Below are 163458 nucleotides of genomic sequence, written 5' to 3' on the forward strand. Positions count from 1 at the left end.
TCTTCAGGTTTCGCGCGGTCGACACCCTGGTTGATGTCAGGGGACTGCTTGCCGATGATGTTCATCACGCTGCAGGTCGCACCGTCAAAACCGACGTTGGAACTGGTGTAGCCGATCTCGCAGATCACGTCACGAACGATCTGCTCCAGGTCGACCCACGCGGTAGTAGTGACTTCGCCGGCAACAATGGCCACACCGGTCTTGACCAGGGTTTCCACGGCAACTCGAGCCTGCTTGTCCTGGGCAATGATGGCGTCCAGCACCGCATCGGAGATCTGGTCGGCGATTTTGTCCGGATGTCCTTCAGACACGGACTCGGAGGTGAAAAGGGAGTATTCGCTCATCTCGACGGTTTTCCTGATTAGTACCGATGGTGAGTGTTGCCAGCCGGTCGCTGAAAATGGCGGACCTGGATCTGGAAACCATTACGTAAGCCTATGTACAGGCTTTCCCCGGGGACCAGCCCCGCAGCGATGGCCCAACGGGCCAGATCTTCCTGTTCGAAGCCTAACCAGAGATCGCCACAGGCCTCCTTGGCCCAGCTCTGGTCATGACTGCACAACTCTGTCACCAGCAGGCTACCGCCCGGTTGCAACAGGTTGGCCAAATGTTTGAGCGCTTCGGCGGGCGCGGCGAAATGGTGCAACACCATATTCAACACCACGCAGTTGCCGGAGATATTAGCGTTGGTCAGTGCATCGGCCAGTTTCAGCTCGACGTTAACCAGCGCCTTTTGCGTGCAGATCTTGCGCGCCAGATCGAGCATTTCCGGGCTGTTGTCCAGCCCCGTAACGTGCCGAAAACGCCGCGCCAGATCCGGCAGAAAACCGCCATCCCCGGGCCCGACTTCTATCGCCGTGGCGTCGGCGGGAAAGCTCAGCTTGTCCAGCAACGACAGCAGGCTGTCGCGGTATTGCGGCAGTCCTGCGATCAGGTCCTGCTGGGCCCGAAATTTCTCGGCAGTGCGTGCGAAGAAGTCCTGACTGGCGTTGGCCCGCTGCCGATGCACCAGCCCGATCCGGGTCTGTACATCATCGGGCAGGCGCAGATTGTCGGCTTCTTCAAGCATCGCCGCGTGCAGCTTGCCGCCGGTGTGTTCGGTGTGGGGCAGGGCGCGTCGATAGAAGATCGCGTTGCCTTCACGCCGCGTTGCCACCAGGTCAGCCTGGGCCAGTACCTTGAGGTGATGGCTCATGCCGGACTGGCCAATGGCGAAAATCTGCGCCAGCTCCAGCACGCCGAAGGAATCGTTCGACAGCGCGCGCAAGACATTCAGCCGCAGCGGATCGCCGCCGGCTTTGCACAGGGCAGCCAGCTCGTCGCATTCATCATGGCTAATGGCAGGCACGCGAAGATTCATAAGGCAGGCAGTCTAGTTATCGACCGGGGCTGTCGCAAGGCCAATATCAAAAAGTTTTGATATTGGTCGATCAGTGGCGGCACCCCGGCGCCGTGATTCTGCCGTTTGCCGTCGGGCGTTGGTTGCGGTGTACGAAAACACCTCAGCAGCAGAGGAAAACACCGATGGTGTGTGATCTGTCATTGCCCCCGGAGGGTGCCTGAGGGAAAATGGCCGCCTTTTTCCGGTCCCACTTTTATCTGCCCCAGGAGATCAGCGATGCCAAGCCGTCGTGAGCGAGCCAATGCCATTCGTGCCCTCAGCATGGATGCCGTGCAAAAGGCCAATAGCGGCCACCCGGGTGCCCCGATGGGCATGGCGGATATCGCTGAAGTGCTTTGGCGCGATTATCTGAAGCACAACCCAGCCAATCCAATGTTTGCCGACCGCGACCGGTTCATCCTGTCCAACGGCCACGGCTCGATGCTGATCTACTCGCTGCTGCACCTGACCGGTTACGACCTGTCCATCGAAGACCTGAAAAACTTCCGTCAGCTGCACAGCCGCACACCGGGCCACCCGGAATACGGCTACACCCCGGGCGTTGAAACCACCACCGGCCCACTGGGTCAGGGTTTCGCCAACGCCGTCGGTTTCGCGGTTGCCGAGAAGACCCTCGCCGCCCAGTTCAACCGTCCAGGCCACAACATCGTCGACCACCACACCTACGTGTTCATGGGTGATGGCTGCATGATGGAAGGCATCTCCCACGAAGTGGCTTCGCTGGCCGGTACCCTGCGCCTGAACAAGCTGGTCGCGTTCTACGACGACAACGGGATTTCCATCGACGGCGAAGTCGAGGGCTGGTTCACCGACGACACCCCGAAGCGCTTCGAATCCTACGGCTGGCTGGTCATCCGCAACGTCGACGGCCATGACGCCGACGAGATCAAAACCGCCATCGACACCGCTCACAAGAGCGACAAGCCGACGCTGATCTGCTGCAAGACCACCATCGGTTTTGGCTCGCCGAACAAGCAGGGCAAGGAAGACTGCCACGGCGCTCCGCTGGGCACTGACGAAATCGCCCTGACCCGCGCCGCGCTGAAGTGGACCCACGGCCCATTCGAAATCCCGGCCGACATCTACAGCGAGTGGAACGGCAAGGAAAAAGGCCTGGCTGTCGAAGCCGAATGGGACCAGCGTTTCGCTGCCTACTCCGCTGCCTTCCCGACCGAAGCCAACGAGCTGATCCGCCGCATGAGCGGTGAGCTGCCTGCTGACTTCGCCGAAAAATCCGCCGCGTACGTGGCTGAAGTCAACGCCAAGGGCGAAACCATCGCCAGCCGCAAGGCCAGCCAGAATGCCTTGAGCGCCTTCGGTCCGCTGCTGCCTGAATTCCTCGGCGGTTCTGCTGACCTGGCAGGTTCTAACCTGACCATCTGGAAAGGCTGCCGCAGCATCACCGGCGAAGACGCCACCGGCAACTACCTGCACTACGGTGTTCGTGAGTTCGGCATGGGCGCGATCATGAACGGGATCGCCCTGCACGGCGGTTTCGTGCCATACGGCGCGACCTTCCTGATCTTCATGGAATACGCCCGCAACGCCGTGCGCATGTCCTCGCTGATGAAGAAACGCATCATCTATGTGTTCACCCACGACTCCATCGGTCTGGGCGAAGACGGCCCGACTCACCAGCCGATCGAGCAACTGACCAGCCTGCGCACCACGCCGAACCTGGACTGCTGGCGCCCGGCTGATGCCGTTGAATCCGCCATCGCCTGGAAACACGCGATTGAACGTGATGACGGCCCATCGGCGCTGATCTTCTCCCGTCAGAACCTGCAACATCAGGCGCGTGATGCCGAGCAGCTGGAAAACATCAACCGCGGCGGCTACGTGCTGCGCGACTGCAGCGGCGAACCGGATCTGATCCTGATCGCCACCGGTTCCGAAGTCGGCCTGGCTGTTCAGGCATTCGACAAGCTGACCGCAGACGGCAAGAACGTCCGTGTGGTTTCCATGCCATGCACCAGCGTTTTCGAGACCCAGAGCGCCGAGTACAAGCAGTCGGTCCTGCCGCTGGAAGTCAGCGCGCGCATCGCCATCGAAGCTGCTCACGCTGACTACTGGTACAAATACGTGGGCCTGGAAGGTCGCGTGATCGGCATGACCACCTTCGGCGAGTCGGCGCCTGCCAACCTGCTGTTCGAAGAGTTCGGCTTCACGCTGGAGAACGTCCTTTCCACGGCTGAAGAGCTGCTGGAAGACTAAGCACCACCGCGTTGCCCTTGCAGGCGCGTGCCTTGTCCTGAGATCTGCTGCCTGAGCCTGGCAGATCGAGGGGTGAGCCACGCGCTTGCAGGTTCTCTGTACCACTCAAGATTTTGAGAACCCCATGCCTCAGCCTCGCCCATATAAAGTCGCCCTCAATGGTTACGGTCGTATCGGCCGCTGCGTGCTGCGCGCGCTGTGCGAGCGAGGTGCGAAGGCGGGCTTTGAAGTGGTGGCAATCAACGACCTGGCCGACATGGCCAGTCTCGAATACCTCACGCGCTTTGACTCCACACATGGCCGGTTCCCCGGCGAAGTGCGGGTCGAAGGCGATTTTCTGCACATCAACGATCACGTCATCAAAGTGTTTCGCAGCGCGACGCCGGAAGGCATCGACTGGGACTCACTCGACGTGGATCTGGTGCTCGAATGCTCCGGCGTCTACAACACGCGTGCCGATGGCGAGCGCTTTCTTTCGGCCCGCGCGCCGCGAGTGCTGTTTTCCCAGCCCATGGCCAGCGAAGCCGACGTCGACGCCACCATCGTCTACGGCATCAATCAGGAAACCCTGACGGGCGATGAGCAACTGGTGTCTGCCGCGTCGTGCACCACCAATTGCAGCGTGCCATTACTCGACCTGCTGAACCGCGAGCTGGGCCTCGAATACGTGACCATCACCACGATTCACTCGGCGATGAACGATCAGCCTGTGATTGACGCCTATCATCACGAAGACCTGCGCCGTACGCGCTCGGCCTTTCAGTCGATCATCCCGGTGTCCACTGGTCTGGCGCGGGGCATCGAGCGGCTGCTTCCGGAACTTGCCGGCCGAATTCAGGCCAAAGCAGTTCGTGTGCCGACGGTGAACGTCTCGTGCCTGGACATCACGCTGCAGGTCGCTCGTGATACCGATGCTGTCGAGGTCAACCGTATCCTGCGCGAGGCCGCTACCCGCGGCCCGCTAAAGGGGCTGCTGGCGTATACCGAATTGCCACATGCCAGCTGCGATTTCAACCACGACCCGCACTCGGCCATCATCGATGCCAGCCAGACGCGGGTCTCGGGCCCTCGGCTGGTGAACATCCTGGCCTGGTTCGACAACGAGTGGGGGTTTGCCAATCGCATGCTGGACGTCGCCGATCACTACCTGCACACCATCCATAAACAATAGTAAAAACAGGGAATGCCTCATGACCGTGTTGAAGATGACCGACCTCGATCTGCAAGGTAAGCGTGTACTGATCCGCGAAGACCTCAACGTTCCGGTCAAAGACGGCGTGGTGACCAGCGATGCACGCATTCTCGCGTCGTTGCCCACCATCAAGCTGGCGCTGGAGAAAGGCGCAGCCGTCATGGTCTGCTCGCACCTGGGTCGCCCCACCGAGGGTGAGTTTTCCGCCGAGAACAGCCTCAAGCCGGTCGCTGACTACCTGAGCAAGGCGCTCGGGCGTGAAGTGCCGCTGGTGGCGGAATACCTGAACGGTGTCGACGTCGAGGCGGGCGATATCGTGCTGTTCGAGAACGTGCGCTTCAACACGGGCGAAAAGAAGAACACTGACGAGCTGGCGCAGAAGTACGCCGCTTTGTGTGATGTGTTCGTGATGGACGCCTTCGGCACCGCCCACCGTGCAGAAGGCTCGACCCACGGCGTGGCCAAGTTCGCCAAAGTCGCTGCCGCAGGCCCTTTGCTGGCTGCCGAGCTCGACGCACTGGGCAAGGCTCTGGGCAATCCGGCCCAGCCAATGGCCGCCATCGTGGCCGGATCCAAGGTTTCCACCAAACTGGACGTGCTCAACAGCCTGAGCCAGAAGTGCAATCAGCTGATCGTCGGGGGTGGCATCGCCAATACCTTCCTGGCAGCGGCAGGTCATCCGGTTGGCAAATCCTTGTACGAGCCGGACCTGCTTGAGACTGCCAAAGCCATCGCCGCCAAGGTCAGCGTGCCGTTGCCGGTCGACGTGGTGGTTGCCAAGCAATTCGCCGCCGATGCCGAAGCCACCGTCAAGCTGATCGCCGATGTGGCCGAGGACGACATGATCCTCGACATCGGTCCTCAAACAGCTGCTCACTTCGCCGAATTGCTGAAATCTTCCAAGACTATTCTCTGGAACGGCCCGGTCGGCGTCTTTGAGTTTGATCAGTTCGGCGAAGGCACCAAGACGCTGGCTCACGCAATCGCTGAGAGTTCTGCGTTTTCTATCGCCGGCGGGGGCGATACGTTGGCCGCCATCGACAAATACGGTGTAGGCGACAAAATCTCCTATATCTCTACAGGCGGCGGCGCGTTCCTCGAGTTCGTCGAGGGCAAGGTTCTGCCTGCCGTGGAAGTTCTGGAACAACGCGCCAAGGCCTGACCGGCCAAGGTGAAGGGGAGTGAAATGGTCAAGCCATTACCGCTGTTGATCATGGCGGGTTTGCTGGTCGGCTGCGCAAGCAAGCCTGAAGCGGAAACGGCGTCCAGCGCGGCGCCGGGATTGCTTCAGGTCAGCTGCTATCAGGCGGGCTGGCAGGCGGAAACCGTACCGATCGTTTACAAGCGTGGCGGGCCTGAAGTCTGGGAAAAATACGAATTCATGCCTGCCGTGGGACCAGTCCCCTGTCACTGATGCTCAGTTGACCACTGATGCTCAGCTGACGGTGCGCCGGAATACAGGAACAGCATTGCCCCTGCCATGATCGACATCCGTCACGCGATGCAGGGGATTCAGGAGTAGTAATGAAAGGCTTGTTAGCCCTTGCGACACTGATGCTGCTGAGCGGTTGCGCCAGCATGAAGGCTTCGGAACCGGCAGCCCCCTGGACCCATTGGGTCTGCGACAGCAAAGCCGAGATTTTCTGGAAGTACGCCGATGCCGCGAAGAAGGAGGTGGATGTGCGCCTCAATCAGAGCGAGCAGGTATTCCGTCTGCAAGCGTCGCCCGGAGCTTCCGGCGCGCTCTACAGTAACGGCGTGCTGGCGTTTGACAACAAAGGCAGCGAAGGCCTGGTCTACTGGGACGCTACCAACGATTTGATCGGTCGTGGCTGCAAGGCGCCGTAAAGGGCCGGGCAGTTCGAACGAGGCTGTACCGGGGCGATGACTGAGCAATCGACCCCTATAATTTGAATAGCCGCCAATACGGCACGCACGATTAACGACCCCACCGGGAGAGAGACAGACAATGGCACTTATCAGCATGCGCCAGATGTTGGACCACGCAGCCGAATTCGGTTACGGCGTCCCTGCATTCAACGTGAATAACCTGGAACAAATGCGCGCCATTATGGAAGCGGCCGACAAGACCGATTCTCCGGTGATCGTTCAGGCTTCCGCCGGTGCGCGCAAATACGCTGGCGCCCCGTTCCTGCGCCACCTGATCCTGGCGGCAATCGAAGAATTCCCGCACATCCCGGTGGTCATGCACCAGGACCACGGCACCAGCCCTGCTATCTGCCAACGCTCCATCCAGCTGGGCTTCAGCTCGGTGATGATGGACGGTTCGCTGCGCGAAGACGGCAAAAGCCCTGCGGACTACGACTACAACGTACGCGTCACCCAGGAAACCGTCGCCATGGCTCACGCCTGCGGTGTGTCGGTTGAGGGTGAGCTGGGTGTTCTGGGCTCGCTGGAAACCGGCATGGCCGGTGAAGAAGACGGCGTCGGCGCAGAAGGCATGCTGGATCACAGCCAGATGCTGACCGATCCGGAAGAAGCAGCTGATTTCGTCAAAAGAACCCAGGTCGATGCCTTGGCCATCGCCATCGGCACCAGCCACGGCGCGTACAAGTTCACCAAGCCGCCTACCGGCGACATCTTGGCGATCGAGCGCATTAAAGAGATCCACAAGCGCATTCCGAACACCCACTTGGTAATGCACGGTTCTTCTTCCGTTCCGCAGGAATGGCTGAAAATCATCAACCAATACGGCGGCGACATTAAAGAAACCTACGGCGTGCCGGTCGAAGAAATCGTTGAAGGCATCAAGCACGGCGTGCGCAAGGTCAACATCGACACCGACCTGCGTCTGGCGTCCACCGGTGCCATCCGCGAGTTCATGGCGAAAAACCCGAGCGAGTTCGACCCACGCAAGTATTTGGCGAAAACCGTATCGGCCATGCGCGACGTGTGCATCGCCCGTTACGAAGCATTCGGCACCGCCGGCAACGCCTCCAAGATCAAGCCGATCTCCCTGGAGAAGATGTTCGAGCGTTATGCCAAAGGCGAGCTGAACGCCAAAGTGAACTGATCGTTTTCTGATCAATTTGCTGAATGAAGAGGCCCGCAGCGATGCGGGCTTTTTTGTGGCCGCGATCTGTGCTTCTACACGGTATGTTGCCGGCCGGGCAGGGCGATGATCCGCCCGACATACCTTGGCTCAGGCTGATCAAGTTGAGCTTCCGAGAGCAGGCGCAAGGCCTGCAGCGACGCTTCGCTGAACGGCGCCGACTTCGGTCCGGCGGCCAGATCCACATGCAGCAGCATTTGCTCGCTCGCTGCCAGCTCGACATCCCCGTCTGCCTTGTACAGCCCGTGATAGATCTGCACCCGCTTGCCATCGTGTCCGACGATTTGCGTACGCACTTCCACCGACTCGCCGAGCTTCACCTCGTGCAGGAAGTTGATGTGCGCCTCGAGCGTGAACAGCGAGTGGCCGCTTGCATCCCGGTCATCCCTGGCGAGGCCGATGCGGTCCATGAAAGCGTCTGTGGCGAAGCTGAAAATCAGCAAATAGAAGGCATCGCGCAGGTGGCCGTTGTAGTCGACCCAATCGGCGAGGACCGGGGTTTTGTAAGTGATGAGCGCAGGCATAGGAGTTCCAGGGCTGAAATCGTGGTGAGCTGAATGGGCCTATTCGTGAGCAAGCTCACTCCCACAGGTTTTGCGTGAACGAATGTAGGACCGGCTTTAGCCGGGAAGACGGCAAGCGCCACACCGCAACATTTCGGGTGCTCATCAGGACAGTATTTCCCGATCCCCTGTAGGGGTGACCTTGCTCGCGAAAGCGTCAGTTCAGACGATGGGGCGCATGGCGTATCAATCCTCAAACGCCATTCCATGCCTGGCCTTGGTGGTTTTCACCGCCTCAAGCACCGCCAGCAGGCAGTCATCGCGATACCGCTCCAGCGCCGCAATGCTGTGGCTACCCAGCTGATCGGAGGTGCCATCGACCACGTCGTCAATCAGCTTGTCGGTCAGCTCCGGTGCCGGAAGATAGGTCCACGGCAACTGCAACGCCGGACCGAACTGCGCCATGAAGTGACGCATGCCCGCATCGCCACCGGCCAGGGTATAAGTCAGAAAGGTGCCCATGAATGACCAGCGCAAGCCGGCGCCGAAACGAATCGCGTCATCAATTTCGCCGGTGGTCGCCACCCCGTCATTCACCAAATGCAGGGCCTCACGCCACAGCGCCTCGAGCAAGCGATCCGCAATAAAACCGGGGACCTCTTTACGCACATGCAGCGGTCGCATGCCCAGTGATTCGTAGACCTGAATCGCTGCCTGCACCGCTTCCGGTGCAGTGTTCTTGCCGCCGACCACTTCCACCAGCGGTAGCAGATAAACCGGGTTAAACGGATGCCCCACCACGCAGCGTTCCGGGTGCGTGGCGCTTTCGTAAAACTCCGACGGTAGCAGGCCGGAGGTGCTGGAAGCGATGATCGCGTCAGGCTTGGCCGCCGCGCTGATCTTGCTGTGCAGATCCAGCTTGAGGTCAAGGCGCTCTGGGGCGCTTTCCTGAATGAAGTCGGCGTCGCGAACACACTCTTCGATGGTGTCGACGAAGCGTAGACGTTCCTGGGAGGCGCCCGATGCCAGGCCCTTTTGCTCAAGCGCTGGCCAGGCGTTGGCGACGCGTTTTCGCAGCGCTGCTTCGGCTCCCGGCGCCGGGTCCCAGGCCACGACGTCCAGGCCATGAGCCAGCGCGCGCGCCACCCAACCGCTGCCAATGACACCGCTGCCCAAGGCCGCGAAGGTTTTGATGGTGGTGATGAAGGTCATGTCGGTTACTCGAGAAAGTGTCGAAGCCTTTGTGGGAGTGAGCTTGCTCGCGATAGCTACTTATCTGCCCCGATGTGTGACTGACACACCGTTATCGCGAGCAAGCTCACTCCTGCGCGGTAGGATTTGTGTGGGGATCAAAACCGCTTTTTCAGCCCCATCTTCACGCGGCCCTCGGCCGGGGTCAGAACCCGGGCGCCCAGGCGGCTGAGAATCTCGCTGGCGCGCTCGACCAGCGCGCCGTTGCTGGCGAGCACGCCTTTGTCGAGCCAGATGTTGTCCTCCAGACCGACCCGCACGTTGCCGCCGAGCAATACCGCCTGCGCAGCCATCGGCATTTGCATGCGCCCGATACCAAAAGCGGCCCACACTGCGTCAGCAGGCAAGTTGTCGACCATGGCTTTCATCGTGGTGGTGTCCGCCGGCGCGCCCCATGGAATGCCCATGCACAGCTGAAACAGGGGGTTGTCGAGCAAGCCTTCTTTCATCATCTGCTTGGCAAACCACAGGTGGCCGGTGTCAAAAATCTCCAGCTCGGCTTTCACCCCCAGCTCTTGAATACGCTTGGCCCCCGCCCGCAGTTGCGCGGGTGTGGACACATAAATGGTGTCGCCATCGCCGAAGTTGAGGGTGCCGCAATCCAGTGTGCAGATTTCCGGCAGCAGCGCTTCGACGTGCGCGAGCCGGGTCAGCGGCCCGACCAGATCGGTGCCGGGGCCGAAATCGGTCGGACGTTCGCCCGGGCCGATTTCCAGATCGCCGCCCATGCCTGCCGTCAGGTTGACGATGATGTCGATGTCGGCTTCACGGATGCGGTCCATGGTTTCGCGGTACAGCTCGACGTCACGGCTGAACTTGCCGGTCTCGGGGTCGCGAACATGGCAGTGCACGACGGTCGCCCCGGCCTTCGCGGCCTCGACTGCGGCAGCGGCAATCTGCTTGGGCGTGATCGGGACCAGGTGGCTTTTCCCGGTCGTGTCGCCAGCACCGGTCAGTGCGCAGGTGATGATGACGTCGTGATTCATGGGTAAGGTTCCTTGCAGGCCAGACAGTGACGCGGACGTTTGGGGCCCGCTTTTGAGGTGCAAAGCTACGCAGCGGCGAGCCCGTCAAAACGCACAGCGGCGACAAGGTCTTGCACAGCAGCGACCTGTGCGGTTGCTGCCGATCGGTAAAGAGGTGTATTTGATGAGCGGGTCCGGGAAGCGCAATCGTTTTTGACCCCGCCTCGCGCAAATCGCCCATAGGCTCAAATCCCAAGGAACGCGCCAACGATGTCCCAGGATTTCTACTTTCTGCTCATGCCCGGCTTTTCGATGATGGGTTTCGTGTCGGCGCTGGAGCCGCTGCGCGTCGCCAATCGCTTTGGTGGCGAGCTGTTTCGCTGGCACATTCTGAGCGCCGACGGCGGTCCGGTGATTGCCAGCAACGGCATGTCGGTGAACGCCGATGCCGCACTGGAGCCACTGAAAAAAGGCGCAACGCTGTGGGTGATGGGCAGCGTTGATCCGCTGAAGTTTTATACCGGGACGCTGGAACACTGGCTCCGCCGCCTGGACCTGGAAGGCGTGACTCTCGGGGCCATCGACACCGGCAGTTTCGTCCTCGCCCAGGCCGGTCTGTTGGAGGGCTATCGTTTGACTCTGCACTGGGAAGCGCTGGACGCCTTCAAGGAAACCTATCCCCGGCTGCAAGCAACACAGGAATTGTTCGAGATCGATCGGCGCCGCATTACGTCGGCTGGCGGCACGGCCTCCATCGACATGATGCTCGACCTCATCGGGCAGGCCCACGGAGCTGACATGGCGATCAAGGTCTCCGAGCAGTTCGTTCTCGGGCGCATACGTCAGCGCAAAGACCACCAGCGCATGCAGATTGCCACGCGCTACGGCATCAATAACAAGAAACTGGTTCAGGTGATTGGCGTCATGGAGCAGCACACCGAGCCGCCGCTGAGCACGCTGGAACTGGCGGAAGGGATTCAGGTGACGCGGCGTCAGCTGGAGAGGCTCTTTCGTCTGCACCTGAACGATACGCCGAGCAACTTCTACCTCGGCCTGCGGCTGGAAAAAGCCAGGCAACTGCTGCGTCAGAGCGACATGAGCGTGCTGGAAGTCAGTATTGCGTGCGGGTTTGAATCGCCATCGTATTTCACCCGCAGTTACAGGGGGAGGTTTGTGGTGTGCCCGAGGGAGGACCGAGGGCGCACGCGTGAGGTGAAGACTGTTTGACTGCTGATTATTGTCAATTATACTCGCGACTATAAATTATAGTCCGATCAATAATTGGGTATAAATCATGACCAAACGCACTGGTTTTGTGTTCAAGCGCACTGGCCTCGCAGCTACTGTCGCAGAAGGTTTAACCGGCGAAGGACTGCACGATTATTCATCAGGATTGTTTCTCGCGGCGCCGCGTCGCACGGGTAAGAGCACCTTCCTGCGCGAAGACCTGGTTCCGCAGTGTCTGAGCGAAGGCTGGCTGCCAGTGTATGTCGACCTCTGGGCTGATCGTGAACAGGACCCCGCAGAGCTGATCAGTGCGGCCATCGCCGTTGCCCTGGTGCCGTACGAAAAGGGCATTCGCAAGCTCGCCAAATCAGCCGGGGTCGACAAACTCAATTTCCTGCGCACGCTGTCGTGGGACTTCACCACGCCGCAATTGCCAGCGGGCTCGACGTTAACGCAGGCGTTGCAGCTGTTGCACAGTGCGTCGCAGAAGATGATCGTGCTGATCATCGATGAAGCTCAGCATGCCTTGACCAGTGAGGCCGGGGTCAACGCAATGTTTGCGTTGAAGGCCGCACGGGACGAACTGAATCAAGGTCATGAGCAAGGCAACGGCGCCTTGCGGCTAGTGTTGACGGGCTCGAACCGAGACAAGCTGGCCCATCTGGTGCTGAACAAAAACCAGCCTTTTTATGGATCGAGCATCACGCCGTTTCCGCTGTTGGGCAAAGACTTCACCAAGGCCTACACGGCCCATCTCAACAGCCATCTGGCACTCACCAATCAGTTTTCCGCGGCCGATATTGACTCCGCATTCGAGCTGGTGGGGCGCCGCCCCGAAATGCTGCGTGCAATCATCGGCGATGTAGCACTTGAGCTCGGAGACGCCGAGAATCTTGGCCAACTGCTGCATGACAGCGCCCGGTTGCTGCGCGCTGGCGTGTGGGAAGAGTTCGAAAGCGCGTATAACGCCCTGACTTTGCCGCAGCGCGCAGTGCTGGAGGTGATGGCTGACCGTGCGCGCGATAACCAGCCGTTCGCACCCTTCGCCGATGCAACGTTACTTGCAGTGGGCAAGGCGCTAGAAGCGCTGGGGAGCGAAGTGGTACCGGGCACTCAGACCATTCAGGCGGCGATCGATGCGCTCCGTGATAAAGAGCTGGTGTGGAAATCCAGTCGCGGCGCGTACGCCTTGGAAGACAAGGCGCTCGGCGAGTGGCTGCTGCAACGAAGAGAACCCAAGTAAGCGTAATGCTTACTTAGTCTTCATCAACGCCGAGCACGCCGCCTTGTAAGCCTCATGCTGATATTTGTTCAGCGCTGTCGGCAGCTCAAAGCTGTGCTTCTTCATCTGAGCATTAATCGTCTGAGGCGACAGCAGGATGACGTCACAGTCTTCCAGCAGTTGGAAGATGGTTTCGATTTTGAACGTCGTCGGGCCGCCGGCGAACTCGCCTTTCTTGCTGCGTTTTTTGATCGCGATATGGCCGATGCCGTTGTCACGCACGAAGGCCTCGATTTGGCGGGCGAGCGCTTTCACGTTGGCGGCCTCATCGTCGTCTTCAAGGGCGATCTTCTTGATTGGCAGTGGAACGTGTTCGAGCGCGCCGAACGCGCGAGTGGCGACAGCGAAGATGGCCTCGCTGCCTTTGATTTCTACGCCGCAGATGTTCATGTGCATACCTTGAGCTCGGGAAGGGCGTCAGGGTAGCGCATTCGGGATCACTCAGACTGCGCGACGGTGTCCAGATACTCCGATCGCTCGTCGCTGGCGCGGGTCAGGCAATCGTTCTGGTCGATGTTGAATTCTTTAGTTCCGGGCTTGGCCGGGAACACTTCAACGGCGCAATCCGCGTCACGCAGTTTTTTCCAGGCTTCCTGGGCCGCCTTGAGTTTGGTGGCGAATTCCTCGGCCTGGGCCTTGTTCGCCCCGAACTGCGTCTGCACCCGCTCAAGCACGTTCTGCACATTCTCGGTCAGCAGCTTCTCCGCCGTGTCGCGGCTGTACACCGAGCACTCAAGCGTCTGCTGATCTTCTTCAACGCCGTCACAAGGGTTCGCGGCCGGATTGGATGCAGCGTGTGCGCCTGTCGCGAATAGAGCCAGAGCCAGAAACATGGTTTTCATTGGGGCTTTCCGAGTCAGAGATGGATTGGATTCTCGCCCAAGCGCGAGGCAATGAACAGGTATGAAATGCGGCCGGAAAAAGACCACGTCCCCCCTTTGTCGTTTCTTGACGCTTTCGGCAATTCCCCTGTCGTTTTTGCACCCGGCTCCTCTGACCCTCAGGCATATGCTGACCCCAAAGCGCCGGCAGACCTTCCGGCCATTAAAGAACTACAGGGGACCGCCTGATGAGCCCAGCCGAATTACACGCCGACAGCATCGTCATTGACGGGTTGATCATTGCCAAATGGAACCGTGAGCTGTTCGAGGACATGCGCAAAGGCGGCCTGACCATGGCCAACTGCACAGTTTCGGTGTGGGAAGGTTTTCAGCAGACCGTCAACAGCATCGCGTCCAGCCAGAAACTGATTCGTGAGAACAGCGACCTGGTGATCCAGGTGCGCAACACCGCTGACATCCGCAAGGCCAAGGAGCTGGGCAAGACCGGCATCCTGTTCGGCTTCCAGAATGCCCATGCTTTTGAGGACCAGATCGGCTACGTTGAGATCTTCAAACAGCTGGGCGTGGGCATCGTGCAGATGTGCTACAACACCCAGAATCTGGTGGGCACCGGCTGTTACGAGCGCGACGGCGGCCTGTCGGGTTTCGGGCGTGAAATCGTCGCTGAGATGAACCGCGTCGGCGTCATGTGCGACCTCTCCCATGTCGGCTCGAAGACCTCCGAGGAAGTCATCCTCGAATCGAAGAAGCCAGTGACCTACTCTCACTGCCTGCCTTCGGGCCTCAAAGAACACCCGCGCAACAAATCTGACGCGGAGCTGAAGTTCATCGCCGATCACGGCGGCTTTGTCGGTGTGACCATGTTCGCGCCGTTCCTGGCCAAGGGCATCGATTCGACCATCGACGATTACGCCGAAGCCATCGAGTACGTGATGAACATCGTCGGCGAAGACGCCATCGGCATCGGCACTGACTTCACCCAGGGGCACGGCCAGGAATTCTTCGAATACCTGACCCATGACAAAGGCTACGCCCGCCGCCTGACCAACTTCGGCAAGATCATCAACCCGCTGGGCATCCGCACCGTCGGCGAATTTCCGAACCTCACCGAGACCCTGCTCAAACGCGGCCATTCCGAGCGCGTGGTGCGCAAGATCATGGGCGAAAACTGGGTACGCATCCTGGGCGATGTCTGGGGCGAATAAGCCTCCGGATTCACTCGCCGAACACAGAATTTTTCCCTCTCCCATCGCGGAGAGGGCTTCCACACGAATTTTCCGGAGTTAAGTTTCCATGGCCAAGATCGCCCCGCAATTGCCAATCGAAGTCGACAGCGAGACCGGTGTCTGGACCTCCGACGCCCTGCCGATGCTGTACGTGCCGCGCCATTTCTTCGTCAACAACCACATGGGCATCGAAGAAGTACTGGGCGCCGAGGCGTATGCAGAAATCCTTTACAAGGCCGGCTACAAGTCCGCTTGGCACTGGTGCGAGAAAGAAGCCGAATGCCACGGCATCGAAGGCGTCGCGGTGTTCGAGCACTACATGAATCGTCTGTCCCAGCGCGGTTGGGGGCTGTTCAAGATTCAGGACATCGATCTGGAAAAAGGCACCGCCAGCGTCAAGCTCGAGCACTCGGCCTTCGTTTACGTCTACGGCAAAGTGGGGCGCAAGGTCGATTACATGTTCACCGGCTGGTTTGCCGGCGCCATGGACCAGGTCCTGGAAGCCAGCGGCAGCAAAATCCGCACCGTGGCCGAGCAGGTTTACGGCGGATCCGAAGAAGGCCACGACGACGGCCTGTTTGTCGTCAAGCCGTTGTAAGTCGAGGTTTCCGTCATGGCTTTCGAAGCGATGTTTCAACCGATTCAGATCGGTAAATTGACCATACGCAACCGCGTATTGAGTACCGCGCACGCCGAGGTCTACGCCACCGACGGCGGCATGACCACCGACCGTTACGTAAAGTACTACGAGGAGAAAGCCAAAGGCGGCATCGGTCTGGCCATTTGCGGAGGCTCGTCCAGCGTGGCCATCGACAGCCCGCAGGGCTGGTGGAAATCGGTCAACCTGGCGACCGACAAGATCATTCCGCACTTCCAGAACCTCGCTGACGCCATGCACAAGCACGGCGCCAAGATCATGATCCAGATTACCCACATGGGGCGTCGCTCCCGTTGGGACGGCGATCATTGGCCGACGCTGATGTCGCCTTCGGGCATCCGCGAGCCCGTACACCGCGCGACCTGCAAAACCATCGAGCCGGAAGAGATCTGGCGCGTGATCGGCAACTACGCCAGCGCGGCGGCGCGTGCCAAGGCCGGTGGTCTGGACGGCGTCGAGCTGTCGGCAGTGCATCAACACATGATCGATCAGTTCTGGAGCCCACGGGTCAACAAGCGTACTGACGAGTGGGGCGGCAGCTTCGAAAACCGCATGCGTTTCGGCCTGGAAGTGATCAAGGCCGTGCGCAAGGAAGTCGGCCCTGACTTCTGCGTCGGCCTGCGGATATGCGGCGACGAATTTCACCCGGACGGCCTCAGCCACGAGGACATGAAGGAAATCGCCAAGTACTACGACCAGACCGGCATGATCGACTTCCTCGGTGTCGTCGGATCAGGATGCGATACCCACAACACCCTGGCCAACGTCATCCCGAACATGAGTTATCCACCGGAGCCATTTCTGCATCTGGCGGCCGGCATCAAGGAAGTGGTCAAGGCGCCTGTGCTCCACGCGCAGAACATCAAGGACCCGAATCAGGCGACGCGCATCCTCGAAGGCGGTTACGTCGACATGGTCGGCATGACCCGCGCGCACATCGCCGACCCGCACCTGATCACCAAGATCAAAATGGGTCAGGTCGACCAGATCCGTCAGTGCGTCGGTGCCAACTATTGCATCGACCGTCAGTACCAGGGCCTGGACGTGCTGTGCATCCAGAACGCCGCAACGTCCCGCGAATACATGGGCGTGCCACACATCATCGAAAAAACCACCGGCGTGAAGCGCAAAGTGGTGATCGTCGGGGCAGGGCCTGCCGGGATGGAAGCGGCGCGCGTCTCGGCCGAGCGTGGCCACGACGTGACCTTGTTCGAGAAGAAAGACGCCATCGGCGGACAGATCACAACGGCCTCGAAAGCACCGCAGCGCGATCAGATTGCCGGCATCACGCGCTGGTTTCAGCTTGAACTGGCGCGCCTGAAAGTCGATCTGCGTCTGGGCACGGCGGCGGACATCGCGACCATCATGGACCTGCGTCCGGACGTGGTGGTGCTGGCGGTGGGCGGTCATCCGTTCATTGAGCAGAACGAGCATTGGGGCGCCGCTGAAGGCTTGGTGGTCAGCAGCTGGGACATCCTCGACGGCAAAGTCGCGCCGGGCAAGAACGTGCTGGTCTACGACACCATTTGCGAGTTCACCGGCATGTCCACGGCCGACTTCTTGGCGGACAAAGGCTGTCAGGTCGAGATCGTCACCGATGACATCAAGCCCGGCGTGGCCATCGGTGGTACGTCGTTCCCGACTTACTACCGCAGCATGTACCCGAAGGAAGTGATCATGACCGGCGACATGATGCTGGAGAAGGTCTACCGCGAAGGGGACAAGCTGGTCGCGGTGCTGGAGAACGAATACACCGGCGCCAAAGAGGAGCGGGTGGTCGATCAAGTGGTGGTCGAGAACGGCGTTCGTCCTGACGAGGGGCTCTATTACGGGATGAAGGAAGGTTCGCGCAACAAGGGCCAGATCGACATCGACGCCCTGTTTGCGATTCAGCCGCAGCCGTCGTTGAGTCAGCCGGGTGACGGGTATCTGCTGTTCCGCATTGGCGACTGCGTGGCTCAACGCAATACCCATGCGGCGATCTATGACGCACTCAGGCTGTGCAAGGATTTCTAGCGGCCGGCACACAACCCTGTAGGAGTGAGCTTGCTCGCGAAAGCGGCGGGTCTGTCGACATCCATGTTGAATGTCAGTCCGGCTTCGCGAGCAAGCTCACTCCTACAGGAATCGAGTAAGGCATCCCGACCTGCAAGACCCTGAGTCTTTGGGAGCTCCACATGCTAAACACCCTTCTTCCCATCCTGCTCTTCGCTGCCCTGGGCCTTGCGGTCCTTGGCGCGTTGCGGCGGGTGAGCCTGTGGCGCAACGGGCGTGCCGCCAAGGTCGATCTGCTCGGCGGGTTGCTGGCCATGCCCAAGCGCTACATGGTCGATCTGCACCACGTCGTCGCCCGGGACAAATACATCGCCAATACCCACGTGGCTACGGCGGGCGGGGCTGTTGCGTCGATCGTGCTTGCGATTCTGGTTCACGGGTTTGGCTGGCATAACCGGGTCCTCGGCTACGCGCTGTTGCTGATGTCGGCCGTGATGTTCGTGGGCGCAATCTTCATGTACCTGCGTCGTCGCAACCCGCCGAGTCGGTTGTCGAAAGGCCCGTGGATGCGCCTGCCGAAAAGCCTGCTGGCGTTCTCGGGCTCGTTCTTTATCGTCACGTTGCCGGTTGCGGGCGTTCTGCCTGCGAACTTCGGTGGCTGGTTGCTGGCGATCATTCTTGGGATTGGCGTGCTGTGGGGCGTCTGCGAATTGTTCCTCGGCATGACTTGGGGCGGCCCCATGAAACACGCCTTCGCTGGCGCGCTGCACCTGGCCTGGCACCGCCGTCCCGAGCGTTTTGGCGGTGGCCGCTCGACGGGGCTGAAACCCCTTGATCTGATGGACAAAACCGCGCCGCTGGGCGTGGAGAAACCCAAGGACTTCACCTGGAATCAGCTGCTCGGTTTCGATGCGTGCGTGCAGTGCGGCAAGTGCGAAGCGGCGTGCCCGGCCTTCGCTGCCGGCCAGCCGCTGAACCCGAAAAAACTGATTCAGGACATGGTCGTCGGCCTGGCGGGCGGCACCGATGCAAACTTCGCCGGCAGCCCTTATCCGTCCCTCGACGGCCAGGGCAAGCCTATCGGCGAACATGGCGGCAACCCCCATCAACCCATCGTCAACGGGCTGGTCGACGCCGACACCCTGTGGTCGTGCACGACCTGCCGGGCCTGCGTGGAAGAATGCCCAATGATGATCGAGCACGTTGACGCCATCGTCGACATGCGCCGGCATCTGACCCTCGAAAAAGGCGCCACCCCCAACAAAGGCGCCGAGGTCCTGGAGAACCTCATCGCAACGGACAACCCAGGTGGCTTCGCGCCGGGCGGACGCATGAACTGGGCGGCTGACCTGAACCTTGACGCCATGAGCCACAAGAAAACCGTGGACGTGCTGTTCTGGGTCGGCGATGGCGCGTTCGACATGCGCAATCAGCGCACCTTGCGCGCCTTCGTCAAAGTGCTGAAAGCGGCCAAGGTCGACTTCGCCGTGCTGGGGCTGGAGGAACGCGACAGCGGCGATGTGGCTCGTCGTCTGGGCGATGAAGCAACGTTTCAGACGCTCGCCAGACGCAACATTCAGACGCTGGCGCAGTACGACTTCAAGCGCATCGTCACCTGCGACCCCCACAGCTTTCATGTGCTGAAAAACGAATACGGTGCGTTCGGGGGTCACTACGTCGTACAGCACCACAGCACGTATCTGGCCGAGCTGATAGTCAACGGCGCGTTGAATCTGGGTCAGCACAAAGGCGCCAGCGTCACCTATCACGATCCGTGCTACCTCGGCCGTTACAACGGCGAGTACCAAGCGCCGCGCGATGTGCTGCGTGCGCTGGGCATTGAGGTCAAGGAAATGGTCCGGTCCGGATTCCGCTCACGCTGCTGCGGCGGCGGCGGTGGCGCGCCGATCACCGACATTCCGGGCAAGCAACGGATCCCCGACATGCGCATGGATGACATCCGCGAGACGGGCGCCGAGCTGGTGGCTGTGGGTTGTCCACAGTGCACCGCGATGCTCGAAGGCGTGGTCGAGCCACGGCCGATGATCAAGGACATCGCCGAGCTGGTAGCTGAAGCACTGCTTGAAGAAACCGCGCCTGCAAAACTGGCAGCGGCCCGACGTGAACCTGCGGAGGCGCATTGATGAGCGACATTATCCGCCGTGACCCACGTGCCGAATGGATCGCACGTAACCGGTTGCATCCGCTGCACGCGGCCATGCAACCGGCGCAAGCCAGCTGGATGGGGCCCAACGGTGTGCTGCGTAAAAACGTGCATGGCATCGGTTTTATCGGTCCCAACGGCGTCAAACGCATTGATCGAAGCGGTGCGCAGCAAGGCGGCGCGATTAAACGCTCGGCAATGGTCGAAGCGCAGTTACCGCTGCACCAGATTGCCGAGCCCTCTTTCTACATCGCTGTCGTTCCCGACATGGTCGGCGGCCGTCTGAGCAGCCATGACCGCGACTTGCTGGGCTTGGCCCATGGTCTGGCTGGCAACGAGGGCGCCGTCCTGGCGGTGATTTTTGGCGAGCACAAAGAGACGGCGTTCGACACTGCAGGCGTCGATCGTCTGTTGATACTCGAAGGCGGCGCGTTCACTGGTTATTCCCCCGAGCAGCGTGTTCAAGGTTTGAGAGCTGTGGATAACCAGTTCGACCCCCATCACTGGTTGCTGCCCGACAGCCGAAACGGCGGGGGAGAATTGGGACGCCGTTTTGCGGCCAGTCTGGGTGAACGACCGTCGACAAGAGTGTGGCAAGTCGCCGGCGAACGGTGCATCGGTCGTGCAGGTGCTGGCGCGGAGGATCTGTCGCGTCCCGTGTCACGGCTGATTCTCGCTCAAGCGGAATGCGCCGAGCCCGTGAGTGAGACACGGCACGAAGCACTGCCCGTGGAGTTATCCACAGCTGTTGCACGCAGCTTGCCGCGCATCGAGGACCTCGGTGCCGTGGCGGTCGATCCTGCACTTATCCCCATGTCCGAAGCTGAATTCATATTTTCGGGTGGCAACGGGGTCAAGGATTGGTCATTGTTTCACCGTACCGCCGTCGCGCTGGGTGCCACTGAAGGCGCATCCCGAGTGGCCGTTGACGATGGCTTCATGACCCGGGATCGTCAGGTCGGTGCGTCCGGTACCTGGGTCACCGCACGGGTATACGTGGCGGTCGGGATCTCCGGTGCGATCCAGCATCTACAGGGCATTGGCGCCTGCGACAAGGTGGTGGCCATCAATCTCGACCCCACCTGCGACATGATCAAGCGCGCGGATCTGTCAGTGATCGGCGAGAGCTCTGCCATTCTCGAAGCGCTGATTGAGGCGGTCGACGCCTACCGGAACGGGGAGAAGCGCGATGCAGCCTGAGATGGGTGTCTCTGTGGATAAAGGTGCGCTGCACGTGATCAGCCTTGTCTCGGTCGGCGCACACCCGACGTCAGGACGGCCGCGTCGGGCTGAGCAGGATGCCCGTGCCGTAGAGCTGGGTTTGCAACTGGCTGGGGATAACTTGCACGTACTGCATGCGGGTGACGCCGAACAACCTGCATTACGTGGCTACCTGGGCATGGGTGTGGACGAGCTTCACGTGCTGGCTAAGCCGCCAGGCGCGGACGCGGTGCCTGGGCTCACGGATTACATTCGCGAGTCGGGCGTGCAGTTGGTGCTGACCGGCAGTCAGGCGGAGACGGGAGAAGGTTCCGGGATGCTCCCGTATTTGCTGGCTGAAACGCTAGGCTGGCCGCTCGTGGTGGGCTTGGCGGAGGTCGAGTCCATGAGCAACGGCAGCGCTCAGGTGCTGCAGGCGCTCCCCCGAGGTCAGCGCCGCCGCTTGAAAGTCCGGTTGCCATTTCTGGCGACTGTGGATAACTCGGCACCCAAACCCCGGCAAAGCGCTTACGGCCCGGCGCAGCGCGGTTTGCTGGATGTGGAAGAGATTGAAGTAGTCATCGACGAAGTGTTCACTGGGGCTGAGTTAACGCCCGCCAAGCCACGGCCAAAGCGCCTGAAGGTCATAAAAGCCAAGAGCGGCGCTGATCGCATGAAGGCCGCAACGGCGAAAGCGAGCGGAGGCGGTGGGCAGGTGCTCAAAGGGGTGACTGCTCAGGAGGGGGCTGCGGCGATTTTGAAATTGTTGGTGGAAGAGGGGGTGGTTCGTTGAACACCGAAAGGCGTCACAATGGCGCCTTTCGGTGTTCACGACTGAGGCGTATCGGGCTGCATTTTTCGACTTCTGGAATCTGCATCTACAATCACAACGTCGAAAACCTGCTCAATAACCTGACGTGGTCCCTGTTTCAAACTCCATGCAAAGAAAACGAGGCACCCAACAAGTAAAGTGAACAAGCCCGAGCCAACGAGGCTCTGCGCAGCCCCCTTCCAGAACCCTGGCCGCGCCATGCGGATGTCGTTGGCGGCTCTTGAGGAGTAAAACGCTGCCAGCTCTTCCGTTTCGGTACTCAGTGAGGACTCCAGGAAGTTTGTCGCCAGCCGGGTCGCTTGGGTTCGATAGGCTTCAATTTGCGAGCTGCTGTTGCTGATGTCGTGGAACGCAACGAGATCGCAATCTAGCGGATCAGTACCGTTTCTCTCTTTGAACGCGTGGATATACTCGATTTTTTGCCGTTTATACACCGAGTACGCCAGTTGGCCGAGTATGTCGTCCTCATCGTTCACTAACTCGCTGAAGATGTAGTTGTAGCGCTCTTCGATCATGTGAAATCACTCCTGCCGGAGCCTGCGGGAGGCCGATCGGAATGCTTCCCTGATTTCTTCCGTAGTCTTAGGTTTAAAGCTGATAATGCCCAATAATTCTTTGGGCAGAGCGAACGAGGCTCCTTGCTTACGTTTGGATAGCCTGTTGTTCGCCTCGATGACGACTTTGCGTGAGAACGGTGTCCAGTGATGCATGAGTGTGCTCCTTGCCGCCGGTGATTTGCGCTGAGTGTAGCGAGCCGTCCGGGGCTTTGATGTCAGACGCTTCCTAAACGTACCGGCCCAAACGTCCATGTGCATATACCCACAATCGCTGTTGATCCGACTGTGGATAAACTGTTCGGCCATTGCTACAGACCTTGTTTTCTATGGCTTTCAAGCAGGTGGTCAATTTTTGATCGCTCTATCCCGCGGATTCTTATAGGTTTTTTCCACACGCCAGGCCTCGCGGTCCTTGTTCTTACCCACATTCTCTGTGTGCGGGCGTGTGGATAAGATGTTCGTGATCCCCTGTAGGCCATGTAATCCGTGGTCTCTGGAGCGGCGGTCAGATTTTAACCAATAACAGCTCTAACGCGTCTGTTTGCGTCTCTGACCGTTATTATCACGCCCATTGCACGTTTTTCCACAGCGATGGGGAGACTTACGCACATAGGCTGTTGGTGGTTCTGTGGATAACATGTTCGCGGTCAGGGTTAGGCCCCTGAATCCGGCGCGTTGAGCGGTATGCTCAAAAAATGATCAACGATTCGCGCTGAATAATGACGAAGCGGCATTGAATCGCGCTAATGCCTCCAAATCCTCAAACCTGATGGCGTTGTAAATCTCCTCAATCGGCACGGAGGTGATGAGCCTCGCCGTTTGGTTCAACAGCCTCGTATCTACGCCAGCGCCTGCGCAACCACCCCGTCGTTTTGCAATTCGCTCCAGGGGCCGTCTGCAATGACCTCGCCGTTTTTCAACACAATCACACGATCGAAACGGGACAGCGCAGTCATGTCGTGGGTAGCGCACACCAGCCCCCTTTTATGGAAGTGCTCGAACAGAGTGCTCCACACACCCAGGGCAGTTTCCTGATCCAGAGCCGATGTTGGCTCGTCGAACAAGTTGAAATCTCCAGGGCGATTGATTAGCCGGAGCAGTGAAAGTCGCTTTGCTTCGCCTCCGGAAATGTTTACTGCGCCTTCAGCTATTGATCGGTAGGCGGCCAGGTGTGCCACGCCAAGATCGTCAAGGATTCGGGGGAGGTGGTCTGACATGGGTTGATCAAAGAGCACAGAGTGTTTGAATGTGCCTTCAAGAAACACTGGGTCTTGAGGACAGTAGCGAACCCGATCCAGATACGTCTGAATGTCGCACCCTCGTAATGTCCTGCCATTTATGGAAAGGGCGTGCCGGAGTGTTTTCAGCGTGCCGGCCATCGTGTCTAAAAGCGTGCTTTTGCCGGCACCACTGGGCCCGATGATCGCAACGGATTGGTCAGGCGTGAAATGCAGCTTACAGTTCGTTACCTGAGCAACTGCGACCAATTCCAGTCTTGATAAAGGTTCAGGTAAAGGTTCTTGCGGTAACTCTACAAGATCCTCCAGTGACAAGATTTGCAGAAGCCTCTGTCTACCGAAAATTGATCCAGTGCCCGATAGGCCTCTGCCAAAGCGCTGCAATTACTGAGAAACATGCCCGCCAGCGAAAATACGGCGACCAGCTCCCCAACAGACAAGCGTGGAGATAGGGAAGCCTGGTCACTGACGCCCCAAGCAAGCAGCCCGGCCGTGGACAGCCCGATGTACAAAACTTTGATCGAACTGAGAACAGCGCCGGTACTTGCCACTCGTGTTGCCGCGTGTGCGTACTCTGTGTAGCTCTGGCGAAGCGGTTTCATGGCGAGGCCGCAAGCCTGCTCGAGTTTCAGGATTTTGCCTGCCTGCAGGGTTTCGAATAGCTTGGACGACACCCTGTCATCTTCATCATTGACGGCAACCAGATAAGGGCGCCGCCAGCAGATCAGCTGGTGGTAGAGCAAGATGTAGCCGACAGAAACACCCAGCAGGGTGGTGAACATCAGTGCGCCGCCCAAGTAGGCAAAGATGATCGCGATCAAAGCCAGTTCAATCAGCAGCGGGAACCCTGATGTTATGAAAAAAATCAGAAACTTCTCGTGGGCAGTTATTCCTCGTTCCACGGATTTGATGAGGCCGCCAATCCGAAGGGAGGAAAATTGCTCAAACTCCTTGCCCAATATTTTTTCGGACCATTCGGTAGAGAGATCTGCCAGAGATGTCTGCACGAGCCTCACAAGTTGATAGGTCTGAAGCGGGTGCAACACGGACTGCAGCAGCACAGCGCCGCAAAGAATAATCAGTAAATCGCTAAGTGTGAGTGAAGCGACATCTTCTGCGACAGAGAGGTTATCAATAATCTTTCCCAGCAACAGGGCTGGCGCTAGAGTGGACAGCTTCAATAGAACGGTAAGTGCGGTGGCGCTTATGAACAGTCTTTTCCTGGCCCTCAGTGTCTCGGTGATAAAATCGATCATCCGCATAAGTACCTCTGGGAGCACACTGTCGATGAGCGCTTAAAAAGCCTCATCATTTGCTACGAGTGCTGTACTGATAACAGGCGCTGATCGTCATTCACATCGATTGCTGAGGTGAAACTTCTGTTCTTCATGTAGGCCGCTTCAGTGATGTCGTAGGTCGGTCTGAATAACTCTATGATTTAACTCAGGCTTTTTTGTAGGAGGCAGTGGCTGATAAGTCGAAAAAGCTGCGAACGACCTCCTGTGCCTTTATTCAAAACTTCCGCACAGACACCCAAAACGCAGCGCGGGCAAGCGCGCTCCTACAGCTCGAATGTCTGTAGAAGTGCGGTTGCCCGCGAAGGTGTCAGCTCAAACCCGCCAGGTAAGAACCTACTCGTGATTTACCGCCACCCCCTTCAGATAAGAAGCAGGCTCGGCGCCCATGTTTTCCAGTAATTTGGCGCTGTACCAGTCGATGAAGTTCACCACGCCGAACTCGTACGTTTTCGAATACGGCCCCGGCTGGTAAGCGACGGAGTTAATCCCGCGCTGGTTTTCTTCGGCCAGGCGGCGGTCCTGGTCGTTGGTGGCGTCCCAGACTTCACGCAGGCGAGCGACATCGTAGTCCACGCCCTCGACAGCATCCTTGTGGACGAGCCACTTGGTGGTGACCAGGGTTTCCTGTGCGCTGACCGGCCACACGGTGAACACAATCACGTGGTCGCCCATGCAGTGGTTCCACGAGTGGGGAAGGTGCAGGATGCGCATCGAGCCCAGGTCAGGGTTCTGGATGCGCCCCATTAGCTTTTTGCTGCCTTGCTTGCCATCCATCGTCATCGAAACAGTGCCTTTGAGCAGCGGCATGCGCACGATGCGGTTGCGCAGGCCAAAGCTGGCGTGGGCGAACGGGATTTTTTCGGCCTCCCAGGCGGCGGCGGAGGCTGCAACGTGGTCCTTGAAGGCCTGGTCGGCGCGTGGGTCGGTGACGTCGTCCCACTCCAGCAAGGTATTCAGCAGCTCGGGATGCGAACCGTTGCAGTGGTAGCACTCGCGGTTGTTCTCCAGCACCAGCTTCCAGTTGGCTTTTTCGACCAGGGTGGTTTGCACCGCCACCTTGGTGTTCTCCATGTCATACGGTTCCATGTAGTGATTCAGCGTCTGCAGAAACGCGTCGATGGCGGGAGGGTTGCTGGCCATGCTGATGAAAATGTAACCACCCGCCACTTTGCAGTGCGCAGGCTTGAGGCCGAACGCCTTCATGTCGAAGTCCGCACCCATCTCGGTGCCCGCGTACAGCAGGCGACCGTCGAGTTCGTACGTCCACTGGTGGTAAGGACAAACCAGCTTGGCGACCTTGCCTTTTTCCTTGGTGCACAGGCGAGAACCGCGGTGGCGGCAGACGTTGTGGAACGCATTGATCGAGCCGTCCGGTCCGCGCACGACCAGGATCGGGTTCTTGCCGATCTGCAGGGTGAGGAAGTTACCTTTGGCCGGCACTTCACAGCTCATGCCCGCGATCAGCCACTCTTTCTGAAAGATTTCCTGCATGTCGATTTCAAACAGCCGCTCATCGCTGTAGAAAGGCTGCGGCAGCGAGTAAGTGCGCTCGCGGGTGTGCAGCATCTCGGCAGTCGCCTTGCGCGCAGGTTCCAGCGGATCGCCCAAGCTCAGAGTTGCGGTGACGTCCATCTTTCAAGTCCTCAGGCCGCGCTTTGCGCAGTCTACGAATGTGGCTGATACGGTGGGTGTGTAGCGAAGCGCGCGAGGCGGCAGTGATTTCTGACGCCCAGGCCGATGGATAAAGAATCTGTAATGAATTGATGGCGAGTGTGGAGCCGGGCGCGACCTGAACCTTATCCATGGGCGACATGGCCGAATCCGTTTCCGACGGCCCGACCCCTATAGACCGGGGCTGGTCGCCATAAGTATGTGAATGTCGCTGATAGGTAAATAGGCGGCTCGCGCGTTACGCAGAATCGCCACCATGAGAGGCCGACCGTCGGCCGTGGAGAGTGTGTATGTCCCAGAGTTTCCTCAGCCCGGTCAACACCCAGACGTGGGCCAACGGCCGCCACCTGGTACGGGTCGTCAAAGTGATCCAGGAAACCTGGGACGTGCGCACGTTCTGCTTCATGGCCGACCAGCCGATTCTGTTCTTCTTCAAGCCAGGCCAGTTCGTCACCCTGGAGCTGGAAATCGACGGCGTGCCAATCATGCGCTCGTACACCATCTCCAGTTCGCCTTCGGTGCCCTACAGCTTCTCTATCACCATCAAACGTGTGCCCGGCGGCAAGGTTTCAAACTGGCTGCACGACACGCTGCACGAAGGCCAGGAGCTGGCGGTGCACGGGCCGGTGGGGCTGTTCAACGCCATCGACTTTCCGAATCCGAAAATCCTCTACCTCAGCGGCGGCGTCGGCATCACGCCGGTCATGTCCATGGCACGCTGGTATTACGACACCAACGCCAACGTCGACATGGTCTTCGTGCACAGTTCGCGCTCGCCAAAAGACATCATCTACCACCGCGAGTTGGAGCAGATGGCGTCGCGAATCAATAATTTCGCCCTGCACATCGTCTGTGAAAAGCACGGGTTGGGTGAGCCGTGGGCAGGTTATCGCGGTTATCTGAACCAGAAGATGCTCGAACTGATGGCCCCGGATTTCATGGAGCGGGAGGTGTTCTGCTGCGGGCCGACGCCGTACATGAGTGCGGTCAAGCGGTTGCTTGAAGCCAACGGCTTCAACATGGCGCAGTACCACGAAGAATCCTTTGGCGCGACGCCACCGGAAGCCCGCGCCGACGCCGTGGAGCATGCCGAACAGGCCGCCGATGCGCCGGATCTCGATGTCGCTGAGTTGAATCAGGTGGAGTTCACCGACACCGGCAAGAGTATCCGCGTCGCGCCAGGCGAAACCGTCCATGCGGCGGCTGCCAAGCTTGGCCTGATGATTCCCAAGGCGTGCGGCATGGGCATCTGCGGTACGTGCAAGGTGATGAAGCTAAGCGGGGAGGTCGAGATGGAACACAACGGCGGCATCACCGATGACGACGTGGACGAAGGCTACATCCTGGCGTGCTGCAGCGTGCCGAAGGGGGATGTCCGGATTGAGTATTGAGGCCTGACGCCGTCCTCAAACGTTCTCCGCGGCTTAAAGAGCCGACTCGGTCTGGAGTCGGCGCTTTAACGTCGGTTAAACCTTGAAGCGCGCAACCATCCCGTTCAAATCCACGGCCAGGCGCGACAGCTCGTTGCTCGCTGCGCTGGTCTGGTTGGCACCTGTCGCAGATTGAGTCGACAGGTCGCGGATGTTGACCAGGTTGCGGTCCACTTCCCGAGCGACCTGGGCCTGCTCTTCCGCCGCGCTGGCGATCACCAGGTTGCGTTCATTGATTTCCACAACGGCGCTGTTGATGGTGTCCAGCGCAAGGCCTGCCCCCTTGGCGATGTTCAGGGTGGACTCGGCGCGTTCAGTGCTGCTGCGCATGGAGTTCACAGCCTGCTCGGTACCGCCCTGGATGCTGCCGATCATGCGCTCGATTTCGCTGGTTGACTGCTGAGTGCGGTGGGCGAGGGCGCGGACTTCATCGGCCACTACCGCAAACCCGCGACCCGCTTCACCCGCACGGGCCGCTTCAATGGCGGCATTGAGGGCCAACAGGTTGGTCTGGTCCGCCAGACCGCGGATCACATCCAGCACTTTGCCGATGTCACGGGATTCGTCCGCCAAGTTACCGATCAACGTGGAGGTGCTCTGCACATCAGTGCTCATGCGTTCGATGGCGGTGACGGTTTCCTGCACCAGATCACGGCCATCGCTGGCGGACTTCGTAGCGTTCTTCGACGCTTCCGAGGTGCTCACAGCGTTGCGTGCGACTTCTTCCACGGCGCTGGTCATTTGGTTGACCGCAGTGGCGGCCTGTTCGATTTCGTCGTTTTGCTTGGAGAGGCCGAGCGCGCTTTCGTCGGTGACAGCGTTCAGCTCTTCGGCGGCCGAAGCGAGCTGGGTCGCCGAACCGGAAATACGCTGCAGGGTGTCGCGCAGCTTGGACTGCATCTTCAGCATCGCGGCCAGCAAACGGCCTGCTTCGTCGGTTCCGTTCACGTTGATGGTACGCGTCAGATCGCCTTCGGCAATGTCTTCAGCGGCGTTCAGTGCCGAAGCGATAGGTCGGGTGATGCTGTTGGTCAGCAACCAGGCGAACAACACGGTCAGCACAGTGGCAATGATCAGCAGCGTGACGACCATCGTGAACGCGGTCGAATACTGTTGAGTGGCCGTCGCACTGGCTTCATTGACCTGTTGGGTATTCATCTCAATCAGCTTGGCGAGCACCACGTTCATCTGGTCTGAGTTGGTCTGCAGATCGGCGCTGAGCAAACGGGTCAGCTCGATCATGTCGTTGGCCTGACTCAGCGTCTTCATACGGCTTTCGAGCTGGCGGTAGTCGTTGAGCAACTTGACGTACTGGTCGTAGGCCGACTGCTCTTCGGGCGCGGAAATCATCTTGGCGTAGATTGTCCGGGCGTCGTCGATCTGCTTGTTGCGCATGGCAAACAATTCAGTGGTTTTCTGCAGCGTGTCGGGGTCGCGGTTCAGCATTAGGCGATAGGACAGAACACGCAGGCGAATGCTGCCTTCGGTCAATTTATCCAGCGCCTTGATGCTCGGCATGCTTTTGGTGGCCATGGCGACGTTGGCGTTGTTGATTTTGTTCATTTGCGACAGAGCGAACACGCCCAGAATCAGCATCAGGAGGCCGATGACGGCAAATCCGAGAAAAGCGCGGGGCGCTATATTCAAATTACGTAGGGACATTACGGTTCCAGAGAGGCCGCGATCCATGCGAGGCGAAAGAGAGAAGGGACAGAGATGCACGGTTTATCGGTCGTCTTCACGGGGACTTGATGCCGTTGCTCTGCGCTGCGCGGTTATGTCGCAGTCGATGACCTGACGAGCAGCAGGAACAAGATCGCAAAAATGGAGTCAATCAGGGCCGCTATGCGTTTGCGGAATAGAGTTGTGGAGATGCTTGTTGGTCGGTGTAGTGGCATGAATGCCTTGATTTCACTGGTAGCTAAAGTGACTTTTCTTTATCGTACGCGCCCTTTGAAATTTGCCTGAGATATCAAAATGTTGGAAGCATCCCTAAGCCAGTTGGAAAAGCTCGTCAGTGACCTGGTACAGCACAATCAGGAGCTGCAGAACACGAACGCACAACTCGCCGAAGAGTTGAAACAAGCCAGGGATGACAACGACAGTCTGCAGTTGAGCCTGATGGAGCAGGAAGAGAAACAGGGTGCAACGGCTGCGCGTATTCAGGCGTTGGTCGATCGCGCCACCAGCGTCAGCGCGGTTGACGCATGATCACCGATCAGGACGGCGCCAAGGTTATTTCCATCCTTGGCAACGACTACACGATCAAGGCACCTGCCGGCCAAGAGCAGACTTTGATGGACGCTGTGTCGATGCTGAAATCGGCACTGTTCGAAACCAAGCGCAGTTACCCGACGCTGATCGGCGACCGCTTGCTGGTGCTGGCGGCGTTGAACCTGTGTTCAAAGCAGATCGAACTCAAGCAACAACATGCCGAAGCGCTGAGCCGTTATGAAGACAAGGTCAGCGCGACGGTCGAGGTGATCGAGAAGGTGATTGCTCAGGGGTGAGGCGCCGGTGCAGCCCATCCGCTGACTGCTGATGGGCTGCAACCTGCCGGTGACGGGCCAGCTGTTTTCAGCCTCCCATCACCAGCCGGATATCCGCTGCCAGCTCCCTTACGCGGGTTTTTTCGGTGTCCCACGAGCACATGAAGCGCGCGCCACCGACGCCGATGAAGGTGTAGAAGCGCCAGCCTCGTGCGGTCAGCGCAGCAATGGCCGCTTCCGATAATTGCAGGAAAACGCCGTTGGCCTGTACGGGGAACATCAATTCCACCCCGGGAATATCCTTGACCAGATCCGCCAGCAACTGCGCGCAGCTATTCGCGTGGCGTGCGTGCTTGAGCCAGGCGTCGTTTTCCAGCAAACCTACCCACGGTGCCGACAGAAAACGCATCTTCGAGGCGAGTTGCCCGGCCTGTTTGCAGCGGTAGTCGAAGTCTTCGGCGAGCTTGTGATTGAAGAACAGGATCGCCTCGCCCACTGCCATGCCGTTTTTGGTGCCGCCGAAGCACAGCACATCAACGCCGGCTTTCCAGGTCAGCTCCGCAGGCGAGCAACCCAGAAACGCGCAGGCATTGGCGAAGCGGGCACCGTCCATGTGCAGGTTCAGGCCCAGCTCCTTGCAGGTCTCGCTGATGGCTTCGAGCTCTTGCGGCTGATACACGCTGCCCACTTCCGTGGCTTGGGTCAGCGTGACCACTCGGGGTTTCGGATAATGGATGTCGGCGCGTTTGAGCGCGACTTCACGAATGGACGCGGGTGTCAGCTTGCCGTTCTCGCTGCGTGCGGTCAGCAGTTTGGAGCCGTTGGAGAAGAACTCCGGCGCGCCGCATTCGTCGGTTTCGACGTGGGCGGTTTCCGAGCAAATGACGCTGTGGTAACTCTGGCAGAGGGATGACAGCGCCAGGGAGTTGGCCGCTGTGCCGTTGAAGGCGAAGAACACCTCGCAGTCTGTTTCGAACAACTGACGGAATTGATCGGCCGCGCGCGCTGTCCACTGGTCGTCGCCATAGGCACGCTGGTGCCCGTGGTTGGCTTGATCCATGGCCGCCCACGCCTCCGGGCAGATTCCCGAATAGTTGTCGCTGGCAAACTGCTGGCTTTGGTCTGACATGGCCGGTTCCCTGTAATCGAAGCCTGCGACTGTAACCAAAGTTGATCGGTTTGGTCATGCATTCTTGCGTCGGAAAATTCAGCCAGGCAGCGAAGCAATATGACCGAAACAAAATCAATGACCTTACCCGCGCGTGATCGCGCGCTGGACCTGCTCAAGTGGCTGGCGATGCTGAGCATGGTGATGGACCACCTGCGCTATGTCGGCTGGCACGCCAATTGGCTGTACGTACCGGGGCGCCTGGCATTCCCTTGGTTCTGCCTGGCGATCGCGGTCAACGTCGTGCGCACTGGCCGGCGCGAAGTGGATTCGTCGATCAAGTGGAAATATCTGGCCTGGCTGGCCGTGTTTTCTGTGATCGCGGAGCTGCCCTATCGGATTTACATGGCGGGTGAGGTCACGACGCTCAATGTATTGCCGACGCTGGCGCTGGGTTTGCTGGTTGCGCAGGGCGGGATGAGTCGGTCATGGCCGGCGCGGCTGCTGGGGATCGCTGCCCTGGTTATAGGTGTGCTGTTTGGACCGCAGTTGATGTTCGGCATGTATGGGGTGTTGCTGCCGCTCGCGTTTGTGCTCGTGCTGCGGACCTCGTTACTGCTGGCGATTGTGCCGGGGATTGTCTGCTTGTTGAGCAACGAGTGGCCGAAAATCATCGATGGCATGCTGTGGGGCGACCCGATTTCCATCGGCGCCCTGACGGCCTGTCTGCTGGCACCGCTGTTGGGGTTAGCGATTGTTCGCGGGCGCCCGGCATTCGGGGTGTGGCCGATGCGGCGGTGGGCGTACCTGATTTATCCGGTGCATTTTTTGTTGCTCTTCGGGCTGCGGCAGATCATCGAATGACGGTGGTTTGGAGGACATTTACGCAGCGTGTGCGCCCTGGGCTTTATGTTCTGACCTCCGACGCCTTCCCGGCTAAAGCCGGTCCTACTGTCGAACTCGGTGTATTAGTCGGACCGGCTTCCGCCGGGAAGAGGCCGGTGAGAACGCCATCAGTTTGCGGCGTGACGCCTGATGCCTTCCCGGCTGAAGCCGGTCCTACTGTCGAACTCAGTGTATTAGTCGGACCGGCTTCAGCCGGGAAGAGGCCTGTGTGAGCACCATCAGTTTCTCGGTGTCGCTCTAGACAAACCGCCGTCACCGCCCGTATCTTCCGCCTCAGGCCACCGCAGTGGCCAGCGTCGCTCGGACGGTTCCGGGCGCTTACGTCTTCAGAGGTTTCCATGGCAGACCAAGGTTCGCCGCGCCGCTTTGCGCGCATCGATCGACTCCCCCCTTACGTGTTCAACATCACCGCCGAGCTGAAAATGGCTGCGCGTCGTCGTGGTGAGGACATCATCGACCTGAGCATGGGCAACCCCGACGGGGCAACGCCGCCGCACATCGTCGAGAAACTGGTCACCGTCGCCCAACGTGAAGACACTCACGGCTACTCGACTTCGCGTGGCATCCCGCGTCTGCGTCGGGCGATTTCCAGCTGGTATAAAAAACGCTACGACGTCGACATCGATCCAGAAGATGAAGCCATCGTCACCATCGGCTCCAAGGAAGGCCTGGCGCACTTGATGCTCGCCACGCTGGATCAGGGCGACACCGTCCTGGTGCCGAACCCCAGTTACCCGATTCACATCTACGGCGCCGTGATCGCCGGCGCCCAGGTGCGCTCCGTGCCGCTGGTGCCGGGCGTGGACTTCTTCGCCGAGCTGGAGAAAGCCATTCGCGGCTCGATCCCCAAACCGAAGATGATGATTCTGGGTTTCCCATCCAATCCGACCGCTCAATGCGTCGAGCTGGATTTTTTCGAGCGCGTCGTTGCCCTTGCCAAACAGTACGACGTGCTGGTGGTTCACGACCTGGCCTACGCCGACATCGTTTATGACGGCTGGAAAGCCCCGTCGATCATGCAGGTCCCAGGCGCCAAGGACATTGCGGTGGAGTTTTTCACCCTGTCCAAGAGCTACAACATGGCCGGCTGGCGCATCGGCTTCATGGTCGGCAATCCCGAGCTGGTCAATGCACTGGCGCGGATCAAGAGCTACCACGATTACGGCACGTTCACGCCGCTGCAAGTCGCCGCCATCGCTGCGCTGGAAGGCGATCAACAGTGCGTGCTCAACATCGCCGAGCAGTACCGCCAGCGTCGTAACGTGCTGGTCAAAGGTCTGCACGAACTGGGCTGGATGGTCGAAAACCCGAAAGCGTCGATGTACGTCTGGGCCAAGATTCCCGAGGCTTATGCGCACCTGGGGTCACTTGAGTTCGCGAAGAAACTGCTGGCCGTAGCCAAAGTCTGCGTGTCGCCTGGCGTCGGTTTTGGTGAATATGGCGACGACCATGTGCGCTTTGCGCTTATCGAGAATCAGGACCGCATCCGTCAGGCTGTACGCGGTATTCGCGGGATGTTCAGGGCGGATGGACTGCTGCCTGCGAAGTTGCTCTGATTCAATTATCAAACTCTCCCTTGCAGTAGCAGGGGAGAGCTTAGGTTTTGCAAGCGTTTACAATTCATCGGTGACTCGTCGATCCTGTGAGGGTGGCGAAGTGGCGGTCACGATTTGGCCGGATCCTCCACGGTCTCAACGAGAAGCCTGACGACTGCCGTGTCTGTGCGTTCATCAAAAATAACTGTTTTATTGTAGACTTTATATTTGGTCGTAAAGTCGATGTGAATGTAGTCCTCGGCCTGAACCTGAAAGTAAAAGCCGTCAGTGATGCGATCAACCTCTGGTTTTTCGGTCGTCTTTTTTTGGCCTCCGGGTGTAGTGGCGTTATAGGCTACAGCGACTTCCCCTGTTGACGGGATGTAGGTGAAAACTCTGTATAAAACTACTTGTTCTCCGCCTCCGCCACCTTCAGGGTCTATCCATGAGTACCAGTCGCCAGGATAAACATAAAACAAGCCCTCATTGATCGAGAGGGGGCCCGCTGTTAGCTCTATATACTGTTTTTTATCGTTATTTGTGTCAGTCATGTCGTCAGTCCTTTTGAGCTTGGATGAATATCAAATTCACATGCGTTAATAAGTCTGGCGCTTTGTTCAGACTTAACTTAGTGGATCAAGCAGTAATTTTCAGCTTTGAAGCGGGTCATCCCAAATCGATGCACTTCCAACGTAGGCCGATGCGCCAAGCACGTCTACTGTCAGAAATGACAGGTGATGCCGCCGCTGGTAGCGCCGCTGGGCGCAACGAGAGTGAATTTGCGGTGCCCCAGAAGTGTTGCCGAGCGTTGCCAAAAAGGTCTGATTGCGACATTTGGTGCACATGTTCCGGGATGCGGATGGATTACGCCTAAAAACGGCATGTCGTCACTCATTTGCCGAGCTCATGACGGGACCTCGGCACATCCGGCAGCGGCATATGTTTGAGGATCGGTGATGAGGGTGATTCGGGATGTGTGGTGATGCCATAGATGACCGACAGTTTATTGGAACTGTTCTCTGCATAGTAATCACCGGGCGCGGCACATCGGATTGCTTCAGCTTCCGTAACAGTTTTTGAGTAGCTGCGCCCTTCAACAGTACGGATGTTGACCGAGACTTGGCGGTCTTCGGACACTCTGAAAGTTCTGTCCATCACAATGTCTTCTTCAGAGGGACTTACGTAAAAAGTCGAGCCTTTTGGAAGATACAGCGCAAGGTCGGATTCGACGGACTGCGGTGCCGCGATGGGCGGTAGTTCCCATAAGTAGATATCGGCGACCACTTCTGCGTCCGGATAGGAAATGATCTTGAGAATGACCGAATAGTACCCGCCGTCCTGATGAACGATGTCTTGCGGGGTCGCATAAAGCCTGGCATCGCCCACTGCGACTGTGGCCGAAAGAACTTCGTGCGAATCCTCGACGTAGACGGCAATCAGCGCCTCAGCTGAGTTCAGTTCGCGAATAATCCTCAGCTTGACCGAGCCTTCTATATCCACCGTATGAAACACGCCTTGAGTCAGAAAGAGCAACGGCTCAGTAGCAGGCCCCTGCCGACTGACGTGTTTCCCCCTCAGGCTTTTCCACAACTGGGGAGTTAGCGTATGCGACCTTGCGATTGTGCCCATGATCATTCCCTTGATTGAGTAGCTGGCATTCCGTTTACCCAAAAGTAAGCCCGTCATCGCTATTTGAATACTGTCAGTTTTGACAGTCCCCGTGCCCATTGGGCTGAGGTGTTTTAGAGCGCTGATGATTCGCAGGATGTTCCGGGCGGATGGGTTGTTGTCTGTAAAACCGGCCTGATTAGCTGAAAAACTCTCCCCCGACAGTAAGCGAGAGAGTTCGCAAGATGCAAAATTCTACGATGAGCTCGTCTGCGAGGACCGTCACTTAATGCTAATAATTTCATTGCTTTAGTTAAGGAGTGGTAATTGTAATCGCAGTGGGCTTGTTCGCAGAAGGTTGCCCAATTTTAACTATGTTTCTTATTGCCTAGTGAGCCAGGAGGGCGGCTCGGCTCACGCAGCCTTTTACGGATGAGCAATAACTTGAGGAGATGAAGTCAAGTACACGAAGTACTGTGTTGTGATGGAGCTATCACCTTCTATATGCGCCAACCCTTTTCGTATTACCGTGTACACGTCGGGGCTCACAAAGGAAACTGTCAGGAGATCACCTTGGCTGAGCGCCGCAAAGGTCCAGTCTTGCAAAGGTGCTTCGCCTTTATACACATCATTTACATAAATTTTCGCAGGGATATTAGCCATGGTGGTTATCCTTCTTACAGTGTGGTGATGCCCAGATACAGGTATGCGTCAGGGGATAGTTTTCGAAAGCATTTTGGCGCAGAGTGCTGTTGTTGATTGGGGCACGGCTAATATGAGCCCGCCGTGCTTTATCAAGTTTGCTTCATAGCTATCGTGAAGCTTTGCCGCGATTCAACGACTTACGCCTGAGCTGCAATTTGACTTTAGGCCTGCGGGTAAGGCGCGTCTACTGTCAGAAATGACAGGTATTGTGGCCGTTCGTCGGATGTCGAGTGGGCTTGAAGTTGAAAATTTGAACACCCGGTCGCGCAACCGCTTCTAGTCAACAACCGCTTCTAACTGTGAAATCGTTCGACCAAGACTTCCCGGCTCAGCCGGGGCTTTCACGTGCACTGCGCATCCTCGCAGGAGCATTACCTATCCTGCGCAACCAATGCTCCTGCCTAACCCATGTCGTAAACGCGCCTTTGTGTGGCGTGCGTAGGCATCTGGGCTGTCAGCGTCAGCCATACCATCGTGGCCAAAGGGCAGTTCAAGGCCCTGTCGATCATTCAGGCGCCGCGCCGCCGCTGGGAGAACCGCGATGTTCAGCAAGCAAGACCAGATTCAGGGTTATGACGATGCACTGTTGGCCGCGATCAGTGCCGAGGAGCAGCGTCAGGAAGACCACATCGAGCTGATCGCCTCGGAGAACTACACCAGCAAGCGCGTGATGCAGGCTCAGGGCAGCGGCCTGACCAACAAATACGCCGAGGGTTATCCCGGCAAACGTTATTACGGCGGCTGCGAGCACGTCGATAAGGTCGAGCAACTGGCGATCGATCGCGCCAAGCTCCTTTTCGGCGCCGATTACGCCAACGTCCAGCCGCATTCCGGTTCGTCGGCCAACAGCGCGGTTTACCTGGCGCTGCTGCAAGCGGGTGACACCTTGCTGGGCATGAGTCTGGCCCATGGCGGTCACCTGACCCACGGCGCCAAAGTGTCGTCCTCGGGCAAGCTGTACAACGCCGTTCAATACGGCATCGACGTTGCCACTGGCCTGATCGATTACGACGAAGTCGAGCGACTGGCCGTCGAGCACAAACCGAAGATGATCGTTGCCGGTTTCTCGGCCTACTCCAAAACCCTGGATTTCCCGCGCTTCCGCCAGATCGCCGACAAAGTGGGCGCGCTGCTGTTCGTCGACATGGCCCACGTCGCCGGTCTGGTCGCTGCCGGTTTGTACCCGAACCCGCTGCCGTACGCCGATGTGGTCACCACCACCACCCACAAAACCCTGCGCGGTCCACGTGGCGGTTTGATCCTGGCCAAAGCCAACGAAGAGATTGAGAAAAAGCTCAACTCCGCTGTGTTTCCGGGTGCCCAGGGTGGCCCATTGATGCACGTGATTGCCGGCAAGGCCATCTGCTTCAAAGAAGCCATGGAGCCCGGTTTCAAAGCCTATCAACAGCAAGTGATCGACAACGCCCAGGCCATGGCGCAGGTGTTCATTGATCGCGGTTACGACGTTGTTTCGGGCGGGACCGATAACCACCTGTTCCTCGTCAGCCTGATCCGTCAGGGCCTGACCGGGAAGGACGCTGACGCAGCATTGGGTCGCTCGCACATCACCGTCAACAAGAACGCCGTGCCGAACGATCCGCAATCGCCGTTCGTGACGTCGGGCCTGCGCATCGGCACTCCCGCCGTGACCACGCGCGGTTTCAAAGTTACTCAGTGCATCACGCTGGCCGGCTGGATCTGCGACATCCTCGACAACCTCGGCGACGCCGATGTCGAGGCCAACGTTGCCGAGCAGGTCTCCGCGCTGTGCGCCGATTTCCCGGTTTACCGCTGAGTCAGGAGTCGCACCATGCAGCATTACTCGGGCTTCGGCCTCTTCAAACACTCCCTCAGCCACCACGAAAACTGGCAGCGCATGTGGCGCACGCCGACCCCGAAAAAGGTCTACGACGTCGTGATTGTGGGCGGCGGCGGACACGGTCTGGCAACGGCCTATTACCTGGCCAAAGAGCACGGCATCACCAATGTGGCTGTGGTCGAAAAAGGCTGGTTGGGCGGCGGTAACACCGCGCGCAACACCACCATCGTGCGTTCCAACTACCTGTGGGACGAATCCGCGCACTTGTACGAACACGCGATGAAACTGTGGGAAGGCCTTTCCCAAGACATCAATTACAACGTCATGTTCTCCCAGCGCGGCGTGTACAACCTGTGCCACACCCTGCAGGACATGCGTGATTCCGAGCGCCGCGTCAGCGCCAACCGCTTGAACGGCGTCGATGGCGAGCTGCTCAACGGCAAGCAAGTGGCTGAAGAAATTCCGTACCTCGACTGCTCGAAAAACACCCGCTACCCGATTATCGGCGCCACCGTGCAACGTCGCGGCGGTGTGGCGCGTCATGACGCCGTGGCCTGGGGCTATGCCCGTGCCGCCGATGCGTTGGGCGTGGACCTGATTCAACAGACCGAAGTGACCGGCTTCCGCAAGGAAAACGGCGTGTGCATCGGCGTTGAAACCAACAAGGGCTTCATCGGCGCCAAGCGCGTCGGCGTGGTGACGGCCGGCAACTCTGGCCACATGGCCAAGCTCGCCGGTTTCCGTCTGCCGGTGGAATCCCATCCGCTGCAAGCGCTCGTATCGGAGCCGATCAAACCCATCATCGACAGCGTGATCATGTCCAACGCCGTACACGGTTATATCAGCCAGTCCGACAAGGGCGATCTGGTGATCGGTGCCGGTATTGACAGCTGGATCGGCTACGGCCAGCGCGGCTCGTACCCGGTGATCGAGCACACCATTCAGGCCATCGTCGAGATGTTCCCGGTGCTGTCGCGGGTGCGCATGAACCGCCAGTGGGGCGGCATCGTCGACACCACGCCGGACGCCTGCCCGATCATTTCCAAGACGCCTGTGCCGAACATGTTCTTCAACTGCGGTTGGGGCACCGGTGGCTTCAAGGCCACCCCGGGCTCGGGGAACGTGTTTGCTGCAAGCCTGGCCAAGGGCGAAATGCACCCGCTGGCCAAACCCTTCTCAATCGACCGGTTCCACAACGGCGCATTGATCGATGAACACGGCGCTGCAGCCGTAGCCCACTAACAGAGGACTTTCCCATGTTGCATATCTTCTGTCCTCACTGTGGCGAACTGCGCTCCGAAGAGGAATTCCACGTCTCCGGTCAGGCCCACATCCCGCGTCCACTGGACCCGGCGGCCTGCACCGACGAAGAGTGGGGCGACTACATGTTCTTCCGCGACAACCCGCGCGGCCTGCACCACGAGTTGTGGATTCACGCGGCGGGTTGCCGGCAGTACTTCAACACCACGCGTGACACCGTGACCTACGAAATTCTCGAAACCTATCCGATCGGCACGCAGCCGCAGTTCGTCAATCCCGCGCCCGCGATCAGAAAGGGAGAACAGGTATGAGCCAGTCCAATCGCCTGCCCAACGGCGGCCGCATCGATCGCAGCAAGGTTCTCAATTTCAACTTCAACGGCCAGACCTACCAGGGTTTTGAAGGCGACACCCTGGCCGCCGCCTTGCTCGCCAACGGTGTCGACATCATCGGCCGGAGCTTCAAGTACTCGCGGCCCCGCGGCATCTTTGCGGCAGGTTCCGAAGAGCCGAATGCCGTGCTGCAGATCGGCGCCACCGAAGCCACGCAGATTCCCAACGTGCGCGCCACGCAACAGGCGCTTTACTCGGGCCTTGTCGCGACCAGCACCAATGGCTGGCCGAGCGTGAACACCGACATGATGGGCATTCTCGGCAAGGTCGGCGGCAAGCTGATGCCGCCGGGTTTCTACTACAAAACCTTCATGTACCCGCAGTCGTTCTGGATGACTTACGAGAAGTACATCCGCAAGGCAGCGGGCCTCGGGCGTTCGCCGACCGAGCTGGATCCGGACACCTACGACAACATGAACCAGCACTGCGACGTGCTGGTGGTCGGCGCCGGTCCTGCAGGTCTGGCCGCTGCCCTGGCGGCTGCGCGCAGCGGTGCTCGGGTCATCCTGGCGGACGAGCAGGAAGAATTCGGCGGCAGCCTGTTGGACAGCCGCGAAAGTCTGGACGGCAAACCGGCAGCGGAATGGGTAGCGACGGTGGTGGCCGAACTCAAAGGCCTGCCCAACGTCACCCTGCTGCCGCGCGCCACGGTGAACGGCTATCACGACCACAATTTCCTGACCATTCACGAGCGGCTGACCGATCACCTCGGCGACCGCGCGCCAATCGGCCAGGTACGTCAGCGTATGCACCGGGTTCGCGCCCAGCGCGTGGTGCTGGCGAGCGGCACCCACGAGCGTCCGCTGGTTTACGGCAACAACGACGTACCGGGCAACATGCTGGCTGGCGCTGTTTCTACTTACGTGCGCCGTTATGGCGTGGCGCCGGGCAAGAAACTGGTGCTGTCGACCAACAACGATTACGCCTATCGCGTGGCGCTGGACTGGCTCGACGCTGGTCTGCACGTGGTGGCCGTCGCCGATGCGCGTCACAACCCGCGCGGTGCGTTAGTGGAAGAGGCCCGCGCCAAAGGCATTCGGATCCTGACCGGCAGTGCCGTGGTGGAAGCCCGTGGCAGCAAGCGCGTCAGCGCCGCCCGCGTGGCTGCCATCGATGTCAAAGCCCACAAAGTGGCCAGCCCTGGTGAATGGCTCGACTGCGATCTGGTGGCCAGCTCCGGGGGTTACAGCCCGATCGTTCACCTGGCTTCGCACCTCGGTGGCAAGCCGGTCTGGCGCGAAGACATCCTCGGTTTCGTGCCGGGCGAAGCGCCGCAGAAACGTGTCTGCGTCGGCGGTGTAAATGGCGTTTACGCGCTCGGCGACTCGCTGGCCGACGGTTTTGAAGGGGGTGTTCGTGCCGCCAGTGAAGCCGGTTTCAAACCGGTCGAAGGCGTACTGCCGAAAGCGCTGAGCCGTGTGGAAGAACCAACACTGGCGCTGTTTCAGGTACCGCACGAAAAGGGCACTGCGCGGGCGCCGAAGCAATTCGTCGACCTGCAGAATGACGTCACTGCAGCGGCCATCGAGCTGGCGACCCGCGAGGGTTTCGAGTCCGTCGAGCACGTCAAACGCTACACCGCGCTGGGTTTCGGTACCGACCAGGGCAAGCTCGGCAACGTCAACGGCCTGGCGATTGCCGCCCGTTCGCTGAACGTGTCGATCCCGGAAATGGGCACCACTATGTTCCGTCCGAACTATACGCCGGTGACCTTCGGCGCCATTGCCGGCCGTCACTGCGGTCACGTCTTCGAGCCTGTGCGCTTCACCGCGCTGCATGCCTGGCACGTCAAGAACGGCGCTGAATTCGAAGACGTCGGTCAGTGGAAACGTCCGTGGTATTTCCCGAAAGCCGGTGAAGACATCCACGCCGCCGTGCGCCGCGAATGCAAGGCTGTGCGCGACAGCGTCGGTCTGCTGGACGCATCGACGCTGGGCAAGATCGACATTCAAGGCCCGGATGCGCGGGAATTTCTGAACCGGATCTACACCAACGCCTGGACCAAACTGGACGTGGGCAAGGCCCGTTACGGCCTGATGTGCAAGGAAGACGGCATGGTCTTCGACGATGGCGTGACCGCCTGCATCGCCGATAACCACTTCATCATGACCACCACGACCGGTGGCGCCGCACGCGTGCTGCAGTGGCTGGAAATCTATCAACAGACCGAATGGCCGGACCTGAAGGTGTACTTCACCTCCGTCACCGATCACTACGCGACCCTGACCCTGTCCGGGCCGAACAGCCGCAAGCTGCTCAGCGAAGTGACCGACATCGACCTGGGCCGTGAAGCGTTTCCGTTCATGACCTGGAAAGAGGGGCTGGTGGCTGGTGTGCCGGCGCGAGTGTTCCGGATTTCGTTTACCGGTGAGCTTTCCTACGAAGTGAACATCCAGGCCGACTACGCCATGGGCGTTCTCGAAAAAATCGCCGAAGCCGGCAAACAGTACAACCTGACCCCGTACGGCACTGAAACCATGCACGTCCTGCGCGCCGAAAAGGGCTTCATCATCGTCGGCCAGGATACCGACGGTTCGATGACCCCGGACGATTTGAATATGGGCTGGTGTGTCGGCCGCACCAAGCCGTTCTCGTGGATTGGCCAGCGCGGCATGAATCGAGAGGACTGCGTGCGGGAAGATCGCAAGCAACTCGTCGGCCTGAAGCCGGTTGATCCGACCCAGTGGCTGCCGGAAGGCGCGCAACTGGTGTTCGATCCGAAGCAGTCGATTCCGATGAAGATGGTGGGCCACGTGACGTCGAGTTATGCGGCGAACTCGCTGGGTTACTCGTTTGCCATGGGTGTGGTGAAGGGCGGGCTGAAGCGCATGGGCGAGCGGGTGTTTGCGCCGCTGGCGGATGGCTCGGTGATCGAGGCGGAGATCGTGTCCTCGGTGTTCTTTGATCCGAAGGGTGATCAGCAGAACGTGGAGTAAGTCTTGGCTTGCTTACATCCCTGTGGGAGTGAGCTTGCTCGCGATGGCGTGAGATCAGGCATACATCTGGTGACTGACACACCGCGATCGCGAGCAAGCTCACTCCTACGGGAACGTGTTCACTGAAACAACAGAATTCAACACAGGTGCTCTATGACCACAGCCAACGTTTACCAACAGCGGCCAGCGACCGACGCCAAAGCCGAGTCGCCGCTGTTTCATGCTGACCTTCAGAGCCTGATCGGCAAAGGCCGCAGCAATCCGGGCGTCGTGCTGCGGGAGAAAAAGCTGCTTGGCCACTTGACCATTCGCGGCAACGGGCACGACCCGGCGTTCGCGGCGGGCGTGCACAAGGCGCTGGGCATGGAACTGCCGGGCGCGCTGGTGCTGGTGTCCAGCGGCGATAGCTCGCTCCAGTGGCTGGGCCCGGATGAGTGGCTGCTGATCGTCCCGACCGGTGAAGAGTTCGCCGTCGAGCAGAAGCTGCGCGAAGCGCTCGCCGGTTTACACATCGCTGTCGTCAACGTCAGCGGCGGGCAATCGCTGCTGGAACTGACCGGCCCGAAGGTCCGCGAAGTGCTGATGAAATCCACCAGCTACGACGTGCACCCGAGCAACTTCCCGGTGGGCAAGGCCATCGGCACGGTATTCGCCAAATCGCAGCTGGTGATACGCCGTACCGGCGAAGACACCTGGGAACTGGTCATCCGCCGAAGCTTCGCCGATTACTGGTGGATGTGGCTGCAGGATGCGAGTGCGGAGTATGGTTTGAGCGTCGCTGCCTGATCCCGGATTGACCACACGATCAAGGAATACCTATGAGCCGCGCCCCCGATACCTGGATTCTGACCGCCGACTGCCCCAGCGTGCTGGGCACGGTGGACGCGGTGACGCGTTATCTCTTCGAGCAGGGCTGTTACGTCACCGAACACCATTCGTTCGATGACCGGCTGTCCAGCCGCTTCTTCATTCGCGTCGAATTTCGCCAACCGGACGGGTTTGACGAAGCGTCTTTCCGTGCAGGCCTGGCCGAGCGCGGCGAATCCTTCGGCATGATCTTCGAACTCACCGCCCCGAACTACCGCCCGAAAGTGGTGATCATGGTGTCCAAAGCCGATCACTGTCTCAACGATCTGCTCTACCGACAGCGCATCAATCAGCTGTCCATGGACGTGGTCGCCGTCGTTTCCAATCACCCGGACCTCGAACCGCTGGCGCGCTGGCACGACATTCCCTACTACCATTTCCCCCTCGACCCCAATGACAAACCGGCGCAGGAAGCCAGGGTGATGAAGGTGATCGAAGACACCGGCGCCGAACTGGTGGTGCTTGCCCGCTACATGCAAGTGCTGTCGCCGGAGCTGTGCCGCAAGCTCGATGGCAAGGCGATCAACATTCATCACTCGCTGCTGCCGGGCTTCAAAGGCGCCAAGCCGTATCACCAGGCCTACAACAAGGGCGTGAAACTGGTCGGCGCGACGGCGCATTACATCAACAACGATCTCGACGAAGGGCCGATCATCGCCCAGGGCGTCGAAGTGGTCGACCACAGTCACTACCCTGAAGACCTGATCGCCAAGGGCCGCGACATCGAAGGACTGACCCTGGCGCGAGCGGTGGGTTATCACATCGAGCGACGTGTGTTTCTCAATGCCAACAGGACGGTGGTGCTGTAGGGGCTAGTTGCAAGCTTCAAGCTTCAAGCCGCAAGAGTAAAAGCGGCGTCACTCGCAACACGTTTCGGGCCCATGTAGTGGCAGCAGCGCTTTTGCTTGCTGCTTGAAGCTTGCGGCTTGAAGCTCACTGATTCACCCAATCAATAACAAATAGAGAGGTGACATGTATGTCTGGTAATCGTGGTGTGGTGTATCTCGGCGCGGGCAAGGTCGAAGTACAGAAAATCGACTATCCCAAGATGCAGGACCCGCGCGGCAAGAAGATCGAGCACGGGGTGATCTTGCGCGTGGTTTCCACCAACATTTGTGGCTCCGATCAACACATGGTGCGTGGCCGAACGACTGCCCAGGTCGGCCTGGTACTGGGTCACGAAATCACCGGTGAGGTGGTCGAGAAAGGCAGCGACGTCGAAAACCTGAAGATCGGTGACCTGGTGTCCGTGCCCTTCAACGTCGCCTGCGGCCGTTGCCGCTCCTGCAAAGAGCAACACACCGGCGTCTGCCTGACCGTCAACCCGGCCCGCGCCGGTGGTGCCTACGGTTATGTCGACATGGGCGACTGGACCGGCGGCCAGGCCGAATATGTGCTCGTGCCCTATGCCGACTTCAATCTGCTCAAACTTCCTGATCGCGACAAGGCGATGTCGAAGATTCGCGACCTGACCTGCCTCTCCGACATCCTGCCCACCGGCTACCACGGCGCGGTGACTGCCGGTGTTGGTCCGGGCAGCTCGGTGTACATCGCCGGCGCCGGTCCCGTGGGGCTTGCCGCCGCCGCTTCAGCGCGCTTGCTTGGCGCGGCAGTCGTCATTGTCGGTGACGTCAATCCGGTGCGTCTGGCGCACGCCAAGGCCCAGGGTTTCGAGATCGCCGACCTCTCCAAAGACACCCCGCTGCACGAGCAGATCGCCGATCTGCTGGGCGAGCCTGAAGTGGACTGCGCCGTCGACGCCGTAGGCTTCGAAGCACGTGGCCATGGGCACGCGGGCGCCAAGGCCGAGGCACCGGCCACCGTACTTAACTCGCTGATGGGCGTGGTTCGCGTCGCCGGCAAGATCGGCATTCCCGGCCTTTACGTGACGGAAGACCCGGGCGCCGTGGACGCTGCCGCCAAGGTCGGCGCGCTGAGCATTCGTTTCGGTCTGGGCTGGGCAAAATCCCACAGCTTCCACACCGGCCAGACGCCGGTCATGAAGTACAACCGTCAACTGATGCAGGCGATCATGTGGGACCGCATCAACATCGCCGACGTGGTTGGCGTGGAAGTCATCAGCCTCGACGACGCCCCGCGCGGTTACGGCGAGTTCGATGCCGGTGTGCCGAAGAAATTCGTCATCGACCCGCACAAACTGTTCAGCGCCGCGTGATCCTATGACGCTCTCAAAAGGCGACCTTCGGGTCGCTTTTTTTATGCCTGACGTAGGCCTCTAGTCCGGCATTTGTAGGGCGTTTCTGAAAATGGTTGGGGAGCGTTTGAATTCCATTCCTGCTTGTTTCAGCTGCCTTATCTCCGTGTTATTTGTCCGGCCGGTTTTTCAGGTGGCGGGTCATGCATGCTTGTCTGGTGGGTTAGAACATCGATTCATTTCCTCGTCGCGATGCCGCTCATTGTCTTGCCCGCCACGCTGACGAGCGCTCATCTCGAGCCTGTTTCTTCGGGCTGGGCATCGTCGGAGGTGTTCTTTGAAAACCCCAACGCCTGCGTCTGGGCCGGTATGGCGCCGGCGGTCTGTCAGGCCGGATACCGCGCCGCTTACCGCCAACATGTGCGCATCGCGCCGACCTACCGTGAGCTGGCGGACTGCGAGGCTGATTTCACCCCGGGTGAGTGTTTCGCTGCCGACGTGTCCCGGCTCTGGTCGCCCTGGTTGTCCGGTTTCGCGATCATCACCCAGGTTCAGCTGACATCCACTGGGGGTAGCCCCGACTCCCAGGTGCGCCTCTTCAGTGAACCGCTTTATCGTGGCGCCGATCATCGGGGCGGTACGCGCTTGATCAGCCTGCGCGAGAAGCTTCACAACGGTGAGCATTTCGATAAGGCGTTCATTCGCCACCGACGCCTGCAGGCGGGCTCGACGGCGGCAGATCAAAGGCTGGCGCGGACCTTCGAGCCGCAGCGTTTGTTTTATGTGAGCAAACCCTGAGGCCTCGGGCGGAACTTCCCTTCGAGGGGCGGTCCAACGCGTGTTTACCCGGCCACGGCCGGTCTCCCGGCAAACGAGGTTGTTGCGATGAAAGTTTCACTGAAAAACGTACGCAGTGCTGCGCTGGCGAGCCTGATGGCGCTGGCCGCCACGCCGGTCTTCGCTTTCAATCTGAATGACGCGGCCAATGCCGTTTCCAATGCAACCGGCGGTCAGCAAAAGGCAACCGCCGCGCCCGAGGCAGCCGGGCTATTGAACACGCTGGGCACGCAGTTGAACGTCACGCCGGAGCAAGCGGTGGGCGGGACCGGCGCCTTGTTGGGGCTGGCCAAGAACAAGCTCGCCGGCAACGACTATTCGCAACTGAGCAAATCAGTGCCAGGCCTTGATCAACTGGCCGGCACATCGGCTCTCGGCAGCCTGAGTGGTCTTGGCGGTCTGCTGGGCAACTCCGGAAGCAGCAACTCTGCCTTGGATAGTGCGCTGGGCAACGTGCAGAGCATGGGCGACGTGAACAAGGCGTTCAGCGCCCTGGGCATGAACAGCAGCATGGTCAGCCAGTTCGTGCCGGTGATTCTGCAGTACCTCGGTCAGCAAGGCGCGGGCGGTTCAGCGTTGCAGGCGTTGAGTGGCGTCTGGGGCGCCAAGTAATGTAGTTGCAGCGCCCCGGCAATCGGGGCGCCTGCTGCTACGGATGTGCTAAGCAATCGCGCCGCGTAACTCGGCGATCCGCGCATCCTTCTCTTGCCACAGCCGGTTGACCCAGTCCTGCACATACACGCGGAACACCGGGTCATTCTCGTAATCGCCCTGCCACAGCGCAGGGTCGAGTTCGCGGGTCTTGATGTCGACAATCACCCGTGGCACTCGTCCTGATAGCAAGTCCCAGAACCCCGGGATGCGCTCGCTTGGATAAACGACCGTCACATCAAGCACCGCGTCCAGCTGCTCACCCATCGCTGCCAGCACGAATGCGACGCCGCCTGCCTTGGGCTTTAGCAAGTAACGATAGGGCGAAGCCTGTTGGGCTTTCTTGGCCGGGGTGACGCGTGTGCCTTCCAGGTAATTCACCACGGTCACGGGCTGACGTTTGAACAGCTCGCATGCCTCGCGGGTGATTTCCAGATCCTTGCCCTTGAGCTCGGGATGCCTGGCCAGAAACGCCTTCGTGTAGCGCTTCATGAACGGGTAATCGAGTGCCCACCATGCCAGCCCCAAAAACGGCACCCAGATCAGTTCTTTCTTTAGGAAGAATTTGAAGAAGGGTGTACGTCGATTCAACGCCTGCACCAGCGCCGGGATGTCTACCCACGACTGATGGTTACCGATGACCAGGTAGGAGGTATCGCCACGCAGGCCTTCGTCGCCGCGGATTTCCCACTGGGTTGGCAGGCAGATTTTGAAAATCAGCTTGTTGATTTCACACCACGTCTCGGCGATCCACATCACTGCCACCGAGCAGTTGTCGCGCATCTCGCTCTGGAACACCAACTTGAGCAGCGCAAAGACCATCAGTGGGCCGATCAGCACCAGCGTATTGAGCAGAAGCAGCAGCGTGACGGCAATTCCGGTGAGCAGGTGACGCATAAGGCACTCGCGGTCGACAGGGTGGCGCGCAATGATAAGCAGGCCGGGCAGTTGGCGCAAAACCCTGGCGATACCGACGAATGTTTCACGCCTTTGTCAGTAGGCTCCCTATGCTTGGCTCGCTTGGCCCTGAGCGCGAAGCCTGCCGCGAACCATCGGCAGAGTGACGGTCTAAACCGGGCACACGCCCCGCCCATTCATCACGAGGAATCAGATCCGTGAAATCCCTTCTGGCGCTTATGTCTTTGCTGGCGTTGCCTGTCATGGCTGCCGAACCGACGTTGTACGGTCGTTACGAATACATTCAGGTCTCGGAGATCGGCGAGACATTCAAAGCCAAGATGGACACCGGCGCGTTGACCGCATCGCTGTCGGCCAAGGACATCGAACTGTTCAAGCGCGATGGCGATGACTGGGTGCGTTTCCGTCTGGCGACCAAGGACGCCGACAGCAAAGTCTACGAGCACAAGGTGTCGCGCATCAGCCGGATCAAAGGCCGTTCCGAAGGCGACGATGACGAAGAGCCGGCCGATCCCACCAAGCGCCCGGTTGTCGATCTTGAGCTGTGCCTGGGTAACGTGAAACGCACCGTGGAGGTCAACCTCGTCGACCGCAGCCACTTCAACTATCCGTTGCTGATCGGCGCCAAGGCCCTGCGTGAATTCGGCGCGGCGGTGAATCCGGCGCGTCGTTATACGGCCGATAAACCTGAGTGCTGATGGCCGTTTTGATTGCGTCCCCGAGCGATTGCGCGGGACGCTTCAGGCATGCGGCATATGATCCGATTTGATGGCCTACTTATTGGAATAAGTCACGACTGAACGAAACAAGATGAAGCGCTACGACGTCGCGCCGGCCACCTTGAGCATTATGGGGAACCGAGGTCTTCACTCACTCAGAGGCCAAAACGCCGAGTCGCGACGCTTAAAAATGTCATGATGGCGGTCGGCTGGTAGCGCTGGCCTGTATTACACGCAAACTAATGGAATGGACCCTAAAGCATGAAGTGCATCACGTTTGAAAAACTAGTAATCACCGCTGTCGTTGCCGTCAGCATTTCTGGTTGTGGCTCCATTGCGCAACGTACGCAGAGTGACTCGGACTTGCAGGAAAAGGCCGCCTTCGCCCTGAACACCAGCAGCGACAAAATCACTATTTTGTCAAAATCGGCTTCCTTGGAGTCGGTGCGCTTTCAGGTAAAGAGCGATAAGGGAATTTACAATTGTTACTTTACCTCTGTAGTCGTAGTGAACTCGGATGCTATTTGCTCGGGTCCTGTACAGGGCACCGTTCAGTCTGCCCAGACGCAGAAGGAAGCAGCGCAGCCGCAGAACTGTAATGCATTGTTGAAAGCCGCGAAACGCTGCTAAAGACGAAGCAAAAAGGCCGGAGTTATCCGGCCTTTTAGTATGCGATTTTTGCGCCCACCTACTTACAGGTTAGCGTTTATCTAAAACCTACTCATTGTTGCGTGACCGATTTCTACACAGGCGGCTGAGTCTCTACCATCGATGGCCGCTGACTGACTTCGTAATACCAGTTCGCCAATCGTGGGTAGCTGCTGCGCCAGCCCAGATTGGGCTGGCGGAAATCCAGATAGCCCACCGCGCATGCCACGCTGATCGACGCTACGTCGAAATGCGTACTCAATTCGGTGACGGCTTCGGCTTCGAAATAGGCCAGCGTGCGATCGATTTTCTGCTGCTGGGCGTCGAGCCATTCCGACCAATGTTTTTCCTCGGGCCGCAGAAAGGTCTCGTAGCGGATGAGCAGTGCAGCGTCCAGCAGGGCATCGGCCAGTGACGCAAGTGTCAATCGCCGCCAGCGCGCCGAGCCTTCCTTGGGAATGAGGGGGTTGCCGACATGCTGTTGATCCAGGTATTCGAGAATCACCCGGCTGTCATGGATCACGTTGTCGTCGGCCAGGCACAGCGCCGGAATTTTTCCGCACGGATTGCCGCGGCAGAGTTCAACGTCGGGGCTCACGGGGGTGAGGGCAACGGCCTTGAGACTGACCCGGCTCGCCTGTCCGGTCTCATGAAGCAAGATCAGCACCTTGCGAGCGAAGGGCGAAGCGGCGTTGTAATACAGCGTCATGCTGGGCGCAGACATGGATATTCCTCTGATCGGCCTGGGCCTCCAGACTAGTCAGGGCCAGGACGCTGCGCAATATCCTGAAGCATTGCCGGGCCGATTTGCGACGGCCCGGACATTGATGTCAGACCGTCGGGACCCCATCGGGCGAATCAGCCGATGGTCTGCCGGATTGCGCCGCAGGTGTGCCGGTCAGCAGCGGCTTCGCGACAAACCAGATGATTGTGGCGGCGATAAGATCGAAAGCGGCCAGCGCCACAAACAGCGGGCTGTAGCCGACTTTAGTCACCATGATCCCGAGCACCAGCGTGAACAACGCCGCGCCGAGAAACCCGAACATGCCACCGAGGCCTGTTGCCGTACCCACTTCGTTCTTGCCGAAGGAGTCCGACGTGATTGCGTAAAGGGCGCCTGACAGCGTCTGGTGCGCGAAACCTCCGGCGCACAGCAGCGCGATGGCGACATAAGGGCTGTCCACCAGACCGATGCAGCCAGGGCCGATCATGCACAGCGAGCCCAGCACCATCACCATCTTGCGCGACGTGAGCAGGGACACGTTGAAATGCTTGTAGAAAAACGGGCTCAGGTAACCGCCCAGCACGCAGCCGATGTCAGCTGCGAGAAACGGCAGCCAGGCAAACATCGCGATTTCCTTGATGTTCATGTGACGCTCGGTCATCAGGTACAGCGGAATCCAGGCGTTGAACGTCTGCCAGGCCGGCTCTGACAGCATGCGGGCTGACGCGATTGCGTAGAAATTGCGGGTGCCGACGATCTTCTTCCAGCTGGCGTGCTTGGTCGGCGCGTCCTTCAGGTGGGACTCCTGACCGGCAAGAATATAATCGCGCTCCTCGTCACCCAGCAAACGCTGATTGCGCGGGTGTTTGTAGAAGAATAACCAGCCCGCGCTCCACAGCAGGCCCAGCCCGCCGACGATGATGAACGCGATCTGCCAGCCGCTGTGCAGAATCGCCCAGACCACGAGGGGAGGGGCCAGCAAGGCACCGATCGACGAACCGATGTTGAACCAGCCGATGGCAACCGAGCGCTCTTTGGCCGGAAACCATTCCGTGGTCGCTTTGATCGCTGCGGGAAACCCCGCCGCCTCAGTGATACCCAGCAAGCTGCGCAGAAACGCCAGACTCTGCCAGCCGGTGGCCATAGCCGCCGATGCGCACGCCACAGACCAGGCGATGGCGAACACTGCAAAGCCGATCTTGGTGCCGATGGCGTCGATCACGTAACCGGCAACCGGCTGCATGAAGGCATAGCCCATCTGCCACGCGATGACGACGTGCGAGTACTGTTCGGTGGAGATGTTCAGCTCGCTCATCATGGTGGGAGCGGCGACGGAGAGGGTATTGCGCGCGAGATAGTTGACGATCAGGCCGCCGGTTATCAGCGCGACCATCCACCAACGGATGCCTTTGATTTTCATCGAGTCCACTCTGGGTATTGTTTTTATTAGGCGGCGATCGTTATACGTCGTCGTATGACTCGATTTAGTCAAAAGCACGTTTTGTTGTCAATGGGAATACCCATAAATTGCCATTGTATTTCTATATGTAACTGGATTGTCACCGGCGGGGCTGGGTTTTGGGCGATCGAGTGCCTAGGGGGCCGTGAATTGAGGGGGCAGAACGCAGGCTGGCTGGCTTTGTAAATTGCCGACGGTCGTATGATGACTGGAATGGCGGAAAATGCTTGTCCCTCGCTTGAGGAGCGGGGGGCAAGCCAGTCGTCTGGTGAGGCAATGCGGTTCGCTACTTTGGCTCGTCGTCACGCCACCAGCTATAGATCACTAGGTCTACTCCGAGATAGAAAATGCCAAATAACAGTGTTTCGTAATCCAGGAAGTAAGCATCTCGCACTTCTTCCATGGCAACAATCCATGAGATCACGTACTTGAAGTAGAAGACTATCAACGCCAAGCCAGTCAAGCATTGATAGAGTCTTGGTACGGTGATTCGACGTATACCCCAGATCACAAAACACATAATTGCCAGGGACAGACCAGTTCCCATCAGCGGCCGCCGTTCACTTTCAGGATTAATGATGCTGACGAGCGTTGAGGACCGATGCCACCTGACACTTGGGCATCAATACTGACGATGACGTCTCCTGAATGAAAGGTCGGCAATCTGTTTTTGATCGCCGAAGCGGATGTTGTTCCAGCGATCTTTTCCGCGATGCTCCCTAACGGTGACGCAAGTTTTCCTCCGATGGAGCCAACTAGGGTTCCTATCGTAGCCCTCTGATCATTAAGCAGGTCTGCTGAGTTCCGGCTCACTGGTTGTGACACCGCAAGCACCATCCGGCAAGGCCGCCCCTGTGCAAGCATCCGCTCGTAGGTTTCCTCAATCAACCGGGTGACCTCAAAATGACTCCTGGTTATTTCCGGTAGGTTGATCGTTCTCAACGATGCGGCATCGTCCGGCTGCACGGTGAAGTGAATAAGCGTAAACACGACACCGTAATGGCCGACATGTTGGGTACGTTCGAAGTCCATGACATATCCCTCGCTCAGCAATATTGCTTATTGCCGATCCTGTCCCATCCGCCCGTTACGCTGCCGGCCGCGCTCCCGTCGTTTCTTTTTTGCAGGGTGTAGGTCGAGCGGATACGGCCGTAGTTGAGCTGGATGAGTTCGGTGGGAATGCCGTCGTTGGCGAGTTGGTTGTATTCGGCAATGATCACTTCTTCGAGAATGATCTCGTAGAACTTCATTTTGTCGCCCCCTGCACGGTGTACGGAAAGCTTCACTTCCTTGAAGTGCTCTCCGGCGCAGTTGGCTGCCATCAGTTTGCAGCTCGACTTGTCGAGCATCTTGGTCAGCGTCAGATTGCTGAGCGTGGTGCGCCCGGAAGTCGCGCCGCCTGCCGTGCTGGCTGTAACGGACGCGCTCTGGTAGGTGCCGAACGAATACCCGGTGATTTCAATCCAGTCTTTGCACTGCTCATCCAGTGCTTCGCCAGCAATGCCTTCAATCTTCAAAAATGCGTCGAGCGCCATTGTGGGTCTTCCCGATGGATAGTGTGGATGCCCTGCCAGGGCGGAATATCGATTATCGGGAGGGTGACTCGCAGGGGAGGCCAGCCTGGGAGTCGGAGCGTGTAGGACGCTTAGTGTTGTTGCGAGGGAAGTTTCTTACGGACTTGTTCGACTTATAACCAAGGGAGGCCAGGCAGGATGCGATGTTTTACTGCGGATGCGCGCGCCCCTGCCATCGTCAAAGCAAGCCGGTTCATTGGGAACGGTTCGATGTAAATCATGTAAAAGCGGGGCTTCGGTGAATCAAACCCGCTTGCGCGCCATCAATCCTTTGCAGCTGTACCAGGTCGGAATGGCCATGCCGACCCAGGCGAGTACATCCCACGCACCGTCGCCCAGCAGCGCGGCGAACAGGCCGACTGCGGTCAGCACGGCGATCCAGCCGGGCGTGCCGAAGGTCTTCCAGAACGCCGAATGCTTCTTGTGTCGGGTCATGCCACTTCCGCCTCTACGGCGACTGCTTTTGCCGCAGCGACAGTGGCGCGACGACGGACCCACCACAGATACAAGCCACTGCCGAGGACGATGATGGTCAAGACGTCCAGCGCGGCCCAGAGGATTTTCATCGGCATGCCGCCGTAGTCGCCGAAGTGCAGCGGTTGCGACAGCAGCAGGGCGTCCATGTACCACGGGCGTCCCAGCGTCGCGGTCACGTGCAGGTCCTGGGCGTCGATCAGTACGGGAGTGAGCAGGTGAGACGTCAGGTGCGTGTCGCCTTTCATGAACACGGCGTAGTGATGCTCGCTGGAAAAACGCGAGCCGGGAAAGGCAATGAAGCTCGGCTCGGCGCCGGGGACAGTGGCTTTGGAGATGTCGATCAATCGGGTTGCCGGTGCGCGTTCGGCCAGGGGTGGGGCGTCCTTGTAGGGCGCGATCATGGTCATCAGCGCGTCGGTGCGCCACTGGGCGATCACTAAATCGGCGCAGGCGTTGAGCACACCGGTCAGGCCCACGACCATGGCCCAGGTCAGCGTGACGACGCCGATCAGGTTGTGCAGATCAAGCCAACGTACCCGCGTGGATTTATTCGGCCGCACCGTGGCGAAATCCAGCCGACGCATAAAGGGTGCGTACAGCACGACGCCGGAAATGATCGCCATGACAAACAGAAGGCCCATGAACGCCAGCAACAGCTTGCCCGGCAACCCCGCGTACATGTCCACGTGCAGACGCAGCATGATCATCATGAAACCGCCGTTGGCGCTCGGCGTTTCCATCGCTTCGCCGGTGCGGGCGTCGAGCATGAAACTGTGGGATTCATTGGGGTCGCCGCCGGCGGTTTTACCCATGATGGCGTAGACGCCGTTGGGGTCATCATCATCCCAGCCGAAATACTGCATCACGTCGCCGGGGCGATGGGCCTCGGCTGAGCGAACCAGTTGCTCTAGGTCCAGATGCGGCGTGCCGGCGGGCATTTCCTTGAATTCCGGTGCATCGCCCGTCAGGTGAGCGATCTCGTGACTGAAGATCAGCGGCAAGCCAGTGACTGCCAGCATCAGCAGGAATGCCGTGCAGATCAGGCTGGTCCACGTGTGGATGAAAGACCAGCGGCGAATGGTTTGGCTTTTCATGTGGAAATCCGGAGTCAGCGAAAGCGACAAAGGCCGCTGTGTGGGAGCGGCCCTTGTTTCGGGTAATGAGAGTTTAAACGATTACCATTTGTAGTCTACGCTCGCGAGCACGGTACGACGGTCGCCGTAGTAGCAATAGAAGCCGTCGCAGGTGGAAATGTATTCCTTGTCGAAGACGTTGTTGGCATTGACCGACACGCTCACGCCCTTGAGGGCGTTGTTCATGCGGCCGAGGTCGTAATGCACGGCAGCGTCGTAGACGGTGTAGGCATTGCTGTGCCCGTAGTTGGAATCGGCGACAAAGCCGTAACTGCCGATCGCAATATTGTCGGTCTCGCCAATGTACCGTGAGCCAAAGCCCAGGCCGAAACCGTCGAGCACCCCGTCGTGCCAGGTGTAATCACCCCAGATCGCCGCCTGATTTTCAGGCGTGAGTGGCAGCGGACGATTCTTGTCCAGCGGGTCGGTGACTTTGGTCATCTTGCTGTTGGCGTAGGTGTAGGACGCCGTCACTTTCAGGTTGTCAGTGACATCGCCTACCGCTTCCAGCTCGAAGCCGCGCACCTTCGCTTCGCCCAGCGGACGCTGCACGCCAAGGGTGTCGCTGAGCACGATGTCGCGACGGGTCAGGTCGTACGCCGCCGCAGTGAAGATGATGTTGCTGCCCGGCGGCTGGTATTTGAGGCCCACTTCGTACTGCTTGCCCGTCCCCGGCTGGAACGCCACGCCGTTGGCGCCGCCTTGCTCTGCCTGGAACGACTCGGCGTAGGAAATGTAAGGCGTGAATCCGGAGTCGAAGACGTAGCTGAGCGCGGCGTTGCCGGTGAACGCGCTGTCGGTGCGGTCGTCGGACTGATCGCTGTTGTAGAACTTCGATTCGGTCTTGAGCAGATCCTGGCGCCCGCCCAGGGTCAGACGCCAGTTATCCAGGGCCAGTTGGTCCTGAATATAAACGCCGACGTCCCGGGTTTTCTGGTTGTAATCCTGATACGCGGTGTAATCGATGTTGCTGAAGTCCTGCCCGTAAATCGGCTTGGCGATGTTGCTGGTCGGCGCGTTGCCGTACTGCCATTTGTAGTTGTGATTCAGTCGCTGATAGTCGAGCCCGAGCAACAGGGTGTGCTTGAGTTCGCCCGTGTCGAAGTCGGCTTGCAGGTTGTTGTCCAGCGCGAACTGGGAAATGTCCTCGTTGACGACGTTGGCGCCGCGAGCAACGGTGCCATCGTCTGACACCGAGCCGAAATAGCCGCCTGCCGTGATTCCCTGAAAGGACAGGTCGCTTTTGGTATAGCGGACGTTCTGCTTGAACTGCCAGACGTCGTTGAGACGATGCTCGAAGGCATAGCCAAGCGCGTAGTAAGTCTTGTCGTAAAACTCCCAGTCCGGATCGCCCAGGTTTTCGTGATATTTCACGCGGCCCACGGCCGATGGGTATTTGGTGCCCTGAATCGGCAGGAACTGGCTGGTGATCCCGGTATCGTCACGATTGAACTGGCTGAGAAAGGTCAGTTTGGTGTCCGGGTCGATGTTCCAGGTCAGGCTCGGCGCGAGGTTGTAGCGCTTGTCATCGATGTGGTCCACCGAGGTGCCGCTGTCACGCACGACGCCGCTGACGCGGTACTCGAAATTGTCGGCATCGTCGATCTTGCCGGTGCTGTCGAAGCTGATCTGCTTGCGGTTGTAAGTGCCGACCTGAACCTGCACCTCGTGGCTGGCGTCGGCTTCGGGGCGACGACTGACCATATCAAGCATGCCGCCTGGCGGGGTCTGACCATAAACCGAAGACGCCGGGCCACGCAGGAGGGCAACGCGCTTCAGATCCCAGGTCTCCATTTTCGGCATCACGTATGCCCCTTTCGGCAGTGGCAGGCCGTCGAGGAATTGGGTGGGTTCAAAGCCGCGGACTTTCAGCCATTCGGACCGGCTGTCGCTGCCGTAACTGCTGGCAACCACGCCCGGCATGTAGCGAACGGCGTCGTCGATGTTCTGCACCGCCCGATCCTGCATCTGCTGCCGGGTCGCGACCGAGATCGAGCGCGGCGCTTCAACCAGCGCGGTGTCGGTTTTGGTGCCGGCTGCGGTGCGACTCGCGGCGTATCCCTGCGCCGGGCCCCACGCGCTTTCGAAGCTTTCCTGACTGCCTTGAATGCTGGTGGCCGGCAATGCCATCGCGCCTTCTGGCGCAGCCACCAGCGTGTAGGTCCCTGCCGTCGTCAGGTTCAGTTGCAAGCCAGTGCCGCGCAGCGCCTGGCCCATCGCCCCAGACGCGTCGAACTGCCCCTGAACCGGCGCCGACGTGCGCCCCGCTGCCAGTGCCGGATCCAGCGACAGGGCCAGGCCCGCCTGACTGGCAATCTGCGTCAGCGTCGTGGACAGCGGTGCGGCCGGCAGATCGTAGGCGCGGACACTGGAAGCCTGGGAAGCGGCCATCAGCGGCGCACTGAGCAGCGGCGCGGAAATGGCGACGGCGATAGCCAGCAGGCTAGGTCGCAGAAGGGTGTGAAGCGTGCGGGACATGAACGGCACCTCGATGGAAATGGTTCTCAATGCCTATGTGCCGAACGAGATCTGGAAAGTGATAGGGCCGGGCGAAAATAATCTGTGAATTTAGTCAGTAGGCGTACGAAGCCCTTTGGGAGCGAGCTTGCTCGCGAAGACAATTTTCAGCCCTGGTGATCCAGTGGATGTACCGGCCCCTTCGCGAGCAAGCTCACTCCCACGGGGTTGCGGTTATCCAGATGCCCCAAGCCTGCCCAAGAGACCCCGAATTAAAGCGCAGCTGCCGGCTTCTTCCCGCTGCCGACCACCGTCACCCACCACGGCGTACGTGCTTCGATCTGCACGGGCAGCGTGGGCGTCAGAGCCTTGAGCGCCAGGTCGGTGTTGGTCAACGGAAAGCTGCCGGTGATACGCAGATCCGCGACGTCGTTCGCTACGCCGAGATGGCCCGGACGATAGCGGGCAAGCTCCGCAACGACATCTGCCAGACGAGCGTTATCGACCACCAGCATGCCGCGCATCCAGGCGCCGGTGCCGGGCGTCAGGGCGAGCATGGGCCCGAGGCTGTTGCGATGAATCAACATCTGCTGCCCCTCGTTCAGCACCTTTTCATGATTCGAAGCCTGCGGGTGCACGGCGACGGCTGATTGCAGCACGCTCAACAGCGTGCCGTCGGCCTGCCGCTTGACCAGGAACTGCGTGCCCAGTGCACGCATCTGCCCCTCAGGCGTCTCGACGATGAACGGACGCGCGTCGTTGTGGCTCCCGGTCTCCACGAAGATCTCGCCTTCTTGAAGCACGACCCGCCGCTGTTTGTCATCGAACCGCACGTCCAGTGCACTGTGGGTGTTGAGGCGGATCAGGGTGTTATCCGACAAGCGAATCGTGCGCTGCTCGCCGGTGGCGGTGCGCAGATCCGCCAGCCAGTAATCCACCGGCAGCAGGCGATCACCCAGAAACAGCGTCAATCCCAGCGCCAGCGCCACCCCTGCAAACCCGCGTCCCAGCTTGCGCAAACGCGAGCCCATCCCGTCACGGGACCCCAAAAGCGCCGAACGTGCCGGGCCGGTGGTCCCGGCAAAACGTTGATCGACCATGCCCAACTGCATCCAGGCCCGGGCGTGCTCGTCGCTGGCGGCGTACCACTTGGCGAACTCTTCACGCTCGGCTTCGCTGCCCCGGCCGCAATCCAGGCACAGTTGCCAGGCGATGGCGGCGTCCAGCACGTGGGATGAAACAGGTCGGGTAGAAATACGGCTCATGTTGGTTCGCCATAGAGTGCGATGTAGCACTGGCGTAAGCCCTGCGCCAGGTACTGACGCACACGGGGTACCGAGACGCCGAGCTTTAAGGCGATCTCCGCATGGGGCATGCCGTCCAGGCGGTTGTACAGAAAGGCGGCGCGCGCCTTGCTGGACAGCTTGCCCAGCAGACGGTCGATGGCTTTGAGGTCTTCGAGAATCAGCTGCTGCTCTTCCAGGGAAGGTTGTTCGCCCTCGGGAATCAGCATCAGCTCGTCCAGATACGCCTGTTCCAGCGCGGCACGACGGAAGTGGTCGAACAGCAAGCCTTTCGCGATCGAAACCAGAAAGGCCCGGGGTTCGCGGGGTTCAAGCAATTGCTCGCGGCCGAGCAAGCGGATGAACGTGTCTTGACTGAGGTCTTCGGCGCGGTGGGGGCAAGCGACATTGCGTCGGAGCCAGCCCAGCAGCCAGCCGCGATGGTCGCGATAGAGCGTTCCGACGAGCTGCTGCTGGGGACTTTGAAGTGACGACACAAGCGCACCGAGGAGAACAAAGGGGATAACGAGAATTGTTCGCGATTGTGTCAGAGCCGCCCAATGCTGGCAATTGGTCCTTGTAGGAACAAGCCGAACGGTTGACGTAGGAATCAACCATTAGATTTGTAAGGCGCGGCGGGATCCAGAGGCAGGCCCAGAGGATGAACGCTAAAACGAATGCGATTGTTGCTGCCGTCGCCATTTCGCCACGCCTTGCTCAAGCTGTGTAGGGGTTTCGATCCCCTGTCTTCTGGCGTGGCTGAACAGAATCATCGCGAGTTCGGCGGTCACCAGCGCATCGGCGCTGGCGTGATGACGCTCTTCGGCGTGGAGCCCGAAGAATCGCGTCCAGTCGTCCAGGCTTGCCTGGCGCAAGTTCGCGTTCGGGCAAATGAAGGGCGCGATGTGAGCAACATCGATGAAGGGGTGCAGCAGGCGATAGCCCAGGCTTTCCTTTAATGCCCGCCCCAGCATGTGCTCGTCGAACGCCGCGTGGAAGGCCAGCAGCGGGCTGTCACCCACGAACGCCATGAAATCCAGCAGCGCTTCGACCGGCTCGCTGCCCGCCGCAATTGCGGTGGGCCCCAACCCGTGAATCAATACGCTCGGGCTGAGTTTGTGATCGGTGCGCATCAGCGTGCGCTCGAACTGCTGCCCTAGATCGATCGCGCCATCTTCGATGACCACGGCGCCAATCGACAGCACGTCGTCCCGCTGCAGATTCAGCCCGCTGGTTTCAAGATCAACCACGACCCACCGTTGCTGGCGCAGTGTCTTTTGATCCAGGACGCCCGGGCCGGGCAAGGCGCGCAGGCGCTGTTGCTGTTCAGGTGTCAGCTCAGGGGCGACGGCGCGTTTGGGGGGCTTGAGCCAGCGGAACAAATTCATGATCAGTCGCTTACAGTTGGTAGCGCACGGTGAGGCTGGTCTGCAGCCGCTGCGCCTGCCGGAACGACTCACGCAGGATGCGCCGGTCCAGATGATTGAGCACATCCGGGTCGATGCGATTGGAGTAGGGCAGGTTTTGCCGGTTCTGCTGCTGATGTTGCTGCATGCGGGTTTGCTGGATGAAGTGATAAGCCTCTTCATAGGCCGCACCGTCCAGCGGGTCGATCACCTCTTTGGCGACCAACTGACGCAGCCTGTCCAGCGTGTTGCTCGCCTCGACGCCGTTGGCCAGCGCGAGCAAGCGCGCTCCGTCGACGAACGGCGTCAGGCCTTGGGTTTTAAGGTCCAGGGTGTCCTTCTCGCTGCCTTTTCGGGCGACCACGAAATCCTTGAAGCGGCCCACCGGTGGGCGTTGACGCAGGGCGTTGTCGGCCATCATGCGCTGGAACAAGGCGTTGTCTGCCACTTGGGCAAGAATGCTCTGACGCAATTGATCGCCGCCGCTTTCATCGCCCCAGACCACGCGCAGATCGAAATAGATAGAAGACGACAGCAGGTTCTCCGGCGTGGCTTCGCGAATGAACGAGCCGAAGCGCCGCGCCCACTCGATGCGCGACAGGCACAGCTGCGGATTGCTCGCCATGATCCCGCCCTTGCACAGCGCGAATCCGCACACCGCCAGGCTTTGATTGATCCGCTCGGCGATGGGCAACAACCGGCCGCGAATCTCAGCGGCCTCGGCGGCATCCCTGGCTTCGAACAGAATGCCGTTGTCCTGATCGGTGTACAGCGTCTGTTCGCGCCGGCCCTCGCTGCCGAAACACAGCCAGCTGAAAGCGATGCCAGGATCGCCTTTTTCTTCGAGCGTCAGCTCGATGACGCGGCAGACCATGTGATCGTTGAGCAGCGTGATGATCTGGGTGATCTGGGTGGACGAGGCGCCGTGGGCGAGCATTCGGTCCACCAGTTGAACGATGTCGCCGCGCAGATTGGCCAGCGAATCGATGCGCGGCGCGCTGCGGATGGTGCGCGCCAGATGCACCAGATCCACGCGCTGCAGGGAGAACAGGTCGCGCTCGGAGACCACGCCACACAAGCGCTGATCTTTCACCAGACAGACGTGGGCGATATGGCGCTGGGTCATGGCAATGGCCGCATCGAAGGCGCTGGCGTCCGGGCTCAGGTAGAACGGCGCCTGAATCATGCTCCGTTCGATGGGCTCGCCGAAGTCGGCGTCGATGTTGGCGACGACCTGGCGCAGATCGCGCAGCGTAAAAATACCCAGCGGCGCTTTGGCCTCGTCCACGATCACGATACTGCCGACTTGCTGCTCGTCCATCTGCCGCACGGCCTCCCGCAGCGGCGTGTCGGGGGAGCACGTCACCGGATGACGCATCGCCAGTTCACCCAGTCGCGCATTCAGTGAGTATTGGGTGCCGAGTGTTTCCACCGCCTTCTGCTTTACTTGCTGATTAACCTGGTCAAGCAAGCTGCTGACGCCGCGCAGGGCGAAGTCGCGGAACTCATTTGAGAGCGCAAACAGCTTGATGAAGGCTTGCTTGTTGAGCTGCAGACAGAAAGTGTCTTCGGCCGCCAGATGCTCGGTTCGTGTGGCGCGTTCGCCGAGTAGTGCCGCGAGGGGAAAGCACTCGCCCGTGGTGATTTCGAACGTGGTCTCGGTGCCGCGTTTTGCGGAATGGGGGCGCTCACCCACGACGCGGCCTTGCTTGACGATGTAAAAATGTTCTACTGGCCCATCGCTAGGCTTGATGATGCTCTCGTCTGTAGCGTAGAAACGCAGGTGACACTGTTCCACAAGGTAGGCCAGATGGGCATTTTCCATCTGGTTGAACGGCGGGAATTTTTGCAGGAACTGCATCGTGCCGTGGATGTTCTGCAGAACGGCTGTTTTGCCTGCCTGGGTAAAAGCGTCCGCTTTGCTCATGACCGATACCGCTTGTTTTTATTGACCCCATGGTCGACCGCTTATCGGGCAGTGCCCATTGGACGTAAGTCTTAGGTGACTGCAAAGGCATTGGCTCGCATCGAACCAAGGTGTAAAACCGCAGCGATGCAGTTAGCGCGAGGCCCCAGGGCCGGCATGAAGCCGACAGGATGTGCAGCGTATCAATCGCTTGCGCTGTCAGAATTGGAGTCGACAGGAAGATGAGACGGGTATGTTCGATCACAGTATTTTGAGTGATGAAGAGCGCGAAGCCCTCAATGAGGTAATGCTCGCGCCTGCGTCCCAATCGCCACATCGGGTGTTGATCGTCGATGACGACAAGGATGCTCGGGAAGTTCTGGCCGAAATTCTCAGTCTCAATGACATCAGCTGCATCACCGCCGCCGGCGGCACGAGCGCCATGCACTTGCTGCAGACCCGGCCCTCCATTGCGCTGCTGATCACCGATCTGCGCATGGCGCCGTGCGACGGGCTGGACCTGATTCGAAGGGTGCGCGAATCGGACCGTGCGGAGTTGCCGATCATTATCGTGTCTGGCGACGCCAACGTACGTGACGCCATCGACGCCATGCACCTGAGCGTGGTGGATTTCCTGCTCAAGCCGATCAATACCAAGCAGCTGTTGCGACTGGTGAAGCGGGAGCTGGAAATGGCCTGATGACGCCGTCTCTGGACTGCGTTGCGGCAATAAAAAAGGCGGTGTCCATTTGCGTGGACACCGCCTTTTGTCTGGGCGCTGATTAAGCCCCGTGTTTTGCCTTGAACTCTCGACGGCGACGGTGTAGCACCGGCTCGGTGTAACCGTTCGGCTGCCGTGTGCCTTCGATCACCAGTTCAATCGCTGCCTGAAACGCGATGTTGCTGTCGAAATCTGGTGCCAGGGGGCGATACAGCGCATCACCTGCGTTCTGACGGTCCACCACCGGTGCCATGCGCTTCAGACTTTCCATTACCTGCTGCTCGCTGACCACGCCGTGGCGTAGCCAGTTGGCGATGTGCTGGCTGGAAATGCGCAGCGTGGCACGGTCCTCCATCAGGCCGATGTCGTTGATGTCCGGCACCTTCGAGCAGCCAACGCCCTGATCGATCCAGCGCACCACATAACCGAGAATGCCCTGGGAGTTATTATCCAGTTCGTTCTGGATCTCCTCGGCCGTCCAGTCAGTGTTCGGCGCCAATGGAATGGCCAGGATATCGTCGACCGAGGCCGGCGCGCGCCGGGCAAGCTCGGCCTGACGCGCGAACACATCGACCTTGTGGTAATGCAGCGCGTGCAGTGCAGCGGCAGTGGGCGAGGGAACCCACGCGGTATTGGCGCCGGCCAGTGGATGGGCGATTTTCTGTTCAAGCATCGCGGCCATCAAGTCAGGCATCGCCCACATGCCCTTGCCGATCTGCGCGCGCCCTTGCAGGCCGCATTTCAAGCCGATATCGACGTTTGAATTTTCATACGCGCCGATCCACTTTTCCGCCTTCATCTGCGCCTTGCGTACGACAGGGCCGGCTTCCATCGACGTGTGAATCTCGTCACCGGTGCGGTCCAGGAAGCCTGTGTTGATGAACACCACACGCTCGCTCGCCGCCTGAATGCAGGCCTTGAGGTTGATCGTGGTGCGACGCTCTTCGTCCATGATCCCGACTTTCAGCGTGTTGCGCGGCAGGTTCAGCACCGCCTCTATACGCCCGAACAACTCGTTGGTGAACGCTACTTCCTCAGGGCCGTGCATCTTTGGTTTGACGATGTACACCGAGCCCGTGCGGCTGTTGGCGCGGGAGGTATTGCCCTTGAGGTTGTGAATCGCCGCGAGGCTGGTCAGCAGGCCATCAAGAATGCCTTCCGGCACTTCGTTGCCCTGATTGTCGAGGATCGCATCGATGGTCATCAGGTGACCGACGTTGCGCACGAACAGCAGCGAGCGGCCATGCAGCGTGACGGGTTCGCCGGTGGGCGAGGTGTAAACGCGGTCGGGGTTCATGGTACGGGTGAAGCTAGTACCGCCTTTGGCGACTTCTTCGGACAGATCGCCCTTCATCAGCCCCAGCCAGTTGCGGTACACCACGACCTTGTCGTCGGCGTCGACGGCAGCGATGGAGTCTTCGCAATCCATGATGGTGGTCAGCGCCGCTTCCATCAGCACGTCTTTGACACCGGCCGGGTCGGTCTGGCCGACCGGGCTCGTGGCGTCGATCTGGAGTTCGAAGTGCAGACCGTTGTGCTTGAACAGCAGCGCGGTCGGCGCCGACGCGTCGCCCTGGAAGCCGATCAGCTGAGCATCGTCGTGCAGGCCGGTGTTGCTGCCGCCCTTGAGGCTGACGATCAGCATGCCATCGACCAGCTTGTAGGCGGTGGAGTCAACGTGGGAGCCCGCCGCGAGTGTGGCGGCTTCGTCCAGAAAGGCGCGGGCGAAGGCGATGACTTTGTCGCCGCGGACGCGGTTGTAGCCTTTGCCTTTTTCCGCGCCGCCCGCTTCGCTGATGGCGTCGGTGCCGTACAGCGCGTCATACAGCGAGCCCCAGCGGGCATTCGATGCATTGAGCGCGAAACGTGCGTTCATCACCGGCACCACCAACTGGGGGCCGGCCATGCGGGCAATTTCTTCGTCAACGTTTTGTGTGGTGATCTGGAAGTCTGCCGCTTCTGGCAGCAGATAGCCGATTTCCAGCAGGAACGCTTTGTAGGCGGACGCGTCGTGGGCGTTGCCGGCATTGGACTGATGCCACGCGTCGATACGCGCCTGGAATTCGTCGCGTTTGGCGAGCAGGGCTTTGTTCTTCGGTGCGAGCTCGTGGATGAGCGCATCGGCACCGGCCCAGAATGAAGCGGCGTCGAGGCCGGTTCCGGGAATGGCTTCGTTGTTCACGAAATCCAGCAGGACATTGGCGACCCGCAGGCCCCCGACTTGAACGTGTTCAGTCATTGCTTGCCTCACTCTGCTCAGCTGTTTGACATCTATGTAGTGCGCGCGAGGCGATACTACATGACGGTTCGCGGCGTGAAAATCCAGACTTGATTTGCAGCGATCAACCGAATTTAGGCATTCGGTCAGGCACCGATGTGGGATGTTCTCAAAGAGCGATCAGATTGTTCCAGAAAATTATTCGGATCGTACACAGAAATTCCTGGTGCGCTTACACCGCTGCGGGCAGTGCAGACGTGCCTATACTCCCCACAACCACCCCGCAACCCTTGAGGCGTGGTATTAAACAGACCTCAGTTGCTGCACATAAAAGGAGTCGTTTGTGGATCATCTTATCGTCACGGTGTCTGCACCGGACAAGCCGGGTGTGGTCGAGCAGCTCGCCGCATGCATTGCCGATCACGGTGGCAATTGGCTGGAAAGCCGTATGTCACACATGGCCGGGCAGTTCGCCGGGATCCTGCGGGTCAGCGCGCCGGTCGACGCGCATCAGCCCCTGCGCAGCGCGCTGGAAGGGCTCTCGGTAAAAGGCATCCGTGTACTGTTCGCCGAAGTCCTTCCGGAATCCTTGCCGGAGTGGAGGCCCATCACTATGGACCTGGTGGGCAATGATCGATCCGGGATCGTGCGCGACGTCACTCGCGTGCTGACCGAACAAGGCGTCAACCTGGAGCACTTGGTGACCAGCGTCGAACCCGCGCCCATGAGCAGCGAAACGCTGTTCCGCGCCCATGCCGAGTTGGGATTGCCGATGGACCTTTCACTGGATGTGCTGCAGCAGCGGTTGGAAACCCTGGCGGATGACCTGATGGTGGAACTGCATCTGCCGACCGACGAGTCATCGATGTAACCGCTGCAGGTCCGGTTTTTGACGGGCCTGCGTCGATCCCTCTTACCTGCTCAGGCCTGGGCGCGTTTGCGCAGCGAGCGCCACGCGTCGACGCTGTAAATGATCAGCCCGGCCCAGATGAAGGCGAAGGTTACCAAGGTGGCCGAAGGCATGTGCTCGTCGTACAGCACCACCGCCAATGCGAGCACGAGCGTCGGCGCGATGTACTGCAAAAAGCCCAGTGTCGCGTAGGGCAAATGCCTCGCTGCAGCGTTGAAACACACCAGCGGCACGAGGGTTACCGGACCGGCCGCCGCCAGCCAGAGCGCCTCGGATGTTGTCCAGAATTCCGGCTGTGCGCTGTGGGCAAGCGGGTTGAACATCAACCAGCCTACGGCCAGCGGCACCAGAATCCAGGTCTCCACCACGAGGCCAGGCAGTGCGGCCACTGGTGCTTTTTTACGAATCAGGCCGTAGAAGCCGAAGGTGAACGCCAGCGCGAGCGACACCCACGGCAGGCTGCCCACTTGCCAGACCTGCTGAAGCACACCGATCAACGCCAGCATCACCGCGACCCATTGCAACGGTCGCAGTCTTTCACGCAGCAGCACCATGCCGAGCATCACGTTGATCAGCGGGTTGATGAAGTAGCCCAGGCTGGCTTCGACCATGTGGTTGTTGTTCACGGCCCAGACGTAGATCAGCCAGTTGGCGGCGATCAGCGTGCCGCTGGAGGCGAGAATGGCAAGTCGTTTGGGATTATCCCGTAGCTCCTGCCACCAGCCGGGGTGTTTCCAGACCAGCAAGAGAAGCGAGCCGGAAATGGCCGACCAGATCGCCCGATTGACGATGATTTCCAGTGAAGGAACGCTGGCCAGCACCTTGAAGTAGATCGGAAACAGTCCCCAGATGATGTAGGCGCTCAGGCCCAGAATGTACCCGCGACGCGGGTTGGCAGCTTGCATGAGTGGTCCTTCGGCAAGTTTTTTGTTGTGGTGATGGTTCTATCTTTTTCGGTAACCGAACGTCGCGCAGGCGTGGGACGTGTGGCTGACGTGTAGGAGCGTGGCTTGTCCCGCGATCGGCTGCGCAGCAGTCGTAAACCGGACGATTTAGCCTCGTCTGGTACATCGAGTGTCCGGATTGCTGCCGCTTCGCGCCAGTTCGCGGGACAAGCCACGCTCCTACAGAGTTTTCTCGCGTTTTCAGAACAGCTTCAGCGGTTCCTCGTTCAGCGCGGACAACTGCTCGCGCAGCGCCAGCACTTGATCGCCCCAATAGCGTTCGGTGCCGAACCAGGAAAAGCTGTGGGGGAACGCCGGATCGTCCCAACGACGCGCCAGCCATGCGCTGTAGTGCAGCAGGCGCAGTGCACGCAACGGTTCGATGAGCGCCAGTTCACGGGGATCGAAGTCGTGAAACTCGTTGTAGCCGTCCATCAATTCCGACAACTGACTCAGACAATCCTGACGATCACCCGCGAGCATCATCCAGACATCCTGCACCGCCGGGCCCATGCGGCAGTCGTCGAGATCGACGATGTGGAAGATGTCGTCGCGGGTCATCATGTTGCCGGGGTGGCAATCGCCGTGCATGCGGATGTTCTGATGGGGTGTGGCGGCGTAGACATCTTCCACGCGCTTGAGCAGGTCCTTGGCAACGGACTCATAGGCCGGCAGCAGGCTGCGCGGAATCACGTTGTTGTCCAGCAGGTAGTTCAGCGAGTTGTGGCCGAAGTTCTGCACGCCAAGGGCTTCGCGGTGCTGGAACGGACGCGTGGCGCCAACGGCATGGATACGCCCCAGCAACTGGCCGAGACGGTAGAGCTGTTCGAGATTGCCGGGCTCTGGCGCGCGGCCGCCACGGCGGGGGAAGAGCGTGAAGCGAAATCCGGCGTGCTCGAACAGGGTTTGGCCGTTATGCACGAGGGGCGCGACGACGGGAATTTCGACGTCGGCGAGCTCTGCGGTGAAGCTGTGTTCTTCGAGAATGGCGTCGTTGGTCCAGCGATCAGGCCGATAGAACTTGGCGATCAATGGCTGCTGTTCATCGATGCCAACCTGGTAGACGCGGTTTTCGTAGCTGTTGAGGGCGAGAATACGGGCGTCGGTGACAAAGCCGATGCTCTCGACGGCGTCCAGCACCAGGTCAGGTGTAAGTGTTGCGAACGGGTGGGCCATGCTAACTCCTGCGCGCAGCAGGCTGCCGCGTCGGGCCAGTCATGGTAACTCAGGCGTGTTACACCTGACACAGCGCGTTACGCCCGGTGCCTCTGATTCACTGGATTCCCCATCCCTCCGATTGCACCCTTTCCGGGATGGGGAAGCGCTCGCGTCAGGCGCCGATCACGCCGCCATCCTCACGCGTGATCACCATCACCGAGGATCTCGGCTTGCCATTCGGCAGGTGCTCGGGGAAGGTCGAGCCGCCGTTTTCGCCGGGGTGCTGAATGCCGACGAACAGTGCTTTCTGGTCGGGCGCGAAGCTGATGCCGGTCACTTCACACCCCACCGGCCCGACCATGAATCGACGGATCTCGCCGCTGGCGGGGTCAGCGCACAGCATCTGGTTATTACCCATTCCGGCGAAGTCACCCGCATTGGTAGCGTCGCCATCCGTCAGAATCCACAGCCGCCCGGCAGCATCGAAACCCAGGCCATCCGGGCTGTTGAACATGTTCTGGGGGTTGATGTTACTTGATCCCCCTTGGGGCGTTCCTGCATGCACACCCGGGTTGCCAGCGACGACAAACAAGTCCCACGCAAACTCCATCGCTGCTGCGTCCGACCCTGTTTCCTGCCAGCGCAGAATCTGCCCGTACTGATTTTTCGCTCGGGGATTCGGCCCGCCGACTGGCTGCCCGTCATCGCCGCGCTTGATGTTGTTGGTCAGCGTGCAATAGACCTGGCCGTCCTTGGGACTGACGACGATCCACTCGGGCCGGTCCATGCGCGTCGCTTTCACCTGACTTCCCGCCAGCCGTGCATGAATCAGCACTTCAGCCTGATTGGCGAAACCACTGGCCGCATCAATGCCGTTCTTGCCGTGGCTCAGTTCAATCCATTTGCCCTGGCCGTTCGGGTGATCGGGGTTGCTGTCGCCAGCGTCAAACTGCGCCACGTATAGCGTGCCGTGGTCGAGGATGTCGCGGTTGGCCTTAAGGTTCTCGTGATCGACCTTGTCCCGGCTGATGAATTTGTAGATGAACTCGCCGCGCTCATCGTCGCCCATGTACACCACGACGCGGCCGTCTTTGGTTTCGGTCAGCGCAGCGTTTTCATGCTTGAAGCGGCCCAGCGCGGTGCGTTTGACTGGCGTGGATTTCGGGTCGAACGGGTCGATCTCTACCACCCAGCCATGACGATTGGGTTCGTTGGGGTTTTTGGCGACGTCGAAGCGCGGGTCGTGCAGGTGCCAGTTCACTTCCTTGCTGGCAGCCGTGACGCCATAGCGTTTGGTTGCGGCGTCGAAAATTTTTGCCGGATCGCTGCTGCCGAAACAGTCGGTGAAGTTCTCTTCGCACGTTAGGTAGGTGCCCCACGGCGTCTTGCCATTGGCGCAGTTCTGGAACGTCCCGAGTACGTTTTTGCCGGTCTTGTCGGCGGCGGTCTTCAACCACTCATGGCCGGCAGCCGGGCCGCTCAGGTGAATCGGCGTGTTGCCGTGGATGCGCCGGTTGTAGTTGGAGCCTTGCACGAACGCCCACTGCTGACCTTCGCGCTTGACCTCAATCACCGAAACGCCTTCGCTGGCCTGAGCCTTGTGCACGTCTTCGGCAGACTGCGGGTCTTTGCCGTGATCGAAGAGGTAGCGGTAGTTGGTGTATTCGTTATTGATCGCCATCAGGGCGCGGCTGGCCGTCTCCGGCGTGTCGCCGGGAAAGGTGAACAGGCTCATGCCGTCATTGTTGTCGCCGAATTGCAGTTCCTGCATCTTCGCGGTGCCTTTGCCGCTGGGGTCAAACGCCGGGCCGTTGGTCTGCAGCGGCTGGCCCCAACTGATCAGGACCGAGGAGCGATAACCCGGCGGCAGACTGATGCTGTCGGCGGTGGAGGAGGGGATGCTGTCGAAGCCGAGCAGCGTGCCGTTGGCGGCGCTGACACTGGCGGCCATGGCGCTGCGGCTGAGCAGGTTGCCGCCCAGAAACATCGCCGCGCCGCACAGGGCCCCCGCGCTAATGAACCCGCGTCGGGTCAGGCCAACCATGTTTTCGAGGTCGGTGGATTGGTTATCTTTTAATAGCGTCATCACGGGCTCCCTGCGGTTTAGGGCAAAACCCTATGCAGTTCGGATGACGTTATTGTGTCGGTCAGATGACGAGTCGGGCTTCGGTGTTTCGTGCAAGCGGCGCTTACAGCGGCGTGCCGAGCAGAATATTGGAGGGCGCAAACTGAACCTTCACAGCGCCGCCGGCCTTGAGCTGCAAGGCATGCAGCCGGTCCGCGTCGACCACTGCGCAAAGGATCTGATGGCTGGGGAGGACGATTTTGACCTCGCTCGGGCCGTCATCGGCGGCGAGAATTTCCTCGATTTTACCGGTGAGGCAATTGTGTCCGATTGTTTCAGATTGGTCGGGCGTCAGTAGCTCCAGCCAGCCGGCCTTAATCAAGGCGAACACATCCGTGCCGATTTCGAGCCCCAGTCGCAAGGTGCTGTCGTGGGTGATCTGCGCCTCGATCGACAAACCGCCCGCGAGCTGCAACATGATCATGTCGTTGCGGCCTTGGGAGCGGACGCCGCTGACCTGACCATGTAGCTGATTACGCGCGCTGGTGCGCAGCATCAGGCGGCTGAGCAAGGCGAGGTCATCGGATTCCTCCGACGTTTCCAGCAGTTGGGTCTGCAACGCTTGCAAGCGCTGATAAAGCCGCAGCACGCGCTCGCCTTCGGCGGACAATTTGGCGCCGCCACCCCCTCGACCGCCGACGCTGCGCTCGACCAGCGGTTTTTGCGCCAGATTGTTCAGCTCATCGATGGCGTCCCATGTCGCCTTGTAACTGAGCCCGGCGCTCTTCGCCGCGCGGGTAATCGAACCCTGCTCGGCAATGTGCTGCAACAGTGCGATGCGGTGAGGGCGACGAACCATGTGCTGGGTGAGGGACGGCGGTAGGGACATAGGAGTCGGATGCGCTGAAAGTGATGACGCCGGAGTGTAAGCCAAAACGCCTCGCGCCCAAATGCTGCGAAGTTTTAACGTCTCGGCCGATCAGTCCCCAGGTTTTGGCGTTCTTGCCAGGCAATACACATCCACCGATTGGGCGCCGGCTTTGAGCAACAGTTCTGCCAGTGCGTTGGCCGTCGAGCCGGTGGTGAGTACGTCATCAATCAGCGCGAGGTGCTTGCCGATGATCGCCGTGGCGTCCTTCAGTGCAAACGCGGACGCCAGATTGCGCTTTCTGGCTTTTGCATCCAGACCCTGCTGTGAAGGTGTTTCTTTCACGCGGCGGATCACGCGCTCTTCAACAGGCAGTCCCAGTCGAGCACCGAGCCAGTTCGCCAACATCGCTGCCTGATTGAAGCCGCGCTGACGCAGTCGTTTTTTGGCGAGTGGCACCGGGATAAGACAGTCGGGTCGGCGCAGGCCATCATTAAAGCGATGCTGCAGGGTCTCGCCCAACAGCTCCGCCAGCAGTCGCCCAAGTGGCCATTTCCCTTGATGCTTGAAGCGCGTGACCAGCGCGTCGATCGGGAAGTCGTACAGCCACGGAGCGATGACTTCATTAAAGGCGGGAGGGTGGCGATTGCAGGCGCCGCAGGTGAGGCCGGACATCGGCATGGGCAGTGCGCAGCGATCGCACTGGTCAATCAGCCACGGGAGCTCGCGCTCACAGGGCACGCAGATCGGGGTGCTTGAATCAGTTGTTTCATCGCACAACAAACACGTCTGTACGTTTTTTAACCAGATGTAAACCTCGTGCCCGTTATATGGTTGACAGCGCATGTTGCTTCCTTAAATATGCCGAACATCCGTGTTGCGCCTGTGGGCTTTCCGGTTTTGCCGCTGGGCGAAGCCGCCCGGGTCATCGTCCAGAAAACATCAAGGAGCCGCCCATGAGCGCCAGCATCAATGCCAACCTGCGTCACGACTGGAATCTAGCCGAGGTCAAGGCGCTGTTCACACAGCCATTCAATGACCTGCTGTTTCAGGCGCAAACCGTGCACCGCGCTCACTTCGACGCCAACCGCGTGCAAGTCTCGACCCTGCTGTCGATCAAAACCGGCGCCTGCCCGGAAGACTGCAAGTACTGCCCGCAATCGGGCCACTACAACACCGGTCTGGAAAAAGAAAAGCTGATGCAGGTCCAGCAAGTGCTGGAAGAAGCCGCACGCGCCAAGGCCATTGGTTCGACCCGTTTCTGCATGGGCGCGGCGTGGAAGCACCCGTCGGCCAAAGACATGCCCTACGTGCTGGAGATGGTCAAAGGCGTCAAGGCCATGGGCCTGGAAACCTGCATGACCCTCGGCAAGCTGGATCAGGACCAGACCCGGGCGCTGGCCGACGCTGGCCTCGATTACTACAACCACAACCTCGACACGTCGCCGGATTTCTACACCAGCATCATCACCACCCGCACCTACAGCGATCGTCTGCAGACCTTGGCGTACGTGCGTGATTCAGGGATGAAGATCTGCTCGGGGGGTATTCTGGGCATGGGCGAATCCCTGGACGACCGCGCCAATCTGCTGATCCAGCTCGCCAATCTGCCGGAGCATCCGGAGTCCGTGCCGATCAACATGCTGGTGAAAGTCGCCGGCACGCCGCTGGAAAACGCCGAGGATATCGATCCGTTCGATTTCATCCGCATGCTGGCCGTCGCACGCATCCTGATGCCGCAGTCCCACGTGCGCCTGTCCGCCGGCCGCGAAGCCATGAATGACCAGATGCAGGCCCTGGCGTTCTTCGCCGGCGCCAACTCGATCTTCTACGGCGACAAACTGCTGACCACCGCCAACCCGCAGTCCGACAAGGACATGCAGCTGTTCTCGCGTCTGGGCATCCAGCCTGAAGCGCGCGAAGAGCACTCGGACGAGGTGCATCAGGCCGCTATCGAGCAGGCGCTGATCGAGCAGAAAAGCAGCGAGCTGTTTTACGACGCGGCGGTTTGAGCTTCCATAGTGGCTTGACTCGAGGCCTGCATGTCTTTTGATCTGAACGCACGTCTCGCTGCCCGTCGTGCCGAGCACCTTTATCGTCAGCGGCCCCTGCTGCAAAGCCCGCAGGGGCCTGAAGTGATTGTCGACGGCAAGCCGCTGCTGGCGTTCTGCAACAACGATTACATGGGGCTGGCGAGTCATCCTGAGGTCATCGCTGCGTGGCAAGCCGGCGCCGAGCGTTGGGGCGTCGGCGGTGGCGCTTCGCATTTGGTGATTGGCCACAGCACGCCCCATCACGCTCTCGAAGAGGCCCTCGCCGAGTTCACCGGACGGCCCCGCGCGCTGTTGTTTTCCAACGGCTACATGGCCAATCTCGGCACGGTCACCGCGTTGGTGGGGCAGGGCGACACGGTGCTGGAAGATCGTCTCAATCACGCTTCGTTGCTCGACGCCGGCCTGCTCAGCGGTGCGCGTTTTTCCCGCTACCTGCACAACAATTGCGACAGCCTCGCCGGCCGGTTGGACAAGGCGGTTGGAGACACGCTGGTGGTCACCGACGGTGTGTTCAGCATGGACGGCGACGTCGCTGACCTGCCCGCGCTGGCCAAGGCGGCGAAAGCCAAAAACGCCTGGCTAATGGTCGACGATGCCCACGGCTTCGGCCCGCTGGGGGCGAACGGTGCAGGCATTGTCGAGCACTTCGGCCTCGGCATCGATGAGGTCCCTGTGCTGATCGGCACGCTGGGTAAATCCTTCGGCACGGCGGGCGCGTTCGTTGCGGGCAGCGAAGAACTGATCGAAACGCTGATCCAGTTTGCCCGCCCCTACATCTACACCACCAGTCAGCCGCCGGCGCTGGCGTGCGCGACGCTGAAAAGCCTCGAACTGCTGCGCACCGAACACTGGCGGCGTGAGCACCTGGCGGCACTCATCAAACAGTTTCGCGCCGGCGCTCAAGCCCTCGGCCTGGAGCTGATGGACAGTTTCACCCCCATCCAGCCGATTCTGATTGGCGACAGCGGGCGCGCGTTGCGGCTGTCGCAGTTGCTGCGAGAACGGGGCGTGATGGTCACCGCCATTCGGCCACCAACGGTGCCTGCGGGCAGCGCGCGTCTACGCGTGACATTGTCCGCCGCCCACAGCGAAGCACAGGTGCAGCTATTGTTGCAGGCACTGGAGCAGTGTTATCCGCTGCTGGGCGTAGACGAATCTTCGGAGCTGGACCATGCGTGATCAGTTGATCCTGTTGCCGGGCTGGGGCCTCGGCGTCTCGCCCCTTGAACCGCTGGCTGCAGCGCTGCGAGGGCTCGACGAACATTTGCGGGTGGTGATCGAACCCTTACCGGACATGGACACCGACAACCTCGATGACTGGCTCGACGAGCTGGATTCGACGTTGCCCGACAACGTCTGGCTTGGCGGCTGGTCGCTGGGTGGCATGCTCGCCGCGGAACTGGCGGCGCGCAGGGGCGAGCGCTGCTGTGGGCTGGCGACGTTTGCCAGCAACGTCTGCTTCGTGGCCCGCAGCGAGTGGCCCAATGCGATGCCACAAACGGATTTCGATGCGTTCATTGCCGGTTGCAAAGCCGATCTGGACGCAACCCTCAAGCGCTTCAGTCTGTTGTGCGTGCAAGGCGCCGAGGAGCCGCGCGCGCTGTCGAGACAGCTCAAAGCCTGCGCGCCCCACGGCACCAGTGCCGGCTTGATCGAAGGCCTCAAGCTGCTGGAACAAATGGACACGCGCAGAGCGCTGCAAGGGTTTCGCGGCCCTCAATTGCACCTGTTCGGTGGCCTGGATGCGTTGGTGCCGGCAGAAGCGTCGGCGGACCTGCTGACCCTCCAGCCTGACATCGAAGTCGGCGTGATCGAGCAGGCCAGTCATGCCTTCATTCTGGAAAACCCGCACGGCGTCGCCGCTGCAGTTCATGCGTTTTTACACGGGTCCGGTGATGACTGATCTTTCCCACTGCGCGGTGCTGAAGGCCGTGAAACAGCAACAGGCATCCGGGCAGCAGGCGCTGCCGGACAAGCGTCAAGTGGCGGCGTCCTTCTCCAGGGCGGCGACCAGCTACGACAGCGTGGCCGATTTGCAGCGCGCCGTTGGTACCGAACTGATGACGCGACTGCCTGATCTGGCACCGTCCCGCTGGCTGGACCTGGGCAGCGGCACCGGTTGTTTCAGCCGCGCGCTGACGAAGACGTTTCCGCACAGCGAAGGCATTGCGCTCGACCTTGCCGAAGGCATGCTGCGCTATGCACGGCCTTCAGGGGGTGCCGCGCATTATGTGGCAGGCGACGCGGAGAACGTGCCGCTGCGTGACGCGAGCGTCGATCTGATGTTCTCCAGCCTGGCAGTGCAATGGTGCCCGGATTTTTCTGCAGTGCTGAGCGAAGCGGGTCGCGTACTGAAGCCAAGTGGCGTGTTCGCTTTTGCCAGCCTCTGCGTCGGGACGCTGTTTGAGCTGCGCGACAGCTGGCAGGCGGTGGACGGCATGGTCCACGTCAATCGTTTTCGCGAGCGGGAAGAGTATCAACGCCTCTGCGCCGCCAGTGGTTTGAACGTGCGCAGCCTCGAAGTCCTGCCCCACGTGTTGCACTATCCCGACGTGCGCAGCCTGACCCACGAACTCAAAGCACTGGGCGCGCACAACATCAATCCGGGTCGTCCGGGAGGCCTGACCGGCCGTGCGCGAATTCAGGCTTTGATGGAGGCGTACGAAAGGTTTCGTCAGGAAAAAGGCCTGCCCGCCACGTATCAGGTGGTGTACGCCATCCTGACTAAACCCGGCATTGATTAAAGAATGATCATTTAGTCGGCGTTTTTCACACGAACGCTATAGTAAGCAGGGAATAGTTTGAAATATCTGAACGGATGGTCGCCACGATGAGCGCTGCGTATTTCATCACGGGAACCGACACCGACGTCGGCAAGACCACCATCGCCACGGGGCTTCTGTACGCGGCGCGGCAGTCGGGGTTGAGCACGGCGGCGGGCAAGCCGGTGGCTTCCGGTTGTGACGTCAAACCCAAGGGGTTGCGCAACTCGGACGCCGTCGCCTTGCGTGCCGAGTGCTCGATCCAGCTGACCTACAATGAGGTCAATCCGGTGGCCTTCGAGCCGGCAATCGCGCCCCATCTGGCCGCGCGGGAAGCGGGAGTCGCCCTGACTGTGCAGTCTCTGCTCGGGCCGATGCAGCACATCCTCGCCAAGCAGGCTGATTTCACGCTGATCGAAGGCGCCGGCGGCTGGCGTGTTCCCCTGGCCGATCAAGCCAATCTGTCCGATCTGGCCATCGCGCTGAAGCTGCCGGTGATTCTCGTGGTGGGCGTGCGCCTGGGCTGTATCAGCCATGCGTTGCTGTCAGCCGAAGCGATCGCCAACGACGGTCTGCAACTGGCGGGCTGGGTGGCGAATATTATTGATCCCAAAACGTCACGGCTTGAGGAAAACCTCGCCACGCTGGCAGAGCGTCTGCCGGCGCCGTGCCTGGGCCGCGTGCCGTTCATGAAGAAGGCAACTGCGGAAATGATTGCCGAGCATCTGCATCTGGAACTGCTGGACTAGCGGGCGACGTGCCGCTGAGTGTGAGGCCCGTCACAAGGCGCAATGCCACTAGTCGCTTTGCAAAGTAATCCAGGCGCTTTGCTGCTTTAATCGCTGTGTTCGCTATGAACAGAGGATCGTGCTCATGCAAATCTCACTGAACAACACGCTGTACCCGGGCCTCAGCGCCATGCAGGTCGGGCAGAACCGTGTCGATCAGGCTGCGACGCAACTGGCCAGCCCCGCGACCGAGGTGTCAGGGCGCAGTCAGTCTTCGGATTTCCAGCTTGAGCGTCTGCGCTCCGTCGATCGTCCGCAACGTTCCGACATGGCCACTAATGTGGTGGAACTGACCCAAGGCCGGATTCAAGTCCAGGCAGGCGTCAAAGTTGAAAAAGCCAGCGATGAAATGCTCGGCACGCTGATCGATACCTTCGCCTGATTCTCTTCGCTTCGTGCGCTACGGCGCACGTTGCTGGATGCTACGCCTCTCCTGAATAACACCTCATTCACGTGCCCATTCTCCGGGCGCTTTCGCGTTTTTTATCCCGACGTTTTCTAGACTCAACGCTGCGGTCTCAACCGCCTGGCGTCGCAACCGCGCGCCTGCGGTTTGCCCGCGTCAGGTGATGAAAGGTGCCGGGCGTCGCTTGACAAGGTATAGGCGTAAACGTATGTTTCAAACACCTGTTTGATCGCCGCGTGATCCCAAACACCGGCGCCGGGGCAACGCCCCACAGTGACCACACGGTCATCCAATTCCAGGATTCACCAGCAGAGGTTTATCGCTATGCCTGACTACAAGGCCCCCTTGCGTGATATTCGCTTCGTCCGTGACGAGCTGCTCGGCTACGAAGCGCACTATCAGAGTCTGCCAGCATGCCAGGACGCCACGCCTGACATGGTTGACGCCATTCTCGAGGAAGGCGCCAAGTTTTGTGAGCAGGTCCTGGCCCCGCTGAACCGTGTGGGTGACACCGAAGGCTGTACCTGGAGCGAGTCCGGCGTAAAAACGCCGACCGGTTTCAAGGAAGCCTACAAACAGTTCGTCGAAGGCGGCTGGCCGAGCCTGGCCCACGACGTCGCTCATGGCGGTCAGGGTCTGCCCGAGTCGCTGGGTCTGGCGGTCAGTGAAATGGTCGGCGAAGCCAACTGGTCGTGGGGCATGTACCCAGGCCTGTCGCACGGTGCGATGAACACCATCTCCGAGCACGGCACCCCTGAGCAGCAAGACGCTTACCTGACCAAACTGGTTTCCGGCGAGTGGACCGGCACCATGTGCCTGACCGAACCTCACTGCGGTACTGACCTGGGCATGCTGCGCACCAAGGCCGAGCCTCAGGCTGACGGTTCGTACAAAGTATCCGGTACCAAGATCTTCATTTCCGCTGGCGAACACGACATGGCCGATAACATCGTCCACATCGTGCTGGCCCGCCTGCCCGATGCGCCTGCCGGCACCAAAGGCATTTCCCTGTTCATCGTGCCGAAGTTCGTGCCGGCCGCTGATGGCAGCGTCGGCGAGCGCAACGCAGTCAACTGCGGCTCGCTCGAACACAAGATGGGCATTCACGGCAACGCCACCTGCGTGATGAACTTCGACGGGGCAACCGGTTTCCTGATCGGCCCGCCGAACAAAGGCCTGAACTGCATGTTCACGTTCATGAACACCGCACGTCTGGGCACGGCGCTGCAAGGTCTGGCCCACGCCGAGATCGGTTTCCAGGGCGGCCTGAAATACGCCCGTGAGCGTCTGCAGATGCGTTCCCTGACTGGCCCGAAAGCGCCCGAGAAAGCAGCTGACCCGATCATCGTTCACCCGGACGTACGTCGCATGCTGCTGACCATGAAGGCCTTCGCCGAGGGGAGTCGCGCGATGGTGTACTTCACCGCCAAGCAGGTCGACATCGCCAAGTACAGCGACGACGCCGAAGCCAAGAAGCAAGCTGACGGCCTGCTGGCCTTCATGACGCCGATCGCCAAGGCGTTCATGACCGAAGTCGGTTTTGAATCTGCCAACCACGGCGTGCAGGTCTACGGCGGCCACGGCTTCATCGCCGAGTGGGGCATGGAGCAGAACGTTCGCGACGCCCGTATCGCCATGCTGTACGAAGGCACCACGGGTATTCAGGCGCTCGACCTGCTGGGTCGTAAAGTGCTGATGACTCAGGGCGAGGCGCTCAAGGGCTTCACCAAGATCGTCCACAAGTTCTGCCAGTCGCAGGAAGGCAATGAAGCGATCAGCGAATTCGTGGCGCCGCTCGCTGCGCTGAATAAGGAGTGGGGTGAGCTGACCATGAAGGTCGGTATGGCGGCCATGAAAGACCGTGAAGAAGTCGGCGCCGCGTCGGTGGACTACCTGATGTATTCCGGTTATGCCTGCCTGGCGTATTTCTGGGCTGACATGGCCCGTGTTGCAGCCGAGAAACTTGCGTCCGGCACCGGCGAAGAAGCCTTTTACACCGCCAAGCTGCAGACGGCGCGCTTCTACTTCCAGCGCATCCTGCCGCGCACTCGCACTCACGTGGCAACCATGCTGTCGGGCGCGAGCAACCTGATGGACATGAACGAAGAACACTTCGGTCTGGCTTACTAAGTCAGCCCAAGCGTTTCCCTCAAGCCGCTTGCCCTCAGGGACAAGCGGCTTTTTTGTGCCTGGCTGATTTTTGTATCAGGGCCACGCACATTCTCTCTCATCCTATGCATGACGCGGCCGATACAGGCACAATGCCATTTAATCAGCACTCACATCGTTCGGTGAGGAGATAATCCTTTTGCTGCGCCCCTCTGCCGCACGGCTCAGTCATTTTTTACCCTCTCTGGCCTTGCTGGTTGCCGGACTGGCGGCCGCGTATGTGAAAGACCTCAACGTCTTCTTCACCTCACTTTTCAACGTGCTGCCCACCCTGGTGCTGTTGCTGGGTGGTGCGTACTGCGGGGTATACAAGCGACAGCGTGAGCTGTTCCTGATGATCACCGTGTACATCGCCTATTTCCTCCTCGACACACAGACCGACTACTACCGCGATTACGGCAAGGTCCGAGAAGACGCCGCCGTGGTGTTTCATCTGTGTTGCCTCTTGCTCCCGGTCATGTTTGGTCTGTTTGCGGCCTGGGAAGAGCGGACCCATCTGTTTCAGGACTTGATTGCACGGTTGGCCGTTCTGGTCGCGGTAGGCAGCGTTGCCCTGGGTCTCGAACAGAGCTTTCCCGCCGGGCTGCTGGCCTGGCTCGCCGACATCCGCTGGCCAGCGCTTCACGGTGAATGGATGAGCCTGATTCAGCTGTCCTACGTGACCTTTCTCATTGCGTTCGCCGTGCTCATCACGCAGTACCTCTATAAGCCGCGGCCCCTGCATGCGGCTCAACTGGTGGGGTTGCTCGGGATGTTCTGGGCGTTACCGAAGACCTTCATCCTGCCCTTCACCCTGAACATCATGTGCAGCCAGGTGATGTTGATGATTGCGGCGGCGGTCGCGCACGAGGCCTATCAAATGGCTTTCCGCGACGAGCTGACCGGGCTGCCAGGTCGACGTGCGCTGAATGAGCGGATGCAGCGACTGGGCCGCAATTATGTGCTGGCGATGAGCGACGTCGATCATTTCAAGAAATTCAACGACACCCATGGCCACGATGTCGGCGATCAGGTGCTGCGTCTGGTGGCGAGCAAGCTGTCGAAGATCACCAATGGCGGCGGGCGCGCCTATCGTTATGGCGGCGAAGAGTTTGCCATCGTGTTTGCCGGCAAAACCCTCGAAGAATGCATGCCGCACCTTGAGGTCATCCGCGAAACCATTGCCAGTTATCAGATTCAGCTGCGCAATCAGGACAATCGTCCGAATGATGATCTGCAAGGGCGTCAGCGTCGGGCGGGGTCCCAGGCTTCAGCGGTGTCGGTCACGGTCAGCATCGGCGTGGCCGAGCGTCTGCCGGAGCACCGCAATCCGGAAGAAGTCCTTAAATCCGCCGATCAGGCGCTGTATGCCGCCAAAGGCGCCGGGCGTAATTGCGTCATCAGTCACTTGCAGACCAGCAAGCGTGGCGCTGTGCGCATGGCTGCCGCCGGCTAAAAGCTACTCTTTTCCACCTCTGGACGAACGCACACGCCGCTGTGCGCAGGCATCAGCATGACCGTCGCTTGCGCGTGACCGAATCTTTGATAATAGTCACGTGTTGACCCTATGTGTCGCAAATGGTGTTCATGTACACTCGTTCCATTGACACATCGGCGCCGCACTTTCTCTGCTGTGCCGCTCCTCCCCCGAGTTCTTTGCCGCTGAAACGAGGTTTGCCATGGCTGACTACAAAGCGCCCTTGCGCGATATGCGCTTCGTCCTCAATGAAGTGTTCGAGGTCTCCCGACTTTGGGCCACGCTGCCCGAATTGTCCGAAACCGTGGACGCCGAGACCGTCGAGGCGATTCTCGAAGAAGCGGGCAAAGTCACTGGCCGGTCCGTTGCACCCCTGAGTCGCGCGGCCGATGAGGAAGGCTGTCACTGGAACGACACCGTCGTCACTACCCCGGCAGGCTTCGTTCAGGCTTACAAAACGTACGCTGAAGGTGGCTGGGTTGGCGTCGGTGGCAATCCGGAGTTCGGCGGCATGGGCATGCCCAAAGCGGTGTCTGCTCAGGTCGAGGAAATGGTCAATTCCGCAAGCCTGGCGTTCGGGCTGTACCCGATGCTGACGTCCGGCGCCTGCGTCTCGATTAACACCCACGCCAGCGAGGCGTTGAAGACCACATATCTGCCAAACATGTACGCCGGGGTATGGGCCGGTTCGATGTGCCTGACCGAAGCCCACGCCGGCACGGACCTCGGGATTATCCGCACAAAGGCGGAGCCCCAGACCGACGGGTCTTACAAGATCAGCGGCACGAAAATCTTTATCACCGGCGGCGAGCACGATCTCACCGAGAACATCATTCATCTCGTGCTGGCCAAACTGCCTGACGCACCGGCAGGGCCGAAGGGTATTTCGCTGTTCCTCGTGCCGAAGATCATGGTCAATGACGATGGCAGCCTCGGTGAGCGCAACACGGTGTTCTGCGGCTCCATTGAACACAAGATGGGCATTCAGGCCTCCGCCACCTGCGTGATGAATTTCGATCAAGCCGCGGGCTATCTGATTGGCGAGCCTAATAAAGGCCTCGCGGCGATGTTTACCATGATGAATTACGAGCGTCTGGGCGTCGGCATTCAGGGCCTGGCGTCCGGCGAGCGCTCGTATCAGAACGCGATCGAGTACGCCCGCGACCGTTTGCAAAGCCGTGCCCCGACGGGCGCACAGTCCAAAGACACCCTTGCCGACCCGATCATCGTTCACCCCGATGTGCGTCGCATGCTGCTGACCATGAAGGCATTGAACGAAGGCGGTCGGGCATTCTCCACGTACGTGGCCATGCAGCTGGACACCGCCAAGTACAGCGAAGACGCCGATGTGCGTCAGCGCGCCGATGCGTTGGTCGCGCTGCTGACGCCAGTCGCCAAGGCCTTCCTCACCGACATGGGCCTGGACACCACCGTGCACGGTCAGCAGGTGTTCGGCGGTCACGGCTACATTCGCGAGTGGGGCCAGGAACAACTGGTGCGTGACGTGCGCATCACCCAGATCTACGAAGGCACCAACGGCATTCAGGCACTGGACTTGATGGGCCGTAAGGTGGTCGCCAGCGGAGGGGCTTATTACAAGCTGTTCTCCGACGAAATCCGTCAATTCATCGCTTCGTCTGACAGCTCGCAGGCAGAATTCACCAAGCCGTTGGCCGCAGCCCTGACCACACTGGACGAATTGACCGACTGGGTACTGGACCGGGCTCGCAGCAATCCGAATGAAATCGGTGCCGCGTCCGTCGAGTATCTGCATGCGTTCGGATACACGGCGTACGCCTACATGTGGGCGATGATGGCAAACGCCGCATCGGGTAAAGAGGCTCAGGAAGATTTCTACGCCAGCAAGCTGGGCACTGCGCGGTTCTATTTCGCGCGTCTGCTGCCACGCATGCAGTCCCTTTCGGCTTCCGTTAGAGCGGGCAGCGAGTCGCTGTACCTGTTGGAGGCGTCACAGTTCTGACACCCGGAAAAGGATGTAAGCATTTGCTTACATGACGTGATGGCAATCGGCTCTATCGCTCCAGTGGATCCAAGTTTAATCTACACACATGGACGTCGCGCAGGATGCGCAAACAGATAACAGGGACACGTAAGGGATTGCCTGCCAGGATGGCGGGAAGAAATGGAAGTCATGGGAAACAGTCTGGAAAACCTCGCTTAGGCGGGGTTTTCTTTTTTCTGCGTTCCGAAAAAATGCATTGCCGTCCGCCGCTTCGCTTGATGTGGCTGCAGGGAGGTCATGGCTTGATGATAGGCGCTGCGGAACCCCTATAGCGACCCAGGGTCGATTAGCTGTGCGGCCCCCATTGGGCCATTAATCAGGAGCTCCACCCATGGACATCATTCGCATCATCATCGCCATCCTGCTGCCACCCCTGGGCGTGTTCCTGCAAGTCGGCTTCGCCGGCGCTTTCTGGCTGAACATTCTGCTGACCCTGCTGGGCTACATCCCGGGGATCATCCACGCGATCTACATCATTGTCAGTCGCAAGTAACCCGACCCCGGCCAACACCACGCTTCCTGTCTCAGGTCAGCTGACATAGAGTCCGACGTTGGACTTTATGATCAGGAAGCTCAGGGATGGACGTTGTTTTGGGATTGCTCGCCGCTCTGTTCTGGGGCGGCACAGATTTTCTGGTAGGGCTCAACGCCCTCCTGCGACTTGTAGGACCGGCTTTAGCCGGGAAGGCTTCAATCGCCACACCGCAAATTGATCGTTGCATCCACCGACCTCTTCCCGGCTGAAGCCGGTCCTACCAGGCGACTGCGTACACCTGTGAAACTGGCGATGCCCCACAGAAATGTAGCGTGTATCGCAATACCCCGTGGGAGCGAGCTTGCTCGCGAAGCGGCCAGGACTTTTTGAAGGGGACTGATTTATTTACAACGCTTGACGACTTTTTGAAGGGGACTGATTTATTTACAACGCTTCAGCGTAAATTAATCTGTCCCCGTATCAGCTCACTGGCCAATTCCCGGCTAAAGCCCGTCCTACCGGAATCCGCGGGAGCTGAACAACCTCAAATCACCCATCAATAACCTTCCGGTAAAACGCCCACTCGGTTTCCAGTGCATGGGCCAGGTTGGCGGCTTTGCGGAAGCCGTGGCGTTCGTCGGGGTAGAAGTGCCCTTCCGCCGGGATGCCGTTATCCAGTAGCGCATTGAGCATGTCGCGGGTCTGGGCGGGGACGACGACTGCGTCGAGTTCGCCCTGAAAAAAGATCACCGGGACCTTGATCTGGTCGGCATGCAGCAGCGGCGTGCGCTCACGGTAGCGCGCCATGTCGACGTCGGGGTCACCGATCAGCCAGTCCAGATAATCCGCCTCGAACTTGTGCGTGGCTTCCGCCAGCGCCAGCGGGTCGCTGACTCCGTAAAGGCTTGCCCCTGCGCGGAACACATCCTTGAATGCCAATGCGCACAGCGTCGTATACCCGCCTGCACTGCCGCCCCGGATGAACGCATTTGCCGGATCGATCAGGCCCTGATTGCCCAAGTATTCAACCACTGCGCAAGCGTCTTCGACATCGACAACGCCCCATTCCAGAAACAGCGCCTGACGATAGGCGCGGCCGTAACCGGTGCTGCCGCGATAGTTGAGGTCGGCGACGGCGAAGCCCCGTTGCGTCCAGAACTGAATGCGCGGGTCCAGCGCGGGGTAGCAGGCGGAGGTCGGGCCGCCGTGTATAAACACCACAAGCGGCGGCTTGTCGTCGCCATTCATGGCCGGGTAGAAATACCCGTGCGCCTCGCCGGCCCCACTTGGATAACGCAAGGTCTGCGGCTGGCTGATGCGCTCGACGGGAAGGGGGCTGACCCCGCCGGCCAGCACCTGAACGCACTTGTCAGCACGACCGATGGCAATGACAGCAGAAGGGCTGACGGGCGACGCCGCGATGCAATAGATATAGTTCGCGTCAACCGCCAGGCTTCTGAAACGGCTGTAATCGCCGCTGAAATCTTCAACTGAACCCTGTGCCGAACGCACGCCGAGCAGGCCTTTACCGTCCTCGAACCAGGCGGCGAGGTACGCGCCCTCGCTCAGCGGCGCCCAGGTCGACGCGCCCAGTTGCCACGGCGCCGAAGCGTGGTCGGCAGCGGCGGCGGGCAGCGCTTCAAAACCGTCCGGCGTCTCAACCCACGGCTGCCAGAACCCGGCGCGGTCAGTCAGGCAATACAAGCGGCCCGCGTCATCGAAGCGGGGTTGCTGCAACGATTCCAGTCCCAACCCGCCCGCGAGACAGTGCGGCCGGCCCCACGCGAGATCGGCCTGGCGTTCGACGCTCATCAGTCGTGAGGACGTCCAGGGCTGATGGGGCCGCCACCACTCGATCCACACCAGGCGATTGCCATCCGGACTGATGGAGGGCGATGCGTAAAAATCCGCGCCTTCGGCCAGTACGTGGCGGCGACCGTCGGCGACGTCGATCGCGACCAGCCGGTGAGTGCTCTTATCCTCCTCAACCGCCAGAATCTGCCCACGCGCAGAACGGACATCTCCGAAGAGCTTGTCGCCCTGGGTCAGGGGGTGAGGGGTTTGGGAGTCGAAGGACTGGAGGTAAATCTGCTGGTCCGCTTCGTTGACGAACACCACGGCATCGTCAGTCAGGCAGAACGAACCGCCGCCGTATTCATACACCCGGCTGCGCACGCTGAAACCCTCGGGGGTCAGGCAAGCGGCCGCGCCGTCGTGCCAGCGCCAGATGCGCGTCGCGGCATCCTGCGGGCGGAATTCACTCCAGAAAAGCCCCGCAGGGCTGACGGCGAGTTCGGCGAAATCGGTGCCTGCCGCCACAGCCTGGGCGGCGGAAAGGAGGTCAGGACTTGGCGATGAGGCGTGAGTTTCGTTCATTGCGGAAGGCCAGTTGCTCGATAGTCTGGCTAGCATACTCGGCTTCATCACGGGCTTGGGTGATCAAGTGATGCTGCGGCGACTTGCTGCACACCGGGTCCGTGTTGCTCGCATCGCCGGTGAGCATGAACGCCTGGCAGCGGCAGCCCCCGAAGTCTTTTTCCTTCTCGTCGCAGGAGCGGCAAGGCTCTGGCATCCACTCGTAACCACGAAAGCGATTGAAGCCGAACGACTCATACCAGATGTGCTGCATCGTGTGATCGCGCACATTGGGGAACTGGATCGGCATCTGCCGCGCCCCATGGCACGGCAGCGCAGTGCCATCCGGCGTCACGGTCAGGAACAGATTGCCCCAGCCGTTCATGCAGGCTTTTGGACGCTCTTCGTAGTAATCGGGGGTGACGAAGATCAGCTTCACCGGGTGATTTTCAGCGGCGAGCTTGACCCGATACTCGTTGGTGATGCGTTCGGCGCGCACAAGTTGGTCTTTGGTCGGCAGCAAGCCCACCCGATTCAAGTGTGCCCAGCCGTAAAACTGACAGGTCGCCAGCTCCACGAAATCCGCTTCCAGTGCCACGCAGAGCTCGATGATCTTGTCGATCTTGTCGATGTTGTGCCGGTGGGTCACGAAGTTGAGGACCATTGGATAGCCATGCTTTTTCACGGCGCGGGCCATTTCCAGCTTCTGCGCGAAGGCCTTTTTCGAGCCGGCGAGCATGTTGTTCACTTGCTCGTCGCTGGCCTGGAAACTGATCTGGATGTGGTCCAGCCCGGCTTCCTTGAAGTCGATAATCTTCTGCTCGGTCAGGCCGATGCCGGAGGTAATCAGGTTGGTGTAGAAGCCCAGCCGTCGCGCTTCGGCGATCAGCTCGGCCAGGTCCTGACGCACCAGTGGCTCGCCACCCGAGAAGCCGATCTGCGCCGCGCCCATTTGCCGGGCTTCGGCCATGACTTTGAACCACTGCTCGGTGCTCAATTCCTGACCCTGCTTGGCGAAATCCAGCGGGTTGGAGCAATACGGGCATTGCAATGGGCAGCGATAGGTCAGCTCGGCGAGCAGCCACAGCGGCAGCCCGACCGGGGGCGTGGGCGGGATGTAGACATCGGACTGAGCGTTCGCTGAGTCAGGCAAATTCGATCCAGAGCTCTGCACGGGCGACCTCCATGAATTGCTCAACGTCAGTGCCGAGCTCGGGAACGCCGGGGAATTTTTCGTCAAGCAGCGCAATGATGGCGCCGACGCTGCGCTGACCGTCAATCAGGCCGCCAATCGCGCTTGCGCTGTCGTTGAGCTTGATCATGCCCTCGGGGTAGAGCAGCACGTGACCGTTTTGCGCGGGCTCGAACTGGAAACGATAACCGCGGCGCCAGCTGGGCACCTGCTCACGATTGAAGCTCATAGGGCGATTCCTTTGTGCCAGACGCGTTGGTCGGTCACGCTGTGATAGGGCGGGCGGTTCAGCTCGTAGGCCATGCTCATGGCATCAAGCATGCTCCACAAAATATCGAGTTTGAACTGCAGAATTTCCAGCATGCGCTCCTGGCCTTCCCGCGTGGTGTAGTGCTGCAGCGTGATCGCCAGACCATGCTCGACGTCGCGGCGCGCCTGACCCAGGCGGGTGCGGAAGTATTCGTAACCGGTCGGGTCGATCCATGGGTAGTGCTGCGGCCAGCTGTCCAAACGCGACTGATGGATCTGCGGCGCGAACAGCTCGGTCAGCGAACTGCTCGCCGCTTCCTGCCAATTGGCGCGACGGGCGAAGTTGACGTAGGCATCGACGGCAAATCGTACGCCGGGCAGAACGAGTTCCTGCGAGCGCAGCTGGTCAGGATCCAGGCCCACGGCTTGACCCAGACGCAACCAGGCTTCGATGCCGCCGTCTTCGCCGGGTGCGCCGTCATGGTCGAGCAAGCGCTGAATCCACTCGCGGCGGATTTCCCGGTCCGGGCAGTTGGCCAGGATCGCAGCGTCCTTTAGCGGGATATTCACCTGATAGTAAAACCGGTTGGCGACCCAGCCCTGAATCTGCTCGCGGGTCGCGCGCCCTTCGTACATCGCCACATGGAAAGGGTGATAGATGTGGTAATACGCGCCCTTGGCGCGCAGGGCCTGTTCGAATTCAGCAGGGGACAGCGGCGTTGCATCGTTCATGTCGGCAGTTCTCGTCAAGAATTTCCGCAGATCCCGTGGGAGTGAGCTTGCTCACGAGTGCGATCTACCTGTGCCGGATAGGCTGGCTGACCTGACACCTTCATGAGCAAACCTGGCCCCACAGTCGGCTAATTAGCGTTTTAAAGCTCGATGCTCATCCCATCGAACGCCACTTCGACGTTCCGCCGCGCCAGTTCAGCGCGCTCGGGCGAGTCTTCGTCGAGGATCGGGTTAGTGTTGTTGATGTGGATAAGCACCTTGCGCTGTTGCGGCAGCTTTTCCAGCACTTCGAGCATGCCGCCGGGGCCGTTTTGCGCCAGATGACCCATCTCCGTCCCTGTACGGGTGCCGACGCCACGACGCTGCATTTCATCGTCATCCCACATTGTGCCGTCAACCAACAGGCAGTCGGCGCCGCTCATTTTCTCCATGAGGGCATCATCGACTTTGCCCAGGCCCGGCGCGTAGAACAGTTTGCCGCCCGTGCTCAGGTCCTCGACCATCAAGCCGATGTTATCGCCCGGGTGTGGGTCGAATCGGTGTGGCGAGTAGGGCGGTGCCGCACTGCGCAGTGGAAATGGCGTAAAGCGCAGATTCGGGCAGGCCGGAATCACAAAGCTGCCTTCCAGCTCGATGCGATTCCAGGCCAGGCCGCCGTTCCAGTGTTTGAGCATGTTGAACAGCGGGAAACCCGTGCTCAGGTCCTCGTGGACCATGTCCGTGCACCAGACCTGATGCGGGCAGCCTTCACGCAGGCTCAGCAGACCGGTGGTGTGGTCGATCTGGCTGTCCATCAGAATGATCGCGCTGATCCCGGTATCGCGCAGGCCGCGATTGGGCTGCATCGGCGCGAACCCCTGGAGCTGGGCGCGGATGTCGGGAGAGGCGTTGCACAAGATCCAGTTCACGCCGTCGTCCGACAGCGCGATGGACGACTGGGTGCGCGCGTGGGCCCGCAAGCTGCCATCGCGAAAGCCAGCGCAATTGGCGCAGTTGCAGTTCCACTGAGGGAAGCCACCGCCGGCGGCGGAACCGAGAATCTGGATGTGCATGTAAACCCCGTAGCGACGGACCAGGTCGGCCCTGAAATCAGAATCGCGTTAATAAAAAAGCCCCGGCGAACCGAGGCTTCTCACCGCGCAACAATCAACGGCTTGCGAAGTACATGGTGACTTCAAAGCCGATACGCAGATCAGTGTAAGCAGGTTTAGTCCACATAATTGACTCCTTCTGGGTTAGTGCAGCGGTGGGTGAGTACATTCTTTAGTGCTCCTGCGAGCGGAGACGTTCAAATGCTTAGGCGGCTATGTTACTAAAATTAACGGAAGGCCAATGATGAAATATCCGATAAAGATTCTTGCACCGCAGGCAATGATCAACTTTTTGCAGCCCGCGGCCGGAGCGGGCTAGAACGGGCCAGGGCGGTTGGAGAGGCAGAGCCGGGCGCTGTCTGGTTGCGCCAGCCGATGAGCGGCTTCGAGCAAAGCAGCGTGTTGAAGATGTGCAAGCGAATGTTGCAGGCGTGCACTGTAGTCGCTGCCGTGTCCTGCCAGATGCGCTTGCCAGAGCAGCTCGGCGGCTTGTGAATGTTCCATGTCAGCCGTCTCAAGTTGCGCCTGCAGGTTTTTTACCTGCGCGGGTAAGTTTGTGGCGTTGATGAGAGTCGGCAGATCCTCGATGAACGCCTCGATATGCGCCACGAGCTGTGTCGCATTCGCACTGGGCGATTGCACACCGAATAGAAGACCGCCCGCGCCTGCGACGTGTCTGAAACCGCTGAAAACGGCGTAGCCCAACTGCAGTTCGACCCGTAGGCGCTGGTAGAAAGGCGCCTGCATCAGCTGTGCGAACAGTCGCCACGTAGCTTCGTCATCGAGAGAGTGGGAGGGCGTTGGATAGAACATCAATAGCGCAACTTCGGCAGACTCCGACGGCTCGATTTCCCACCGTGTGCCCGTAGCCAGAGGTGTTGCGTGCGCTGAAAGCTCCGGGAGACCGGGGATGCGCCGAGCGGCGTGACTCAACACGTTTCGCGCTGAGGGTGTGAAGCCCGTGGCAAACCCCGTCCAGAGCGCCTCTGCCCAGACCTGCGGCAGACCGTCAGTCTGCTGGTTGACGGCGTTGTTCAAATAATGATCAGGTAAGGTCTTCAGCAGCTGACGTATCGGGATGAGGGCCGGATCATTAGCGGGTTCACCGTAGCGCGCCAGGGTTTGCGCATCCGGCTGGACGAGCAGGCTCAGCGCCTGTTCCAGCACGATGGGCAACGGCTCCGCCAAGCCGGAGATCTTTAGCTGCCAGAATCTGCCGTAGGCACTGAAGGCCAGCGTGACCCCCGCTTGACTGGCTTGGGCCATCAGCGGTTTCAGGCTGTCTTCCAGCATCCGGGCAAGCATTGGTTGCGCAGCGGCGAGCGTCCATCGCAGGCATAAGGTCGCCTCGCCGTGTGCTGGCAGCGCCTCGCTGAATGTCAGCCCAGGCAGGTCCGAGCTCGTCGCCGCAACTGGCGTTGTCTGCTTCAAAAACGGATTGGCTTCGGGCAGGCGCCAATCGACGCTTGAAGCGTTGTACGGCGGGGACTCGGCCTCTGCCTGCAACATCGTCAACGGCGTAAATTGGTTCAGCAGCGCATCGACTGTGTCGTTAGACAGGCCTGCCTGATCAGTTTCAGCGCTGAAATGCCTGGCCAGCGACAGCGCACCACTGACGGCCAGGCGCCGCTGTTCAAGCCGCGCGTATTCGTCGAACAACGGGCGGTAACGGGATTTGAAGAAGGCGAGCCAACTGAACACCATTGCTGACACGTGGGGTGACGCGACGGGTGTCATCGTGGCCAATGCGATCTCAATGTCGATGACTGCCTGGCCGGCAAATTCATACATCACCTCGGCCTTCAGCGATTCAATCAATCTTCGTTCACGAAGCTCCGCCACCAGACCGCCCGCTTGCCCGTCATTCATCCAGGTACAAAGGAACGCCGCGGCCTGCTCCTGCCCTGGCGGTAAGCCTTCGCACGCGAACGTCAGATGCATCCGACGCTGGTCAGGTTCGCCGACTGGCTTCGGTGCATCAGTGAGCAGCGCAGGCGGACGCTGCTGTTCGACACGGCTGCCTCGAGCGAAATACGCGCCAGACTGCGTTGCCAGCTCCTCCAGTTCCTCCAGCGACTGAGGCCCTGCGAGGCTCAGCGTCATCTGCCCGGCCTGATAAAACCGTCGATAGAAATCCTGCAGCGCATCCTGAAATGCCTGACGCGGAACCGGAAGACTGAAGCGATTCCCTGCATGAAACCCGCGTAGGGGATGCAAGGCCGACAAGGGCTGCAGGCGTTTCAGCCGATCACGGGAGGCATCGTCCCGCGACCAGGCGATGAATTCCGCGTGCAGCACCTCCCGTTCTCGCAGCTGATCGGGAATCGTCATGCGTGGATGGGCGAGCATTTCGCACAGCCGCTCTAGACCGTCGGGGAACACGGCGCGGGGCAGTTCGAAGAAGAAGTCGGTGGTGCGCTCGCGTGTGCTGGCGTTCACTTGCCCGCCATGGCGCTGCACGAACGCCATCAGTTTTTCGTCGGCCGTAAAGCGCTCGGTGCCGAGGAAGAACAGGTGCTCGAGAAAATGCGCCAGCCCCGGCCAGCGGGCCGACACATCATGACCGCCTGCCGCCACCCGCAATGCCGCAGCGCAACGCTTCAAACGTGGTGCCGAAACAAGCACCACGTTCAAGCCATTGGGCAGGGTCAGGGATCGCTGGCTGATTGGGTTGGGCATGGCGTTTGTGATGTTTGCTGACTGAGCGGCCATGCTAGCGGATAACGGGCGCTCAGGTGTGGGACGTGCGCAGTGGCGACGCTGGGCAATTACCCTACGGTTTACCCAGACCGGCATAAAACCCCGGCCGGCGATCCTTGAAATACGTATTGATCGCCTGCGATTCGCTCACCGCTTCACGATCCAGGTCTGCAATCACCAGCGCCTCATCCCGACCGGCAAGCCCGATTTGCCGACCGTCAGGCGCACAGACGCTGCTCAAACCGCAGTAATGGATCTCGCCCTCATTGCCGCAGTAATTGGCATAAACCAGGTAGCACTGGTTCTCGAAGGCGCGGGCCCGCACGGTGACTTGCGCGACGAAATCGTAGGGCGCCATGTTTGCTGTCGGTACCAGAATCAGGTCTGCGCCGGCCAGGGCCAGACGCCGCGTGTTCTCGGGAAACTCGACGTCGTAGCAGATCAAAAAGCCGAGCCTCCAGCCGCCGAATTCCACCACCGGGAAGTGCTCATCGCCCGCGCTGAACATCGCGTTGTCCAGGTCGCCATACAGATGGGTCTTACGGTAATTGCAGAGCCGAACACCTTGCGCGTCGATTAACTGCACGGCGTTGTAAACCTGATCGTCGCCGCTTGACTCCGGGTAGCCGTACAGAATCGCGACGCCCGTGGCCTGGGCTATCTCGGCGATCTTCAGCGCAGCCGGGCCGTCGCTCGTTTGCGCCAACTCCCGCGCCGCCTGGGCACCGATGTTGTAGCCGCTGAGAAACATCTCGGGGAAGACCAGCAGCGCCGCCCCCTGCGCCGATGCCTCGATCGCTTGGGCTTCCAGTCGCATGAGGTTGGCGCTGACGTCCAGCGGCAGCGGCGGGCATTGGTAGAGGGCGACGCGCATTTGTGGCTTCCTTATTCCGGCAAAACGATCGGGCCGATCTCGTGAAACACGTCTCCGGGGCCCGGGTTCTCGGCGTGAGTCTTACCGCCGAAGTGAGTCATGATGCCCCACACCGCGTTCAGCGAGGTCTGTACTGCGCCTTCGACCCAGGCGGGTGTCCAGGACACATCGTCACCGGCGATGAAAATGCCCCGTTGCTCGTCAGGCATTTCCTTCTGCATGAAGTGCGCGTACATCCGCTGGTTATAGCGGTAGTGGCCCGGCAGCGCGCCTTTGAAAGCGCCAAGGAAGTGCGGGTCGGATTCCCACGACACGGTGATCGGGTCTCCGATGACGCGCGCGGCGATATCGACCTTTGGGTAGATCTTTTTCAGCGCGCCGAGCGCCAGGCTGACGCGCTTTTCCACGGGATGCGGCAGCATTTTCAGCGCGTCGCTCATCCACGAGTACGACAGGCAAATTACCCCCGGCTTCTCGACGCCGTTGGAATAGGTGCCGTTGTCGAACAGATAAGTGCCACGGGTCAGGCGATCCGTCAGGGTCATGCTCATGAGGTCGCGGCCGGTCTCAGGGTCTTTGTCCTTCCAGAACGGCCGGTCGACCATGACGAAGGTTTTCGACGACTGCATGTAGCGCGTGCGGTCCAGCGCCATCCACATCTTCTGTGAGAACAGCGACTCTTCGCACTCGATCTGGGTGGTCAGCAGCCAGCTCTGGCACGTGGCCAGAACCGCATCGTAATGGCGGACGTCGCCCAAGTTGTCGGTGACCGCGAACTGACCGTTGGCGGCGCGGCTGATGCCCTTGACGCCCGTGCGCGGGGCGCCCCGGTGCAGCGTCGACAGGCTGGTGCCTTCTGGCCAATGGGCGCAACGTTCAGGGGCATGGCGCCAGATGCCGATAGGGACTTGCGCGACGCCGCCGACGATCAGGTGTTGGTGATCGTCGCAGTTGGTCATGACCACGCGGAAGATCTCCAGCATCGAGTTCGGGAAGTCCGAGTCCCAGCCACCGGTGCCAAAGCCGACCTGACCAAACACTTCGCGGTGATAGAACGACAGCTTGGCGAAGGCCTTGGAGGTGGCGACAAAATCATAGAACGTGCGGTCGTCCCACAGCGGCACCAGCTTGTCCCACAGCTCCTTGAGCCGAGGCACGTCGCGGTCGCGGATGGCTTGCTGAATGTCGGCGAACTGCGAGCCGTCCTCCAGCGCGTCGGCCCAGGCGTCGGCGACTTCCTGAAACAGCGCAGGCAAGTCCGACAGTTTCTGTGCGTAGTGAGTGCTGCCTTCCAGGTCAATCACCGTGCTGCCGGACGCCGCCGTGAGCGGGTTGGGGAAGGGTTTGGATTCCAGGCCGAGCTTGTCGACGTAGTGATAAAAAGCGGTGGATGACACCGGGAAGCGCATGCCGCCCAGCTCGGCAATGATGCCTTCGGCGCCTTCGAACTGTTGTGAGCGCAGACGGCCGCCCATTTTGGAGGCTTCATAAACGACGGGCTTGAGGCCCAGCTTCATCAGTTCATAAGCCGCCACCAGCCCTGCGATACCGGCGCCGACGATGGCCACCTCTTTTCCAAGGTTTTCCGTAGGAATGCTGCCCAGGCCTGCCGGGTGCTCAATCCAGTCATCGAAGGCGAACGGGAAGTCCGGGCCGAAAATCGTGATCGGTTTTTTTCCGTCGGCGGGGTGGCGATTGTTCTTCATGACTGACCTTGTTCGACTGGGGCGCGAAAGTGGACAAGTCTAGATAACAGTTGGGACGTTAATAAGACGCAGAGTGTCGTCGTTGTGTCGAGAATGCCGTCAAAGTGACGGGTTAGCTCGTCACATTGTTATAAGTTGCCCATTCAGGATGGCTGCCCGCGGTCGATCTTGCTGCTCAGGATGATCGATGTGGTGGTCTTCTCGACGCCATCGACACTCCCGATCAGATCGAGCAACTGGTCCAGCTGCTCCGGCGAGTCCGTGCGCAGCCACGCGACGTAATCGAACTCGCCACTCACGGCGCACAACTGTTGCACCTGCGCGAGCGCACTCAGCCGCCGCAACACTTCCTTGCCAGAGCGAGGCTGCACGGTGATCCCGACATAGGCCTGCAGCCCGCCATCCACCAGCCGCTGACCCAGACGCACGCCATAGCCGGTGATGATTTTGGCTTTCTCCAGGCGCGCCAGTCGCGAGGTCACGGTCGTGCGCGCGATGCCCAATTGCCGGGCCAGATTTGCGACCGGTTCCCGGGCATTGATTTGCAGCGCTGCGATCAGTTTGCGATCGATGTCATCGAGCGCTGGGGGGCGGGTGTCAGGCAAGGCGGATCTCCTTCGGCAAGCGAGGCATGTTAGGAGATTCCTTAGGGGTTTGGGTGATATTCGAATCCCAAAGCGACGCGAAACCCTAGGCATTCTGCGTCGATCGTCCATCGGGGATGGGCGTCAGAGAACCTGCGTCGGTCATGTAGGACTTTTCTGCGCTGTAAGGCTTTTGTCATTCTTCTGTCACCCCCGGCATGCCTAAATTCTCTCCCCATCCCTTTGAATCAACGCCGGGAGCCTCGTCATGACTCTGGATTTCTCCGAAACCGCCCGCTACATCCAGGCCGATATCCTCGACAGCTTCGACGAAGAACTGGAAATGGAGTACGACGACGCGCGCCTGGACGGCTTGTTGGCTGACTTGGGTGAGGAGGTGCCCAAAGGGATTGATCGCCGCCTGTACTTCCGCGAGCTGCTGCGTCTGCAAGGCGAGTTGGTCAAACTGCAGGATTGGGTGGTGAGCCAGAAGCTCAAGGCGGTCGTGCTGTTCGAAGGCCGGGATGCGGCAGGCAAGGGCGGTGCGATCAAGCGCATCACTCAGCGCCTCAACCCGCGGGTCTGTCGCGTGGCTGCACTGACCGCGCCAAGTGAACGCGAGCGCACGCAGTGGTACTTCCAGCGCTATGTCGCGCACCTCCCAGCCGCTGGCGAAATGGTGCTGTTCGACCGCAGTTGGTACAACCGGGCCGGGGTCGAGCGGGTCATGGGCTTCTGCAATGACGAGGAGTACGAAGAGTTTTTCCGCACCGTCCCCGAGTTCGAAAAGATGCTGGTGCGCTCGGGCATCATCCTGATCAAGTACTGGTTCTCCATCACCGACGACGAGCAGTACCGGCGCTTTCTGATGCGCATTCATGACCCGCTGAAACAGTGGAAGCTCTCGCCGATGGACCTTGAGTCCCGCCGTCGCTGGGAGGACTACACCAACGCGAAAGAAGAAATGCTCACCCGTTCCCACACTGACGTCGCGCCATGGTGGATCGTCGAGGCCGACGACAAGAAACGCGCCCGCCTGAACTGTATTCATCACCTGCTGGAGCAGATCCCGCGCGGGGATACCGAGACACCGCAAGTGGTGCTGCCGGAGCGCGAATACAACGCCAATTACCTGCGCGCCCCAGTACCGCGTGAGATGGTTGTTCCGCCGGTTTATTGATCCTCCACCGGTTTTTGATCACCGTGCTGGCGTGGTTCAGATTTTCCACGCCGGCGCAGTTTTCGCCAGTCGTTGCTGCAGGCTTTCAAGATTCTGCGTGAACTGGCGGGTCATCAGCTGATAACCGAGCACCTCGGTAGAGGCGGTTGGAACGTCGGGCCCGACGGTCAAGCTCTCGGTCGGTCGCTGCAAACGCTCGGTCGCACCGGTCTGCAGCGCGCGGGCCATGCCGATCAACATGCGACGAATCCGCCGTTGCTCCGCCGTCACGCCCGTGCTGCCAGCATCTGCCGGACGCAGATTCGACAGAATCTCGAGGATGCTCAGGCACATGCGGAAATGGCTCTGAATGGCGTCCAACTCAACGATCGAAATTTTCACTTCCTTGGACACCGACGGCATCAGCGAACGCAGCTGCAACAGCGTTGCGCCCATTCGCGCGGTCAGCTTCACATGCTCATCTGCGGTCATGGACTGCCCGCTGGCGATCCGGTCGTAAGCCAAGGCACAGTCACGCAATCCATTCGCCAGGTTGTAGCGCCACGAATACACGGCGTACAGCGGGAGTGCGAACGAGAACGCCAGGGCGAGGGCGATGCCGATCAGGATGTCCACTGTTCGCCACAACCCGTCCGTGATCGGGTTGTCACCGTGGCCCGCCACGATGAACAGCGTGATCGCCGACAACAGCGCCGTGTAACCGCCCTTGCCGATGGCGTGATACGCAAAAAAGCCGCAGATCAGCGACATAACCACGTACGTCAGCAACGGCATGCCCAGATAGCTTTCCTGCGCCACCATCGCCAGGCCCAGCGCCGCGCCAATTAATGTTCCGTACGCGCGCTCCACCGATTTTTTGCCGATATTGCCGTGGTGCTGCAACCCGCCAATCACGATCAGCATGGTCACCGACGCCCACTCACCGTGGGGCAGATGAAAACCTGTCGTCAGAAGAATCGACACCAGCAGTCCGACCACGATTCGGCCGGCGTGAATGTAGCGCGCATGGCGATAGCGGCGGTATGGATCCAGAAGCGGACGCAGGGCGCGGCGAAGCCAGGAGGGTAGGGAGGCTGAGTTCATGGGGTTACAGACCATGGAGGAGATGAATATATCCGAAGCCTAGTAAATGCTGCGCGTCACCTCCGGTGTGCACTGATTCACAAAGTCATCACATGTGAGATGTTGCGTATCCGGATGCTTGCGCGTAGGGTGCGTTGCTATCACATGTGATGTTCGGGAAAACTTCAATGGCTCGGAAAACTTCAACCGACTACATGCGCGAGATGCGCGCTCGGCTGACGGCTGCCGGGTACGTGAAACGAGAGCTGTACGTGCTTCCCGAAAACGCGGAAGTATTGAGAGACATCGAAAAAGTGCTGCGCCAGCCCTACTTGGGTAACCGGATCAAACTGGAGGGATTCATGACTGAGAACACCAATTGGACGATCAACACACTTCACTCGGCGTTCGCCGAGCTGGACGTTGTGAAAGACAAAGATATCGAGCTGACCCTCATTCAAGGCGCCGAGCCAAGTCTGAGCCTGGTGATGAACCAGTTCGGCGGCTTGCCCATCATCATTGCCATTGCGGGCGACCAGATCCTGGTTGATTCCGTGCTGGTGTACGCCTCCGAGGTGAAAGACCCGGCGGCTTTTAACGACGCTGTGTTGCGCAGCCGGGAGCTGTTCCCGCTGTCGTCGATCGGCATCGAGACCCTGCCGAACGGCGAAACCTTCTACAACATGTTTGGCGCACTGAGCGCAGCCTCTTCGTTGACGGTCGTCGTCCACGAGGTGCTCACCCTGGCAGAAAACGTGATTCATGCGGCCGACGCCTACGAAGATTTTCTTAAAGTTGATTCACAGTAATCGGGAGACACATCAATGAGCCTTTGGAAAAAAATGGTCACAGCGTTGCGTGGTGGGGCTTCCGAGGTGGGTGAAGCCATCGTCGATGCCCAGGCACTGCGAATCCTCGATCAGGAAATCCGTGACGCCGACGCCTCCATGCTCGCGGCGCGCAACCAGCTGATCCAGATCAAAGCCAAGCACAAGCTCTCGCTCCAGCGCGTTGAAGAGCACGACAAGAACATCGCCAACTGGGAGCAGAAAGCGCTCGCGGCGATGAACAAAGGCGAAGAAGCCCTTGCCCTCGAGTGTGCCGAGAAAGTGGCCGAGCTGACGGCTCTGCGCGATCAGGAGAAACTGGCGGCCGATCAGTTTGGCGTCCACGTGGCGAAACTGACCGCACAGGTCATCAAAGCCGAAAGCCAGATCAAAGGCCTGCGTCAGCAGACCGACATGGCCAAGGCCCGCGACAGCGTGCAAAAGGCACAGATCAACGCGGCGGCTGCGACCGGCGGTGCCAATGGCCGACTCGAAACCGCAGTGGGTTCGCTGGCACGTATCAAGCAGCGTCAGGATGAACAGGACGCGAGACTTGAAGCGGCCGATGAGCTGGCCGAGGCTGCCAATGGCGGCGATCTGGAGCGTCGTCTTCAGGATGCCGGGATCGGCGCTAAAACAGGCGGCGCAGCGGACGTCTTGGCCCGCTTGAAAGCGCAAAGCCAGAGCGGTAACGCTGGGCAATAAGCACCGTTAAACAAAGGCAGCCGGGTATCCGGCTGCCTTTTTTCGGTTTCGATTTTTCGGGTTTCAGCGGTGTGCGGATGAATATCGGAAACGGACTACGGACGATACTCTGCCTTGCCGCTTTGATGATCGTTGTGCAGATGGTTAACTCCCTGACCGCCAACAGCCTGCTGTCCCACGGCCTGGTGCCTAGAACGTTTTCCGGACTGCAAGGCATCCTGTTTTCTCCGTTTCTGCATGGTTCGGTCCGTCACCTGCTGAGCAATCTCCTGCCTTTTGTGGTGCTGAGCTGGCTGGTCGCAACCGAGGGGCTTCAGCGTTACATTCGCGTTGCACTGCTCATCACTGTGCTGGGAGGCCTGATGGTTTGGGTGATTGGCAGACCTGTCATCCATGTGGGCGCCAGCGGCCTGATATTTGGCTTGTGGGCGTATTTGCTGGCCCGAGGCTGGTATCAGCGCAGTCTGGCGAGTTTCGCGATCGCACTGGTGACCCTGCTGGGCTACAGCGGATTGATTTTCGGCTTCATTCCGGTGCCGGGCGTATCGATTGAGTCACACCTGTGTGGCGCGCTTGCCGGTATCGTGACGGCCTGGTTAATGCACTCACGGCAGCTTCTTGACCGAAGCCCCGTGAAGTGAAGGGCAGAACTTTTTCAGATCGCCTCGGCGCGAATTCAAGGAGATGAAACATGAGCTGGATCAAACGCGCATTAGGCCTGGAGTCGCCCATTCCACCGGCCGGCTCCAATCCCCTCGGCAATTCGGCCTTGGCTAATCCGTTCGGGCTGGCTACCGGGCGGATGATGGACCTCGACGACTCGCTCAAGCTGATGCTCGACGGCCATTCGGAACTGGTGGTCCCCAACGAAGAAGTGGTCTGGTCAGTGGGTCAGGTCGACCTGGGGCAATCGGTTCGTCTGGTGCGCTTCTACTTCGAGGATGAGGATTACTGGCTGCAGGTCATGATGAACGGGCCTGCCGCTGAAGACGTCCAGGACATCATCCTGTTCGGCTACAGCAGCGCCGTCACGATCAACAGCGAGGCGGAGCTCAAGCGTCTGGTGGGGCCTGCGTCCAAAGTCGGTCTGCCGATATTCGAGCATGACGGCTGGGAATACGGGCGTCAGTGGGGCACGGAAGAGGGTCAGACCGAGCTCACGCCCATGGACGAGCAGGTTGTCAGTCCTGACGGTGCTTACCGCATCAAGCACTTGAGCATGTTGTACGCGCGGGACACTGGATTGGTGGATCGTCGCGAGTTTCTGCTGCTGTCGGTCGAGGAAGACGAGGAGGGCGTTGTTTCCTTCACCACGTCGGTCGGCGTGACCCTGCAGTCCACTGATTTCACCGTCATTTAAAAGGAAGTAAAAAATGCTTGAAGCGCTTCGTATGTCCGTCAGCGTCCAGTCGTTGCTGAGTTTTGTGGTCTACATCATTGTGGCCGGCGGGTTGTTCGCGTTGTTTCAGATGGCCTACACGCGTCTGACGCCGCACAAGGAATTCGCCCTGATTCGTGAGGGCAATGTTGCCGCGGCGGTCGCCCTCGGCGGTGCGCTGATCGGTTTTGCCCTGCCTGCCAGCAACGTCATCACCTACAGCATCAGCGTACTGGACGTGGTGATCTGGGCAGTAATCGCAGCAGTCGTACAGCTGCTGGCCTTCACCGCCACCAGCATGGTGCTCAAGGATCTTTCCGCACGCATTACCCGAGGCGAGCTAGCCGCGGCCATCTACGCCGCCAGCGTCTCGATCAGTGTCGGTTTTCTCAACTCGGCCTGCATGACGCCGTCGACCTGATCGCCCGTTATCGAAAGGAGTTATCGATGAGACGTAGTTCCCTCAAGCTGGTCCTGGCCAGCACCCTGCCGCTGGCGATCAGCGCGTGCAGCAAATCCGACACCGTCGAAGTTTCCGCGCAGCAGACCTATCCATCGGTTCAAGCCTGTGTGGATCAGAAAGTCCCGGTCGACATCTGCTCGGACGCCTACATGAGCGCGCTGGCGGAGCACCGCCGCGTAGCCCCGACCTACGACGACAAGACGGCTTGCGAAGCAGATTTCGTCCCTGATTACTGCCAGCAGAATGCCGATGGCAAATTCACGCCCAAGCTCGGCGGTTTCCAGCTGGAAGTTTCCGGGGAGCTTCCCAAGTCCCAGGTCGACGCAGCGAAGGCCCAGGCCGACCAGTCCGGCGGCGGTGGCGGCGGCTTTGGTTCCGGGGTGAACGGATTTCTGATGGGCATGCTGGTCAGCAACATGGTTAACGGATTCACCGGTGGTGGCGGTCGTTACTACGCCCAGCCCATCTATCAGGAGCGTGACTCGCGGGGTGGATATGGGTATTCCACACTGTCGCGCCAGATCGAACGGGGCAAAACCTTCGGCAACTCCACCCAGGCGCGAAGCAGCTCGACCGGCACTTACAGCAAAAGCACCCTTGGCCGTAATTCCTCCGTCTCGTCTTCCGTTTCCCGTGGCGGTTTCGGCAGCCAGGCGACTGCTCGCAGTGGTTGGGGTGGCAAAAGCAGCGGCTCAAGCTTCGGCGGCTAACAGGGACGTTACCCATGAAAAGGATCAGCATCCAGGAACGTCCTGACTGGCGCCAGACAGCCGAGCGTGAAGGGTTCAACTTTCACACCATCGACGGCGAGCGTTACTGGGATGAGCGGGCCTACTACCAGTTCACCGAAGCGCAGATCACACGGGACATCGAAGCGCCGACCCAGGAGCTTCATGCCATGTGCCTGGACGTCGTGGAAAAGGTCGTCGAGAGTGAAGAACTGCTGACCCGGCTGGCCATTCCACAGGCGTTCTTCGATCTGGTCCGCACCTCGTGGAAGGAAGGCCACCCGCATTTATACGGACGTTTTGATTTCAGCTATGACGGTGTGAACTCGGCCAAGCTGCTGGAAGCCAACATGGACACCCCTACGTCAGCATATGAAGCGGGCGCGTTCCAGCTCATCTGGCTTGAAGAGCAGATCCAGCGCGGCGTATTGCCAGCCCACGCTTCGCAGTTCAACTCGATGGCGGAGGACCTGGTACGGGCGTTTGCGGCGATCAGGGAGGGCGGGCCTTTCTACTTTTCCTGCATGTCAGGCTCTATCGAAGACAGGGGCACGACTGAGTTCCTGCGCAAAATGGCCGAGCACGCCGGCATCGAAACCCGCCACATCGACATCGAAGACATCGGCCTGAACGCCAACGGCCGATTTGTCGACCTTGACGGCCGCTGGATCGAACGCATCTTCAAGCTGCATGCCTGGGAGCATGTCTTCCATGAGCCCCACGGCCAGGCCATCCCGCAGTGCGACACACAGTTCATCGAACCGGCCTGGAAGGCGATCATTTCGAACAAAGGCATCCTGCCGTTGCTGTGGGAATTCAACGAAGGGCACCCCAATCTGCTGCCGTCTTTCGTCGACCAGAACCCGCAATCCGCAGTGCCGAAGGGCTGGGTGCGCAAGCCGTACTTTTCCCGCGAAGGCGCCAACATCGAAATCCGCACCCCGACAAACCAGGTCATTTTCGAGGACGGCCCTTACAACGATGCCCCCTACATCCTGCAGGCGTTCGCGCCGTTGCCTCGTTTTGGCGACAGCTACACGCTGATCGGATCGTGGGTGGTGGGGGATACGGCTTCGGGGATTGGGATTCGTGAAGATGACAGTTTGATCACCAAGGACAGCAGCCGGTTTTTGCCGCATGTGGTGATTGATTGAGGTTTTGATGAGCCCGGCGGTGGGTGCCGCGCCAGAACGAAAAAAGCCGCGCAATGCGCGGCTTTCTATTTGGTGGGCCCACACGGACTCGAACCGTGGACCAAGGGATTATGAGTCCCCTGCTCTAACCAACTGAGCTATAGGCCCTCAGTAGGCCGCGGATTATAACGACGGTTTACGCGCTGTGCTATCCGAAACGTCTGAAACGGTTGCACGAAGAAACGTCTTGCAGAATTCCTCCGCGCGAAGGGGCAGGCTGACGAGGTAGCCCTGGATTTGTTCGCAGCCTTCATCTGCCAGAAATTGCTGCTGTTCGAGGGTTTCGACGCCTTCTGCGATGACTGTCAGTTGCATGCTGCGGCCCAGCGCGATGATGGCGCGGACAATCGCCGCATCGTGGGGGTCATCAGGCAAACCGCGCACAAACGATTGATCGATCTTGAGGATGTCCAGCGGCAGGCGTTTGAGGTAACTGAGCGAGGAGTAGCCGGTGCCGAAGTCGTCGATCGCCAGCTGCACGCCGAGTTTCTTCAGGCGATGCAGGACTGAAAGCGCTTCTTCGGTCTGCGACATGATGAAGTTCTCGGTGATCTCCAGCTGCAGGCAGCCTGGCTGTAACTGGTGCTGGAGCAGCAGACGCTCGATCCTGTTGACCAGGTTGGGCTGACGCAGCTGTGCACCGGCAAGGTTCACTGACAAGGGCCCAAACACGTCGTAGCGCTGGTTCCACTCGTGCAACTGCTGGCAGGCCGTATCGAGCACCCATTCGCCGATCTGCAGGATCATGCCGTTTTCTTCTGCCAGCGGAATAAACCGCTCGGGTGGGATGTGGCCGAAAGTGGGGTGGAACCAGCGTATCAGCGCCTCGGCCCCGACCAGGCGTTGTGTCAGCAAGCTGATCTTGGGCTGGTAGGACAGGGTGAACTCGTTACGCTCGATGGCGCGCCGCAGCTCGTGCTCCAGGGCAATCCGCTCGCTGGCCTGAGCGGTCAGATCGCGCGTGTAATGCTCTACGCGGTTGCGCCCCTTGGCCTTCGAGCGATACATCGCTGCGTCAGCATTCTTGATCAGCGTGGCCACATCGGCGCCATCGGTGGGAAACAGCGCGCTGCCGATGCTGGTGCTCATGAAGAATTCATGTTCGCCCGCCTGGAACGGCGACGAAAAACTGTTGAGCAGCTTGGTGGCGACCGCTTCGGCGTCGCTCGGGTTTTGCAGGCCGGGCAACAGAATGATGAATTCATCACCGCCGAGTCGCGCGACGGTGTCGATGTCGCGCAGGTTCTCCTTCAGGCGTACCGCTATGCTTTTCAGCAGCAGGTCACCGACCGGGTGGCCGAGGCTGTCGTTGATGTGCTTGAAGCGGTCCAGGTCCAGAAACAACACCGCGCCAAGGCTGTAAGCCGCTCTGGAGTGAGCCAGCGCGGCGTGCAGTCGGCTTTCGAACAGCGTGCGGTTGGGCAGACCGGTCAGCGGGTCGTGGTGTGCCTGATAATCCAGCCGGGCCTGAGCCTGCTTCAGGCTGGAAATATCAGCGAACACTGCAACGAAGTGGGTGATGAATTTATCGCGATTGCGCACGGCACTGATGGTCAGCCAGCTCGGATAGATCTCGCCATTTTTGCGCCGGTTGCTGATCTCGCCCTGCCAATGACCCTCTGCCGTCAGTTGGTACCACATGGCGGCGTAGAACGCGCTGTCGTGGAGTCCGGACGCCAACAAGCTTGGCGTGTTACCGAGCGCTTCGAGTTCGCTGTAGCCAGTGATCTCGCTGAAGGCGCGGTTCACGGCATTGATCCGCTGTCGGGTGTCGGTGATCAGTACGCCTTCCGCTGTGCTCTCGAATACCGTTGCGGCCAGTTGCAGCTTTTCCTGCATCTGGTGGCGGTCGGTGATGTCGCGCGCGATGGTGAGCATGCAGTCCTCACCGGCAATCAGAAGCGGTCGCGCGGAAATCTCGCACAGACGGATCTGACCATCCCTGCGACGGATGTGGCTGGTAAAGTCCTTCACGAAACCGTCACGTCTCAGTTGCTCAAGCAGTTGCTGTCGCTCGTTCAAATCTACCCAGATGCCCAGGTCAAGGGTGGTGCGGTCCAGCGACAACGAGCTGTGATAGCCGGTGATGCGGCTGAAGCCGTCGTTCACCTCCACCAGCAGCCCGTCGTTTTGCCGCGTAATCAGCAGGCCGTCAGGGGAGGAGTGGAACGCTTTGGCAAATTTCTCTTCGGACATCTGCAGCTGTTGCTGGGCCTCCTTGAGTGGCGTGATGTCCCTCACCACCAGAACCACTGCCGCCGTGGAGTCCAGATCAAAAGGCTCGGCTGACAGAAGCCCGGTGAACAGCCGACCATCACTGCGCCGAAACGGCATTTCCAGATTGCGGATGCTGCCCTTCTGAAGGCGTTGCAGCAGGCTGTGGCCGATGTCGGGAATACCCCAGATGTTCAGCTCGGCAGGCACGCGCCCGACGACTTCAGCAGGGCTGACGCCGATCTGCTCCAGAAATGCTGGATTCGCCTCCAGAAAGCAGCCGTCCGAAAGACGCGCGATGACCAGCATGTCAGGACACTGCGCAAACACCGAGGCGAACTTCCCTTCCGAAAGACGCAGCGCCTCTTCGGTTTGCTTGGCTTCGCTGATGTCGATCATCAGCCCCCGCATCACAGGCTCTCGGCCATAGCCGATCATGCTTACGATGTCTCGAATCCAGACCACCCTGCCGTCGGCGCTCAGGACTCGATAATCGACGCTGTGATCGTTGCCTTCCGCCACCTCCCGGTCGCAATAGGCCTGGGCGTAGTCGACGTCCTCCGGATGAACGATACTCCGCCAGAATCCGGGCCTTCGCCATTGGTGCAGCGGATACCCCAACAAATCCTGCGCGTGGGGCGAGACATAGTTGTAGGAATAGTCGTGGGTATTGGCTTCCCACGCGATGGCCGAGAGGCTCTCGATCATCCCGCGATAGTGATACTCGCTGCTGCGCAGTTCTTGTTCCAGGGCGATTCGGCGGGAGATCTCGGAACTGAGACGACGGTTTATCCGGACTACGATGGCCAGTACCGTCGTCAGAAAAAGCAATCCGGGCAGTCCGATGAGCAGAAATTCGTGCCAGAGCTTGCTGCGCTCACTGGAGTGAGTGGCCGCCTGCGAGGCGGAGGGCGAATCGTCCAGTCCGCTGAATTGTTCGGGTTGGCGACTTTGATCGATACCCGCAAATCGGTCGCTGATCAAGTCAGTGGGCAGATGAAGACTTATACCGGGTGCATTCCCGGGTTCAGTATCCTCGCCGGGCAGCCACTCCTGATGCATACCTTGCCCGTTTTCCCCGCCGTGAAGCGATGCCTGGGCGGTGACAGCAGCGGGGGCGAGCACGCATAAGAGAGCAATGGCCGGCATCCAAATCATGGCAGCCTCGGTGATTCATGGGTGAGAATCAACCGAGTGTAGTCGGGCTGGACAGCAGTGGCACTCTGCCGGAAATTTATTCCTTAAAACGCAAAACCCCCAGCAATGCCGGGGGTTTTGGTACGACGTGTCGCTTACTCGTCGAGGAACGAGCGCAGGTGTTCGCTTCGCGTCGGGTGACGCAGCTTGCGCAACGCCTTGGCTTCTATCTGACGGATACGTTCACGGGTAACATCGAACTGCTTACCGACTTCCTCGAGGGTGTGGTCGGTGTTCATGTCGATACCGAAACGCATACGCAGGACCTTGGCTTCACGGGCGGTGAGGCCCGACAGCACTTCGCGCGTCGCTTCTTTCAAGCTCTCTACCGTGGCGACATCGATTGGCGACTGCATGGTCGAGTCTTCGATGAAGTCACCCAGGTGCGAGTCTTCGTCGTCGCCGATCGGGGTTTCCATGGAGATCGGCTCTTTAGCGATCTTCAATACCTTGCGGATCTTGTCCTCGGGCATTTCCATGCGTTCGCCCAGCTCTTCCGGCGTCGGTTCGCGACCCATTTCCTGCAACATCTGACGGGAAATGCGGTTGAGCTTGTTGATCGTCTCGATCATGTGCACCGGGATACGGATGGTGCGTGCCTGGTCAGCGATCGAGCGAGTGATTGCCTGACGAATCCACCAGGTGGCGTACGTCGAGAACTTGTAACCGCGACGGTATTCGAACTTGTCCACCGCCTTCATCAGACCGATGTTGCCTTCCTGGATCAGATCGAGGAATTGCAGGCCACGGTTGGTGTACTTCTTGGCGATCGAGATCACCAGACGCAGGTTGGCTTCAACCATTTCTTTCTTCGCGCGGCGGGCCTTGGCCTCACCGATCGACATCCGACGGTTGATGTCCTTGATTTCCAGGATGGTCAGGCCGGTTTCTTCTTCCAGCGCGGTCAGCTTTTGCTGGCAACGTTGAATGTCGGCCTGAAGCCGACCAATGGCTTCAGCGTATTTGCTTTTGCCTTTGGCCAGCCCGTCTGTCCAGCTCTGATCAACTTCATTGCCCGGGAACTGGCGAAGGAAGTCGGCGCGCGGCATGCGTGCATCACGAACACACAGCTGCATGATGGCGCGTTCTTGCGCACGCAGACGCTCAAGGGCACCGCGAACACGCTCAACCAGACCTTCAAACTGTTTTGGAACCAGCTTGATCGGCATGAACAGCTCGGCCAGGGCCAGCAGTTCAGCGTTGGCCTGCTTGCTGCCGCGGCCGTGCTTTTTCAGGGCCTTGAGGGCAATGGCCATCTGGTCTGAAACGGCACCGAAGCGCTGGGCGGCGATGACTGGGTCCGGTCCACTTTCGACCTCGTCCTCTTCATCGTCGGAAGCGTCTTCTTCTTCGTCGTCAGCACCTTCGGCTTTCTCGGCCTTCGGGTCGACTGGCGGCGGGACTTCGGCTGGCGGCGCGATGCCGTCGTCCGGGTCGATATAGCCGCTCAGGACGTCGGACAGACGACCGCCTTCGGTAGTAACGCGAGTGTACTCGGAGAGAATGTGCTCAACCGTGCCAGGGAAGTGCGCGATCGCGCCCATCACTTCACGGATGCCTTCTTCGATACGCTTGGCGATTTCGATTTCGCCTTCACGCGTCAGAAGCTCGACCGTACCCATTTCACGCATGTACATGCGCACTGGGTCAGTCGTGCGACCGATGTCGGTCTCGACCGCAGCCAACGCCGCAGCGGCTTCTTCAGCGGCTGCCTCGTCAGTGTCGGCGTCGGCCAACATAAGGGCGTCCGCATCCGGAGCACTCTCGTGTACGGGGATCCCCATGTCGTTGATCATGCGGATGATGTCTTCCACCTGCTCAGGATCTGAAATATCCTCAGGCAGGTGGTCGTTGACCTCTGCGTAAGTCAGATACTTCTGCTCACGACCCAGGGTGATCAACTCTTTGATACGAGACTGCTGTTGCGCTTTTCCGGACATAACACCCTATCCACTGAAGGTCTTGGCGGGCAAAAAACAAGCCGGGGATTATACCCGAGCTATGACCTCACACGCCAGTTGAGGTCGGGGTTTGTGCAGGAACTTTGCGATTTAACAGGTTGAGCAGCTGAACTTTTTCTTCTGCGCTCAGGCCTGACTGCCGTTCCTTCCTGATCAATTGCTCCAGATGTCGCTCGCGTTGGCGGGCAGACAAGCTAGTTATAGTGTCGAAAAACTGTTGTTCAAGGTTATCGGCCGATATCAGCCATTCCTTTTCCGCCAGTTGACGCAATAATCGTCCTTGATCGGTGCCATGCCAGCGGGCGATCAACTGCATCGTGCGCAGCTTCGGATTTTTCTGTGTAGCGTCAATCAGTGCCACGAGAAGCTGCGAATAAACGTTCTCTTCATCGGCGAACGTACTGGCGTTGGCGACCTGTGCCGACAGCTCAGGGTGGTGCAGTAGCGTTCTGAGTGCTGTCAGCGCCGGTGGCTCTACCGTCGCCGGTGTGCGTGGACCGCGAGGTTCGAAATCAGGGCGCTTGCCGTTCTTGTCCCATTTCTTGCCTTTGTCCCACGGCTTCTTGTCCCATTTCTTCTGCTGACCGCCCGGCGCGTTCGGTGTCCATTCCTGCTGCGCCTGATAGTCGTGCTGCTGGTAATCGCCGTAATCCGGCACGGCCTCGTAATCGAAGCCGGGGTCGTAGCTGGGCTGAGCTTCCGCCGGCGCAGACTGCATCAACTGGTTGACCGCAGCGGTGTCCAGCCCGGTGATTTCTTTCAGGCGCCGACGCATCAATTCGCGCAAATTGGCGCCCGGCACTTTTTCGATCAGCGGCGCGGCCAGCGTCACCATATGCGCCTTGCCTTCCAGGGAGCGCGGATCGGCCTCCTTGGTCAGTTGCTCGAAAAAATAGTCGGCCAGCGGTTGTGCGTGCTGGTTGATTCGCGCCTTGAACGCGTCAGTGCCTTCGGCGCGCACCAAGGTGTCGGGATCTTCCCCTTCGGGCAGAAACAGAAACCTCGCGCGCCGGCCATCCTGCAAGCCGGGAATCGTTGCTTCCAGTGCACGCCAGGCGGCATTTCGGCCAGCCTGGTCGCCGTCGAAGCAGAACAGCACGTTCGGTACCACACGAAACAGCCGCTTCAAATGCTCTTCACTGGTCGCCGTACCCAGTGTCGCAACGGCATTGCGCAAGCCTTGTTGGGCCAGTGCAATGACGTCCATGTAACCTTCGACGACGATAATCTCGTCCAGGTTACGGTTAAATTTGCGAGCTTCGAATAAACCGTACAACTCCTGACCCTTATGAAACACCGGGGTTTCAGGAGAGTTCAGGTATTTAGGCTTGTCGTCGCCCAGTACCCGCCCGCCAAATGCGATCACACGGCCGCGGCTGTCGCGAATGGGGAACATCACCCGGTCGCGAAAGCGGTCGTAGCGTTTGCCGGTTTCGGCGTTTTCGATCAGCAAGCCAGCGTCGATCATCGCCTTCTGCTGAAGGGTGTCGCTGCTTAAGTGCTTGTAGAGGTTATCCCAGCCAGGGGGGGCGAAGCCCAGTCCGAAGTCGCGGGCGATCTCGCCTGACAGGCCACGGCCTTTCAGGTATTCCACCGCGGATTTTCGCGTTGGATGGCTTTTCAGCGCAGCCCGGTAAAAGTCGGCGGCGGCGGTTAGCAGAGGGTAAAGCGGCGAATCAGTAGGCTGGCGGGGCTTTTGCCCTTTTACGCCTTGTTCGCGAGGGACTTCCATCCCGGCGGCTTTGGCAAGGTCTTCGACGGCTTGGGGGAAATCCAGGTTGTCGTGGTCCATGATGAAGCCGAGGGCATTGCCACCCGCGCCACAACCGAAGCAGTAATAAAACTGTTTGTCCGGGCTGACGCTGAACGACGGTGTCTTCTCTTTATGGAAAGGACAACAGGCGCTGAAGTTCTTGCCGGTCTTTTTTAATTGAACGCGTGAGCTGACAACATCGACGATGTCGGTGCGGTTCAGGAGGTCGTCAATAAAACCTTGGGGAATCAGTCCGGCCATGGCGTTCTCATCATCAGGCGCCCCGCCAGAAAGATCGTGGCGAATCCAAACCGTAACGACGGTTGCTTGGTCAGTGTAGACGGGTCAACGCGGCCTGAATCAGGCTGGAAGAAATCGACGGGGTTTGTCTCGGTCGCATCTGCGGCGTCAACAGCCTCTGTCTTGTGTTGCTTGAACAGTGTTGCTTGAGGCTAGAACTGCAACTGCCGACAGCCCGGCTTTGAAGGCCGGGCAAGGCAGAAGCTTGCGTCAGACGTCTGTATTAATACAGACGAACGGCGCGGCGCTGTTCGCGCTGTACTTTCTTGGCGTGACGCTTAACAGCAGCTGCTGCTTTACGCTTACGCTCAGAAGTCGGCTTCTCGTAAAATTCGCGGCTACGAACTTCAGCCAGAACACCGGCTTTTTCGCAGGAGCGCTTGAAACGACGCAGAGCTACGTCGAAGGGTTCGTTCTCTTTAACTTTGACGGCTGGCATCCAGAGCTACCTTCATTCATTACCGGGGTCAACGCTTACTGCAACGCTTGCACTAAGTACGTCGGTTTTTAAGGGTTGCGGATGTTAACCCCTTGCTTCGCGGAATGCAAAGCCTCTGATCGAAAAGCACTGGTCGCAGGCATGAGCGGCGACTATTATGCGCGCCTTCGAATTCAGCCTCCACAAGGCGTACCCCATGCTAGTACTGGGAATGGAAACTTCCTGCGATGAGACCGGTGTCGCGCTGTACGACAGCGAACGCGGGCTGCTTGCCGATGCATTATTCAGCCAGATCGACCTGCACCGCGTCTATGGCGGTGTGGTCCCGGAGCTTGCCTCGCGTGACCATGTAAAACGCATGCTGCCCTTGATTCGTCAGGTGTTGGCCGAGGCCGACTGCGCCGTGACCGAGATCGATGCCATTGCCTACACCGCTGGCCCCGGGCTGGTCGGGGCCCTGCTGGTGGGTGCCTCGTGCGCACAGGCTCTGGCGTTCGCGTGGGACATCCCGGCACTGGGTGTTCACCACATGGAAGGGCATTTGCTCGCACCGATGCTGGAGGAAAATCCTCCTGAGTTTCCGTTCGTCGCTTTGTTGGTTTCCGGCGGCCATACGCAGCTGGTTCGCGTCGATGGCATTGGTCTTTATGAGCTGCTGGGCGAGACCCTGGACGACGCCGCCGGCGAAGCCTTCGACAAAACCGCGAAAATGATGGGCCTGAATTACCCTGGCGGTCCGGAGATTTCCCGTCTGGCGCAATCCGGTGTGGCCGGGCGTTTTGTCTTTCCGCGTCCGATGACGGATCGTCCCGGGCTGGATTTCAGCTTCAGCGGCCTGAAAACCTTCTCCCTGAACACCTGGCAGCAGTGCCAGAGCGCCGGGGACGACAGCGAGCAAACCCGTTGCGACATCTCACTGGCCTTCCAGCAGGCGGTGGTGGACACTTTGACCATCAAGTGCAAACGCGCGCTGAAGCAGACCGGTTTGAAACGTCTGGTCATTGCCGGCGGCGTGAGCGCAAACAAGGCGTTGCGCCTGTCGCTGGAACAGATGCTCGAAGGCCTGGGCGGAAATGTCTATTACGCGAGGCCCGAGTTCTGCACCGACAACGGCGCGATGATCGCCTTTGCCGGCTGCCAGCGATTGCAGGCAGGGCAGAGGGAAAGTCTGAGCATTACCGTGCAGGCGCGCTGGCCAATGGAGCAGCTGCCAGGTCTTTAAGGGCAAGGCAGTGCACGCGACGGGTTGGGCCTCTGACAGGTGTCGTTTCAGAAATGCCGTTCGCGCCCCGCAAACAGGTCGCGTAGATTGCCCCGATGGCGCCAGACGATGAGCAGCGTCAGTACGCTCATCGGCAGCAAGGCGTGGGGTTCCTGCCAGGCAAGCAGCGGCAGCGTCAGCGGCGTGGCGATCAACGACGCCAGTGAGCTGGTGCGAGTGAGGTAGAACGTCAGCAGCCAGGCGCCGATGGCGAGCAGGGCAGCTGGCGGATACAAGGCCAGCAACATGCCGGCGGCCGTGGCCACGCCCTTGCCGCCGCGGAAACGAAAGTAAAGCGGGAACAGATGCCCCAGGACGGCGCACAGACCGATCCAGGCTTGCAGGCGTGGGTCGAGGCTCAGAGCTCTGGCGATCAGCACCGGGATCATGCCTTTGCAGACGTCGCCAACCAAGGTCAGCACCGCGAGCTTCTTGCCGGCCACGCGCAGCATGTTGGTGGCGCCGGCGTTGCCCGACCCACTGGCGCGCGGGTCCGGGCGACCGGTTATGCGGCTGATCAGGATGGCGAAGGACAGTGAGCCGAGCAGGTAGGCGAGGACCGCCAGTAACCAAAACATGCTAACCATTCCGGGCGAGGTTGCCTTGATTCTAACGGCGCATTGCGCCCTTGTCGTGCAGCGGAGAGATAGGCTTGGACAGAGTTTTCATTGAAGGTCTGGAGGTCGATACCGTCATCGGCGCCTACGACTGGGAGCGTGGCATTCGCCAGTGCCTGCGTCTGGACCTGAGTTTTGCCTGGGACAATCGGCCTGCAGCCGCAGGCGATGACCTGAGCAAAGCGCTCGATTACGCCAGTGTGTCCGCGCGGATTCAGGCGTTCGCCGAAGTCTCTCAATTCCAACTGGTTGAAACCTTTGCCGAGCGTCTGGCCGAAGTGCTCATGAGCGAGTTCAACATTCCCTGGCTGCACCTCAAATTGACCAAGCCGGGAGCCGTGCCAGCGGCGAAGGGCGTTGGGGTGGAGATCGAGCGCGGATGTCGCTGACACGGATTTTTCTGGGACTGGGCAGCAATATCGAGCGGGAGCGCCATCTGTGCGCCGGCCTCGACGCCCTTGCCGGCTTCCTCACCGAGATGACCTGCTCGCCGGTGTTCGAAAGTCACCCGGTGGGGATCAAGAGCGGGCCGTTTTTCAATCTGGTGGTTTCGGCACTGACGGATCTGCCGCTGACTGAACTGGACCGCCGCCTCAAATTCATCGAAGCCGATAACGGGCGTTATGCCCCTGACCGCAAAGGTTTGCCGCTGGATATTGATGTCCTGCTGTATGGCGAGCAGGTCGGCAACTTCGACGGCCTGATTCTGCCCCGCGCCGAAATCCTCAAAAATGCGTTCGTGCTGTGGCCGTTGTCGCTGATCGCGCCGCAACGTCTGCACCCTGAGGCCGGCGTCTCGTTTGCCCAGCTTTGGGCCGACGCGAACATCAATCAGAAACTCTGGCCGGTTGCCTTCGAATGGCGCGGCGAGCCACTCACCCCGGCCCTCCTGCTGGCTGCGGTGTAAACAGGCGGCTGAGAGGGCGTCGACTGAGCCGCAGCCAACTCAGCGGCTTAGTGCTGATAAGACGCCTTGTACACTTTCAGCGTATCCAGCCGCTCTCGCTTGAGCGCTTCGCCTAATTGCTGGCCCTGAAAACCTTTCTCCAGCAGCGGCTGTACGGCCACCTGCCGGGCCGCCTCAGCCGCGCCGCGCAGATATTCGGCTTGCGGGTACGTGCGCTCCTCAAACCCCTTGCGGCCTCGGGCGTCCATTTCGCAGGCTGCGATGAATTCCTCGAATCGCTGCGGTCGGCGATACACGTCAAAGCTCTGCAGCAAATCCAGCAATGTCGACGGCTTCAGCTCCAGCGCGCGATGCCCATGGGTGTGATACTCGCCCACCAGCAGCGCCAGTTCCTGACAGTCCCTTGGCACTTTGAAACGCTGGTTCACCGCCTTGATCGCTTTGAGCCCTTTGTGCTCGTGGGCGATGTGGCGCGGCCATTCCTCTTCCGGCGTGAGTCCCTTGCCCAAGTCATGCAGCAGGCACGCCCAACGCACGCTTAGCGGCTGGCGGTACAGGGCGGACTGATGCAACACGCTGAGGACGTGCAAACCCGTATCGATTTCAGGGTGGTGGGTTTCCGGCTGAGGCACGCCAAACAGCGCGTCGACTTCTGGCATGAGTATTTTCAGGGCGCCACATTCACGCAGGACCTCGATGAACACTTGGGGCTCTTTTTCCATCAGCGCGCGGGAAATTTCCTTCCAGCTGCGTTCCGGTGTCAGCGCTTCCAGTTCACCCGAACCGCTCAGCTGACCCATGAGTTCGAGGGTTTCCGGAGCAATGGTGAAACCGTCGGGGGCATAGCGCGCGGCGAAACGGGCCACACGCAGGACGCGCAAGGGATCTTCGGCGAACGCGGGGGAAACGTGACGCAACACTCGGGCTTCGAGGTCCTGCTGGCCATGATAGGGATCAGTCAGCTGGCCGTTCTTGTCTTCGGCAATAGCATTGATGGTCAGGTCGCGGCGGATCAGATCTTGCTCCAGCGTGACGTCCGGGTGGGCGTGAAAAACAAAGCCGCCGTATCCCTTGCCGGTCTTGCGCTCGGTGCGAGCCAGTGCGTATTCCTCACCGGTGAGCGGATGCAGGAAGACGGGAAAATCCGTTCCCACCGGGCGGTAGCCCTTCACCAGCATCTCTTCAGTCGATGCACCCACTACCACCCAGTCGATGTCAGTGACCGGTTTGCCAAGCAGGCGATCGCGTACTGCGCCGCCAACTTTATAAATCTGCATAAAAAAGCCTCCGTGAGGGCGACAGGATAAACCTTAAGTCGCGATCGCGGAGGCTGGAAACGCTCATGGTTTATAAGTGGACGACCGCCAGGTCCAGCCGGGGATATTCACTGTCAGCGTGTTCGCTTCTCGGCGGCACATGGTGGACTTTCATGACCTGGTCGCCCTGCAGCGTCTCCAGATGGATATCAAAACCCCACAGCCGGTGCAGGTGCTTCAGCACTTCGTCCGTCGAATCGCCAAGGGGTTTGCGGTCGTGCTGTTGATGACGCAGGGTCAGGGAGCGGTCGCCGCGACGGTCGATGCTGTAGATCTGCACGTTGGGTTCGCGGTTGCCGAGGTTGTATTGCGCGGCGAGGGTTTCACGAATCACATTGTAGCCGGTTTCATCGTGGATGGCGGGCACGAGGAGGTCGTCCTTCTGATCATCGTCGAGGATGCTGAACAGCTTCAGGTCACGAATCACCTTGGGCGACAGGTACTGCAGGATGAAGCTCTCGTCCTTGAAGCTGCTCATCGCAAACTTCACCGCCGTTAGCCAGTCGGTACCGGCCAGATCGGGAAACCAGTGATGGTCTTCTTCGGTCGGGTGCTCGCACATCCGTCGGATGTCCTGATACATCGCAAACCCCAGCGTGTAGGGATTGATACCGCTGTAGTAAGGACTGTCGAAGCCCGGCTGATAGACAACACTGGTGTGGGAAGTCAGGAATTCCAGCATGAAGCCGTCAGTCACCAGCCCTTCGTCGTACAGATCATTCATCAGCGTGTAATGCCAAAACGTCGCCCATCCCTCGTTCATCACCTGGGTCTGACGCTGCGGGTAAAAATACTGGGCGATTTTGCGCACGATGCGCACGACTTCACGCTGCCAGGGCTCCAGCAACGGCGCGTGTTTTTCGATGAAGTAAAGGATGTTTTCCTGAGGTTCGGCGGGGAAACGCGAGAAATCCTCTTTGTCGTTCTTGCTCGCGCTTTTCGGAATCGTGCGCCACAGATCGTTGATCTGTTTCTGCAGGTGCTCCTCCCGGTCCTTCATGCGGCGCCGTTCTTCCTCAGCCGAAATGGGGTAGGGCCGCTTGTAGCGATCCACGCCGTAGTTCATCAGCGCGTGGCAGGAATCGAGCAAATCCTCGACCGCGTCGATCCCGTGGCGCTCTTCACACTGCATGATGTACTGCTTGGCGAAGACCAGGTAATCGATGATCGAGCTGGCGTCGGTCCAGGTGCGGAACAGGTAGTTGCCCTTGAAAAAGCTGTTATGCCCGTAACAGGCATGGGCCACCACCAGCGCCTGCATGCAGATGGTGTTCTCTTCCATCAGATAGGCGATACACGGGTCGGAGTTGATGACGATCTCGTACGCCAGACCCATCTGCCCGCGCGAGTAGGATTTCTCCGTGCTGAGGAAGTGCTTGCCGTAGGACCAATGGTGATAACCCAGCGGCATGCCGACGGACGCATAGGCATCCATCATTTGCTCGGCGGTGATCACCTCGATCTGATTGGGGTAAGTGTCCAGCGCGTACCGTTCGGCGATGCGGCTGATCTCCCGGTCGTATGCCTGGATCAGTTCGAACGTCCACTCTGAACCCGTGGAGAGGGGTTGGCGCTTCTGCTCTCTAGCGGTCATGTCACTAACCTGCGCTGGAAGAGTTCACGGAACACCGGATAGATATCACCGGCAGAGGCCAGCTGCTGCTGGGCGAACGTGTCGGCGAAGGCTTCGCCGATGCGCTCGTATTCGAACCACAGCGCCTGATGTTCGCGCGGGGTGATTTCGACGTAGGTGTAGTACTGCACGAACGGCATGATCTGTTTGATCAGGATGTCGCGGCAAATGGGTGAGTCATCGTTCCAGTTGTCGCCGTCCGAGGCCTGGGCTGCGTAAATGTTCCATTCGTTGGTGGGGTAGCGCTCGGCCATGATCTCCTGCATCAGCTTCAATGCGCTGGACACGATAGTGCCGCCGGTTTCCCGAGAATAGAAAAACTCCTCTTCGTCGACTTCCCGCGCGCTCGTGTGGTGGCGGATGAAGACCACTTCGATCTTGTCGTAGTTACGTTTGAGGAACAGGTACAGCAGGATGAAAAAGCGCTTGGCAATGTCCTTGGTCGCCTGGGTCATCGACCCGGAAACGTCCATTAGACAGAACATCACGGCTTTGGAGCTGGGGTTGGGCTGTTTGACCAGCAGGTTGTATTTGAGGTCGAAGGTGTCCAGGTACGGGACACGGCGGATGCGTGCCTGAAGTTTCGCGGCCTCGATTTCCAGTTCCTGAATGTCACCGAAGTTATCCGGCTCCTCGATCCTCAGGCGCTCCAGTTCGGCCTGCACCTGCCGCAGCTTGGCCCGGCTGCTGCCGGACAGCGCGATACGCCGCGCATGTGCCGAGCGCAACGTGCGGATGATGTTAATCCGTGAAGGGTTGCCTTCGTTGCTGATGCCTGCGCGAACGGTTTTGAAAGTGTCAGTGCCACTCAGGTTGCGCTTGACCAGATTGGGCAGCTCCAGGTCCTCGAACATGAATTCGAGAAACTCTTCCTGGGTGATCTGGAACACGAACTCATCCATGCCTTCGCCTGAATTGCCCGCCTTGCCAGGCCCTTTGCCACCGCCACCCCCTTGGGGGCGTGCGATGTGCTCACCGGTGGTGAACTCCTTGTTACCCGGATGAACCACCGTTTGCTTGCCGCCGCGACCATGATGAAGCACCGGCTCGTCAATATCCCGCCCCGGGATACTGATCTGTTCGCCGTGCTCCATGTCAGTAATGGAGCGCCGGCTGACGGCTTCTTCAACTGCCTTCTTGATGTGATCACGGTAACGACGCAGAAACCGCTGCCGATTTACCGTGCTCTTGTTCTTGCCATTGAGACGTCGGTCGATCACATAGCTCATAGGCCCCTCCGGGGAGCTTCAAGTGGTGAGCTGCAAGCTGCAAGTAGAAGCGGCTATCCGGGTAGCAGATTTGACGCGCTTTCTTCCTGCAGCTTGTCGCTTGACGCTTGCAGCTGCCTTACTGCGATTTCCGGACCCGCAGGTACCATTCGGAAAGAAGCCTTACCTGTTTATCGGTGTAGCCCCGCTCGACCATTCGTGTGACGAAGTCGTTGTGCTTCTGCTGATCCTCTTTGCTGGCCTTCGCGTTGAAGCTGATGACCGGCAGCAGGTCTTCGGTATTCGAGAACATCTTCTTCTCGATCACCACCCGCAGCTTCTCGTAGCTCAGCCAGGTCGGGTTCTTGCCGTTATTGTTGGCGCGGGCGCGCAGCACGAAGTTGACGATCTCGTTGCGGAAGTCTTTCGGGTTGCTGATACCTGCCGGTTTCTCGATCTTTTCCAGTTCCTCGTTCAACGCCACCCGGTTGAGGATCTCGCCGGTTTCCGGATCGCGATATTCCTGGTCCTGAATCCAGAAGTCGGCGTACAGCACGTAGCGGTCAAAGATGTTCTGTCCATATTCGCTGTAGGACTCGAGGTAGGCGGTCTGGATTTCCTTGCCGATGAACTCGATGTAGCGCGGCGCCAGGTATTCCTTGATGAAGCGCAGATAACGCTCGCGGGTTTCGGCCTGAAACTGCTCCTGCTCAATCTGCTGCTCCAGGACGTACAGCAAATGAACCGGGTTGGCGGCAATTTCGTGAGGATCGAAGTTGAAGACCTTCGACAGGATCTTGAACGCGAATCGGGTCGAGAGACCGTTCATGCCTTCGTCGACACCGGCGCTGTCGCGGTATTCCTGAATCGACTTGGCTTTCGGGTCGGTGTCCTTGAGGTTCTCGCCGTCGTACACCCTCATCTTCGAATAGATGTTGGAGTTGTCAGGCTCCTTAAGCCGCGACAGCACGGTGAACTGCGCGAGCATTTTCAGGGTGTCCGGCGCGCAATGGGCTTTGGCCAGAGAGCTGTTGAACAGCAACTTGTCGTAAATCTTGATCTCGTCATTAACGCGCAGGCAGTACGGCACCTTCACGATGTAAATCCGGTCGATGAACGCTTCGTTGTTCTTGTTGTTGCGGAAGCTGTGCCATTCCGATTCGTTGGAGTGGGCCAGCAAAATACCGGTGAACGGAATCGCGCCCAGGCCTTCGGTACTGTTGTAGTTACCTTCCTGAGTGGCGGTCAGCAGCGGGTGGAGCACCTTGATCGGCGCCTTGAACATTTCCACGAATTCCATCAGGCCCTGGTTGGCCCGGCACAATGCGCCCGAATAGCTGTAAGCGTCGGCGTCGTTCTGTGGGTATTCCTCGAGCTTGCGGATATCGACCTTACCCACCAGCGCCGAAATGTCCTGGTTGTTCTCGTCACCGGGCTCGGTTTTGGCGACGGCGATCTGGTTAAGGATGGAAGGGTAGAGCTTCACCACTTTGAACTGACTGATGTCGCCACCGAACTCGGCCAGTCGTTTGGTCGCCCATGGCGACATGATGGTATTGAGGTACCGGCGCGGGATGCCGTAGTCCTCTTCGAGGATCGTCCCGTCTTCGGTGGGTTTGAACAGGCCCAAAGGGGATTCGAAAACCGGTGACCCTTTGATGGCGTAGAACGGTACTTTTTCAACCAGCGATTTGAGTTTTTCAGCCAGGGACGATTTACCACCGCCTACCGGGCCGAGCAGGTAAAGGATCTGTTTCTTCTCTTCAAGGCCTTGGGCGGCGTGGCGGAAGTACGAGACGATTTGCTCGATGCAGTCTTCCATGCCGTGGAATTCTTCGAACGCGGGATAGCGCCGAATGACCTTGTTGGAGAAGATTCTGGACAGCCTGGAATTGGTCGACGTGTCGAACAACTCAGGCTCACCGATGGCCATCAGCAGACGTTCTGCGGCGGAAGCGTATGCGCTGCGGTCGGTTTTGCAGAGCTCCAGATACTCCTGTAGCGAGAGCTCTTCCTGCCGTGTCGATTCAAAGCGTTGTTGGAAGTGGCTAAAAATACTCATGACGTCACCTCGCTCGATACGTGGAGCCGGCGGCGGGTCGTCAGTTGATGCTGGATGGCAGCCGATCACGCGGCTGCCATTACCCCCCAAACACCATAAAAGTAGCGACCGATGACCCACGCGCCGGTGTACCGGCTCTCCCCTGATTCGGATGGCCTGAGCCTAAGAGTAGTTCGGATTCGGGCACAGAAAGAAGCGATGGGTATGAAGAGGGCATACCCGTTCGTCAGAAGAGGGCGCGAGCCCGCGTAGGACGCGGGATAGCGGCCAGCAAAAATATTTTTCGATCAGCCTTGTGCGGTTTCTTCGGGAAATTTGGTTTTCCACAACTCAAAACCGCCATCCATGCTGTAGACCTCGGAGAAGCCCTGACCTACAAGATAGGCTGCTGCGCTCTGGCTCGAATTGCCGTGATAGCAGAGGACGACCAACGGTTTGTCCAGATCGGCCTGACGGATGAAGTCGGCGATGGAATGGTTGTCGAGGTGATGGGAGTCCGGAATGTGCTGGGTCGCGTAGGTCTGCGCGTCCCGTACGTCCACCAGCACCGCGCCTTGTTCGCGCAGGGCATGGACTTGTTCGGGTGAAATGCGTTTGAAGTCAGTCATGGCTCGGGCTCCTGGGCCGTCGGGTCCTCGAACGGTCGAGAACGTAGGGGAAATTACTGGTGCAGCGGAATTGGCTCGTTGACGGAGGATGTCGCAGGAGCGGGTGCCTTTGCGTTGCCACGCTCGTCGCATTCGCAACGAATCAGCACGCGGGTGTCGACGTTGAGCAGCGTCATCGCGCCGCCCCAGACACAGCCCGTGTCCAGCGCATAAACCCCGGGCTCGTCACATTGGCCTTCAAGTGCGGCCCAGTGGCCGAAAATGATACCCACGCCTTTGGTCTTGCGCTCTTTGTGCTTGAACCACGGCGCGTAGCCCGCCGGCGCACTGTCGAGACCTTCCTTGCTTTTGAGATCAAGCTTGCCGTCGCTGGTGCAAAAACGCATGCGCGTGAAGTAGTTGGTAATGACCCGCAGCCGGGTGACGCCCTGCAAATCCTTGTCCCACTTCGCAGGTTCATTGCCATACATGCCGTCGAGAAAAGGCTCGAAGCGATTGTCATCGCGCAGCGCCTGCTCGACTTCTTCGGCGCAGCGCAGCGCTTTTTTCAGCGTCCATTGCGGCGGGATTCCGGCATGCACCAGTGCGATATCGCGTTCGGCGTCGTAATGCATCAGCTTCTGTTGGCGCAGCCAGTCGAGCAGCACGACGGCGTCCGGCGCTTCCAGAATCTCCCGCAGCGTGTCGCCTTTCTTCAGGCGCTCTATATTGCGGCCGGCAGCCAGCAGGTGCAGGTCATGATTGCCCAGCACGCAGACGACCGAGTCGCGCATGGCATAGAGATAACGCAGGGTTTCCAGTGACTGCGGGCCTCGGTTGACGAGGTCGCCGACCAGCCAGAGCGTGTCTTTGCCGGGCTCGAATGCAACGCGCTCGAGCAGGCACTTCAGCGGTTCAAGGCAGCCTTGCAGGTCACCGACTGCGTAGACCGCCATCAGTGAAGCGCCCCCGGTACGGCCAGACGGAAGGGAGCGATGACAGCGTCGAAGCGCTTGCCGTCTTCTCCGAGCATTTGATACGTGCCCTGCATGTTGCCCACCTTGGTGGTCATCACGGTGCCGCTGGTGTAGGTGTGGCTTTGTCCTGGCTGGATCAGCGGTTGCTGGCCCACGACGCCGTCGCCGCGAACCTCTTCAACCTGACCGTCACCGTCGGTGATCACCCAATGGCGTGACAGCAGCTTGGCTGGCAGTTCGCCGTTGTTGTGCACGGTGATGGTGTAGGCGAAGGCGAAGCGGTTGTGCTCAGGCTGCGATTGTTCCGCCAGGAAACGGGTCTCGACGCTGACGTCGACCTGGTAACGAGAATCAGACATGCAAGAGGCCTTAAAAGCGAAAGCGGAGAAAGCCGGAAGTGGCCAGGTTGGAAATCAGTCTAGGACATGTCACGGATAAGCAAGTACTCAGGCTTTGACCGGACATGTCCCCAGAAGGTCAGGCGACGACAGGCTTTTCGCTGAGCGTGTCGGCCAGGCGAACAAACGCCGCCAGGTCCAGCTGCTCTGGACGCAGGCTGCCATCGACGCCGGCTTCAGTGATTTCCTCGCTGGTCAGCAGGGCCTTCAACGTGTTGCGCAGGGTCTTGCGGCGCTGGTTGAACGCTTCGCGGACGACCCGCTCAAGGACGCGGTGATCCTTGGCCGGGTGCGGCAGGGTTTCGTGCGGCACAAGACGAACGATGGCCGAATCCACTTTCGGCGGCGGATTGAACGCGCCCGGGCCGACGTTGAACAGATGCTCCACGCGGCAGTGGTACTGAACCATGATCGACAGGCGACCCCAATCCCCGCCGCCAGGACCTGCCGCGAGACGCTCGACCACTTCTTTCTGCAGCATGAAATGCATGTCGCGGATCAGGTGGGCGTTCTGCAGCAGATGGAAAATCAGCGGCGTCGAGATGTTGTACGGCAGGTTGCCGACGACGCGCAGGCTGTTGGGTGCGGCATTCAGGCTGGTGAAGTCAAATTTCAGCGCGTCACCCTGATGCAGGCTGAAATTTGGCTTGCTGCCGAACTGATGCATGAGGATCGGCACGAGGTCTTTGTCGAGCTCGACGACGTCCAGTTGCGCGCCGCTGTTCAGCAGGCCTTGGGTCAGAGCGCCTTGTCCCGGGCCGATTTCCAGCATGCGGTCTTCGGCCTTGGCACGGATGGAGCGCAGGATCTTGTCGATCACGCCAGCGTCATGCAGGAAGTTTTGGCCAAAACGCTTGCGCGCCTTGTGTTGGTATTGCTCGTTCATGAATGGGTCTCGGCCATCTGATAGGCGGTTTCCAGAGCGACCCTGAGGCTGCCGGTGTCAATCTTGCCGGTGCCTGCCAGATCCAGCGCCGTGCCGTGATCCACGGAGGTGCGAATGATCGGCAGGCCCAGCGTGATGTTGACGGCGGCGCCGAAGCCTTTGTACTTCAGCACGGGCAGGCCCTGGTCGTGGTACATCGCCAGCACTGCGTCGCAGTGCTCCAGATATTTGGGGGTAAAGAGCGTGTCGGCGGGCAGCGGGCCATATAGATCCAGGCCCTCGCTGCGCAGAAGCGCCAGAGTAGGTTCGATGATGTCGATTTCTTCGCGGCCCAGATGCCCGCTTTCGCCGGCATGGGGGTTGAGGCCACAGACCAGAATCCGCGGGTGGGCGATGCCGAATTTGTTGACCAGATCCGCGTGCAGGATGCGTGTTACACGCTCCAGCCGTTCAGCAGTGATCGCATCGGCAACGTCACGCAGGGGCAGGTGAGTGGTCACCAGCGCCACGCGCAGATCTCCGGTCGCCAGCATCATCACCACCTGTTCGGTGTGGGTCAGCTCGGCAAGGAATTCGGTGTGGCCGGAGAACGGGATGCCACTGTCGTTGATCACGCCCTTGTGCACCGGCGCTGTGATCATGCCCGCGAAGTGGCCATCGATGCAGCCCTGGCCTGCTCGGATCAGGGTTTCGAGCACGAAACCACCGTTGGTCTTGTCGAGCTGGCCGGCAACGACTGGCGCCTGAATCGGCGTGTCCCAGACATACAGACTGCCAGCGGGGGCGGGGGCATCAGGCCATGCGGCGGGTGTGACGGGGATCAGGCTGACAGCCACGCCCAGCTGGGCGGCCCGCTCGGTGAGCAGGTCGCAGCTGGTAATGGCAATCAGGGGATGGGGCTGGGACTGCGCGGCGAGGAGCAGGCAAAGGTCAGGGCCTATGCCGGCCGGCTCGCCGGGTGTCAGGGCGAAACGCTGTGGTTTCACTTGGCCGCCTGATCAGCTCCGGGGAGCTTGATCTCGACGTAGGCTTCATCACGGATCTGACGCAACCAGGTTTGCAGTTCTTCGTCGTACTTGCGGTTACGCAGCACGGTCATCGCCTGTTGCTCACGCGCCTGACTGGTACTGTCAGTCGAGCGACGGCCGAGGACTTCCAGAACGTGCCAGCCGAATTGGGTCTCGAACGGCTTGGACACGACACCCTGAGCGGTCTCGTTCATGACGTCGCGGAACTCCGGAACCAGCGAGCGCGGGTCAACCCAGTTCATGTCGCCGCCGTTAAGCGCCGAACCCGGGTCTTCGGAGAAGGCCTTCGCCAGTTCGCCGAAGTCTTCGCCATTCTGGATGCGGTCGTAGATACGTTGAGCCAGCAACTTGGTTTCAGCCGGGCTGCGGATTTCGCTTGGCTTGATCAGGATGTGACGAACGTGAACCTCGTCGCGCATCTGGGTCTGAGTCTCGCCACCGCGTTTTTCCACCAGTTTGAGAATGATGAAGCCGCCCGGTGTACGCGCAGGAGGGGTAACCTCGCCCGGACGCATCGACGACAGCATGTCGCCGAACGGAGGCGGCAGTTGAGCGGCTTTACGCCAGCCCATGTCACCGCCGTCCAGAGCACTTTCACTGGCCGAAGACGCGATCGCCATCTGCTCGAAGTTCGCGCCTTGTTGCAGCTTGCCGTAGAGGTCCTTGGCTTTGGCTGCAGCGGCCTGAATCTGATCCGACGTCGCGCTGTCCGGCGTCGGGATCAAGATGTTGGCCAGGTGGAACTCTTCGGAAAACTGAGCTTTGCCCAGATCGGAGGCCAGAAAGTTCTTCACTTCCTGCTCCGAGACCTGGATGCGTTCGGCAACCCGGCGCTGACGCACACGGCTGATGATCATTTCCCGACGGATCTGCTCACGTGCGCTGGTATAGGACAGCCCGTCGTGGGTCAGTGCAGCCTTGAACTGGTCAACACTCATGTTGTTGCGTTGAGCGATGGTGGCAACTGCCTGGTTCAGCTCTTCATCGCTGATGCGAATGCCGGAGCGTTCGCCGATCTGGATCTGCAGGTTTTCCAGGATCAGACGATCCAGGACCTGAGACTCCAGTGCGCTGGCAGGCGGAACACCTTGCCCGCGCTTGGCGATGGTTTGCTGAACCTCACGGGTGCGCTGGTCGAGCTGGCTTTGCATGACCACGTCGTTGTCGACGATGGCAACTACCTTGTCGATGGTGCGCACTTCAGCGTGCGCAACAGTACCGATAAGCAGCGCGCCCAGCATCAGCGGGCGCAGACAATCAGAAAGCTTGGTCTTCACGTTCACGATAACCTTGGATGCCTTTGTCGAGGAAGCTTTCAACTTTTTGGCCAACGACGCCGCCAAGTCCCTTCAACACGATTTGTAGGAAGACGCCGCGGTCGCCTTTCTCGTTCTGCGGTATCTCTTGGGTGGACTCGTCATAGTCGACCCAGTACCGGTTGATCAGACGCAGCTTCCAGCAGCAGTTGTCATATTCAAAACCACCAAAGGCTTCGAGGGTACGGTCACGGTTGTAGTCGTACTGCCAGCGGGCGATTGCGCTCCACTGCGGAACCACAGGCCAGATGACCGAGAAGTCATGTTGCTGAATCTTGTAGTAGTCCTTGATGACCCTGCCATCCGGGTAGGTGTAATCACCCCCGCCTACGCTCCAGCGACCTGTAGTCTGGTCGTAACGGACCTGGTCGTTGCGATAGCGATACCCGGCGTTGATGACCTTGCCCGGCTCGTCTTCAGGCTGGTAGTGGAACATTGCGCTGCCGGAGCGTGTGCTGCGGCTGTCCGGGTCCCAGTTGAAGTCCGACGTGGCACGCCAGTCGCGGTTGAAGCGGTATTCGTATTCGAGCGCATACGGCGACACGTCAGACTGAGCGTCTTTGCGGTCTTCGAAGGCAATACCTGGCAGTTGCACCTTGCGGTCGGCGAAGTACACCGCCTGACCGACACTGACGCGCTGACGTTCGAAGCCGTTGTCTTCGATCCAGCGGTTGGTCACGCCCAGCGACAGTTTGTTTTCGTCGCCAATGCGGTCGGAACCGACGAAGCGGTTGTCGCGAAACAGCGAGGCGTAGTTGAACGTGGTTTCGCCACTGTCGAAGATCGGAATGTCGCTCTGATCTTTCTCTGGAACGTAGAGGTAGTACGCACGAGGTTCCAGAGTCTGGCGGTAGTTTTTACCGAACCAGTTGGTGTTGCGATCAAAGTACAAGCCGCTGTCGACGCTGAAGATCGGCACCGCGCGGTCAACACCGCTGTCGAAGTTCTCACGAGTAGTCGAGTTCAGATTGGCAGCCGAATCCAGGTAGGCCTTGCCTTGCCCGTCCAGATCCAGATCGTACTTGGTGTAAACGTACTTCAGTTTCGGGGTCACAAAACCGTAGCTGGCAGTCAGCGGCAGGCTGATCGACGGCGCGAGGTTCAAGCGGTCGCCGTTCGCGCGAGCCAGACCCGTGACGTTCGTATCCAGTCGATTGCTGAAAATGCCGTCTTCGTCGCTGTACTGGCCAGTGCGCAGATCACGATCAAAGCGAACCAGCTCAGTCTCGTAATCGAACTTGAAGCCTTCAGGGCGATACGGCAGCGAGCCGTTCAGCGTGAGCTGAGGCAAGCGACCATAAGGCGTGATCTGAGTCACGGTGGTCAGCTGATACTGCTGGGCATTCAACGTCGCGGTGTAGTTGTCACCACGGTAGTAGACCGCACCCTGCTGGTTCAGATAGTCGTGAGTGCTTACGCCTTCCTGACCGCTTTTCAGGTCCTTGAAGTAGTACGGATCACTCACCTTCGTGTAGTCGATCTTGCTGGTCAGGCGCGAATCCAGACCACTGCGATCCTGCCAGTTGACCAACCAGCGGGTGTCCTTGTAATCCGACTGCAGCTTGCGATCGTCGTTGTCGTCGTTCAGGTAAGCCGCACCGAACTGACCTTCGCTGGTCTTGGTCAGGTAACGGAACTCGCCTTCCAGCAACATGCCACGCTTGGCCATGTAGGTCGGGTACAACGTGGCGTCATAGTTCGGCGCCAGGTTGAAATAGTACGGGGTGAGCAACGAGAAGCCGGTGTCGGTGCCGGTACCGATGGTCGGTGGCAGGAAGCCGGACTGGCGACGGTCGTCGATCGGGAAATAGATGTAAGGCGTGTACAGGATCGGAATGTCATGAACGCGCAGTGTGGCGTTGGTGGCAGTACCGAAACCGGTGGCCGGGTTCAGGGTGATGTTGTTGCCCTTCACGGTCCACGAGTTGCTGTTCGGTTCGCACGTGGTGTACGTGCCGTCCTTCAAGCGGATGATCGCGTTCTCGGCACGACGAGCGTACAGGGCGTTACCGCGAACGTTGTTTTTGTGCAGCACGTACTCGGCGTTGTCGACTTTGGCTTCGCCGGTGTCGAGCTGGACTTCAGCGTGATCGCCGACGATCAGGGCGCCGTTGTCGCGCAGACGGACATCGCCGTTCAGCTCGCCACGGTTCTCGGCCTGGTGAAGGCTGGCTTCGTCAGCCTCGACCTGCATGCTGCCCTGACGCAGGACAACGTCACCGGCCAGGGTCGCAACCTGCTCTTCCTGCTGATAACGCGAAGCCTTGGCGCCGATGAACGTCGGTGCGTCGCTCTTCGGCGTCTTGTCGTCCATGCCCGGACGGATCGGTTCGATGTAGGCGCCCGAGCAGTACGGACCGGTCTCAGCCAGTTGGGCTGCGGTCAGTTTCTCGCGCGGAACCCAGTCCAGGTGGCTGTAATCGGCGCTGCGCGATTTCAGGCCACGGCCCTTGGCCTCGGTGACCAGCATCGTTTTGGGCACGACTTCGCCGTCGGAAGTGGTGGTCGTCTGAGCGCCATCTGCCGTGCTGCTGTTGGACGAAACACTGTTGGCGTCGTGCACGGGGCGCGGAGGCAACTGGGCTGCGTTGGTTTTCGGAGAGCAATCCCATGCACCTGTTGCAGACACCGAGCAGTCATACTGTTCGGCGGCAACCACGTACGGGACGGCCAGGGGTTGCATCGCCAGCAAACTGCCGGTTACGAGCAACGGAAATTTTTTACGAAACGCGGGGGATTTCAATGCCATCTTATTAGTCCGGGCTTCCTGCGCGCCATCTGCCCGCGGGGGGGCCGCACGCCTCTCGATGGGCTGAAAAAGATGTCGGATAATAAAGCATGACCCGCTTGACGGCTAGCGCCGTCGGAGACCCTTGCAATGCCAGATCAAGATGTACGCCTGCAACACCTGAAAGTTTGGCTCGATGAGCAACTCCCGCGTTTATTTGAGGCCCAGGGCTGGGGGCCAATCCCCCCGGCCACGTTGACTGCCGCCAGTAGCGATGCCAGTTTCCGGCGCTACTTCCGCTGGGAGGGGGAGGGCCGCACTTTTATTGTCATGGACGCGCCGCCCCCCCAGGAAAACTGCAAACCCTTCGTGGATATCGCTCATTTATTGAGCGGGTCGGGCATTAATGTTCCGAAAATTTATGCCGAAGACCTGAGTCAGGGCTTCCTTTTGTTGAATGACCTGGGTCGTCAGACCTACCTGGATGTGATCGACGAGCGAAACGCCGATCAGCTGTTCATTGACGCAATCGACGCACTGCTCGCCTACCAGCAACTGCCGATGGACGCGCCGTTGCCGAGTTACGACGTGGCACTTCTGCGCCGCGAGCTGGAACTGTTCCCCGAGTGGTACGTGAAGCGCCATCTGGGCGTGGAGTTCGATCAGGCGCAGCAGGCCAGTTGGCAGGCTGTCAGCGATCTGCTGATCGAGAGCGCGCTGGCCCAGCCGAAGGTGCTGGTGCACCGCGATTACATGCCGCGCAACCTGATGCTCAGCGAACCGAACCCTGGCGTGCTGGATTTTCAGGACGCGGTGTACGGCCCGGTTACCTACGACATCACCTGCCTGTTCAAGGATGCATTCCTGAGCTGGCCGGAGGCGCGCGTAGCCGGCTGGCTTGAGCTGTATTGGAACAAGGCCGTCGCGGCGGGCATCCCGGTGCAGGACGAATTCGATGAATTCCGTCGTGCCAGTGATTTGATGGGCGTGCAGCGGCATTTGAAAGTGATCGGTATTTTCGCCCGTATCTGCCACCGTGACGGCAAACCACGCTACCTAGCCGATGTGCCGCGCTTCTTCTCCTATATAGAAGCGGTGTTGGCGCGACGCCCGGAGTTGGTTGAGTTGAGTAATCTGTTGACCAGCCTTGGCCATACAAAACCGACACAGGCAAAACCAGCATCTGTCGGGTAATGGGATGGACTGCCATTGAAGAGGGACTGCACGTGAAGATTGTCTTGATGAGGGCCGCATGAAAGCGATGATTCTGGCGGCGGGCAAAGGCGAGCGCCTGCGCCCGTTGACCCTGCACACGCCCAAACCGCTGGTGCGAGCCGGCGGCGTTCCACTGATTGAATACCACTTGCGCGCGATCAAAGCGGCCGGCGTTGAAGACGTTGTGATCAACCATGCGTGGTTGGGCCAGCAGATCGAAAATCATCTCGGCGACGGTCGCCTGTGGGGTTTGAATATCCGCTACTCCCCTGAGGGCGAGCCCCTTGAGACGGGCGGCGGGATCTTCCGTGCGCTGCCGCTGCTGGGCGACGAGCCTTTTATCCTCGTCAACGGTGACATCTGGGTCGACTTCGATTTCAGTTCATTGACGAAACCGCTCAAGGGGCTTGCCCATCTGGTGCTGGTGGACAATCCGCCGCATCACCCCGCGGGCGATTTCGCGCTGGTCGACGGGCAGGTGCACGACGACGCAGCTCAGCCGCGCCTGACCTACAGCGGCATCGCGGTCCTGCACCCGCAACTCTTCGCGGGCTGCAGCGGGGGCGCATTCAAGCTGGCGCCCTTATTGCGTGACGCCATGGCGAAAGGCCTGGTGACCGGCGAACGTTTTGCCGGCCGCTGGGTGGATGTCGGTACCCATGAACGACTGGCCGAAGTCGAGCAGATCCTTGCGGTGAAGCCCTAGATGCTGTGGCCATTCACGGTGGTCGGCGGTGGCGTCGGGTATCTGATTGCCAGCATTCCCGGTGCCATGCTCGGTGCACTTCTGGGACAGGCGCTTGATCGGCGGCTGCATTTCCGGAGCTGGGCGGAGATGCGCGAGCGTGCCAGCGGCCGCACCGTACCGCGCGATGACGAGCTCATTTTCATTCTGTTGGGTCGTCTGGCGAAGAGCGAAGGTCGGGTGGTCGACGGGCATATACAGCAGGCGCGCGTTGAAATGCGCCGACTGGACCTCAGCGAGGCGGCGCAACGGCGGGCGATTCAGGCGTTCAATCGGGGCAAGGACGGGCGCGACAATTTGCGCGTCCACCTCACGCGCCTGAAAAGCCAGCCCCACGCGGCAGAAGGTTTGTTGCGCGCTTGTTGGCGCATGGCGTGGGCGGATGGCAGGGCGTCGCGCACCGAACGCGAGTTGATCGTGCTGTGGGGCAAATGGCTGGGCTGGGCTGCGGGCAAAGTCGAAGGGTTGTCATCGACCGAAGACGAACAACGTTCGAGGGGCGCTCCCGCCAGCAGTGGCGGCGAGTTTCAGGACGCGCTGCGTCTGTTGGGGGTGAAAGCGGATGCCGAACCTGCGCAGATCAAGCGCGCCTACCGTCGATTGCTGAGTCGTCACCACCCGGACAAGATCGCCGGCAGTGGCGCCAATCAACTACAGGTCCGTGATGCCACCGAGAAAACCCGCGAGCTGCATCATGCCTATGCAGTGATTCGCGATCGGCGCGGGTTCCGCTGACGCTTCCTTTTGAAGGCTGCCCGGCCCACGGGCAGCGTCGAAGGCGGTAATCGCTACTTTGCTGCGTCCCCTTCCAGCCAACCCCGGACGCGGCGAAACAGTTGATCCTGCTCCATCACCGGATTCCCGGGAATCGCACTCAACGCCACTTGGGTAAATCGAGCGTTTTTAGTTCGTTTGCTAACGTCCAGTCGGTCTTGTGCCTGCTGACGTGGCACCGGACGATCCTTGTTGACGAAGTCTGCTGTCGGGACTTTCAGCGTCGGCAGCAGCTCCATCAGCCCTGGTGTTTCCTTGCCGGTGTCCACGGCCGTGACCATGACCAAGCGTTGAATAGCCGGCGAGGGGCGCTCGCTCATGTATCGCGCTGCCCAGTAAGCGCCGCTGCCATGGCCGAGGAGGACGATGCTGCGGGCCTTGTTCTGCTGGGCGAACGCCACGGCGCTGTCGATCCTGGCGAAGATTTTCTCGGCGTTGGCCTTGGCCATTTCCGCCTGGGCAGATGCCTGCTCGGCAGCCGCTGCAGCTTCCGCTTCGGCTGTGGCCGCAGGGTCGGGGGCTTTCACCGCAGCGTCTTTGGCTTTATCGCCGCCACCCGCCGCTGCCGGGGCATCCGCCGCACGGGCAAAAATACCGTCGTTGTGAGCGTCCGGCATGCTCAGACTGAGGCTGGACCACCCGACGTCCGGCAGCTTGCGACGCAGCGGTGCGACCGCAATCGGCCAATCCGCTGACTCATCGGCGCCCGGCACGATGATCACTGCGCCTTTGGGCTCATCGACGTTCGCCGGTTTCCACAACGCCAGAAAGGTCTCGTCGCCCGCCTGCAATTGCTGTTGCTCGACCTGCGGCACCTGACGCTCAAGCGCCAGGGTGTCTTCTTCGCTGCGCGACGGCAATGCGGCCCGCTCGACCGGCGCTTCAGCCGACTTGGCGTCTTTATCCGGCGCCGGGTCCGCGGCCATGACGAGCGGCGAGCAAGGTAGTATCAGCGTCAGGCACAGCGCAGGAAATAGTGCGCGGAGGGTGTAGGGCATCGAGTATTCCAAAGGCCGGAAACAATTCCGGCAGACTAATGGGTTGACGGCTGTTTGTCAGGCCAGGCAATCGCCGCGCTTCAGCGAGCGACAGGCACAGCGCATGATCGGCATGGAATTCAGAGAAATGGAGACGACAGTTTGAGAATCCGTGCGCTGTGCCTTCGGGTTATCGGCGATACCCGCGCGCTCTTGATCGGCCTGATGCTGATCGTGCTGCCGATGTCGCACCATGCCGTCGCCTCACCCACCCAGGCCGACCCCTTGAGCCGCGAGCAGCGGGAATGGCTGACCCAGCGCGGGCCATTGCGCGTCGGGCTCGTCCTGCAAACACCCTACGCCCAGCTCGATCGTCGCGCCCAGCAGTTATCCGGCGCCAACGTCGACCTCATCAATCTCATGGCAAAGACCCTCCGGGTGGAGCTGCTGTGGCGCAGCTATGCCGATCAGGCCGAGCTTGAAAAAGCCCTCGCCGATGGGCAGATCGACTTCGCCCCGGGCCTGACCCAGACGCCTGCCGGCTTGCGCCTGTGGCTGTATTCCGATCCGTACATGCGCGTGCCGCAGTTGATCGTCGGCGAACGTGATGGCGCCGGCGCGGTGGATCTGGAAAAGCTCGACAGCCAGGTGCGCGTTGCCGTGCGCATGCCCAGCACGACGGCCGACTACCTGCGCAGCAACTACACCCACCTCAATCTGCAAGGCGTGCCGCTCGAGCGTCAGGCTCTGCAGCTGCTGCTCAGCCAGCAGGCGCGCTACGCGGTCATTGATGAAGCGCAGCTCAGTCGTCTGTCTCGCGAGGCCGAGTTTTCCGGGCTTGCCGTGGTCGGTGACATCGGCTTTCCGCAGTTGCTGCGCGTGGCCTCCCGAAGGGACACGCCGCAGCTCGCCGAAATCATCAGCCAGGCATTGAGCGCCATTCCGGCCCGGGAGCTCGAGCAGTTGCACACACAGTGGCTGCAGCCCAAATACCCGCAGATCAGTGAATCGCCGGGGCTGTGGAAGAACATCGCGCTGCTGCTGTTGGTCCTGCTCCTGGCCAGCGCGGCGATTGTTTACTGGCAGCGCAAACAACAGCAGCAACTGGAGAAGCAGCTGCTCACTGCGCGGGATGACATTGCCAAGCGACTGGCAGGGGAGGAGGCATTGCGGCTGGCGCAGTTCTCCATCGATCAGAGCACCGTCGGCATCCTCTGGGTCCACTGGGACAGCCATGTGCGCTACGCCAATCAGGCCGCCGAGACCATGCTGGGCTATGCGCCCGGCGGGGTAGTGGACCGGCCGCTGATTGATTTCGAGCCGGGGCTGAACATGGATCGCTGGCTCAATCTGTGGAAAACCGCGCGCTCCAGCGAGGAGGGGCCGCAGAACTACGAAAGCAATTGCGTGCGCGCCGATGGCAGCATCCTGCCTGCCGATGTGTCACTGAGCTTTCTGCGCTTTCGCGACGCCGAGTATCTGGTGGTGTTCATCACCGATGTGACCGAACGGCGCCGTTCCCTGGCCGCGCTGCAAGAAAGTGAAGCGCGCTTGCAGGTGCTGGCCGAGCAGTTGCGCGAGCTGTCGGCGCACCTTGAAACCGTGCGCGAAGAAGAAAAGGCGCGCATCGCCAGGGAGGTTCACGACGAGCTGGGTCAGATGCTGACCGTGCTCAAGCTGGAAACCTCCATGTGCGAACTGGCTTACGCCGATCTCGACCCTGGCCTGCGGGATCGGCTGAACAGCATGAAACGCCTGATTGCTCAGTTGTTCCAGTTGGTGCGAGACGTGGCAACCGCCCTGCGGCCACCCATTCTCGATGCAGGCATCGCCTCGGCCATTGAGTGGCAGGCCCGACGCTTTGAAGCGCGCACCCAGATCCCCTGCCTGGTGCAGGTGCCGGACAATCTGCCCAGCCTGCCGGACGCAACGGCCATCGGGCTGTTTCGCATTCTTCAGGAGTCGCTGACCAACGTCATGCGCCATGCCGAAGCGCACACGGTCGAGCTGAGCCTGACGCTGAGCGACGGCGTGCTGTGCCTGCGCATCGCCGATGACGGCAAGGGCTTCGATCTGGGCGCCGAGCGTCCGGCCTCGTTCGGACTGGTGGGCATGCGCGAGCGGGTTCTGATCATGGGCGGGCAATTGCATCTGGACACCTTGCCCGGAGAAGGCACAACCTTGCGCATCCACATTCCGCTGGACCCGGTCGCTGAGGAGCACGTGCATTGATTCGCGTATTGGTTGCCGAAGATCACACGATTGTCCGAGAGGGCATCAAACAGCTGATCGGCCTGGCAAAGGATCTGCAAGTGGTCGGGGAGGCCGGCAATGGCGAGCAGTTGCTGGAGGCGTTGCGTCACATCCCGTGCGAAGTCGTGCTGCTGGATATCTCCATGCCAGGGGTCAACGGCCTGGAGGCGATCCCGCGAATCCGCGCGCTGAGCAATCCCCCTGCGATTCTGGTGCTGTCGATGCACGATGAGGCGCAAATGGCCGCGCGGGCCCTGAAGGTCGGCGCCGCCGGGTACGCCACCAAAGACAGCGACCCCGCGTTGCTGCTGACAGCGATCCGGCGAGTGGCCGCAGGCGGGCGCTATATCGACCCGGACCTGGCTGATCGCATGGTGTTTGAAGTCGGGCTCACGGACAGCCGGCCGTTGCACTCATTGTTGTCCGAACGCGAGTTTTCAGTGTTCGAACGCCTGGCCCAGGGCGCCAACGTCAACGACATCGCCCAGCAACTGGCGCTGAGCAGTAAGACCATCAGTACCCACAAGGCGCGCCTGATGCAAAAGCTGAAAATCAACTCGCTGGCCGAGCTGGTGAAGTATGCGATGGAGCACAAGCTGGTCTGAGATCACCGGTCTGAAAACGACCTGTCAGAAGACCTTTATTAACGCCCTCGTGGCCAGGTGCGCTCCGGCAAAATGACCGCAATCCCTTGTAGGAGCGAGCTTGCTCGCGAAGACGCTATTTCAAGCGCCGAATTACTTTCAGGCAGCGTACCTATCCCCGCCATCCCTGTAGGGCAATCCCTACCCGAAACCTTCCACCCCACCTAGGCCATTCTCTCTCACGCCCCGATTTGCGCGGCCTTCAGCCTCATCTAGGCTTGATCCCTACGGTGGATCAAACAAAGGTGTGGGCAATGAGCAACGTCGATTCAAGCGCTGGGGCGAGTGATGTTCTGGTCAGCTTTCGTGGTGTGCAAAAGAGCTACGACGGCGAAGCCCTGATCGTCAAAGACCTCAACCTGGATATTTGCAAAGGCGAATTCCTCACCCTGCTCGGGCCATCCGGTTCCGGCAAAACCACCAGCCTGATGATGCTCGCCGGCTTCGAGACACCGACTGCTGGCGAGATCCTGCTGGCCGGCCGTTCGATCAACAACGTGCCGCCGCACAAGCGCGACATCGGCATGGTGTTCCAGAATTACGCGCTGTTCCCGCACATGACCGTCGCTGAAAACCTGGCGTTTCCGCTGTCGGTGCGCGGCATGAGCAAGACCGACGTGGCCGAAAAGGTCAAACGCGCCCTCGACATGGTGCAGCTCGGCACCTTCGCCCATCGCTACCCCGCGCAGCTGTCGGGTGGTCAGCAGCAACGTGTCGCGCTGGCCCGGGCGCTGGTGTTCGAACCGCAGCTGGTGCTGATGGACGAACCCCTCGGGGCACTCGACAAACAGCTGCGCGAACACATGCAGATGGAAATCAAGCACCTGCACCAGCGTCTGGGCGTGACCGTCGTTTACGTCACCCACGATCAGGGCGAAGCGCTGACGATGTCGGACCGCGTCGCGGTGTTCCATCAGGGCGAAATCCAGCAGATCGCCCCACCGCGCACCCTCTACGAAGAGCCGAAAAACACCTTCGTCGCCAACTTCATCGGCGAGAACAACCGCATCAGCGGCACCTTGCTCAGCCAGAGCGGCGACCGCTGCGTGGTGGGCCTGGCGCGCGGCGAAAAAGTCGAAGCGCTGGCGATCAACGTCGGTGCCACCGGGAGCCCGGTCACGCTTTCCATTCGTCCCGAGCGCGTGAACCTCAACGGCCGCAGCGAGAGTTGCGTCAACCGCTTCTCCGGCCGCGTTGCCGAATTCATCTACCTGGGCGACCACGTGCGGGTGCGTCTGGAAGTGGCCGGGAAAACCGATTTCTTCGTCAAGCAGCCCATCGCCGAGCTTGATCCGGCGTTGAGCGTTGGCGATGTCGTGCCCATTGGATGGCAGGTCGAGCACGCGCGCGCCCTGGACCCGTTGCTGGATGCACATTGATACACCTGCGGTACGCGTCAACCGAAGAACCCAGAGGCGAGCCAAATCGCCCCATCGCTTAACCAACATTGTTCGTGGAGAGAAAAACTGATGCTCAAGACATTGAAGCTCACCGCCTTATCGGTCGGCATGATGTGCGCCGCGCAAGCCATGGCAGCGGACCTGACGGTCATTTCCTTCGGTGGCGCGAACAAGGCGGCCCAGGAAAAGGCCTTCTACGCGCCGTGGGAAAAGGCCGGCAACGGCAAGATCATCGCGGGCGAGTACAACGGTGAGATGGCCAAGGTCAAAGCCATGGTCGACACCAAGAGCGTGACCTGGGATCTGGTGGAAGTGGAATCGCCCGAGCTGTCCCGCGGCTGTGACGAAGACATGTTCGAGTCGCTGGCCTCGGTTGATCTCGGCAACAAGGACAGCTACGTCAAGGGCGCAATCTCTGAGTGCGGCGTGGGCTTTTTCGTCTGGTCCACCGTGCTGGCCTACAACGCCGACAAGCTGAAATCCGCGCCGACCGGCTGGGCTGATTTCTGGGACACCGAGAAATTCCCGGGCAAACGCGGCCTGCGCAAGGGCGCCAAATACACCCTGGAATTCGCGCTGATGGCTGACGGCGTTGCGCCGAAAGACGTCTACAAGGTGCTAGGGACCAAGGAAGGTCAGGACCGCGCCTTCAAGATGCTCGACAAGCTCAAGCCAAGCATTCAGTGGTGGGAAGCAGGCGCACAGCCGCCTCAGTATCTGCAGTCGGGCGACGTCGTGATGAGCTCGGCCTACAACGGTCGCATCGCTGCCGTGCAGAAAGAGAGCAACTTGAAAGTGGTCTGGACCGGCGGCGTGTATGACTTCGACGCATGGGCCATTCCGAAGGGCGCGAAAAACGCTGAAGAAGCGAAGAAGTTCATCGCTTACTCCCTCAAGCCAGAGCAGCAAAAGACCTATTCCGAAAACATCGCTTACGGCCCGGCCAACACCGGCGCGGTCCCGTTGCTGAGTGCTGACACCCTGAAAAATATGCCGACCACCCCTGAGAACATCAAGGATCAGGTGCAGATCGACGTGAAATTCTGGGCCGACTTCGGTGAGTCGCTGGAACAGCGCTTCAACTCTTGGGCCGCCAAATAAGCGCACTGCCCAGTAAGCGCTTGGTTGTGAGTTAGATCCGGGTGCGTCGTCTGAACTGTCTGAAAGCAGAGCAGGGGACGCGCTCTTTGTTGAGAGATTTCGGAGTTCACTATGGCCACCGCCGTGCCCCTGACTGAAGGCGCCAGCCCGACCCTGAAGCAACGCCTGGCCCGTGCCGAGCGCGTCAATCGCTGGAAGGCTCAGGCGTTGATCGCGCCATTGGTGATCTTCCTGCTGCTGGTGTTTCTCGTGCCGATTGCGGCGCTGCTCTACAAAAGCGTCAGTAACCCGGAAGTGGTGGGTGGCATGCCGCTCACGGTGGTGGAAGTGGCGAAATGGGACGGCAAGGGGCTGCCGCCTGACGCGGTCTACAAAGCCGCGAGCCAGGACCTGGCCGAAGCGCGCAAGAATCAGACCCTGGGCGATCTGTCCAAACGCTTGAACCAAGAGCTGGCGGGCTACCGCAGCCTGTTGGCGAAAACGGCCCGCGCCATGCCATTCAAGGAAGAGCCGGCTTCTTATAAAGAGGCCCTGGAAGCCATCGATGAACGCTGGGGCGATCCCGCGTATTGGCAGGCGATCCGCCGCAACACCTCAAGTTTCACCCCCTATTACCTGCTGGCCGCTGTCGACCACCGCATCGATGACCTCGGTGAACTGGCACCGGCCACACCCGATCAGGCGATTTACATGGACATCTTTGCCCGCACCTTCTGGATGGGCCTGGTGATCACCGTGATCTGCCTGCTGCTGGCCTACCCGCTGGCGTACCTGTTGGCCAATCTGCCTGCGCGGCAGAGCAACCTGTTGATGATTCTGGTCCTGCTGCCGTTCTGGACGTCGATCCTGGTGCGAGTCGCCGCCTGGATCGTGTTGCTGCAATCGAGCGGCCTGATCAATGGCGCGCTGATGGCCATGGGCATCATCGATAAACCGCTGGAACTGGTGTTCAACCGGGTCGGTGTTTACATCTCGATGGTGCACATCATGCTGCCGTTCATGATCCTGCCTATCTACAGCGTGATGAAAGGCATCTCGCCGACCTACATGCGCGCGGCGATCTCCCTGGGCTGCAACCCGTTCGCCAGTTTCTGGCGCGTGTACTTCCCGCAGACCTACGCCGGTGTGGGCGCGGGCTGTCTGTTGGTGTTCATCCTTGCCATCGGCTACTACATCACCCCGGCGCTGCTCGGCAGCCCGAACGATCAGATGGTCAGTTATTTCGTGGCGTTCTACACCAATACCAGCATCAACTGGGGCATGGCGACGGCGCTGGGCGGGTTGCTGCTGCTGGCGACCGTTGTGCTGTACCTGATCTACAACTGGCTGGTCGGCGCCAGCCGCCTGCGTCTGAGCTGAGGAGAACGACCATGTTGAGCCCTTATTCCTCGCCGATCGAGCGGGTCTGGCATTACACGCTGCGCACGTTATGCGGGTTGATTTTGTTGTTTCTGGTGCTGCCGGTGCTGGTGATCGTGCCGCTGTCGTTCAACTCCGGGAGTTTTCTGGTCTACCCGCTGCAGGGCTTTTCGCTGCACTGGTATCAGGACTTTTTCGGCTCGGCCGAGTGGATGCGCGCGCTGAAGAACAGCCTGATTGTCGCTCCGGCTGCCACGGTGCTGGCGATGGGTTTCGGGACGTTGGCGGCCATCGGGCTGACGCGCAGTAACTTCCCTGGCAAGGCGCTGGTGATGGCGCTGGTGATTTCGCCGATGGTGGTCCCGGTGGTGATTGTCGGGGTGGCGAGTTACCTGTTTTTTGCCCCGCTGGGTCTGGGCAATAGCTATATCTCGCTGATCCTGGTGCACGCCGTATTGGGTGTGCCGTTTGTGATCATCACCGTGTCTGCCACGTTGCAGGGCTTCAATTACAACCTGGTGCGCGCAGCGGCCAGCCTGGGTGCTTCGCCGACGACGGCGTTTCGGCGTGTGACCCTGCCGCTGATTGCGCCGGGGGTGATCTCCGGAGCGCTGTTTGCTTTCGCGACCTCGTTCGATGAAGTGGTCGTCACGCTGTTTCTCGCCGGCCCAGGCCAGGCGACCTTGCCCCGGCAGATGTTCAGCGGCATCCGTGAAAACCTCAGCCCGACCATCGCCGCCGCGGCAACCCTGCTCATCGGATTCTCCGTGGTGCTGCTGCTGGTGCTGGAATGGCTGCGCGGCCGGAGCGAGAAACTGCGCACGGCGGTGGAGTGATCAAAACCCACCGGAGGAACTGGCTGAAACGAGAATGGTAGGACCGGCTTTAGCCGGGAAGACGTCAGGTGGCACACCGCAGATTAATAGCGCACTCAGGGGCCTCTTCCCGGCTGAAGCCGGTCCTACACATGCAGCGCGTGCACCCAGTGAGTGTCGCTGACGCACCGCGTGCGTCCAATGATTGTTGCTGACACACCGCCTGCTCTTTGTGGGACCGGCTTTAGCCGGGAAGACGTCAGGTGGCACACCGCAGATTGATAGCGCACACCGAGGGATCTTCCCGCACCACAAAACTGACGCCCCGCACGATCCGGTCTATGTTTGACTCAGCGCATGCCAATCCTGCCTTGTAAAAGAGCCACGGCTCCAACAGCAACATAAAGGACGAGCCCGATGAGTGTTTCTGCTTTCAAGATCGCCAACAAACTGATCACCGGCCCCGCCGCGGTTGAGCAGTTGTCCGCCGAGCTGACCCGGCTCAACGTCCAAAACCCGCTCATCGTCACCGACGCGATACTGGTTAAGTCCGGAACGGTCGACCTCGCACTGGCGCAATTGGGCGGCCGTCGTTATGGCCTGTTTGATCAGGTCAAACCCGAGCCCGAAATCTGTATCGTCGAGGACTGCACCCGGGCCTACCGAGAGGGCGGTCACGACGGCCTGATCGGTGTGGGCGGCGGCAGTGCCATCGACATCGCCAAAGGCGTCGCCGCGTTCGCGAGTCACGAAGGGCCTCTGGCCGAGTTGTTCGGCGTTGATCTGGTCAAACGCAAAGGCCCCCCGCTGATTGCCATCCCGACCACCGCAGGCACCGGTTCGGAAGTCACCAACGTGGCGATCTTTTCAGACAAGCAGGCACAGCTGAAAAAAGGCATCGTCAGCGATTACCTGTTACCCGACGTTGCGCTGGTCAGCCCATTGATGACTCTGACCTGTCCGCGCAGCGTCACGGCAGCCAGTGGGGTGGACGCCCTGGTTCATGCCATCGAAGCCTACCTTTCAGTCAATGCCTCGCCGATCACCGACGCCATCGCGTTGGGCGCCATCAAACTGATCGTCAAGGCGTTGCCCAAGGCCTACGCCAATCCTTCAAGCCTGCAAGCGCGAGAAGACATGGCCACCGCCAGCCTCATGGCCGGCATGGCGTTCGGTAATGCCGGGGTTGGCGCAGTGCATGCGTTGGCGTATCCATTGGGAGGGCGGTTCAACATCGCTCATGGCGTGAGCAACGCGCTGTTGCTGCCGTATGTGATGGAGTGGAACAAGCTGGCCTGCGTCGAACGGATGCGCGACATCGCCGATGCGATGGGCATCCGCGTCGCGCACTTGAGCGACAGGGACGCCGCAGACCTGGCAGTCAAAGCAATGGCCGACTTGTGCGCCGCGGTGGAAATCCCGTCCGGGCTGCGCAGCTTCAACGTGCCCGAAGACGCCATTCCCGCGATGGCCGAGGAGGCCAGCAGGATCGAACGCCTGATGCGCAACAATCCACGGAAGCTGACCGCCGCCGACATCGAGAAAATCTACTACGCGGCGTATTGATCAGGCTGGTCAGGCCATGAACCTCTCTTGCCCCTAGGGATGAGTTTCAGTGATTCTCGCTGAGCCGTATGGGTCAGCCACACCCCTAGCGTAAAACCCGGCCGTCACCCCATGAAGGTGACTACGCACCCGCCCCACTGGCGCATTTGCACCACTCAGCGTTTGCTGTTGCCCTGACTGGCGAACAGGTTTCGCTCCCTCGCCCAGACGATGGCTTCCGCCCGGCTGTGCACGTCGAGCTTTGAATACACCGTCGCGACGTGGTTACGAATGGTGTTGAGCGCCAGGTTCAATCGCGCCGCGATTTCCTTGTCCGCCAGCCCTTCACAGATCAGCCCCAGTACATCCCGCTCGCGAGCGGTGAGGTCGGTGAACGAGGCGCTGGGCAGATGCCGGGCATTGACGCGCTTGGCATTGGCCAGCTTTTCGATCAGCGTCTGACTGAACCACGAGGCGTCCTGCATCACCGTCTCAATGGCCTCGACCAGCTCAAGCTCGGATCGCTTGCGCTCGGTGATGTCCATCAGCACGAAGAGGTAGCAGGCATTGTCTTGAATGGTCACGGTGTCAGCGGCCAGCACGCAATCCATCGACTCGCTGCCTTTCTTGCGGACCTTCAGATCGAGCCCGTCGACGCGACCGTTGGTTTCCAGAACGTTGAACAGCCCGTCCATCACAGCGCCATCTTCGATGAAGCCCAGCTCGGCGACTGTCCGGCCGATCAGCTCCTGGGGTGTGTAGCCCAAGGTGCTGAAGAAAGCCTCGTTGGCTTCGACGATCTGTTGCCGATCCGCCGTGCACACCAGCGTGGGCACCGGTGTCAGCCTGAATGCCTTGGCAAACCGCTCTTCGCTCTGGCGCAGTGCGGTTTCGGCTCTGCGTCTGGGCTCAAGGTCAGTGAACGAGAACAGCATGCAGTCCTCTTCATTCATGTCCAGCGGCTGCCCGGCGACGATGACCAGTTTGGTACCGCCCTCCGGCAGCTTCAGCTCGGCCTGCATCTGCGGGATGGTCGCGCCCTGATTCAGTCGCTCGATGGCGAGGTCCTTGCGCTCGGCGTTTTCCAGCACGTCCACCTCGTAGACCGAGCGGCCAATGACGTCCTCCCGCGAGTGCCCGGTCATTTCCAGAAAGCCCTGATTGACCTTGATGAAGCGCAGGTCGCTCAGGCGGCAGATGACGGCGGGAGCGGGATTGGCATTGAAGGTCTTCTCGAAACGCTGCTCGGCGCCGGCCCACTCCGTTGCGTCAGCGAGGATCAGCACCAGCGATTCGGGCGTGCCGGTGCTGTCTTCGAGCACCATGCTGCGAACGCGATGCACCCAGCTGCGCTCATCTGCTTCGCCGGTCCTGCTGACCTCGATGAGCACATCGCTGAACACCTCACCTGCCGCCACGCGGCTGATCGGATATTGATCAAAGTCTAGCGGGTGATTATTGCGATAACGCAGGGAGAACTTCTCCCGATAAGCCTCGCCGTTGGCGCCCAGTTCGCTGATCTCCTCGACCCCGTGCATCAGCAGCGCCGCTTCGTTGGCCCAGATGATGGTCTGATCGACCTCCACCAGCATCACCCCATCCGACAGACCCGAGATGATCTGCTGCAACTGGCGGCGGTTGGTTTCTCTGGCGAGGATGGCCTCTGACATGCTTGCTCTCCTGACGTATCAATGCGGTCGGGCTTCGGTCAGCCGGGCGCTCCACGCTATCCGACCGGCTGGCAAAAGCTTAGTGCTGCAGCTTAGTGGAGCCGTGTCGGCGAGGGTCGGTGCGAATGCACCAGATGAAGCGGTGCAAATGCGCCATCACAGCTCTTCGCGCGCTGATCAAACTGATGCCACGTCGCATGAGACGCGGCGAGTCAGCCCTCGCAGGCTCGCCCTTATCAACGCAGGTGGTGCATTTGCACTGACACTTCGATTGCACGCTTGATCTGCATCCCCTGCACCAGAGGAAATTTTCATGGCTTCGACCTACGCAACATCTGCCGCATTGGGCAACGCTTCGCCATTCCGTGTGTCGTGGGGATCGGTGTTTGCCGGTGCGGCAATCACGTTGGTGACCTACCTGGTGCTGAGCGTGCTTGGCACGGCGATCGGCGCGGGCGCGCTGGATCCGATGGCCCAGGGCAACCCGCTGAGCGGCTTCGGCAGGGGCGCCGGCGCCTGGTTGTTCATCAGTACCCTGGTGGCCATTGCCGCCGGTGCCTGGGTGTCGGGGCGCACCGCGCCGGACCGCGGCGGTCTGCATGGTTTGCTCAGCTGGACGGTCAGCACGTTGCTGACCACCTGGCTCATCGCGTCGCTGGCGGGATCGCTGGTCGGCACTGCCGGCAACATCGCAGGCAAGGGCCTTTCCCTGGCGGCCGATGGCGTGGCCGCTGCCGCACCGGGTGTGGGTCAGAGCATCAAGCAACAGCTGGATAAGAACGGCATCAGCCTGGATTGGGACAGCCTGAAATCACAGCTGGACACCACCCTGAAGCAGTCCGGCAAGCCAGAGCTCGACCCTTCGAAGCTGGATCAGAAAGCTGACGTGGCTGGCGCCGATGCCAAGCAGACAGCAGAACAGGCGTCTACCGATCCAGCCCAGGCGGGCGATCAGTTGAAGCAGTGGTTTGATCGCGTTCAGAAAGCCGGCGAACCGGCTTTGAATGCCGCCGACAAAGACGCGCTGGTCAACATCGTGGCGGCCCGCACCGGCAAGAGCAAAGCTGAGGCGCAGCAGATCGTCGACAACTATGCCCAGGCCTATCAGCAAGCAGCTGCGAAAGTCGCAGAGCTGAAGGCGCAGGCTGAGCAACAAGCCCGTGAAGCGGCGGATGTCGCGGCCAAACAGGTCTCCAAAGCGGCGTGGGGCACGTTCTTCATGCTGATCATCGGTGCTGCGTTGAGCTTTGGTCTGGCTCGGTACGCCCTGAGCTCACGTCCTCGTCTGCTGCTCGAGACCGTTTAAGGGGGCAGCAATCGGCTGGCGTTGCCGATTCTCAACCGCTGAACCAAGCCAAGGCCCGGTGCGCAATTCTGTGGCACCGGGCGTTGTGCCTTTAACGGCGACGTTCACGCCACCGGAATCGAGCCTCTCGACCAACACGCGTGCGACCCAACGCACGTTTCAAACTCTTGGAGTACAATGCGCGCCACCGTGATTTCGCTCATAAAAGGTGCGTCATGCAGCCCTTCGCTATTGCTCCTTCCATTCTGTCCGCCGATTTCGCCCGTCTGGGAGAGGAAGTCGACAACGTCCTGGCCGCTGGCGCCGACATCGTCCACTTCGACGTCATGGACAACCACTACGTCCCCAACCTGACGATCGGACCGATGGTCTGCGCGGCGTTGCGCAAATACGGCATCACCGCCCCCATCGATGTCCATCTGATGGTCAGCCCGGTGGATCGCATCATCGGCGACTTCATCGAATCCGGCGCCACTTACATCACCTTCCACCCGGAAGCGACCCAGCACATCGACCGCTCCCTGCAACTGATCCGCGAAGGCGGCTGCAAGGCAGGTCTGGTGTTCAACCCGGCGACCCCGCTGAACCTGCTCGAGTACGTCATGGACAAGGTCGACATGATCCTGCTCATGAGCGTCAACCCGGGCTTCGGTGGTCAGAAATTCATCCCCGGCACGCTCAACAAGCTGCGCGAGGCTCGTGCGCTGATCGATGCGTCCGGTCGCGACATCCGTCTGGAGATCGACGGCGGCGTCAACGTCAACAACATCCGTGAGATTGCCGCAGCCGGTGCTGACACCTTCGTCGCGGGCTCGGCCATTTTCAATGCGCCTGATTACCGCGAAGTCATTGCGAAGATGCACGCAGAACTGGCGTTGGCCCGTTGACCAGCGGCTTCGAACAGCTGTTTCCGGGACGTCTGCCCAGGCTGATCATGTTCGACCTCGACGGCACACTGATCGACTCGGTGCCGGATCTGGCTGCAGCGGTGGACAAGACCCTGATCCAGCTCGGCCGGCCGCCGGCGGGCATCGAACGGGTACGTGACTGGATCGGCAACGGCGTACGCGTGCTGGTTCGCCGCGCCTTGGCGAACGGCATGGATCACACCGCCGTGGACGAAGAGTCCACCGAGGCTGCGCTGGCGATTTTCATGGAGGCCTACAGCGGCAGCCACGCCCTGACCAAGGTCTACCCCGGCGTGCGCGAAACCCTGAAATGGCTGCAGAAGATGGGCGTCGAGATGGCGCTGATCACCAACAAGCCGGAACGCTTCGTTGCCCCCTTGCTGGATGACCTCAAGCTCGGGCGATTCTTTCGCTGGATCGTCGGCGGCGACACGCTGCCGCAGCAGAAGCCCGACCCGGCCGCGCTGTTTTTTGTCATGAAAATGGCCGGTATACCGGGGTCTCAGTCGCTGTTCGTGGGTGACTCTCGCAACGACGTGCTGGCGGCCAAAGCGGCGGGTGTCGCCTGTGTGGCATTGAGTTACGGCTACAACCACGGCCGTCCTATCGCAGAAGAGTCACCGGCGCTGGTGATCGATGATTTGCGCATGCTGATTCCGGGCAGTTCTGCCGGTTGCTTAGCGCAGGGCGCTGAGATAACGTTGCCCGACATCAAGTCTCCCTCCTTTAGAGAATCCATCGTGGTGGTCACTCGCAAACTCTGGATGAAAGTCATCAAGGCCCTGGCCCGCTGGCGTTGGCGCGCCTGACTTGAACCTGGCCGGAGCCCCGGCGCGTTTGCATCCCTGACCGTTTTCCCTCAGACCACGAGGCTGATATGACCCGCGAAGAATTCCTGCGTTTGGCCGCTGAAGGCTACAACCGCATTCCCCTTGCCTACGAAACCCTGGCTGACTTCGACACGCCGCTGTCGATCTATCTGAAGCTTGCTGACGAGCCCAATTCCTACCTGCTTGAGTCCGTGCAGGGCGGGGAGAAGTGGGGGCGTTACTCGATCATCGGACTGCCGTGCCGCACGGTCATGCGTGTGCACGACCACACCGTCAGCGTGACCCACGACGGTGTTGAGATCGAGCGCCTGGAAGCCGAAGACCCGCTGGACTTCGTCGAGACCTTCAAGGCCCGCTACAACGTCCCGACCATCGCCGGTCTGCCACGCTTCAACGGCGGTCTGGTGGGGTATTTCGGTTATGACTGCGTGCGTTATGTAGAGCCGCGTCTGGGCGCATGCCCGAATCCTGATCCACTGGGCGTGCCGGATATTCTGTTGATGGTGTCGGATGCCGTCGTGGTGTTCGATAACCTGGCCGGCAAGATGCACGCGATCGTGCTGGTCGATCCGGCTCAGCCTGAAGCCTATGAAGGTGGCCTGGCGCGACTCGAAGCGTTGATGGAGAAACTGCGTCAGCCAATCACGCCCCGCCGTGGTCTGGACCTGACCCGTCCGCAGGCGGCGGACCCGGTGTTCCGTTCCAGCTTCACCCAGTCGGATTATGAAAAAGCCGTCGACACGATCAAGGAATACATCCTCGCGGGCGACTGCATGCAGGTCGTGCCGTCGCAGCGCATGTCCATCGACTTCAAGGCCGCACCGATCGACTTGTACCGCGCGTTGCGGTGTTTCAATCCGACGCCTTATATGTACTTCTTCAACTTCGGCGACTTCCACGTCGTCGGCAGTTCGCCGGAAGTGCTGGTACGGGTCGAAGACAATCTGATCACCGTCCGCCCGATTGCCGGGACGCGTCCCCGTGGCGCCACCGAGGAAGAAGACCACGCGCTGGAAGTCGACTTGCTCTCTGACGACAAAGAGATTGCCGAGCACCTGATGCTCATCGATCTGGGACGAAACGACACCGGGCGGGTTTCGGAAGTCGGTTCGGTGAAGCTCACCGAGAAGATGGTCATCGAGCGTTATTCAAACGTCATGCACATCGTGTCGAACGTCACCGGCCAGCTGAAGAGTGGCCTGACGGCGATGGATGCGCTGCGGGCCATCCTGCCCGCGGGCACTTTGTCGGGCGCGCCGAAGATTCGTGCGATGGAAATCATCGACGAGCTGGAACCGGTCAAGCGCGGTGTGTACGGCGGCGCAGTGGGCTACTTTGCCTGGAACGGCAACATGGACACCGCGATCGCTATTCGTACCGCGGTGATCAAGAACGGCGAGCTGCACGTGCAGGCTGGTGGCGGCATTGTCGCGGATTCTGTGCCGGCGCTGGAGTGGGAAGAAACCCTCAACAAGCGCCGCGCGATGTTCCGCGCCGTGGCGCTGGCGCAGCAGACGCCAGAGGCTTGAAGATTTAGAAGTCCCTGTGGGAGCGCCACCCCGGTCGCTCCCACATGCCTGGTAGCTTCAGAAATCCAGACTCACCGCCAGATTCACCCCTTGCTGGGTCACGTCATCATTCTTGCGCCAGTTATAGCCGGCACGAAGTGTGAGGTCGGGCGCCAGCTTCTGGCTCAGGCCCACGCTTGCGCGATTCAAACTGCGCTGGGGGTCATAGCCTTTCAGATCAAAATCCAGGCCGGGCACGCTGTTCAGCGCGATGGTCACGTCCTGCTGGTCAGTCTCGAACTCACGCTCATGGGCCACTTCGCCAAACACCTGGGTCTGCGGCGTGACGTCCAACTTCCCTTGAAGCCCCGCGCCTAGCCGCTTTGACTTGCGCGTCTGGTCGTCGTAATTGAGTGCGGTCGCGCGAGCACTGTCCTCCGAGTAGCCATCGACGTTGACGTGGGAATAGTCGGCGCTGATGAACGGCGAGAAATGCCAGCGACTGCTCTGTTCGGCCAGGTCGAAGCCCACGCGCCCACTGACCGCCCACAGGTCGCCGTCGGTGTCGCCTTTCTCCGCGCCTTCGCTGATGCCCAGCGCGAACTTGCGCTTGAGGTTGTCGTAGTCGAGTTTTCCGCCTGAGGCCGCCAGGTCTGCCCACCAGTGTTGCGCCTGATACTGCACGAATGCGGTCGCGATATAGCTGTTGAGTTTGTAGTCCGAATCCTTGGCGCCGGCTTCGAGTGTTTGCCGGTAAGCACCTGCAACCAGCCCGGCTCTCCAGTCTTCAGCGAAGCGATAGCTGCCGCCCACCGTGAGGTTGTAGCCGTGACCGTCGCCGCTGGCGGAATTGCCTTGCGCGTCGAAATCCAGTTTCTGACCGCCACCGGCGACGATGGCGCGCCATTCACCGACGTTCTGCCAATTGCCCCAGTCCGCCAGCCACTGACTGCGCAGTTCATCCTGCTGCGCGCGCAACGTTCCGTTGGCCATTTCCGGCAGCAGCGTGATTTCCCACGGTGCGGACAGAATCGAATACCCGTAGTCGGCGATCAGACGCTGACCCGCGACGGTCGGGTGCACGCCGTCGTTGAACAGCAGTTTGGTCGGATCAGGCGTCAGGCCGCCAATCCCGTAAACGCTGTTGGCGGTGCAGTTGTTGCCGTTGAAACAGGTGCCGACCAGGTTCTGATCGGCCGCCAGCCCATAGCGCGCCGGCTCGGTCAGGACATCGCGTATGAGCCCCGGCACATTGAGCGGAATGACCTCGGCATCGATTTGCCCCAGCCGATTGACCAACTGCTGGTTGAACACCCCGCTCAGCAACGACGATGGCCCCTGCAATGGCGTGCCGAATACAGCGGGTGTGCGGCCGATGTCAGGCAGCAGCCAGACCATGATGTAACGCGCGCCGGCCTGGGACAGGATTTGTGCGCCGTTCGCCAGGTTGTTCGCCGCATTGACGGCCTGTCCCGCGCTCAGCACCCGGCCCTGAAGGAAGTCATTGCCGCCCCCGGTCAGGTAGTAAAGGGCGTTGGGGTCAGCCCGCGAGCTGTTTTCAACCAGATAACCGGGTCGCGTCCGGAACACCGTTGTCACGCCGGTCGAGGCGTCAGTATTGGCAATCTGAGATTGGGTGGTGATCGCCGCGAGAATCTGATCGGTCCGGTCGCCACCCACAGCCCAGTTGTTGCCATCCGGCAACCCTTGCGCCGCGCGGACGGTGGAGGTCGATGCCTGCAAATCCCCGGGCGCCACGCCAAGCATTTCGCCCAGCAGCGTCGATGAGTTCAGACCGAATGCCTCGCCGCTGCCGTTCAGGTATGTCGGGCCGGTGCGGTTAGTGAAACGCAAGGTGGCGCCGGGTGGTCCGCCGGCATCGGGAAACTGCCCGGCGTCGGCGAGGCTGTCGCCAAACACGATCATCGTTGAATAGGGGGAGGAGGCGGCCAGGGCCGAGGAACAGGCGAGCGAGAGCAGGCAAGCCGCGAACGGCCAGCGCAGTGTGGCTTTGATCATGGGGGCATCCCTTATTGTTTTAGTGCTGTACGAGAAGGTAGCAGCCGCGACACAAATCGCCCACGATGCCGTGGCATTCACGGCAAATATTCTGTACCGGCCTTCAGGCTGCGATCTGCACCTTGCGGGCATTCAAATCCTGCCAATCGGCCGCTGCCCCGCGCCATCCGGGCACTGCGATATTGCGCGCCCTGCGGCGGTACGCTACTGTGCGGCAACGTATGAACGAGACCTTTCCTGTGTCGATTGTCAGCAGCTTCTTGATGCGCGTTATCAAGGGCCACGCCCGTTGGCGTTGGCGCGCCTGACTATTTCCCCCGCCGGCTCCGCCGGATCTGCATTGATATGCCTTCTGATGCCTCGGTTTTGCAGTGACTCGCCGGAATCCCTCCCGCGACCCTCTGCGCGCAACTGCGGTCAGAAAACGGAAGGCCACGTTAAAAGTCAGTCATTCAAAAGGTTGAGCACCATGCTGCTGATGATCGATAACTACGACTCCTTCACCTACAACGTCGTGCAGTACCTGGGCGAGCTGGGTGCCGACGTCAAAGTGATTCGCAACGACGAAATGACCATCGCCGAAATCGAAGCCCTGAACCCCGAACGTATCGTCGTTTCCCCCGGCCCGTGCACGCCGAACGAAGCAGGTGTGTCCATCGACGTGATCAAACACTTCGCTGGCAAGCTGCCCGTGCTCGGCGTCTGCCTGGGCCATCAGTCGATTGGCCAGGCGTTTGGCGGCGACGTAGTGCGTGCGCGCCAGGTCATGCATGGCAAGACCAGCGAGCTGATCCACGAAGACAAAGGCGTGTTCGAAGGCCTCAAGCATCCGCTGACCGTGACCCGCTATCACTCGCTGGTGGTCAAGCGCGAAACACTCCCGGAGTGCTTGGAGTTGACCGCCTGGACCCAGCGCGAAGATGGGTCCGTTGATGAAATCATGGGCCTGCGTCACAAAACCCTTAACGTCGAGGGCGTACAGTTTCACCCTGAGTCGATTCTTTCCGAGCAGGGCCACGAGCTGTTCGCCAACTTCCTCAAGCAGACCGGCGGCACCCGTCAGGGTTAAGGACACATCGACATGGCAATGGATATCAAAACGGCGCTGGGCCGGGTTGTGAATCAACTGGACCTGAGCACCGATGAAATGCGCGAGGTCATGCGCGAAATCATGACAGGCCAGTGCACCCAGGCGCAGATCGGCGCATTTCTGATGGGCATGCGCATGAAAAGCGAAAGCATTGACGAGATCGTTGGTGCAGTGTCGGTCATGCGTGAGCTGGCGGATCAGGTTCAACTCAAAACCCTCGACGGCGTGGTCGACATCGTCGGTACCGGTGGCGATGGTGCCAACATATTCAATGTCTCGACCGCTGCCTCGTTCGTGATCGCGGCGGCCGGTTGCACAGTCGCCAAGCACGGCAATCGCGCGGTCTCCGGCAAGAGTGGCAGCGCCGATCTGCTGGAAGCCGCAGGCGTCTACCTGAACCTGACCCCGGTGCAAGTGGCGCGCTGCATTGACAGCGTCGGCATCGGTTTTATGTTCGCGCAAACCCACCACGGCGCGATGAAACACGCCGCAGGGCCACGCAAGGAACTGGGCCTGCGCACACTGTTCAACATGCTCGGTCCACTGACTAACCCGGCGGGCGTCAAGCACCAGGTGGTCGGCGTATTCAGTCAGGCGCTGTGCCGGCCATTGGCCGAGGTGCTGCTGCGCATGGGCAGCAAACACGTGCTGGTGGTGCATTCCCAGGATGGCCTGGACGAATTCAGCATCGCCGCGCCGACCTTTGTCGCGGAACTGAAGAACGGCGAAGTGACCGAATACTGGGTACAGCCGGAAGATCTGGGCATGAATAGCCAGAGCCTGTTCGGTCTGGTGGTCGACAGCCCGGCGCAGTCGCTGGAATTGATTCGTGACGCGCTGGGTCGGCGCAAGTCCGAGCACGGCCAGAAAGCCGCCGAAATGATCGTGCTGAACGCCGGCGCAGCGCTTTACGCGGCTGATCATGCTTCGTCATTGAAAGAAGGCGTGGCGTTGGCCCACGACGCATTACACACGGGCCTGGCCCGCGAAAAGCTGGAAGAACTGGGTGCCTTTACCGCGGTATTCAAGCAGGAGAATGAAGAATGAGTGTGCCGACGGTTTTGGAAAAGATTCTGGCCCGAAAGGTCGAGGAAGTCGCTGCGCGCCGTGCCAGTGTCAGCCTCGCCGAATTGGAAACTCTGGCGAAAGCAGCCGATGCACCGCGTGGGTTTGCTGCCGCGATGATTGCCCAGGCCAAGCGCAAGCAGCCGGCCGTCATTGCAGAAATCAAGAAGGCGTCGCCGAGCAAGGGCGTAATCCGCGAAAACTTTCATCCTGCGGAGATTGCCACTAGCTACGAAGCAGGCGGGGCCACCTGTCTTTCTGTGCTGACCGACGTCGATTTCTTCCAGGGCGCTGATGAGTATTTGAAGCAGGCCCGGGCGACGTGTTCGCTGCCGGTGATCCGCAAGGACTTCATGATCGACCCGTATCAGATCGTCGAAGCGCGGGCATTGGGGGCCGACTGCATCCTGCTGATCGTTTCGGCGCTGGATGATGTGAAGATGGCAGAGCTGGCCTCAGTCGCCAAAGGTGTCGGCCTCGATGTGCTGGTAGAAGTCCACGATGGCGACGAGCTGGAGCGGGCATTGAAAACCCTCGACACTCCGCTGGTGGGCGTCAACAACCGCAATCTGCACACGTTCGACGTCAGTCTGGAAACCACGCTCGATCTGCTGCCGCGCATCCCCCGTGATCGCCTGGTCATCACGGAAAGCGGGATTCTCAACCGCGCCGATGTCGAGCTGATGGAGATCAACGACGTTTATTCCTTCTTGGTGGGCGAGGCATTCATGCGCGCCGAGAAGCCGGGTGTGGAATTGCAGCGGCTGTTCTTCCCGGAGAAAGGCACCGCGATCAAGTCCGGCGGTTTGGACTGATCCACCGGTGTAGGCCAGAAAGCCGTCGCCACTCACGTCAGGAGGCAGCATGACCCTTCAGCTCTTGGCAATGTGCGTTGAAGCCGGCCTCAAGGCCGAGCAGGATCTGCTGGCGTCAGTGTGTGATGGGCACGCCGAGAGCGGTTTGCTGTTCTGGCGGCCTACCGCCCGCGCGCTGGTCATGCCAAGGCGGTTGAGCCGTCTTCCCGGCTTCACTGAAGCCAGCGAAACGCTCGCCGACAGTGGCTGGCCTGTGCTGTTGCGTGAAAGTGGCGGCGAGCCCGTGCCGCAATCGCCCTCGACGGTCAACGTGGCGCTTGTGTATGTGCAGCCGGACACCGATCTGGATCGCGACCGCATCGAGAACGCCTACATGCGCCTGTGTCAGCCGATCCTCGATACGCTGAGTGAGCTGGGTGGCGCTGCATCCTTGGGCGAAGTCGAAGGGGCCTTCTGCGATGGCCGTTTCAACGTCAACCTCAACGCTCGCAAGATGGTGGGTACTGCGCAGCGCTGGCGGCAGAGTCAGGGTGGCAAGCGGCCGGTGGTGTTGGCCCATGCCGCGATGCTGCTGGATGACGAGCGCGTTGAGATGGTCAACGCAGTCAATCGCTTCAATGAAACCTGTGAACTCGATGCGCGGTGCGAAGCGCAAAGCCATATCGCTCTGCATGAGCTGTTCGACGCGCCGGATTTTCTTGGCCGTTTGAGTGAACGCTATACACGCCTGCTGGCCGGAATCTGACTCACCTGCCAATACCCCGGTCCGTGTGTTAACGGGTGCCGAAAACCACCATGGTTTTGCCCCGGACATGCACCAGGTTTTGCTCTTCGAGCGATTTGAGCACACGACCAACCATCTCCCGCGAACACCCTACGATACGGCCAATCTCTTGGCGGGTGATTTTGATCTGCATGCCATCGGGGTGGGTCATCGCGTCAGGCTGCTTGCACAGATCGAGCAGGCTGCGGGCAACGCGGCCAGTGACGTCCAGAAACGCCAGATCGCCCACCTTGCGGGTGGTGTTGCGCAGACGCTCGGCGATTTGCGCACCGATGGCGTACATCAATTCGGGATCCTGCTGACTGAGCTCGCGGAACTTGGCGTAGCTGATCTCGGCCACTTCACATTCGGTTTTGGCGCGCACCCAGGCGCTGCGGTGGGCACCGGCGGCCGTCTGCTCGAAAAGTCCCAGTTCGCCAAAAAAGTCCCCGGTATTGAGATAGGCCACGATCATCTCGCGACCTTCGTTGTCTTCGATCAGGATCGTCACCGAGCCCTTGATGAGCAGGTACAGCGAATCCGATTCTTCGCCTGCGCAGAGGATATTGGTCTTCGCCAGGCATCGTCGCCGCTGGGCGTGCGGCAGCAGTTTGTCGGCGATTTTCATCTTGTTCGGAGGCTGCACGGCGAGCATGGCTGTATCCCGTAAAAAACTGCGCCCTTAGGCATTCTTAGAGGTATCGGCAGTAGTTGCCATTTGACGCAGTTCAACAGCGGCAATTAGCCAATTTTTCAGACACTTCCTACATTTCGGTCGTTGCCGGGCATGTCCCGTCCACTCAGCGACGGCAGGGCCCTGTGCTAAGCTGGCCGCCATTTTTCAAGCATTGGAGTCCGGTGATGAAAGCGCGTATTCAATGGGCGGGTGAGGCGATGTTCCTCGGTGAGTCCGGCAGCGGCCATGTGGTTGTGATGGATGGCCCGCCAGAAAGCGGCGGTCGCAATCTGGGTGTTCGCCCGATGGAAATGGTGCTGATTGGCCTGGGTGGCTGCAGCAATTACGACGTGGTCAGCATTCTCAAGAAAGCCCGTCAGCCCATCGAGAGTTGTGAGGCGTTCCTGGAAGCCGAGCGCGCCAACGAAGATCCCAAGGTGTTCACCAAGATCCATTTGCACTTCGTGGTTAAAGGGCGCGGCCTCAAAGAGACGCAGGTCAAACGTGCGATCGAGCTGTCCGCCGAGAAATACTGCTCGGCGTCGATCATGCTGGGTAATGCCGGCGTCGAAATCACCCACGACTACGAGATCATCGAACTGGGTTGAGCAACGCTCAATTTTCACAAAAGCGGTGCAGGCTATGGCATGCGACTTCTGACGTCTGCATAATGCGCCCCTTTTTCAGGGCGCGACCGCCGGGTAGCCGGCTCGCCTCCGACCAGACAACCAAAATCGCCAACGCGAAGAGGTGTTAACCGTCCTACGCAGCTGAGCCGGGCTCAGTTGACGGGCATGCTTGATCACGCGGCCAGCGCCGCACCCATATAGAGAGTTTTTAACGGTGAAAAGCAAACTCAAGTTCCACGGGTTCAATAACCTGACCAAGACCTTGAGCTTCAACATCTATGACATCTGCTATGCGGAAACCCCGCAGGACCAGCAGGCCTACGTCGAGTACATCAACAGTGTGTACGATGCCGAACGCCTGACGCGGATTCTCACCGATGTCGTCGATATCATTGGCGCGAACATCCTGAACATCGCGCGTCAGGACTACGATCCACAAGGCGCCAGTGTGACCATTCTGATCTCCGAGCAGCCGGTCACGCCGACTGACAGCCAGATCGAAGAATCGCCGGGTCCGCTGCCGGAAACCATTCTCGCGCACCTGGACAAGAGCCACATCACGGTTCATACCTACCCTGAAATCCACCCCGTTGACGGCATCGCCACGTTCCGTGTGGACATCGATGTGTCGACCTGCGGCGTGATTTCCCCGTTGAAAGCGCTGAATTACCTGATCCACAAGTTTGAGTCCGACATCGTGACCGTCGACTATCGCGTGCGCGGCTTTACCCGTGACGTCGAAGGCAAGAAGCACTTCATCGACCACGAGATCAACTCGATCCAGAATTACCTTTCCGACGACACGCGCGACAGCTACCAGATGACTGACGTGAACGTGTACCAGGAAAACCTGTTCCACACCAAAATGCTGCTCAAGCAGTTCGAGCTGGACAACTACCTGTTCGGCGACGCCACCAGCAATCTCTCCGCTGAACAGCGCGAGCAGGTGACCGGCCGCGTGAAGCACGAGATGCTTGAAATCTTCTACGGCCGCAACATGCCGGTCTAAGGTCTCAGTGATACAAAAAAGGCGCCTGTTCAGGCGCCTTCTTTGTTTCCGGTCTTTCGTGGCAGCTTTGTTCGCTGATAAAAGCCGGCCGACCGCAGATTCGATCAGATCCTGTAGGTGGTTTTGGTCATTATTTTTGCCAACAGGCTCATGCCAAACTTCACCGGCGCCGGGAAGCGGAAACCGCCTGCCTCGATCGCGCTTTCTGCGTGATGCTCCTCGTCGGCGCGCATCTGTTCGAGAATCGCCCGCGACTTCTCATCCTCGACTGGCAATTGCTCCAAATGCTCATTCAAGTGTTTGCACACCTGATCTTCCGTCGCGGCAACGAAGCCCAGGCTGATTCGATCGCTGATCAAGCCAGCCACTGCGCCGATGCCAAACGAAGCACCGTAGAACAATGGGTTGAGCACACTGGTATGACTGCCCAACTGATGAATGCGTTGCTCGCACCACACCAGATGGTCGATTTCTTCCTCGGCGGCGTGCTCCATGGCTTTGCGCACCTGAGGCAGTTTCGCGGTGAGTGCCTGCCCCTGATACAACGCCTGAGCACAGACTTCGCCAGTGTGATTGATGCGCATGAGCCCTGCGACATGCCGGGTGTCGGACTCATTCATCTTGACGTCGGGTTGAACGATGGCAGGCGAAGGACGATGTGCGTGCGCGCTGACGGGCAGCAGCGTCTTCATCGCTGCGTCGGCTTGAAGCAGGAAACGGTCGATAGGGGAGTAGTGACGTTCGGTAGCCATGGGCGCCTCCGGGTAAATCCACGGCGGTCAGTCTACCTCAAACGGTGTAACCGGGCTTGTCCGGTGTCAGCCCGCCGGGGCGTTGGCGCGCGTCCGGCAGGTCGACGAAGACCGGAGAGGATGACTCAGCCCGGCGGCCAGTTCATCTGGCGCTGACCCAGCACGTGCATATGGATGTGATAGACGGTCTGACCGCCTTTTTCGTTGGTGTTCATGACTACGCGGAAGCCGTCCTCGCAACCCAGTTCTTTTGCCAGGCGCTGGGCCGTGAACAGAATGTGGCCCAGCAGGCCCTTATCGTCTTCAGTCACGTCGTTGAGGGTGGCAATCGGCTTCTTCGGGATAACCAGAAAATGCACAGGCGCCTGGGGGGCGATGTCGTGAAAGGCCAGCACTTGATCATCTTCGTAGATGATCTTCGCCGGGATTTCCCGATTGATGATCTTGGTAAACAAAGTATCCACAGCCTTCTTGCTCCGTTTCGAGGGGGATGAAGGCAGTGTACTGAGCGTCCCGGTTCACGCCCAGACGTTTGTTGCGATGTGCCCCGTCAGACTGACGTACGAGATTTGAGCATCGAGCCCCAGAGCTTTCGCGTCATCCAGCGACTGGCAAAGCGCGGCAGGCGTGTCAGTAGCCTGTTTCGCCAACCCGGGATGATCACCGCACGGTTCTTGTCGAGCGCGCGTACCGTGTACAGCGCGACCTCCTCGGCGGTCATGTGGTCGTCGTGCGTAAACTTGCCGGCATCCAGTTGTGCGGTGCGGAAAAACGCTGTGCGCGTCGGACCGGGGCACAACACCGAAATCTTCACGCCGGTCTTGTGCAGCTCCTCGCGAAGCCCTTCGGAAAAATGCAGGACGTACGCTTTGCTCGCCGCATAGGTGCTCATCCATGGTCCCGGCTGAAAGCCCATGATCGACGCAACGTTGAGTATCTGGCCGCCGCCTTGCACCGCCATCAGGTTGCCAACCGTGTGACAGAGACGCGTCAACGCGAGCACATTAAGGTCGAGCAGGTCCTGCTCTTGCGCCCACTCTTGAGCGAGAAAGGGCCCGCTGTTGCCGATGCCAGCGCAGTTAACCAGCAAGTCGATGCTTCGCGAGCCTTCCTCGAGTTCAAGCAGAAAGCCCGAGAGGCGCAGCGGCTCACCCAGATCGCAGGCACGGAACAGCACCTCGACACCAAAGCGTTGGGTGAACTCGATGGCGATGCTCTCGAGCATCTCCCGGTGCCTGGCCACGAGAATAAGGTTGCGACCCCGGCGGGCGAGCGCTTCGGCCATCGCCAGGCCAATACCGCTGGATGCACCTGTGACCATGGCATAACGGGTCATGCAATTCTCCAGTGTTTGCAGCTTGTATTGAGACAGCGTCCTTGCTGCCAGATAGTTATTGGTCGTCGTTGCTGTCGGACGAGTCACCACTATCGACAGGATCAACGGGAACGACCGGTTGTTCCGCGTCATCGTCGTAAGGCAGCGCTTGCTCGTATTCGCTGGTGGTGGCTTCGACCTGCTCCTGAACAGTGTTCAGACCACCCATCATCCCGGCCACTAAGGCCAGCGCCAGCACCGCGAGCCACAGAATGGCGAGGACCTTGACGCGCGGTGTGTTGCCGGGCGGCGGCGGACCATACCGATTCGGGCCCGTGTTGCCAGGGACTGCCATCATCAGGATCGGAAAGAAGCTGCCCACCACCGGCACCAGATTCAGCAACAGCAACCAGGCTGACCAACCGGCGTCGTGCAAACGCTGGGCGCCGATCTGGATGCTGACAACCACGAACGCGACGAGGGCAACGGTGCCGAGCAGTCCGCCCGCCACCAGCGAAACGCTGAGAACGCCGACGCACACGGCAGCGACCAGCAGGCCGACGGCCACCAGCGCCAGACTCCACGCCAGGTAGCGCAGACGGCCGATTCGCCCCCGAATGGAGAACACCTTCAAGTCGCCTACGGCGGGCCAGTTTTGTGCGGCCGGCGTGCGCGGCGGTGCGTAGGGCGAGGCCGCAGGTTCGAAAGCCGGACGCTGTGGAGTATCTTCGACCACGTCCTCAAGCCTCAATGACACGGGCTCCTCGGGCTCGATACGGCCCTCGACACCTGCATCGTTCAACGCCGCGAGATAACGCTGCGCGTCGTCCCGCGTCAGGCTTCGCTTGATGGTCACGGGTTTGCCGGTGAAGAGACGATCAACGCCGGACACCTCAGTCTTGAACAGCTGCGCCAGGTTCTGGCGCGCTGTCTCCAGCTCAACGCCTGTTCGCAGCTGTCCCTCGAAAACGATCTTGAAGTGCTCCGCCATGCTGGCTTCCTTGTCTTGAGTTCATACGATATGTGCAATGCGCGTCAGAACGGTTTGACGACGACCAGAATGACCACAGCCAGCAAAATCAACACGGGTACCTCGTTGAACCAGCGATAGAACACATGGCTGCGACCAGGTTCGCCGCGCGCGAAACGTTTGACCTGCGCGCCGCACACGTGGTGGTAACCAATCAACAGGACAACGAGGGTGAGCTTGGCATGCAACCAGCCTTGCTGCAGGAAACCCGGTGCGAGAACGATCAGCCAGATACCGAATACCAGGGTAGCGATCATCGAGGGCATCATGATCCCGCGGTACAACTTGCGTTCCATGGTGCAGAAACGCTCGCGGCTTACGGAGTCTTCGCTCATGGCGTGATAGACGAACAATCGCGGCAGATAGAACAGGGCTGCGAACCAGCACACCATTGCAATGATGTGCAGCGCTTTAATCCAGAGATAGAGCATTTTGGTTTGTTTCCAGGGACACGGTGCCAAATAGTAGTGGCTTCCGCGCCCGTACGTCACGTTCGCGGTTGTCCCATCGGCAATCGACCCATATGATCAGCGGCTTTCCACTGGTTTCGTTGAGGGGCAGGTTATGGTCAAGGTCGGTATCGTCGGCGGTACGGGTTACACCGGCGTCGAGTTGCTGCGTCTTCTGGCGCAACACCCAGAGGCTGAAGTGGTTGCGATCACCTCGCGCTCCGAAGCAGGTTTGCCTGTCGCTGACATGTATCCCAACCTGCGTGGTCACTATGACGGCCTGGCGTTCAGCGTGCCGGACGTCAAAGTGCTGGGCGCGTGCGATGTGGTGTTCTTCGCAACGCCCCACGGTGTCGCACATGCGCTGGCGGGCGAGTTGCTCGCCGCGGGCACCAAGGTCATCGACCTCTCCGCTGACTTCCGTCTGCAAGACCCGGTCGAGTGGGCCAAGTGGTACAACCAGCCCCACGGCGCGCCCGAATTGCTCGACGAAGCGGTTTACGGCCTGCCGGAAGTCAATCGCGAGCACATCAAGGGCGCGCGCCTGATTGCAGTGCCTGGCTGCTATCCGACCGCCACTCAGTTGGGTTTTCTGCCACTGCTCGAAGCGGGCCTCGCTGATCCATTGCGCCTGATCGCGGACTGCAAATCGGGTGTCAGTGGTGCAGGTCGCGGCGCCAGTGTGGGCTCGCTGTATTCCGAAACCAGCGAGAGCTTCAAGGCCTATGCCGTTAAAGGCCATCGCCATCTCCCCGAAATCACTCAAGGGCTACGCCGTGCTGCAGATGGCGATATCGGGCTGACGTTCGTGCCGCACCTGACGCCGATGATCCGTGGGATTCACGCCACGTTGTACGCAACCGTTGTCGACAGGTCGGTCGATCTGCAGGCGTTGTTCGAAAAGCGCTATGCCAATGAGCCTTTCGTCGACGTGATGCCCGCCGGAAGCCATCCGGAAACCCGGAGCGTACGTGGCGCCAATGTGTGCCGCATGGCCGTGCATCGGCCACAGGACGGGGATTTGGTGGTGGTGCTGTCGGTCATCGACAATCTGGTCAAAGGCGCTTCGGGCCAGGCCGTGCAGAACATGAACATCATGTTTGGCCTTGATGAACGCCTAGGCCTGTCCCATGCGGGGATGTTGCCGTAATAGCGGCTTCAGGCCTCAAGCGGCAAGTCTCAACTCGCTGGTGATAGCTGCTGTTTTTTGCGGCTTGTCGCTTGCGACCTGTGGCTGCCGTCACAATAGTTGACCAATTTTCTAGGAGAAGCGGATAATGCGCGTCATTACGCATTATGACGGCTTAGCGCCGGGAGATTTTGAACATGAGCGTTGAATCCTTTACCCCAGTGGCTTTGGAATTCACCCACGGTGCCGCGCATAAGGTGAAAACTCTGGTCGATGAAGAGGGTAATGATCGCCTGAAGCTCCGTGTCTTCGTGACCGGTGGCGGTTGTTCCGGTTTCCAGTACGGCTTCACCTTTGACGAAGACGTCGCCGATGATGACACCATCGTCGAGCGCGAGGGCGTCAGTCTGGTGGTCGACCCTATGAGCTTCCAGTACCTGGCAGGTGCGGAGGTGGATTATCAGGAGGGGCTGGAAGGCTCTCGCTTCGTGATCAAGAACCCCAATGCCGCGACTACCTGTGGCTGTGGCTCTTCGTTCTCGATCTGATCCCGGCGATACACACAAAAACGCCGCGCATTTGCGCGGCGTTTTGCATGGTGGGCGTTGGGTCAGGCCGGGTAGATCGCGCCCAGCACTCGCAGGCCTTTGGCCCCCGTCACGCTTGGACGGTTGGCGGGTACGCTCTCCAGCGCGCAATGGGCAAGCCAGGCAAACGCCATCGCTTCGACCCAATCAGGATCAACGCCGAACTCTGCAGTGCTAGAAACCTTTGTTGCCGGCAGTAGCGCCGCCAGCCGATCCATCAACGCCTTGTTGTGAGCGCCGCCGCCGCAGACCAGCAGTTCTTTGGTCTGCGCCTGTGCCGATTGCAGGGACTCGGTAATGCTCAATGCGGTGACTTCGAGCAGTGTTGCTTGCACATCTTCGGGTCTCAGCGTTGGCATCTGGAACAGATGGTGGTGAACCCAGCCAAGGTTGAATACTTCACGACCCGTGCTCTTAGGACCCTTCGTTTGAAAGAACTGATCACTGAGCATGGACTTCAGCAGCGCATCATTGACTGTCCCGCTCGCGCCCCACGCGCCATCGCGGTCATAGCTCACGCCCCGCTGTGCCTGAATCCAGGCGTCCAGCAGCACATTGCCTGGCCCTGAGTCGAAGCCGGAAACCGGTTTGTCGATTTCGATCAGGCTGAGGTTGCTGAAACCACCGACGTTGAGCACGGCGCGGTAGTCTTTGTTATCGTCGAACAACGCTTCATGGAAAGCGGGAACCAGCGGCGCCCCCTGGCCACCTGCGGCGATATCGCGCTTGCGGAAGTCGCTGACCACGGTGATGCCCGTTAGCTCGGCGAGCAGGGCAGGGTTGCCAATCTGGATGGTGAAGCCGCGGGCCGGCTCATGACGAATCGTCTGACCGTGACTGCCGATCGCGCGGATTTCACCGGCTGACACGCTCTGCTGGTCCAGCAGGGCCAGCACGCCTTGAGCAGCGAGACGAACCCATTTCTGCTCGGCGATGCCGGCACGGGCCAACTCGTCCGGGCCGCTGGCGCAGAGCCCCAGCAGTTCGGCGCGAAGGTCGTCCGGCATGGGAATGTAGTAGGTGCCGAGCAAACGTGGTCGGTCATCCTGTTCTACCAGCGCGAAGTCGAGTCCGTCCAGACTGCTTCCGGACATTACACCTACATATAAAGTCATGGGTCAGCGCTTACTCGAGGCCAGCATGGTGGCCTTTTCCTGGTCCATGCGAGCCATCAAAGGTTGGCTCTCCTGCATGAACCGCTGTTTTTCGGACTTGGCGATCGGATCAGCCATCGGCAGCTTCTGCCCCAGCGGGTCGACATGAACGCCATTTACCTGGAACTCGTAATGAACATGAGGACCCGTGGACAGGCCAGTGGTTCCAATATAGCCAATGACCTGGCCCTGCTTGACGCTGGATCCGGACTGAATGCCCTTGGCAAAACCCTGCATGTGGCCGTACAGCGTCCGGTAGGTTTCACCGTGCTGAATGATCACGGTATTGCCATAACCGCCGCGCCGTCCGGCAAGAATGACTTTGCCATCGCCGGTCGCCTTGATTGGGGTGCCACGAGGTGCAGCGTAGTCGATGCCTTGGTGGGCGCGAATCTTGTTCAGGATCGGGTGTTTGCGACCGGATGAGAACAGTGAGCTGATGCGGGCGAATTCGACCGGCGTACGGATGAATGCCTTACGCATGCTGTTGCCGTCCGCAGTGTAATAGTTGGTGTTGCCCTGTTTGTTCGTATACCGCACAGCGGTGTAGGTTTTGCCACGGTTTACGAAGCGAGCCGAAAGTATATTGCCTGTACTGACCGTCTTGCCGTTGACAACCTTCTGCTCGTAAATCACATCGAATTCGTCGCCCTTGCGGATATCCTGGGTGAAGTCGACGTCGTACCCGAAGATGTTTGCCATCTCCATTGTCATCGTATGGCTGAGGCCTGCGCGCTGGGCGGATTGCGACAGTGAGTTGTTGATCGTGCCATGCACATAGGCCGTGCGTACATTAGGTTTGCTCACGTCACGGCTAAACGTATAGCCCTTGTCTGTGCGAGACAAACTGATGCTTTCTGTCTCGCTCAGCTTGCTGTGCAACTGCTTGAGATTGCCCTCAGGCGAGAGCTCGAATTGTAGCACCTGGCCATTTTTCAGTTGACTGAACTGCTTGGCTTGTTTGTCGCTGGCAATAACGTCGTGCACCGCCGTCGCAGGCAGGCCGACTTTGCTGAACAACGTCGACAGCGTATCGCCCTTTGAGACCACCACTTCCCGGTGCGTCGGGCCTTTGGCAGTAGCAACCTCTTTCGGGGCGGCCTTGGTGTCACTTGCTGTCTTCGCGGCATCAGCCGGTTCAGCCGCATCACCTTCGATCTGGGCGAAGGGAGAATCTACGGGTGCCTCTGTGGCTTGAGTCTGTTCTTGAGCGTCTTGTTCTTGCTTGATCTGGTCGGCAGGTGTGTCCAGTTCCAGAGCAAGGTTGGTTCGTTTGGCTTCGACGTCGCTGGATGGGAATACGAGGAGAGCCAGGCTAAGCAGTGCGGCGATGCCGCTGGCTGCGAGCAGGTGGCTCTTCGGATAAAGCGGTGGCGCTTTAGGCGGAGTGTCGGTCATAGGTAATTTTGACTTTGAAAAAGATGAGATGGAAAAGATGAATGACATGATGAAGATGAAATAACTGTATAAAATATAACCAAATCTCGCCTGAGGCAAGCTTGCGATCGGCTCGCTCCGCGATTCGTCGCGCTCCTATTGTCAGAACTTGTATTTGGGCGCTGATCTTGTATGGTTGTTTCCCTTTGAAATACGGCATTACGGGGCGGTTATGAAGTCGGTTGAAGAGCAGCTAGCGCTGATCAAGCGTGGTGCAGATGAACTCCTGGTCGAGGCCGAGCTGGTCACAAAGCTCAAGCGTGGGCAGCCACTTCGCATCAAGGCCGGTTTTGATCCGACCGCGCCCGACCTTCACCTCGGGCACACGGTGCTTATTAATAAGCTGCGTCAATTCCAGGATCTTGGTCATCAGGTGATTTTCCTGATCGGCGACTTCACCGGCATGATTGGTGATCCGAGTGGCAAGAGTGCCACCCGTCCCCCGCTTACCCGCGAGCAAGTGCTCGACTACGCCGAGACCTACAAGGCTCAGGTGTTCAAGATTCTTGATCCGGCCAAAACCGAGGTGGCGTTCAATTCCACCTGGATGGATCAACTCAGTCCTGCAGACTTCATCCGACTCTCTTCCCAGTACACCGTAGCGCGCATGCTGGAGCGTGATGACTTCGACAAACGTTACAAGTCGAACCAGTCCATCGCCATCCACGAATTCCTTTATCCGCTGGTCCAGGGTTACGACTCGGTTGCTTTGCGCGCCGACGTTGAGCTGGGCGGGACCGATCAGAAATTCAACTTGCTGATGGGGCGCGAGCTGCAGCGTGCATATGGTCAGGAGGCTCAGTGTGTTCTCACGATGCCATTGCTGGAAGGATTGGACGGCGTCAAGAAGATGTCCAAGTCGTTGGGTAACTATGTAGGTATCCAGGAAGCGCCCGGCATTATGTACAGCAAGCTCGTCTCCATCCCTGATGCGCTGATGTGGCGTTACTTTGAGCTGCTGAGCTTCCGCTCCATGGAAGAGATCGCTGCTTTTAAAGCGGGTTGCGAGGCGGGCGCCAATCCACGTGACATCAAGATCAAGCTGGCCGAAGAGATCGTTGCGCGCTTCCACGGTGAAGAAGCTGCGGCGTCTGCCCATCGTTCTGCTGGAAACCGTATGAAGGATGGGGAGCTTCCGGAGGATCTCCCGGAGATTGATGTCGCTGCAGCCGAAGACATGCCGATTGCTGCCGTCCTCAATAAGGCGGGGCTGGTTAAGAACGCTGCGGTCGCTCGCGACCTGTTGGCATCTGGCGGCGTGCGTATAGATGGTGAAGTTGTGGATCGCGGGTTTGTATTCAGGCTGGGCGCGACCCATGTATGTCAGGCCGGCAAGAAGGCGTTCGGCCGGATTACACTTCGTTCGGAATAAAGTTCAAATAAGTGCTTGACGCCCCTCTGGATCTGTCTATAATTCGCCCCACTTCCGGCGCAGACGAAACGGAAAACTCCTTGATAATCAAAGAGTTGGAC

General features: G+C 59.9%; 148 protein-coding genes, 1 tRNA gene and 2 pseudogenes (1 of these 151 running past the window's edge). 76 read left to right on the forward strand and 75 right to left on the reverse strand.

Annotation, left to right across the window (positions count from 1 at the left end; translation table 11 throughout):
• Positions 1-344 carry the 5' end (the start) of a methionine adenosyltransferase gene (gene metK, locus BBI10_RS19365; RefSeq protein WP_065991235.1) on the reverse strand. Its footprint begins 847 nt before the window's first position, so 344 of the gene's 1191 nt are visible here — the first part of the coding sequence; it begins with the start codon at positions 342-344; the stop codon falls past the left edge of the window.
• Positions 345-361: 17 nt separating this feature from the next.
• Complete coding sequence (locus BBI10_RS19370) at positions 362-1360, reverse strand: ArsR/SmtB family transcription factor (protein ID WP_065991236.1); 999 nt, start codon at positions 1358-1360, stop codon at positions 362-364.
• Positions 1361-1618: 258 nt separating this feature from the next.
• Here BBI10_RS19370 and tkt point away from each other — a divergent pair, with 258 nt between their 5' ends.
• From tkt to fba, 6 genes are all read left to right on the forward strand, one after another.
• A complete protein-coding gene (gene tkt, locus BBI10_RS19375; RefSeq protein WP_065991237.1) occupies positions 1619-3616 on the forward strand; it encodes a transketolase in 1998 nt (665 codons plus the stop codon).
• A gap of 124 nt (positions 3617-3740) precedes the next feature.
• Positions 3741-4787, forward strand: coding sequence for an erythrose-4-phosphate dehydrogenase (gene epd / locus BBI10_RS19380; protein ID WP_065991238.1), 1047 nt, complete (start codon positions 3741-3743; stop codon positions 4785-4787).
• Positions 4788-4806: 19 nt separating this feature from the next.
• On the forward strand, positions 4807-5970 hold the full coding sequence (locus tag BBI10_RS19385; RefSeq protein ID WP_065991239.1) for a phosphoglycerate kinase: 1164 nt from the start codon (positions 4807-4809) through the stop codon (positions 5968-5970).
• Positions 5971-5994: 24 nt separating this feature from the next.
• A complete protein-coding gene (locus BBI10_RS19390; protein WP_065991240.1) occupies positions 5995-6222 on the forward strand; it encodes a hypothetical protein in 228 nt (75 codons plus the stop codon).
• Positions 6223-6332: 110 nt separating this feature from the next.
• Positions 6333-6656, forward strand: coding sequence for an MliC family protein (locus BBI10_RS19395; protein ID WP_065991241.1), 324 nt, complete (start codon positions 6333-6335; stop codon positions 6654-6656).
• Between the two features lie 121 nt (positions 6657-6777).
• Entirely contained in the window at positions 6778-7842 is a 1065-nt protein-coding gene (gene fba, locus BBI10_RS19400; protein ID WP_065991242.1) for a class II fructose-bisphosphate aldolase, read from the forward strand.
• Positions 7843-7916: 74 nt separating this feature from the next.
• Here fba and BBI10_RS19405 read toward each other — a convergent pair whose 3' ends face one another.
• From BBI10_RS19405 to BBI10_RS19415, 3 genes are all read right to left on the reverse strand, one after another.
• On the reverse strand, positions 7917-8405 hold the full coding sequence (locus BBI10_RS19405) for a thioesterase family protein (protein WP_065991243.1): 489 nt from the start codon (positions 8403-8405) through the stop codon (positions 7917-7919).
• Positions 8406-8630: 225 nt separating this feature from the next.
• A complete protein-coding gene (locus BBI10_RS19410) occupies positions 8631-9596 on the reverse strand; it encodes an L-carnitine dehydrogenase (protein WP_065991244.1) in 966 nt (321 codons plus the stop codon).
• A gap of 137 nt (positions 9597-9733) precedes the next feature.
• Positions 9734-10621 carry a 3-keto-5-aminohexanoate cleavage protein gene (locus BBI10_RS19415; protein ID WP_065991245.1) on the reverse strand — a complete coding sequence of 296 codons (888 nt, stop codon included), beginning with the start codon at positions 10619-10621 and terminating at the stop codon, positions 9734-9736.
• Between the two features lie 249 nt (positions 10622-10870).
• Here BBI10_RS19415 and BBI10_RS19420 point away from each other — a divergent pair, with 249 nt between their 5' ends.
• Together BBI10_RS19420 and BBI10_RS19425 are read left to right on the forward strand one after the other, a co-directional pair.
• Positions 10871-11827, forward strand: a complete 957-nt coding sequence (locus BBI10_RS19420) for a GlxA family transcriptional regulator (RefSeq protein ID WP_065991246.1) — start codon at positions 10871-10873, stop codon at positions 11825-11827.
• 67 nt (positions 11828-11894) lie between these two features.
• Positions 11895-13070, forward strand: a complete 1176-nt coding sequence (locus tag BBI10_RS19425) for a hypothetical protein (RefSeq protein ID WP_065991247.1) — start codon at positions 11895-11897, stop codon at positions 13068-13070.
• Between the two features lie 9 nt (positions 13071-13079).
• Here the strand turns inward: BBI10_RS19425 and BBI10_RS19430 are convergent, their stop codons facing one another.
• Positions 13080-13499 carry a DUF3010 family protein gene (locus BBI10_RS19430; protein WP_065991248.1) on the reverse strand — a complete coding sequence of 140 codons (420 nt, stop codon included), beginning with the start codon at positions 13497-13499 and terminating at the stop codon, positions 13080-13082.
• A 47-nt stretch (positions 13500-13546) separates the two neighbouring features.
• On the reverse strand, positions 13547-13951 hold the full coding sequence (locus BBI10_RS19435; RefSeq protein ID WP_065991249.1) for a lysozyme inhibitor LprI family protein: 405 nt from the start codon (positions 13949-13951) through the stop codon (positions 13547-13549).
• 227 nt (positions 13952-14178) lie between these two features.
• Between BBI10_RS19435 and BBI10_RS19440 the strand changes: the two genes are divergently transcribed.
• The 6 genes from BBI10_RS19440 to BBI10_RS19465 all read left to right on the forward strand — a co-directional run bounded on the left by BBI10_RS19440 (position 14179) and on the right by BBI10_RS19465 (position 21987).
• A complete protein-coding gene (locus tag BBI10_RS19440; RefSeq protein WP_065991250.1) occupies positions 14179-15156 on the forward strand; it encodes a dipeptidase in 978 nt (325 codons plus the stop codon).
• An 88-nt stretch (positions 15157-15244) separates the two neighbouring features.
• Positions 15245-15775: a 4-vinyl reductase gene (locus BBI10_RS19445; RefSeq protein WP_065991251.1), complete on the forward strand. Its 531-nt coding sequence runs from the start codon at positions 15245-15247 to the stop codon at positions 15773-15775.
• Between the two features lie 15 nt (positions 15776-15790).
• Complete coding sequence (dgcA, locus tag BBI10_RS19450; protein ID WP_065991252.1) at positions 15791-17851, forward strand: dimethylglycine demethylation protein DgcA; 2061 nt, start codon at positions 15791-15793, stop codon at positions 17849-17851.
• A gap of 161 nt (positions 17852-18012) precedes the next feature.
• A complete protein-coding gene (gene dgcB, locus BBI10_RS19455) occupies positions 18013-19974 on the forward strand; it encodes a dimethylglycine demethylation protein DgcB (RefSeq protein WP_065991253.1) in 1962 nt (653 codons plus the stop codon).
• The gene (locus BBI10_RS19460) at positions 19974-21194 is read left to right on the forward strand and encodes an electron transfer flavoprotein subunit alpha/FixB family protein (RefSeq protein ID WP_065991254.1); all 1221 of its coding nucleotides are present in this window, start codon (positions 19974-19976) and stop codon (positions 21192-21194) included. Before dgcB ends, BBI10_RS19460 begins: the two co-directional genes overlap by 1 nt.
• Positions 21184-21987, forward strand: coding sequence for an electron transfer flavoprotein subunit beta (locus BBI10_RS19465; RefSeq protein WP_065991255.1), 804 nt, complete (start codon positions 21184-21186; stop codon positions 21985-21987). The genes BBI10_RS19460 and BBI10_RS19465 overlap by 11 nt, the downstream gene beginning before the upstream one ends.
• A 35-nt stretch (positions 21988-22022) precedes the next feature.
• Here BBI10_RS19465 and BBI10_RS19470 read toward each other — a convergent pair whose 3' ends face one another.
• The 5 genes from BBI10_RS19470 to gbcA form a co-directional block, all read right to left on the reverse strand.
• Positions 22023-22541, reverse strand: coding sequence for a hypothetical protein (locus tag BBI10_RS19470; RefSeq protein ID WP_065991256.1), 519 nt, complete (start codon positions 22539-22541; stop codon positions 22023-22025).
• Positions 22542-22547: 6 nt separating this feature from the next.
• Positions 22548-22736: a hypothetical protein gene (locus tag BBI10_RS19475; RefSeq protein WP_065991257.1), complete on the reverse strand. Its 189-nt coding sequence runs from the start codon at positions 22734-22736 to the stop codon at positions 22548-22550.
• Between the two features lie 686 nt (positions 22737-23422).
• Positions 23423-24136 carry an ATP-binding cassette domain-containing protein gene (locus tag BBI10_RS26770; protein WP_167355818.1) on the reverse strand — a complete coding sequence of 238 codons (714 nt, stop codon included), beginning with the start codon at positions 24134-24136 and terminating at the stop codon, positions 23423-23425.
• Positions 24115-25077: an ABC transporter transmembrane domain-containing protein gene (locus tag BBI10_RS26775; RefSeq protein WP_167355819.1), complete on the reverse strand. Its 963-nt coding sequence runs from the start codon at positions 25075-25077 to the stop codon at positions 24115-24117. The genes BBI10_RS26770 and BBI10_RS26775 overlap by 22 nt, the downstream gene beginning before the upstream one ends.
• Before the next feature lie 375 nt (positions 25078-25452).
• On the reverse strand, positions 25453-26751 hold the full coding sequence (gene gbcA, locus BBI10_RS19485; protein ID WP_065991258.1) for a glycine-betaine demethylase subunit GbcA: 1299 nt from the start codon (positions 26749-26751) through the stop codon (positions 25453-25455).
• A 329-nt stretch (positions 26752-27080) separates the two neighbouring features.
• On the opposite strand from gbcA, the gene gbcB reads away from it, so the two are divergent.
• A complete protein-coding gene (gene gbcB, locus BBI10_RS19490) occupies positions 27081-28181 on the forward strand; it encodes a glycine-betaine demethylase subunit GbcB (RefSeq protein WP_065991259.1) in 1101 nt (366 codons plus the stop codon).
• A gap of 75 nt (positions 28182-28256) precedes the next feature.
• Here the strand turns inward: gbcB and BBI10_RS28690 are convergent, their stop codons facing one another.
• Together BBI10_RS28690 and BBI10_RS28695 are read right to left on the reverse strand one after the other, a co-directional pair.
• A complete protein-coding gene (locus BBI10_RS28690) occupies positions 28257-29129 on the reverse strand; it encodes a methyl-accepting chemotaxis protein (RefSeq protein WP_432213761.1) in 873 nt (290 codons plus the stop codon).
• Positions 29112-29909: pseudogene (locus BBI10_RS28695) on the reverse strand (MCP four helix bundle domain-containing protein); the annotation flags it as partial. The gene BBI10_RS28690 and the pseudogene BBI10_RS28695, both read right to left, overlap by 18 nt.
• Positions 29910-30197: 288 nt before the next feature.
• Here BBI10_RS28695 and BBI10_RS19500 point away from each other — a divergent pair.
• Positions 30198-30431, forward strand: coding sequence for a hypothetical protein (locus BBI10_RS19500; RefSeq protein WP_065991261.1), 234 nt, complete (start codon positions 30198-30200; stop codon positions 30429-30431).
• Entirely contained in the window at positions 30428-30730 is a 303-nt protein-coding gene (locus BBI10_RS19505) for a cell division protein ZapA (RefSeq protein ID WP_065991262.1), read from the forward strand. The genes BBI10_RS19500 and BBI10_RS19505 overlap by 4 nt, the downstream gene beginning before the upstream one ends.
• A 67-nt stretch (positions 30731-30797) precedes the next feature.
• Here the strand turns inward: BBI10_RS19505 and BBI10_RS19510 are convergent, their stop codons facing one another.
• Entirely contained in the window at positions 30798-31838 is a 1041-nt protein-coding gene (locus BBI10_RS19510; protein ID WP_065991263.1) for a low specificity L-threonine aldolase, read from the reverse strand.
• A gap of 117 nt (positions 31839-31955) precedes the next feature.
• Here BBI10_RS19510 and BBI10_RS19515 point away from each other — a divergent pair, with 117 nt between their 5' ends.
• Both BBI10_RS19515 and alaC read left to right on the forward strand, forming a co-directional pair.
• A complete protein-coding gene (locus BBI10_RS19515; RefSeq protein ID WP_244160398.1) occupies positions 31956-32681 on the forward strand; it encodes a TraX family protein in 726 nt (241 codons plus the stop codon).
• Positions 32682-33061: 380 nt separating this feature from the next.
• Complete coding sequence (gene alaC / locus BBI10_RS19520) at positions 33062-34279, forward strand: alanine transaminase (protein WP_065991265.1); 1218 nt, start codon at positions 33062-33064, stop codon at positions 34277-34279.
• A gap of 107 nt (positions 34280-34386) precedes the next feature.
• Here the strand turns inward: alaC and BBI10_RS19525 are convergent, their stop codons facing one another.
• From BBI10_RS19525 to BBI10_RS19535, 3 genes are all read right to left on the reverse strand, one after another.
• Positions 34387-34809 (reverse strand): hypothetical protein, encoded by a 423-nt coding sequence (locus BBI10_RS19525; protein ID WP_065991266.1) that lies wholly within the window; start codon positions 34807-34809, stop codon positions 34387-34389.
• 340 nt (positions 34810-35149) lie between these two features.
• Complete coding sequence (locus BBI10_RS19530; protein WP_141695222.1) at positions 35150-35887, reverse strand: hypothetical protein; 738 nt, start codon at positions 35885-35887, stop codon at positions 35150-35152.
• 405 nt (positions 35888-36292) lie between these two features.
• Entirely contained in the window at positions 36293-36529 is a 237-nt protein-coding gene (locus tag BBI10_RS19535; protein WP_065991268.1) for a hypothetical protein, read from the reverse strand.
• Positions 36530-37112: 583 nt separating this feature from the next.
• On the opposite strand from BBI10_RS19535, the gene glyA reads away from it, so the two are divergent.
• The 9 genes from glyA (at position 37113) to BBI10_RS19580 (ending at position 47449) form a co-directional block, all read left to right on the forward strand.
• Entirely contained in the window at positions 37113-38366 is a 1254-nt protein-coding gene (gene glyA / locus BBI10_RS19540) for a serine hydroxymethyltransferase (protein WP_065991269.1), read from the forward strand.
• A gap of 15 nt (positions 38367-38381) precedes the next feature.
• Positions 38382-39632, forward strand: a complete 1251-nt coding sequence (locus tag BBI10_RS19545) for a sarcosine oxidase subunit beta family protein (protein WP_065991270.1) — start codon at positions 38382-38384, stop codon at positions 39630-39632.
• 14 nt (positions 39633-39646) lie between these two features.
• Positions 39647-39961 (forward strand): sarcosine oxidase subunit delta, encoded by a 315-nt coding sequence (locus BBI10_RS19550; protein ID WP_065991271.1) that lies wholly within the window; start codon positions 39647-39649, stop codon positions 39959-39961.
• Positions 39958-42978: a sarcosine oxidase subunit alpha gene (locus tag BBI10_RS19555; protein WP_065991272.1), complete on the forward strand. Its 3021-nt coding sequence runs from the start codon at positions 39958-39960 to the stop codon at positions 42976-42978. Before BBI10_RS19550 ends, BBI10_RS19555 begins: the two co-directional genes overlap by 4 nt.
• A gap of 153 nt (positions 42979-43131) precedes the next feature.
• Positions 43132-43764 carry a sarcosine oxidase subunit gamma gene (locus BBI10_RS19560; RefSeq protein WP_065991273.1) on the forward strand — a complete coding sequence of 211 codons (633 nt, stop codon included), beginning with the start codon at positions 43132-43134 and terminating at the stop codon, positions 43762-43764.
• Positions 43765-43796: 32 nt separating this feature from the next.
• On the forward strand, positions 43797-44654 hold the full coding sequence (purU, locus tag BBI10_RS19565) for a formyltetrahydrofolate deformylase (protein WP_065991274.1): 858 nt from the start codon (positions 43797-43799) through the stop codon (positions 44652-44654).
• 167 nt (positions 44655-44821) lie between these two features.
• Positions 44822-46021, forward strand: a complete 1200-nt coding sequence (fdhA, locus tag BBI10_RS19570) for a formaldehyde dehydrogenase, glutathione-independent (protein ID WP_065991275.1) — start codon at positions 44822-44824, stop codon at positions 46019-46021.
• A gap of 186 nt (positions 46022-46207) precedes the next feature.
• The gene (locus BBI10_RS19575; RefSeq protein ID WP_083233189.1) at positions 46208-46798 is read left to right on the forward strand and encodes a DUF1190 domain-containing protein; all 591 of its coding nucleotides are present in this window, start codon (positions 46208-46210) and stop codon (positions 46796-46798) included.
• Positions 46799-46885: 87 nt separating this feature from the next.
• Positions 46886-47449 (forward strand): DUF2780 domain-containing protein, encoded by a 564-nt coding sequence (locus tag BBI10_RS19580; protein ID WP_083233190.1) that lies wholly within the window; start codon positions 46886-46888, stop codon positions 47447-47449.
• A 48-nt stretch (positions 47450-47497) separates the two neighbouring features.
• On the opposite strand, the gene BBI10_RS19585 is transcribed toward BBI10_RS19580, so the two are convergent.
• A complete protein-coding gene (locus BBI10_RS19585; protein WP_065991277.1) occupies positions 47498-48385 on the reverse strand; it encodes an acyltransferase in 888 nt (295 codons plus the stop codon).
• Between the two features lie 218 nt (positions 48386-48603).
• Between BBI10_RS19585 and BBI10_RS19590 the strand changes: the two genes are divergently transcribed.
• The gene (locus tag BBI10_RS19590) at positions 48604-49104 is read left to right on the forward strand and encodes an ATP-dependent zinc protease family protein (protein WP_065991278.1); all 501 of its coding nucleotides are present in this window, start codon (positions 48604-48606) and stop codon (positions 49102-49104) included.
• 282 nt (positions 49105-49386) lie between these two features.
• On the forward strand, positions 49387-49755 hold the full coding sequence (locus BBI10_RS19595; RefSeq protein WP_065991279.1) for a hypothetical protein: 369 nt from the start codon (positions 49387-49389) through the stop codon (positions 49753-49755).
• 112 nt (positions 49756-49867) lie between these two features.
• Here BBI10_RS19595 and BBI10_RS19600 read toward each other — a convergent pair whose 3' ends face one another.
• From BBI10_RS19600 to BBI10_RS19655, 11 genes are all read right to left on the reverse strand, one after another.
• Positions 49868-50497 (reverse strand): glutathione S-transferase family protein, encoded by a 630-nt coding sequence (locus tag BBI10_RS19600; RefSeq protein WP_065991280.1) that lies wholly within the window; start codon positions 50495-50497, stop codon positions 49868-49870.
• Between the two features lie 106 nt (positions 50498-50603).
• Complete coding sequence (locus tag BBI10_RS19605; RefSeq protein WP_065991281.1) at positions 50604-51917, reverse strand: MFS transporter; 1314 nt, start codon at positions 51915-51917, stop codon at positions 50604-50606.
• A 585-nt stretch (positions 51918-52502) separates the two neighbouring features.
• A complete protein-coding gene (locus BBI10_RS19615; protein ID WP_065991283.1) occupies positions 52503-52988 on the reverse strand; it encodes a hypothetical protein in 486 nt (161 codons plus the stop codon).
• A 14-nt stretch (positions 52989-53002) separates the two neighbouring features.
• Positions 53003-53491, reverse strand: coding sequence for an Hcp family type VI secretion system effector (locus BBI10_RS19620; protein ID WP_065991284.1), 489 nt, complete (start codon positions 53489-53491; stop codon positions 53003-53005).
• A 282-nt stretch (positions 53492-53773) separates the two neighbouring features.
• Entirely contained in the window at positions 53774-53965 is a 192-nt protein-coding gene (locus BBI10_RS19625; RefSeq protein WP_065991285.1) for a hypothetical protein, read from the reverse strand.
• Positions 53962-55101, reverse strand: a complete 1140-nt coding sequence (locus BBI10_RS19630) for a PepSY-associated TM helix domain-containing protein (protein WP_065991286.1) — start codon at positions 55099-55101, stop codon at positions 53962-53964. Before BBI10_RS19630 ends, BBI10_RS19625 begins: the two co-directional genes overlap by 4 nt.
• 81 nt (positions 55102-55182) lie before the next feature.
• The gene (locus BBI10_RS19635) at positions 55183-57618 is read right to left on the reverse strand and encodes a TonB-dependent siderophore receptor (protein ID WP_065991287.1); all 2436 of its coding nucleotides are present in this window, start codon (positions 57616-57618) and stop codon (positions 55183-55185) included.
• 251 nt (positions 57619-57869) lie between these two features.
• On the reverse strand, positions 57870-58862 hold the full coding sequence (locus BBI10_RS19640; protein ID WP_065991288.1) for a FecR family protein: 993 nt from the start codon (positions 58860-58862) through the stop codon (positions 57870-57872).
• Positions 58859-59377 carry an RNA polymerase sigma factor gene (locus tag BBI10_RS19645; protein ID WP_065991289.1) on the reverse strand — a complete coding sequence of 173 codons (519 nt, stop codon included), beginning with the start codon at positions 59375-59377 and terminating at the stop codon, positions 58859-58861. The genes BBI10_RS19640 and BBI10_RS19645 overlap by 4 nt, the downstream gene beginning before the upstream one ends.
• A gap of 171 nt (positions 59378-59548) precedes the next feature.
• Positions 59549-60268 (reverse strand): 3'-5' exonuclease, encoded by a 720-nt coding sequence (locus BBI10_RS19650; protein WP_065991290.1) that lies wholly within the window; start codon positions 60266-60268, stop codon positions 59549-59551.
• 10 nt (positions 60269-60278) lie between these two features.
• Positions 60279-62213, reverse strand: a complete 1935-nt coding sequence (locus BBI10_RS19655; protein ID WP_065991291.1) for a putative nucleotidyltransferase substrate binding domain-containing protein — start codon at positions 62211-62213, stop codon at positions 60279-60281.
• Positions 62214-62445: 232 nt separating this feature from the next.
• Here BBI10_RS19655 and BBI10_RS19660 point away from each other — a divergent pair, with 232 nt between their 5' ends.
• Entirely contained in the window at positions 62446-62892 is a 447-nt protein-coding gene (locus BBI10_RS19660; RefSeq protein ID WP_065991292.1) for a response regulator, read from the forward strand.
• Positions 62893-62974: 82 nt separating this feature from the next.
• On the opposite strand, the gene BBI10_RS19665 is transcribed toward BBI10_RS19660, so the two are convergent.
• Positions 62975-65152 carry a malate synthase G gene (locus tag BBI10_RS19665; RefSeq protein ID WP_065991293.1) on the reverse strand — a complete coding sequence of 726 codons (2178 nt, stop codon included), beginning with the start codon at positions 65150-65152 and terminating at the stop codon, positions 62975-62977.
• A gap of 322 nt (positions 65153-65474) precedes the next feature.
• Between BBI10_RS19665 and BBI10_RS19670 the strand changes: the two genes are divergently transcribed.
• Positions 65475-66002 (forward strand): glycine cleavage system protein R, encoded by a 528-nt coding sequence (locus BBI10_RS19670; protein ID WP_065991294.1) that lies wholly within the window; start codon positions 65475-65477, stop codon positions 66000-66002.
• 50 nt (positions 66003-66052) lie between these two features.
• On the opposite strand, the gene rarD is transcribed toward BBI10_RS19670, so the two are convergent.
• From rarD to BBI10_RS19695, 5 genes are all read right to left on the reverse strand, one after another.
• A complete protein-coding gene (gene rarD / locus BBI10_RS19675) occupies positions 66053-66946 on the reverse strand; it encodes an EamA family transporter RarD (protein ID WP_065991295.1) in 894 nt (297 codons plus the stop codon).
• 240 nt (positions 66947-67186) lie between these two features.
• Positions 67187-68161, reverse strand: a complete 975-nt coding sequence (locus BBI10_RS19680) for a serine/threonine protein kinase (protein ID WP_065991296.1) — start codon at positions 68159-68161, stop codon at positions 67187-67189.
• A 154-nt stretch (positions 68162-68315) separates the two neighbouring features.
• Positions 68316-70229 carry a PhoX family protein gene (locus BBI10_RS19685; protein ID WP_065991297.1) on the reverse strand — a complete coding sequence of 638 codons (1914 nt, stop codon included), beginning with the start codon at positions 70227-70229 and terminating at the stop codon, positions 68316-68318.
• Positions 70230-70332: 103 nt separating this feature from the next.
• Positions 70333-71097: a TOBE domain-containing protein gene (locus BBI10_RS19690; RefSeq protein WP_065991298.1), complete on the reverse strand. Its 765-nt coding sequence runs from the start codon at positions 71095-71097 to the stop codon at positions 70333-70335.
• Between the two features lie 90 nt (positions 71098-71187).
• A complete protein-coding gene (locus BBI10_RS19695; protein ID WP_065991299.1) occupies positions 71188-71922 on the reverse strand; it encodes a ComF family protein in 735 nt (244 codons plus the stop codon).
• A 110-nt stretch (positions 71923-72032) separates the two neighbouring features.
• Here BBI10_RS19695 and bioB point away from each other — a divergent pair, with 110 nt between their 5' ends.
• From bioB to BBI10_RS19745, 10 genes are all read left to right on the forward strand, one after another.
• Positions 72033-73088: a biotin synthase BioB gene (gene bioB / locus BBI10_RS19700; RefSeq protein ID WP_065991300.1), complete on the forward strand. Its 1056-nt coding sequence runs from the start codon at positions 72033-72035 to the stop codon at positions 73086-73088.
• Positions 73089-73118: 30 nt separating this feature from the next.
• Entirely contained in the window at positions 73119-74309 is a 1191-nt protein-coding gene (gene bioF, locus BBI10_RS19705) for an 8-amino-7-oxononanoate synthase (RefSeq protein WP_065991301.1), read from the forward strand.
• On the forward strand, positions 74302-75033 hold the full coding sequence (locus BBI10_RS19710) for an alpha/beta fold hydrolase (protein WP_065991302.1): 732 nt from the start codon (positions 74302-74304) through the stop codon (positions 75031-75033). Before bioF ends, BBI10_RS19710 begins: the two co-directional genes overlap by 8 nt.
• Complete coding sequence (gene bioC / locus BBI10_RS19715) at positions 75026-75874, forward strand: malonyl-ACP O-methyltransferase BioC (protein ID WP_083233192.1); 849 nt, start codon at positions 75026-75028, stop codon at positions 75872-75874. The genes BBI10_RS19710 and bioC overlap by 8 nt, the downstream gene beginning before the upstream one ends.
• 86 nt (positions 75875-75960) lie before the next feature.
• On the forward strand, positions 75961-76641 hold the full coding sequence (bioD, locus tag BBI10_RS19720; RefSeq protein ID WP_065991381.1) for a dethiobiotin synthase: 681 nt from the start codon (positions 75961-75963) through the stop codon (positions 76639-76641).
• 124 nt (positions 76642-76765) lie between these two features.
• Positions 76766-77062, forward strand: coding sequence for a pyrroloquinoline quinone biosynthesis protein PqqE (locus tag BBI10_RS19725; RefSeq protein WP_065991303.1), 297 nt, complete (start codon positions 76766-76768; stop codon positions 77060-77062).
• 348 nt (positions 77063-77410) lie between these two features.
• The gene (locus BBI10_RS19730; protein WP_065991304.1) at positions 77411-79216 is read left to right on the forward strand and encodes a phenylacyl-CoA dehydrogenase; all 1806 of its coding nucleotides are present in this window, start codon (positions 77411-77413) and stop codon (positions 79214-79216) included.
• A gap of 178 nt (positions 79217-79394) precedes the next feature.
• Positions 79395-80690, forward strand: coding sequence for a GGDEF domain-containing protein (locus tag BBI10_RS19735; protein ID WP_065991305.1), 1296 nt, complete (start codon positions 79395-79397; stop codon positions 80688-80690).
• Positions 80691-80913: 223 nt separating this feature from the next.
• Positions 80914-82692 (forward strand): acyl-CoA dehydrogenase C-terminal domain-containing protein, encoded by a 1779-nt coding sequence (locus tag BBI10_RS19740; RefSeq protein ID WP_065991306.1) that lies wholly within the window; start codon positions 80914-80916, stop codon positions 82690-82692.
• A 373-nt stretch (positions 82693-83065) separates the two neighbouring features.
• Entirely contained in the window at positions 83066-83227 is a 162-nt protein-coding gene (locus BBI10_RS19745; RefSeq protein ID WP_037019089.1) for a YqaE/Pmp3 family membrane protein, read from the forward strand.
• Between the two features lie 531 nt (positions 83228-83758).
• Here the strand turns inward: BBI10_RS19745 and BBI10_RS19750 are convergent.
• From BBI10_RS19750 to BBI10_RS19795, 10 genes are all read right to left on the reverse strand, one after another.
• Complete coding sequence (locus tag BBI10_RS19750) at positions 83759-85585, reverse strand: S9 family peptidase (protein ID WP_065991307.1); 1827 nt, start codon at positions 85583-85585, stop codon at positions 83759-83761.
• Entirely contained in the window at positions 85551-86738 is a 1188-nt protein-coding gene (pqqE, locus tag BBI10_RS19755) for a pyrroloquinoline quinone biosynthesis protein PqqE (protein WP_065991308.1), read from the reverse strand. The genes BBI10_RS19750 and pqqE overlap by 35 nt, the downstream gene beginning before the upstream one ends.
• The gene (gene pqqD / locus BBI10_RS19760; RefSeq protein WP_065991309.1) at positions 86710-86985 is read right to left on the reverse strand and encodes a pyrroloquinoline quinone biosynthesis peptide chaperone PqqD; all 276 of its coding nucleotides are present in this window, start codon (positions 86983-86985) and stop codon (positions 86710-86712) included. Before pqqD ends, pqqE begins: the two co-directional genes overlap by 29 nt.
• Positions 86982-87737 carry a pyrroloquinoline-quinone synthase PqqC gene (gene pqqC, locus BBI10_RS19765; RefSeq protein WP_065991310.1) on the reverse strand — a complete coding sequence of 252 codons (756 nt, stop codon included), beginning with the start codon at positions 87735-87737 and terminating at the stop codon, positions 86982-86984. Before pqqC ends, pqqD begins: the two co-directional genes overlap by 4 nt.
• A gap of 140 nt (positions 87738-87877) precedes the next feature.
• Positions 87878-88789 (reverse strand): pyrroloquinoline quinone biosynthesis protein PqqB, encoded by a 912-nt coding sequence (gene pqqB / locus BBI10_RS19770; protein WP_065991311.1) that lies wholly within the window; start codon positions 88787-88789, stop codon positions 87878-87880.
• A gap of 94 nt (positions 88790-88883) precedes the next feature.
• Positions 88884-88955, reverse strand: coding sequence for a pyrroloquinoline quinone precursor peptide PqqA (pqqA, locus tag BBI10_RS19775; RefSeq protein WP_008365141.1), 72 nt, complete (start codon positions 88953-88955; stop codon positions 88884-88886).
• A gap of 188 nt (positions 88956-89143) precedes the next feature.
• Positions 89144-91507, reverse strand: coding sequence for a pyrroloquinoline quinone biosynthesis protein PqqF (gene pqqF / locus BBI10_RS19780; protein ID WP_065991382.1), 2364 nt, complete (start codon positions 91505-91507; stop codon positions 89144-89146).
• Positions 91508-91601: 94 nt separating this feature from the next.
• Positions 91602-92402 (reverse strand): carbon-nitrogen hydrolase family protein, encoded by an 801-nt coding sequence (locus BBI10_RS19785; protein ID WP_065991312.1) that lies wholly within the window; start codon positions 92400-92402, stop codon positions 91602-91604.
• Positions 92403-92413: 11 nt separating this feature from the next.
• Positions 92414-94108 carry a flavin monoamine oxidase family protein gene (locus BBI10_RS19790; protein ID WP_065991313.1) on the reverse strand — a complete coding sequence of 565 codons (1695 nt, stop codon included), beginning with the start codon at positions 94106-94108 and terminating at the stop codon, positions 92414-92416.
• Between the two features lie 143 nt (positions 94109-94251).
• Positions 94252-94713 (reverse strand): Lrp/AsnC family transcriptional regulator, encoded by a 462-nt coding sequence (locus BBI10_RS19795; protein ID WP_065991314.1) that lies wholly within the window; start codon positions 94711-94713, stop codon positions 94252-94254.
• Between the two features lie 247 nt (positions 94714-94960).
• Here BBI10_RS19795 and ppk2 point away from each other — a divergent pair, with 247 nt between their 5' ends.
• A complete protein-coding gene (gene ppk2, locus BBI10_RS19800; protein WP_065991315.1) occupies positions 94961-95872 on the forward strand; it encodes a polyphosphate kinase 2 in 912 nt (303 codons plus the stop codon).
• A 36-nt stretch (positions 95873-95908) separates the two neighbouring features.
• On the opposite strand, the gene BBI10_RS19805 is transcribed toward ppk2, so the two are convergent.
• The gene (locus BBI10_RS19805; RefSeq protein ID WP_065991316.1) at positions 95909-96955 is read right to left on the reverse strand and encodes an FUSC family protein; all 1047 of its coding nucleotides are present in this window, start codon (positions 96953-96955) and stop codon (positions 95909-95911) included.
• 167 nt (positions 96956-97122) lie between these two features.
• Here BBI10_RS19805 and BBI10_RS19810 point away from each other — a divergent pair, with 167 nt between their 5' ends.
• From BBI10_RS19810 to BBI10_RS19840, 7 genes are all read left to right on the forward strand, one after another.
• On the forward strand, positions 97123-97743 hold the full coding sequence (locus BBI10_RS19810; protein ID WP_083233191.1) for a YjfI family protein: 621 nt from the start codon (positions 97123-97125) through the stop codon (positions 97741-97743).
• A 15-nt stretch (positions 97744-97758) separates the two neighbouring features.
• On the forward strand, positions 97759-98466 hold the full coding sequence (locus BBI10_RS19815; RefSeq protein WP_065991318.1) for a PspA/IM30 family protein: 708 nt from the start codon (positions 97759-97761) through the stop codon (positions 98464-98466).
• A gap of 77 nt (positions 98467-98543) precedes the next feature.
• Positions 98544-99107, forward strand: coding sequence for a rhomboid family intramembrane serine protease (locus tag BBI10_RS19820; RefSeq protein ID WP_065991319.1), 564 nt, complete (start codon positions 98544-98546; stop codon positions 99105-99107).
• Positions 99108-99157: 50 nt separating this feature from the next.
• Positions 99158-99826, forward strand: coding sequence for a DUF2491 family protein (locus BBI10_RS19825; RefSeq protein ID WP_065991320.1), 669 nt, complete (start codon positions 99158-99160; stop codon positions 99824-99826).
• Positions 99827-99839: 13 nt separating this feature from the next.
• A complete protein-coding gene (locus BBI10_RS19830) occupies positions 99840-100265 on the forward strand; it encodes a DUF350 domain-containing protein (RefSeq protein ID WP_065991321.1) in 426 nt (141 codons plus the stop codon).
• Positions 100266-100291: 26 nt separating this feature from the next.
• Positions 100292-101017 (forward strand): DUF1190 domain-containing protein, encoded by a 726-nt coding sequence (locus BBI10_RS19835; protein WP_065991322.1) that lies wholly within the window; start codon positions 100292-100294, stop codon positions 101015-101017.
• A gap of 14 nt (positions 101018-101031) precedes the next feature.
• The gene (locus BBI10_RS19840) at positions 101032-102189 is read left to right on the forward strand and encodes a glutathionylspermidine synthase family protein (protein ID WP_065991323.1); all 1158 of its coding nucleotides are present in this window, start codon (positions 101032-101034) and stop codon (positions 102187-102189) included.
• Positions 102190-102259: 70 nt separating this feature from the next.
• On the opposite strand, the gene BBI10_RS19845 is transcribed toward BBI10_RS19840, so the two are convergent.
• The 5 genes and pseudogenes from BBI10_RS19845 to rpsU form a co-directional block, all read right to left on the reverse strand.
• Positions 102260-102336: transfer RNA gene (locus tag BBI10_RS19845), tRNA-Ile, on the reverse strand.
• Between the two features lie 15 nt (positions 102337-102351).
• Positions 102352-105294 (reverse strand): annotated as a pseudogene (locus BBI10_RS19850) (EAL domain-containing protein); the annotation flags it as partial.
• A gap of 440 nt (positions 105295-105734) precedes the next feature.
• Positions 105735-107579, reverse strand: coding sequence for an RNA polymerase sigma factor RpoD (rpoD, locus tag BBI10_RS19855; RefSeq protein WP_065991324.1), 1845 nt, complete (start codon positions 107577-107579; stop codon positions 105735-105737).
• 67 nt (positions 107580-107646) lie between these two features.
• On the reverse strand, positions 107647-109614 hold the full coding sequence (gene dnaG, locus BBI10_RS19860) for a DNA primase (protein WP_065991325.1): 1968 nt from the start codon (positions 109612-109614) through the stop codon (positions 107647-107649).
• Between the two features lie 262 nt (positions 109615-109876).
• Positions 109877-110092: a 30S ribosomal protein S21 gene (gene rpsU, locus BBI10_RS26785; protein ID WP_002551877.1), complete on the reverse strand. Its 216-nt coding sequence runs from the start codon at positions 110090-110092 to the stop codon at positions 109877-109879.
• Positions 110093-110288: 196 nt separating this feature from the next.
• Here rpsU and tsaD point away from each other — a divergent pair, with 196 nt between their 5' ends.
• Positions 110289-111314: a tRNA (adenosine(37)-N6)-threonylcarbamoyltransferase complex transferase subunit TsaD gene (gene tsaD, locus BBI10_RS19870; protein WP_065991383.1), complete on the forward strand. Its 1026-nt coding sequence runs from the start codon at positions 110289-110291 to the stop codon at positions 111312-111314.
• Positions 111315-111361: 47 nt separating this feature from the next.
• On the opposite strand, the gene plsY is transcribed toward tsaD, so the two are convergent.
• The gene (plsY, locus tag BBI10_RS19875) at positions 111362-111931 is read right to left on the reverse strand and encodes a glycerol-3-phosphate 1-O-acyltransferase PlsY (RefSeq protein WP_065991326.1); all 570 of its coding nucleotides are present in this window, start codon (positions 111929-111931) and stop codon (positions 111362-111364) included.
• Positions 111932-112005: 74 nt separating this feature from the next.
• Here plsY and folB point away from each other — a divergent pair, with 74 nt between their 5' ends.
• Positions 112006-112359: a dihydroneopterin aldolase gene (folB, locus tag BBI10_RS19880; RefSeq protein ID WP_065991327.1), complete on the forward strand. Its 354-nt coding sequence runs from the start codon at positions 112006-112008 to the stop codon at positions 112357-112359.
• Positions 112350-112877: a 2-amino-4-hydroxy-6-hydroxymethyldihydropteridine diphosphokinase gene (folK, locus tag BBI10_RS19885; RefSeq protein WP_065991328.1), complete on the forward strand. Its 528-nt coding sequence runs from the start codon at positions 112350-112352 to the stop codon at positions 112875-112877. The genes folB and folK overlap by 10 nt, the downstream gene beginning before the upstream one ends.
• 47 nt (positions 112878-112924) lie before the next feature.
• Here folK and BBI10_RS19890 read toward each other — a convergent pair whose 3' ends face one another.
• The 11 genes from BBI10_RS19890 to BBI10_RS19940 form a co-directional block, all read right to left on the reverse strand.
• Entirely contained in the window at positions 112925-114154 is a 1230-nt protein-coding gene (locus tag BBI10_RS19890) for a multifunctional CCA addition/repair protein (RefSeq protein ID WP_065991329.1), read from the reverse strand.
• A gap of 70 nt (positions 114155-114224) precedes the next feature.
• Entirely contained in the window at positions 114225-115787 is a 1563-nt protein-coding gene (locus BBI10_RS19895; protein WP_065991330.1) for a SpoVR family protein, read from the reverse strand.
• A complete protein-coding gene (locus tag BBI10_RS19900) occupies positions 115784-117055 on the reverse strand; it encodes a YeaH/YhbH family protein (RefSeq protein ID WP_065991331.1) in 1272 nt (423 codons plus the stop codon). The genes BBI10_RS19895 and BBI10_RS19900 overlap by 4 nt, the downstream gene beginning before the upstream one ends.
• A gap of 118 nt (positions 117056-117173) precedes the next feature.
• Positions 117174-119096: a PrkA family serine protein kinase gene (locus tag BBI10_RS19905; RefSeq protein WP_065991332.1), complete on the reverse strand. Its 1923-nt coding sequence runs from the start codon at positions 119094-119096 to the stop codon at positions 117174-117176.
• A 287-nt stretch (positions 119097-119383) separates the two neighbouring features.
• The gene (glpE, locus tag BBI10_RS19910) at positions 119384-119704 is read right to left on the reverse strand and encodes a thiosulfate sulfurtransferase GlpE (protein WP_065991333.1); all 321 of its coding nucleotides are present in this window, start codon (positions 119702-119704) and stop codon (positions 119384-119386) included.
• 53 nt (positions 119705-119757) lie between these two features.
• Complete coding sequence (locus BBI10_RS19915; protein ID WP_065991334.1) at positions 119758-120639, reverse strand: symmetrical bis(5'-nucleosyl)-tetraphosphatase; 882 nt, start codon at positions 120637-120639, stop codon at positions 119758-119760.
• Positions 120639-121019 (reverse strand): Co2+/Mg2+ efflux protein ApaG, encoded by a 381-nt coding sequence (gene apaG, locus BBI10_RS19920; protein ID WP_065991335.1) that lies wholly within the window; start codon positions 121017-121019, stop codon positions 120639-120641. Before apaG ends, BBI10_RS19915 begins: the two co-directional genes overlap by 1 nt.
• Positions 121020-121137: 118 nt before the next feature.
• Complete coding sequence (gene rsmA / locus BBI10_RS19925; protein WP_065991336.1) at positions 121138-121944, reverse strand: 16S rRNA (adenine(1518)-N(6)/adenine(1519)-N(6))-dimethyltransferase RsmA; 807 nt, start codon at positions 121942-121944, stop codon at positions 121138-121140.
• Positions 121941-122930 (reverse strand): 4-hydroxythreonine-4-phosphate dehydrogenase PdxA, encoded by a 990-nt coding sequence (gene pdxA, locus BBI10_RS19930; protein ID WP_065991337.1) that lies wholly within the window; start codon positions 122928-122930, stop codon positions 121941-121943. Before pdxA ends, rsmA begins: the two co-directional genes overlap by 4 nt.
• Positions 122927-124249, reverse strand: a complete 1323-nt coding sequence (locus BBI10_RS19935) for a peptidylprolyl isomerase (RefSeq protein ID WP_065991384.1) — start codon at positions 124247-124249, stop codon at positions 122927-122929. The genes pdxA and BBI10_RS19935 overlap by 4 nt, the downstream gene beginning before the upstream one ends.
• Complete coding sequence (locus BBI10_RS19940; protein WP_065991338.1) at positions 124230-127037, reverse strand: LPS-assembly protein LptD; 2808 nt, start codon at positions 127035-127037, stop codon at positions 124230-124232. Before BBI10_RS19940 ends, BBI10_RS19935 begins: the two co-directional genes overlap by 20 nt.
• Positions 127038-127166: 129 nt before the next feature.
• Between BBI10_RS19940 and BBI10_RS19945 the strand changes: the two genes are divergently transcribed.
• From BBI10_RS19945 to BBI10_RS19955, 3 genes are read left to right on the forward strand one after another with little or no spacing between them, the layout of a single operon-like run.
• Positions 127167-128210 (forward strand): aminoglycoside phosphotransferase family protein, encoded by a 1044-nt coding sequence (locus tag BBI10_RS19945; protein WP_065991339.1) that lies wholly within the window; start codon positions 127167-127169, stop codon positions 128208-128210.
• Positions 128211-128268: 58 nt separating this feature from the next.
• The gene (gene murU, locus BBI10_RS19950; protein WP_065991340.1) at positions 128269-128937 is read left to right on the forward strand and encodes an N-acetylmuramate alpha-1-phosphate uridylyltransferase MurU; all 669 of its coding nucleotides are present in this window, start codon (positions 128269-128271) and stop codon (positions 128935-128937) included.
• The gene (locus BBI10_RS19955) at positions 128938-129711 is read left to right on the forward strand and encodes a DnaJ domain-containing protein (protein WP_065991341.1); all 774 of its coding nucleotides are present in this window, start codon (positions 128938-128940) and stop codon (positions 129709-129711) included. It begins immediately after the preceding gene.
• A gap of 53 nt (positions 129712-129764) precedes the next feature.
• On the opposite strand, the gene BBI10_RS19960 is transcribed toward BBI10_RS19955, so the two are convergent.
• Complete coding sequence (locus BBI10_RS19960; RefSeq protein ID WP_065991342.1) at positions 129765-130748, reverse strand: alpha/beta hydrolase family protein; 984 nt, start codon at positions 130746-130748, stop codon at positions 129765-129767.
• A gap of 222 nt (positions 130749-130970) precedes the next feature.
• On the opposite strand from BBI10_RS19960, the gene BBI10_RS19965 reads away from it, so the two are divergent.
• The 7 genes from BBI10_RS19965 to BBI10_RS19995 all read left to right on the forward strand — a co-directional run bounded on the left by BBI10_RS19965 (position 130971) and on the right by BBI10_RS19995 (position 139865).
• The gene (locus BBI10_RS19965) at positions 130971-132959 is read left to right on the forward strand and encodes a PAS domain-containing sensor histidine kinase (RefSeq protein ID WP_432213762.1); all 1989 of its coding nucleotides are present in this window, start codon (positions 130971-130973) and stop codon (positions 132957-132959) included.
• A complete protein-coding gene (locus BBI10_RS19970) occupies positions 132956-133585 on the forward strand; it encodes a response regulator (RefSeq protein ID WP_065991344.1) in 630 nt (209 codons plus the stop codon). The genes BBI10_RS19965 and BBI10_RS19970 overlap by 4 nt, the downstream gene beginning before the upstream one ends.
• Positions 133586-133878: 293 nt before the next feature.
• Entirely contained in the window at positions 133879-135003 is a 1125-nt protein-coding gene (locus BBI10_RS19975) for an ABC transporter ATP-binding protein (protein ID WP_065991345.1), read from the forward strand.
• A 90-nt stretch (positions 135004-135093) separates the two neighbouring features.
• Positions 135094-136125: a polyamine ABC transporter substrate-binding protein gene (locus BBI10_RS19980; protein ID WP_065991346.1), complete on the forward strand. Its 1032-nt coding sequence runs from the start codon at positions 135094-135096 to the stop codon at positions 136123-136125.
• Positions 136126-136236: 111 nt separating this feature from the next.
• A complete protein-coding gene (locus BBI10_RS19985; RefSeq protein ID WP_065991347.1) occupies positions 136237-137484 on the forward strand; it encodes an ABC transporter permease in 1248 nt (415 codons plus the stop codon).
• Between the two features lie 11 nt (positions 137485-137495).
• Positions 137496-138320 carry an ABC transporter permease gene (locus tag BBI10_RS19990; RefSeq protein WP_065991348.1) on the forward strand — a complete coding sequence of 275 codons (825 nt, stop codon included), beginning with the start codon at positions 137496-137498 and terminating at the stop codon, positions 138318-138320.
• 396 nt (positions 138321-138716) lie between these two features.
• Positions 138717-139865, forward strand: a complete 1149-nt coding sequence (locus BBI10_RS19995; RefSeq protein ID WP_065991349.1) for an iron-containing alcohol dehydrogenase — start codon at positions 138717-138719, stop codon at positions 139863-139865.
• 155 nt (positions 139866-140020) lie between these two features.
• Here the strand turns inward: BBI10_RS19995 and BBI10_RS20000 are convergent, their stop codons facing one another.
• The gene (locus tag BBI10_RS20000; protein ID WP_065991350.1) at positions 140021-141514 is read right to left on the reverse strand and encodes a helix-turn-helix transcriptional regulator; all 1494 of its coding nucleotides are present in this window, start codon (positions 141512-141514) and stop codon (positions 140021-140023) included.
• A gap of 313 nt (positions 141515-141827) precedes the next feature.
• Between BBI10_RS20000 and BBI10_RS20005 the strand changes: the two genes are divergently transcribed.
• The 4 genes from BBI10_RS20005 to trpE all read left to right on the forward strand — a co-directional run bounded on the left by BBI10_RS20005 (position 141828) and on the right by trpE (position 146087).
• Positions 141828-142820, forward strand: a complete 993-nt coding sequence (locus BBI10_RS20005; RefSeq protein WP_065991351.1) for a hypothetical protein — start codon at positions 141828-141830, stop codon at positions 142818-142820.
• Positions 142821-143035: 215 nt separating this feature from the next.
• Positions 143036-143707: a ribulose-phosphate 3-epimerase gene (gene rpe / locus BBI10_RS20010; protein WP_065991352.1), complete on the forward strand. Its 672-nt coding sequence runs from the start codon at positions 143036-143038 to the stop codon at positions 143705-143707.
• A 47-nt stretch (positions 143708-143754) separates the two neighbouring features.
• Entirely contained in the window at positions 143755-144537 is a 783-nt protein-coding gene (locus tag BBI10_RS20015; protein ID WP_065991385.1) for a phosphoglycolate phosphatase, read from the forward strand.
• A 68-nt stretch (positions 144538-144605) separates the two neighbouring features.
• Positions 144606-146087: an anthranilate synthase component I gene (gene trpE / locus BBI10_RS20020; RefSeq protein WP_065991353.1), complete on the forward strand. Its 1482-nt coding sequence runs from the start codon at positions 144606-144608 to the stop codon at positions 146085-146087.
• A 57-nt stretch (positions 146088-146144) separates the two neighbouring features.
• Here the strand turns inward: trpE and estP are convergent, their stop codons facing one another.
• On the reverse strand, positions 146145-148085 hold the full coding sequence (estP, locus tag BBI10_RS20025) for an esterase EstP (RefSeq protein WP_065991354.1): 1941 nt from the start codon (positions 148083-148085) through the stop codon (positions 146145-146147).
• Between the two features lie 469 nt (positions 148086-148554).
• On the opposite strand from estP, the gene BBI10_RS20030 reads away from it, so the two are divergent.
• Genes BBI10_RS20030 through BBI10_RS20045 form a run of 4 tightly spaced genes read left to right on the forward strand, consistent with a single transcriptional unit; the run spans position 148555 to position 151800 of the window.
• On the forward strand, positions 148555-149154 hold the full coding sequence (locus BBI10_RS20030) for an aminodeoxychorismate/anthranilate synthase component II (protein WP_065991355.1): 600 nt from the start codon (positions 148555-148557) through the stop codon (positions 149152-149154).
• An 18-nt stretch (positions 149155-149172) separates the two neighbouring features.
• Positions 149173-150222: an anthranilate phosphoribosyltransferase gene (gene trpD, locus BBI10_RS20035; RefSeq protein WP_065991386.1), complete on the forward strand. Its 1050-nt coding sequence runs from the start codon at positions 149173-149175 to the stop codon at positions 150220-150222.
• Positions 150219-151055: an indole-3-glycerol phosphate synthase TrpC gene (trpC, locus tag BBI10_RS20040; protein ID WP_065991356.1), complete on the forward strand. Its 837-nt coding sequence runs from the start codon at positions 150219-150221 to the stop codon at positions 151053-151055. Before trpD ends, trpC begins: the two co-directional genes overlap by 4 nt.
• Before the next feature lie 49 nt (positions 151056-151104).
• A complete protein-coding gene (locus BBI10_RS20045; protein ID WP_065991357.1) occupies positions 151105-151800 on the forward strand; it encodes a lipoate--protein ligase family protein in 696 nt (231 codons plus the stop codon).
• A gap of 28 nt (positions 151801-151828) precedes the next feature.
• Here the strand turns inward: BBI10_RS20045 and crp are convergent, their stop codons facing one another.
• Positions 151829-152473 (reverse strand): cAMP-activated global transcriptional regulator CRP, encoded by a 645-nt coding sequence (gene crp / locus BBI10_RS20050; RefSeq protein ID WP_065991358.1) that lies wholly within the window; start codon positions 152471-152473, stop codon positions 151829-151831.
• A gap of 206 nt (positions 152474-152679) precedes the next feature.
• On the opposite strand from crp, the gene BBI10_RS20055 reads away from it, so the two are divergent.
• Positions 152680-153102, forward strand: a complete 423-nt coding sequence (locus BBI10_RS20055) for an OsmC family protein (protein ID WP_037019202.1) — start codon at positions 152680-152682, stop codon at positions 153100-153102.
• 235 nt (positions 153103-153337) lie between these two features.
• Positions 153338-154132, forward strand: coding sequence for an adenosylmethionine decarboxylase (gene speD, locus BBI10_RS20060; RefSeq protein WP_065991359.1), 795 nt, complete (start codon positions 153338-153340; stop codon positions 154130-154132).
• Positions 154133-154236: 104 nt separating this feature from the next.
• Here speD and coq7 read toward each other — a convergent pair whose 3' ends face one another.
• The 5 genes from coq7 to hemJ all read right to left on the reverse strand — a co-directional run bounded on the left by coq7 (position 154237) and on the right by hemJ (position 157660).
• Entirely contained in the window at positions 154237-154884 is a 648-nt protein-coding gene (gene coq7, locus BBI10_RS20065; RefSeq protein ID WP_065991360.1) for a 2-polyprenyl-3-methyl-6-methoxy-1,4-benzoquinone monooxygenase, read from the reverse strand.
• 125 nt (positions 154885-155009) lie between these two features.
• Positions 155010-155348, reverse strand: coding sequence for a histidine triad nucleotide-binding protein (locus BBI10_RS20070; protein ID WP_065991361.1), 339 nt, complete (start codon positions 155346-155348; stop codon positions 155010-155012).
• Positions 155349-155434: 86 nt separating this feature from the next.
• Positions 155435-156220, reverse strand: a complete 786-nt coding sequence (locus tag BBI10_RS20075; RefSeq protein WP_065991362.1) for an SDR family NAD(P)-dependent oxidoreductase — start codon at positions 156218-156220, stop codon at positions 155435-155437.
• Positions 156221-156275: 55 nt separating this feature from the next.
• Positions 156276-157190, reverse strand: coding sequence for a DUF805 domain-containing protein (locus BBI10_RS20080; protein WP_065991363.1), 915 nt, complete (start codon positions 157188-157190; stop codon positions 156276-156278).
• 44 nt (positions 157191-157234) lie between these two features.
• Positions 157235-157660, reverse strand: a complete 426-nt coding sequence (gene hemJ, locus BBI10_RS20085) for a protoporphyrinogen oxidase HemJ (RefSeq protein WP_065991364.1) — start codon at positions 157658-157660, stop codon at positions 157235-157237.
• 133 nt (positions 157661-157793) lie between these two features.
• Here hemJ and argC point away from each other — a divergent pair, with 133 nt between their 5' ends.
• On the forward strand, positions 157794-158828 hold the full coding sequence (argC, locus tag BBI10_RS20090) for an N-acetyl-gamma-glutamyl-phosphate reductase (protein ID WP_065991365.1): 1035 nt from the start codon (positions 157794-157796) through the stop codon (positions 158826-158828).
• A 176-nt stretch (positions 158829-159004) separates the two neighbouring features.
• Positions 159005-159355, forward strand: coding sequence for an iron-sulfur cluster insertion protein ErpA (erpA, locus tag BBI10_RS20095; protein ID WP_065991366.1), 351 nt, complete (start codon positions 159005-159007; stop codon positions 159353-159355).
• 62 nt (positions 159356-159417) lie between these two features.
• Here erpA and BBI10_RS20100 read toward each other — a convergent pair whose 3' ends face one another.
• Positions 159418-160509 carry an anhydro-N-acetylmuramic acid kinase gene (locus tag BBI10_RS20100; RefSeq protein WP_065991367.1) on the reverse strand — a complete coding sequence of 364 codons (1092 nt, stop codon included), beginning with the start codon at positions 160507-160509 and terminating at the stop codon, positions 159418-159420.
• A gap of 3 nt (positions 160510-160512) precedes the next feature.
• Positions 160513-161946, reverse strand: coding sequence for a peptidoglycan DD-metalloendopeptidase family protein (locus BBI10_RS20105; protein ID WP_065991368.1), 1434 nt, complete (start codon positions 161944-161946; stop codon positions 160513-160515).
• Between the two features lie 211 nt (positions 161947-162157).
• Here BBI10_RS20105 and tyrS point away from each other — a divergent pair, with 211 nt between their 5' ends.
• Complete coding sequence (tyrS, locus tag BBI10_RS20110; RefSeq protein ID WP_065991369.1) at positions 162158-163357, forward strand: tyrosine--tRNA ligase; 1200 nt, start codon at positions 162158-162160, stop codon at positions 163355-163357.
• The last annotated feature ends 101 nt before the right edge of the window (positions 163358-163458 follow it).

It is taken from the genome of Pseudomonas graminis (genome assembly GCF_001705435.1).
Classification (GTDB): Bacteria; Pseudomonadota; Gammaproteobacteria; order Pseudomonadales; family Pseudomonadaceae; genus Aquipseudomonas; species Aquipseudomonas graminis_B.

Coding starts and splice junctions, on each gene's coding strand:
- BBI10_RS19630 (WP_065991286.1), bottom strand. CDS start 55,101: ATGAAAAGCCAAACCATTCGCCGCTGGTCTTTCATCCACACGTGGACC.
- BBI10_RS19815 (WP_065991318.1), top strand. CDS start 97,759: ATGAGCCTTTGGAAAAAAATGGTCACAGCGTTGCGTGGTGGGGCTTCC.
- BBI10_RS19960 (WP_065991342.1), bottom strand. CDS start 130,748: ATGCCCTACACCCTCCGCGCACTATTTCCTGCGCTGTGCCTGACGCTG.
- BBI10_RS20105 (WP_065991368.1), bottom strand. CDS start 161,946: ATGACCGACACTCCGCCTAAAGCGCCACCGCTTTATCCGAAGAGCCAC.
- BBI10_RS19915 (WP_065991334.1), bottom strand. CDS start 120,639: ATGGCGGTCTACGCAGTCGGTGACCTGCAAGGCTGCCTTGAACCGCTG.
- dnaG (WP_065991325.1), bottom strand. CDS start 109,614: ATGGCCGGACTGATTCCCCAAGGTTTTATTGACGACCTCCTGAACCGC.
- BBI10_RS19560 (WP_065991273.1), top strand. CDS start 43,132: ATGACCACAGCCAACGTTTACCAACAGCGGCCAGCGACCGACGCCAAA.
- BBI10_RS19745 (WP_037019089.1), top strand. CDS start 83,066: ATGGACATCATTCGCATCATCATCGCCATCCTGCTGCCACCCCTGGGC.
- BBI10_RS19370 (WP_065991236.1), bottom strand. CDS start 1,360: ATGAATCTTCGCGTGCCTGCCATTAGCCATGATGAATGCGACGAGCTG.
- BBI10_RS19430 (WP_065991248.1), bottom strand. CDS start 13,499: ATGAACATCTGCGGCGTAGAAATCAAAGGCAGCGAGGCCATCTTCGCT.
- BBI10_RS19940 (WP_065991338.1), bottom strand. CDS start 127,037: ATGGCATTGAAATCCCCCGCGTTTCGTAAAAAATTTCCGTTGCTCGTA.
- BBI10_RS19620 (WP_065991284.1), bottom strand. CDS start 53,491: ATGGCGCTCGACGCATTTTTGAAGATTGAAGGCATTGCTGGCGAAGCA.
- BBI10_RS19415 (WP_065991245.1), bottom strand. CDS start 10,621: ATGAATCACGACGTCATCATCACCTGCGCACTGACCGGTGCTGGCGAC.
- BBI10_RS19435 (WP_065991249.1), bottom strand. CDS start 13,951: ATGAAAACCATGTTTCTGGCTCTGGCTCTATTCGCGACAGGCGCACAC.
- BBI10_RS19825 (WP_065991320.1), top strand. CDS start 99,158: ATGAGCTGGATCAAACGCGCATTAGGCCTGGAGTCGCCCATTCCACCG.
- BBI10_RS19905 (WP_065991332.1), bottom strand. CDS start 119,096: ATGAGTATTTTTAGCCACTTCCAACAACGCTTTGAATCGACACGGCAG.
- BBI10_RS19475 (WP_065991257.1), bottom strand. CDS start 22,736: ATGCATCACTGGACACCGTTCTCACGCAAAGTCGTCATCGAGGCGAAC.
- BBI10_RS19835 (WP_065991322.1), top strand. CDS start 100,292: ATGAGACGTAGTTCCCTCAAGCTGGTCCTGGCCAGCACCCTGCCGCTG.
- BBI10_RS19580 (WP_083233190.1), top strand. CDS start 46,886: ATGAAAGTTTCACTGAAAAACGTACGCAGTGCTGCGCTGGCGAGCCTG.
- erpA (WP_065991366.1), top strand. CDS start 159,005: ATGAGCGTTGAATCCTTTACCCCAGTGGCTTTGGAATTCACCCACGGT.
- apaG (WP_065991335.1), bottom strand. CDS start 121,019: ATGTCTGATTCTCGTTACCAGGTCGACGTCAGCGTCGAGACCCGTTTC.
- BBI10_RS19785 (WP_065991312.1), bottom strand. CDS start 92,402: ATGCGCGTCGCCCTCTACCAATGCCCGCCGCTGCCGCTGGACGTCAGC.
- BBI10_RS19660 (WP_065991292.1), top strand. CDS start 62,446: ATGTTCGATCACAGTATTTTGAGTGATGAAGAGCGCGAAGCCCTCAAT.
- BBI10_RS19640 (WP_065991288.1), bottom strand. CDS start 58,862: ATGAGCCGTATTTCTACCCGACCTGTTTCATCCCACGTGCTGGACGCC.
- BBI10_RS19555 (WP_065991272.1), top strand. CDS start 39,958: ATGAGCCAGTCCAATCGCCTGCCCAACGGCGGCCGCATCGATCGCAGC.
- BBI10_RS28690 (WP_432213761.1), bottom strand. CDS start 29,129: ATGCTGAAGATGCAGTCCAAGCTGCGCGACACCCTGCAGCGTATTTCC.
- BBI10_RS20015 (WP_065991385.1), top strand. CDS start 143,755: ATGTTCGACCTCGACGGCACACTGATCGACTCGGTGCCGGATCTGGCT.
- BBI10_RS19945 (WP_065991339.1), top strand. CDS start 127,167: ATGCCAGATCAAGATGTACGCCTGCAACACCTGAAAGTTTGGCTCGAT.
- BBI10_RS19615 (WP_065991283.1), bottom strand. CDS start 52,988: ATGGACTTCGAACGTACCCAACATGTCGGCCATTACGGTGTCGTGTTT.
- rsmA (WP_065991336.1), bottom strand. CDS start 121,944: ATGAACGAGCAATACCAACACAAGGCGCGCAAGCGTTTTGGCCAAAAC.
- BBI10_RS19980 (WP_065991346.1), top strand. CDS start 135,094: ATGCTCAAGACATTGAAGCTCACCGCCTTATCGGTCGGCATGATGTGC.
- BBI10_RS19690 (WP_065991298.1), bottom strand. CDS start 71,097: ATGTCCCTACCGCCGTCCCTCACCCAGCACATGGTTCGTCGCCCTCAC.
- BBI10_RS19535 (WP_065991268.1), bottom strand. CDS start 36,529: ATGGCTAATATCCCTGCGAAAATTTATGTAAATGATGTGTATAAAGGC.
- BBI10_RS19600 (WP_065991280.1), bottom strand. CDS start 50,497: ATGTCTGCGCCCAGCATGACGCTGTATTACAACGCCGCTTCGCCCTTC.
- BBI10_RS19500 (WP_065991261.1), top strand. CDS start 30,198: ATGTTGGAAGCATCCCTAAGCCAGTTGGAAAAGCTCGTCAGTGACCTG.
- BBI10_RS20045 (WP_065991357.1), top strand. CDS start 151,105: ATGACCCTTCAGCTCTTGGCAATGTGCGTTGAAGCCGGCCTCAAGGCC.
- crp (WP_065991358.1), bottom strand. CDS start 152,473: ATGCTCGCCGTGCAGCCTCCGAACAAGATGAAAATCGCCGACAAACTG.
- BBI10_RS19575 (WP_083233189.1), top strand. CDS start 46,208: ATGCTTGTCTGGTGGGTTAGAACATCGATTCATTTCCTCGTCGCGATG.
- BBI10_RS19585 (WP_065991277.1), bottom strand. CDS start 48,385: ATGCGTCACCTGCTCACCGGAATTGCCGTCACGCTGCTGCTTCTGCTC.
- BBI10_RS19460 (WP_065991254.1), top strand. CDS start 19,974: ATGAGCGACATTATCCGCCGTGACCCACGTGCCGAATGGATCGCACGT.
- BBI10_RS19440 (WP_065991250.1), top strand. CDS start 14,179: ATGAGCCCAGCCGAATTACACGCCGACAGCATCGTCATTGACGGGTTG.
- BBI10_RS19470 (WP_065991256.1), bottom strand. CDS start 22,541: ATGATCGAAGAGCGCTACAACTACATCTTCAGCGAGTTAGTGAACGAT.
- BBI10_RS19965 (WP_432213762.1), top strand. CDS start 130,971: ATGTCGCACCATGCCGTCGCCTCACCCACCCAGGCCGACCCCTTGAGC.
- BBI10_RS19840 (WP_065991323.1), top strand. CDS start 101,032: ATGAAAAGGATCAGCATCCAGGAACGTCCTGACTGGCGCCAGACAGCC.
- bioD (WP_065991381.1), top strand. CDS start 75,961: ATGAGCGCTGCGTATTTCATCACGGGAACCGACACCGACGTCGGCAAG.
- BBI10_RS26775 (WP_167355819.1), bottom strand. CDS start 25,077: ATGATCGATTTTATCACCGAGACACTGAGGGCCAGGAAAAGACTGTTC.
- trpC (WP_065991356.1), top strand. CDS start 150,219: ATGAGTGTGCCGACGGTTTTGGAAAAGATTCTGGCCCGAAAGGTCGAG.
- fba (WP_065991242.1), top strand. CDS start 6,778: ATGGCACTTATCAGCATGCGCCAGATGTTGGACCACGCAGCCGAATTC.
- hemJ (WP_065991364.1), bottom strand. CDS start 157,660: ATGCTCTATCTCTGGATTAAAGCGCTGCACATCATTGCAATGGTGTGC.
- pqqF (WP_065991382.1), bottom strand. CDS start 91,507: ATGCCCAACCCAATCAGCCAGCGATCCCTGACCCTGCCCAATGGCTTG.
- tyrS (WP_065991369.1), top strand. CDS start 162,158: ATGAAGTCGGTTGAAGAGCAGCTAGCGCTGATCAAGCGTGGTGCAGAT.
- BBI10_RS20000 (WP_065991350.1), bottom strand. CDS start 141,514: ATGTCAGAGGCCATCCTCGCCAGAGAAACCAACCGCCGCCAGTTGCAG.
- rpoD (WP_065991324.1), bottom strand. CDS start 107,579: ATGTCCGGAAAAGCGCAACAGCAGTCTCGTATCAAAGAGTTGATCACC.
- folK (WP_065991328.1), top strand. CDS start 112,350: ATGTCGCTGACACGGATTTTTCTGGGACTGGGCAGCAATATCGAGCGG.
- fdhA (WP_065991275.1), top strand. CDS start 44,822: ATGTCTGGTAATCGTGGTGTGGTGTATCTCGGCGCGGGCAAGGTCGAA.
- gbcB (WP_065991259.1), top strand. CDS start 27,081: ATGTCCCAGAGTTTCCTCAGCCCGGTCAACACCCAGACGTGGGCCAAC.
- BBI10_RS19820 (WP_065991319.1), top strand. CDS start 98,544: ATGAATATCGGAAACGGACTACGGACGATACTCTGCCTTGCCGCTTTG.
- BBI10_RS19655 (WP_065991291.1), bottom strand. CDS start 62,213: ATGAGCAAAGCGGACGCTTTTACCCAGGCAGGCAAAACAGCCGTTCTG.
- pqqB (WP_065991311.1), bottom strand. CDS start 88,789: ATGCACATCCAGATTCTCGGTTCCGCCGCCGGCGGTGGCTTCCCTCAG.
- BBI10_RS19810 (WP_083233191.1), top strand. CDS start 97,123: ATGGCTCGGAAAACTTCAACCGACTACATGCGCGAGATGCGCGCTCGG.
- BBI10_RS19545 (WP_065991270.1), top strand. CDS start 38,382: ATGCAGCATTACTCGGGCTTCGGCCTCTTCAAACACTCCCTCAGCCAC.
- ppk2 (WP_065991315.1), top strand. CDS start 94,961: ATGACTCTGGATTTCTCCGAAACCGCCCGCTACATCCAGGCCGATATC.
- BBI10_RS19605 (WP_065991281.1), bottom strand. CDS start 51,917: ATGAAAATCAAAGGCATCCGTTGGTGGATGGTCGCGCTGATAACCGGC.
- BBI10_RS19525 (WP_065991266.1), bottom strand. CDS start 34,809: ATGACTGACACAAATAACGATAAAAAACAGTATATAGAGCTAACAGCG.
- epd (WP_065991238.1), top strand. CDS start 3,741: ATGCCTCAGCCTCGCCCATATAAAGTCGCCCTCAATGGTTACGGTCGT.
- coq7 (WP_065991360.1), bottom strand. CDS start 154,884: ATGGCTACCGAACGTCACTACTCCCCTATCGACCGTTTCCTGCTTCAA.
- BBI10_RS19420 (WP_065991246.1), top strand. CDS start 10,871: ATGTCCCAGGATTTCTACTTTCTGCTCATGCCCGGCTTTTCGATGATG.
- glpE (WP_065991333.1), bottom strand. CDS start 119,704: ATGACTGACTTCAAACGCATTTCACCCGAACAAGTCCATGCCCTGCGC.
- bioC (WP_083233192.1), top strand. CDS start 75,026: ATGACTGATCTTTCCCACTGCGCGGTGCTGAAGGCCGTGAAACAGCAA.
- BBI10_RS20075 (WP_065991362.1), bottom strand. CDS start 156,220: ATGACCCGTTATGCCATGGTCACAGGTGCATCCAGCGGTATTGGCCTG.
- BBI10_RS19410 (WP_065991244.1), bottom strand. CDS start 9,596: ATGACCTTCATCACCACCATCAAAACCTTCGCGGCCTTGGGCAGCGGT.
- BBI10_RS19830 (WP_065991321.1), top strand. CDS start 99,840: ATGCTTGAAGCGCTTCGTATGTCCGTCAGCGTCCAGTCGTTGCTGAGT.
- BBI10_RS19710 (WP_065991302.1), top strand. CDS start 74,302: ATGCGTGATCAGTTGATCCTGTTGCCGGGCTGGGGCCTCGGCGTCTCG.
- BBI10_RS19890 (WP_065991329.1), bottom strand. CDS start 114,154: ATGCAGATTTATAAAGTTGGCGGCGCAGTACGCGATCGCCTGCTTGGC.
- BBI10_RS19625 (WP_065991285.1), bottom strand. CDS start 53,965: ATGACCCGACACAAGAAGCATTCGGCGTTCTGGAAGACCTTCGGCACG.
- BBI10_RS19975 (WP_065991345.1), top strand. CDS start 133,879: ATGAGCAACGTCGATTCAAGCGCTGGGGCGAGTGATGTTCTGGTCAGC.
- BBI10_RS20055 (WP_037019202.1), top strand. CDS start 152,680: ATGAAAGCGCGTATTCAATGGGCGGGTGAGGCGATGTTCCTCGGTGAG.
- BBI10_RS20080 (WP_065991363.1), bottom strand. CDS start 157,190: ATGGCGGAGCACTTCAAGATCGTTTTCGAGGGACAGCTGCGAACAGGC.
- BBI10_RS19750 (WP_065991307.1), bottom strand. CDS start 85,585: ATGAACGAAACTCACGCCTCATCGCCAAGTCCTGACCTCCTTTCCGCC.
- BBI10_RS19405 (WP_065991243.1), bottom strand. CDS start 8,405: ATGCCTGCGCTCATCACTTACAAAACCCCGGTCCTCGCCGATTGGGTC.
- BBI10_RS19595 (WP_065991279.1), top strand. CDS start 49,387: ATGAAGTGCATCACGTTTGAAAAACTAGTAATCACCGCTGTCGTTGCC.
- BBI10_RS19510 (WP_065991263.1), bottom strand. CDS start 31,838: ATGTCAGACCAAAGCCAGCAGTTTGCCAGCGACAACTATTCGGGAATC.
- rpe (WP_065991352.1), top strand. CDS start 143,036: ATGCAGCCCTTCGCTATTGCTCCTTCCATTCTGTCCGCCGATTTCGCC.
- rarD (WP_065991295.1), bottom strand. CDS start 66,946: ATGCAAGCTGCCAACCCGCGTCGCGGGTACATTCTGGGCCTGAGCGCC.
- BBI10_RS19805 (WP_065991316.1), bottom strand. CDS start 96,955: ATGAACTCAGCCTCCCTACCCTCCTGGCTTCGCCGCGCCCTGCGTCCG.
- glyA (WP_065991269.1), top strand. CDS start 37,113: ATGTTCAGCAAGCAAGACCAGATTCAGGGTTATGACGATGCACTGTTG.
- argC (WP_065991365.1), top strand. CDS start 157,794: ATGGTCAAGGTCGGTATCGTCGGCGGTACGGGTTACACCGGCGTCGAG.
- BBI10_RS19395 (WP_065991241.1), top strand. CDS start 6,333: ATGAAAGGCTTGTTAGCCCTTGCGACACTGATGCTGCTGAGCGGTTGC.
- BBI10_RS19505 (WP_065991262.1), top strand. CDS start 30,428: ATGATCACCGATCAGGACGGCGCCAAGGTTATTTCCATCCTTGGCAAC.
- BBI10_RS19695 (WP_065991299.1), bottom strand. CDS start 71,922: ATGCGCTGTCAACCATATAACGGGCACGAGGTTTACATCTGGTTAAAA.
- BBI10_RS19385 (WP_065991239.1), top strand. CDS start 4,807: ATGACCGTGTTGAAGATGACCGACCTCGATCTGCAAGGTAAGCGTGTA.
- BBI10_RS19515 (WP_244160398.1), top strand. CDS start 31,956: ATGACCTTACCCGCGCGTGATCGCGCGCTGGACCTGCTCAAGTGGCTG.
- BBI10_RS20030 (WP_065991355.1), top strand. CDS start 148,555: ATGCTGCTGATGATCGATAACTACGACTCCTTCACCTACAACGTCGTG.
- BBI10_RS20005 (WP_065991351.1), top strand. CDS start 141,828: ATGGCTTCGACCTACGCAACATCTGCCGCATTGGGCAACGCTTCGCCA.
- pqqC (WP_065991310.1), bottom strand. CDS start 87,737: ATGAACGATGCAACGCCGCTGTCCCCTGCTGAATTCGAACAGGCCCTG.
- BBI10_RS19730 (WP_065991304.1), top strand. CDS start 77,411: ATGCCTGACTACAAGGCCCCCTTGCGTGATATTCGCTTCGTCCGTGAC.
- BBI10_RS19740 (WP_065991306.1), top strand. CDS start 80,914: ATGGCTGACTACAAAGCGCCCTTGCGCGATATGCGCTTCGTCCTCAAT.
- estP (WP_065991354.1), bottom strand. CDS start 148,085: ATGATCAAAGCCACACTGCGCTGGCCGTTCGCGGCTTGCCTGCTCTCG.
- BBI10_RS19465 (WP_065991255.1), top strand. CDS start 21,184: ATGCAGCCTGAGATGGGTGTCTCTGTGGATAAAGGTGCGCTGCACGTG.
- murU (WP_065991340.1), top strand. CDS start 128,269: ATGAAAGCGATGATTCTGGCGGCGGGCAAAGGCGAGCGCCTGCGCCCG.
- BBI10_RS19665 (WP_065991293.1), bottom strand. CDS start 65,152: ATGACTGAACACGTTCAAGTCGGGGGCCTGCGGGTCGCCAATGTCCTG.
- BBI10_RS19900 (WP_065991331.1), bottom strand. CDS start 117,055: ATGAGCTATGTGATCGACCGACGTCTCAATGGCAAGAACAAGAGCACG.
- dgcB (WP_065991253.1), top strand. CDS start 18,013: ATGCTAAACACCCTTCTTCCCATCCTGCTCTTCGCTGCCCTGGGCCTT.
- BBI10_RS19550 (WP_065991271.1), top strand. CDS start 39,647: ATGTTGCATATCTTCTGTCCTCACTGTGGCGAACTGCGCTCCGAAGAG.
- plsY (WP_065991326.1), bottom strand. CDS start 111,931: ATGTTTTGGTTACTGGCGGTCCTCGCCTACCTGCTCGGCTCACTGTCC.
- BBI10_RS20100 (WP_065991367.1), bottom strand. CDS start 160,509: ATGACTTTATATGTAGGTGTAATGTCCGGAAGCAGTCTGGACGGACTC.
- BBI10_RS19895 (WP_065991330.1), bottom strand. CDS start 115,787: ATGACCGCTAGAGAGCAGAAGCGCCAACCCCTCTCCACGGGTTCAGAG.
- purU (WP_065991274.1), top strand. CDS start 43,797: ATGAGCCGCGCCCCCGATACCTGGATTCTGACCGCCGACTGCCCCAGC.
- tkt (WP_065991237.1), top strand. CDS start 1,619: ATGCCAAGCCGTCGTGAGCGAGCCAATGCCATTCGTGCCCTCAGCATG.
- BBI10_RS19390 (WP_065991240.1), top strand. CDS start 5,995: ATGGTCAAGCCATTACCGCTGTTGATCATGGCGGGTTTGCTGGTCGGC.
- BBI10_RS19990 (WP_065991348.1), top strand. CDS start 137,496: ATGTTGAGCCCTTATTCCTCGCCGATCGAGCGGGTCTGGCATTACACG.
- trpD (WP_065991386.1), top strand. CDS start 149,173: ATGGATATCAAAACGGCGCTGGGCCGGGTTGTGAATCAACTGGACCTG.
- pqqD (WP_065991309.1), bottom strand. CDS start 86,985: ATGAGCTTCAATCGTGAGCAGGTGCCCAGCTGGCGCCGCGGTTATCGT.
- trpE (WP_065991353.1), top strand. CDS start 144,606: ATGACCCGCGAAGAATTCCTGCGTTTGGCCGCTGAAGGCTACAACCGC.
- BBI10_RS19685 (WP_065991297.1), bottom strand. CDS start 70,229: ATGACGCTATTAAAAGATAACCAATCCACCGACCTCGAAAACATGGTT.
- BBI10_RS19955 (WP_065991341.1), top strand. CDS start 128,938: ATGCTGTGGCCATTCACGGTGGTCGGCGGTGGCGTCGGGTATCTGATT.
- dgcA (WP_065991252.1), top strand. CDS start 15,791: ATGGCTTTCGAAGCGATGTTTCAACCGATTCAGATCGGTAAATTGACC.
- bioF (WP_065991301.1), top strand. CDS start 73,119: ATGTCTTTTGATCTGAACGCACGTCTCGCTGCCCGTCGTGCCGAGCAC.
- BBI10_RS19530 (WP_141695222.1), bottom strand. CDS start 35,887: ATGGGCACAATCGCAAGGTCGCATACGCTAACTCCCCAGTTGTGGAAA.
- BBI10_RS19425 (WP_065991247.1), top strand. CDS start 11,895: ATGACCAAACGCACTGGTTTTGTGTTCAAGCGCACTGGCCTCGCAGCT.
- bioB (WP_065991300.1), top strand. CDS start 72,033: ATGAGCGCCAGCATCAATGCCAACCTGCGTCACGACTGGAATCTAGCC.
- BBI10_RS19680 (WP_065991296.1), bottom strand. CDS start 68,161: ATGGCCCACCCGTTCGCAACACTTACACCTGACCTGGTGCTGGACGCC.
- BBI10_RS19995 (WP_065991349.1), top strand. CDS start 138,717: ATGAGTGTTTCTGCTTTCAAGATCGCCAACAAACTGATCACCGGCCCC.
- rpsU (WP_002551877.1), bottom strand. CDS start 110,092: ATGCCAGCCGTCAAAGTTAAAGAGAACGAACCCTTCGACGTAGCTCTG.
- BBI10_RS19790 (WP_065991313.1), bottom strand. CDS start 94,108: ATGAAGAACAATCGCCACCCCGCCGACGGAAAAAAACCGATCACGATT.
- BBI10_RS19635 (WP_065991287.1), bottom strand. CDS start 57,618: ATGTCCCGCACGCTTCACACCCTTCTGCGACCTAGCCTGCTGGCTATC.
- gbcA (WP_065991258.1), bottom strand. CDS start 26,751: ATGGACGTCACCGCAACTCTGAGCTTGGGCGATCCGCTGGAACCTGCG.
- BBI10_RS19725 (WP_065991303.1), top strand. CDS start 76,766: ATGCAAATCTCACTGAACAACACGCTGTACCCGGGCCTCAGCGCCATG.
- BBI10_RS19650 (WP_065991290.1), bottom strand. CDS start 60,268: ATGAATTTGTTCCGCTGGCTCAAGCCCCCCAAACGCGCCGTCGCCCCT.
- alaC (WP_065991265.1), top strand. CDS start 33,062: ATGGCAGACCAAGGTTCGCCGCGCCGCTTTGCGCGCATCGATCGACTC.
- BBI10_RS19985 (WP_065991347.1), top strand. CDS start 136,237: ATGGCCACCGCCGTGCCCCTGACTGAAGGCGCCAGCCCGACCCTGAAG.
- BBI10_RS19445 (WP_065991251.1), top strand. CDS start 15,245: ATGGCCAAGATCGCCCCGCAATTGCCAATCGAAGTCGACAGCGAGACC.
- tsaD (WP_065991383.1), top strand. CDS start 110,289: ATGCTAGTACTGGGAATGGAAACTTCCTGCGATGAGACCGGTGTCGCG.